206 protein-coding genes, 12 tRNA genes and 1 pseudogene (2 of these 219 only partly in view) are annotated in these 230,686 nt (G+C 40.7%); 117 read left to right on the top strand and 102 right to left on the bottom strand.

Annotated features, from left to right (window positions below):
- Positions 1-541, top strand: the 3' portion of a protein-coding gene (hisF, locus tag CAP51_RS05650; RefSeq protein WP_087619737.1) for an imidazole glycerol phosphate synthase subunit HisF. Its footprint begins 218 nt before the window's first position; only the last 541 of its 759 coding nucleotides appear in the window; the start codon falls outside the window, past its left edge; the stop codon is at positions 539-541.
- Between the two features lie 73 nt (positions 542-614).
- On the opposite strand, the gene aqpZ is transcribed toward hisF, so the two are convergent.
- Positions 615-1,307, bottom strand: a complete 693-nt coding sequence (gene aqpZ / locus CAP51_RS05645) for an aquaporin Z (protein ID WP_087619736.1) — start codon at positions 1,305-1,307, stop codon at positions 615-617.
- Positions 1,308-1,571: 264 nt separating this feature from the next.
- Between aqpZ and CAP51_RS05640 the strand changes: the two genes are divergently transcribed.
- Positions 1,572-1,850: a hypothetical protein gene (locus CAP51_RS05640; protein ID WP_087619735.1), complete on the top strand. Its 279-nt coding sequence runs from the start codon at positions 1,572-1,574 to the stop codon at positions 1,848-1,850.
- A gap of 84 nt (positions 1,851-1,934) precedes the next feature.
- Here the strand turns inward: CAP51_RS05640 and CAP51_RS05635 are convergent, their stop codons facing one another.
- Both CAP51_RS05635 and CAP51_RS05630 read right to left on the bottom strand, forming a co-directional pair.
- Positions 1,935-2,195 carry a hypothetical protein gene (locus CAP51_RS05635; protein WP_087619734.1) on the bottom strand — a complete coding sequence of 87 codons (261 nt, stop codon included), beginning with the start codon at positions 2,193-2,195 and terminating at the stop codon, positions 1,935-1,937.
- A 30-nt stretch (positions 2,196-2,225) separates the two neighbouring features.
- On the bottom strand, positions 2,226-3,314 hold the full coding sequence (locus tag CAP51_RS05630) for a DNA/RNA non-specific endonuclease (protein ID WP_087619733.1): 1,089 nt from the start codon (positions 3,312-3,314) through the stop codon (positions 2,226-2,228).
- Positions 3,315-3,655: 341 nt separating this feature from the next.
- Between CAP51_RS05630 and CAP51_RS05625 the strand changes: the two genes are divergently transcribed.
- Positions 3,656-4,417 (top strand): hypothetical protein, encoded by a 762-nt coding sequence (locus tag CAP51_RS05625; RefSeq protein ID WP_087619732.1) that lies wholly within the window; start codon positions 3,656-3,658, stop codon positions 4,415-4,417.
- A 44-nt stretch (positions 4,418-4,461) separates the two neighbouring features.
- Here the strand turns inward: CAP51_RS05625 and CAP51_RS05620 are convergent, their stop codons facing one another.
- Positions 4,462-6,333 (bottom strand): potassium transporter Kup, encoded by a 1,872-nt coding sequence (locus CAP51_RS05620; protein ID WP_087619731.1) that lies wholly within the window; start codon positions 6,331-6,333, stop codon positions 4,462-4,464.
- Between the two features lie 111 nt (positions 6,334-6,444).
- Between CAP51_RS05620 and CAP51_RS05615 the strand changes: the two genes are divergently transcribed.
- Together CAP51_RS05615 and CAP51_RS05610 are read left to right on the top strand one after the other, a co-directional pair.
- Positions 6,445-6,534, top strand: a tRNA-Ser gene (locus CAP51_RS05615).
- Positions 6,535-6,542: 8 nt separating this feature from the next.
- Positions 6,543-6,618, top strand: a tRNA-Thr gene (locus CAP51_RS05610).
- 187 nt (positions 6,619-6,805) lie between these two features.
- On the opposite strand, the gene hisH is transcribed toward CAP51_RS05610, so the two are convergent.
- Together hisH and hisB are read right to left on the bottom strand one after the other, a co-directional pair.
- Positions 6,806-7,423 (bottom strand): imidazole glycerol phosphate synthase subunit HisH, encoded by a 618-nt coding sequence (gene hisH, locus CAP51_RS05605; protein WP_087619730.1) that lies wholly within the window; start codon positions 7,421-7,423, stop codon positions 6,806-6,808.
- Positions 7,423-8,016, bottom strand: a complete 594-nt coding sequence (hisB, locus tag CAP51_RS05600; RefSeq protein ID WP_087619729.1) for an imidazoleglycerol-phosphate dehydratase HisB — start codon at positions 8,014-8,016, stop codon at positions 7,423-7,425. Before hisB ends, hisH begins: the two co-directional genes overlap by 1 nt.
- Before the next feature lie 111 nt (positions 8,017-8,127).
- Between hisB and CAP51_RS05595 the strand changes: the two genes are divergently transcribed.
- The 5 genes from CAP51_RS05595 to CAP51_RS05575 all read left to right on the top strand — a co-directional run bounded on the left by CAP51_RS05595 (position 8,128) and on the right by CAP51_RS05575 (position 10,256).
- On the top strand, positions 8,128-8,505 hold the full coding sequence (locus CAP51_RS05595) for an acetyl-CoA sensor PanZ family protein (protein WP_087619728.1): 378 nt from the start codon (positions 8,128-8,130) through the stop codon (positions 8,503-8,505).
- Between the two features lie 91 nt (positions 8,506-8,596).
- Positions 8,597-8,672 (top strand) — tRNA-Phe (locus tag CAP51_RS05590).
- 129 nt (positions 8,673-8,801) lie between these two features.
- Positions 8,802-8,877 (top strand) — tRNA-Phe (locus CAP51_RS05585).
- A gap of 128 nt (positions 8,878-9,005) precedes the next feature.
- Positions 9,006-9,449: a hypothetical protein gene (locus CAP51_RS05580; protein WP_087619727.1), complete on the top strand. Its 444-nt coding sequence runs from the start codon at positions 9,006-9,008 to the stop codon at positions 9,447-9,449.
- 78 nt (positions 9,450-9,527) lie between these two features.
- Complete coding sequence (locus CAP51_RS05575; protein WP_087619726.1) at positions 9,528-10,256, top strand: hypothetical protein; 729 nt, start codon at positions 9,528-9,530, stop codon at positions 10,254-10,256.
- 178 nt (positions 10,257-10,434) lie between these two features.
- Here the strand turns inward: CAP51_RS05575 and CAP51_RS05570 are convergent, their stop codons facing one another.
- The 4 genes from CAP51_RS05570 to ompR all read right to left on the bottom strand — a co-directional run bounded on the left by CAP51_RS05570 (position 10,435) and on the right by ompR (position 15,430).
- The gene (locus CAP51_RS05570; RefSeq protein ID WP_087619725.1) at positions 10,435-11,235 is read right to left on the bottom strand and encodes a BUD32 family EKC/KEOPS complex subunit; all 801 of its coding nucleotides are present in this window, start codon (positions 11,233-11,235) and stop codon (positions 10,435-10,437) included.
- 189 nt (positions 11,236-11,424) lie between these two features.
- A complete protein-coding gene (gene scpC, locus CAP51_RS05565; RefSeq protein WP_087619724.1) occupies positions 11,425-12,939 on the bottom strand; it encodes a succinyl-CoA:acetate CoA-transferase ScpC in 1,515 nt (504 codons plus the stop codon).
- A gap of 235 nt (positions 12,940-13,174) precedes the next feature.
- Complete coding sequence (locus CAP51_RS05560; protein WP_245809075.1) at positions 13,175-14,644, bottom strand: ATP-binding protein; 1,470 nt, start codon at positions 14,642-14,644, stop codon at positions 13,175-13,177.
- Positions 14,645-14,668: 24 nt separating this feature from the next.
- Complete coding sequence (ompR, locus tag CAP51_RS05555; RefSeq protein WP_087619723.1) at positions 14,669-15,430, bottom strand: osmolarity response regulator transcription factor OmpR; 762 nt, start codon at positions 15,428-15,430, stop codon at positions 14,669-14,671.
- Between the two features lie 423 nt (positions 15,431-15,853).
- Here ompR and CAP51_RS05550 point away from each other — a divergent pair, with 423 nt between their 5' ends.
- The 5 genes from CAP51_RS05550 to CAP51_RS05530 all read left to right on the top strand — a co-directional run bounded on the left by CAP51_RS05550 (position 15,854) and on the right by CAP51_RS05530 (position 23,656).
- Positions 15,854-18,214, top strand: coding sequence for a Tex family protein (locus CAP51_RS05550; RefSeq protein ID WP_087619722.1), 2,361 nt, complete (start codon positions 15,854-15,856; stop codon positions 18,212-18,214).
- Between the two features lie 329 nt (positions 18,215-18,543).
- Positions 18,544-19,899, top strand: a complete 1,356-nt coding sequence (locus CAP51_RS05545) for an 8-oxoguanine deaminase (RefSeq protein ID WP_087619721.1) — start codon at positions 18,544-18,546, stop codon at positions 19,897-19,899.
- Positions 19,900-20,018: 119 nt separating this feature from the next.
- Positions 20,019-21,656 carry a phosphoethanolamine transferase gene (locus tag CAP51_RS05540; protein WP_087619720.1) on the top strand — a complete coding sequence of 546 codons (1,638 nt, stop codon included), beginning with the start codon at positions 20,019-20,021 and terminating at the stop codon, positions 21,654-21,656.
- Between the two features lie 14 nt (positions 21,657-21,670).
- Positions 21,671-22,333: a response regulator transcription factor gene (locus CAP51_RS05535; RefSeq protein WP_087619719.1), complete on the top strand. Its 663-nt coding sequence runs from the start codon at positions 21,671-21,673 to the stop codon at positions 22,331-22,333.
- Positions 22,334-22,417: 84 nt separating this feature from the next.
- Positions 22,418-23,656: a sensor histidine kinase gene (locus tag CAP51_RS05530; protein WP_171294728.1), complete on the top strand. Its 1,239-nt coding sequence runs from the start codon at positions 22,418-22,420 to the stop codon at positions 23,654-23,656.
- Here the strand turns inward: CAP51_RS05530 and CAP51_RS05525 are convergent.
- Together CAP51_RS05525 and CAP51_RS05520 are read right to left on the bottom strand one after the other, a co-directional pair.
- Positions 23,615-24,313 carry a phosphatase PAP2 family protein gene (locus CAP51_RS05525; RefSeq protein ID WP_087619717.1) on the bottom strand — a complete coding sequence of 233 codons (699 nt, stop codon included), beginning with the start codon at positions 24,311-24,313 and terminating at the stop codon, positions 23,615-23,617. The two genes, CAP51_RS05530 and CAP51_RS05525, sit on opposite strands and share 42 nt — an antisense overlap.
- A 130-nt stretch (positions 24,314-24,443) precedes the next feature.
- Positions 24,444-25,199 (bottom strand): SDR family oxidoreductase, encoded by a 756-nt coding sequence (locus tag CAP51_RS05520; RefSeq protein WP_087619716.1) that lies wholly within the window; start codon positions 25,197-25,199, stop codon positions 24,444-24,446.
- Between the two features lie 156 nt (positions 25,200-25,355).
- Between CAP51_RS05520 and CAP51_RS05515 the strand changes: the two genes are divergently transcribed.
- Positions 25,356-26,264 (top strand): LysR family transcriptional regulator, encoded by a 909-nt coding sequence (locus CAP51_RS05515; protein ID WP_087619715.1) that lies wholly within the window; start codon positions 25,356-25,358, stop codon positions 26,262-26,264.
- 4 nt (positions 26,265-26,268) lie between these two features.
- Here CAP51_RS05515 and uvrA read toward each other — a convergent pair whose 3' ends face one another.
- Positions 26,269-29,103 (bottom strand): excinuclease ABC subunit UvrA, encoded by a 2,835-nt coding sequence (gene uvrA, locus CAP51_RS05510; RefSeq protein ID WP_087619714.1) that lies wholly within the window; start codon positions 29,101-29,103, stop codon positions 26,269-26,271.
- 93 nt (positions 29,104-29,196) lie between these two features.
- Here uvrA and CAP51_RS05505 point away from each other — a divergent pair, with 93 nt between their 5' ends.
- Complete coding sequence (locus CAP51_RS05505; RefSeq protein ID WP_087619897.1) at positions 29,197-29,658, top strand: GNAT family N-acetyltransferase; 462 nt, start codon at positions 29,197-29,199, stop codon at positions 29,656-29,658.
- A gap of 10 nt (positions 29,659-29,668) precedes the next feature.
- On the opposite strand, the gene guaD is transcribed toward CAP51_RS05505, so the two are convergent.
- The 3 genes from guaD to tenA form a co-directional block, all read right to left on the bottom strand.
- Positions 29,669-31,036, bottom strand: coding sequence for a guanine deaminase (guaD, locus tag CAP51_RS05500; RefSeq protein WP_087619713.1), 1,368 nt, complete (start codon positions 31,034-31,036; stop codon positions 29,669-29,671).
- A 165-nt stretch (positions 31,037-31,201) separates the two neighbouring features.
- Complete coding sequence (locus CAP51_RS05495; RefSeq protein WP_087619712.1) at positions 31,202-31,576, bottom strand: hypothetical protein; 375 nt, start codon at positions 31,574-31,576, stop codon at positions 31,202-31,204.
- A 160-nt stretch (positions 31,577-31,736) separates the two neighbouring features.
- Positions 31,737-32,411: a thiaminase II gene (gene tenA, locus CAP51_RS05490; RefSeq protein WP_087619711.1), complete on the bottom strand. Its 675-nt coding sequence runs from the start codon at positions 32,409-32,411 to the stop codon at positions 31,737-31,739.
- Positions 32,412-32,499: 88 nt separating this feature from the next.
- Between tenA and CAP51_RS05485 the strand changes: the two genes are divergently transcribed.
- From CAP51_RS05485 to CAP51_RS05465, 5 genes are all read left to right on the top strand, one after another.
- Positions 32,500-32,910 carry a GFA family protein gene (locus CAP51_RS05485; RefSeq protein ID WP_087619710.1) on the top strand — a complete coding sequence of 137 codons (411 nt, stop codon included), beginning with the start codon at positions 32,500-32,502 and terminating at the stop codon, positions 32,908-32,910.
- Between the two features lie 105 nt (positions 32,911-33,015).
- Positions 33,016-34,377 carry an MFS transporter gene (locus tag CAP51_RS05480; protein WP_171294742.1) on the top strand — a complete coding sequence of 454 codons (1,362 nt, stop codon included), beginning with the start codon at positions 33,016-33,018 and terminating at the stop codon, positions 34,375-34,377.
- Positions 34,378-34,435: 58 nt separating this feature from the next.
- Positions 34,436-35,005: a single-stranded DNA-binding protein gene (gene ssb / locus CAP51_RS05475; protein WP_087619708.1), complete on the top strand. Its 570-nt coding sequence runs from the start codon at positions 34,436-34,438 to the stop codon at positions 35,003-35,005.
- 419 nt (positions 35,006-35,424) lie between these two features.
- Positions 35,425-37,446 (top strand): TonB-dependent receptor domain-containing protein, encoded by a 2,022-nt coding sequence (locus CAP51_RS05470; protein ID WP_087619707.1) that lies wholly within the window; start codon positions 35,425-35,427, stop codon positions 37,444-37,446.
- A gap of 316 nt (positions 37,447-37,762) precedes the next feature.
- Positions 37,763-39,466, top strand: a complete 1,704-nt coding sequence (locus tag CAP51_RS05465; RefSeq protein WP_087619706.1) for an NAD-dependent malic enzyme — start codon at positions 37,763-37,765, stop codon at positions 39,464-39,466.
- A 170-nt stretch (positions 39,467-39,636) separates the two neighbouring features.
- Here the strand turns inward: CAP51_RS05465 and glmS are convergent, their stop codons facing one another.
- The 8 genes from glmS to CAP51_RS05425 form a co-directional block, all read right to left on the bottom strand.
- Positions 39,637-41,475, bottom strand: coding sequence for a glutamine--fructose-6-phosphate transaminase (isomerizing) (gene glmS / locus CAP51_RS05460; RefSeq protein ID WP_087619705.1), 1,839 nt, complete (start codon positions 41,473-41,475; stop codon positions 39,637-39,639).
- A gap of 18 nt (positions 41,476-41,493) precedes the next feature.
- Positions 41,494-42,855 carry a bifunctional UDP-N-acetylglucosamine diphosphorylase/glucosamine-1-phosphate N-acetyltransferase GlmU gene (glmU, locus tag CAP51_RS05455; protein WP_087619704.1) on the bottom strand — a complete coding sequence of 454 codons (1,362 nt, stop codon included), beginning with the start codon at positions 42,853-42,855 and terminating at the stop codon, positions 41,494-41,496.
- Between the two features lie 4 nt (positions 42,856-42,859).
- Positions 42,860-43,372, bottom strand: coding sequence for a phosphatidylglycerophosphatase A family protein (locus CAP51_RS05450; RefSeq protein WP_213062672.1), 513 nt, complete (start codon positions 43,370-43,372; stop codon positions 42,860-42,862).
- Positions 43,353-44,279 (bottom strand): thiamine-phosphate kinase, encoded by a 927-nt coding sequence (gene thiL / locus CAP51_RS05445; RefSeq protein WP_087619702.1) that lies wholly within the window; start codon positions 44,277-44,279, stop codon positions 43,353-43,355. Before thiL ends, CAP51_RS05450 begins: the two co-directional genes overlap by 20 nt.
- A gap of 18 nt (positions 44,280-44,297) precedes the next feature.
- Complete coding sequence (gene nusB, locus CAP51_RS05440) at positions 44,298-44,744, bottom strand: transcription antitermination factor NusB (protein WP_087619701.1); 447 nt, start codon at positions 44,742-44,744, stop codon at positions 44,298-44,300.
- A gap of 18 nt (positions 44,745-44,762) precedes the next feature.
- Entirely contained in the window at positions 44,763-45,233 is a 471-nt protein-coding gene (ribH, locus tag CAP51_RS05435; protein WP_087619700.1) for a 6,7-dimethyl-8-ribityllumazine synthase, read from the bottom strand.
- A gap of 149 nt (positions 45,234-45,382) precedes the next feature.
- Positions 45,383-46,498, bottom strand: a complete 1,116-nt coding sequence (ribBA, locus tag CAP51_RS05430) for a bifunctional 3,4-dihydroxy-2-butanone-4-phosphate synthase/GTP cyclohydrolase II (RefSeq protein WP_087619699.1) — start codon at positions 46,496-46,498, stop codon at positions 45,383-45,385.
- Between the two features lie 258 nt (positions 46,499-46,756).
- Positions 46,757-48,031, bottom strand: coding sequence for a hypothetical protein (locus CAP51_RS05425; protein ID WP_087619698.1), 1,275 nt, complete (start codon positions 48,029-48,031; stop codon positions 46,757-46,759).
- Positions 48,032-48,118: 87 nt separating this feature from the next.
- Here CAP51_RS05425 and serB point away from each other — a divergent pair, with 87 nt between their 5' ends.
- The 3 genes from serB to CAP51_RS05410 all read left to right on the top strand — a co-directional run bounded on the left by serB (position 48,119) and on the right by CAP51_RS05410 (position 50,764).
- Positions 48,119-49,336, top strand: a complete 1,218-nt coding sequence (serB, locus tag CAP51_RS05420; RefSeq protein ID WP_087619697.1) for a phosphoserine phosphatase SerB — start codon at positions 48,119-48,121, stop codon at positions 49,334-49,336.
- A gap of 432 nt (positions 49,337-49,768) precedes the next feature.
- A complete protein-coding gene (aciT, locus tag CAP51_RS05415; protein ID WP_087619696.1) occupies positions 49,769-50,104 on the top strand; it encodes an AciT family ciprofloxacin tolerance protein in 336 nt (111 codons plus the stop codon).
- A 180-nt stretch (positions 50,105-50,284) separates the two neighbouring features.
- Positions 50,285-50,764, top strand: a complete 480-nt coding sequence (locus CAP51_RS05410) for an SCP-2 sterol transfer family protein (RefSeq protein WP_087619695.1) — start codon at positions 50,285-50,287, stop codon at positions 50,762-50,764.
- Positions 50,765-50,831: 67 nt separating this feature from the next.
- Here the strand turns inward: CAP51_RS05410 and CAP51_RS05405 are convergent, their stop codons facing one another.
- On the bottom strand, positions 50,832-51,224 hold the full coding sequence (locus CAP51_RS05405; protein WP_087619694.1) for an RcnB family protein: 393 nt from the start codon (positions 51,222-51,224) through the stop codon (positions 50,832-50,834).
- Positions 51,225-51,394: 170 nt separating this feature from the next.
- On the opposite strand from CAP51_RS05405, the gene CAP51_RS05400 reads away from it, so the two are divergent.
- Entirely contained in the window at positions 51,395-52,093 is a 699-nt protein-coding gene (locus tag CAP51_RS05400) for a VIT1/CCC1 transporter family protein (protein WP_087619693.1), read from the top strand.
- Between the two features lie 169 nt (positions 52,094-52,262).
- Here the strand turns inward: CAP51_RS05400 and fic are convergent, their stop codons facing one another.
- From fic to CAP51_RS05385, 3 genes are all read right to left on the bottom strand, one after another.
- Positions 52,263-53,372, bottom strand: coding sequence for a protein adenylyltransferase Fic (gene fic / locus CAP51_RS05395; protein ID WP_087619692.1), 1,110 nt, complete (start codon positions 53,370-53,372; stop codon positions 52,263-52,265).
- A gap of 198 nt (positions 53,373-53,570) precedes the next feature.
- Positions 53,571-54,128 (bottom strand): hypothetical protein, encoded by a 558-nt coding sequence (locus tag CAP51_RS05390; protein WP_087619691.1) that lies wholly within the window; start codon positions 54,126-54,128, stop codon positions 53,571-53,573.
- 75 nt (positions 54,129-54,203) lie between these two features.
- A complete protein-coding gene (locus tag CAP51_RS05385; protein ID WP_087619690.1) occupies positions 54,204-57,458 on the bottom strand; it encodes a hypothetical protein in 3,255 nt (1,084 codons plus the stop codon).
- 573 nt (positions 57,459-58,031) lie between these two features.
- On the opposite strand from CAP51_RS05385, the gene CAP51_RS17590 reads away from it, so the two are divergent.
- Entirely contained in the window at positions 58,032-58,166 is a 135-nt protein-coding gene (locus CAP51_RS17590; protein WP_281249247.1) for a hypothetical protein, read from the top strand.
- A gap of 800 nt (positions 58,167-58,966) precedes the next feature.
- Here the strand turns inward: CAP51_RS17590 and CAP51_RS05380 are convergent.
- The 19 genes from CAP51_RS05380 to CAP51_RS05290 all read right to left on the bottom strand — a co-directional run bounded on the left by CAP51_RS05380 (position 58,967) and on the right by CAP51_RS05290 (position 71,606).
- Entirely contained in the window at positions 58,967-59,458 is a 492-nt protein-coding gene (locus tag CAP51_RS05380) for a hypothetical protein (protein WP_087619689.1), read from the bottom strand.
- On the bottom strand, positions 59,455-62,253 hold the full coding sequence (locus CAP51_RS05375; RefSeq protein WP_087619688.1) for a DUF927 domain-containing protein: 2,799 nt from the start codon (positions 62,251-62,253) through the stop codon (positions 59,455-59,457). The genes CAP51_RS05380 and CAP51_RS05375 overlap by 4 nt, the downstream gene beginning before the upstream one ends.
- Entirely contained in the window at positions 62,254-62,565 is a 312-nt protein-coding gene (locus CAP51_RS05370; RefSeq protein ID WP_087619687.1) for a CHC2 zinc finger domain-containing protein, read from the bottom strand.
- Positions 62,546-62,917, bottom strand: a complete 372-nt coding sequence (locus CAP51_RS05365) for a hypothetical protein (protein WP_087619686.1) — start codon at positions 62,915-62,917, stop codon at positions 62,546-62,548. Before CAP51_RS05365 ends, CAP51_RS05370 begins: the two co-directional genes overlap by 20 nt.
- 3 nt (positions 62,918-62,920) lie before the next feature.
- The gene (locus CAP51_RS05360; RefSeq protein ID WP_087619685.1) at positions 62,921-63,211 is read right to left on the bottom strand and encodes a hypothetical protein; all 291 of its coding nucleotides are present in this window, start codon (positions 63,209-63,211) and stop codon (positions 62,921-62,923) included.
- A gap of 3 nt (positions 63,212-63,214) precedes the next feature.
- Positions 63,215-63,511: a hypothetical protein gene (locus tag CAP51_RS05355; protein ID WP_087619684.1), complete on the bottom strand. Its 297-nt coding sequence runs from the start codon at positions 63,509-63,511 to the stop codon at positions 63,215-63,217.
- The gene (locus CAP51_RS05350) at positions 63,504-63,863 is read right to left on the bottom strand and encodes a hypothetical protein (protein ID WP_245809074.1); all 360 of its coding nucleotides are present in this window, start codon (positions 63,861-63,863) and stop codon (positions 63,504-63,506) included. Before CAP51_RS05350 ends, CAP51_RS05355 begins: the two co-directional genes overlap by 8 nt.
- Positions 63,856-64,167, bottom strand: a complete 312-nt coding sequence (locus CAP51_RS05345) for a hypothetical protein (RefSeq protein WP_245809073.1) — start codon at positions 64,165-64,167, stop codon at positions 63,856-63,858. The genes CAP51_RS05350 and CAP51_RS05345 overlap by 8 nt, the downstream gene beginning before the upstream one ends.
- Before the next feature lies 1 nt (position 64,168).
- Positions 64,169-64,861 carry a Rha family transcriptional regulator gene (locus tag CAP51_RS05340; protein WP_087619683.1) on the bottom strand — a complete coding sequence of 231 codons (693 nt, stop codon included), beginning with the start codon at positions 64,859-64,861 and terminating at the stop codon, positions 64,169-64,171.
- A gap of 10 nt (positions 64,862-64,871) precedes the next feature.
- On the bottom strand, positions 64,872-65,240 hold the full coding sequence (locus CAP51_RS05335; RefSeq protein WP_087619682.1) for a hypothetical protein: 369 nt from the start codon (positions 65,238-65,240) through the stop codon (positions 64,872-64,874).
- Positions 65,233-65,787 carry a BRO-N domain-containing protein gene (locus CAP51_RS05330; RefSeq protein ID WP_087619681.1) on the bottom strand — a complete coding sequence of 185 codons (555 nt, stop codon included), beginning with the start codon at positions 65,785-65,787 and terminating at the stop codon, positions 65,233-65,235. Before CAP51_RS05330 ends, CAP51_RS05335 begins: the two co-directional genes overlap by 8 nt.
- On the bottom strand, positions 65,784-65,999 hold the full coding sequence (locus CAP51_RS05325; RefSeq protein ID WP_087619680.1) for a helix-turn-helix domain-containing protein: 216 nt from the start codon (positions 65,997-65,999) through the stop codon (positions 65,784-65,786). Before CAP51_RS05325 ends, CAP51_RS05330 begins: the two co-directional genes overlap by 4 nt.
- Positions 65,996-66,382 carry a hypothetical protein gene (locus CAP51_RS05320; protein WP_087619679.1) on the bottom strand — a complete coding sequence of 129 codons (387 nt, stop codon included), beginning with the start codon at positions 66,380-66,382 and terminating at the stop codon, positions 65,996-65,998. Before CAP51_RS05320 ends, CAP51_RS05325 begins: the two co-directional genes overlap by 4 nt.
- Positions 66,383-66,384: 2 nt before the next feature.
- Positions 66,385-66,669, bottom strand: a complete 285-nt coding sequence (locus tag CAP51_RS05315) for a helix-turn-helix transcriptional regulator (protein WP_087619678.1) — start codon at positions 66,667-66,669, stop codon at positions 66,385-66,387.
- Between the two features lie 132 nt (positions 66,670-66,801).
- A complete protein-coding gene (locus CAP51_RS05310) occupies positions 66,802-67,794 on the bottom strand; it encodes a hypothetical protein (RefSeq protein ID WP_087619677.1) in 993 nt (330 codons plus the stop codon).
- A gap of 160 nt (positions 67,795-67,954) precedes the next feature.
- Positions 67,955-69,166 (bottom strand): tyrosine-type recombinase/integrase, encoded by a 1,212-nt coding sequence (locus CAP51_RS05305; RefSeq protein WP_087619676.1) that lies wholly within the window; start codon positions 69,164-69,166, stop codon positions 67,955-67,957.
- Between the two features lie 180 nt (positions 69,167-69,346).
- Positions 69,347-69,422, bottom strand: a tRNA-Ala gene (locus CAP51_RS05300).
- A 70-nt stretch (positions 69,423-69,492) separates the two neighbouring features.
- Positions 69,493-71,004 carry a glutamate--tRNA ligase gene (gltX, locus tag CAP51_RS05295; RefSeq protein WP_087619675.1) on the bottom strand — a complete coding sequence of 504 codons (1,512 nt, stop codon included), beginning with the start codon at positions 71,002-71,004 and terminating at the stop codon, positions 69,493-69,495.
- A 263-nt stretch (positions 71,005-71,267) separates the two neighbouring features.
- The gene (locus CAP51_RS05290; RefSeq protein WP_140404401.1) at positions 71,268-71,606 is read right to left on the bottom strand and encodes a hypothetical protein; all 339 of its coding nucleotides are present in this window, start codon (positions 71,604-71,606) and stop codon (positions 71,268-71,270) included.
- 257 nt (positions 71,607-71,863) lie between these two features.
- On the opposite strand from CAP51_RS05290, the gene CAP51_RS05285 reads away from it, so the two are divergent.
- Complete coding sequence (locus CAP51_RS05285; protein ID WP_087619673.1) at positions 71,864-72,874, top strand: sulfate ABC transporter substrate-binding protein; 1,011 nt, start codon at positions 71,864-71,866, stop codon at positions 72,872-72,874.
- Positions 72,875-72,936: 62 nt separating this feature from the next.
- On the opposite strand, the gene CAP51_RS05280 is transcribed toward CAP51_RS05285, so the two are convergent.
- Positions 72,937-74,232: an MFS transporter gene (locus tag CAP51_RS05280; RefSeq protein ID WP_087619672.1), complete on the bottom strand. Its 1,296-nt coding sequence runs from the start codon at positions 74,230-74,232 to the stop codon at positions 72,937-72,939.
- A 464-nt stretch (positions 74,233-74,696) separates the two neighbouring features.
- Between CAP51_RS05280 and rutD the strand changes: the two genes are divergently transcribed.
- Positions 74,697-75,473 carry a pyrimidine utilization protein D gene (gene rutD / locus CAP51_RS05275; RefSeq protein WP_087619671.1) on the top strand — a complete coding sequence of 259 codons (777 nt, stop codon included), beginning with the start codon at positions 74,697-74,699 and terminating at the stop codon, positions 75,471-75,473.
- A gap of 22 nt (positions 75,474-75,495) precedes the next feature.
- A complete protein-coding gene (locus tag CAP51_RS05270) occupies positions 75,496-76,095 on the top strand; it encodes a malonic semialdehyde reductase (RefSeq protein ID WP_087619670.1) in 600 nt (199 codons plus the stop codon).
- 19 nt (positions 76,096-76,114) lie between these two features.
- On the opposite strand, the gene CAP51_RS05265 is transcribed toward CAP51_RS05270, so the two are convergent.
- Positions 76,115-76,765, bottom strand: a complete 651-nt coding sequence (locus CAP51_RS05265; RefSeq protein ID WP_087619895.1) for a TetR family transcriptional regulator C-terminal domain-containing protein — start codon at positions 76,763-76,765, stop codon at positions 76,115-76,117.
- A gap of 306 nt (positions 76,766-77,071) precedes the next feature.
- Here CAP51_RS05265 and rutA point away from each other — a divergent pair, with 306 nt between their 5' ends.
- The 6 genes from rutA to CAP51_RS05235 all read left to right on the top strand — a co-directional run bounded on the left by rutA (position 77,072) and on the right by CAP51_RS05235 (position 82,811).
- The gene (gene rutA / locus CAP51_RS05260) at positions 77,072-78,184 is read left to right on the top strand and encodes a pyrimidine utilization protein A (protein WP_087619669.1); all 1,113 of its coding nucleotides are present in this window, start codon (positions 77,072-77,074) and stop codon (positions 78,182-78,184) included.
- On the top strand, positions 78,181-78,918 hold the full coding sequence (gene rutB / locus CAP51_RS05255; RefSeq protein ID WP_087619668.1) for a pyrimidine utilization protein B: 738 nt from the start codon (positions 78,181-78,183) through the stop codon (positions 78,916-78,918). The genes rutA and rutB overlap by 4 nt, the downstream gene beginning before the upstream one ends.
- A 46-nt stretch (positions 78,919-78,964) precedes the next feature.
- A complete protein-coding gene (rutC, locus tag CAP51_RS05250) occupies positions 78,965-79,348 on the top strand; it encodes a pyrimidine utilization protein C (protein WP_087619667.1) in 384 nt (127 codons plus the stop codon).
- 192 nt (positions 79,349-79,540) lie between these two features.
- On the top strand, positions 79,541-80,077 hold the full coding sequence (gene rutF, locus CAP51_RS05245) for an NADH-dependent FMN reductase RutF (protein ID WP_245809087.1): 537 nt from the start codon (positions 79,541-79,543) through the stop codon (positions 80,075-80,077).
- A gap of 50 nt (positions 80,078-80,127) precedes the next feature.
- Entirely contained in the window at positions 80,128-81,462 is a 1,335-nt protein-coding gene (locus tag CAP51_RS05240; protein ID WP_087619665.1) for a solute carrier family 23 protein, read from the top strand.
- A gap of 356 nt (positions 81,463-81,818) precedes the next feature.
- Complete coding sequence (locus CAP51_RS05235; RefSeq protein WP_087619664.1) at positions 81,819-82,811, top strand: isopenicillin N synthase family dioxygenase; 993 nt, start codon at positions 81,819-81,821, stop codon at positions 82,809-82,811.
- Positions 82,812-82,861: 50 nt separating this feature from the next.
- Here CAP51_RS05235 and CAP51_RS05230 read toward each other — a convergent pair whose 3' ends face one another.
- On the bottom strand, positions 82,862-83,947 hold the full coding sequence (locus CAP51_RS05230) for a sugar phosphate isomerase/epimerase family protein (protein ID WP_087619663.1): 1,086 nt from the start codon (positions 83,945-83,947) through the stop codon (positions 82,862-82,864).
- A 164-nt stretch (positions 83,948-84,111) separates the two neighbouring features.
- On the opposite strand from CAP51_RS05230, the gene CAP51_RS05225 reads away from it, so the two are divergent.
- From CAP51_RS05225 to CAP51_RS05215, 3 genes are all read left to right on the top strand, one after another.
- Positions 84,112-84,828: an outer membrane protein OmpK gene (locus tag CAP51_RS05225; protein ID WP_087619662.1), complete on the top strand. Its 717-nt coding sequence runs from the start codon at positions 84,112-84,114 to the stop codon at positions 84,826-84,828.
- A 498-nt stretch (positions 84,829-85,326) separates the two neighbouring features.
- Positions 85,327-86,682, top strand: a complete 1,356-nt coding sequence (locus tag CAP51_RS05220; RefSeq protein ID WP_087619661.1) for a solute carrier family 23 protein — start codon at positions 85,327-85,329, stop codon at positions 86,680-86,682.
- 101 nt (positions 86,683-86,783) lie between these two features.
- Entirely contained in the window at positions 86,784-87,659 is an 876-nt protein-coding gene (locus CAP51_RS05215; protein ID WP_087619660.1) for an NAD(P)-dependent oxidoreductase, read from the top strand.
- A 52-nt stretch (positions 87,660-87,711) separates the two neighbouring features.
- On the opposite strand, the gene CAP51_RS05210 is transcribed toward CAP51_RS05215, so the two are convergent.
- Positions 87,712-88,386 (bottom strand): DNA-3-methyladenine glycosylase I, encoded by a 675-nt coding sequence (locus tag CAP51_RS05210; protein WP_087619659.1) that lies wholly within the window; start codon positions 88,384-88,386, stop codon positions 87,712-87,714.
- Positions 88,387-88,563: 177 nt separating this feature from the next.
- Between CAP51_RS05210 and CAP51_RS05205 the strand changes: the two genes are divergently transcribed.
- Complete coding sequence (locus tag CAP51_RS05205; RefSeq protein ID WP_087619658.1) at positions 88,564-88,926, top strand: DNA transfer protein p32; 363 nt, start codon at positions 88,564-88,566, stop codon at positions 88,924-88,926.
- Between the two features lie 208 nt (positions 88,927-89,134).
- Positions 89,135-90,766, top strand: coding sequence for a vWA domain-containing protein (locus CAP51_RS05200; protein ID WP_087619657.1), 1,632 nt, complete (start codon positions 89,135-89,137; stop codon positions 90,764-90,766).
- A gap of 70 nt (positions 90,767-90,836) precedes the next feature.
- Here the strand turns inward: CAP51_RS05200 and CAP51_RS05195 are convergent, their stop codons facing one another.
- Complete coding sequence (locus CAP51_RS05195; protein WP_087619656.1) at positions 90,837-91,337, bottom strand: DUF4442 domain-containing protein; 501 nt, start codon at positions 91,335-91,337, stop codon at positions 90,837-90,839.
- Positions 91,338-91,464: 127 nt separating this feature from the next.
- Between CAP51_RS05195 and CAP51_RS05190 the strand changes: the two genes are divergently transcribed.
- The 6 genes from CAP51_RS05190 to CAP51_RS05165 all read left to right on the top strand — a co-directional run bounded on the left by CAP51_RS05190 (position 91,465) and on the right by CAP51_RS05165 (position 98,187).
- Positions 91,465-92,337, top strand: coding sequence for an alpha/beta fold hydrolase (locus tag CAP51_RS05190; RefSeq protein ID WP_087619655.1), 873 nt, complete (start codon positions 91,465-91,467; stop codon positions 92,335-92,337).
- Positions 92,338-92,500: 163 nt separating this feature from the next.
- A complete protein-coding gene (locus CAP51_RS05185; protein WP_087619654.1) occupies positions 92,501-93,946 on the top strand; it encodes a Na+/H+ antiporter family protein in 1,446 nt (481 codons plus the stop codon).
- Positions 93,947-94,193: 247 nt separating this feature from the next.
- Positions 94,194-94,778, top strand: coding sequence for an OmpW/AlkL family protein (locus tag CAP51_RS05180; protein ID WP_087619653.1), 585 nt, complete (start codon positions 94,194-94,196; stop codon positions 94,776-94,778).
- Positions 94,779-94,946: 168 nt separating this feature from the next.
- Positions 94,947-95,291, top strand: coding sequence for a lysozyme inhibitor LprI family protein (locus CAP51_RS05175; RefSeq protein ID WP_087619652.1), 345 nt, complete (start codon positions 94,947-94,949; stop codon positions 95,289-95,291).
- A gap of 98 nt (positions 95,292-95,389) precedes the next feature.
- Positions 95,390-97,327 (top strand): molecular chaperone HtpG, encoded by a 1,938-nt coding sequence (gene htpG, locus CAP51_RS05170; RefSeq protein WP_087619651.1) that lies wholly within the window; start codon positions 95,390-95,392, stop codon positions 97,325-97,327.
- A 158-nt stretch (positions 97,328-97,485) separates the two neighbouring features.
- Positions 97,486-98,187, top strand: coding sequence for a superoxide dismutase (locus CAP51_RS05165; protein WP_425426738.1), 702 nt, complete (start codon positions 97,486-97,488; stop codon positions 98,185-98,187).
- Between the two features lie 120 nt (positions 98,188-98,307).
- Here the strand turns inward: CAP51_RS05165 and CAP51_RS05160 are convergent, their stop codons facing one another.
- On the bottom strand, positions 98,308-99,396 hold the full coding sequence (locus CAP51_RS05160; protein ID WP_213062671.1) for a hypothetical protein: 1,089 nt from the start codon (positions 99,394-99,396) through the stop codon (positions 98,308-98,310).
- 362 nt (positions 99,397-99,758) lie between these two features.
- Here CAP51_RS05160 and CAP51_RS05155 point away from each other — a divergent pair, with 362 nt between their 5' ends.
- The 3 genes from CAP51_RS05155 to phoU all read left to right on the top strand — a co-directional run bounded on the left by CAP51_RS05155 (position 99,759) and on the right by phoU (position 103,498).
- Complete coding sequence (locus CAP51_RS05155) at positions 99,759-101,126, top strand: nucleobase:cation symporter-2 family protein (RefSeq protein WP_087619649.1); 1,368 nt, start codon at positions 99,759-99,761, stop codon at positions 101,124-101,126.
- 185 nt (positions 101,127-101,311) lie between these two features.
- Positions 101,312-102,649 carry a TolC family outer membrane protein gene (locus tag CAP51_RS05150; protein WP_087619648.1) on the top strand — a complete coding sequence of 446 codons (1,338 nt, stop codon included), beginning with the start codon at positions 101,312-101,314 and terminating at the stop codon, positions 102,647-102,649.
- Between the two features lie 93 nt (positions 102,650-102,742).
- Positions 102,743-103,498 carry a phosphate signaling complex protein PhoU gene (gene phoU, locus CAP51_RS05145; protein ID WP_087619647.1) on the top strand — a complete coding sequence of 252 codons (756 nt, stop codon included), beginning with the start codon at positions 102,743-102,745 and terminating at the stop codon, positions 103,496-103,498.
- Positions 103,499-103,574: 76 nt separating this feature from the next.
- Here the strand turns inward: phoU and CAP51_RS05140 are convergent, their stop codons facing one another.
- Positions 103,575-103,847 carry an oxidative damage protection protein gene (locus CAP51_RS05140; RefSeq protein ID WP_087619646.1) on the bottom strand — a complete coding sequence of 91 codons (273 nt, stop codon included), beginning with the start codon at positions 103,845-103,847 and terminating at the stop codon, positions 103,575-103,577.
- Between the two features lie 57 nt (positions 103,848-103,904).
- Positions 103,905-105,329, bottom strand: coding sequence for an argininosuccinate lyase (gene argH, locus CAP51_RS05135; RefSeq protein WP_171294727.1), 1,425 nt, complete (start codon positions 105,327-105,329; stop codon positions 103,905-103,907).
- A 143-nt stretch (positions 105,330-105,472) separates the two neighbouring features.
- On the opposite strand from argH, the gene CAP51_RS05130 reads away from it, so the two are divergent.
- The 29 genes from CAP51_RS05130 (at position 105,473) to rpoC (ending at position 133,999) form a co-directional block, all read left to right on the top strand.
- On the top strand, positions 105,473-106,537 hold the full coding sequence (locus CAP51_RS05130) for a sensor histidine kinase (protein WP_087619644.1): 1,065 nt from the start codon (positions 105,473-105,475) through the stop codon (positions 106,535-106,537).
- Between the two features lie 49 nt (positions 106,538-106,586).
- On the top strand, positions 106,587-107,336 hold the full coding sequence (locus tag CAP51_RS05125; protein ID WP_087619893.1) for a LytR/AlgR family response regulator transcription factor: 750 nt from the start codon (positions 106,587-106,589) through the stop codon (positions 107,334-107,336).
- Positions 107,337-107,426: 90 nt separating this feature from the next.
- Positions 107,427-108,353, top strand: coding sequence for a hydroxymethylbilane synthase (hemC, locus tag CAP51_RS05120; protein ID WP_087619643.1), 927 nt, complete (start codon positions 107,427-107,429; stop codon positions 108,351-108,353).
- A gap of 21 nt (positions 108,354-108,374) precedes the next feature.
- The gene (locus CAP51_RS05115) at positions 108,375-109,148 is read left to right on the top strand and encodes a uroporphyrinogen-III synthase (RefSeq protein ID WP_087619642.1); all 774 of its coding nucleotides are present in this window, start codon (positions 108,375-108,377) and stop codon (positions 109,146-109,148) included.
- Entirely contained in the window at positions 109,141-109,974 is an 834-nt protein-coding gene (locus CAP51_RS05110; protein ID WP_087619641.1) for a hypothetical protein, read from the top strand. The genes CAP51_RS05115 and CAP51_RS05110 overlap by 8 nt, the downstream gene beginning before the upstream one ends.
- A gap of 46 nt (positions 109,975-110,020) precedes the next feature.
- Positions 110,021-111,211 carry a heme biosynthesis HemY N-terminal domain-containing protein gene (locus CAP51_RS05105; protein WP_087619640.1) on the top strand — a complete coding sequence of 397 codons (1,191 nt, stop codon included), beginning with the start codon at positions 110,021-110,023 and terminating at the stop codon, positions 111,209-111,211.
- A gap of 12 nt (positions 111,212-111,223) precedes the next feature.
- Positions 111,224-111,664, top strand: coding sequence for an acyl-CoA thioesterase (locus tag CAP51_RS05100; RefSeq protein ID WP_087619639.1), 441 nt, complete (start codon positions 111,224-111,226; stop codon positions 111,662-111,664).
- 208 nt (positions 111,665-111,872) lie between these two features.
- Positions 111,873-112,199 carry an H-NS histone family protein gene (locus tag CAP51_RS05095; RefSeq protein ID WP_087619638.1) on the top strand — a complete coding sequence of 109 codons (327 nt, stop codon included), beginning with the start codon at positions 111,873-111,875 and terminating at the stop codon, positions 112,197-112,199.
- 180 nt (positions 112,200-112,379) lie between these two features.
- Positions 112,380-113,126, top strand: a complete 747-nt coding sequence (gene gspN, locus CAP51_RS05090) for a type II secretion system protein N (RefSeq protein ID WP_087619637.1) — start codon at positions 112,380-112,382, stop codon at positions 113,124-113,126.
- Positions 113,127-113,128: 2 nt separating this feature from the next.
- Entirely contained in the window at positions 113,129-113,953 is an 825-nt protein-coding gene (locus CAP51_RS05085) for a type II secretion system protein N (protein WP_425426759.1), read from the top strand.
- Positions 113,954-113,995: 42 nt separating this feature from the next.
- Complete coding sequence (gene gspD, locus CAP51_RS05080; RefSeq protein ID WP_087619635.1) at positions 113,996-116,272, top strand: type II secretion system secretin GspD; 2,277 nt, start codon at positions 113,996-113,998, stop codon at positions 116,270-116,272.
- 69 nt (positions 116,273-116,341) lie between these two features.
- Complete coding sequence (locus CAP51_RS05075) at positions 116,342-116,962, top strand: FHA domain-containing protein (protein WP_087619634.1); 621 nt, start codon at positions 116,342-116,344, stop codon at positions 116,960-116,962.
- A 3-nt stretch (positions 116,963-116,965) separates the two neighbouring features.
- Positions 116,966-117,409, top strand: a complete 444-nt coding sequence (locus CAP51_RS05070; protein WP_140404400.1) for a hypothetical protein — start codon at positions 116,966-116,968, stop codon at positions 117,407-117,409.
- 22 nt (positions 117,410-117,431) lie between these two features.
- Positions 117,432-118,106, top strand: a complete 675-nt coding sequence (locus CAP51_RS05065; RefSeq protein WP_087619632.1) for a phosphoglycolate phosphatase — start codon at positions 117,432-117,434, stop codon at positions 118,104-118,106.
- Between the two features lie 97 nt (positions 118,107-118,203).
- Positions 118,204-119,697, top strand: coding sequence for an anthranilate synthase component I (gene trpE / locus CAP51_RS05060; RefSeq protein WP_087619631.1), 1,494 nt, complete (start codon positions 118,204-118,206; stop codon positions 119,695-119,697).
- Positions 119,698-119,803: 106 nt separating this feature from the next.
- Positions 119,804-119,879: transfer RNA gene (locus tag CAP51_RS05055), tRNA-Thr, on the top strand.
- A gap of 39 nt (positions 119,880-119,918) precedes the next feature.
- Positions 119,919-120,002, top strand: a tRNA-Tyr gene (locus CAP51_RS05050).
- A gap of 33 nt (positions 120,003-120,035) precedes the next feature.
- Positions 120,036-120,111 (top strand) — tRNA-Gly (locus tag CAP51_RS05045).
- Positions 120,112-120,130: 19 nt separating this feature from the next.
- A tRNA-Thr gene (locus CAP51_RS05040) sits at positions 120,131-120,205 on the top strand.
- 165 nt (positions 120,206-120,370) lie between these two features.
- Positions 120,371-121,561: an elongation factor Tu gene (gene tuf, locus CAP51_RS05035; protein ID WP_087619630.1), complete on the top strand. Its 1,191-nt coding sequence runs from the start codon at positions 120,371-120,373 to the stop codon at positions 121,559-121,561.
- A gap of 62 nt (positions 121,562-121,623) precedes the next feature.
- A tRNA-Trp gene (locus CAP51_RS05030) sits at positions 121,624-121,699 on the top strand.
- 72 nt (positions 121,700-121,771) lie between these two features.
- Entirely contained in the window at positions 121,772-122,212 is a 441-nt protein-coding gene (gene secE, locus CAP51_RS05025) for a preprotein translocase subunit SecE (RefSeq protein ID WP_087619629.1), read from the top strand.
- Positions 122,213-122,218: 6 nt separating this feature from the next.
- Positions 122,219-122,752: a transcription termination/antitermination protein NusG gene (nusG, locus tag CAP51_RS05020; protein WP_087619628.1), complete on the top strand. Its 534-nt coding sequence runs from the start codon at positions 122,219-122,221 to the stop codon at positions 122,750-122,752.
- Between the two features lie 136 nt (positions 122,753-122,888).
- The gene (gene rplK / locus CAP51_RS05015) at positions 122,889-123,317 is read left to right on the top strand and encodes a 50S ribosomal protein L11 (RefSeq protein ID WP_004637639.1); all 429 of its coding nucleotides are present in this window, start codon (positions 122,889-122,891) and stop codon (positions 123,315-123,317) included.
- 3 nt (positions 123,318-123,320) lie between these two features.
- The gene (gene rplA / locus CAP51_RS05010; RefSeq protein WP_087619627.1) at positions 123,321-124,016 is read left to right on the top strand and encodes a 50S ribosomal protein L1; all 696 of its coding nucleotides are present in this window, start codon (positions 123,321-123,323) and stop codon (positions 124,014-124,016) included.
- 358 nt (positions 124,017-124,374) lie between these two features.
- A complete protein-coding gene (gene rplJ / locus CAP51_RS05005; protein WP_087619626.1) occupies positions 124,375-124,881 on the top strand; it encodes a 50S ribosomal protein L10 in 507 nt (168 codons plus the stop codon).
- Between the two features lie 51 nt (positions 124,882-124,932).
- Complete coding sequence (gene rplL, locus CAP51_RS05000; protein WP_087619625.1) at positions 124,933-125,301, top strand: 50S ribosomal protein L7/L12; 369 nt, start codon at positions 124,933-124,935, stop codon at positions 125,299-125,301.
- A 325-nt stretch (positions 125,302-125,626) separates the two neighbouring features.
- Positions 125,627-129,715, top strand: coding sequence for a DNA-directed RNA polymerase subunit beta (gene rpoB, locus CAP51_RS04995; RefSeq protein ID WP_087619624.1), 4,089 nt, complete (start codon positions 125,627-125,629; stop codon positions 129,713-129,715).
- Between the two features lie 90 nt (positions 129,716-129,805).
- Positions 129,806-133,999: a DNA-directed RNA polymerase subunit beta' gene (rpoC, locus tag CAP51_RS04990; protein WP_087619623.1), complete on the top strand. Its 4,194-nt coding sequence runs from the start codon at positions 129,806-129,808 to the stop codon at positions 133,997-133,999.
- A 397-nt stretch (positions 134,000-134,396) separates the two neighbouring features.
- Here the strand turns inward: rpoC and dmeF are convergent, their stop codons facing one another.
- A complete protein-coding gene (gene dmeF, locus CAP51_RS04985) occupies positions 134,397-135,350 on the bottom strand; it encodes a CDF family Co(II)/Ni(II) efflux transporter DmeF (protein ID WP_087619622.1) in 954 nt (317 codons plus the stop codon).
- Positions 135,351-135,410: 60 nt separating this feature from the next.
- Between dmeF and CAP51_RS04980 the strand changes: the two genes are divergently transcribed.
- Entirely contained in the window at positions 135,411-135,671 is a 261-nt protein-coding gene (locus CAP51_RS04980; RefSeq protein WP_087619621.1) for a metal/formaldehyde-sensitive transcriptional repressor, read from the top strand.
- A 57-nt stretch (positions 135,672-135,728) separates the two neighbouring features.
- Here the strand turns inward: CAP51_RS04980 and CAP51_RS04975 are convergent, their stop codons facing one another.
- Both CAP51_RS04975 and CAP51_RS04970 read right to left on the bottom strand, forming a co-directional pair.
- Positions 135,729-137,060 (bottom strand): flavin monoamine oxidase family protein, encoded by a 1,332-nt coding sequence (locus CAP51_RS04975; protein WP_087619620.1) that lies wholly within the window; start codon positions 137,058-137,060, stop codon positions 135,729-135,731.
- A gap of 399 nt (positions 137,061-137,459) precedes the next feature.
- On the bottom strand, positions 137,460-138,458 hold the full coding sequence (locus CAP51_RS04970; protein WP_087619619.1) for an AraC family transcriptional regulator: 999 nt from the start codon (positions 138,456-138,458) through the stop codon (positions 137,460-137,462).
- Between the two features lie 110 nt (positions 138,459-138,568).
- Here CAP51_RS04970 and CAP51_RS04965 point away from each other — a divergent pair, with 110 nt between their 5' ends.
- The 4 genes from CAP51_RS04965 (at position 138,569) to CAP51_RS04950 (ending at position 141,944) form a co-directional block, all read left to right on the top strand.
- Positions 138,569-139,216, top strand: coding sequence for a hypothetical protein (locus CAP51_RS04965; RefSeq protein ID WP_087619618.1), 648 nt, complete (start codon positions 138,569-138,571; stop codon positions 139,214-139,216).
- 162 nt (positions 139,217-139,378) lie between these two features.
- A complete protein-coding gene (locus CAP51_RS04960) occupies positions 139,379-139,732 on the top strand; it encodes a NirD/YgiW/YdeI family stress tolerance protein (RefSeq protein WP_425426758.1) in 354 nt (117 codons plus the stop codon).
- A gap of 83 nt (positions 139,733-139,815) precedes the next feature.
- Positions 139,816-140,472: a response regulator transcription factor gene (locus CAP51_RS04955; protein WP_087619616.1), complete on the top strand. Its 657-nt coding sequence runs from the start codon at positions 139,816-139,818 to the stop codon at positions 140,470-140,472.
- Positions 140,473-140,555: 83 nt separating this feature from the next.
- Positions 140,556-141,944, top strand: a complete 1,389-nt coding sequence (locus tag CAP51_RS04950; protein WP_087619615.1) for a sensor histidine kinase — start codon at positions 140,556-140,558, stop codon at positions 141,942-141,944.
- 103 nt (positions 141,945-142,047) lie between these two features.
- Here the strand turns inward: CAP51_RS04950 and CAP51_RS04945 are convergent, their stop codons facing one another.
- The 4 genes from CAP51_RS04945 to CAP51_RS04930 form a co-directional block, all read right to left on the bottom strand.
- Positions 142,048-142,386, bottom strand: a complete 339-nt coding sequence (locus tag CAP51_RS04945) for a zinc-ribbon domain-containing protein (protein ID WP_087619614.1) — start codon at positions 142,384-142,386, stop codon at positions 142,048-142,050.
- A 137-nt stretch (positions 142,387-142,523) separates the two neighbouring features.
- Positions 142,524-142,599 (bottom strand) — tRNA-Glu (locus CAP51_RS04940).
- A 74-nt stretch (positions 142,600-142,673) separates the two neighbouring features.
- Positions 142,674-142,749 (bottom strand) — tRNA-Glu (locus CAP51_RS04935).
- Positions 142,750-142,927: 178 nt separating this feature from the next.
- Positions 142,928-143,437, bottom strand: coding sequence for an acyl-CoA thioesterase (locus tag CAP51_RS04930; RefSeq protein WP_087619613.1), 510 nt, complete (start codon positions 143,435-143,437; stop codon positions 142,928-142,930).
- A gap of 297 nt (positions 143,438-143,734) precedes the next feature.
- Between CAP51_RS04930 and parC the strand changes: the two genes are divergently transcribed.
- Together parC and CAP51_RS04920 are read left to right on the top strand one after the other, a co-directional pair.
- Positions 143,735-145,954: a DNA topoisomerase IV subunit A gene (parC, locus tag CAP51_RS04925; RefSeq protein ID WP_087619612.1), complete on the top strand. Its 2,220-nt coding sequence runs from the start codon at positions 143,735-143,737 to the stop codon at positions 145,952-145,954.
- A 188-nt stretch (positions 145,955-146,142) separates the two neighbouring features.
- Positions 146,143-147,816, top strand: coding sequence for an AMP-binding protein (locus tag CAP51_RS04920; protein WP_087619611.1), 1,674 nt, complete (start codon positions 146,143-146,145; stop codon positions 147,814-147,816).
- A 74-nt stretch (positions 147,817-147,890) separates the two neighbouring features.
- On the opposite strand, the gene CAP51_RS04915 is transcribed toward CAP51_RS04920, so the two are convergent.
- The 7 genes from CAP51_RS04915 to CAP51_RS04885 are packed head-to-tail and all read right to left on the bottom strand — an operon-like array spanning position 147,891 to position 155,814.
- Positions 147,891-148,526 (bottom strand): CoA transferase subunit B, encoded by a 636-nt coding sequence (locus tag CAP51_RS04915; protein ID WP_087619610.1) that lies wholly within the window; start codon positions 148,524-148,526, stop codon positions 147,891-147,893.
- 6 nt (positions 148,527-148,532) lie between these two features.
- Positions 148,533-149,237 (bottom strand): CoA transferase subunit A, encoded by a 705-nt coding sequence (locus tag CAP51_RS04910; RefSeq protein ID WP_087619609.1) that lies wholly within the window; start codon positions 149,235-149,237, stop codon positions 148,533-148,535.
- A 54-nt stretch (positions 149,238-149,291) separates the two neighbouring features.
- Positions 149,292-150,191 carry a hydroxymethylglutaryl-CoA lyase gene (locus tag CAP51_RS04905; RefSeq protein ID WP_087619608.1) on the bottom strand — a complete coding sequence of 300 codons (900 nt, stop codon included), beginning with the start codon at positions 150,189-150,191 and terminating at the stop codon, positions 149,292-149,294.
- 2 nt (positions 150,192-150,193) lie between these two features.
- Positions 150,194-152,182, bottom strand: a complete 1,989-nt coding sequence (locus CAP51_RS04900; RefSeq protein WP_087619607.1) for an acetyl-CoA carboxylase biotin carboxylase subunit — start codon at positions 152,180-152,182, stop codon at positions 150,194-150,196.
- A gap of 15 nt (positions 152,183-152,197) precedes the next feature.
- Complete coding sequence (locus tag CAP51_RS04895) at positions 152,198-152,995, bottom strand: enoyl-CoA hydratase/isomerase family protein (RefSeq protein ID WP_087619606.1); 798 nt, start codon at positions 152,993-152,995, stop codon at positions 152,198-152,200.
- A gap of 12 nt (positions 152,996-153,007) precedes the next feature.
- Positions 153,008-154,609, bottom strand: coding sequence for a carboxyl transferase domain-containing protein (locus CAP51_RS04890; RefSeq protein WP_087619605.1), 1,602 nt, complete (start codon positions 154,607-154,609; stop codon positions 153,008-153,010).
- 32 nt (positions 154,610-154,641) lie between these two features.
- The gene (locus CAP51_RS04885; protein ID WP_087619604.1) at positions 154,642-155,814 is read right to left on the bottom strand and encodes an isovaleryl-CoA dehydrogenase; all 1,173 of its coding nucleotides are present in this window, start codon (positions 155,812-155,814) and stop codon (positions 154,642-154,644) included.
- A 145-nt stretch (positions 155,815-155,959) separates the two neighbouring features.
- On the opposite strand from CAP51_RS04885, the gene CAP51_RS04880 reads away from it, so the two are divergent.
- The 6 genes and pseudogenes from CAP51_RS04880 (at position 155,960) to CAP51_RS04855 (ending at position 163,078) form a co-directional block, all read left to right on the top strand.
- Positions 155,960-156,607 carry a TetR/AcrR family transcriptional regulator gene (locus CAP51_RS04880; protein ID WP_087619603.1) on the top strand — a complete coding sequence of 216 codons (648 nt, stop codon included), beginning with the start codon at positions 155,960-155,962 and terminating at the stop codon, positions 156,605-156,607.
- Positions 156,608-156,671: 64 nt separating this feature from the next.
- Positions 156,672-158,363 carry an AMP-binding protein gene (locus CAP51_RS04875; protein ID WP_087619602.1) on the top strand — a complete coding sequence of 564 codons (1,692 nt, stop codon included), beginning with the start codon at positions 156,672-156,674 and terminating at the stop codon, positions 158,361-158,363.
- 54 nt (positions 158,364-158,417) lie between these two features.
- A pseudogene (bioB, locus tag CAP51_RS04870) lies at positions 158,418-159,404 on the top strand (biotin synthase BioB).
- A gap of 37 nt (positions 159,405-159,441) precedes the next feature.
- Complete coding sequence (locus tag CAP51_RS04865) at positions 159,442-160,119, top strand: class I SAM-dependent methyltransferase (RefSeq protein ID WP_087619601.1); 678 nt, start codon at positions 159,442-159,444, stop codon at positions 160,117-160,119.
- 139 nt (positions 160,120-160,258) lie between these two features.
- Entirely contained in the window at positions 160,259-161,518 is a 1,260-nt protein-coding gene (locus tag CAP51_RS04860) for a DcaP family trimeric outer membrane transporter (RefSeq protein WP_087619892.1), read from the top strand.
- 201 nt (positions 161,519-161,719) lie between these two features.
- A complete protein-coding gene (locus tag CAP51_RS04855) occupies positions 161,720-163,078 on the top strand; it encodes an MFS transporter (RefSeq protein WP_087619600.1) in 1,359 nt (452 codons plus the stop codon).
- Between the two features lie 403 nt (positions 163,079-163,481).
- Here CAP51_RS04855 and CAP51_RS04850 read toward each other — a convergent pair whose 3' ends face one another.
- The 8 genes from CAP51_RS04850 to CAP51_RS04815 all read right to left on the bottom strand — a co-directional run bounded on the left by CAP51_RS04850 (position 163,482) and on the right by CAP51_RS04815 (position 170,147).
- A complete protein-coding gene (locus tag CAP51_RS04850) occupies positions 163,482-164,417 on the bottom strand; it encodes a bile acid:sodium symporter family protein (protein WP_087619599.1) in 936 nt (311 codons plus the stop codon).
- 5 nt (positions 164,418-164,422) lie between these two features.
- Complete coding sequence (gene pncA, locus CAP51_RS04845; RefSeq protein ID WP_087619598.1) at positions 164,423-165,052, bottom strand: bifunctional nicotinamidase/pyrazinamidase; 630 nt, start codon at positions 165,050-165,052, stop codon at positions 164,423-164,425.
- Positions 165,053-165,336: 284 nt separating this feature from the next.
- Positions 165,337-165,984 (bottom strand): leucine efflux protein LeuE, encoded by a 648-nt coding sequence (gene leuE, locus CAP51_RS04840; RefSeq protein ID WP_087619597.1) that lies wholly within the window; start codon positions 165,982-165,984, stop codon positions 165,337-165,339.
- Between the two features lie 119 nt (positions 165,985-166,103).
- The gene (locus CAP51_RS04835) at positions 166,104-166,775 is read right to left on the bottom strand and encodes a DUF1345 domain-containing protein (protein WP_087619596.1); all 672 of its coding nucleotides are present in this window, start codon (positions 166,773-166,775) and stop codon (positions 166,104-166,106) included.
- A 30-nt stretch (positions 166,776-166,805) separates the two neighbouring features.
- Positions 166,806-167,048 carry a hypothetical protein gene (locus CAP51_RS04830; RefSeq protein ID WP_087619595.1) on the bottom strand — a complete coding sequence of 81 codons (243 nt, stop codon included), beginning with the start codon at positions 167,046-167,048 and terminating at the stop codon, positions 166,806-166,808.
- A 12-nt stretch (positions 167,049-167,060) separates the two neighbouring features.
- Positions 167,061-167,570, bottom strand: coding sequence for a M23 family metallopeptidase (locus CAP51_RS04825; RefSeq protein WP_420535112.1), 510 nt, complete (start codon positions 167,568-167,570; stop codon positions 167,061-167,063).
- A gap of 72 nt (positions 167,571-167,642) precedes the next feature.
- Complete coding sequence (gene mutY / locus CAP51_RS04820) at positions 167,643-168,671, bottom strand: A/G-specific adenine glycosylase (protein ID WP_087619593.1); 1,029 nt, start codon at positions 168,669-168,671, stop codon at positions 167,643-167,645.
- Positions 168,672-168,791: 120 nt separating this feature from the next.
- The gene (locus CAP51_RS04815) at positions 168,792-170,147 is read right to left on the bottom strand and encodes an alpha/beta fold hydrolase (RefSeq protein WP_087619592.1); all 1,356 of its coding nucleotides are present in this window, start codon (positions 170,145-170,147) and stop codon (positions 168,792-168,794) included.
- Positions 170,148-170,607: 460 nt separating this feature from the next.
- On the opposite strand from CAP51_RS04815, the gene parE reads away from it, so the two are divergent.
- Positions 170,608-172,491 (top strand): DNA topoisomerase IV subunit B, encoded by a 1,884-nt coding sequence (gene parE, locus CAP51_RS04810; RefSeq protein WP_087619591.1) that lies wholly within the window; start codon positions 170,608-170,610, stop codon positions 172,489-172,491.
- A gap of 87 nt (positions 172,492-172,578) precedes the next feature.
- Here parE and CAP51_RS04805 read toward each other — a convergent pair whose 3' ends face one another.
- The 4 genes from CAP51_RS04805 to CAP51_RS04790 form a co-directional block, all read right to left on the bottom strand.
- On the bottom strand, positions 172,579-173,841 hold the full coding sequence (locus CAP51_RS04805; RefSeq protein WP_245809071.1) for a DUF2931 family protein: 1,263 nt from the start codon (positions 173,839-173,841) through the stop codon (positions 172,579-172,581).
- A gap of 79 nt (positions 173,842-173,920) precedes the next feature.
- Positions 173,921-175,303 carry a phospholipase effector Tle1 domain-containing protein gene (locus CAP51_RS04800; protein ID WP_087619589.1) on the bottom strand — a complete coding sequence of 461 codons (1,383 nt, stop codon included), beginning with the start codon at positions 175,301-175,303 and terminating at the stop codon, positions 173,921-173,923.
- Between the two features lie 11 nt (positions 175,304-175,314).
- Complete coding sequence (locus CAP51_RS04795; RefSeq protein WP_087619588.1) at positions 175,315-178,005, bottom strand: type VI secretion system Vgr family protein; 2,691 nt, start codon at positions 178,003-178,005, stop codon at positions 175,315-175,317.
- 449 nt (positions 178,006-178,454) lie between these two features.
- Entirely contained in the window at positions 178,455-179,189 is a 735-nt protein-coding gene (locus CAP51_RS04790; RefSeq protein WP_087619587.1) for a hypothetical protein, read from the bottom strand.
- Positions 179,190-179,418: 229 nt separating this feature from the next.
- Between CAP51_RS04790 and urtA the strand changes: the two genes are divergently transcribed.
- The 6 genes from urtA (at position 179,419) to CAP51_RS04760 (ending at position 186,578) form a co-directional block, all read left to right on the top strand.
- Entirely contained in the window at positions 179,419-180,705 is a 1,287-nt protein-coding gene (gene urtA / locus CAP51_RS04785; protein ID WP_087619586.1) for an urea ABC transporter substrate-binding protein, read from the top strand.
- Positions 180,706-180,858: 153 nt separating this feature from the next.
- Entirely contained in the window at positions 180,859-182,532 is a 1,674-nt protein-coding gene (gene urtB / locus CAP51_RS04780) for an urea ABC transporter permease subunit UrtB (RefSeq protein WP_171294725.1), read from the top strand.
- A 5-nt stretch (positions 182,533-182,537) separates the two neighbouring features.
- A complete protein-coding gene (gene urtC / locus CAP51_RS04775) occupies positions 182,538-183,605 on the top strand; it encodes an urea ABC transporter permease subunit UrtC (protein ID WP_087619585.1) in 1,068 nt (355 codons plus the stop codon).
- Between the two features lie 3 nt (positions 183,606-183,608).
- Positions 183,609-184,490: an urea ABC transporter ATP-binding protein UrtD gene (gene urtD, locus CAP51_RS04770; RefSeq protein ID WP_245809070.1), complete on the top strand. Its 882-nt coding sequence runs from the start codon at positions 183,609-183,611 to the stop codon at positions 184,488-184,490.
- A 10-nt stretch (positions 184,491-184,500) separates the two neighbouring features.
- Positions 184,501-185,199: an urea ABC transporter ATP-binding subunit UrtE gene (gene urtE, locus CAP51_RS04765; RefSeq protein WP_087619584.1), complete on the top strand. Its 699-nt coding sequence runs from the start codon at positions 184,501-184,503 to the stop codon at positions 185,197-185,199.
- 227 nt (positions 185,200-185,426) lie between these two features.
- Positions 185,427-186,578, top strand: a complete 1,152-nt coding sequence (locus CAP51_RS04760) for an MFS transporter (RefSeq protein WP_087619583.1) — start codon at positions 185,427-185,429, stop codon at positions 186,576-186,578.
- A 34-nt stretch (positions 186,579-186,612) separates the two neighbouring features.
- Here CAP51_RS04760 and CAP51_RS04755 read toward each other — a convergent pair whose 3' ends face one another.
- Positions 186,613-187,404 (bottom strand): Crp/Fnr family transcriptional regulator, encoded by a 792-nt coding sequence (locus CAP51_RS04755; protein WP_087619582.1) that lies wholly within the window; start codon positions 187,402-187,404, stop codon positions 186,613-186,615.
- Positions 187,405-187,788: 384 nt separating this feature from the next.
- On the opposite strand from CAP51_RS04755, the gene CAP51_RS04750 reads away from it, so the two are divergent.
- The 6 genes from CAP51_RS04750 (at position 187,789) to CAP51_RS04725 (ending at position 196,021) form a co-directional block, all read left to right on the top strand.
- Positions 187,789-188,859, top strand: a complete 1,071-nt coding sequence (locus CAP51_RS04750; RefSeq protein ID WP_087619889.1) for an ABC transporter substrate-binding protein — start codon at positions 187,789-187,791, stop codon at positions 188,857-188,859.
- 52 nt (positions 188,860-188,911) lie between these two features.
- On the top strand, positions 188,912-191,221 hold the full coding sequence (locus CAP51_RS04745) for a TonB-dependent receptor (RefSeq protein WP_087619581.1): 2,310 nt from the start codon (positions 188,912-188,914) through the stop codon (positions 191,219-191,221).
- Between the two features lie 88 nt (positions 191,222-191,309).
- Positions 191,310-192,773: a sulfatase family protein gene (locus tag CAP51_RS04740; RefSeq protein WP_087619580.1), complete on the top strand. Its 1,464-nt coding sequence runs from the start codon at positions 191,310-191,312 to the stop codon at positions 192,771-192,773.
- A 75-nt stretch (positions 192,774-192,848) separates the two neighbouring features.
- The gene (locus CAP51_RS04735) at positions 192,849-194,312 is read left to right on the top strand and encodes a sulfatase family protein (protein ID WP_087619579.1); all 1,464 of its coding nucleotides are present in this window, start codon (positions 192,849-192,851) and stop codon (positions 194,310-194,312) included.
- A 129-nt stretch (positions 194,313-194,441) separates the two neighbouring features.
- The gene (locus tag CAP51_RS04730; RefSeq protein ID WP_087619578.1) at positions 194,442-195,008 is read left to right on the top strand and encodes a lipocalin family protein; all 567 of its coding nucleotides are present in this window, start codon (positions 194,442-194,444) and stop codon (positions 195,006-195,008) included.
- 167 nt (positions 195,009-195,175) lie between these two features.
- Complete coding sequence (locus CAP51_RS04725; RefSeq protein ID WP_087619577.1) at positions 195,176-196,021, top strand: Cof-type HAD-IIB family hydrolase; 846 nt, start codon at positions 195,176-195,178, stop codon at positions 196,019-196,021.
- 77 nt (positions 196,022-196,098) lie between these two features.
- Here CAP51_RS04725 and CAP51_RS04720 read toward each other — a convergent pair whose 3' ends face one another.
- From CAP51_RS04720 to CAP51_RS04710, 3 genes are all read right to left on the bottom strand, one after another.
- Positions 196,099-196,641 carry a glutathione peroxidase gene (locus CAP51_RS04720; protein WP_087619576.1) on the bottom strand — a complete coding sequence of 181 codons (543 nt, stop codon included), beginning with the start codon at positions 196,639-196,641 and terminating at the stop codon, positions 196,099-196,101.
- 85 nt (positions 196,642-196,726) lie between these two features.
- Positions 196,727-197,308 (bottom strand): hypothetical protein, encoded by a 582-nt coding sequence (locus CAP51_RS04715; protein WP_087619575.1) that lies wholly within the window; start codon positions 197,306-197,308, stop codon positions 196,727-196,729.
- Between the two features lie 137 nt (positions 197,309-197,445).
- On the bottom strand, positions 197,446-198,192 hold the full coding sequence (locus CAP51_RS04710) for an AraC family transcriptional regulator (protein WP_087619574.1): 747 nt from the start codon (positions 198,190-198,192) through the stop codon (positions 197,446-197,448).
- 158 nt (positions 198,193-198,350) lie between these two features.
- Between CAP51_RS04710 and CAP51_RS04705 the strand changes: the two genes are divergently transcribed.
- A complete protein-coding gene (locus CAP51_RS04705; RefSeq protein ID WP_087619573.1) occupies positions 198,351-199,244 on the top strand; it encodes a DMT family transporter in 894 nt (297 codons plus the stop codon).
- A 54-nt stretch (positions 199,245-199,298) separates the two neighbouring features.
- Here the strand turns inward: CAP51_RS04705 and CAP51_RS04700 are convergent, their stop codons facing one another.
- Complete coding sequence (locus tag CAP51_RS04700; protein ID WP_087619572.1) at positions 199,299-200,519, bottom strand: MFS transporter; 1,221 nt, start codon at positions 200,517-200,519, stop codon at positions 199,299-199,301.
- Between the two features lie 166 nt (positions 200,520-200,685).
- On the opposite strand from CAP51_RS04700, the gene CAP51_RS04695 reads away from it, so the two are divergent.
- Positions 200,686-201,300: a TetR/AcrR family transcriptional regulator gene (locus tag CAP51_RS04695; RefSeq protein ID WP_087619571.1), complete on the top strand. Its 615-nt coding sequence runs from the start codon at positions 200,686-200,688 to the stop codon at positions 201,298-201,300.
- A 2-nt stretch (positions 201,301-201,302) separates the two neighbouring features.
- Here the strand turns inward: CAP51_RS04695 and tsaC are convergent, their stop codons facing one another.
- The 3 genes from tsaC to CAP51_RS04680 are packed head-to-tail and all read right to left on the bottom strand — an operon-like array spanning position 201,303 to position 204,253.
- The gene (tsaC, locus tag CAP51_RS04690; protein ID WP_087619570.1) at positions 201,303-201,872 is read right to left on the bottom strand and encodes an L-threonylcarbamoyladenylate synthase type 1 TsaC; all 570 of its coding nucleotides are present in this window, start codon (positions 201,870-201,872) and stop codon (positions 201,303-201,305) included.
- Positions 201,873-201,916: 44 nt separating this feature from the next.
- A complete protein-coding gene (gene dprA, locus CAP51_RS04685; protein WP_087619569.1) occupies positions 201,917-203,071 on the bottom strand; it encodes a DNA-processing protein DprA in 1,155 nt (384 codons plus the stop codon).
- A gap of 30 nt (positions 203,072-203,101) precedes the next feature.
- Entirely contained in the window at positions 203,102-204,253 is a 1,152-nt protein-coding gene (locus CAP51_RS04680; protein ID WP_087619568.1) for a LysM peptidoglycan-binding domain-containing protein, read from the bottom strand.
- Between the two features lie 129 nt (positions 204,254-204,382).
- Here CAP51_RS04680 and def point away from each other — a divergent pair, with 129 nt between their 5' ends.
- Positions 204,383-204,913 carry a peptide deformylase gene (gene def / locus CAP51_RS04675; RefSeq protein ID WP_087619567.1) on the top strand — a complete coding sequence of 177 codons (531 nt, stop codon included), beginning with the start codon at positions 204,383-204,385 and terminating at the stop codon, positions 204,911-204,913.
- Positions 204,914-204,984: 71 nt separating this feature from the next.
- On the opposite strand, the gene CAP51_RS04670 is transcribed toward def, so the two are convergent.
- Positions 204,985-206,565, bottom strand: coding sequence for a TerC family protein (locus CAP51_RS04670; protein ID WP_087619566.1), 1,581 nt, complete (start codon positions 206,563-206,565; stop codon positions 204,985-204,987).
- A gap of 337 nt (positions 206,566-206,902) precedes the next feature.
- Here CAP51_RS04670 and CAP51_RS04665 point away from each other — a divergent pair, with 337 nt between their 5' ends.
- From CAP51_RS04665 to CAP51_RS04645, 5 genes are all read left to right on the top strand, one after another.
- Complete coding sequence (locus CAP51_RS04665) at positions 206,903-207,514, top strand: LOG family protein (protein WP_087619565.1); 612 nt, start codon at positions 206,903-206,905, stop codon at positions 207,512-207,514.
- Between the two features lie 358 nt (positions 207,515-207,872).
- Positions 207,873-209,294 (top strand): multidrug transporter subunit MdtD, encoded by a 1,422-nt coding sequence (gene mdtD / locus CAP51_RS04660; RefSeq protein WP_087619564.1) that lies wholly within the window; start codon positions 207,873-207,875, stop codon positions 209,292-209,294.
- A 92-nt stretch (positions 209,295-209,386) separates the two neighbouring features.
- Positions 209,387-210,091, top strand: a complete 705-nt coding sequence (locus CAP51_RS04655; RefSeq protein ID WP_245809069.1) for a glycoside hydrolase family 25 protein — start codon at positions 209,387-209,389, stop codon at positions 210,089-210,091.
- 28 nt (positions 210,092-210,119) lie between these two features.
- A complete protein-coding gene (dinB, locus tag CAP51_RS04650) occupies positions 210,120-211,181 on the top strand; it encodes a DNA polymerase IV (RefSeq protein WP_087619888.1) in 1,062 nt (353 codons plus the stop codon).
- A 136-nt stretch (positions 211,182-211,317) separates the two neighbouring features.
- A complete protein-coding gene (locus tag CAP51_RS04645) occupies positions 211,318-211,872 on the top strand; it encodes a cytochrome b (RefSeq protein WP_087619562.1) in 555 nt (184 codons plus the stop codon).
- A gap of 6 nt (positions 211,873-211,878) precedes the next feature.
- Here CAP51_RS04645 and CAP51_RS04640 read toward each other — a convergent pair whose 3' ends face one another.
- The 4 genes from CAP51_RS04640 to CAP51_RS04625 form a co-directional block, all read right to left on the bottom strand.
- Positions 211,879-213,246: an AAA family ATPase gene (locus CAP51_RS04640; protein ID WP_087619561.1), complete on the bottom strand. Its 1,368-nt coding sequence runs from the start codon at positions 213,244-213,246 to the stop codon at positions 211,879-211,881.
- 27 nt (positions 213,247-213,273) lie between these two features.
- Positions 213,274-214,749, bottom strand: coding sequence for a UvrD-helicase domain-containing protein (locus CAP51_RS04635; RefSeq protein ID WP_087619560.1), 1,476 nt, complete (start codon positions 214,747-214,749; stop codon positions 213,274-213,276).
- 55 nt (positions 214,750-214,804) lie between these two features.
- Positions 214,805-215,584: a bifunctional phosphoribosyl-AMP cyclohydrolase/phosphoribosyl-ATP diphosphatase HisIE gene (gene hisIE / locus CAP51_RS04630; protein WP_087619559.1), complete on the bottom strand. Its 780-nt coding sequence runs from the start codon at positions 215,582-215,584 to the stop codon at positions 214,805-214,807.
- 146 nt (positions 215,585-215,730) lie between these two features.
- Positions 215,731-216,633, bottom strand: coding sequence for a LysR family transcriptional regulator ArgP (locus CAP51_RS04625; RefSeq protein ID WP_087619558.1), 903 nt, complete (start codon positions 216,631-216,633; stop codon positions 215,731-215,733).
- 110 nt (positions 216,634-216,743) lie between these two features.
- On the opposite strand from CAP51_RS04625, the gene CAP51_RS04620 reads away from it, so the two are divergent.
- Entirely contained in the window at positions 216,744-217,346 is a 603-nt protein-coding gene (locus tag CAP51_RS04620; RefSeq protein WP_087619557.1) for a LysE/ArgO family amino acid transporter, read from the top strand.
- Between the two features lie 94 nt (positions 217,347-217,440).
- On the opposite strand, the gene dld is transcribed toward CAP51_RS04620, so the two are convergent.
- From dld to lldP, 4 genes are read right to left on the bottom strand one after another with little or no spacing between them, the layout of a single operon-like run.
- Positions 217,441-219,138 carry a D-lactate dehydrogenase gene (gene dld / locus CAP51_RS04615; protein ID WP_087619556.1) on the bottom strand — a complete coding sequence of 566 codons (1,698 nt, stop codon included), beginning with the start codon at positions 219,136-219,138 and terminating at the stop codon, positions 217,441-217,443.
- Positions 219,139-219,152: 14 nt separating this feature from the next.
- Positions 219,153-220,307 (bottom strand): FMN-dependent L-lactate dehydrogenase LldD, encoded by a 1,155-nt coding sequence (lldD, locus tag CAP51_RS04610; protein ID WP_087619555.1) that lies wholly within the window; start codon positions 220,305-220,307, stop codon positions 219,153-219,155.
- Between the two features lie 6 nt (positions 220,308-220,313).
- Positions 220,314-221,057, bottom strand: a complete 744-nt coding sequence (gene lldR / locus CAP51_RS04605; RefSeq protein ID WP_087619554.1) for a transcriptional regulator LldR — start codon at positions 221,055-221,057, stop codon at positions 220,314-220,316.
- Positions 221,058-221,085: 28 nt separating this feature from the next.
- Positions 221,086-222,753, bottom strand: coding sequence for an L-lactate permease (gene lldP / locus CAP51_RS04600; protein ID WP_171294724.1), 1,668 nt, complete (start codon positions 222,751-222,753; stop codon positions 221,086-221,088).
- A gap of 675 nt (positions 222,754-223,428) precedes the next feature.
- On the opposite strand from lldP, the gene CAP51_RS04595 reads away from it, so the two are divergent.
- Positions 223,429-224,343 carry a DMT family transporter gene (locus CAP51_RS04595; RefSeq protein ID WP_087619552.1) on the top strand — a complete coding sequence of 305 codons (915 nt, stop codon included), beginning with the start codon at positions 223,429-223,431 and terminating at the stop codon, positions 224,341-224,343.
- Between the two features lie 43 nt (positions 224,344-224,386).
- Here CAP51_RS04595 and CAP51_RS04590 read toward each other — a convergent pair whose 3' ends face one another.
- On the bottom strand, positions 224,387-224,854 hold the full coding sequence (locus CAP51_RS04590) for an Lrp/AsnC ligand binding domain-containing protein (RefSeq protein WP_087619551.1): 468 nt from the start codon (positions 224,852-224,854) through the stop codon (positions 224,387-224,389).
- Between the two features lie 135 nt (positions 224,855-224,989).
- On the opposite strand from CAP51_RS04590, the gene CAP51_RS04585 reads away from it, so the two are divergent.
- Entirely contained in the window at positions 224,990-226,237 is a 1,248-nt protein-coding gene (locus tag CAP51_RS04585; RefSeq protein ID WP_087619550.1) for a D-amino acid dehydrogenase, read from the top strand.
- Between the two features lie 87 nt (positions 226,238-226,324).
- Here the strand turns inward: CAP51_RS04585 and CAP51_RS04580 are convergent, their stop codons facing one another.
- Positions 226,325-227,413 (bottom strand): hypothetical protein, encoded by a 1,089-nt coding sequence (locus CAP51_RS04580; protein ID WP_087619549.1) that lies wholly within the window; start codon positions 227,411-227,413, stop codon positions 226,325-226,327.
- A gap of 390 nt (positions 227,414-227,803) precedes the next feature.
- Here CAP51_RS04580 and CAP51_RS04575 point away from each other — a divergent pair, with 390 nt between their 5' ends.
- Positions 227,804-228,865 (top strand): hypothetical protein, encoded by a 1,062-nt coding sequence (locus CAP51_RS04575; RefSeq protein WP_087619548.1) that lies wholly within the window; start codon positions 227,804-227,806, stop codon positions 228,863-228,865.
- 191 nt (positions 228,866-229,056) lie between these two features.
- Here the strand turns inward: CAP51_RS04575 and CAP51_RS04570 are convergent, their stop codons facing one another.
- Both CAP51_RS04570 and CAP51_RS04565 read right to left on the bottom strand, forming a co-directional pair.
- Positions 229,057-230,310: an FAD-dependent oxidoreductase gene (locus CAP51_RS04570; RefSeq protein WP_087619547.1), complete on the bottom strand. Its 1,254-nt coding sequence runs from the start codon at positions 230,308-230,310 to the stop codon at positions 229,057-229,059.
- A 36-nt stretch (positions 230,311-230,346) separates the two neighbouring features.
- A protein-coding gene (locus CAP51_RS04565) for an ABC1 kinase family protein (RefSeq protein WP_087619546.1) crosses the window boundary here: on the bottom strand, positions 230,347-230,686 show its final stretch. The gene runs 1,280 nt beyond the window's last position; the window shows 340 of its 1,620 coding nt (coding positions 1,281-1,620); its start codon lies off the right edge, out of view — the gene reads right to left on this strand; the stop codon is at positions 230,347-230,349.

The raw sequence follows: 230,686 nt of genomic DNA, 5'->3' as shown, positions 1-230,686 counted from the left end.
TTTTGTCCCGTTAACTGTAGGTGGTGGCGTGCGTAAAATTGAAGACATCCGACTGCTGTTAAATGCTGGCGCAGATAAGGTCAGTATTAATTCGGCTGCGGTATTTAATCCTGAGTTTGTTGCTGAAGCTTCTAATCGTTTTGGTGCACAGTGCATTGTTGTCGCAATTGATGCCAAAAAAGTTGCTGACAATAAATGGGAGATTTTTACGCATGGTGGGCGTAAACCAACAGGTATTGATGCCATAGAATGGTCGGTGAAAATGGCAGAACTCGGTGCTGGAGAATTATTGATCACCAGTATGGATGCTGATGGTACCAAGGCTGGCTATGATCTGGGATTGATGCGTACCATTAATGATCGTGTTACGATTCCGACCATTGCCTCCGGCGGTGTTGGTAATTTACAACACTTGGCAGATGGGATTTTAAAAGGTGGTGCAGATGCCGTGTTGGCGGCCAGTATTTTCCATTTTGGTCAGCACAGTATTCCGGAAGCCAAGGCTTATCTGGCAGCACAAGGGATAGAAATGCGTTTATAAGGCGTTAAGATCTATCACATAAAGTTAAAAGCCCAAATCAATACGATTTTGGGCTTTATCATATAAGCAGCGATTATTGTTGTTCTTTGCCACCCACAATCTTATACAGTAAAGCGCCAATCACACCACCAATGATCGGTGCCACCCAGAATAACCACAATTGACCTAAGGCCGCAGTTTCAGCAAAGAAGGCAACACCGGTACTACGTGCAGGATTTACTGACGTATTGGTGACCGGAATACTGATTAAATGAATTAATGTTAATGCCAGACCAATGGCAATCGGTGCAAAACCAGCCGGGGCACGACGATCTGTAGCACCCATAATGACAAACAAAAAGCCGGCAGTTAGGACAATCTCAATGATGAGGGCAGATAAAAGCGAATATTTACCCGGAGAAAGCTCACCATAACCATTTGAAGCAAAACCGCCTGTACCGGCAAAATTAGCTTGTCCTTGAACAATCAGATACAGAATAAATGCTGCAACGATGGCACCAATTACCTGTGACACAACATAAGGCACAACCTGACCCGCCTGAAAACGCCCGCCAGCCCATAAGCCAACGGTAACAGCTGGATTAAAATGTCCACCGGAAATATGACCCACGGCATATGCTGCGGTGAGTACTGTTAAACCAAATGCCAGAGCGACACCGGCAAAGCCAATACCAAGTTCCGGAAATGCTGCGGCAAAAATAGCACTACCACAACCACCAAAGACCAGCCAAAATGTTCCGATAAACTCTGCTAAATACTTATTCATCATTTTTCACCCAGATAAAATCAAATTGAGATGTGTTTTAGTTTTAAAATGCAATTTTAACACTGGTAAAATGTTAACAAATTCACATTTTTATGTATCTTATCCAAGATAAATGATTTTAAAAAGCAAAATTGTTGAAAAATTATACTTAATTGCTCAGGTCAATAAAATAATATGCTGTTTTTTTCATCAAATCTTCACAACACCTTGATAATTTTGTCTGCAAAGAAATTTATGCAATGCAGTTTGATCATGAGGTGCGCTATGGGTCAAATGGTTTATACCTTAGATGATATTAAAGATCGATATTTAGACTTTTTACAGAAATCGGATTGCCCAAAAATAGAGAATTTAACCAATTGGGGGCGTAACCGATTTTTTTTGAGTACCTATTTTGCAGTGAAACACTGTCATCATACATCGAGTAAAATATGGATAGAATTTAACGCCAGAACCTATGATCTTGATATTACTCAGGCACCTGATTTTCTGGATCAACACAATTATATTGCATGGTTACAGCAACATTTTTTAACAGCCTAATTTTTACAAGGCAATTTATCTAAAAAAAACTAGCTAAAAACGTATAGTCTAAAAACTCATATTTAAAGTCCAATACTCTAAAATTTAAGGCTTTTCCTGCCAGAAAGGATTATCGATTTCTTCTGCATCTTCGGGTGGTGTTAATTTTTCGGGTAATGTCTGTTGTTCCAGGTAGTGAACTGTTTCATTGAGGATCTGTTGTAATTGTTTGGCATCGCGTAAGCCCTGTTGATCACGGGTGATTTGCAGACTACCGTATATGGATAAGCGTTCACCCTGATTTTCCAGAGTTAAATTATCTATCGTAATACTCGCTGTTGCATCTTTAAAGGGTTTAAAATCCATAGCATTCTCGAGTTTAAGTTCTGTTGGGGATTATTCCTGTTGTTTTAACCAACGTAGCAAAGGCAATAAAATCTTGTTGAGATTGGAGAGTTTATCCTGCTGTTGATTGATTTGATCAAGCTGTTCATCAAGGGGCGAGGTATTCGGATTCTGCTGCTTTTGCACCGAGGGTATTGATAAATCTAAACCAGAGGCGTAATTTTTTCCAACGATAAATTGTTTTTGTGTGGTTTTAATTTGATCCGCGGAAATATCTGGTGCACATTGGCTGATCAGATCATTTTGCAGAAACTTGGGTTGTTGATTGGCTTTGACCTTATTGGCTTGCATCGGCAATGCGTAGATTTGTCGTTTAATATTTTCGGCGGCTTGTGGGAAAATATTAATCCCGATCATTTCTTCCAGCGCACAAATACTGATAATTTTTGCGCTACGACGACTATCGTTAGTGGATAAATAGGCACTTGCCATACCGATTTTTGGAAAATAGACCACTTTATACACATGGCTGGGCACAAGAACTGCACGTCCTTTTTTAATGTATTTTACTTTGGAATTTAAATAGGCAGGACCTGTTACCACATAGGCATCCAGCTTATATTTACTGACCATAGCTCGGGTGGCTTCTTCAATTTCACGCCATGTATTTTGATTGTTGTCGGGGGCTTGTGGAATGATATTGGCTAGAGAGAAGCTGTCATATTGTGAGACTTTATCTCCCATATCACCATTGGGTGCCATATGCCCACGATCATAGCCCGAACCGCGATAATCCTCGAGTAATGCTCTAGCATTTATTGGTAATCTTGTTTCAACGTGGAAATTATCTTCACGTTTGATTTTCTGGGCTAAACGTTGTGGCGTGAGTTTTTCTGCGACCCATAATGGTGTTTTGGAAATGCCAGAATAATTTAAACTAAAGCCTTGATAACAGAGGGGATAGGTTTGATTCTTTAGTTTTGGATTGATCAGTTCTGGTGCAGTTTCCTGATGAAACTGATTTAGACATAAATCTCGATTAAAGCTGAAAATATTGCCGTTACTTTCATTGGTCATCATCCAGCTACAAAATGCAAGTACAGGAACAAAAGCAGAGATAAGACGTTTTTTCAAAACCATTAAATAACCAGAAGTATAAGATTTACAAGAATGCTAAGTTGCCGGAATCTTAGCAATCAAAGTTTACGCTGTATATGAACAAGTCCTGTTTTTCTTACAAGATCATTACAGGTGTTATGAATTTGAACAACCTGAAGCCAACAAAGTTCACAAAGCAGTGCTTTACCGTACTCACTCAATAGATAGGCTACACCGTGATGGACAGTGCTTTATGTTATTGATGCAGTCAAAAACTGTCCGGAACTGTGTTTGAGGAAAAACGTTAAATCTACTTCTCTCTTTACCCGGATTTTTTCACTTAGCTTCTCGCATAAATTGATCATTGATAAAAGGAGATGATGATGAGCAAAATACATTCAGGACTGGTTTCATTTGCGACCATGATCTGTGCAAGCGCTGTTTTTGCAGAACCACCTTTACAGCCCGGTGATACTTTAGAAAGTTTATCTCAAGTCAAAGTTGAAACCACCATCAATGGACAACCCGGTTCATTGGAACAAATGGGAATTCCAAAACAGATTATTGCACAGGCAATTGAGCAAAATGCCGTGATTGATATAGAAAATCGCACACTCATCGCTGCATCAAGCGTATCTCAGGCAGGTGCTGATGAATCACTGGCACATACACAACCTTCATCAACCGACATTCAGGCACAGGCAGAAAATCCTGTTGTAGTGAGTGATGATCCCAATGTTTTGGCACAGATTGAACAACAGCAATCGGTTGATCAATCGCAGCATCTTGCAGCACAAAATGCTGGTTCAGATTCATCAATAGGCGCTGAGACAGATTCCACTGCCTTGGCACAAGGTGAATCACAGCAATTAACAGATCAATCACAGCAATTAACAGATCAATCACAACAATTGGCAGCACAAACTACACACGCTGATTCTTCTATAGTTGCGGAAGCAGATCCAAATATGGTCGCCATTCAACCCAATCAACAGATTGACCAAGATACTGCGGCTGCCATGCCTGAGCAAAATTTAGAGCAAATCGATCCCAATGCACAGGCAATCCCTGCGCAAAGTGAACAAATGGATGAAACGCAACAATATGGCGATACTGAATCTGGTATGCCAACACCATTGCAGTAAATTCTTATTTTTGAAAAAGCCTGGAACACAGGCTTTTTTAAATCCTAAATTTCGATCTGGCTGCCGAGTTCGACCACACGATTGGTTGGAATCTGATAAAAATCACTGACAGGGCTAGTATTACGTTGCATGGAAATAAATAGTTTTTCACGCCAAGGTGCCATGCCTTCGCCAACTTTGGAAATTACCCTATCACGGGAAATAAAGAAGCTCATTTGCATCATGTTAAATTCGATGTCCAGTTCATGACATGCCAATTCCAGTGCTTTGGGAATATTAGGCTCATCTTTAAAACCGTAATACACTACAATTTTAATAAATCGCGGACTTAAGCGATCAATATAAAGTCGGTCCTCATCCGTTACATAAGGTACATCCTGAGTCACGACATTAATTAAAAAATTCAGTTCATGCAGGATTTTATTGTGCTTAAGATTATGCAGCATGGCATGTGGCACAATTTTAGGTGTACTGGTCATAAAGATTGCTTGTCCTTTGACGATTTGTACATTGTCACCCAGATGCTTGATAAATGTTTCCAGTGGCAAGGCATCTTTTTCTAATTTGGCAAACATCAGCTCACGACCACGTTTCCATGTCATCAATAAAGTAAATACCACAGCGCCAATCGCAATTGGTACCCAGCCACCGGCAATAATTTTAAAGGCGGTAGAACCGACAAAAATTAAATCGACCACAAAGAAAGGTGTCATCACCAAGATAGTTTTTAGTAAGGACCAACGCCAGTATCCATACGCCAGTAAAGCAATTAAAACTGTGCCACACAGCATGGTCATGGTGACGGCAACACCATAGGCACTGGCAAGACTTAAGCTGTCTTCAAATAATAAAATCAGGATAAATACCGAAATAAACAGTGTCCAGTTTAAAAAAGGCACATAAATCTGCCCTTGTTCGGATTCCGAGGTTTGTTGAATCGATAAACGTGGTAGGTAACCAAGCTGAATAGCCTGTTTTGCCATCGAAAAAACGCCGGTAATCACTGCCTGAGAAGCAATAACTGCTGCCAACGTTGCCAAACCAATCATGGGATATAAACCCCATTGCGGCACCATGAGATAAAATGGATTTTCGATGCTTGCAGGGTTACGTAATAATAATGCACCTTGTCCAGCGTAATTTAACAACAAACATGGCATAACAATAATAAACCAGGCCATCCGAATAGGCAGCGCGCCAAAATGTCCCATATCTGCATAGAGCGCTTCGCCACCAGTAATGGTTAAAATGACTGCACCCATGGTAAAAAAAGCCACTAAAGGCTGATGCCATATAAATTCAATCGCCCAATGCGGACTGACCATGGTTAATACAATCGGCGTTTGTGCAATACTTAAAATACCCAGAAAGCCTAAACTTAGAAACCAGAGCAGGGTGATAGGTCCGAAGAATTTTCCCATCACTGCTGTGCCATGCCGCTGTACCAAAAATAGTGCTGCCAGAATGCTGATGGAAATCGGCACAATCCAGTCATTGAAAACAGGCGTAGCAATACTTAAGCCTTCAACCGCTGATAACACCGAAATTGCTGGTGTGATAATACCATCACCAAAAAACAGGGAGGCGCCGATAAAGCCAATGGCGATCAGGACAATCTTGTATTTTTCAATAAACCCCTTGGCACGTAAATTCAATGCAAGCAGCGACATGATGCCACCTTCACCATTATTATCGGCCCGCATGATGATACTGATATATTTGATGCTGATGGTGAGCGTCATACACCAGAAAATCAACGATAAGATGCCTAGAACACTTTGTGTTGAAACAGCAATGTGTGCCGCAGCAAAACATTGTTTAATCGCATAAAGTGGGCTGGTCCCGATATCACCAAATACGACACCAAGTGCAGCCAGCGTAATCGTAGGAAGTGCGGTTTTTTTAACGTGATTCATCTTTTTTTAAAGGTCAACTTCGGTATTTTTGCGCAATGTTAGCATTGTTTTCACTTTTAACGTGTAATTCACTTGGCAATCTTTACATTTTTCGTTATTATCGCAGCCCTTGGTGAGGTGTCCGAGTGGCTGAAGGAGCACGCCTGGAAAGTGTGTATACGTTTGCGCGTATCGAGGGTTCGAATCCCTCTCTCACCGCCAATTAAAATGCCGACATAGCTCAGTTGGTAGAGCAACTGACTTGTAATCAGTAGGTCCTCAGTTCGAATCCGAGTGTCGGCACCATTTATTTTGAAAAATCTAGTTCTCATATTTTATTAAATATCTCTCAAGATTGTGCTTATTGTTATTCATGTCGCATAGATCAGATGCTACAACACATAATTTTTATTATAGATGACATAAAAAAGCCGCTTAATCAAACTGTCCAACTTTAATGAAATCAGATTAGTTATAGCGGCTTAGACTGAAATCAAATATTCCATTCCACAAAGTTTTTCAGCAACTGTAAACCAGCAGTATGACTTTTTTCCGGATGGAATTGCGTTGCAAACAAATTTTCTTGATGCAATGCAGTACAGAAGTTCAAGCCATATTCACAAGTTGCTGCGACAAGGTTTAGATCTTCTGGTTCGACATAATAACTATGCACAAAATAAAAACGGCTGTCCTGTGCAATATCTTTCCACATTGGATGTGTTGGATCAGTTTGATGCACCTGATTCCAACCCATATGTGGTACTTTTAATGGGGCAATCTCTGGAAAGTGTTTTACTTGTCCTTTAAAGATCCCCAAAGCATCGGCCCCACCATTTTCTTCCGAATGTTGCATTAATGCCTGCATCCCGACACAAATTGCCAGAACCGGTTTATTGAATACTGCCTGACGGACGACTTCGTCAATTCCTGCTTCTTTCATGCCTTGTATACAGTCGCGCATCGCACCTACGCCTGGAAAAACGATTTTATCGGCTTGCGCCACAAGTTTTGGGTCATTGGTGACATCAACTGTTGCACCGACATATTCCAGCGCTTTTGCCGCAGAATGCAGATTACCCATACCATAATCTAATAAAGCAATACGGGTCATTACAAGCTTCCTTTGGTTGATGCAATTGTTCCTGCGGCACGTGGATCATGTTCACAGGCCATACGCAAGGCGCGTGCAAAAGCCTTAAAGACACTTTCGATCTGATGGTGGCTATTTTTACCTTTAAGATTATCGATGTGTAGCGTCATTAAGGCGTGATTAACAAAACCCTGAAAAAACTCGGAAAATAAATCGACATCAAATGTACCTACACGGGCGCGGGTAAATGGAATATCCATAAATAAACCCGGTCGACCGGAAATGTCCACGACAACGCGCGATAAGGATTCATCAAGCGGTGCATAAAAATGACCATAACGACGAATACCTTTTTTATCACCCAACGCCTGAGCAAAAGCCTGCCCTAATGTAATGCCACAATCTTCTACAGTATGGTGATCATCGATCTGTAAGTCGCCATCGCAATAAATATCGATATCAAATAGCCCATGACGCTTGATTTGATCGATCATATGGTCTAAAAATGGAACTCCGGTGTTGAGTGTGCCTTGACCTGTACCATCTAAGTTAACACGAACTTGTATTTTGGTTTCGTTGGTATTTCTTACCACTTCGCTGATACGTTGCGTCATAGACACATTCCTTAAAACTTTGAACAAGAAAATCTTTGGGTAGTGCAGCATTCTGCCTAATTTTGTCATAGTTTACCGCATCTCATTCGATATATACAGGAGCTTGTGTCAATGCCAATCCAAGTTGAAGCAGTAACGGATCTCAAAGACGTTATCGTACGCAATCAAATTGAGCGACTTTACGAAACCAGTCCGGAATTTGGCGATGGTCAGGACGCGATTACACAATTAGATGAGGCTTTAGATCAGGATACGGTACTTTATACGGCTGTTTTTAATGATAAGATTATTGGTGCAATCTGGAGCGAGGGGACTGGTACTACCCGGTTGCTGGAATATGTCGTGATTCATCCGGCAAATCGTGGACGTGGTGTAGCAGATCGTTTGATCAGTGAAACCTGTCGTATCGAAGAAGCAAAAGGTGTGACCAAATTTGAACCGGGATGTGGGGCAATCCATCGTTGTCTGGTGCACTTGGGTAAACTTTAAATTATATCTGATTTAAAAGTGCACAGTTAATTAAAATTGTAAGATTTATACTTGACCTTTGCACGATAAATCTGTTTAATACGCACACATCGGCGCGATAGCTCAGTCGGTAGAGCAACGGATTGAAAATCCGTGTGTCGGCAGTTCGATCCTGCCTCACGCCACCATATTACTTTATTGTGATTTTCGAGTCCTGATCCCATCAGGACTTTTTTTTATTTAAATTTTTTAATCGTCTGATTGTTAAGCATGTTTTCTTGCTTTTTGATATGAAAACCGCTTTAATACATGCCATCGGCGCGATAGCTCAGTCGGTAGAGCAACGGATTGAAAATCCGTGTGTCGGCAGTTCGATCCTGCCTCACGCCACCATATTTCTTTAAGATACTAACGATTTAGTATCTTTTTTTTTATTTGAATATTTACCCTATGGGAAAAGTGTGATAATTTTCGCACAAATATTAAATTATGTGTCTAAATTTTTGAATTAAGAGGGTAACATGTTTAAAAAAATATCTAAATTCGCCGTATTAGCATCTTTGCCAATATTATTAATTGCTTGCGGTGGTGGGGATGGAGGAGGAAGTACAAATTCTTCTTATTCTGCGACAATAACAAAAAATGGCATTACCTATACCTGTAAATCTGAAACAGCATTTAATGATTGCAGCAATAATAGCAATTGTTCGAGTTGTACAGCACCAGCTTCTCCTACAGCAACGAAAATTACTACACAGTGTAGTGATGTAAATAATACCATTTCTGTTACAACAGATGGATGTGTTTTTAATGCAGGAGGTACACAAACAGGAGTTTGTGTGAGTAGCTCTTCATTAAGAATGTTATCAGGAACTGATAAAACCAAACAGGAAGTGATTGCTTCGGGTAGTTTGTTTAGTGGTTCTTCTCTTACGCTTGGTGGTAAAAAAATTACTTGTACTTAAAACCTGATTAAAAGTATATACAAAGGTGGATATTACATTGTTAATCCACCTTTGTTTTATTTAGTAAATGGCAAAAATATGAAAAATAAGGTTTATTATGTTTTACCAATTGTAACATTTGCTTTGGGTTTCTTTATTGCCGATGTGCGTATGGTTTCCCAAAATTTAAATGAGTACCAAGATTCATCTTTATTGTCATCACTCAATCATAATATGCAAAAAAATAAAGAAGAGGCATTATCTTCACTGACATTGGATAATACATCCTCAGCACAAAAAGTGAATCAATTGTCTAAAGAATATAAACAGGAAGTTTTAGCAATGATAGATGAGATGCCGGAACAACAAGTGCAAAAATATCTTCAACAAGCATTTCCAAATCAGGATCTCAAGACTATTCAAAATAAAAAGGTTTTTGCTCAAAATGTATTACAGGAATTAACATCTCAAAATGATGAAGAAAAATTGGCAGGTACGATTAGTGTTGCTTTTACCCCAGTCTATTCTCAGCAATCAGAAAATGTCAGTCAGGTCCATAGATATCAGGGACTTTTTGCACATTTCGATACTTATGGAAAATTCCCGAACAATGAACAAATATTTATTCGTTGGTTAAATAGAGATACAGGTGAGCTGATTGTATTTACACCCAAACGAATAAGTAAGGATGAAAATCAAAACTGGATCAGTGTGATTCCAGATCAAGGATGGCAAGAAGGGACTTATGATGTCAAAGTATATCAAATGAATGATGCTTTAACACCGATCGCACAAACTAGCTATACATTGTTGAATGTGCTAGATTGAAATGAGACCTATCGCAGCAGGTTTTATGAATATGTGTTGCGAATGAGAAAGTAATTTCTGGAAAATTATGAGTTTAGGCGTGATAATAAACTATTAACTCTAGTTATCATTGGCGATATTATAGAGTTATTGTTTAAATAATTATAACAACTAACAAATTTCTAAATTGTGGGGAAGTTTACATAAGCGCTTTTAAATAGGCTAATACGGTTAATACCGCAGTCAGGCGATAACCATCTTTACCGAACTTATTTAAAGGTAATTTATTTAACCAATTAAACAGTTTCGTGGCGGAAAGAACCGCATTCTGGGTTTGTTTAGATTCCTGTTGAATAGTGGCATATAAATAGCTTGAACCTTGTTCCAGCACATCATGAGATTTTAGATAGATAGAGGCTGAAAAGATCAAACAAAGCCAGTCTCGGGCAAAACATAATTGTTGATTCATATACTGTCCCGGATCAGATTCGAAATCCAGAAATGCAATACGCTGATTTTTATCAAATACCATATTGCGTAAGAATGCTTCACTTAACCAGACTTCTTTTTGATGGATACGATGTACTTCATCCACAACCTGTTTATATAAACGTAGACAGTCCTCGGCACTGGCACTGTGTTTTAGTGCTGATTCTAGTTGTTCAGAGGGGACTTCTGCATCACCCACATCTGCAATCATCAAACCTTCTTCATTATAGGCAAGGAGTTCAGGGACATTGATGCCACGTTGCTGGAGTTCTTGTAACCGATGGGTTTCGGTGAGGATGGATTGATATCCACCCAGATTGGGAACAGGAGTGAGGGCCTGTAATTTTAGCAGTTTTGCTGCGATACCGAAGAAACGATATAGCCAGATAGAATGCCGCTTACCTGCTTTTTTAATCCAGACTGTTTGCTGTTCAAATTGATATTTTGCAATCGATGAGGTTTGAGTAGCCAGCATTTGCGCTAAGAAATCTTGAGGGGAGAGATTGTGCATAATTGACCCTTAGTCTTATCAATTGATTTTAAAGACGAAGTCATCATAATCCTTTTTTTTTAAATACACAAAAATGGTCAGTCACTTAAAAGACTTCATATTGGCACATCGTAGGATTAAAAAAACGACCTGGTCAATGGTGAGCAGGTCGTATTGGGATGAAACAGTTAAAAATTTTAAATCAAATGATTAAGCAGATTTTGCTTCAGGTTTAGTGGCCAGCATATGACCATTTTCCTCAAGGTTGATATGCCATTGTAGTGCTTCACGCAGGATATGCGGAGTATGGCCACCAATTTTACATGCGCGGTCATAGTAGCTTTGCAATTCATCACGATACGCAGGATGGACACAGTTTTCGATAATCACTTTGGCACGTTCACGTGGTGCAAGACCACGCAAGTCTGCCAGACCAATTTCGGTCACCAGAATATCAACATCATGTTCATTATGATCGACATGGCTGACCATTGGCACTACAGATGAAATTGCACCACCTTTGGCAATGGATTTGGTCACAAAAATAGCCAGATGCGCATTACGGGCAAAATCGCCTGAGCCGCCGATACCGTTCATCATTTTTGTACCACCAACATGGGTTGAGTTGACATTACCGTAAATATCGAACTCCAGTGCGGTATTGATGCCGATAATCCCCAAACGACGGACAAGTTCCGGATGGTTGGAAATTTCTTGTGGGCGTAAAATAAATTTATCTTTGTAATGTGCAAGATTACCAAATACACGATCACCGTATTTCTGAGACAGGGTCATCGAACAACCTGAGGCAAATTTCATTTTGCCCGCATCAATGAGTTCAAATGTACAGTCTTGTAGTACTTCTGAATACATCACCAAATCTTCAAAGCTTGAGTGCTGGAAACCGGAAAGTACAGCATTGGCAATCGAACCGATACCTGCCTGTAGTGGTCCAAGATTTTTTGGTAAACGACCTGCTGCAACTTCATCTTCAAAAAAGTTGATTAGGTGATTGGCAATGCCTTGAGTTTCTTCATCCGGTGGGGTAACAGTAGATGGTGAATCAAGGGTATCATTAAATACAATACCGACGATTTTAGCTGGATCAATCACAATGGCTGTCGTACCAATGCGGTCATCAACTTTGGTGAGTGGTACAGGCGTACGGGTTGGGCGATAGGTTGGAATATAGATATCGTGCAGGCCTTCAAGCTCTTCGCTGACCGCAGTATTGATTTCAACAATGACTTGATCGGCAAAGATGGCAAAACTTGCAGAGTTACCGACAGAAGTTGTTGGAATAATATGACCATCTTTGCTGATGGCAATCGCTTCGATTACAGCAATATCAGGACGTTTCAGTTGTTTGTTACGCATTTGCTCAACAGTTTCAGACAAATGCTGATCGACAAACATCACTTCGCCATTGTTAATGGCACGGCGTAATGTGGTATCTACCTGAAATGGCATACGACGGGCAAGTACACCAGCTTCGGTCAGTTCTTTATCCAGATCATTACCTAGACTTGCACCAGTAATCAGGTTAATTTTCAGAGGATGCTGCTTTGCTCGTTGCGCAAGTGCATGTGGGACAGCTTTTGCTTCGCCAGCACGAGTAAAACCACTCATCCCAACCGTCATCCCATCTTTAATGAGTTCAGCGGCTTGTTGTGCACTGATCACTTTGTTGTGTAGGCTTGCTAAACGAATACGCTCTAATGACATAGCAGACTCTCAAATTAAATTAACGAAATCCTTGTGAGAGCCGATTGTAGCGTGGGAATTTTCAAAAAGGCAGATCAATACTGCTAAGGTCTAATAACGATTATTATGCCTGTTTAGTTTAACATAAAAAGTGAAGAAATTGAATTGGAAGCAAAAATATAAACATATGATTAATATGGTTATTTTTTGTAAAAATAACCGACATTTATGATCTGAATTTATTGTGGAGATTTACTTAGCTTTTCCCGAGTTTTTGTTTAATACGATCAAGTGGACTGGTTTGGGGCGTTTCTTCCTGATGATCTCTCTCAATAGGCAAGTAAATTTTAACTTCCAGACCACCTTCAGCATGATTACTGATTTCAATTCTGCCTTGATGAATATCGACAATTCTTTTGACAATCGCCAATCCTAAGCCGCTGCCCTGAATGGTACGGGCTGCTTCGCCACGGACAAAGGGTTGCATCAGTGCTTGTACCTGACTTTCCGGAATACCTTCACCATGATCGGCAACACGAATTACCAGTTCATGCGCTTGTAGATAAGCGGATAATTCTACAGGTTCGGCACCATAACGTTTGGCATTATTCACCAGATTTCCGACCAGACGTTTTAAAGATAGACTACGTGCCTGAATAATTGGTAATTCCTGAGCCGTGAAGCGAATATCCAATGGCTTGAATTGCACCACGATTTCCTGCAATAGCGTATTGACATTGGTATCATGTAATTCCTCATCGGAACCATCACGCATAAAGGAAATAAATTGATTGAGGATGGCATCCATGTCATCAACATCATAGATCAGTCCTTCTTTTAAGAACTCATCTGGTAACATTTCTGCAGTTAAGCGAATACGGGTTAATGGTGTGCGTAAATCATGAGAAATCCCTGCCAACATGATACGACGTTCTTGTTCGGCCAATTGCAGGGTGTGAATCATATGGTTAAAGGATTGGTTGACCTGCCTGATTTCCAGTGGACCATGGTTAATTTCCAGATAAGGGGCTTTACCCGTTTTGCTATAACTATTGGCAGCATTTTGCAGCCGTTTTAACGGACGGTTAAGTTGGCGTACCAGTGTTAAAATAATTACCATGGTCAGGAATGGAATTCCCAAAATCCAGCCAATCAGCAATTCCGGACTATAGTTGGCATAAGTAGGTAAAGGCTCCCTGAGCCAATTGCCTTTCAGCTGTGGGGTTTGGATCCAGATTTGTGGGCTAGGCTTGAATTGAAAATAAACGGTAACATCATTACCTTGAAGTTCCAGTTCTCTTGCAAGTGCATTGGAGAGTCGGTCGGTAAATAATTCGGCGACGAATTTATCTCGGACATTGGGGAATTGTTCGGGATTTTTGACAATTTCAATGCCCATTTTATCGCGAAGCCAAGCTTTTAAATCAGTTGATTGTTGCTGATAGCGGATTTCTACATCACTGTAGTTGAGCATTTCAATTTCAACTGCCAGATATCGGGCATGTTGTTTGATTTCAGGCAGGTAAAGCGTACGCCAGAAGAACCACAAGGACATCCATAAACTAAAAATAACCACCAGCGAAACCAGCACTGTCGTACGCATGGCGGCAGAGCGTGGTTTAATTTTATCTAGAAACTTTTCCCAAGGCGTGCGTTTACGCTCCTGATAGGAAAATTCTGCATCATGTAGCGCATCAAGATGATGGGGGCTGGAATCCTGCTTCACGGACTAATGAATACCAGTAAATTATTATTCTGCACCATCTGGAACGAAGACATAACCTACGCCCCATACAGTCTGGATATAACGGGCACGGGCAGGGTTTTCTTCAATCAGACGTCTTAAGCGGGAAACCTGTACATCAATTGAGCGTTCCATTGCACCCCATTCACGACCACGGGCTAGATTCATCAACTTGTCACGTGTTAATGGTTCACGTGGATGTTGAACCAGTGCCTTAAGTACTGCAAATTCACCCGTTGTCAATGTCACGACTTGACCTTCACGTGTCAGGGTACGGGTTGATAAATCCAGTGACCATGGTCCAAAGCTGACTACTTCAAGGTTTTGACTTGGTGCGCCGGGGACTTCTCGTACCTGACGACGTAGCACAGCACGGATACGTGCCAGTAGTTCATTTGGATTAAACGGTTTTGGCAGATAATCATCCGCCCCGGCTTCCAGACCGGCGATACGATCTGAGTCACTGCCTCTTGCAGTCAACATGATAATCGGTGTATCGATATTGGAAGCACGTAGGCGACGACAAATACTTAAGCCATCTTCAACCGGTAGCATGAAATCCAGAACGATTAACGAAAATAGCTCACGTTGTAATAATCGATCCATTTGCGTGGCATCATGGGCTGTTTTAACGACAAAGCCTTTATCTTCCAGAAATCGCTGCAATAGGGTTCTTAAGCGGACATCATCATCGACCACCAAAATCCGATCCACTCGATCTGAATCTGGACGAGGTGCTTCGGTTTCTGCTGGTACAACTAAGCTCATGATGTACTCCTTCAATTGTTATTCATGCTATATTGTTGCTTAATATCTTGAGTATAAAGCTAAATTCGTACAATACACTATGCTCGAATCTACCAAAAATTACAAATGTAAATCTTGCTTTGATACTAAAATTCAACAACTAAAATTTGGTTCTTATTGGCAATATCTTAATAACTGATATGTATTGCAATAAGATTTGCTGCAAAAATTGATAAAATTCTTTCATTTTCAAAGAAAGCTTCTATTTTTAAATAACTTAAAGTACAAAGATGACGGTTTCAAGAAAGCAAATGTTACAACCTGAAAAATTATTTTAAGAAAATCTATGAAAAAGCGATGAAAAAGCTGTGTATAAAGGCTTTATTTTCATCGTTTGGCACGTATAATCGTGTGCTGATAATTTAACTGCCGGAATAACGCTGAATGACTGAATTAGTGCAGCAAATCGCAACGGAGCTTGCCGTACGTCCTAACCAAGTAGAAGCAGCCATACGTCTGCTTGATGAAGGTTCAAGTGTGCCATTTATCGCACGTTATCGTAAAGAAGCGACCGAAGGTTTGGATGACTCGCAACTTCGTCAGTTAGATACTCGATTACATTATTTAAGAGATTTGTTTGATCGTCGTGAAAAAGTCATTGCGTCATTAAAAGAACAAGATAAGCTGAATGACGACTTATTATCGAGAATCAATGCTGCCGAAACAAAAAATGCATTAGAAGAAATTTATGCACCTTATCGTCCGAAGCGCACCAGTAAATCCTTTAAAGCCAAAGAAGCAGGCTTGGGCGAATATGCAGAAAAGATTCTCACCACTGAAATCGATCCCAAGACAGCTTTGGAAGATTTTAGTCATGAAGACTATCCGGATGTAGACAGTCAATTGGATGCTATTCAGCATATTATTATTGATGAATGGGCGCAAAATATTGCCCTGACTGCCGACCTAAAACAAATCTTTGCCAAAACAGCCGTTTTAAAAAGTGTAGTTGCTTCGGAAGAGAAAAAAGAAGTTGGTAAAAAATTCCGTGATTACTTTGATTTTTCCGAAAGTTTGAATAAAGTTCCTTCACATCGTTTATTGGCATTGTTGCGCGGTCGTCAGGAGAATGTACTGACCTTAAAAGTTGATGGCGAAAATGATGGGCCGGAAGCACGTATTCACGAAGAATATAATATCGGTCAGATCAAACCAGAATCGCGTCATGAGTTTTTAAAGCAAACGGCGACTTTATTCTGGCTGGGTAAAATTCGTCCGCAAATTGAACATTCCCTGTTAACGGAAAAACGTCTGGCTGCCGAAGCAGAAGCCATGCAGGTATTTGCCGAGAACTTACGTCATTTATTATTGTCTGCACCTGCTGGTGCCCGTTGTACGCTAGGTGTCGATCCTGGGATCCGTACTGGTGTGAAACTGGCAGTAGTCAATGCCTCTGGTGATGTCGAAGCGCATAGCACCATCTATCCATTTGCACCTAAGGAAGATAAAGAAGGCTCAATTGCTGAGCTTGCCCGTCTGTGCCGCGAGTTTAATGTGGATCTCATTGCGATTGGTAATGGTACTGCGAGCCGTGAAACTGAGGCTGTGGTTGCCGAAATGATGGCACAAAATACCGATTTGAAGCTGACCCGCGTAACAGTAAGTGAAGCTGGCGCATCTGTGTATTCTGCCAGTGAACTGGCTTCGGCAGAATTACCGGAATTGGATGTCTCGATTCGTGGTGCGGTATCGATTGCTCGTCGTTTGCAGGATCCATTGGCAGAATTGGTCAAAATCGATCCAAAATCGATTGGTGTGGGTCAGTATCAGCATGATGTTAATCAAACCGGTCTGGCACAAACACTGGATGCAGTGGTGGAAGACTGTGTGAATGCAGTAGGTGTGGACGTCAATACGGCATCTCCTGCAATTTTGGGTTATATCGCTGGTTTAAATAAAGCCATTGCCCAGCAAATTGTTGAATATCGTAAAGAGCACGGTCGCTTTGAAAACCGTGAACAATTGAAAAAAGTACCACGTCTGGGTGAACGTACCTTTGAACAGGCAGCAGGTTTCTTACGCATTCAGGATGGTGAGCAACCGCTTGATGCGTCTGCGGTGCATCCGGAAAGCTATGCGCTGGTGCAACAGATTGTCAGCAGTAAAGGCACCACCGTGCAGGATATTATTGCCAATAGTGAAATTATTCGTTCAATCGATGCGGATACTTTTGTGACAGAACAATATGGTCTGCCTACTGTGAAGGATGTGTTGGCCGAATTGGAGAAACCAGGTCGCGACCCACGTCCAGAATTCCGTACTGCAAAATTCCGTGAAGATATCACCGAAGTTGCCCAATTGAGTGAAGGTTTACAGCTTGAAGGGGTAATCACCAATGTTACCAATTTCGGTGCCTTTGTCGATATCGGTGTACATCAGGATGGTTTGGTACATATTTCTGAATTGTCGAATGGTTTTGTCAGTGATCCACATAAAGTGGTTAAACCGGGACAAATTGTACAGGTTCGTGTGTTGCAAGTGGATGTAGAACGAGGCCGTGTCAATTTAAGCATGAAAGCCGAAGGTGCTGCGCCTGTTAAAGCGGCTCGTGCGCCACGTCCACAGCAGGATCGTGCAGAGCGCAGTAATGAGCGTAAACCACAAGGTCAGCGTCCACCACGTAATAAAGACGGTGACTTTAAGCGTCCGCAGCATAGCAAGGCCAAATCCGAGAAACCACAAGAGCAAAAAATTGGTGGTTTCGGTGCTTTATTATTGCAGGCTGGGATTAAAGGTTCTAAATAACTTTAAGTGCAAATTTCTTATAAAAACCTCTTAATTTTTTTAAGGGGTTTTTATATTTTAAGCGGATTAAAATATAAAAATAATCAGCAAAGAAAAATTTACTGGCCATTTAACACAGCATTTTTATTGTAAAGTTTAAATTTTAAAAGATGCTTATTGAATCATCATATTGTGTAGAAGGACTTGGCACTGCATCATAAATACGGCAAAATATCACAAAATAAATTTGTCCTTTAATTCAAAAGCGAAGCGGCATCAGTGGTTGGCTTTTTCCCTTTTGAATATCTTCAAGGCGTCTTTTTGTATGAATAGATGTATTGGAGAACACAATGAGTCAAAGTATCTGGATTCAAAATCCATTCGCAATTTTTACTGCCAATGATCTGGATGCCCGCGGTGGGCTTGTGGTCGAACAGGGCAGGATTAAGGAGCTGGTTGCCTTGGGCCAGCAGCCTTCCCAACCTTATGATCAAATCTATAATGCCCGTGATGACGTGATTATTCCGGGCTTGATTAATAGCCATCATCATTTTTATCAAACTTTAACTCGTGCATGGAAACCTGTGGTCAATGTGCCGTTATTTCCGTGGCTGGTTAATTTGTATCCGGTCTGGGCGAAACTTACACCGGAGCAATTGCATCTGGCAACGCAGGTTGCATTGGCAGAGTTGACCATGTCCGGTTGTACCTTTGCGGCAGACCATCATTATCTATTTCCACAACAACTGACCGATGCCATTGATATTCAGGTACAGGCTGCCCGTGATTTGGGTGTACGGGTCATGCTAACCCGTGGTTCTATGAGTTTGGGCAAAGATCAGGGTGGTTTGCCGCCGCAACATACGGTGCAAGATATGGAAGTGATCTTGCAGGACAGTGCCCGTCTGGTCAATCAGTATCATCAGCGCGGTGAAGGTGCAATGGTGAATATTGCATTGGCACCGTGTTCACCTTTTTCCGTTACTCGGGAAATTATGCAGGCCAGTGCAGATTTGGCAGCGCAAATGGATGTGCGTTTGCATACGCATTTGGCCGAAACCATTGATGAAGAAAATTTCTGTTTGAGGATGTTTGGCCTGCGTACAGTGGATTATCTGGAAAGCGTTGGCTGGCTAAATTCACGGACATGGCTGGCACATGGCATTCATTTTAATGCTGAGGAAATTGCGCGTCTGGGCGCAAATGGCGTGGGGATTTGTCATTGTCCTTATTCCAATATGCGTTTGGCATCGGGAATTTGTGCGACGCTGGATTTATTGCAAGCGGGTGCCAATGTGGGCTTAGGTGTAGATGGTTCAGCATCGGCAGATGCGTCAAATCTGATTCTGGAAGCACGACAGGCCATGTATTTACAACGCTTAAAATATGGTGCCGAAGCGATTACACCGGAATTTGCCTTAACACTAGCTACCACGGGTTCGGCAAAATTGTTGGGGCGCGCGCATGATTTGGGTCAGATTGCCGAAGGCTATCAAGCTGATTTGGCTTTTTATCGTTTGGACGAATTACGTTTTTCCGGTAGTCATGATCCGATCTCGGCATTATTGCTTTGTGGTGCAGATCAGGCACAGCATGTCATGGTACAGGGTAAATGGATTGTCAAGGATCGAGAATTGCAAACGCTTGATATTGACCGTTTGCAGGCATTGCATCGGGAACAGGCGAAACAATTACTTGCTGCATAAGTTGTGTTTTCTTAAGCCATGCTCAATGGATCTAAACATAGTCTGTAAACGAATATTAAGTAAAATTTAAGATTCATCTTCTAAAGTCACATCAATTTTTTGAAAAATGATGTGTTGTGATGAATCAATATCGGCTTAAATTCTGGAAAAAGCCAATTAGTTTACATACGTTTATTCTAGGCTTTTCGGTTTGGATTACGTTATCGCTCAATTTTATTTTTTTTGAAAAATTATATCAATTAACGCCCTATAAAGGTTTTCCTGCGATTTTATTTATCGGTGCAATGGTAGTATTATTGATTTCTTATGTTAATTTTATATTTACCTTATTAATGTGGTGTTGGAATGCTAAAATCATTGCATTTGTCTTTTTATTTATTGGTGGTGCAGCGACTTATTTTAATCACCTTGGAATTGGTGTAGATGCCTACCAAATTCAAAATTTAATAGAAACAGATCCTCATGAAGCCAGAGATTTGATGTCTCTAAATATCTTACTGTGGGTTGCAGTATTATTGGTTTTGCCATTAAGCATTCTTTCACTATTTAAAATTAAGAAAGATAAGTTACTTTCAACTTTAAAATTTAAAGGTGGGATGGCACTAGGTAGCTTATTGATCGTTGGGTTGTTGGCTTTTATTTATTATGCCGATCTTGCTGCTATTTTTAGAGAAAATAGAAATCTTAAAGGCTTTATTAGTCCTCAAAGTGTTTTTGCTTCTTCTTGGTCATATTACAAAAAGTTGGCACCTAAAAGTAATGTTCCTTTACAAAGCTATGGGCGTGATGCTGTATTACAGATAAAAGCAGATGCGACGCAGCCAAAGCTTTTGGTTTTGGTCGTTGGGGAAACGGCAAGAGCCGAAAATTTTTCTTTAAATGGATATGCCCGAAATACCAATCCCGAGCTTTCTAAATTGCCAATTATTAATTTTACGCAGGCTGTTTCATGTGGTACTTCGACAGCTGTTTCTGTGCCTTGTATGTTTTCTGGTATGCCTAGAAAAGATTATGATCCTCAATTGGCACGGCATCGTGAAAACCTACTCGATATTTTACAACATGTGGGATATCAGGTGACGTGGATAGACAATAATTCAGGGTGTAAAGAAGTTTGTAATCGTGTTGAACAGTACAAGTTTTCACAGGCTCTGCAAGACAAGTGGTGTAAGGGTGACGAATGTTCAGATGGAATTTTGCTTGATGGACTAAATGATTATTTAGAACACATGCCACAAGATGATAAAAAACCGAGAGTTATTGTTTTACATCAAATGGGCAGCCATGGTCCTGCCTATTACAAACGCAGCCCTATTGAGTTTCAGTATTTTCAACCATTTTGTAATACCAATGCCATACAAGGATGCTCTTATCAGGATTTGGTCAATGTTTATGATAATAGTATTGTCTATACAGACTATATTTTGTCTAAAGTGATTAAAACCCTCAATGCTCAAACCAAATATCAAACCGCATTCTGGTATATGTCTGATCATGGCGAGTCGATTGGTGAACATGGTTTGTATCTACACGGTGCGCCATATATGTTTGCACCTTCACAACAAACCCATGTGCCAATGATTTTATGGTTCTCCCAACAATGGAAAGAAAAACATTCCAATATCGTACAATGCTTTAATCAGAAAAAAGATCAAAAAATGAGTCAGGATAATCTTTTTTCTACGGTATTAAGTTTAATGGATGTAAAAACTGCGACAAAAAATCCACAATTAGATTTGCTCGCAAATTGTAAATAAATATTGGGGTAAAAATGCTTAAAGTACTATTAATTGAAGATGATTTTATGATTGCCCAATCCATTCAACAATTATTTGAATTGGAAAATATAAATGTGCATTGGGTAAATAATGGTATTGAGGGTTTACAATATCTAGCAGAAAATCATCTCGATTTGGTTTTGCTAGATATTGGTTTACCTAGTATGAATGGCTTTGAAATACTCAATAAAATTCGTACTAAATCACAAGTTGCCGTGATTGTGATTTCTGCACGAGATCAGGTTGAAGATCGGCTGAATATTTTAAAACATGGTGGTGATGATTATTTAACCAAGCCATTTGATTTTGATGAGTTAATTGCTCGGATTTATGCTGTGCTCAGACGTACCCGTATAATAAATACAGGTGGTATGGATATTCTGCAATATAATGGTTTGAAATTAGATTTAACTGAGCACAAAGCATTTTACAATGATCAACTAATTGATCTATCAAAAAAAGAATGGATTTTAATGGAGTGTTTTTTAAATACTCCACTTAAAATTTTTAGTAAGTATGAACTAGAAGAAAAAATTTATTTGCATGATGGTGATGTAAATAGTAATATCATTGAGGTTTATATTCATAAATTAAGGCAAAAATTAAACAAAGACTTCATTCGTACGATTCGTGGCTTTGGATATCGACTAGAATAAGAGAATATGCCGCAGAAAAAAATATCGATAAGAAAACGTGCATTTCTGATGAGTTTTATCATCAGTATCGTTGTTTTTATTTTCATGTTTATAGCTGCGTACAAAATTGTCTATCATGAAACCGAAGAAATTCTAGATCAACGATTAAAAAGCATGGCAGAATGGCTTGCTGATCATAATCCAGTTTTAACTTCTAGCGAATTTTTACCTAATGCAACTTATAACGAAGAAGATGTATTTGTCGATATCCATCTATATACGGCACTATCTCATGATCCTTTATCTGAAATAGTCCATTTAAAGCAAGATCGAGCAGGCTATTATTGTTATAAAAAACAGAATAAAAAATTTATTGCTTATATCGTTCCTTTACAGGATCGCCAAGTTCAGGTCTCACAGCCGCTTGCCGTGCGGGAAGTTTTAGCTTTTGAGCTTGCTGGAACAATGCTTATTCCATATTTGGTGATTTTGCCTATTATATTTTTATTATTGTATATGGGAATTTATCGGGCGTTAAAACCATTGCAGCATCTGCAACAAGAATTCTCTCAACGGCAATATCATGATTTAACACCATTAAGTATAGATGAATATCCGATAGAGCTGAATTCAATTATTGATGAAGTGAATGCATTATTTACTAGAATTGAAAAGGCTCAACAAGAGCAAAATGATTTTGTATCACATGCTGCACATGAGTTGCGTTCACCTTTGACAGCACTTAATTTGCAAGTTAGTGTACTGCAAAAAGAGCATCAGGATTCTAGAACAATTGTACAATTGAAACATGGTATTAGGCGTTTGCAGCATATGGTTCAACAAATGCTGGATTTGGCAAGGCAAGGAGAAACTCAATTGCTCAATGCTGAGGTATTTTCAATTCAGCAGTTGTTAACTGAAGTTGTGCAAGAGTTATATCCTCTTGCAGATCAAAAGCATATAGATATTGCATTAGTTGCATCTGATCAGGCAATAAATTTACTGGCGGATAGACATTCGTTTTACTTAGTATTTCGTAATTTAATTGATAATGCGATTAAATATAGTCCTAACGCAGGCACGGTAGAAATAAGTGTTTACTGGACTAATCAGAATCTTGAGATTTGGGTTGAAGATTCTGGTGGGGGTATTGATGAAAGTGAATATGATCAAATTATACAAAAATTTTATCGTATTCATAATGTTGATATAGGTAGTGGTTTGGGATTAGCCATTGTACAAAAATCATTATTACGCTTAAATGCCGACATTAAATTTTCCCGTAGTCAAAAGCTACAAGGATTATTGGTGATTGTAAAACTTCCGGCAAATGTGATGGTTTAAAACATTATTAATGAAGATATACAAGAAGGTATTTACTGCATAGGTAAACCAAAATGTCCACAGATTATGACTGAGGAAATGTGCGCCCCGCATCATCTGAGTATATCCCATACCTGTACCAAGTATGATGCCGCTAACAAGATAAAAACATGCAATTTTTTTATCTTTTTGATAAAAGACAAAAAATCCGGCTATCCATGCATAACCAAGACTAGCATGCCCACCAGGGAAACATCTTCCATGTCCTAAAGGATTAAAAAAATGAATTGTAGATTGGTTGCTTTGTATCATATACCAAGGACAGGAATGAATCGAGTTTTGCTTTAGAATTGAAACAGTGAGAATACTCAATAACATGAAAATTAAAAGTTGAAGATATTGGTGATAATTATTTAAAGAGATAAATTTAATCTGATATTTACTTGCAATTACTGAGATTAAAATACAAAGTAAAATAAACTCTTGTAATATTTTCATATCATGATGAGCAAACTGGTCATACCACCAGAAATTTTTATATAAAAAACCTTGTGTGGTATTTACATAAGGGGAAAGTAAAGCTTGATCTATATTACCTGCAATAGGCAACAGGTATAAAAGAAATAATGCAGATGATAGTAAAAATATAACATGGGGAGTGATAAAATTTTTGGACATTATTGGTGTATCATCATAAAACTGATGAATTAAATTCTGTCATTCACAGCTTAAAGTTTGCTTAAGTTTGTGGAATATAAATCCTATTAATAAATAAAAAACTAATAGGATCTAATATAGAAATATTAAATCAACGTGTGGTATAACCGCCATTGGCAAAAATGGTTTGTCCGGTAATCCACCAGCCATCGGTCACCAGAAAACGGACCAACGGTTCGATGTCTTCAATTTTGGTCAGACCGCCCAGTGCCGCAGCAGATTTATGGTAGGCAACAGCTTCCGGTGCTTCCTGTCCATAGAAGAATGGTGTATCCATTGGGCCGGGTGCAACAGCCGTCACGGAAATTTTACGGTCACCAAACTCTTTGGAGGCAGCACGGGTATAGTGTTCAACAGGAGCTTTTAAACCTTCATAGGTTGAATATAAGCCGGTATATGCCGCAAGTAGACTGGTGACAATCGAACAAATCTTGCCATGCTCATTAAGGTGTTTACCTGCCGACTGGATAAAGAAATAGGCAATTTTATTGTTAATCACATCCATCTGGTCAAATTCTTGTTCGGTGGTTTCGACAAATGGCTTTTTCAGGACACGACCAACGGTATTAATGGCGATATCCACACCACCAAATTGTTGTTTGGCCAGCGTGAATAAATTTTCAATTTCGGCAATATCAGATAAATCGGCCTGTACTAAAATGGCTTTTGCACCTAAGTCCTGTACCGCCTGTAGGGTTTCTTCAGCTTGCGCCTGAGTTGCCGAACTATTGTAATGAATGACCAGATTGGCACCTTGTTTGGCAAACTGGCGTGAAATCAGACCACCCAGATTTTTGGCACCACCAGTAATCACCACAGTTTTATCTTTTAAGGTATGTTGTGACATGTTTATTCCTCATCTTTATTAATTTGATTGCTTGATCTTAGAGCAGTTTATTTATTTGAAATAGGTGATAAGATCAAACTGATTGTTCGAAAAAGTTGAACAATCTAAAGTCGGAAAATAGAATGAACACAAGAGATAAAGCGTAGGATAAGACCAATGGATAAAATTGAACGATTAAGGATTTTTTGTCTGGTGGCAGATAAACAGTCCTTTGCTCAGGTTGCCCAGAAAATGAGTTTACCCCGTTCTACCATTACCTATGCGATTCAGTCGCTGGAAAAAGAATATGAAGTATTGCTGTTTTATCGGACCACGCGAAAGGTTTCTTTAACCCACGAAGGCAGCCTGTTTTATGATGAGGCGATGCGATTGATTACACAGCTAAAGGAGCTGAATCGGTTTAAATATCAAATTCGCCATCAACAGGGTAAGATTAGTATCGGTTTGCCCAAACGTATGGCAACACAAATTTTAATTCCCCATTTATCTGAATTTTATCAAGATTATCCACAGGTTAAAGTTCTCTTAAATGGCAATGACGACTTCTCTAATTTAATTGAACAACAACTGGATTGTGTGGTACGGGTTGGGCAGGTTCAGGACGAATATTTATTACAGCGTTCAATGGGCAATATCAGACTGGTGACGCTGGTCGCACCCACATATATTCAACAGCATGGTAAGCCGAAAGATTTACAGCAGATGGAACAACATTTTGCGGTAGATTATCATGTTGCTCGAAATTATGCCGAATATAGTCATCTGGAGTTTGATGGGCAGCGCATTAAAGTGCCATATCAATTATTGGTTGAAAACACGGAAGCCTATTTACAGGCAGGATTAGCTGGTTTAGGGATTATTCAGATTCCAGCATTCGATGCACAGTACTATATTCAAAGTGGTCAACTCATCGAAATATTTCAGGAGATTGCACCGATATTTTTACCGGTAAATATTCTGCTGAATGATCGTAAATATCGCCCACAATATTTTCAGGCTTTTATTGACTGGCTGGAAAACTTACTTAAACAGCAGTTTTCCAGCCTTAGTATAGAATCAAGATAGCGGATTATTTCGCAAGCATCGGTTTTAAGAACTTACCGGTAAAGGAAGCCTCCACTTCTGCCACTTGTTCTGGCGTACCTTCTGCAATGATTTGTCCACCCCCGGAACCACCTTCTGGACCTAAATCAACAATCCAGTCTGCGGTTTTAATCACGTCAAGATTATGCTCAATCACCACAATGGTATTCCCTTTTTCACGCAAGGTATGCAGGATATCCAGCAGTTTAGCAATGTCATGAAAATGTAGACCGGTGGTCGGTTCATCTAGTACATACAGGGTTTTGCCGGTATCTCGTTTGGCCAGTTCACGTGCCAATTTGACCCGTTGTGCTTCACCACCGGATAAGGTCGTTGCAGCTTGTCCGAGTTTAATATAACCCAAACCGACATCCATCAGGGTTTCTAGGCGACGGTGAATCACTGGAATGGCATTAAAAAATTCTGCGGCATCTTCTACAGTCATGCCGAGCACATCAGAAATGTTTTTGCCCTTGTAATTGACTTCCAGTGTTTCGCGATTGTAGCGTTTGCCATGACAGACATCGCAGGGCACATACATATCTGGTAAAAAGTGCATGGCGACCTTGATCATACCATCACCTTCACAAGCCTCACAGCGACCACCCTTGACATTAAAGGAGAATCGGCCTGCATTGTAACCACGTGCTCGTGCTTCGGGTGTTTGTGCAAACAATTCACGAATCGGGGTAAATAATCCGGTATAAGTGGCTGGATTTGAACGCGGTGTACGGCCAATCGGACTTTGGTCAATATCAACCACTTTATCAAGATATTGCAGCCCGTCAATGCCATCGAATTTTTCCGCTGTTAATGTCGTTGCACCATTGAGTTGGGTCAATGCCAGTGGTAATAACGTACGGTTAATCAGGGTGGATTTGCCGGAACCGGAAACGCCGGTAATACAGGTCATCACACCTGTGGGTAAAGTCAGATTAACATTTTTCAGGTTATGGCCACGTGCGCCAGTCAGGACAATTTTTTCATCCGGATGCGGTGAGGTTTTGCGTTGCTCAGGTACAGCAATTTTAAGCTTGCCAGATAAATATTGCCCAGTCAGCGAGTTTTTATTTTTCGCCAGTTCTTTGGCTGTCCCTTCGGCAATGACCTGACCACCATGTACACCCGCACCGGGACCAATATCAATAATACGGTCTGCGGCACGAATGGCATCTTCATCATGTTCTACCACTAATACGGTATTGCCCAAATCACGTAGACGAATCAGGGTTTGTAACAGGCGATCATTATCACGCTGATGCAGACCGATCGAGGGTTCATCGAGTACATACATCACGCCCATCAAGCCTGCACCAATTTGTGACGCCAAACGGATACGTTGTGCTTCACCACCTGATAATGTTTCGGCAGAACGTGCCAGACTGAGATAATTTAGACCGACACTGACCAGAAAGTGCAAACGTTCACGGATTTCCTTAAAAATCTTGTCGGCAATTTCGCCTTTTGCCCCTTCAAGTTTGATGTGCTGATAATAATCTTCGGCATCGCCAATCGACATCTGGGTGATATCGGCAATGGTTTTATCCAGTACCCGCACATGACGGGCGATTTCATTTAAACGTGAACCACCACATTCGCTACATGCAGCATTGGATAGATACTGCGCCAAATCATCACGTACATAATTACTTTCGGTTTCACGGTAACGTCGTTCCAGATAAGGTAATACGCCTTCAAAAGGCATTACCCGATTGTGTCTGCGACCACGTTCATCAATATAGGATAAGTCGATTTTTTCCTTACCCGAACCTTGTAAAATAATTTTTTGCTGTGCTTTGTTCAGTTCATGCCAAGGTTGATCCAGTGCAATGTCGAAATGATCGGTAACTTTTTGCAGCATGGCATAATAATACGGACGCTGACGATCCCAGCCACGAATTGCGCCTTGGCTTATGGACAATTCTGGATTGGGAATAATTTTTTCCGGACTGAAATGACTGCGTGTTCCCAGACCATCACACACCGGACAGGCACCAAAAGGATTATTAAAGGAAAATAAGCGTGGTTCCAGTTCGGCAACGGCACGATCACATTTTGGACAGCTATGTTTGGCCGAAAAAATACGATCCGGTTTTTCACCATCCATAAAGGATAAAATCGCCAGATCACTGCCTAAACGTAATGCAGTTTCAAAAGATTCGGCAATGCGGTTACCCAGATCGTCACGCACCTTAAAGCGATCAACCACCACTTCAATACTATGTTTTTTATTTTTATCCAGTTCAGGTGGATTATCGATATCGATGATTTCGCCATCAACACGGGCACGTACAAAACCCTGACCCTGTAATTTATCAAACAGGGCACTATATTCACCTTTACGTTCACGTACCACAGGGCCAAGCAGCATAATCGCTGTACCTTCTGGCAAGGCCTTGACCTCATCGACCATTTCCGAAACAGTCTGCGCCACCATCGGTAAATCATGTTCTGGACAATATGGTGTCCCAACCCGAGCATAGAGTAGACGTAAATAATCGTAGATTTCGGTAATGGTACCGACAGTAGAACGTGGGTTATGGCTGGTCGACTTTTGTTCAATAGCAATCGCTGGACTTAAGCCTTCAATGGAATCGACATCGGGTTTTTCCATTTGTGACAGGAATTGACGGGCATAGGCAGATAATGATTCGACATAACGACGCTGGCCTTCGGCATAGAGCGTATCAAAGGCCAATGAAGATTTCCCCGAACCGGATAAGCCGGTAATCACCACAAACTTATCACGGGGAATGTCCAAAGAGATATTTTTTAAATTATGAGTACGTGCGCCACGAATACGAATATAACTTTGGCTCATTCGGGAGAATCCTATTTTTTATGAGGGCGAAAAACTCTATGATATATGGAGATGAATTTGCATTGTTCAAGTGAGATTGTAACTGAGGGTGGGATGAAAATGTTAGAGATTAAAGAATTAAGTACAATCCGTTTCGAGCAGTGGCTTGCCTTATGGAAAGCTTATTTGGCTTTTTATCATGCAACTTTTCAACAGGAAATTGCCGAATTTACATGGCACAGGTTGATTGCTTCTAACAAAGACAATATGTATGGTTTTGCTGCAATTGATGGTGATCAGGTGGTAGGGATTGTGCATGTGATTGAACACGATAGTTGCTGGACACAACAGCCTTATGCTTACTTGCAGGATTTATATGTCATTACTGATGTGCGTGGTCAAGGTGTTGGACGTGCATTGATTGAGCAGGTTTATCGTGTGACCGCAGAACGAGGTTGCGATAGAGTGGTGTGGTTAACGCAGGAAAGCAATTTAACCGCACAACGACTCTATGACAATATCGCTGTGAAAACGGGTTTTATTCAGTATAAAAAAGCATTACAGGATATAAATTAACTCATTGGTGCTAAACTACTTTTTGTCCTTCGACCCAGACTTCAATAATATTTTGGTGTTCGGTGTTATAGATGATTTTTTGCAGGATATCCTCAGGGCGATCATCCGGCAAGATTTTTAAATTACTGTGTGGATGCTGGGTATCAATCACCATGACATCAAAATAAAAATCTTCGCGAATCTGGCCAACAAGTAAATCAAGCGCAATGCCACCACCTGCACTGGCCAGCCAGAATGCCTCTTTATAACTGATCGCTGCTTCTTGTGTGCCGCGCTGTCCGGCCTCCATGCTGCCATCAACCCCGTCCTGTAAGGCTTTACTAGCAGTGATGGCATGCTGACAGGCATTAAATAAAGATGGACTATGTCCACCAGCGACATCTGTGCCGAGTCCGACATGAAGCTGTTGCTCGAGTGCACGTCTTAAAGGAAAAACGCAATTGGCAAAATAAAAATTAGACAGCGGGCAATGGGCGATTCCGGCGTGTTGCTGCTTGATCAGGGAAAAATCATCTTGGGTGATTTTATTACTATGCGCCAGAATGGTTTTACGGCTAAGTAGGCCAAAATCGTTTAAGGTGGCAGTATCAGTTTTGCCATAACGATCTAAGCCGTATTGATGCGCCCAGTCACTTTCAGAACAATGGGTTTGGACATGGCAATCTGTATCTTGTGCAATTTCGCCTAGACCTTGCAACATGGCATCGCTACAGGACGGAATAAAACGTGGCGTGATCACTGGCTGTACCCGTTGCGTCTCATTTTGTGGCAATTGACGTACTGCTTCAATAAAGTCCCGTACTTCCTGCAAGGCTTGTTGTGTATCTGTTTCGATATAATCTTCGGGACATTGTTCGGGATTATCCATACTGACCTTACCGATTAAGGCACGTTGACCTTTTTGTAGGCAGATTCTGGCCAGTTCTAAGCTCGCTGGGGTATGAATTGAAGAAAAATATAAAACCGTTGTAGTGCCATTGGCCAACAAGGTTGTGACCATATCTTGATAGATTGGACGGGCAAATTCAACACTGGCATATTTCTTTTCCAGTGGGAAGGTATGTTGTTGTAACCAGTCTGCTAAGGGTAAATCTAGTGCCTTGCCCAATTGTGGCCATTGTGGGGCATGTAAATGTAAATCGATAAAGCCGGGGAGTAGGTAATGATGATCTGGATATTGAATCAAGGTAAATTGTTTAAACAGTGCTCGATAGCGATCATACGATGCATCATTACGGCAAATAATGCGGATAATTTTGCCATTCTTGCCGATACATAGCAGTGCCTGTGGATAAAATAAAATTTCCTGTGGAAAACTTGCGGTAAAGAAATTAGCCTGAATAACCAGTTGAATATCTGGAAAAAAAGATTGATCCATAGAACAATTTGCGCCTTTATTTTAGCAACGGAAGCCTAAAAGCCTCCGTATAAAAAATATTATTTAAACGATTTAATTTGGCTGCAATAATTGTTCCATGATGGATTAAGCTTGCGTAGATATACTGATTTCACTTGATCAAACTCAGGCGATTAAATACCACGATTAGCATGCCATTGAATATTGATTTTCAAAAATGGAATTAATCTGCTCAAATGTGATTGTGCGTTGGTCGGCATGATGTTGCCGGGCATAATGATTAATTTCCAGTTCAAGACGCTCCAGAAATTGCACATAATTCTGCTCGAAATCTTCCAGATCACGCAGATCAAAGCGTTGGGGATGATGACAATTATAACGAGCAATAAAATCCAGCATTAAATCTTGAATATGACGATTGGTATAATAAATTAAGTAAGTGGCTGCCGAACCACAATGTAAGCAGCCTTGTTCTAAATAGATTTCTTCATTATTAAGCCAACAGCATTGTAGCGTAAAGAAAGCACGAATGGCTTCTGTACCTAGAGTTTGATGTTGCATAGGCATACCTCTCATTTTTGTATCATGTCAAGCTGACATAAAATCGAACAATCAATAATGATTATCATTTATAAATAGAATGCGCTATGCAACTTTAAAAATCAAGTCGGAAAAAGACAATTCTTAGGATTTAATCATCAAAAAATACCTGTTTTTGTATCTAAACGTGATCTAATCCATCCCAGTTACGTTGTTGGTAAGCACTGTCCCAGAACAGCCATTCCAGTTTGGCTGCCATGGTATAGGCTGCATGCATTTTGGTTAACGTATCGGCATTACATCGTGCAGCAACTCGGTCAATGGTACGAATTACATTATGCACCGCGGTATGGAACTCTTCTCCTGAATAAGTATCAATCCAGGCTTGATAAGGGTTATTGGCAACTGATTTTTGTACAATTGCTCGTCCTATTTCTGCATAAATCCAGAAGCAGGGTAGCAATGCAGCCAGTACGATCGGATAGGCTTCACGCCATGCGGTTGCAGTTAGAAAAGTCGTATAATGATGACAGGCCAGCGTTAAAGGTGTCTGTTCAAACAGTTCTTTACTGATGCCAAAATCCTGCATAAATCCGTTATGCAAACTGCGTTCTACCACAATAGCCACTTTGGCCGCTTCGGAAAATTGAATCACATCATCTGCATCAAATGCTTTTGCAGCAGCCACTGCCAATGCCTGACCATAGGCAAGTAAATAGTGGGCGTCCTGAATCACATAATGACAAAAGGCATCCCGATTTAAACTGCCCTGTGCCAGTTCCTGATTAAAGGGTAAATTTAAGGTAGATTGATATAAATCCAGATTACGTGCCCAAACATCCTGACTAAATGACATGTATGATTCTCCTTTTTCTGATCTTGACTTTATCCAGTGTTCTAACATAATCCTGAATATTACTCTAGCAAGTGTTGGGTGGAACCAGATGCAACAGGCAAAATATCATGGCAGTTGTTTATGCGGTGCAGTGCAATATGAATTACTTGATGATTTTAATGACATTATTCAGTGCCATTGTCAGAAATGCCGTAAAGCCACCGGAACAGCTTTTGCAACAAATGCACCTGTTCATAAAGATATCTTTAAACTTGTACAAGGTGCAGCACAATTAAAAGCATTTGCTTCAAGTCCTGATGCCAAGCGTTATTTTTGTGGAGAATGTGGTAGTCCTGTCTATTCGGTGAAAGATACTGCACCAGAGATTTATCGTATTCGTATTGGTTTGATTAATGAGGATATTCCACATCATATTGCCAAACATGCTTTTGTCGGCTCAAAAGCCAATTGGGATCAGATTTTGGATGATGTACCACAATTTGATGCTTTTCCAACATAATTCTGACCTTAAAATTACACGCTGATAGATGGCTAAAATATTTACCTGTTTAGTGGCTGTTTTCCTTTATAATATAGTTGATGTCATAAGCCAGATGTATTGATGATGAATAGCCTTGAACGTCGTTCCACCTTTGCATTGAGTAGTATTTTTGCACTACGTATGCTTGGGCTGTTTATGATCATTCCTGTATTTGCCGTGGCAGGACAGCAGTATGCTGGTGCAACGCCAGCATTAATTGGTTTGGCGGTGGGAATCTATGGCTTAAGTCAGGCATGTTTACAAATTCCATTTAGTTTATGGGCTGATCGTTTTAGCCGTAAGCCATTAATTATTATTGGTTTGGCTTTATTTGCAGTGGGCGGTGCGATTGCTGCGCTCTCTACCTCCATTTATGGGGTCATTCTTGGTCGTGCGATTGCCGGCAGTGGTGCTGTTTCTGCTGTGGTCATGGCATTATTATCTGATGTGACCAGAGAAGAACAGCGTTCCAAAGCCATGGCATTTATGGGCATGAGTATTGGCTTATCTTTTATGCTGGCCTTTAGTCTGGGCCCATGGGTGACCACAAAGGTTGGTATTTCAGGATTGTTCTGGGTCACCACAATCATGGGTACACTGGCTATGCTGATGCTGTTTTTAGTACCCAAAGTCAGTCGCCATTATCGTGTTGCACCACAAGGTTATCTGGCCCAGCTTAAACAAGTTTTGGCTATGGGTGATTTGAATCGCCTGCATATTTCGATTTTTATGCTGCATTTATTACTTACTGCCATGTTTGTTTTTATTCCATCACAATTGATCGAATATGCAGATATTCCATTGGCAAAGCAAGGCTGGGTTTATTTACCGCTATTGTTAATTAGTCTGTTTTTTGCTTTTCCTAGTATTATTCTGGCAGAAAAATATCGCAAAATGCGCGGCATTTTTATTGCTGCGGTGATCGCAATTGTCTTTGGTCTAGGAATTATGGCTTTTGGCTACCAAAGTAAATATGTTTTATTACTAGGCTTAGGTCTGTTCTTTATTGCCTTTAATGTGATGGAAGCCTTATTACCCTCATGGCTTTCAAAGTCTGCTCCCATTCAATCAAAATCTACCGCAATGGGGATTAATTCCAGTAGTCAATTTTTAGGTGCATTTTGTGGTGGAGTTTTAGGTGGGCAACTTTTAGGTTTGGAGCAAACCAGTTGGGGCTGGGGCTTATTGACTTTGCTTGCGGTGGTTTGGTTGGGCCTAACTTTTAGTTTAAAACAACCGCGTTATTTGTCTTCTATTGTCGTATCATTACCTGAAACAAAAAAACTGGATGAATGGACTTCCATTTTACTGGCGATTCATGGTATTGAAGAGGTGGTCGTGATGCCTGAAAAGCAGGTCGCCTATCTTAAACTTGATAAGCAACAATTAAATGAAACATCAAGACAGGAATTGTCGCAGTTGTTAGGCCAAGAGCTAGCGATTTAGTCTGAATTCTTATAGAGTACACAAACTAGAAACGTATCGTATACAAGAGGAATAGCGCATGCGCGGAGTGAATAAGGTAATATTAGTCGGTACCTTAGGACGTGATCCAGAATCAAAAACATTTCCTAATGGTGGGTCGGTGTGTAATTTTTCCATCGCAACCAGTGAATCATGGGTAGATAAAAATACTGGTGAGCGTAAAGAACAAACAGAATGGCACCGTATTGTTTTAAATAATAAACTGGGTGAAATTGCTCAACAATATTTACGTAAAGGTTCGAAAGTTTATATCGAGGGTTCATTGCGTACACGTCAATGGACTGATCAAAACGGACAGGAACGTTATTCGACCGAAATTCGTGGTGATCAGATGCAAATGCTGGATTCACGTCCATCACAACAGGATGGTGGTTGGAATCAACAGGGTAATAGTGGGTTTGATGCGCCGCGTTTTAGTAATAATGCACCACAAGGCGGTGGTTATAACAATAATAATCAGGCACAACCTCAAGGTGGCTATGGTGGTAATCCCGGCGGTTATAATCAGGCCTCTCAATCTGCGCCTGCCGCACCTAGACAACAACCGGTTAATACTTCAAATGAACCTGATGATGATCTACCGTTCTGAGATAAACATTTGATGTTAAAGAAAAAGTCTGATATTTATCAGGCTTTTTTGTTAAATTAGGATTACTCTAAGTAACTGATAAGAAAAAATAAAATTTTTTGTTAGGTGGAAAAATTGTCAATAAATTAATATAGAAAAGTTTAAACATTTTTTTGAATTATTCATACATTTTTAATCGTATTTATCAATATTTAAGAAAGATGTAAGCCTGGCTTTGTTTTTATGAAGAGGAAAACTGAAATATATATTATTTAGAATTCATTGTCTTACACCAATGATTATTAAGTAAAATAACTTAATCTTAATGCAAATGAGATTCTTTATTATTCCTAAATAATTATAATTATCATTTACTTAGGTGTAGTCATTTGTTATGATGCAGCCGTTGTTAATTTGTAACAATTAATTAGGATTCTGTTATGAAGGTAAACTTGATTAAAAATTCACTTTCGGTGTCTGTTTTGTTTGCACTCGCTGGGGTAACCCCTGTTTTTGCGGCAGAAGAAGCCCAAGAGAATGTAAATAAACTCGAAACAATCGTCGTAACAGCAACGGGTTATGAACAAAATATTGCTGATGCGGCTGCTTCGATTTCAGTCATTACCGCTGAAGAATTAGAAAAAAAATCTTATACGGATATCACTGACGCTTTAAAAAATGTTCCGGGTGTTTTTGTCACAGGTGGCGGAAGTAATCAGTCTGTTATGATTCGGGGTATGAGTTCATCTTATACTTTATATCTAATTGATGGTAAGCCGATGCAGAGTAATGATGCTTTTAGTCCAAATGGCAGCTTTGGCGGTGCTCCTATCAACTTCTTACCACCGATGGAAGCGATTGAGCGAATAGAAGTGATTCGCGGACCTGCTTCTGCTCTATATGGTTCGGATGCTATGGGTGGGGTAATCAATATTATTACCAAAAAACATGTGGACAAATTAACGACCAGCATTAATTTTGAATATATTAAGGCAGACTCATCAAATAAAGTAAATAATGACAGTACAAATACAAATATTTTTATAAATGCGCCAATTATTAACAAATTATTGTCGTTCCAATTGGCGGCAGGCTTGTTGAATCAGAATGAAAGTAACTTTAATGGTGGTGGATCAACAAAATCAGGTAGTGATCCAGACTTTGAAAGAAAAAATTTAAGTGGAAAATTCATCTTAACGCCTGATGAGAATAATACGCTTAAATTCGGATATGATTATAGTACTCAAGAAAGAACCAATACCCCAGGGAAAAGTATTTCAGACACAACTGAAGGTTCAACGTCTGAACTGGAAAAATATAATTACAGCCTGACGCATCAATTTAAAAAAGATCATTTATTGGTTGATTCATATGTACAATTTGATAAAGATATCAACCATGCAAGGACCGGCGCTAAAGGTTATGGTATCGAATATCAAACCATTACAGCAAATACTCAAGGGACATATTTCTTTGATACCAACTCTTTGGCAGTTGGTTTAAATTATAAAAAGGAAAAACTTGAGGACGGTGCGACCAATGGTTTGTCAGGTGGTGATATTACTACCTTGGACAGATATCAGTGGGCAGTTTTTGCTGAAGATACCTGGAATGTAAATCAGGATTTGGCATTAACTTTGAGTGGTCGATATGATCATAACGAAGATTTTGGTGGACAATTTAGCCCGAAACTTTATGCAGTTTATAAGTTGACAGATACTTTAAATTTAAAAGGTGGATACACTACCGGATATAAAGCACCGACTTTAAGACAGGGTGCTACTGATTTTGGTTCAGTATCCAGAGGTGGCGGTTCTATCGGAAACCCTGATCTGAAACCGGAAACCAGCAAAAACTTTGAACTTGGATTTGCTTATGTTAATCCAGATATTGGATTAGAAGGCAGTTTAGTTGCATTCCATACAGATTTTGATAATAAAATCAGTAGTTCCGAACGATTAGAAGGTAGTACTGAAGAAGGTAGTGATTTTTATCTGAAATATCCATATCTTCCATATAATGCCAATGGCTGGAAAAATGTAATCAATATCGATAAAGCTGAGATTAAAGGTCTGGAAATTACGACAGATTATTATATTTTAGACAATTTAAAATATAGACAGTCTTATACCTATACCGATAGCAAGCAAAAATCCGGGGCAAGTAAAGGGGAACCTTTAAATGATATGCCAAAGCATATGTTTAATGCCGGACTTGACTGGGAGTTGAATGATCAATGGTCGTTCTGGACACAGGCAAACTATAGAGGAAAAGAAGTAAGTGGTGACGGTGATCCAGCGTACACATTTGTTGATCTAGGTGCCGTATATAAATACAGTAACAATTTGAAATTTACTGGCGGTATTTATAATGTGGCAAATAAAGATGTCACAACTGAAGATGGCTATAGTTATATTCTGGATGGAAGACGATATAGCATTGCAATGAATATGAAATTCTAAGAAGTTTGGTTTCATCTGTTATGATGGTATATTCTCGGATGGAACCGGCGTTTTTATGATCTATTCTAAGCATGTTATCTATCAGGCAAATTGCTTCATGTAATTTGCCTGTGTAATTACTTATCAACAACTATAATTAAAATTACAAACGATGCGTAAGTCATTGTTCACATTCCTTCTCTAAATAAGATTAATATGCTTATCACGCTTATAAATATCAAAAATGTCCTCAGATGAGCTAAGCTTGAACGATGAGAAAATTGTAGTCGACATTGTCTATACTTCACCACAATGTCAATCAGTAAAGAGATGGCAAATGACTTCAGAAAGTGTAATCAATCCGCAATATCCATTATATGTCGCCTATGCAGGCAATAGCTTGTTGGAGCTTCCTTTATTAAATAAAGGTTCTGCATTTACCAAAGAAGAGCGTATTAATTTTAATTTATATGGTTTGATCCCGCATGTAATTGAAACCATTGAGGAACAAAGTCAGCGTTCTTATCAGCAATATTCGGCTTTTAATAGTGCTATTAACAAACATATTTATCTGCGTAATATTCAGGATACCAATGAAACACTGTTTTATCATGTGTTAGGTAACCACCTAAGCGAAATTATGCCGATCATCTATACGCCAACAGTTGGGGAAGCATGTCAGCGTTTTTCTGATATCTACCGTCGTCATCGTGGTATTTTTATTTCTTATCCTAATCGTGAATATGTTGATGATATTTTACACAATGTAAATAAAAAGAATATCAAGGTCATTGTGATTACGGATGGTGAACGTATTTTAGGATTGGGTGATCAGGGCATTGGCGGGATGGGGATTCCGATTGGTAAATTATCCCTATATACCGCGTGTGGTGGCATTAGTCCTGCCTATACTTTGCCAATTACACTCGATGTTGGTACCAATAATCAGCAATTGTTAAATGATCCGATTTATATGGGCTGGCGTCAACCACGTATTACTGGTGATGAATATTATGATTTTGTCGATCAGGTGATTTCTGCACTTAAACGTCGCTGGCCTAAGGCATTGATTCAGTTTGAAGATTTTGCACAAAAAAATGCTATGCCTTTGCTGGAAAAATATCGTGATCAAGTATGTTGTTTTAATGATGATATTCAGGGAACCGCTGCTGTTTCGGTAGGTAGTCTGATCGCTGCATCACGGGCAGCCGGTAAACAGCTGAAAGATCAAACAGTTGCCTTTTTAGGTGCAGGTTCTGCTGGCTGTGGTATTGCAGAACAAATTATTGCACAAATGGTAGCAGAAGGTTTAACCGATCAGGAAGCACGTGCCCGAGTTTATATGGTGGATCGTTTTGGTCTGATTACTGAAAATCAGCCCAATTTGTTGGATTTCCAACGTAAACTGGCGCAAAAACCGGAAGTAATCGAACAATGGGGTGATGCCAATGAGGTCATTTCCTTGCTCGATGTGGTGAGAAATGCCAAACCGACTGTATTGATCGGGGTATCTGGTCAGCCGGGATTATTTACCGAGGAAGTGATTCGGACTTTGGCAGCCAATTGTGAACGACCTATTGTATTGCCGCTTTCTAATCCTACCTCAAGAGTTGAGGCCGTGCCTTCTGATATTATTCAGTGGACAGATGGTAAAGCGTTGATTGCCACAGGTAGTCCATTTGCACCGGTAAATTACCAAGGTAAGATTTATAATATTTCACAGTGTAATAACTCTTATATTTTCCCAGGTATTGGTCTTGGTGTGATCGCCAGTGGTGCAACACGTGTTACTGATAATATGTTGATGGCATCGAGTAATGCCTTGGCAGATTGTTCGCCAAAACTGGCTGATATCGAAGCAGACTTATTGCCGGATATTAATGAAATTCAGAAAGTGTCCAATATTATTGCGTTTAAAGTTGCAAAAGCTGCAATGGAAGATGGCGTTGCACCTTTGCTGAGTGATGATGAGTTACGTCAGGCGATCAAAGACAATTTCTGGAAACCGCAATATCGTCAATATAAGCGTGTTCCATTTTAATTAGAAGCTAGACCAGATAATGGTTTAGTCGATTTACAGTATGGATATTTTCTACGTTTGATATGGGTAAGATTTATCTGGCTATATATACCTGATTAAATTTAAAAAATCTCTGGCCCTCTTTTAAATGAGAAGGTCAGAGATAAATATTTAAAAAACAATATGTTAAATCACTCTACAGTAACCGATTTTGCCAGATTACGAGGTTGATCGACATCTGTACCACGTAATACAGCCACATGATAAGACAGCAACTGTACCGGAACACAGTAGATGATCGGTGCTAACCATTCGGAAACCTGTGGAATATGCACCACATGTTTGCGATCCTGAGCATGAATATCACTATGCTCATCGGCAAAGACAAATAGTTCACCGCCACGGGTTTGCACTTCTTCCATATTGGATTTGAGTTTATCCAGCATTTCATCTTTAGGTGCCAGAATGACTACCGGCATATCATTATCGACCAGTGCCAATGGACCGTGTTTCAGTTCACCAGCGGCATAGCCTTCAGCATGAATATATGAAATTTCTTTCAGTTTTAATGCACCTTCAAGGGCAATCGGGAAATGTGTGCCCCGACCAAGGAACAAACAATGCTGCTTTTCCACAAACAGACTGGATAAGCGTAAAATTTCAGTGTCATTTTTAAGTGTTTCATTGAGCACTTTCGGACAATGCCATAAGGCCTTAATAATGTCCTGTTTTAATGATTCGGCAAGGGTCTGTTTAATCTCACCAATTTTTAATACCAGCAACATCAGTGCCGCAAGTTGGGTGGTAAAGGCTTTGGTGGAAGCAACACCAATTTCGGGACCAGCCAGCGTCAATAAATGGAAGTCAGTTTCACGTATCATGGAAGATGTGGATACGTTACAGATTGCCATGGTATGAATAGGAATATGCTTTTGTTTGGCACGACGCTGGATATCTCTTAACGCGGCCAAACTATCGGCTGTTTCCCCAGATTGTGAGATACATAAAAATAAGGTATTGGCCACAATCACCGGATGGCGATAACGATATTCGCTGGCAATTTCAACATGACAAGGCAAACCAATAATCTGCTCGCACCAGTACTTAGCCACCATGCCGGCATGATAGCTGGTACCGCAGGCGATAATTTGGATTTGCTGAATCGCTGCAAAGGTTTGATTGGCCTTTGCCAGAAAATCAGGTTTTAAGGTATCCGCATCAAGTGCTTGAGCGATGGTTTGTTGGACAGCATCCGGCTGCTCAAAAATTTCCTTGAGCATAAAGTGTTTATATTCACCTTTACTGCTGTTTGTGACGGCTGCATCGAGTTCTTTCACTGGACGATCAATCGCTTGCCCATTGACAAATATTTCAATACTGTTGCGTTTTAAACGGACAATATCGCCTTCTTCCAGATAAATAAAGCGATTGGTCACTGGCAATAATGCCAATTGGTCAGAACTGATAAAGTTTTCACCGATACCGACACCAATGACCAGTGGTGAACCTTCACGTACAGCGATCAGTTCATCAGGCTGTTCCGTCCAGACGATTCCTAATGCATAAGCACCTTTTAATCGTGGCACGATACTTTGTACGGCCTGTAATAAATCTGGAGTTTGTTTTAAAGCATGGTTGACTAAATGGGCAACCACTTCGGTGTCGGTTTGTGAGGAGAAAACATAGCCAAGTTGTTGTAGTTCTTGTTTAAGTTCTTGATAGTTCTCGATAATACCGTTATGTACTACGGCTACATTGCCGGAAGCATGCGGATGGGCATTTTGTTCGGAGGGTTTGCCATGTGTTGCCCAGCGTGTATGGGCAATACCTAGATTGCCTTGTAGATGGTGTGCGGCAACTGCATCAGCCAGATTAATCACTTTGCCGACTTGGCGTTCGCGTAAAAGCTGACCTTGATTAATGACAGCCACACCGGCAGAATCATAACCACGATATTCCAGTCGCTTTAGACCTTCAATTAGAATTTCTGTAATGTTACGCTCGGCAATACCGCCAACAATACCGCACATAGATAAACCTCGGGATAATTATTTTAGCTTTTGTGGACGTTGATAGTTTGCTCTCGCAACTTGCTTAGAACGTTCTACCGCCAGACTTTGTGCTTCGACATCACGAGTAATGACCGAACCTGCGCCCACCGTTGCGCCATTGCCAATATGGACTGGCGCAACCAATGCGCTATTTGACCCGATAAATGCATGATCGCCAATAGTAGTTTTGTGTTTATTGGCACCATCATAATTACAAGTAATTGTGCCTGCGCCGATATTACTTTCACAACCTACTTCGGCATCACCTAGATAGGTAAAGTGATTGGCTTTACTGGCAAAACCAATCCGGGAGTTTTTTACTTCAACGAAGTTGCCAATATGCACTTCATCTGCAAGTACGGCATTCGGACGTAAACGGGAAAAAGGTCCGATCTGATTATTTTGTCCCACGATTGCAGAATCAAATACACTATAAGGTTGTACCACTGTACCCGAAGCAATTTTGGTATTTTTTAAAACACAGCCTGCACCAATCTGCACATTATCACCCAGTTCACAATCACCTTCGATAATGACATTGATATCAATCCGTACATCACAACCAAATTTTAAACTGCCCCGTAAATCAAAACGGTGCGGATCGACAATATGTAAACCCTGACGCATCAGTTGTTCAGCTTGATAATTTTGCCATTCGCATTCAAGCCTTGCCAATTGCAGGCGGTCATTTACACCTTCTACTTCAAAGCGGAATTCGGGTTCAATGGAAGCAATTTCCAGTCCATCTGCTACTGCCATGGCAATAATATCGGTTAAATAATATTCGCCCTGTACATTGTGATTGGAAAGTTTGGGTAACCATTGATGTAGTTTGGCATTACTGACACAGTAGATGCCGGTATTGATTTCATGAATCTGACGTTGCTCGGCATTGGCATCTTTATGTTCAATAATTGATTGAATCTTGCCATCCTGCCGAATGATACGACCATAACCTGTTGGATCCTCTACATTCAGGGTAATCATACCAATGCCTGAATCTTTTGAAGCTTCCAGCAGACGTTGTAGTGTTTGTAATGAAACTAAGGGTACATCGCCATATAAAATCAGGGATAAACCATCAGTAGGCAATACCGGTAAAGTCATTTGTACTGCATGACCCGTTCCCAATTGTTCTGCCTGTTCTACCCAGTCAATTTGTTCATCGGCAAAAGCTTGTTTGACCAGCTCTCCACCATGACCATAAATAGTAATGATGCGTTTGGGGTGTAATTGTTTTGCGGTATGAATCACATGACCTAATAAAGGTGTATTGGCCAGTGGTTGTAATACTTTGGGTAAGGCGGATTTCATCCGTGTGCCTTTACCAGCTGCCAGAATAATGACGGTGATCGACATGGTATTATCCTAATGATACAAAATTCAATATGGCAATAAATACAATGGCAGCCATGATGCCAGCAAGCAGATCATCCAGCATGATCCCTAAGCCACCTGAAACTTTTTGATCTGCCCAACCAATGGGAAAAGGTTTCCAGATATCAAACAGCCTAAACAGCGCAAAGCCAATGAAAATCCACCACCATGAGAATAATGGATAGAAATACACAAGTGGCAGTAATGCGATGGATTGTCCAGCAAACTCATCCCAGACGATTCTGCCATCATCGTGAACCTGCATGATATCTGCACTGCGACCACAGATATAAATGCCAACAAGTGACATGATGATGATGACGATAATACTGGCCATCAGACCTATCTGTATCCAGATGGGATAGAGTAATAATACAACTAGCGATCCCATGGTGCCGGGCGCTTTGGGGGAAAGTCCTGAACCCAAGCCAACACCCAAAAACCAGATCAGTTTATCAAGTGCCGATGCATTGTTTAAATTAATCGGAGGCTTTGGCAAAGTGTTGATATCCTAAAATTTGTGGATGAAAAACTTGTTGCTGATATTGATATAGACAAGTCTGCTGTTGTTGAATTGTACCAATACTATACAACTCAAAAGCATGTTGTTGTTTAAATTTTTTTAAATTGTCAGGGGAAATGGTAAAACATAGATGGTAGTCATCGCCACCGCCAAGGACCAGTTGCATTCGTGTGTTTAAATCCAGTTGTGCTAATTCATCTGCAACAGGAATTTGCTCCAGATTCAGGATTGCACCTACAGCACTATCATCGAGAATATGCCCGAGATCCTGTGCTAGACCATCAGAAATATCCAGCATTGCAGAGGCATAACCGAGTAGGGCTTGACCAAGCGCCACCTGCGGTTCCGGATAATCTAAAGTATGTTGCAAAGGGGAGTGCGGATGGCGCAGGGCATAGGCTGCACTGCCAATTTTGCCACTCACTACAATGACATCACCCACTTGTGCACCCGAGCGTAAAATTGCCTGATCGGGTTTGATCCAGCCGAGAGCAGTGATGGAAATGCTTAGTGTTGGGCTTTGGGTGGTATCACCACCAATTAATTGAACACCATATTTTTGACAGCAATCGGCAATTCCCCGACTAAATTCGGCAAGCCAGGCTTCATCAATATCGGGGAGGCTTAATGCCAATAAAATGCTGTGTGGTGTAGCACCCATGGCAGCTAGATCGGACAAATTTACCGCAACACTTTTCCAGCCAATGGCATGTGGTGGTGTGTCTAAAGGGAAATGTCGTCCGGCAATCAGCGTATCTACACAGCTCACCAACTGCATCTGTGCAGGTGGGGTAATAATGGCACAATCATCTCCAATTCCGACATTAATATTCTGTGGTGTCAGAGATTGAAAATAACGGGAGATAATTGAAAATTCAGCCATATGCAGTCAGTTTTAAACTTAAGCTTGTTGCTTTTCTGCTTGGCGCAACTGCTGTGCAACACGATCAAGTACACCATTGATGTATTTATGACTGTCTGTACCACCAAAATGTTTGGCTAATTCAATTGCTTCATCCAGCACCACACGATATGGGATTTCTAGATGGTTTTTTAGCTCATAAGCCCCTAAACGCAAGGTAGCAAGTTCAACACCATCGAGTGCTTCAATTTCACGATCCAGTGCTGGAATCAGAATTTCATCCAGTTCTTCATGTTGTTGAACGACTTGGCTTAGCAATTCGTGATAATAGCCAATATCGACTTTGTGCATGGCATTGTCACTACGGGTACGTGCTTCAATTTCATGTACAGGATTGCCACTCATTTGCCATTCGTAAATGCCTTGTACAGCAAAACGACGTGCTTTACGTTTTGCTGCATAAGTGGTGGGATAATTTTGATTCATGACGTGGATAGCCTTTTCTTAAATCGCTTTTAATAGATTAACCATTTCGATTGCTGTCAATGCAGCCTCCGAGCCTTTATTACCGGCTTTGGTCCCAGAGCGTTCAATGGCTTGTTCGATACTGTCGGTGGTCAATACGCCATTGATCACAGGTAATGTGCTGTCCAGACCAACTACACCCAAGCCTTTGGCACATTCACCAGCAACAAAGTCGAAATGTGGGGTACTACCACGAATGACTGCACCTAAAGCAATAATGGCATCAAATTTTTGGGTGGCAGCCAGTTTTTTAGCAACCACTGGCAATTCCCATGCACCAGGAGCATAAGCCACAGTGATATTTTCTTCAGCAACACCATGACGTTTTAGCGTGTCGATTGCACCTTCAAGCAGATGCTCAACCACAAAACTGTTAAAACGTCCAACAACAATGGCATAACGGTCTTCGTTTGCCAAATGTAATACACCTTCGATTTTACGGATAGCCATTTTGTTTCCTCAAACCCACAACGATGATGTTGAATGTGGGATAGTTCAAGTTAAATCTATATATTTTCTGCTTTGCATGTGGTCATTGTACCTTAAGCATCGCATTTGGTCTTGCTGGAACTGTTCTGTTGATCAGCTCATCGGAAATGTTATACGCCCTGATCTGGGGTAACGTATTCCTCAACTTCCAGATTAAAACCAGATAATGCATTAAAACGCAAAGGCGAGCTAAGCAATCTCATTTTTTCTACGCCCAGATCTCTTAAGATTTGTGCACCAACACCAATGGTTTGATATTGCTGCGATAATGCTGCATTGGATTTGGCTTGGCGAGGCTGACTTAGTTGCAACAGGGCAGGTCCTAAATCTGGTAACTGGTTTTGTCCAATCCAGACCAGCACACCGCGTTCACGCTTGGAAATTTCTTTGAGTGCATTGTCCAGATTCCAGGCAGGTGTACCATCAATTTTATTGAGTTTTAACAGATCCCTTGCTGGATTAAAACCATGCACACGAACTGTGGTGACGCCTTCTTTTGGATTGCCTTTAACCAATGCCAGATGCACTGCTGGGCTGCCAATTTCATGATAGCGATAAAGCTGAAAATCACCATATTCAGTTTGAATGGTACTGATTTCATCGCGTGAAACAGTTTGTTCATTGGTCATGCGATAATGGATCAGATCGGCAATGGTACCGATTTTAATGCCATGTTTTTCGGCAAAAATTTCCAAATCGGGGCGACGCGCCATTTCGCCATTTTCTTTAATAATTTCGCAGATGACAGATGCCGGTTCCAGTCCTGCAAGACGTGCCAGATCACAACCTGCTTCGGTATGCCCTGCACGATGTAATACACCACCGGGTTGTGCCATTAATGGAAAAATATGGCCTGGTTGTACGATGTCGGCTGGTTTGGCATGAGCTGCAACCGCTGTACGAATGGTATGTGCCCGTTCTGTGGCAGAAATCCCAGTCGAAATACCTTCTGCTGCTTCAATCGATAAGGTGAAATTGGTACCGTGCTGCGCGCCGTTCTGGTCAACCATCAGCGGAAGGTTTAATTGCTGGCAGCGCTCTTTGCTTAAGGTTAAGCAAACCAGACCACGTGCATGGGTAATCATGAAGTTGATATCTTCAGGACGGATATGGGTTGCAGCAATCACCAGATCGCCTTCATTCTCACGATCTTCATCATCCATAAGGATGACCATTTTTCCTGCACGGATGTCGGCAACAAGTTCTTCGACGCTATTTAATGGCATCTATATTCACCTTTGCTTGATGGTTCATCTGAAATAGGCGTTAAAGATTCGGATACGAATGTTTTATACACCGGATAGATTGATAAAATAAATCGGCATAGTTTAGCGGATTTTTAATTGTTGTGTTGATATTTCTCGGCCTGATACCACCAATTTTATCATGTGATTATGATAAAAAAGTATATCGTGACCATTTAAAGGAGATGCAATGCTGTATTTCACATCATTGCATCTCTTTTTAATTATTCATGTACGATTCTAGTTGTCCTGTTCATCATGTTGCGGTTTGCGACCAGATAAAATCTGATTACGCATATCCTGTGCGCTTTGGGCACATTCATTATTCAGACCGTGTAATAGCATGGCTTCACGTGTTAAGGCATTGGACGGATTAGGTAAAGCCACCAGTTCGTAGCAATGGCGTACATCTTTAAATGAAGGTTTGCTTAGATAAATTGCAGTTTCTTTGGCATGTAAATATTGCGCCAGTCGAATTGCCGCTTTATCAGCAGGAAGTTGCATATTGGGTAATTCTTCTGCAATTGCACAACGCGTTTGCAATGCAAAGCGTTTTTCTTCTCGGTAGCGTTTATACATCGCTTCAGAGAGTAATTGAAACACCACGGCCACTTGGACTAGGGCACTAATCAGGTTTGCATTTTTACTAGAAATTTTGACCAATGCGCCATCATCAAAGAATGGCTGGATAATTTCCAGCTCATTTTCCTTGAGCTGATAATGGCTGCTACAGAGCTCGACCACCTTGTTTAAAAATAACTGTGCAATATTAAAGTAGGTCTGCGCGATAGACTGGTTCACGGTACCTAAGAGTTGTTTAGGATCGTAAAATTGAATGCTGAGATAAATATCATTGCCCTGTTCGGTTTGCTGTAAAGCATCCTGAAGGTTTTGCAGGGTTCTAGGCTTTTGATACAACTGTTGTGCTTTTGCAATGGCAAGGCTAGCTTGATGTTTTTCCTGTTCCAGCGCATCAGCAAGGCGTTGAATCTCATGTTTGAGTTGTGCTTCACGCTTCATTTTTGCCAGAAATTCTGAACGTGTAGGTCGGGCAATGGTACGGTAGCCGAGCCATAACAGGCTATGAAGAATCAGCGATAATAATAAGGGTAGCCATAGATTACGTAATTGCTCACCAATACTTGGCTTAATCAGTGTAACCTCTATGCGGCCAATTTTCTGTTCATTGAGTAAGGCATCACGGACAAAGACTTCACCCTGACGGGTTTTATTGGCACCGGCAGTTGCCAGTACGCGATCGCTTTGGTCTAGAATGCGTAATGAAGCAATACTTGGATTGGTGGCATAGCGGGAAGTCAGCAATGCCAGTGCAACAGTATTGGGTGGATCCAGTTCATTTATACTGTCTGTGACCAGCTGACGAGTCAGTAACTCGCCCTGAATTGCACGGTTATCTTTTAGGTAATAATTTGTCGCCACCACCATTAAAATGCTGTGTAGCGCAAAACTTAAAATGAGTAGGCTTGCAAAAAGCCCTTGACGAGGTGCATTCAAGTTAAACTTCCAAGGCAAATAGTTTCAATATCGATTATCATTCTATCAATTTTATAGTTAGATGCTACTCAAACCAGAGTTATCCTCATGCGAGAAATCATTCTTATTTCCTTTTTAGGCCCAGATCAACCTAATCAGTTTACCCGACTTATGCAGGCTTTGTCTGTACATTCTTTGCAGATTCTGGATGTTGGACAAGCTGTCATCCATAATCAACTGACGCTTGGCATTGTTGTGAGCTCGGAAGATCAAACGGCGACAGCCCTTGCCATGAAAGAAATTCTTATTCTGGCACATGATATTGGACTGACTGTACGCTTTAAACCCATTCCCGTACAGGAATACGAACAGTGGGTAAAAGATGGCGGACGAACCAAATATATTGTCACGGTATTGGCACCTGAATTGACCGCAACCCATTTGCAGGCAGTCACCAAAATTGTATCGGATCAAGGCTTTAATATCGAAACAGTCACGCGTTTGTCTGGACGTTTGACACTGGCAAAATCTGGTGATCGAAGTCCGGCCTGTATTCAATTTGGCTTAAGTGGGCAAATGCTGGATGCGCATGCCATGCGTTCGGCATGTTTGCTGCTGAGTGCAGAACAAAATATCGATATCGCTGTTCAGGAAGACAATGTCTATCGTCGTAATCGCCGCTTGGTTTGCTTTGATATGGATTCGACCTTGATCGAACAGGAAGTGATTGACGAACTGGCACTTGAGGCAGGTGTGGGCGCCCAGGTTGCCGAAATTACCGAACGTGCCATGCTGGGCGAGCTTGATTTTCAACAAAGTTTTCGTGCGCGGGTGGCATTACTCAAAGGTCTGGATGCCAATGTTCTACCAAAAATTGCCGAACGTCTGACGATTACTGATGGTGCAGAAAAATTAATTTCTACTCTAAGTTCTCTGGGGTATAAAACCGCGATTTTATCGGGTGGGTTTCAGTACTTTGCCGAATATTTACAGCAAAAACTTGGGATTGATGAAGTACATGCCAATGTTTTGGATGTTCATGATGGCATTGTCACAGGGGAAGTCAAAGGTCAGATTGTTGATGGTGCGCGTAAAGCACAACTGTTACAGGATTTGGCCAATAAATTTGGTATTTCACCAGAGCAAGCCATCGCAGTGGGTGATGGTGCAAATGACTTGCCGATGTTGTCACTGGCTGGTCTGGGTGTAGCGTTTCGTGCCAAGCCGTTAGTGCGCCAAAATGCAAATCAGGCCATTTCTAGTGTTGGATTAGATGGAATTTTATATTTGTTGGGTGTTCATGATAAAGATATCTACCGTGTCTAGGTGTGGCTAGAGACACAATATATAGTGTTTGCTTAACTACATCTAACGTTTGAATGTAAGATGTAGTTAATATGTAATTACAATGTGATTTATTTATATTTTATTTAAAATCAACAAGTTATAAGATTATATTTTGACATAAAAAAAAGATTAGAGGCGAATATACAAACTGGTTACTTAAACTGACTTTCGCGAAGACACACAACATATAGGGTTGCGCTGTATTTACATGATCCTTTACCATTGAAGATAAAATAAGCGACGACATTTTATGTCGTTAAGAGAATTTTAGGGGCTTTTCTTCTCTCAAAAAAGCTGCATAATCTGATTATCAGTAAGGGATACTGTGTTTATTTTTTAACCTATATTCAGTGCGTTCAGCAAAGTGTTTTTTTTGGGCGATTTTAAAGTTGCAATTGTAGGAGAGTTTTAATGATGACATTAGATTTTACCACGATGCTTGGGGTAGCTTGTGTTGCTCTTGCAGTCACTTTAATTGCGCTGTCACGTTATCGTTACTGGCTGGTATTTATGGCGGCTGGAATGGTGTTCTGGGGAAGTCTGGAACTGTTAAGAGTCGCAATTCAGAGTGTGATTGAGATGCCATTGTTATATGGTTATATCAGTGCCTTTATGGTGAGCCTACTGGGGTTTACCGTGATTATTGCTTTATATGATTATCATCATGCAAAATTAACAGCCGATAAGGTCAACTGTATCGAACATACACCCGTTTATGAGGATGATCGACATCAATATACGGGTTGAGATTATGAGAGAAATAGTTGAATAAAATGTAAGGCAAGGGGTGTTGGCGAAGATAGGCCTAAGAATAAATCACGAGAATAATAAGTTTTTATACACAAGAGCACTTATTTTTTAAAAAGCGAATATGTTAGGATTGCTCTGAAGATCAAGAATAGCACCAGAATGACCAGGATAGATTAAATGAAGTTATCATCTTTGCCCGTTGTAAAATTACCAGTAGTGGATGTCACTACTGATCCCTTGGATTTATTATTGGCTGGGCTTGTGCTACGAATGAAGCAACTTGCCCGCACAAGTCCGAAATTTATTGAATTAATTTATGACCGTAAATTCCGAATCGAGATTGGGGTAGAAAATGGGATTGCGCGTCAGATCGTGATTGATCATGGTAAGGTATCAGACGAAGTTGCCAATGGACAAGCTGCGGATTTTAAATTGCAGTTTGCCAATAGCCAATATGCTGTTAAAACCCTGTTAAAAGGCGATCCAAGTGCATTTATGACTGGAATGCAATCTGGCGATATTAAAATGGAAGGTGATTTTTCCTTATTGGTCTGGTTTAATCAGGCGGCAAAATTGATCCCACCTAAATTACCGAAACCTGTCAAACAGCGTATTAAACAAGTTCGTCAATTTATTAAAGCTAAAACTGGTAAGTAAGCATGCATGAAAAAGCCTTTTACCGGATGAGTAAAAGGCGTGGTTTATGACATTTAAATGATGCTGATTATTCTGGTACAACTTTGATAATGGTATTGGTAATCACATTTAACAACACATATTTATTTTTAACTTTGATCCATTGTTGATAACGTGTTGGTGGTGCGAGTTTTGGATTATTACTATAATCAATCTGATGATTGGCAGAGCGATACTGTTCAGGCAAAGTTGCGCCTGCCTTCCAGTAAAATTTTTCATGATAACGTGATGAATCGTCATTGTCCTGACGGCGTTGATCCCGGGGTTTACGAAAGTCATCCCGATTGATTTGTGGTTTATAATCTGACTCGGATTGATTTCGTTGATCAAAGGATCTGCCGTCATCTTGTGGCGCTGCAAAAATAGGTTGGATCGGTAATAGCGATAAACTTACAAATAATAAGCTACCTAGATATTTCATACTGATCAACCCTATGTCAAGATTATACGTATAAGCATACTAAAAATCATACAAGAAGTGCCAATGGATAAAGTTTTATTAATACGTGAAAATGATGTAGAAAAGATGAATGAGCTGATAATATTCAAAATATTAGCCCAAATTAATTGATCATAAAATCGGTACATGCCATGTCACAATCACACCATCAAGAAAAACATTATATTGAACGCTTAGGCTGGTTAAGAGCCTCTGTATTGGGCGCAAATGATGGCATTATTTCTGTGACCAGTCTAGTCACAGGTATGGCTGCTACCGGGGTGACAACACAGGTCTTACTCATTACTTGTCTTGCAGGCTGGATTTCTGGGGCAATTTCTATGGCAGCGGGAGAATATGTCTCGGTTAAATCTCAAGAAGATATTGAAGAGTCTGATCTTGCCATGGAACGCCACGAATTACACAAGAACCCTGAAATGGAATTAAAGGAGTTAACCAATATCTACATACATCGTGGACTGGATGCCGCGCTTGCCCATGAGGTGGCAGTCAAACTTACCGAACATAATGCCCTGGAAGCACATGCGCGAGATGAAATCGGTATCAATGCACAAACTGCGGCAAAACCTGTGCAGGCTGCTTTTTCCTCAGCAATTTCTTTTTCTTTAGGGGCGTTATTACCGACGTTATCCATTTTGTTGATTCCTCATCAATGGTTAAGTCTGGGTATTATTGTGGTGGGTGTTATTGCTTTGGCAACATTAGGGGCGATTTCGAGCTATCTGGCAGGCACATCCTTAATGAAAGGTGCATTAAGAATTTCACTATGGGGTATGTTGGCGATGATCGTGACGAGTTGGATTGGTTCTTTATTTAATGTGACGATCTAAGAGAAAGAAAAATTTAAATGATGAATGGATAATATGATGGTTTTATTAATGGTGGAGTCAAGCACAATCGAATAGTCCGCTGTAATCATTGTGTGGCAATGGTTTTGATAATTTAAATATTATTTATACCAACAAAAATACCAACAATACGCAAAAGTACCCTCTGATTTTATCCATATCTGATAAATGAATTGTCGTCACTGGTGAGTAGCTGTAATAATTTTGGATGTAAAAATAGTTTTTCTTTTCCTATGTTCATTTCCTCCAGTACGCCTATTTCAACCAATTTTTTTAGATAAGTGGATGCTGCCTGCCGTTTTGCTATACCTCGATCTACTAGGTTTGATATTCGGCTATACGGCTGTTCAAAAATAATGTCTACCAATTCCCGTGAATAGACTTTGTCGGCATGGGCTTTGATGTACTCAATCGTATGTTCATGTAATTGTCTTATGCTATTGATCTTGGCTATCGTCCATTCGCTGGTATTCTTAACCGCCTGCAACATGAATAAAACCCATTCCTGCCAATTTTCTTGTGTAGTTACACTCAAAAGCAGTTCATAGTATTTGGCTTTGTTTTGAATGATAAAACGGCTTAGATACAAAATAGGCAAGGTAAGTAATTGGCAATCCATCAGATACAGAATATTTAAAATACGTCCTGTACGTCCATTACCATCAATAAACGGATGTATTGCTTCAAACTGATAATGAGCAATTGCCATTTTAATCAAAGGATCTAGCTCATCGTTATAGTGCAAAAAGGTTTCCCAATTTGCTAGTAAGTTACGGATGGTATCCTGCCCCACTGGTGGCGTATAGATGACCTCACCTGTATAGCTGTTTTTTAATGCCGTCCCGGTTGTGGCTCTAATATCTAAATCAACGCCCTTAATCGTTTGACATAACTCAATGGCAGTACCGGTACTTAATGGGCGGTCTTTGATGGATTGCACGCCTTTATACAATGCCGTGCGATATCTTAAGGCCTCTTTAGTCGCATGGTCGGCTTGTTCTTCATTGCCCTGTGCATGTTGGAATAGCTTGTCTGTTGTGGTGACAATATTTTCAATTTCAGAACTATCTTTTGCTTCCAGTAAGGGAATAATGTTAATTAGGATCGTTTGGTTGGGTATCAATTCACCAGCCTGTTTTAATTCTGCCAAAGCTGCCCTAGCTTCAATACATAGCTTTAAAACTGTTTTGGTTTCTACATCCTGCATAGGTGGTAATACCGGTAACTCATTATATGGGCTTGCTGCTTGCCATGCTGTCATCGTCTTAACCTTTATTGTTATGTCGATAAAACTTATAAAAATCGACATGAGGGTACTATCATGTCGATAGCATAAACATATTTATAGTGTCATGTCGATAAAATCATAAAAAATCGACATGAGGTTTAAGTCATGTCGATACTGTAAACATAATCAACTGTAATAGCCGATCAAGCGGTGGGTAAAAATTTACTGTTATTAATCTTTTGACACCACTTTGCTATCAATCTGTTTAATTTTCGATTTCTCAATAAGTAGCCTTAATGTCTTAACAGGTTCAGTTTCACCTTTGCTTGAATAAAATGCACCTTCTCTATATCCATTTGAAACAGTTGATACTCTGTATTTTGCTGTTTGATCATTAATTAACTGTTCTACAAACTCTACAGGCACAACCACCATTGCGGATGTTTTCCATAATCTGCCCCCTTGAAATGTTGCTCTACTTTCACCCAAAGGCACTTGAAATGTAGATATTTTGCCATTTAAATTAAATGATATAGAATCAATCGTGGCTGAAATATCTCCTAGATCAATGGTTATAGCAATATTTTCAGGATTTGCACTTGTCCATATACCACCGATTGATACAGAACTTAATACCGTAGGTTTATCATAAACAAATACGCCATAACTTTTAACACTACAGATTTTTGAATTATCAAAACCACTTACTTTACAAACTGGATCGTATTTCGCTAAAGCAAACACATTGCCAGATAACAGTAAAACACAAAGCAATAATATTTTTTTCACTAACTTTCCATAATAATTAAAAATCCACCCAATAATTCACTATTATTGGATGAATTTCAACTTGAGGATAGTTTCTTATCGTTTAAGCTTAGACAGTACGCCGCCCTGCATTTGTTCCTGTCTAAACCTTTTATCGACTTCATTGCGTGCAATTGTTTGAGCCACCTTACCAATCGTCACTATCAATTCACCATCTGCACCAGTCGATGTTTCAACTTTCTCAGATGAATAATTGTTGACCGTAACTTTCGGTTGCACTACAGCACTTTGGCTTTGAATAGCATTTACTGTGCGAATTTCTCTATCACCAACATAACCACCAGTAGCGAATGCCGGCAATTCACCATATTTGTTGATATAGTTGGCCGTGTCGATACCAATACCTTTTACAGCCTTTGCTTTGAGTACATACTCTTCATTAGATAAGAGTGCGAGAATTGAATCGCTTGTTGTAGTACCGGGGCCTTTGACTGGGCCACCTGTTGAGAATCCTTGAGGGGTAGCTGCTTGGATTAATGAAACAAAAGTCCCACTTTCAACCGCTGCTAAAGCGGCCGCACCCATTTTTTGCCAAACTGTACCCGGTTCATTTGCATAAGCATCTGATGTGGCCTTATAAACATTTATTCCAGCTTGAGCTAGTGCGAAAGACTGCTGTGCCGAGTAAAGTGACCGATAGATCGAACTAGAATCATCTCCATATGCTTTCAACATACTGCTAAGACTTCCAAACATTGTGCCATAAGCACTAAGCTGACCATTAAACTGCGATTGCCGTAATGCCTCCTCACGTAAAGCATACTCTTCCTGCATTGCCTGTTTAGCATCTAAATATCGCTTTTGAGCATCAAGCAATTGTTGGTGCTGCGTTTCCTCATCAAGCCCAAGATCAAAAATACTGGTTCGCTCATTGCTGTAATCAGATTTTAATCCAGCCATATCATCAAATTTTTGACGCTCTAACTGTTGGCTTGCATAAAGATTGGGGTTTGTGAGTTGACTAATATAGTCCGATGCGACTTGCTGCCTACCATACACCGCCTTTTGTGCCTCAATCCATTTCGCTTGTTGGGTTTTTCTGAATAAATCAATTTCATATTTATATTGATCCTCTAATGCCCTTAATCTAAAAGCCTTTTCTTGTTCGTCATACTCCCGACTTAGCTTGATTTCTTCCTCTTTAATTTTCTTTTGGGCTGTTAATTTTTCTTGTTCATTTAACTGGTATTCAGACAGTTCATATTGCAAATTCAAATCATATAATTTCTGTGCATCTAAAATATTTTGCCTAGCAAGGCTAATATATTGCGACATGCCATATTTATCTAATCGCAATGTTTCTGCCTGTAGGTCCATGCGAATCTGTTTAGCTTTGTCAGCATATTCATATTCGATTCTCAGTTTTTCATCTTCAATTTGCTGTGCATCTTGTTTGGCTTTTTTTGCCTCGCTATCACCGGATCGGCCGGATTTACCCTTAGGCACTTTGGCTGGTGCTGGCGGTACCACTACTCCAGTAGGCTTAGGTTTCCAGCTTTGGGATGCTATAGCCGCCCCAGTAAAGCCATTAATTAAACTCATATAACCAGCTACAGATTGAGCTGCTACATTGCCTTGTGCTGCCAACTGGTTAAATGCATTGGCTTGATTCAATAGTTCTTGGGTTAATGATGATATGGAGCCAATACTTAGATTTTGAGCATTTGTCATTGCATCAATACTTTTTTGAGCAAAATCTATATTTCCAGAAATAGTATTATATTTAATTGAGAGTTCATCTAAAACTTCACGTTGGCTTTTACTCACACCGGTTGCTGTCTGCATCCCATTTACATAAGTATCTAAGTCGATTTTTCCATCATAAAAATCCTTGGCCAACTTCCTTGCACTTTCACTTGCAAAATTACTTTCTCTCCAGTGCATGGTCATACGATGGGTTAGCTTTTCAAGCTGCTCTGAATATTTGTCTACATCCTCTTTCGCCTCTCTAAAGGCTACACGCTGTTGGGCTGCATCAAGTTTAAGATATGATGCTGCTAATTCCTGAATTGTAGAATCTTGATTACCCAGTGATGCAGTGAGATTATCACTATCTTCCTTCATAGCATAAAATGCTGCACCTGCCGCCACACCTTGAACTGCTAATAAGCCCAACCCTACGGGACCACCAACCAATGCTAATGCACCACGTAATACACCCATAGTCGCTGCGGTTGTAGTGGCTTGTCCTGCCATACTTGCCAGGGTCATCTGATACCGTATTGCTTGAGCATTGGCGGCAATAAAACTTGCTGTGGTTTGCGCCATTTGGATTATTAATTTTGTGCTAATTGCTACACCTAAAGCGACTGCGGCAGCCTTAATCGTATCAAAGTTATCATGCAAGGACTGGAGGATAGGAAATGCATCATTTACCATATTCGCCTGAAAGCCTTGCCACTGTAGATCGAGAACCTGTAAATTCTCCTTAGCCTCTACCAGTTGTTTGACCATATCATCCGACATAATCGCACCGGCACGTTTAGCTTCTTCCCCCCATTTTTTAAAGCCCTCACCGCCATTTTCCAGCAAAGGTAATAGTAGTGAAGAATCACTAACGATTGCTTCCATGTAAAATTTAAAGTCATTTTGGTCGGCATTGGCTTTTTGTAAGCTATCCACATAAAGCTGTAATGCTTCGGGACCACTTAGTTTTCTAAACTGCTCAATGGTCACGCCAACCTGTGGGGCAATAACATCAAAAAAGTCTTTTAATGGTCCGCCACCCGTACTGACAAAGTCCCCGATACGATCTTGTACGTCCTTCATCTGGTCAGCAAACTTTTCCATGCTAATGCCGGCAGTATTTGCACCAGCCGCATAATATTGAAATTGTTGGATACTTGAATTTGATAATTTTGCAAACTTTTCAATCTCATTACCCTTGGTAATTAATTGATCTGCAAAATTCATGACGCTATTCAATGATAACCCGGCAAGTGCACCACCCAATCCAGCCACAGCGATTTTTGCTAAATTAAAGTTTGAGCTAAACTTTTCTAAATTAGTTGTAGTTCCTCTAATTCTTGCATCCAAACTATTATTTCTGGCAAATTCTAAAGCTTCTTGCCGCATCTTTAAAATTTGGTCTGCTGTTGTTTCGGTAGTGGATCCAAGGCTTTTTATACCAGTACTTGCACTTTTAGATTTATTACCTACATCGGTTACTTGCTTGCCAGCTTTTTCGCCTTGTTCCTGCATACGTTTTAAAGATTCTGCAAATTGCTCTGCATTACGCTTGGCATATTCGGTGCTGATTTCTATTACTAATCGACTTTTTGCTTCTGCCATGTTATTCGTCCCATTTTATAAAAAACATGATTAAAATATGTTCTAATTTTATCATTAAATCACATTTTAAAAAACTAATTTATCTTATAAATATCATTTAAAAACAATATATTACAAAATATTTTCACGAATTTATTATCATAAAAATTTAAGAATATTACTTAGTAAAACTTAGTATTTGATTGGAAATTTAAACAACAAGATTGGATCAGATTAGGAAGTAAGAGGTATCATCTCCTCAAATCAAGGTAATGATCAAACTACCCCAAGATTACCCATGTTTTGATTTTTTTCACAGGCTAGAAATACTACTTTTTTATTCTCCCTCGCACGCCTTGTATTGTTTGGACTACATTTTTTGTGTAGTTATCGCTATGCCTCGCACGCCCACGCCTTTTATTGTATTGGTGGCATATGTCATTCCATCAAGTATTTTGTAAATAGAGGTAGCAAGGTTTAGACTTTTTGAACACGTTAGAACCTGACAAAACTTGACATCTAAACTTGAAAAAACTTGAAATTAAAATCAATTTCCCGTCCTATAAAAGATGTGAATATATGGAATTAATCGAGATGAATTTAGATTTGGATTTCCCTTTGTTTGATGAGGATCAATTTATGTCTGATCTTATCGAATGGAGTAAACAACTTGATAGTGAATGGCAAGTTATGATTAATGAAGTGAATAACGCACTTGCACTCCTATAAAAAGGGGCTACACGGTGTAAATAAATGGCTTGTGCAACCATAGGTTTTATAAGGTTTTCAGCACCCATTTATGTACTGTGCTTTCACATTTTCGCCATTCTTCCTTGATGTACCTTGATGAAATGGTTACAAAACCTTTGCCTATTTTGTCTTACGTAGTCTTACAAAACCAATAATCAATATCTAACCAAAGTCATTGGGCTGTATAGATTTGGAGGGTTTTTCACATGGCACAGCGTAAGACAAAAAAAGTAAAATATTTAGCAACCGTAGTGATTTCCACCATAGTTGAATTAAGCCTCTGTTTTAATTTATTAAATTGTGACTTTCTGACAAAATTTAATGCGGTATAAATAAATGATTTGGTGCATGTACTATTTGTTCAAGTATCACTAAAACCGTGATGGTAGCTTTTCGTCAAAAATGACGTAAAGGTCTGCATGGTGATTATGGCCATGCAGGAATAGCGGTTTTGTTTTACGTAGCTATACGGATTGAAAAATATAAAAAGGCTATAACCATTGCAGCTATTGGCATATATCAATATTTTAAAGAAATAGCGGTAAAACAAAATAAATTTACTTGGATGTACTTGGATAGATTGGTTACAAAACTATTTCTTCCTTGATGTACCTTGATAAATATAGATTACAGCAAAACTATAAAAACTATTGCTGCATATACGTTTGGCAATGGTTTTATACCTAATTTAAAGTAAGGGCTGTCAAGGTAAATAAAGCCCCAATCAATGAGAGGGGCTGTTAGTAAATGTTAGTATTGGTACTAGAGAAAACTAGATTTCAACTCGCTAAATATGCCCGGCTGGGTGCATGGATATATTCGTAAATCGTATGGTAGTCATCATCATTGGCATACTCGGCAATGCTCATGATGTACTGGTCATTCCAGTAATAACGAAAGTGTCTGCTATTGATGAGTAGGTTCTCAATGGTTTGGACTTCGCACGGATTTAGCCCAATAACATCCGCTATAGATTGTCGCCATTCCTGCACGCTGACATGAGCATCAGACAATGGTTGTCTGTTGTATCTACATTGCTGCTGTTTTTGTTCCAGTAGCCAAAAATAACCATGGTAGGCACGTTGTAAAGCTGCATCAAAAAATGATTGCTCCAGATATTTAAGCAAGGCTGTTTTATTAGCCCTCAATTGCTCGATCAATTCAGGTGGTAGATGCTGACCATTGGTTACTTTAATTTGCTGGTCATCCATCCGCTTTAATCGTGCGCCATATTGCTGTGCCATTTCGATAAGTTGTTTTGGATCGTTCATAATGCAAATTCTCCTTGCGGATTATCAGTATCATCATTGGTCTTTAACTTACTTTTTGCTGGGGTGGGGGATTTAGAAGTGGTAACAGCGGTAACACTGGTAACAGGCTTGTCCTGTATAGCTTCCACATTGTTACCGCTTTGATTTGGTAACTGGTAACAGTCATTAAAGCGGTAACAGTCACTTTCTGCATTTGTTACCGCTTTTTCACTTGTTACCACTTTAGTTTTATTAGTGGTAACATTCTCAAAGCCTTGTGTAGCAAGGTTGTTACCGCTGTTACCAGTGTTACCACTTTTATTTTGATCATCTGCATCAATAGAGAATTTGGCTATTTCACTATCAATAAAAATCATCATTCGTTCCAAGCCTTGATTCGGTAATCGAACGACCTTTGATAGTCGCTTATCATCACAATCAAGCCAATCATGCGCCTTTAATACTTTGGCCACCCGTTTATGATCAAAACCTTTGCAGATTTCCGATTTAAACAGTTCTGGATAGACAAGGTACTTTTTACCGTCCTTATCCTGTTTCCAGTAACCAACACGATTATGGATGCGTGGGGTAATATCATCGCCTGCTGCATTGCGTAGAATGTTCTGCTCGATGTGTTCAAAGCGACTACTGCCGTGCATGGCAAAAAATGCCTTAACGTGTGCCAGTATTTCCCGATCTTCATAATCGCCCACCTGTTCAAAGCTACTTAGCCAATGATTAAATACCGCCTGCACTGCATTAAAGGCTGTACCTCGGTGCCATGTGGTAATGCCTGCTTGTGTAGCCATTTCACCCGCTGCTGCCACCAGTGCAAAGTAATTGGCCACTCGCACGATATGCCCTTGAGTATGGTTTGCGGTTAATGCCTTACTGTATTGATCAATCAAGGCCTTGGCGTGGGCTGTATTGCTATCTTTGTCCTGTGTCAGGTAGTCAAGCCATGCTTTGCCTGCTGTGCCGTAAAATCGCTTTATATCGCTATTAAGCAATATGGCTTGTTTGGCAGCATCATCAGCAAAATTAATACTGTCAAAAATACCGTATTCTGATTGATCTATATCAATATTGATTAAACGGATTTCCTGCCCCAGTTTGGATTTTTGCCCGGCTTCGCCCATCAGTTCGGATAAGGTCTTTTCCCCACTGGAGAGGAAAACTAAACGCCATCGGCTGGTATCCCTTAAATTGAGAGATTTGCTCATACGGCCTTTACCACTGCCATTGATCAGCATATAGATGATATTGCCTAGTTCTTTGGCATTAGGGACTTCGCCTATCTCGTCCAGTACCAGTAAACCATCATTGTGCATAAAGGCAGTTTGTTCCAGTGCATTGCTGGTATTACGCCATGTGTGGTGATAGCTTTCTGGATTGCCCCATACGGTACAGGCCAGAAACACGGCGGTACTTTTGCCTTTACTGGATTTACCCTTAAAGTGAAAGCCTGTACCTTGCTGATTTAAAGGTTCAAGTAGTTGCCCGGCAAAGGCAGTGCATAATGCCAGTACAAGGAAATTATGCTGTTCTGCACGTTTAGCAATACATCGTTGCCAGTCCTGCAATGTCCCTTGTGTCAGATACTTATTGATTGCACTGTTATTAGACTGATAAACCACGATTTCATGATTAGCATTCTGTCCGATGACTTCGCACGGTAATACATACTGATTACCATGCCAGCCAACACGATCTACACATAAGGCAAATTGATCAATCGGGTAGCTTGCAAGGTAGGTCTGGAATAACGTGCGTTCAAAACCACTTACGGCAATGGTAACGCCTTGATCTGCCAATGCCTTGCGTAGCTCTGCGCCGTCAGTTTGGAAATGCTGCATAGAAATCGCCCAAGTATGGGGAATGCCTGCATCATCATTCCATTGTAATAATCGTCCCCAACCGTTTGAGCTATCGTCCCGGGTCTTTGCCAATACCAGCACGGGGCTGGAGATAAACGTGGTTCGTTCATCACCACCCTTATTCTTTTTGGTGTACCACACGCCAGTAGGTAATATCTCAAACGTGCCGTTATCAAATTGCATGGGTTCGGCTAAATGCCCTTTGGGAATCGCATTATTTGCATGGTGTGGGCTTGATTCTGTCTTGGACTGTGATACTGTATAAGGCACGGTTTCAAGGGCTTGTATATCATCTGGTGTGGTATGCAAGCCTTTCTCGTTTTTAGCCTGTACCCAGTCCATCACATCACCTTTTACAGGCAGTTCCAGATTATCCAGTACCACATGACGCACGCTACAACCGATCTTCAATAACAGGTCAGCAATGTCCTCAAGGAATTTTTGCCCGGGGACATCATTATCCGGCCATACCACAATAGGGTAGTGTTTTAATGGTTCTAAATGCGCTGTACTGGCATTTTTACTGCCTCCGCATGTTGTCGCATATAAACCCAAGCTGTTGAGATAATCGGCTTTCTGTTCACCCTCTACGATATAAATCACATCATCATGGGTAGCATTTGAAATGCGACCAAGTGCATACAATGGTTTTTTACCTTTGCCTTGTGGGTACAAGGCTCTGTAGTCAGGTTCGCCATACCTAAAACCATGCTCACCACTGGAAAATGCCCGGATAAACTTATCACCTGTGCTGTAATCCTTTGCCCGGACTTTCCAGTAGATCGGCTGGCCTTGTTCATCGCTATAAGCAAAGGTTGATTCATAAATATAGCCTTTGCCTGTCTTTTGGTTCTCGTTATCAACCCAACCCCGGGCAAATTGATCGGCCTGCTGCTGTATATCATCAAGCCCAGTAAACATATCGACTTTACTATTCATTTATGATTCCTCCCATGCCCCAAGCTGCTTACAGGCTTCTACAAAACCAATGCCTTTTAACTGCATATGAAAGGCGATAATGTCACCGCCTTTGGCTTCACAAGCAAAGCATTTAAAACAACCCTTTTGGGTGTTTATGCTTAGGCTAGGGGCTTTATCATCATGGAATGGACACACGACTTTAATCCATAGCGTGCGCCCTTTGGGTTCAATGCCTTGGGCTATCAAATACTCTCGCACGTCTGGCAATAGGGCTTTATTTAAGCCCTTGCCATTGTTTAAGTGGGGAGGTCTAGGGGTGCTGTATTTCATTGGCTGCCCCTTGTAGTTTTTGTAATCGTGCTTGATGTTGTTGCACCCATTTTGTATGAGGTGCATTTTTAAGATAATGAGAAGTGACCGAACCACTAATCAGTAAATAATCCCTTTTGGGGTTGGCTTGTCTTAAAGCTGCTTGATGTGCCGATGCTTCCTCAAGGGTATAAAAATACTCGCTTTCTGTTGATGGGTGATAGCCAATAGGGGAGCTGTCATCCGCCGTAACAACGGCAAAATAATGGCAATAGCCCTTATTTAACATGGCTGCATTGAGCCATGCCTCTGCTTCTGCCAACATTGCTTTAGCTGAATATTCTTGGTCAGTGTTATGATTAATTGTTGTCATGACTTAACCCTCCACATCATCTTTAAATGCCATAGGGAGTAGCTTCTCAATCATTTCTAATTTGGTTTGAATTTCAAAAATAAGCTCGGCAACGATCTTGTGATTAATATTTAAAGTTTCACCATCATCAAAACAATTCCATGAAGCAATAGAGATGTTTTTAGCACTGGTCACAAGGTTATAAATAACATCCTGTGCATTAAGATGATTGGCTTCGGCATGAGGGACATAGAAGTTGCTGGTAATGGCAAGCTCTGGATTGTATGGTTTAGGGTTTTGATTTGACTTATCCATGACTTAGCCCTCCACCTGTGCCATTGCTACGGCTTCGGCTATATCGAGCATGTCAATTGAGCAAGATGCCTGTGCAAGTAAGCTGTCGATCAATTCCAGTTGAATGAATAACCAGTCTGTATCTGGGCTGTCTTTATCAATGCCTTGTATAACTGATCGTGCCTGATCAATAAGTTTGGCTGTGATTTCCTTACAGTCTTGTGGCGTTGCATCCTTTGGTGTATCAAAAAATGCTACGGCTGAATTGCTGCGGTAAGTAGTAACTGTCGCACGAATGGCGTGTATAGATTGGTTAGGCATGAGTATGCGCTCCTTGTAGTTTGGGAGCTTTACCAATTACGACCAAGTAATTTAGGTGGCAAAGCTGAAAAGGGTTGGTCGACTGGTCTACAAGGTTACCAGCACACGTAAACGTGTCCCTCTCCAGCTTCGCCATAACATGCGAACGCATAGAGATGATACGCACAAAAAAAGCCCGATAAGCGGACTGTGCGCCTTGTAAGTTATAGCCGACCAAGGCTAATTCACCATGTGGGTGAACGGTACTAGCATAACTTTCATTGCTGCACGATGCAACGATTAAAACTGCAATTAACCAGATAAAAATAAGTAAAATCAGGTTTTTTATAATCAAAAGTATTTCTTTATTCATGATCTACTCCCTGTGCTTTGGCCAGTGCCAGTAACTTAAATACTTCTCGTTGTGGCTGTGGCTCATGGTCGCCATTAATGCCATTGAGTAGCTTTAATAGGCTTTCATGGTGTAGGGTGATGTGTGCATGACTGGGCTGTGTACGCTCGATGTCGATAGCGGTGTACATTGCTGTATCTAAATCCTTGCAAGCATCTAAACGATGGATGATGTAAGACTCATTGTTGATAACAATATCGGTATATTCATCTTGATCTGTGCATGGGCGTAGCTCGGCTACCACATAGTTGTATTGTTCGGTCATGTTAAATACTCCCAAACAATGCGGATAAATCCACGTTATAAACGTCTTTCCATGCCTGTGCCGGGTAAGACTTCACTGTACCGTAAAGGTCATCATGTACTTTTAAGGGTTCTACATCGTACGATTTACACCATGCTCGTAATGGTCGCCACTGGTAGGATTTATCAGTCATGTTTTCAACTGATCGGATAGTGGCATTACTGCGACTTTGCCCGATCTGGTCTTTTAATCGTTGATTCTCTCGCACGGCATGGCTTGCCGTTGCCATTGCGGTTGCAGTCTTTTTATCACCTATATGGGCTTTGGTTTTTACAGCAATATCACGTTCAAATTGCACTTGTTGCAGTTGCTCATGGGTATCTGCCAAAGCACGTAATGCACTGGGTAAATCTTCTGGTAATAATGGTTTAGGTTGCAGTTTGCTTTCCAATTCATGCAATCGCTGTATTACCTGATAACGTAACTTGATGCTGTAACCTGTAATCAAGGTTTCCACTAGGTCTTTAGGTAGGGCATATTCCACTTGTGGGCGGTTCATACTATCCAGATAGATACGCTCAAAATTGAGCATATCTAATCTGAGTTCATTGAACATGGTTTCACAGTCACGTTTCACGTTTTTATGTTCTTTGTCTGTCAGGTCTGCAATTTCACGGCTAGACATGGTTGGCATTGGTTTTAATAATTGGTTCATGGCATAGCCCTCACTGCACACGGTTGATATTAATATCTGAATTAATCAGAACGCCGTCATTGGATAGTCCGACCTGTTGGCGGTTGTGTAGCATGGATAGTAGTTTTTGCTCTGCTTCTTCAAAACTAATACCAAAGTGCCGGGCAATATCTCTTAGGTCATACATGGGTTGGCCATCATCGGTATAGGCACTGACGGGTGGCAATAGATTCATTTCCTTGGCCTTTGCATTCATCTCTGCTTTGATGTGGTCAGGTGTGTAATGCAGCGTTAAAAGGAATGCCTGCTCTGTAATTGGGTGGTCATTTCCATACTGTGCAAGCATTGCCTTGTAATGATCAAAGGCCTTAAAAAACTCAGGGTTTACATGTTCAATCATTGTGTAACCCCTCAAAACCAAGTTGAATATTTACCTTGCATGTTTGAATGCGTACAGCGTTTTGGTGCTTTTCATATTTACGGCGGTGCATACCATGACTATGAAATGTACCTTTATCCTTAGATAGCTTTTCTTGCATACACAAGCGGTTTAATTCTTCATAGGCTGCTTGGCGTGCGTTGTAGGTACCTGTTTTTCTGATTGAGGGTAGTACTTCTGCAAATACCCAGTTCTGGAAATTCAAGGCTTCCGGTTTGTTGGATCGAAATATGATTCGATAGAGGTTAGGCTCATCAACAAAAATTAATTTCTGTTTACCGCCATTTGTCGAAACAATTATTGTATGTACGCCCGATGGGTCTAACGCACCGTGTCGTTTAGGGGTTTCGTTTTTAACATACCCCCTTTGAACTTGTAATAAATCGGACGATCTGGAGATATTTAAAACCTTACAAACATCAGCCAGACAAAATAACGGCTCATTGTTGCAATCAAATGCAATACGCACGGCATTGGATTTAAAATCGAAATAGGTCACTTGATTCATGCATCCACTCCTTTTAATTCGTACCGGGCATGGACCCCTTTACTACCTTGATTGGGTTCATCATGCGTTACGATGTCATGGCCGATGCTGCGTAAACGATTAATCACACTGCTTAGGCGGTAGCATTTATACAGATCGATTGCCTCTGCCTGTGAGAGAGTGCTGCCCTGTTTGAGATGGGCTAAGATTTGTTGCTGGTGGGTGGTATTCATACATGCACCGCCTTAATCTGATTGATCAGATTGGCTAAATGATTAAATGCCTGCTGCTCCCCATGAATGAGGTTAAGTACGCTGTACACGCTGACATGCTCATTCTTAAGGCGATATGGACGGATATACTCGGCAATAGCTGCAATGCGCTTGCGTACCAGTTCGGTATATTCCATTAGTTCGCTATATGCGCTGTCTTTACCAGTAGATGCTTCAAAAGCAAGGTCTAAATGCTCATACGCACGTACCAGTGACTTATTGATTTCACCTAATGCGTTATGGTCTGGAATGGTGACAAGGTCACGGCTATAAACTTCCTGTTGCAACTGTTTAAGCCGATCTGCTGAATGATCGATCAGGCTTCTGGCATTGGATAGATTCATGGTTATGCCTCCAGTCCTTTAGACTGCATCCATGCCTGTACTTCTGACAGTTTCCAGACTGTGATATTGCCTAGCTTGATTGGTGCCGGAAATTCACCTTGTTTGACCCATTGCCATATTGTTTTATCAGATACGCCGATCATGCCTTTGCTGGCTTGTCGTGCGCCTATACGCTTTACTGTGCCTTTGAGTTTGCCATCTTTATATGTGTAGGTACGTTCAGGACGTTTAGGAAAATTGGCAAGGTCTTTGATTCGCAAGAATTGATCTTGATTTAATAATGTCATGTATTCACCTATCATTGATTGCCATTGCTAGAAGTTGCTAGGCTGATAGATGAAGTATGTTTTTGTTTTTTATAATGTAATAGATAAAAAGTTCTACTTAATCCCCATTAAGTAGAACTTTCCGTTGTTTTTTTAATCATTTGTTCCTAATGGTCTGCCTGCTTGTTTTGCATATACCGGGGCTACTAGTTTTAACCATTCTTTTACTGATTCAATACTTGGTAGTTGGGTATGGTGTTCAGTGTTTTGTAGTTCACTGTGTACCATTCTTGCCATCTCAAGGATTTTGGTATTTTGATCTGTATCTTTACTCCACAAGTATTGCGCTAGAGTTCTGGCTGCTAATTTTGCGTTACTCTTGGCTATACTAACCCCACGCCGTTCTACGTCACTTGTTTGCTGATAATTTTCATCATGTGTCACTTTATTTCTCCATCTACTGTTTAATTCTCCATTTAGTATTTTTTCTAATTGAATATGCGTAATTAACACATCTTTAGTTTGTATATATGGGTAATAGCTATAACATTCTTCATTTTGATCTTCATCATCATAAGAAAATGGCTTTGCTATTGGTCTTAAATAATTATAGTCTGTTAGTCCTGTAGCCATTGGATAAATTGCAAGTATTTCAATATCATTAATTTGTTCATTAGATAGCCTTGATACTGAATTAAAATAATGATTCGATAAAATATTAGATATAGTATTAAATCCATCATCACAAAATAGGTCAGAAATTCTTAAAAAACCATCAAACCCCCTGCTATCACAATCTGGGTTAAAGTTATGTTTACCAATTGCATTTATATTTTCAAGAGCAAAATCATCTAGTCTCAGTAATGTAGCAGAATGATTTATAGAATTTTCAATAATGTTCTCAATATCCAATACAATTTCTCTGTAGATCTGTTTATTCTCATCTTCTTCATGGGTTAGTTTAATTGGTACATGGCAATCGCAACTGATAGACCACTGCCCAAAAAACATAACATATAAATTTAGCTCATAAATCAATGCCATAGATACAATGGTTTTACTATTATAAGCATCAGTATTAAATTTTTTATTTAATATTTTCGCAGCTTGTTTTAGTGTGTAGTACGGAATTGGATTTTGTTTCATACATGCCTCCCACAGCATACCCAATCAAAAATAGTTAAGCCAATGCGATGGGGTACGCACGTTCGGGGATCAGCCTAGGCTTAACGATTTAATCTTAATCGATTTATGGGGTAATGGCTAGTCGTGGCATGTATTAGCGTGGCGTAAGTTGTCGTGCTATTTACGCACGTTTATTTTTAGGGAATGGGATAACATCCTGTTTTAGATCATTCAAATAATCCGCCCAGTGCTGCATCATCTCCCTACGCTGTTTTAAAAACTTGGTACGGTTATAGGCTGTGCCTAAACTATCTGGTACGGCATGGGCTAACTGGTGTTCGATAACATCACGCTCATAGCCTAATTGCTCATGCAATATGGTTCTGGCCATGGCACGAAAGCCATGCCCGGTAATCTCATCTTTTGTACTAAATCCCATACGTCTAAGGGCTGCATTGATTGCTGCATCACTCATGGGGTGTTTTGGGTCACGTCCACCAATAAATACATGTTCGTATTGTCCTGTAAGCTGCTGCAAGTCTTTTAGGATGGCTATAGCTTGGGTAGACAAGGGGACAATATGATTTTGCTTGGTCTTGGTGATAAAGTATCGCCATTCTGCTGCATCTAAATCTATATCACTCCACCTGGCCGTGCGTAGTTCACCAATCCGTACAAAAAATAGTGGTGCAAGTTGTAGGGCACATTTCACTACAAAAGAACCTGTAAACCCATCAATTGCCCTAAGCAATCCGCCAACCTGTGCTGGTTCGGTTAATGCTGCAAAATGGTTTTGCTTGATTGGGAGTAATAACCCGGTTAATGCTTGGCTGGGGTCGTGTTTATTTTTGCCCAGTGCCATGCCATAACGAAAGATTGCCCCACATTCCTGTAACGCACGTTTGGCCGTATCAGGTGAACGTCCTTCAATACGCTTAATGACCGCCAATAGGTCAGGGGCCTCAATGGTGCTAATCTCCATATCACCAATATATGGAAATATGTCCTTCTCCAACCGGGTACGGATTTTTTTAACGGTACTGACTGCCCATGTTTCGGCTTTTTTGCTGTGCCATTCCAGTGCCACATATCTAAAGCTATTTTCACCGTCTAACTGGATCCGGTTGTTTTTCTTGGCTTGGTTCGGATCAATACCATTATTTAGTATTTTTCGGGCTTCTGTGGCTTTAATGCGTGCATCTGCCAGTGATACATCCGGATAACTACCCAGTGTTAAAGAACGCTGCTTATTCTGAAAACGATAGGCATATATCCAGGTCATCCGACCAGTGGGGAAAACATGCAATTGCAGCCCGTTGGTATCGCTGTATTTACTGGGCGTTTTTTTGTTGGTATCAGGCTTGATCTTTCTTATCTTCGCATCAGTCAACATAAGGCTTTGCCCTCAATTTGTTGGTATAAATCTGTTGGTATCATTTCATACCAACAAAAATACCAACAATATACCAACGATTGCAAGGGGTAGATAGTCGTGGATAAGGCAACAAAAAAGGCTTAAATCCTTTAGATTCAAGCCTTATATCGGTGCTATTCATTGCATGTTTTTGCGATTTGGTGGAGTCAAGCGGGATCGAACCGCTGACCTCTACAATGCCATTGTAGCGCTCTACCAACTGAGCTATGACCCCATTTTCAGCAATCAATTTAAATTGCCTCGCCATCTTATGCAGATGACGAGACGATGTCAATTCAGTCTAATTATTCCGCATGATCAACTGATTCATTTTTAGGCAATTTTAATTGCTCATTGAATTTTTGCCAGGATTTTTCTTCTTTTTTGCTGGGGGTGCCAACAATTTCCAGCGCATGACGTAAACGGGCAAAGGTTAAATCAGGACCAATGGTGACCATGGATTGCATCACTGGTGTTGAACTGGTTGAACCTGCAATGGCAATAAAGAAAGTCGGCATAAAATCACGCAGTTTAATTTCCATCTGACTGGCTAGATCCATCAGGGTTTGACTCACTGTGTCATTATTCCAGGTAAATAAACTTTCCAGACGCCAGATGGCAAATTGCAGGCTCTGACGCACTTGTTCTTGTGAGAGTTTTTTACTTTCAAATTGTTCTGCGGTAATGCTTGGCATATGGTTGAAATAAAACCCAGCCCAATTCACCGCTTCTGATAATAAGTTAATACGAGGTTGAATCGCTGCGGCAATTTCTTCAAGTTTATCGCGATTACCTTGCCAAGATAAAATCGTATCGAGTAATTGTCCCGGTGTCATGGCTTTTAAATATTGTCCATTTAACCAGTGTAATTTATCAATATCAAAAATGGGTCCACCTAAAGATACCCGTTGGATGTCGAAGTTTTCGATCATTTCGGCCAGACTAAATTTTTCACGCTCATCCGGCATAGACCAGCCCATTCGACCAAGGTAATTTAGCAAGGCAGCAGGTAACACACCAATGTCACGATAGTAGTTAATCGAAGTTGGGTTTTTGCGTTTGGAGAGTTTGGATTTGTCCGGATTACGCAATAAAGGCATATGACCTAGCACCGGCATGTCCCAACCAAAATATTGATAAAGTAATTGATGCTTCGGTGCAGAAGGTAACCACTCCTCACCACGGAACACGTGGGTAATTTGCATCAAATGGTCATCTACCACATTGGCAAGGTGATAAGTCGGTAAGCCATCGGTTTTTAATAACACCTGCATATCAACTTGAGCCCATGGAATCTCAACTTCGCCACGGAGTAAGTCGTTGACAGTACAAATACCTTGTTCAGGTACCTTCATTCGAATGACATGTGGTTCACCTGCAGCCAGACGGCGTTCGACTTCTTCTTGTGATAATTTTAAACCACGGCCATCATATTTTGGTGTTTCACCACGTGCTTGTTGTTCTGCACGCATTTGATCTAGTTCTTCAGGTGTCGCAAAACAGTAGAAAGCATGACCTTTTTCCACCAGTTCCAGCGCATATTGCTTATAGATGCCCATACGCTCAGACTGGCGATAAGGTGCATGTGGACCACCAATATCCGGACCTTCAACCCAGTTGAGTCCCAGCCAACGTAGGGAATCCAGAATCATTTTTTCAGATTCAGGTGTTGAACGCAGTTGGTCAGTATCTTCGATACGTAAGATAAATTCTCCACCATGTTGTTTGGCAAAACATAAGTTGAATAAAGCAATATAGGCTGTACCAACATGCGGGAAACCTGTTGGAGAAGGTGCAATACGAGTACGGACGGTCATAATTAGAAATCTAAAAATTTGATGATAAAGGACATTATAGCGAAAAACCCAGCATCACTACAGACTAGTTACGTAGGATTGACTAAGTTAAAAGGGGCGTTTTCAAGAATAGAATGGCAAAATAAAATAGAGATTTAAAAATGACAAAAGCGCGATGGATTAAAGAGCCTGAATGTATACCTTTTAGCAAGAGGTTTGCGTGATTGAAAATAGCTGAATAAGCTCAACATATTTGCATGTTGAGCAAAAAATGCATGATGCGACTAACCACCAAACAAGCGTTTAAATAATGAACTGATGGTTTTGTTTTGGACGGTGAATGGATTTGGTGAGTAATTATTTAATCGAGCCAAAGCACGACTTTCTTCAGTTGAAACAGCCGTTGTCTGTTGTTGCCCATTTTCTTTCAGCAATTGATCTAATACCGACTGATTGGGGGTAAAAACTGGTTTATCCACAGGTTTTAATGACGTTGCAGCAACATTTTTGATAATTGACACATCTTTTTTATCTTTGATTTGTGTCTGTAGCTGGGCGGCATCACTGACCGATGCAACACCGAAACTTAAGCTGATGATGAGCATGATCGACTTGTATCGCATGATTGCCGTCCTCGTAATATTCTGGAATAGCGTAAAATTTAAACTAAAAATAAATGATTATCATTAATAAGTTGCTGCAATTTATTTCAATTTGCAACTAACCTATGTCATTTTGTTAACTCTATCACGTTTTATGTTAAAGTATCAAGATAGGTGCTTTATAATGCATTGTTAATTGTTTATCACATAATAATATTTCTAAAATTTTGTTTTGAAAATTATAGTGCCAAAATCATATCTAATGTTGTGAAACAGCAATGAAAATAAATTTAAATAAATTGGTTAAGTTTGGGGCGGTATTAGCGATCAGTCTGTCAACATCCCACGTATTGGCAAAAGATTTTCTAAATGTATCGTATGATCCGACACGGGAATTTTATCAGGAATTCAACAAAGAGTTTGGTACATTCTGGCAAAAACGCACGGGACAGAAAGTGGATTTTAAACAATCTCATGGCGGTTCAGGCAAACAGGCTCGAGCGGTTGTTGATGGTTTACAGGCCGATGTTGTGACTTTGGCATTGGCCAATGATATTGAAGAGATCGTCAATGTTGGTTTAATCCAGCCAGGATGGCAAAAAGAGTTTCCAAACAACTCTGCGCCTTACACCTCAACTATTGTTTTTCTAGTGCGTAAAGGCAATCCTAAAAATATTAAAGATTGGAATGACCTCACCAAAGATGGTGTGGAAATTATCACGCCAAATCCAAAAACAGGTGGTGCACCACGCTGGATTTACTTATCTGCTTGGGGTTATGCATTGAAACAGCCGGGCGGGAATGATGCCAAAGCACGCGAATTGGTAAAACAAATTTATCATAATGTTAAAGTGCTGGATTCGGGCGCCCGTGGATCGTTAACCACATTTGCAGAGCGTGGCATTGGTGATGTTTTATTGTCATGGGAAAATGAAGCCTTGCTTGCTACACAGGGGCCGGATAAAGATAAATATCAGATTATTTATCCTTCAATTTCAATTCTGGCTGAACCATCTGTGGCAATCGTAGATAAGGTCGTGGATAAAAATGGTAATCGTAATCTGGCGACAGGCTACCTGAATTATCTCTATTCACCAAAAGGACAGGAATTGGCAGCAAAATATAATTTCCGTCCACGCAATGCTGCTGCAGCGAAAAAATATGCCAGCAAGTTCCCGAAAATTCAGACATTCACCATTGATCAAGTGTTTGGTGGTTGGGCGAAGGCACAGCAAACCCATTTTGTAAATGGCGCTATTTTTGACCAGATTTATGCTGATCGTAAGTAAAAAAATCGGCGTCATCTCTAAATGATTTAGAGATGACGTTTTTTCTGTAATTGATTATTTATTTAGTGTTCATGTTCAAGGAATTTAGGTTTCTTCGGTAAACTTAAACTACATAAAAAACAGATAATAAGCATTACAATAACGTAAATAAAGAAGTCGTTTTCAATACCCATCTCCTTGAATTTTAACGCCACTGCTGGTGCTGAACCACCGAATAAGGCATTTCCTACTGCATAGGAAAAGCCAACGCCCAAAGCACGTACATGTGGAGGGAACATTTCTGCTTTCACCAAGCCACTAATTGAAGTGTAGAAGCTAAGAATCAACATCAAGAAAATTAAGAGCAAGGTAATGATGACAGGGCTGTGTGCAAAGCTACTCATCCCAATGACCATCACTGGATAAATAAAAATAGCCATCAAACCTGCAAATAGCATCATGGCAGTTCTTCGACCCACTCTATCGGCGAAATAACCGAAAAATGGCTGTGCAATCATATAAACAAACAAGGCACAGGTCATCATGATTCCTGTCGTTTGCCCATCCATTCCCAGTGTTTTGGTGAAATAAGTTTTGGAATAAACGGTAATGATATAAAAAGTCAGGGAACCTGCTGCTGTATAACCTACGACCAATAAAAATGATTTCCAGTGATCACGAAATAATGCGCGCATGGTGCCGGAGTCTTCACTTTTAGTTTCATCTTGAACGAGTGTTTCTTCCAATTTACGACGGGTCAGAAGAGAAATAATTGCTGTAACGCCACCGATCACGAAAGGAATACGCCAGCCACCATCCATTAATTGTTGTTCACTCATAAAGAATAAAATAATGACACTGAGTAAACTTGCCAGTAATTGTCCACCAATTAAGGTTACATATTGGAAGGAAGAAAAAAATCCGCGTTGACCTTTTAAACCAATTTCTGACATATAGGTGGCAACTGCACCATATTCGCCACCAACAGAAAGACCTTGTAGTAAACGTACAAATAAAAGTAAGAAAGGTGCAAGCATACCTACCTGAGCATAGGTTGGCAAAGCAGCAAACAGAAACGAACTCAATGCCATCAATGTGATAGAAATGACCATAGAGCGTTTACGGCCATATTTATCGGCAATGCGACCAAAGAGCCAGCTACCGATAGGTCGCATAAAGAAACTTGCTGCAAACACACCCCAGACATAAATGGCTTGTGTTGTATCATCCATATCCGGGGCCGTTAAAGCGTGTTGAAAATAAATCGCAAATACAGCGTAAATATAAAAATCAAACCACTCTACAAGGTTTCCTGAAGCTGCACCTACAATTCCAAAAATCCGTTTGCGCTTTTCTTCTGGTGTGTAGATTTGCTGCATTTTATGATTCCTAAAATATTAAGAAATGAAAGAAACATCCATCTTAACGCTTAAAAGATTTTATGAGAAGAACACGACGCTACACCTCGATCTAAGATCACATGTTAAATTAATACCTATGTTGATAAATAATTTATTATTGTTAGTTTATGATTAATAAAGTAATTTTATGGATAGTCGTGATTTAATTACTGTATCATGGAAGTTTTAATTTTTTAGATGATAAATATTTGAAAATATTTGGAATTAGATCTATACAACGGTACCAATAGAATTCAAAAATTTAGTTTAAGCATAAATTTAAAAAATCCGTTTTTGCGAGTTACTTAATTGTTAAATTGAATAATAATTTTTTGTTTAAATAAGAAAAACAAAGTGTTATTAATTTTTATTTTTGATCATTTGGTAAAATTGGTGCGGTTTTTGCTTAAATAATCTTATCTTTTATTATTTATATTTTTCTTATGAGCGTATATCTCTATCCCTGTAAGCATCAAACCGATAAAACCGTGGTGTTAAGTTCCGGACTTGGTGGACATGCACATTTTTGGCAACCACAAATTGAGGCGTTGACTGAGCATTTTCAGGTACTTTGTTATGATCAGGAGGGCGTATTTGCAGATAGTCCGCAATTGCCTGATGGTTACAGTATGCTGCATTTGGCCGAACAGCTTGCAGAAATTTTGCAGCAGAATAAATTACATGCCTGTCATTTTATTGGTCATGCACTGGGTGGCTTTATTGGGCTGGAATTGGCAAAGCATTATCCTGAATTGGTGGATAAGCTGGTATTGATTAATGCTTGGGATCAACTGGATGCACATACGCAGAAATGTTTTCAAGCCCGCACAGCATTATTGCAGCATGCAGGGATAGAAGCTTATGTCCGTGCGCAGGCATTGTTTTTATATCCGCCGGCTTGGATTTCTGCACATGCCACCTCACTACAGGCACAAGAAGACAAGATGATTGCATCTTTTGCGCCTATAGAAAATGTATTAAAACGTTTAAATGCCTTACAACAGTATCGACCTGCAATCACAGCATCAGAAATCGAAAATCAGACATTAGTGATTGTTAATCAGGATGATTTTCTGGTGCCGTGGCAACGTGGTTTTGAACTGGCCAAATTAATCAAACATGCCGAACTTGAGTTGCTGACCAGTGGTGCGCACGCCAGTACAGTGACTCAGATGGCTAGTGTAAATGACATTCTGATTAAATTTTTAAATCAAGCCTAATTATTGGAACAGGAGATAACACATGACAATTGATCAACAGAGTTTGCAGCAAGATGTACTCAAACAATTGTTTCTGGACGCACGTACCCATAATGCATGGCAGGATAGGGACGTGACAGATGCACAAATTGCGGCAATTTATGATCTGGTCAAAATGGCACCGACATCTGCCAATTGTTCACCTGCACGTTTTTTATTTGTGAAATCACCGGAAGCAAAAGCGCAGTTAAAACCTGCTTTGTCTTCTGGAAATCTGGAAAAAACCATGACTGCACCTGTTACAGTGATTGTGGCGTATGATGCAGAATTTTATGAAAAATTACCGGAACTGTTTCCACATGGCGATGCACGCTCATGGTTTACTTCCAGTGCAGAATTGGCACATGAAACTGCTTTTCGCAATAGTTCGATGCAGGCGGCTTATCTGATTCTGGCATGTCGTAGTCTGGGACTGGATACAGGTCCGATGTCTGGCTTTAATCCAAAACTGGTTGATGAAACCTTTTTTGCTGGTACAACATGGAAATCCAATTTGATCATTAATATTGGTTATGGCGTAACAGAAAAATTATTTGCCCGTTTGCCGCGTCTGAGCTTTGACGATGCTTGCAAGATTATTTAATTGTTAGGGAATCGTACGATTAAGCTACGGTTTCCTCTTTAATGACTAAACTTTCAACCAGTAATTGCAGTGTTGTGGCTTTGGCATCTTGTGCAAAGACTTTATTGGACAAGCTCTTGCCACTCACTGCTTCGATTTGTGCCGCAAAATCAGAATAATGCTGTGTCACCGCCCAAATATGAAAAATTAAATGCAGGGCAGAGATGGGCTTCATTTTTCCAGCAGCAATCCATGCATCAATGATCGCAGTTTTCTCTTTGACCAGTGCCTTTAATGGACCCTTTAAAATCTTGGTTAAATGCGGAGCGCCCTGAATAATTTCCAGTGCATATAGTTTGGATGCTTCCGGCATTTTTTTCGACAGCTGATATTTTACGTCGATATAGTGACTAAGTGCCTGAGCAGGTTCTTGTTCCAACTGGATATCATTTAATGGTGCTAGCCATTCCGTTAGTACATGAGAAAGTACAGCCGTATATAGCTCATCTTTACTATCAAAATAATAAAACAGATTGGATTTAGACATGTCTGCTTCTTGGGCAATTTGTTCCATACTTGCCCCGGTTAAACCATAGAGCGAAAAAACTTTTAAGGCAGCTTGAATAATCAGTTGTTGTTTTTTTGAAATGGATGATTTGGCAATAGTTTGCTTTTTTATGGTCACGGTCATGAGTGGTGCATAGCCAATAAAGGTGTGCTCATCATAGCAAAAACAGCTTGCGCTGTCATAAATCCATAATAAAAAAAGGACTTTATTTTTTGCATAAATTGCACATGAATTGTGCGGATAGTACCTTTTTGATGCATTTGATTTGACCATATGGTCAAAAAAATAAAGTGCATAAAATAATATAAATATATGATAAATATTATTAAAATTAGTTGGCACGAGTATTGCTTAATTAAAAATATATCAAAATGGAAGAAATGGTTTTAATCCATTTGTTGAAATGTATTTTTTAAAGAGAGGTGCAACATGAAAGTTGGTGTATTTTGTCCAATTGGAAATAATGGCTGGTTGCTTTCGAAAACAGCACCGCAATACAAACCGAGCTTCGAATTAAATAAAGAGATCGTACAACTGGCTGAACATTATGGTTTTGACTTTGCCTTGTCGATGATCAAACTGCGTGGTTTTGGTGGTGAAACAGAATTCTGGGATTATAACCTTGAAACCTTCACTTTAATGGCTGGTCTGGCAGCCGTGACGTCCAAAATTCAAATTTATGCAACAGCAGCAACATTAGTGATGCCACCTGCGATTGTGGCGCGTATGGCTTCTACCATTGATTCAATCTCAAATGGTCGTTTTGGTTTAAATGTGGTCACTGGCTGGCAAAAACCGGAATATAGCCAGATGGGCATGTGGCCGGGTGATGAATATTTTGGCAAACGCTACCAATATTTATCTGAATATGTGCAAGTGTTACGTGATTTGTGGGCATCTGGACATTCTGATTTTAAAGGTGAATTCTTTAAAATGGATGATTGCCAGGTGAAACCGATTCCTCAGGCGGACATGAAAATCATCTGTGCCGGCCAATCTGATGAAGGTCTGGCATTCTCGGCAAAATATGCAGATTACAATTTTGTCTTTGGTAAAGGCTTAAATACCCCAACTGCCTATGCTGGTATTAATGATCGTTTAAAAGCCCAAACGGATAAAACCGGACGTGATGTGTCAACGTATGTTCTGTTTATGGTGATTGCTGACGATAGTGATGAAAAAGCATTGGCAAAATGGCAGTGCTATAACGATGGTGCAGATATGGATGCCATTCATTGGTTACAGGATCAAGGTGCAAAAGATACCAAATCCGGCAGTGATACTAATATTCGTCATATGGCTTCAAGTGTTTCTCCGGTCAATATCAATATGGGAACTTTGGTGGGTTCTTACCAAAAAGTTGCTGCCATGCTTGATGAAATTGCCGAAGTCAAAGGGACCGATGGCATTTTATTAACCTTTGATGATTTTGTGCAGGGTGTAGAAGATTTTGGCACCAAAATCCAGCCACTCATGAAAAGTCGTATAGATGTAGATAGTCCGATTCCAAGTCAGGTTGCCAATCTGGAGAAAAGCGCATGAGCCATATAGAAACTTTACGTGCCGATTTCACCCCTGAATCTGCACCTGTACTTAGTGCTGTACCAGAGTCTTTACAGCTTGATCCGAAACAAACCGCATTAATCGTGGTGGATATGCAAAATGCCTATGCCAGTCTTGGCGGCTATTTGGATTTGGCTGGTTTTGATGTATCGACCACCAAACCAGTGATTGAACAGATTAAAAAGGCAATTGAGATTGCGCATCAAGCTGGTATTCAGGTGATCTTTTTCCGTAATGGTTGGGATGACCAATATGTCGAAGCTGGTGGTGCGGGTTCCCCCAATTTTCATAAATCCAATGCCATTAAAACCATGCGTAAAAAACCTGAGTTACAAGGCAAATTGCTGGCCAAAGGCGGTTGGGATTATGAACTGGTCGATGAATTACAACCAGCTGAAGGCGATATTGTAATTGATAAACCACGGTATAGCGGTTTTTTCAATACTTCGCTCGATAGCGTACTGCGTGCCCGTGGCATTCGTAACCTACTGTTTACTGGGATTGCCACCAATGTCTGTGTTGAATCCACCTTGCGTGATGGTTTCTTCCTTGAATATTTTGGGGTTTTGCTTGATGACGCATGTTATCAGGCCGGTCCGCGTGAAGCACATGAAGCCACCTTATATAACGTCAAAACCTTTTTTGGCTGGGTATCTGATGTGTCCAGTATGCAGCAATGTTTTGTGAAAAGCACACAAAGTTCTGCGGCTTAACTCATTTTTTCATATTCAATTATTGCTTAAATTTTGGAGAACAATCATGGCGAAAACAGTCATTATCCCGGAAGGTACTGGAAAACCTTTAGCCCCTTATGTTCCTGCAACGTTGGCCGACAATATTGTCTATGTCTCAGGTACGCTGCCGTTGGATGAAAATAACGATGTGGTTTTTGTTGGCGATGCCGCAGCTCAGGCACGGCATGTGTTGCAAACCATCAAAACCGTGATTGAAACCGCGGGCGGTAGCATGGATGACGTGACTTTTAATTCGATCTTTGTCAAAGACTGGGCGGATTATGCTGACATCAATCAGGTCTATGCCGAATTTTTCCCCAATGATAAACCTGCTCGCTATTGCATACAGTGCGGTTTGGTTAAACCGGATGCATTAGTCGAAATTGCATCAATTGCACATATTGGATAAGTCCATTTATTCAATATGTTGGAAACAATAAATTGCCAGACGCAAGACAATTGTATGGTGCTTTGAGCAGGATTGACCGGATGAGTCACCAAGCCATGGCTGTACAAGTCTTGCGGATGTACAGGAGATATATCAATGAATTCGATTGTTCAGGCCAGAAATTTGACAGCACATACAGCACAATCAAATCACATGGTGGCTAAAGTGGAAAAAGACCTCAATGCAGGTACAAAACCAGTGTTATCTAACACCCAACAATTGTTTAGAAATGCCATGAGTAATCTGGCTGCTGCTGTCAATATTATCAGCACTGATGGCGATGCTGGACGTGCGGGCTTTACCGCTTCCGCAGTATGCAGTGTAACGGATACACCACCAACACTCTTGGTGTGCTTAAACCGCAATGCATCGGTCTATGAAACTTTTAAAAAAAATCAGGTGCTGTGTGTTAATACGCTGGCTTTAGAACATCAGGATTTAAGTAATTTATTTGGTGGCAAAACACCCATGGATGAACGCTTTGCACAGGGACAATGGCAAACACTGGTAACCGGTTCACCTGTATTACAGGATGCCATGCTGGCATTTGATTGTAAGGTTAAACAGATTACCAGTATGGGAACACACGATATTTTCTTTTGCGAAGTCTTAGAGATTCAGCAAAAACAAGGCGCTCGTAGTCTGATTTATTTTGACCGGGCATATCACCAACTCACTAAACATCACTGATTTTTTATCCTGATCTTGGCAATGAATGAGTAATCTCGGGGTGGTACATAATGAAAGAAAGCTGGTTTGTAAAATGGCGACCTTATACTGGTGATATCGAAAAAACACCAGTAGCAATGAATGAATATTTACCCGCAGGACAATCTATTGTATTAGGACTGCAACACACTTTTGCCATGTTTGGGGCAACAGTGTTAGGACCATTACTGATGGGATTTGATCCTAGTTTGACAATGCTGCTTTCAGGTATAGGTACGATCCTGTTTTTTATCATTACAGGTGGACGAGTGCCCAGCTATTTAGGCGCAAGTTTTGCGTTTATTGGTGCTGTTGTTGCTGTGACAGGCTATAGTGGTAGCGGTGGAAATCCCAATATTGGTGTAGCTTTAGGTGGTACTGTTATTTGTGGGATTTTTTATGCATTAATGGGCTTACTCATCATGAAGACTGGGTCGGATTGGCTGGAAAAATTATTACCTCCAGTTGTGGCCGGTGCGATTGTCATGATCGTAGGCTTAAACCTTGCCCCGATTACAATTAAAGGGATTTCAGATAATAGTTTTGATACATGGATGGCATTGGTCACTGTATTATGTATTGGTAGTGTAGCTGTATTTACCAAAGGAATGCTAAGAAGACTGTTACTATTAGTGGGCTTATTATTGGCCTATTTTATTTATTTTATTACAGCTAATATATTGGGTTTCGGAAAACCTATTGATTTTACACCTATTGCAAATGCAGCATGGTTTGGTTTACCAACATTTCATCAACCTGAATTTCGAATGGATGCAATTTTACTAATTGCACCAATTGCTATTATTTTAATGGCAGAAAATCTGGCTCATTTTAAAGTTGTCGGTGCCATGACTGGGCAAAATATTTCACCTTATATGGGACGTGCTTTTTTTGCAGATGGTTTTTGTACTACATTGTCAGGATCGGTTGGTGGTACGGGTTTAACCACTTATGCAGAAAATATTGGTGTAATGGCTGCAACAAAAATTTATTCCACCATTATTTTTGTGGTGGCTGGTTGTTTTGCAATTTTATTGGGATTATCACCAAAATTTGGTGCAGTGATTAGTACCTTACCCGCTGCGGTTTTGGGTGGAGCATCAATCGTCGTTTTTGGTTTGATTACCATTGCCGGGGCACGTATCTGGATTAATAATCAGGTAGACTTTACTAAGAATGGCAATATGATTGTTGCTGCCGTGACAGTTATTATGGGGACTGGTAATTATTCAATTCATATTGGAAGTTTTGATTTAGGTGGTATTGGAACAGCAACATTTGCAGCGATATTACTTAATTTATTTTTAAATCGAGAGAAAAGTATAAAAGAAGCTATACCTGAAGATTTAGATCTTAAAAAAGTCTAATTCTAGTTATATAAAAAAGCACTTATTTACAAGTGCTTTTTTTATATTTAAAACTACTTAATAAATAATATATTTTAATTCTTATGTTTTTAATTTAGGTGCAGGACAGCTTTAATATTGTGCATTTTGTGTTCTTATTGTGCAATATAGATTTATATATTTTAACTGTTATGCTGTTTTATATTGTTTTTATTCTATAGAGGATAACTCTATATTATTAAAAGAAAATATTTTATATATTAATTTTTAAATTTTTTATAAGTTGGTGCATTATTTGCTTGTATTTATTATGGCATAAAGGTTGAGATCTTTAATCTGTTTAAAAGGGTTAATTGAAGATATATAGGAGCAATGAAATGGGTATTCCAGTCATAGATTTAAAAGATGTAGATATTAATGATCCGGAAAGTGAAATAACTCAGAAAGTTGTAAAAGAGTTGTATAAAGCTGCAACAAATTCAGGATTTTTCTACGTCAAAAATCATGGTGTTAGTCGTGATACGGTTACCAGACAATTTACTTTGGCGAAAAAGCTATTAAGTTTATCCGATGAAATAAAGCAAAAGTATAATGTAAGAAATTTCTTTGGTTTTAGAGGATTTGACAAAATTAATGGTCAGCAATTAGATCCAAATGCCAAACCTGATTTAAAAGAAGGATATTATTGTGGTAAAAATTATCCACAAGATCATCCATATGCGATTGCCAAATATCAAAATTATGGTCCAAATCAATGGCCTACTGAATTACCAGAATGTGAGTCTATTTGTCTAGAATATATTGATGAAATGTATAAATTATCAGATTTCATTATGAAATTATTGGCATTATCACTTTCTTTGCCAAGTAATTATTTTGATGCCTCAAGTCAGGATCCTATGGGGACTCTGCGCATGATACGTTACCCTTCACATCCAAAAGATGCAGATGAATTAACATTTGGTGCAGGGGCACATACAGACTGGGGATCTGTTACTATTTTAGCTCAGGATCAGATAGGAGGGCTTGAGGTTTGTATGCCTGATGGAACTTGGGTAAAAGCTTCTCCAATTGAAGATACCTTTGTGGTTAATTTAGGAGATATGATTCCAAAATGGACTAATGGTTTATATCATTCAAATCCACATCGGGTTAGAAATGTCTATTCAAATGGTGAATATCGATATTCTATCCCATTTTTTTATGAACCTGATTATCATGCTGTGATTTCTCCTGTACCTGGAACGCTTAAGGAAAATGAAGTTCCAAAATTTGAACCATGTACAGTTGGAGAACATTTAGAGCAAATGTATAATCGCTCGTATAAAAAGGCTGAAGAATCAATGGCCAAGAAAGCTGCTTATTATTAAAAAATAAAAAAGAGTTATTTTAATCCCAGATTAAAATAACTCTCAAGGTTTTACAGTCTATATTGTTCTACAAATTGATTTGAATTTTTATCTTTTTTTGCTTCATAAATAGCTGCTCGTTCAGCATAAATTTCTCTAATATATTGCGCAACCAAACAGCTATCATTAAACATATTGTATTTCCATCCCAAACCATATGACCATAAATTAATATTATCGACAGTCATCAGCTTAATATTTGATAATGGATCATAGAGATAATGATCAATTACTTTTCGAATTATTTCTTTCGTACAGGCTAATTTATGTGCATGCCAAAATTCTGTATGCCATTCTCCTGCTTTGGGTTGACTAAATGGATACTGTATACCGCGACCAGGTCTGTCATTCCCTAGACCATCCCAGGGACAACTTTCTCCTGCCCACCAGTTTCTTGGGCCATTTGGCACAGCCGGACGTATTTGTGCCCAAGTGATTAATTGTCGATTTAGCCAATCATCAGCATAACTATTTGAATTATATGGGTCTAATTTCATAATTGCTTCATTATTACCTCTGAAGCCAGAGGTAAATATTTCGATTTCATTTTCAATCTTAAAAATACAATGGCTATAATCCATTGCCATATTAAAACGTACACCTTTACTCTCAACAACATCTGCGACTTGAAGTACGCGTCTATAATCTTCTGACCAGTTATCAACATGATTTTCAAAAGTAATCGTGATTCCTTTTTTATCGGCATATTCATAAAAGTGCAGATATAATTCTGCAACTTGATTGTTAGAGATATAGGCTTTATTGATATCTTTTGCGGAAAGCATAACATTATGATATTTTGCTCCCACCGCATGAGTTAAATCGATATTTTTTTTAAACTCATTTTTTTCATCAAGACCTAATGTATATAATCCATAACCAGAATAAATAGGAAGGTTAACTTTTTGACTTGCTTTAATATATGCATCAATTTGTTGTTCTTTAATTGGAATATGATCTAGAAAATCCCAAACTTCAGCCTCTTTTAATAAGTTAAATTTTTCCTCAATAGTTGGTTCAATCAGAGAAACAGGATTTTCTATTGATGAAGATTGTATTCCAAGACCAGCACATCCTAATGGAAACATTTTTTTCATGTCGCACCTTAATGATTTTAAAATGGATAATTAACGCAGTAATAGATAAAGCAATAATAATACCAATTTTATATTTTTAAAATTTGACCATTTGGTCAAATTTGGCTTGTTTTTTGCTTTTGTAAAATAGCAAAAAGCAAATTTTAAATTGAGAGGGTAAGTGAATGAAAAAACTGGGTCAGATATTATTTTCTACTACAATTTTTTATCTACCGATAGCAGCATATGCTGAACCAATCTGGCAGGATTTCAGTATCACCGGTTTATATGGGACAAATTATGAATTAACGCCAGATGAAAAGCAGACTACAGTAACTTTTGAATATGCAGCCAAATTAAAATATGGTGATTTTTTTGGTTTTGCTGATCGTACAGAAAGTGGTGGACAAAAGGATACCTATTTTGAGGTTTCTCCACGCTTAAGTCTTGGGGCAACTACTGGATATAATATGCAATTTGGTATTTTAAAAGATGTACTATTATCAACAACTTGGGAAGGTGGAGATAATATGAATAATTATCTTTATGGCTTGGGTTTTGATCTTGATATCCCGTATTTTCAATATGCAAGTTTAAATGTATATCGGGCAAAAAATGATTTAACTACAGATGATTGGCAATTAACATTAACTTATGGTGTACCTTTTAAGTTAGGTTCAGAAGATTTTTTGTTTGATGGTTTTCTGGATTGGTCGACTGAAGAAGATGACCATGAAAGTGAAATGAACTGGACCAGTCAGTTGAAATGGAATGTTGGAAAACATATCTCGCCAGACACCAAGTTATATCTTGGGATTGAGTATTCGAACTGGACTAATAAATATGGTGTACCGGATAAAGATGAGAGAAATGTTAGTGCTTTAGTAAAATATCATTTCTGAAATTTTTTAATAAAAGAAGATAGACGATTTAATATTATTTTATTATAGATTAGTGAAATTGAATATTAAATTAATTTTAGGCGTGAAATATATTATTATTCCATGCCTTATTTGTTTGTGTCATATTTTAGCTCAAAAATAGCAATCAAAATATGATTTGTTTTAAAACTAATTTTATGCTAATGGTCTATTATTGTGCAATATGATTTTTTTTGACTCAAATTGAACCAAATGGTCAAATTTTTTAAGAATTGATTGTTTGTAAGTAATTAATAAAGTTATTTTTAATTTTGGCATGTTTTATGCTTTAACTATATAAATTGATTTTTTGTTGGTATAGCTATGGTGAAAATATAGAAAATATACTTTTCTATATAAATTAATTATTTATAAATTCAATAAAAATTGAATTTATAAATGTTAATACTCCAATATTGTTTGCTAGCTCTAAGCATCATTAATTTTCATAATATATGAATAGGCTTGTGGTGGTACATAATGAAAGAAAGCTGGTTTGTAAAATGGCGACCTTATACTGGTGATATCGAAAAAACACCGGTGGCAATGAATGAATATTTACCCGCAGGGCAAAGTGTGGCTTTAGGGCTGCAACATGCCTTTGCCATGTTTGGCGCAACTGTACTGGCACCCTTGTTAATGGGATTTGACCCCAGTTTAACCATGTTTATTACCGGGATTGGGACGATCTTATTTTTCCTGATTACGGGTGGTCATGTACCCAGTTATTTAGGTTCAAGTTTTGCCTTTATTGGTGCTGTTGCTGCGGCAACAGGCTATGCCGGGGCAGGCAGTAATCCCAATATTGCACTGGCCTTAGGAGGTACCATTGTTTGCGGAATTTTATATGCCTTGGTCGGGCTTATTGTGATGCGTACCGGTACGCAGTGGATTGAAAAACTCATGCCACCTGTGGTCACAGGGGCAATTGTCATGATTATCGGTTTGAATCTTGCACCTGTGACGATTAAGGGAGTGTCAGGCAGTACTTTTGATACATGGATGGCATTAGTGACCGTCTTAAGTATTGCTTCGATTGCTGTGTTTACCCGAGGCATGGTTCGCCGTTTGTTGCTTTTGGTTGGGTTGGTGATTGCCTATATTTTGTATTTCATAATGGCAAATGTCATGGGACTGGGTACACCTATTGATTTTAATGCCATTTCCAATGCGGCATGGTTTGGTCTACCTAATTTCCAATCTCCTGTATTTGATAGCAAAGCGATTTTATTGATTGCACCAGTCTTCATTATTTTGATTGCTGAGAATCTGGGACATTTTAAAGCCGTCAGTGCCATGACAGGACAGGATATTTCTCCGTATATGGGACGAGCCTTTTTTGCCGATGGTTTATGTACCAGTCTGTCTGCTTCTGTCGGTGGCACAGGAATGACCACCTATGCCGAAAATATCGGTGTAATGGCAGCAACTAAAATCTATTCGACCATTGTTTTTGTGATTGCTGGTGCATTTGCAATTTTACTGGGTTTATCGCCCAAATTCGGTGCCTTAATTAGTACCATTCCTGTGGCAATTTTAGGTGGCGCATCGATTGTTGTCTTTGGCTTGATCACTATTGCAGGCGCACGAATCTGGATTAGCAACCAAGTCGATTTCAGTAAAAATGGCAATATGATGGTGGCTGCGGTAGCGATTATTATGGGCACAGGCAACTATGCTTTACATATTGGCAGTTTTGATCTCGGTGGGATTGGTACGGCAACTTTCGCTGCGATTTTAATGAATCTGATATTTAATCGTGACAGTTTGTCGAGCAAACCGAGTACTGGAGCGACAGCACCTTTATCTTCACCTGCTTCATCCATAAAAGAATAAAAAACTCATTTAGCTGTCCTGTTTATCTTTCCTATGGAAAGATAAACAACGGTTATTAATATCTAATTTCTTCTCTTTATCTATGTGTTATAGGATTTATTATGGCAATTGAATCGGTGGCATTTATTGGACTGGGGGCAATGGGTTGGCATATGGCAGCCCATTTACCCAAAGCATTTTCCGATGTGCGGGTCTGGAACCGTACATTTAGTAAAGCAGAGCAACATGCGCAACTTTTTTCTACGACAGCAACTTCATTGGAACACGCGGTACAGGCTGATGTAATTTTTTCCTGTTTGCCAACCAGCCAGCAGGTCGAAGACATTATTGCACAGGCGCCACCAAAAGCAGGAAGTATCTGGGTGGATTGCACCAGCGGTGAACCACAGTCTGCACAAAAATTGGCACAGAGTTTAAAAGCACGACAAGTTGCTTATCTTGATGCACCTGTATCCGGACAAACCATTGGTGCGGAAAAAGGTACACTAACAGTCATGGTCGGTGGTGATGCCGAAGCCTTGGCGATAGCCAGTGTTGCGATTCAGCCTTTTGCTGGCATGATCGAATATGTCGGACAAAGTGGTGCTGGCTTTGCTGTGAAAGCGGTGAATAATATTTTAATGGCCGTGAATTTATGGTCGTTGGCCGAAGGGATGTGTAACCTAAAAGCACAAGCCGTAGATTTAAATGCTGCCTTAAAATGCATTAATGCCTCTAGTGGGCAAAGTGGTATTTCTCATAATATTTTTGCCCAGCGAGTTTTGAGTCAGGAATTTCCACTGACATTTGCTTTGAATCTGTTGGCAAAGGATGCAAAAATTGCCACGGATCTGGCCAGTGATAGCAATACGGTGATGCCGGTTTTACAATTAACCCAGCAATTGTTGCGTTCTGCCAGTAACAGTCTGCCGCAACCCAGTGATTTTTCCAGTGCAGTAAAGTTACTGGAACAATGGAATCAGACGCAATTAAGTTGATGATTTCATATTAAAGTGACTTGAGTCATGATGGCTTAAGTCACTTTTTTCATCAGGTTTTTTTCATCAGGTCGTGGAAAAAGCGTTGTTGAATTACAAAGCGTTGCGGCTCAACTGGTTGATAACAAAAACAACTTTTATCATGATGATTAAACATGCCGACTGCCTGCATATAGGCATGAATAATAGATTGACCAACAAATTTAAATCCCAGTTTTTTGAGTCGTTCTGACAAGTACCAACTGCGTAGCTGGTCCAGATCATAATCAACTAATTTGGCATGACGGCGCACGGCGATTTGATCAAGAATTTCTGCCTTGCTATAAAAAGCATGTTGCCAGAGCCAGAACGTCATAGCAGACAATTCGGTATGGGAATTTAAACTTTCAAATTCAATTGTATATTTTAGCCAGAGACGAGCATTTTCCCGGATTGCCAGTAGTTTGCCATGATGACGGATAATACCGGGATCAAGTAATATTTCTTTGATTTGTTCATCAGAAAAATTGGCAATTTGCGCAATTGGATATTGAAAAAAATAATGTCGATAATTTTCACGTTTTTTTAATACCATCCACCATGATAATCCGGCTTGTTGTCCTTCCAGACAAAATTGTTCAAACAAAGCCCGATCATCAAGACAAATTTGCCCCCACTCCTGATCATGATAATGTTGATATAAAGGCTCTTGTGATACCCAGAAACATCGTTGAGGTTGTGCTGTCATGGTGTGCTTCAATCTTTTTTATCTGTATAAAGATATTTGAATATGTTGGCATGTATTACAAGCAAAGCGTTACAAAAAAACATTCATTGCTGCACAAATATACGACTTATTTAAAATCTATTCATCTATTGTTCTTTTACTATGGTGAGGTATACCTGTGATTAAGGAGATAAGGAAATGAATAAAACGATAGTTCCTGTTTTTGCCAGTATTATTGCTGCTAGTACATTATTGGTTGGTTGTGCCAGTGCTACCCCTTCACAAAATCGGATTGGTGCAGCCGCAGTTGGTGGTGCATTAGGCGGTGGGGTTGGTAATCATGCCGGTGGTAAAGTCGGTGCAGCCGCAGGGGCAGCAGTCGGTGCAGGTGTCGGAACCAATACACAGGGTAGTTCAACGTCTGGCACGACCAGCAGTGCAGTCGGTGCAGGTATTGGTGCGATTGTAGGCGAAACTATTTTTGGTGGTGATAAAGGTGCTGCCATTGGTGGTGCAATTGGCGGTGGTGCAGGTGCTGCCATTGAGGAAAATCGTCGCTAATAATGTGAGATATAGAAAAGCTTATCGCGTGTATGGTAGGCTTTTTTTGTATCTGGATTGCGTCTTGGGTAATATGTGATAAAAGAGATTAAGATCCAAAACAGGATTAAATTTTTGGTATTTTACTGCCTGCGTGTTTTTGCAGTTGTGATTAGTTTATCTCAGGGCAGTTTAAAATAAAATTTACAATCACAAGTAGAGTATAAAAATGAAACAGATCAATGTAAGCATGCTGAGTTTACTGGGTGTAACGACTTTATGGGGCTGTTCAACAGCACAGCCTCCGGCTGCAGTAAATGCTGAAATTACAGCACCTTCAGCGCAACCCACAGGTCTTTATGCTGTGCGAGCAGTCGCAGAAAATCAACGTATTGCTATTTTGCCACCTCGCTCCTTGCCAGCGTCCAATGTCAATACCCAGCAATATGAAGATAAAATAGATAATCCGATTAAACGTGTGGCTGAACATCCAGTATCGACCTTTTCAATTGATGTGGATACCGGTTCATATACCAATGCAAGACAAATGATTTGGCGTGGGCAGAAGATTGTGCCGGAAGGGATTCGCGCCGAAGAGTTTATCAATTATTTCAGCTACGATTATCCGCAAAGCAATCAAAATCTACCTTTTAGCACCAACACACTATTCACCACTGCGCCATGGAACAAAAATCATCAACTACTACGAATTGCCTTAAAAGCGCAGGATATCAAAGCGCAGCATTTGCCAGACACCAATTTGGTTTATCTGATTGATGTTTCTGGATCAATGGGTAGTGAAGATAAGCTACCTTTGGTAAAAACCGCTTTATTGGAAATGGTTGATCAGTTACGCCCACAGGATAAAATCTCAATCGTGACTTATAGTGGCAAAGAGGAAGTGATTTTATCCGGTGTTTCGGGTCGCGATAAACAAACCATTAAAACTGCGATTAGTCGACTGACTGCATCAGGTGCAACCAATGGTGAGTCGGCAATTCAAATGGCCTATCAACAGGCAGAAAATCATTATCTTAAACATGGAATTAACCGCATTTTATTATTAACCGATGGTGATTTTAATGTCGGTGTCAATGATACCAAAACCTTAAAACAGATGATCGCTACGTATCAACAAAAAGGCATTGGCTTATCCACTATGGGCGTGGGAAATTATCGGTTTAATGATGGGCTGATGGAGCAATTGGCCGATGCTGGTAACGGAAAATATTCCTATCTGGATTCACTCGGCGAAGCCCGTAAAGTATTGATTCATGAAATGAGTTCGACGCTTGCCAATGTCGCTAATGATGTAAAAGTTCAGGTTGAATTTAATCCGGCCTATGTACAGGAATATCGTTTGTTGGGTTATGACAATCGCCAACTGGCACGGGAAGATTTTAATAATGATCAGGTCGATGCAGGGGATATTGGTGCAGGACATACGGTGACAGCACTGTATGAAATTGTCCCAGTTGGTGCAAAAGCAACGCTTGAGCCGCTACGTTATCAGGCTGATGCGAAAACTGTACAGGGCAGTAAAAATGGTGAAATTGCCTATCTGAGATTGCGTTATAAATTGCCGCATCAGACAGAATCAAAACTGATTGAACAGGCGATTAAACAAAATAGTCTGGTGCCATGGGAGAAGGCGGATCAGGACCTTTATTTTGCGGTTGCTGCCTCACAATTTGCATTTAAGCTGCAACAACGTAAAGACATTCCTGTCATGTCATGGCAAGAGATTATCAGTATGGCAAAAGCGGGTGCAAGCGCAGATCAGTTTGGACAAAAGCAGGAAATGATTGGCTTAATGCAAAAGGCACAATTAACTTATCCTGATCGTCAGTCAATTAATTAAAGGGAAAGGTTAAAGCGTATAGAATCAATTTTATACGCTTTTTGGTTTTTATTATCTTCTATTTTAGAGATTAACGTGATTTAAATAATGAGCGTGAGGCTGTAGCTTTTTTGCGGCGGATATAGATAGTTTTCTCGACTTCAGCGATCCGCTGTCCGGTTTCATCGATAATATCCAGTTTATACACCCGTAGAATGGGGGAATTATTGGCAGCCAGATACTCGATATGGCGAATCTCTGCTGCATCAATACGAATCTCGGCATATACCGTGCCCCGACCCGGCGACAGGAAGTTAATCGTGGCCGATTTATCCCAGACAATATATTTGTTGCCCAATAAATGCAGGAGTAGCAACATATAAAAAGGATCAACCATAGCATATAGACTGCCACCAAATTGCACACCGACAATATTACGATTTTGGCGGGTTAAAGGCATTTTTACCCGAACAAATCCTTGATTTAAATCTAGTGTGTCGATACTGATGCCAGCCCCACGAAACGGTGCATAGCGATTGATCAGAAGTTTTGTAATACCCGGTAGGCTTTTTACAGTTCGTATAATGTCCATAGGGTCAATTTATCTCATGATGTTTTTAATCATACTAGAGCATGATGTTGTAAAAGCATTGGTGCAATCTACGCTGAGTGGGGTGGATTGAGTCAATAGGATCTATATTTAAATAAAGGTTATGGTCATGACACGAAAACAAGAATTTTGGGTAAACACCACGGATCAGCAAAAGCTTTATGTCAAAACATGGGGGGATGAAACATTACCACCCTTAGTTTTGGTACACGGTTATCCAGATAATCAGGAAACATGGGAACCGATTATTCCTTTTTTAAGTGATCAATTCTATGTGATTACTTATGATGTTCGTGGGGCTGGTTCTTCCAGTGTGCCTGCCAGTGTCAAAAGCTATCGCCTACCACAACTGGCTGATGATCTTGAGTCTGTGGTAAATCAGGTGATTCCGGATCGATCTTATCATCTGGCTGCACATGACTGGGGTTCAATCCAAAGTTGGGAGTCTGTGACCGAACCACGTTTTCGTGGCAAGATTTTGTCGTACTCTACGATTTCCGGACCATGTCTTGATCATGCAACATTTGCATTGACAAAACTGCGTAAAAAAGACCCAGCCAAATGGATGAAATTATTAAGTAAATCCTGGTATATCGGGATATTTCATTTACCTTTGCTGGCACCGACATTCTGGCGTTTTTCCTCCGAAAAATTTTGGCAAAAATTTCTTACCAGTTTAGAAAGACAACAAGGCTTACCGATCAATGCCAACATTTCAAGAGATGGTCAATTTGGAGTACAACTCTATCGTGCTAATTTCCTGCCAGCTTTGGCAAAACCGCGCAAGCGTTATGCACAATGCCCTGTACAAGCCATCGTATTAAAATATGATCGTTTTGTTAGTCCTGACTATATTGAGGAAATGCCAAACTGGGTTGATGATTTTAGTCAGGTGGAAGTCGATGCTAATCATTGGGCGATTTTGAGTCAACCGGAAAAAATTGCCAACTACATTGCGACTTTTGCACAAAAATATTCTTAAAACATTCTCAGGTGCTTCTCGGTATAAACACCCTGAATATATTCGATCATAAGGTCAAACCTGATATTTTTCGCCGAATATCAGGTATTTCTTTCTATGAGCGCTATCTTCGTCTGGTTTTGGGCTGTTAGAATACCGCCTTTTATTTCACCTTACGATTCTTATGAATGCAGTAGTTGTCGCCATTGCAGTGATGTTTGCACTGTCACTGGCAAGAGTTTCGGTTGTTTTAACCTTGGTTGTGTCTGCGATTATTGGCGGACTGGTTGCAGGATTAAGCCTGTCGGATACTGTTCAGGCCTTTAATGCTGGTTTGGGCGATGGTGCGGAAGTTGCGCTGGCCTATGCAGTATTGGGTGCTTTTGCGCTGGCGTTGTCAAAATCCGGTTTGCCGGATTTACTGGCACATAAGCTGATTGGTATTTTAGGTATGGAAGCCAGTCAGAGTCAGGCCACCAAGGTAAAATATTTATTATTGGGTATTTTATTAATTTCTGCCATTTTCTCACAAAACCTGATTCCGGTTCATATCGCATTTATTCCAGTTTTGGTGCCGCCTTTACTTAAGGTAATGAATCATTTAAAGCTTGATCGTCGTGCGGCTGCTTGTGTTTTAACACTGGGACTGGTCGGGACATATATCTTTTTACCTGTCGGTTTTGGTGCAATTTTTCTCGAACAAATCTTGATGGGAAATATTAATAAGATTGGCGCAGCCTATGGTTTGCATGTTGATCGCTGGATGATGCCGGCAGGTATGGCAATTTCGGTATTGGGTATGGTGATTGGTACATTGTTTGCGGTCTTTGTCAGTTATCGTAAACCCCGTATCTATCAGGATCGGGAAATTAAACCGATTACCACCATTGATCTGGATAAACCACTTCGTGCCACCACTCAAGATGAGCAACAACAGCTTCATCAACAAAACGATACGCTGCAACAGGATGCCGAGGAATTAAAACAGGAAGCGCAGGATGTGCCAAAAATTTCCAGGAAAGTCATGTTAATGGCGATTCTGGCCATTATTTTGACGCTGGTTGCCCAATTGTATTCTGGTTCAATGATTCTCGGTGGATTGGTCGGTTTTGCGGTACTTTCTACTGCGGGTATCTTTAAGTGGCAACAGGCCGATGATGTCTTTGTACAAGGCATGCGCATGATGGCACTGGTGGGTTTTATCATGATCTCGGCAGCAGGTTTTGCTTCGGTCATGACACATACTGGTGATATTAATCAACTGGTGAATAGTGTGGTTCATTTGATTGGTGATAATCATGCACTGGCCGCGTTTTTGATGCTATTTATCGGTTTGTTTGTCACCATCGGAATTGGCTCCTCTTTTTCTAGTGTGCCAGTACTTGCGGTGATTTATGTGCCTTTATGTGTCCAATTTGGGTTTTCTCCTTTGGCGACAGTTGCACTTATTGGTACTGCTGCGGCACTAGGTGATGCTGGTTCTCCTGCATCGGATTCTACACTGGGACCGACTGCTGGTTTAGGTGTCGATGGTCAGCATGATCATATCTGGGATACAGTGGTGCCAACATTTATTCATTTTAATATTCCATTATTAATATTTGGCTGGATTGCTGCCATGGTTTTATAACCTAAAAACGAGTTGTAATAATATCATCAGATCAATATAAATCAGATTAAAATAGTGGGAATTTAAAGTAGATTAATTTAGTTGGATTTAATGTCCAACTAAATTGGTCGAATTAATATAAATTATTTAAAATCATACTATTATAAATAATGTTAAAAAATGTGTATAAATATGCTTGCAAGGTATAAATATGTGGGTTTATGATTAACTCAAGATAAGTTTTTTGTTTACTTTAAGGTGCTTTAAAATGTTAAAAAAAGCTCTCATCACTGGTTTGTTAGTGGGTATGTCTTCTGTTGCCATGGCTGGACCTTGGACTGTTAAGGCAGGTGTTAGTTTATTAAATCCAACCCAAGAAACAAAATTAAATGCAGCAACAGTTGTAAAAGCTGACGATGAGGTTAACTTTACGCCATCTGTTGAATATAGTTTTGCAAATAGTCCTTTTTCTGTTGAATTATTATTAGCTGCACCATTTAAACAAGATGTTAAAATCAATGGTGCTAATGCGGTAGAATTAAAACATTTACCACCGACATTAACTGCAAAATATAACTTTCAAAACTCATCTCGTTTCACTCCTTATATTGGTGTAGGTGCGACAGCATTTATTCCATGGGATGTTAAAGGTGTGCAAGATGTAAAAGAAGATTTTGGTTTTGCAGGTCAGATCGGTTTTAACTTCCAGCCAGCTGACGCCAAAAACTGGGGTGTTTTTGTTGATGTGCGTTATGCTGATCTAAATCCAGAAGTTAAGGTAGATTCAACAACTAAATTTAATTTAGATATTGATCCTGTTGTTTATACATTAGGTTATAGCTATAACTTCTAATCATGCCATAAAAAATTAGGTCAATTTGCCCCGCTTAATGTGGGGCATTTTTATATAAGTCTTTTTACATAAAGCATGATAAATACAACGATTAACAGTATAAGTTCAAAATTTCTATGATTAGACTGGTAAAAAAGACAAAAGAGAATAAAGCTAGGAAGGTTTAAAATGCGTATCACCCATTTGTTTGCTTGTATATGCTTGTGTTTTACATCTAGCAGTTTTGCAGCGAGTTTTGATTGCAATAAGGCCAAACTTGCAACTGAAAAACAGATTTGTCAGGTCAGACAGCTCAACGATGCCGATGTAAAAATGGCAACGGTGTACAACATAGTCTTAAGGGCAGTTCCGATGGGCAGCCGTGATGCAGAAAAAGGATTGCAATATCAGTGGCTCAAACAAAGAAACCAGTGTGCTGCCAATACTGGATGCATTGCTAAAGCCTATCAGGTACGACAAACGCATCTCGATGAAATCATCAATCAACGGGTACTGAGTCAGGGACCTTTTTAAAATTAACAAGAAATTTTTGAATTTGTATATTGAAATTTGCTTTAAAAACGCCATTGATTACTCAGACAAATACAGAGTTACAATTCAAGGAGTTATCAATGAGCGAACAAAATGCTACACAAGAACAGGCCGCACAAAAACATAGTTTTCAGGCCGAAGTCGCACAATTATTGCATTTAGTCACGCATTCTTTGTATTCCAATCCAGAAATTTTCTTACGTGAATTAATTTCCAACGCTTCAGATGCTTGCGATAAATTGCGTTTTGAAGGGATCAATCATCCTGATTATTATGAAAATGACCCCGATCTACATGTCCGTGTAAGTCTGGATAAAGACAAAAAAACCATTACGATTTCTGATAATGGTATTGGCTTGAGTGAACAGGAAGCCATTGACAATCTGGGGACGATTGCAAAATCAGGTACCAAAGATTTTATGTCCAAGTTAACCGGTGATCAAAAATCTGATGCACAGCTTATTGGTCAATTCGGGGTTGGATTTTATTCAGGCTTTATTGTGGCAGATAAAATCACAGTAGAATCTCGTCGTGCGGGCTTGCCAGCTAATGAAGGTGTACGCTGGACCAGTGGTGGTACAGGTGACTTTGAGGTTGAGCAAATCAATAAAGCTTCTCGTGGTACCGATATTATTCTGCATTTGCGTGATGATGCACTGGAATATCTGGAATCCTATAAAGTAAAACAAATCATCAATAAATATTCCGATCACATCAGCTTGCCGATCGAAATGCAAAAAGAAGTCTGGCAGGAAGAGGAAGTTGCCGAGGGAGAAGAGCCTAAAGGTGGTCAGTATGTAAAAACTGATGAATGGGAAGCTGTGAATTCTGCCAGTGCGTTATGGACACGTAATAAAAATGAAATTAGCGATGAACAATACATCGAGTTTTATAAAAATCTGTCTCATGATTTCGAAGCACCATTGGCATGGACACATAACCGTGTTGAAGGTACCACCGAATATACGCAATTACTTTATATTCCACGCAAGGCACCACAGGATATTTTTACCCGTGAAGCCAAGGCAGGAATTAAGCTTTATGTAAAACGTGTATTTATCATGGATGATGCGGATAATCTGATTCCAAATTATTTACGCTTTGTACAGGGTGTGATTGACAGTGCCGATTTACCATTGAATGTCAGCCGTGAGTTATTACAGGAAAGTCGTGATGTTAAAACCATCCGTGAAGGTAATGCCCGTCGAATCTTGACACTGGTTGATGGTCTGGCTAAATCGGAAGATGAAAAAGATCAGGAAAAATTCAAACAGTTCTATAGTGAATTTGGTTCTGTGATCAAAGAAGGTTTGGGTGAGGATTTTGGTAATCGTGAGCGTATTTTAAAATTATTACGCTATGCAACCTCAACTAATGACGAAATCAGTACTTCATTTGCAGATTACAAAGCTCGTATGAAAGAGGGCCAAAAAGCCATCTATTATGTGACGGCGGACAGTCTGGCAGCTGCTAAAAACTCGCCTCAGCTTGAATTATTCAAGAAAAAAGGAATTGAAGTCTTGTTGATGGCAGATCGTGTTGATGAATGGGCAATGAACTTTGTGCATGAATTTGACGGTACACCACTGCAAAACGTGTCAAAAGGTGCGGTTGATCTTGGCGATTTACAGGATGCTGAAGAGAAAAAAGCACTGGAAGAGGCCGCTGAACAATTTAAACCTGTCATTGATAAATTAACCGATGCGCTAAAAGATAAAACCAAAGAAGTTCGTGTTACAACGCGTTTGGTTGATTCACCTGCTTGTCTGGTCACCAGTGAAGGTGAACTGTCCCCACAATTGGTTCGTATGTTAAAACAAGCGGGTCAGGCTATTCCGGAAACCAAGCCAACACTGGAAATTAACCCTGAACATCCACTGGTAAAAAAACTGGAAAATTCAGCTCAGTTTGATGATTTAGCCAATGTGATTTTTGATCAGGCGGTGATTGCAGAAGGTGGGTTGCCCGAAGATCCAGCAGCCTATGTTAAACGTATCAATAGCTTATTATTAAAATAAGCATTATTTGATAGAGATGCAGCACATCATACAAAGTATGGTGTGCTTTTTTTATATATTTCGTCATTAAAATAACAAATTTATACGTGAGAAATATGACAGACATGTTATAAATGAGAATAATTATCTATTAAAACCATGTCTAGAGGGTCAAAACAATGCAACAGATGATTTTAAAAAATGTATCAAAAACGCTATTGGCAGTTGGTCTGGTATTTGGCGTAAGTAGTTTGAGTCTTGCAGAATTTAAACAGGCGCCTTTACCTTATGCGACCAATGCTTTGGAACCATCGATTGATAAGGAAACCATGGAAATCCATTATGGCAAGCATCATAAAGCCTATGTGGATAATCTTAATGCACAAATTAAAACTTTCCCTGAACTGGATAAAACCGATTTAGTTGAATTACAAAAACATATTTCCAAATACAATACTGCGGTTCGTAATAATGGCGGTGGTCATTTTAATCATGATTTTTTCTGGAATAGCCTTGCGCCAAGCAATAAAACCGGCCAGCCAAGTGCAGCATTATTAAAACAGATTAATACCGACTTTGGTTCACTTGATGCATTCAAGCAAAAATTTAATGAAGCGGCGACAGGGCGTTTTGGATCAGGCTGGGCTTGGTTGATTGTGACACCTGATGGAAAACTGGCTGTGAGTTCAACACCGAATCAAGATAATCCGTTGATGGATGTTGCCGAAACCAAAGGTATTCCACTGTTAGGTCTGGATGTGTGGGAACATGCCTATTATTTAAAATATCAGAACCGCCGTGCAGACTATACTAAAGCCTTCTGGGATGTAGTGAACTGGAATACGGTCAATCAGCGCTTTGTTGCAGCCACCAAAAAATAATTTAAGTGATGGAAGAAAAAAGTGATTGCTGTCTATCGCAGTAATTACTTTTTTATTTTTATCATGATATAAGCTAAAGCCCCCTCAGTTAGAGAGATGCTTTAGATTGTTTGAATTAAATTAGAACCAGGTTTCCAGACGCAACAGCGCGCCGACATTATGACTGCGATCTTGTTCCTTATCATTGTAATAATTAACTTCGGTCTGGAAGAATAACCATTCACGAATAAAAGGTTGTCGCCATGAAATAAACGGGCCGTAACTATTGAGATCCGGTGTGCTGTCATCAATACGGCCACCCATATAAATACCATAGTTAAAACGATTATTCTTGAAAAATTGATGTTCACGAAACAGTCGGTTGTCCCAAAAGAAATTCTGTTCGCCATCATCAGTATAGGTTAGGCTAAATTGATCCGATAAAAATGCCTCATTGGGACGAGCATGGCGAAGTTCCAGATTGGTACGCAGATAATGTTTACTATCTAGTCCATAGCGATAGATTTGCTCGACATGGGTACTAAAATCATTTTTTAATTGCCAGTCTTTTTGCCCTTTTAAGCGCAGATACACATCATCACCTGAACGAATACCTAGATCGACATCAGTATCGATATCCCATGGGTTTTTCCACTGATCCCAGCGCAGAGCAAGGGAGGAGTTATCATCTCTTGATTGTTTGCGGTCAATGGTTCGACTAGAATTACCTTGTGGATTTTCATTGGTAATGGCGACGTTACCCCGAATTTCGTTATCCAGTGAGTCATCACCAAATACCACACTAAAGCGATTTTCTAGGGTCGGTAGTCTGATTTTCCCGCGAATACGGGGTTTGACACTGTAATCGTCATATTTATTCCATTCGGTATCCAGAATAATGCGCAAATTGGCGGAGGCAGCATCATTTGGATCAGGTTCTCCAAACCAGTCGTCAATATGATAGGCATAATCCTGTAACTTTTCTTTAAATTGATATTGTTTTTTATCCCACCATGAGTTGTCTTTGGTTTCTTCTACACTTGGAACAATCGCCTGATCAGACTGTTCTGGCAAAATCGTAGGTAAACTGTCAATTGTTTTGGGAATCGTATCCATCCATGTCCCGGTCTCTGTATTTTCGGTATTTATTGCTGGTGACGATTGTTCTGCAAAAGCGTGGGCGACTGAGAGGCATCCCAATGCAAATAAACAAGAGCGATAAAAATGCATGTGTGTTCCCCGAATTATTATATGTTGGTTATATTAGCTTTAATGTTTGGCGTAAAGTGTTAGTTTAATGTTTTTAATAATATCAGTAAACTCATTGTGTTAAGACAGATTTTGTAGCATGAATACCTGAGCATTTGGGTCGGTTTTTATTTCGATCAGCTCGTACAGGCAATATTTACGCAGGACAATACCGCCTTTTATTATTTTGTTATTGCTAAACAAAGTGAATTAGGATGATTTACACTTTAATTTAAAGTTGTTAACAATTTATTTGGTAAATGTCTACAAATTTTGCTTATTTGGCATATTTCATGCTTTTTCTTTTGTGAAATTTATTTTGGAACAAAATGGGGGCCTAAAGTATGTCGGATGAGAAAACAACGGTTGCACCAGAACATGAGTTTTTAGGCTTTGGAAAAAGTTTTGCTTATGGTTTACAGCATGTATTAACCATGTATGGTGGGATTGTTGCGCCGCCGTTAATTGTTGGTACAGCGGCTGGATTTACTGCCGAGCAAATTGCAATGCTGATCACCGCTTCTTTATTTATTGGCGGTTTGGCAACTATGTTGCAAACGCTGGGGATAAAATATTTCGGTGCAAAATTACCGCTGGTACAAGGGGTATCTTTTGCCAGTGTCGCAACCATGGTGGGCATTGCAACAACCGGTGGCGGCTTCAATGTGGTACTCGGTGCAGTGATTGGCGCTGCTCTGATTGGTTTAATTATTGCGCCGTTCTTTGCCAAGATTATTCGCTTCTTTCCACCGATCGTGACTGGTTGTGTGATTACCATTATCGGAATTTCATTAATGCCGGTTGCAGTTCGCTGGGCCATGGGCGGCAATAATAAAGCACCGGATTTTGGTTCGGTAGAAAATATTGGTTTGGCAGCCATGACCCTGTTAATTTTATTGATTCTGAGTAAAGTCGGTAATGAAACGATTCGACGTTTATCAATTTTATTATCAATTGTGATTGGTGCTGTATTGGCAGCATTCATGGGATTTGGTAATTTTTCCAGTGTGACCTCAGGTGCATGGGTTGCGATTCCTGATTTTCTGGCATTTGGTGCACCTGTATTTAGTATTTCAGCGATTCTGGCGATGGTGATTGTGACCATTGTGATTTTGACTGAAACCACAGCAGATATTATTGCGGTTGGTGAAATCGTTGGCACCAAAGTAGATGACAAACGAATTGCCGATGGTTTACGTGCAGACATGTTATCAAGTGCTGTTGCACCATTATTCGGTACATTTATGCAAAGTGCCTTTGCACAAAATGTAGGGTTGGTTGCCATGACTGGGGTGAAAAGCCGTTTTGTGGTTGCCGCAGGTGGTGCAATTCTGGTTATTCTTGGCTTATTGCCAATTATGGGACGTGTGGTTGCTGCTATTCCTACACCAGTATTGGGTGGAGCAGGTCTGGTTCTGTTTGGTTCAGTTGCTGCCAGTGGAATTCGTACTTTAGGCAAAATTGACTATAGTTTGCAAAAGAATCTGATTATTGTGGCAACATCTTTGGCTGTCGGTATGATTCCTTTGGCAAATGGTGATTTCTACGCACAATTTCCAACCTGGTTTAAAACATTGTTCCATTCAGGCATCAGTGCAACATGTTTAATGGCCGTAGTGTTAAATATATGGTTTAACCATATTGGTGTAAAAGCAGAAAGTACAGAAAATGTCTCTGATACTGATAATACATTTAAATCTTCTGCACATTAATGTGATGACTTGATGCTGAATAAAAAAACGGGGCAGTATGTTTCGTTTTTTATTCAACCCTCGGGATAGCAGTTTTTTGTATCTATATCTCTAGCAGGGTAGAGATATAGAAATTTGCGATGTAGACTTGAATTTCAGATTAAACTTGCTAGGCTTGCTGCAAATAAATAAAGTTGTATAACAAGATGAAAAAGAAGCTTGGCTTAAGTGCCATATTGTTGATGCAGATGAGTTCGGTCTGGGCATTGGATTTACTGCAAGCTTACCACCTTGCATTGGAAAATGATCCTGCATGGCGGGCCAACCAGCAGCGTTTTCAGATCGAACAACAAAATCTGGGTATTGCCAAAGGGGCAGTATTGCCAACTGTGAGTGTGAATGCATCTTTGCAAAAGCAATTTCAGGATGATGACCAGTCTGCCAATAGTAGTTTAAACATTGGTGGACAAGAAATTCATTTTTATAATGCCAATACCACCACCAAACAGGCTTCGGTGAGTTTGCGCCAGCCATTGTTTCGTATGGATGTGTGGCAGCAATATCAAAAAGTTAAAATTTCACAGCAACTTGCAGAGTTAAAATTACAATCGCAACAACAGGATTTGATTCTAAATGTTGCAAAAAGTTATTTTGATGTATTACGCCAGCAAAGTTTATTAAATGTCAATCGGCAACAGGAAACTGTACTGTTACAGCAATATAAAATGATGGAAGCCAAATTTAAAGAAGGTTTGGTGGCGCGCATGGATGTCAGTGAAGCAGATGCACAATATCAAAGCACATTAGCCGAACGCGTGGCAGGAGAAGTGCAATATCAGTTGGCATTGGAACAATTTTGGCAATATATTGGTGCAAATTATTCTAATTTGTCCCAGTTGAGTGCAGATTTTCAGTTTCAGCCACCGGTTCCTGCCAATATTGATGCATGGATTGCACTTGCCGAGCGTAATAATCTTTCCTTGAATCAGGTACGAGCAACCTATAAGGTCAGTCAACAGCAGATAAAAGTGGATCGGGCCGATTATTATCCACGATTAGAGGCTTTTGCGACATCTGCCTGGAATAAACAAACGCCAGAAAATATTATTAGTAGTAATGGTCGATCAGATCAGGTTGGATTGCAGTTGAGCTGGGTGCCTTATGATGGTACACGTTCGCAGATCATTAAAAAATCCCAGCTTGAAGCCAGTGCAGCACACACTGATATTGATACAGAGCTCAAGCAGGTACAAACAGATGTGAAACGTGCTTTTTTGCAAGTATCAACCGGTGCCAGTCAGCTCAATGCTTATAAGGTTGCCATGCAATCTGCACAGTTGGTATCAGAGGCATCTCAGGCCAGTTATCAGGAAGGTTTGAAAAGTATGGTGGATGTGTTGCTGGCACAGCGCAATGCTTTTTCTGCCAAGCAGGATTATGTTAATGCACAATATGATTATATTTTGAATGTACTGCAACTACGTGCCTTAAGCGGACAATTGACCGAAGATGATTTGGCGCAATTAAATGCTTGGTTGCAATAATTCAAATGCTTTTCTTTCATGTTGTCATGATAATTTCATATAAACTCTATTTAATAAATCTTAAAAATATTACAATTTTTAGGAGTACGCACCTTGGAGCCAAACAATACTGTGTTTAGTCATCATATATCATCACAATTTAACGAAGACATTCAAGATGTGAATACCAAATTCATGGCTATGGGTGGATTGGTTGAGCAGCAAGTGGCAAATGCCATTCATGCCTTATTGGATACAGATTTGGATTTGGCGATCAAAGTTCAATTTGAAGATAATGCAGTGAATCGTTTTGAGCAGGAAATTGATGAAGCATTGACGTTGATTTTGGCACGTCGTCATCCTGCGGCAAGTGATTTGCGTATGGTCATTGCGATGAGCAAAGCCAATACCGATCTTGAACGAATCGGTGATGAAGCGGCAAAAATTGCCCGTATTGCACAGAATCTCTGTGAAGAAGGCGAATCGCCACGCGGCTATATGGAAACACGTCATATTGGTAATCAGGTGCGTATTATGATCCGTGAGGCACTGGATGCGTTTGCACGTCTGGATGCAGAAGCTGCAGTACAGGTGATGCGTGCTGATGGTGATATTGACCGTGAATACTCTTCCGCCATGCGTGCCTTGATGACGTATATGATTGAAGATCCTCGTCACATTAGTCGGGTGATTAATGTTATGTGGGTATTACGCTCTCTGGAGCGGATTGGGGATCATGCACGCAACATCTCTGAGCAGGTGATTTATATGGTGAAAGGTATGGACGTGCGCCATACAGATGTGGATAAGGTTGAAGAGCAGGTCCAAGCGAAAACCACAGCCATTGAACAGAAGAAAACACCAGAATAATATTTAAGGATTTGAGTCTTTAGCTTGATTGGTCATAAAAAAACCTCGATTGACGAGGTTTTTTTACAGGGTTATTTTATTTCTGTTCGGTCCAGCCTTCGGCTTTTTCAACAGAATCATCATTGCTGAAGAACTTTTCCCGTTGTTCTTCGAGGAATTTTTTTGCATCTGCTTCAAATACATTCAATCTCTTTTCATTGATCAGCGTGGTTTGATGCTGTAGCCATTCTTGCCATGCCTGTTTAGACACAGTCTCGAAAAATTCCTGGCCTTTTGCACCCGGGAATGGGGCAAAGTCCAAACCTTCCATTTCTTTTTGATATTTGCGGCAAAATACTTGTCTAGTCATATTGTGATCCTGAAAAGTCCCGCTTTACTTTTTTAGCCAAGCGGGATTTAGGGAGATTTAAAGCTGTTCGATGCGGGTACGAGCACGTGCGATTGCGGCAGCAACCTGAGCTGGCGCAGTACCACCGATATGGTTGCGGGCAGCAACGGAGGCTTCCAGTGTTAATGCCTTATCAAATACATCTGCCTGAATTAATGGTGAAAATTGCTGTAATTGTGCCAATGTCAGTTCGGATAAGTCTTTATCTTCCTGTACACCTAAGGCCACAGCTTTACCCACGATTTCATGTGCATCACGAAATGCTACGCCATTTTTAACCAGATAGTCGGCAAGATCGGTTGCAGTCGAGAAACCACGTAGTGCAGCTTCACGCATATTATCGATATTCGGAACCAGTGCCGGAATCATATCGGCAAAAGACATCAGACTGCCACGCACGGTATCAATCGCATCGAATAAAGGTTCTTTATCTTCCTGATTGTCTTTGTTGTAAGCCAAAGGCTGACCTTTCATCAAGGTCAATAGGCTAATTAAATCACCATAGACACGACCGGTTTTACCGCGAACCAGTTCGGGAACGTCCGGATTTTTCTTTTGTGGCATGATCGATGAGCCGGTGCAGAAACGATCCGGAATCTGTACAAATTTAAATTGTGCCGAGGTCCACAGGACCAACTCTTCCGACATACGTGATAAATGCATCATGATCAACGCAGCAGCAGCATTAAATTCAATGGCAAAATCACGATCCGATACGCCGTCTAGTGAATTTTCACAGACTGCTTCAAAACCCAATAATTCGGCTGTATATGCCCGATCAATTGGATAAGTCGTTCCTGCCAGTGCCGCAGAACCTAAAGGCATACGATTGACACGTTTACGACAATCAATCAGACGTTCACTATCACGTAACAACATTTCAAACCATGCCAGCAGGTGATGACCAAAGGTGACAGGCTGTGCAGTTTGTAGATGGGTAAAACCCGGCATGATGGTATCGGTATTTTTGGCAGCAAGATCAAGTATGCCGCTTTGCAAACGTTTGAGTAATGCCAGAATTTGATCAATTTCGTCACGCAAATATAGGCGAATATCCGTTGCAACCTGATCATTTCGGCTACGGCCAGTGTGTAATTTTTTACCGGTGATGCCAATACGATCTGTTAAACGTGCTTCAATATTCATATGCACATCTTCAAGATCGATACGCCAGTCGAACTGACCTGCTTCAATTTCTGCTTGAATGGCGGTCAAGCCATTGATAATGTCATCACGTTCCTGTGTCGTGAGGACGCCGACTTTGGCCAGCATGGTTGCATGAGCAATGGAACCTGCGATATCTTGACGATAAAAGCGTTGGTCAAATTGTACAGAGGCAGTGAATTCGGCAACAAAAGCATCGGTTGCTTCACTAAAACGACCACCCCACATGCCGGAAGTTGCAGATGTTGTCGCTGGAGAGTTTGATGATTGCGTAGTCATGACAATAATTAGTTTTCAGAAGCATTAAATCGATGAGAGTATAGCAGATTATCGCATGCTTGCTAAAAGAAGTATCAGTAGACCTTATGCAAAAGAATGGGTCTAAAAAGAGCCAGTTTAAAGTTCTAAAGTAGAGTACGCCAATGCCACCGCCACAACGCTTATCTTCGACTTTTTCCAAATCACGCTATTATTTCAGTGATTTCAGACGTTGGCGACATGTGCTAGAGCTTTTATTGGCCAGCAATCTTCTTGCAGTCATTCTGGCGGTCGCCAGCGTTAAAGATTTATCAGAACTATCGTTGATTACATTGCTGCATTATCTTTTATTTGTCAGTTGGGTAGCGATCTGCTTTGCGGTCTGTGTGGATAAATTACAAAAATTTCTAACCCGCTTTGATCGTCATATTGCGCTGATGATCTGTTTTCTTCTTTTAATTGTACTGGTGTTATCGAGTACTTGTGCAGTCAATATTCTAAAATTTATGGGCGATAGATCTCAACAGTACTTAGATGTATCTACTATTTTTGCAGGTGGTTTACATCATGTGGTGTTGGGTGGTGGTGTCGGATTGATTTGCCTGCGTTATTTATATGTGCGTGAACAATGGATTGAACAGCAACAATCCGAATTAATGGCACGCGTACAGGCATTACAGGCACGTATTCATCCACATTTTTTATTTAACAGCCTAAATACTGTGGTGAGTTTAATTGCAATTGATCCTTTTAAGGCAGAGCAAATGCTGATTGATTTATCCGGTTTATTCCGTGCCAGTCTGACGGAATTACGGGAAGTTGCCTTGCAAGAAGAGATTGATCTATGCCAGCGTTATTTAAAAATTGAGTCGGTACGACTGGGCGATCGGCTGCATGTAAAATGGCGAATTGAAGGTGAGGATCAACTTAAATTTGCAAAAATTCCTTTGCTTACCTTGCAGCCTTTGCTTGAAAACTGCATTTATCATGGAATTGAGTCAATGTCAGATCAAAGTACAGTGAGTATATTGATTGAAGTGATTGATCGACAGGTGAGTATTGTACTCACGAATCCCTATCAATCCGGATTGCAATCAACTCAGGGAAATGGCATTGCAATTGATAATGTGAAACAACGGTTGATGGCCTATTATGGTGCAACAGTAAGCTTTAAGATTTTTGCACGTGATGGCATATTCACGACCTTGTTGAGTTATAAATACCAATAAATAGCAGATGGTGAATGTTGGCATCTGTCAGAAAAAAATGGGGAATACCATGGATATTGTCATTTGTGACGATGAGGCTTTAGCCCGTGAACGACTGGTACGTATGGTGACGCATCTCGGGCATTGTGTGGTTGCACAGGCAAATAATGGGAAACAGGCCATTGCAGCGGTAGAAAAATTTAGACCGGATGTAATCTTACTGGATATTCGTATGCCTGAAATGAATGGGTTGGATTGTGCAGTACAGCTGAGTCAGTTGGAAACACCACCTGCAATTGTATTTTGTACTGCATTTGATCAATATGCGATTGATGCATTTAAAACCCATGCAATTGCCTATTTATTAAAACCTATCCCTTTGGAAGATTTACAGCATGCATTGCATAAAGCAACCCGACTAAATCAGGCACAATTACAAGCACTTCCTGTCCAGACACAGGATTTAAATTCACTTACGCAGCATACAACCCGACAAAATATTGTAGCCCGAACGCATCGAGGGGTAGAGCTGATTCCAGTGGAAGATATATATTATTTTTTTGCCGATCAGAAATATGTCATGGTGCGCCACAAGCACGGACAGGTCTTGATTGATGAAACTTTAAAAGAACTGGAAAATGAATTTGCTGATGTTTTTATTCGTATTCATCGTAATGCGTTAATTTCTCTCAAACATCTGGAAGGTTTGGAAATGCTGGATAATGGTCAATATCAGGTCAGATGCAGGGAAATTGATGAGAAGCTATTAATCAGCCGGCGGCATCTACCGCATATCAAGGAACGAATGCAAAAGTTATAAATTTTGAGTCAAAAAATAAATTTATACTTGCATTTTTAAGGCATGGCGTTAGTGTTGGCTTAGGTCAAATCTCTGTGAAATCGAAAAACCATGTCTGTATTAAAAATTGCGACCCGACAAAGTCCGCTGGCCTTGTGGCAAGCGGAATTTATTCAGCAACAATTACAACAACGTTATCCAGCATTAAAGGTAGAGCTGGTCAAATTTGTGACGCAAGGGGATAAAATTCTCGATACCCCTTTGGCCAAAATTGGTGGCAAAGGTTTATTTGTCAAAGAGCTGGAAGCTGCCTTACTTGATGGGCGCGCAGATCTTGCTGTCCATTCCATGAAAGATGTTCCGATGCAACTGCCCGAAGGCTTATCACTGGCGGTGATTTGTGAACGTGAAGATCCATTTGATGCGTTTGTTTCTAACAGCTATGCCAGTTTCGATGAATTACCACAGGGCGCTATAGTTGGTACATCCAGTTTGCGCCGCCGTAGTCAGCTATTGGCAAAACGCCCCGATCTGGATATTCGCGATTTACGCGGTAATGTCGGTACACGTTTGTCCAAACTCGACGCTGGTCAATATGATGCCATTATTTTGGCAAGTGCAGGTTTAAAACGTCTTGGTTTAGGGGATCGTATTGCACATCGTATTGCCCCGGAGATTAGTTTACCAGCAGTAGGACAGGGTGCCTTGGGACTGGAATGCCGTAATGATGATCAACAGCTGCTAGATTATATTGGCTTTTTAATGCATGCAGAAACGTCGGCTTGTGTCCGTGCAGAACGTGCCTTTAATGCTTATCTAGAAGGTGGATGTCAGGTACCGATTGCTGCGTTTGCTCAGTTGCAAGATAACGGCACCTTGAGTATTGAGGGGCGTGTCGGATCTACTGATGGCGAGCAGTTATTGGTGGCAATACAGCAGGGTGATGCAGAACAGGCAGAACAGCTCGGTGTTGCACTGGCTCAGGATCTATTGCATCAGGGTGCGGGTGAACTGCTGCAAGCCCTCTATCAGCAATAGAATCTTTGTATCTCAATTCCTATGCAGATTTTTAATACACGCCCGCAAGCACGTGCACAAGCACTTAGTCAGGCGCTTCAGGCTTTAGGCTACGAGGTGTTTGAACTGCCTTTACTGGCATTAAAGCCATTGCCTCTTGATGATGTGCTAAGGTCTCAGTTTCGGGAGTTTTGCTCGGCAGAAATTGTGGTGGTTGTCAGTCGCATCGCTGCACAATTGGGCGTGCAATATTATCGTGAGCTTGGGCTGGACATGGCGTTATTGCAACAAAAAAAATGGATTGCAGTCGGGCGTTCAACACAGCTGGCTTTACAGGAATATGCGTTGCATAGTGAATGTCCCAGCGTTGAAACCAGTGAAGGCATGTTGCAACTTGATGTGTTGAATCATTTACAGGATAAAACCATTGCTTTCTGGCGAGGAATTGGTGGTCGAACCCTAATGATGCAGCATTTGCAAAAGCAGGGTTGTCATATCCAAAATATATTGTTATATAGTCGGCAATGTCCACAATATAATCGTGCGGAACTGGCAATAAAATTTTCACATTTACCTGCCATTATACTGATAAGTAGTGAAGAAAGCTGGAAAAACTGGCTCAAATTGTGTCAGGACTTTGTTCAGGCACAGCAATGTCTGGGCCAGAATATCTATATTGTTCTGGGTGATCGGGTAAGTCAGGTCGTACAGCATTATTTTGACAACAGGCAGACTGTTGCAACAATACTTACCGTGCATCATCTCGATGTACATACCATCCACCAACGATTACAGCAGCATATGGGTTATGAATAAAGTTTTATGGATAATTCTCATTGTACTTGGCGCATGGTTATCTAAGCTGAGTATAGATGTGTATTCGTTGGAAAATCAGAAAATCGATGTATTAAATAAAAATATAGAACAACAAAATCAGCGGGTCGCCAGTCTTTATGATCAGTTGATTGCCTTGCAAAAACAACAAAATGGTCAGCCTTTAGCTGTGCCGAAAACAGCGCCTGCGACGGCCATGAGTAGCACGACAGAGGAAAAAACTTATTCGGCTCAGGATTATGTACAGGACCGGTTACAGTTAATTCAGGCTGCATTACAGCAACAACGTTTTACTGTGGCTTTGGAGCAGATTCAACATTTAAGACAACAGTTAATTGAGAAAAAACTTTTATCGGAAAGCTTAAATCTGGCATTGATTGAGGCATTAAGCAAAGACCAAAGCGCAATCACTTTATATATGCAGCAGCGTGCAGAACATCAACAGATTTTACAACAGCAATTACTCAAAATTGGACGTAACTTTCAGGCAGATTCGCTTGATCAGGCACAAAGTAAATGGCAATGGTCAAATTGGCTGAGTATTGGCAAAGCCGACCAAATTCCAGACTTGCAGCAGCGTAAATTATATTTTAAACAGCTACAATTACAGCTTTTGCTGGCACAGCAAGCATTATATGCGGGGCAAACCATATTTTACCGTTCCCAAATTCAGGACATAATCGTAGGATTATCTGCGTATCCCGATCGTAATGCCCGTAAGGTCATTGAAAGTTTGCAGAAACTTGATCGTTTGGCATTATCAGCACCGCCACAACTGAGTGCGCTAGCATTGATGCAAGCAAGTTAATAGTGTTGAAATATGAAACGGGCATCTAAAGTGGCAGGAGAGTTCAATGCGTGATCGGGTTTTAAGCTATATCTGCCTGACGATGTTGCTCATTGCAGTCATCTTTGTACTGAGTTTTAATTCCGGCTTTGGCTATGTATATATTCAGTGGCTAGGCTGGCAAATGCAAAGTAATCTTTTTGTATTGCTGGTTTTTTTGGTCGGTTTTATGGCGGTATTTTYGCTGTTATGGCATATATTGCGTAAATTCTTCCGTCGCCGTTTCCAAAAACATATTATACCCAAATCATTTCAGGAATTGCATCCATACGAACGTATCGGCATTGTCTGGTTATTACATGCCGAACTGGTCGAGCAGGAACGGGTGATTTCTACCTATCAAAATTCTGAACTGCTGTATCCTCTGATTTCGGCGAGATTGCTCATTGATCAGGGTCATGGCGATCAGGCCAGACAATGGCTTAAAGAAAACCAAAATCCGCTATTTGAACTGGCAGAGTTGCTGAAGATTGATATCGCTTTGGCAGATAAAAATTATGCCGAGGCACTCGATCGTCTGGAGTTTCTAACGGTTCAGCCCCTGTCGATATGGTTGCAGGCTGTAGAAAAAGCCTATCAGGCGGAGTTAAGGGAAAAATGGTTATTATTATCCAAGACCTGTCCATGGTGGATTTTTAAAGCCTCTCATCAACCGCAATTTAATCCTGAACAGAATGTGATTTGGTTACAGGCTTTACTGGATCAAAGTCTCGAGGCCAGTGATGCGGATCAGCAGTTATTTTTAGAATGGTATCAATCCATTGCTTTAGATTTACCTGATATGGATATTCAGGAACAAATTCTCATCTTAAAATTATTGAGTCAATTTGCGGTATTTAATGCTGAAAGTGCCGATTTTGCACAAAAAATATTGCAGCAACGATTTGTACCAGAAGTATTATATATCTGGCTAGATAAAGCATTACATCAACAACAACCGATACAATATCTGGAACAGCAAATACAGCAATGGCAGGAATTATATCCTGCACAGCCGAGTTTAACTTTTGCACAGTGGCATATCTATCAACGACAGCAAAATTTTGAACAGGCCAGACAGCTTTTAAATCAATTTCCTGACGATGCCTATATGGCATATTTACGGATTCAGGATGCGATTAAATCTTCAGATGCTTTGCAAGACGATCTAAAGCTGCTGTTACAATATTCAAAGCAAGATTTTAAATTTGACTTATAGTGATCACAGCATATGCGTATTCCAGCCTTAATTAACTATCCATTGGTTTTTAAACAAGTTGTTGCCTGGGGTGACATGGATGCTTTTGGACATGTTAATAATGTGCAATATTATCGTTATATTGAAAGTGCCCGTATTGCCTATTTAAGCCAGCTCAATATTTTTAATCTGGATATTTATACAGTGATCGCCAGTAGCAATTGTCGCTATTTAAGTCCGGTGATTTATCCGGATGTATTACATATTGGTGCGCGCGTTGAGGAACTGCGTCAGTCTGCAATGCGGATGTCTTATGTTTTATATAGCGAGCAACAGCAAAAAATAGTTGCTGAAGGCGAAGCGGTTATCGTTTGTCTGGATAAATCTACCCTTAAAAAATCGAATATGCCGATTGTATTAAAACAGCAAATTATCCAGCTTGAAGCCACTGTTGAGCATGTAATAAATTTATAAACATTTGATGTGAATAACATTCTATTTTTTATTTTAAAAGAAATTGTGAAGGTTTTTATTTGCTAAATGAAAGCAGAACTTCATAATATAAAAACAAATCACAAAATAATAATATTATGTGTACTTTTTATTCTAAAAATAATAATAATGTGGTATATAATACGCCTTAAGATTAAAAATAGTTTTATAGATTTAACTGGAGTTCTATATGTCAACTAATATCGAAAATTTAGATATTAACCAATTACAGGCTTTAAAAGAACAAGCTGATGCACTGATTGAAAAGAAACAACGTGCAAAAGTGGATGAAGCGTATCAAGAATTACTGGATGTTGCCAATAGCGTTGGCCTAAGTCTAGAAGAGTTGATCGAACATGGTCGTAAAACCAAAAAATCTACAGTGAAACGTACTGTTGCACCAAGATACCGTAACCCGAAAAATAGCAATGAAACATGGACTGGTCGTGGTAAACAACCGCGTTGGGTTGTAAGTGCTCTAGCTGAAGGTAAGAGTATCGACGATTTATTGATCTAAATCATCTGGCATTCATGACACTGTCATTTTTATAAGCTATAACATTCAAACCAAGCGAAAACGCTTGGTTTTTTGTGTTTGAATAGGTGTTGTTCGTTGGTAAAATATGCATAATGTCATCATAGCGAGTGCGGCAACAAGCAAAATCACATACAGGACGTAAATAAGGTATGCGTGTTGATGACAAATAAAAAACGAATTCGATTTTGGGCGATACTTTTTATTGCCTTATTTGCCGTATTTATTGTTCTCCAGGTTCCCGCAGTTTGGTTGTTAAAAAAGTTCGCGCCCGATTTACGCATGTTGCAAAATGTTAGCGGCAATATCTGGCAAGGGCAGGCGGACTGGAATATTAATGAGCTACAAGGCACTGTGCATTGGTCAACACGGCCGTGGGAATTATTGCGTTTACGGGCAGCGAGTCACCTGACCATCCATAGCGGACAAACACAGTTGCAAGGTGTGGTCGCTTACGGGGTGGCTAAAAATATTTATCTACAAAACTTTAACGGTAAAATTAGCCCGGAAACTTTGGCAACACTGGTTGCATGGCAATGGCCCAGCACCTCCATGAATGTTAAAGATTTAAGTCTCAATTATAAAAGAAAAACTGGATTCCAATCAGGTGAAGGACAATTGTCATGGTCGGGCGGAATGTTGAATTACCCAATCGGTCAACGTTTTGAACGCATTGATATTCCACCTTTGGTTGGAGAGGTCAGTGTTGAAAAAGAAAAATTAAAACTCTTGGTGCGAGATAGTCAGAAACAACGTATGGCAGATATGTCCATTGGTGCGGATGGTATGCTGGATGTACAAATTACCCAGCGGTTTCTTTTGCACTCACCGGGTTATCAGGGCAAAGCAGGTCTTGATACGGCTGTGATTAGTACGCGTCAACCGCTTACAAGTCTAAGGGGTAAGTGATGATGCAACAGTGGTTATCCAGATTCGATTTACAAAAGCTTGATAAGCTTGCACCTGTACTTTTTTTTATTGTCATGATTTGGCTGTGCTGGCGCTTGGCAAGTTTGTTCTGGTGGTTTATTGCGCCTCCACAAATTCCGGTTATTCAGCCGGTTATTCTGGGTTCGCAGCAACCAGTTATGCCTAATATCGTAAGATTTTCATTATTTGAAGAACAGGGTCAGAATCCGCAAGCCCAGACACAGGCAAGTTTACCGCTTAAACTCGAAGGTGTTGTTTTAGCGAGTCCCCGTTATTTATCTTCTGCTGTTTTACGTGTCAATGATAAAGCGGATAGTTATCGAATCGGTGATAAGATTGCTGAAACTGGACTAGAACTTGCAGATGTGTACTGGGATCGGGTGATTATTCGTGAAAGTAGTGGACAAACCCGTGAAATAAAATTTGGTGAAGCCAGTACCACTGCCAATATCGCGCCACCACCTGTCGCGGCACCTACAAGTCCTGTAACACCAGAAAATAATAATACCGCAGATGGTGCAATTGGTGGTGCGATTGAGCAATTGCAAAAAGATCGGGAACAATATCTAAACCAGATGGGTGTAAATAGCGGACAAAATGGTTTTGAAGTTACGGATAAAACACCACCGGCTTTAAGGACAAGGCTAGGTTTAAAACCTGGAGATCGCATTATTTCTGTGAATGGGCAAACCCTTTCCGGCGCAACAAATGAGGCACAATTGCTTGAGCAAATTAGAAAAACAGGTCAGGCAAAAATTGAAATTCAGCGTGGTGATCAAACGATGACCATACAACAAAGTTTTTAAGGCACATGAAGTGCACAATGAGATGAGGCAAGACGAGTTCACATGAGTTTACATATCGAAAATCGTCAACTATGGGCTTTAGTGGCGGCAGCACCGATGATGGCTGCGATAAGTACAGGTGCCTATGCGCAAACCTGGAAAATTAATCTGCGTGATGCCGATCTTGCTGCATTTATTAATGAAGTTGCTGATATTACCGGTAAGAATTTTGCGGTTGATCCACGTGTACGTGGCAATGTGACCGTCATTTCCAATAAAGCACTGACCAAAGATCAAGTTTATGACTTGTTTCTAGGTGTGTTAAATGTGAATGGCGTGGTGGCAATTCCATCAGGAAATACCATAAAACTGGTTCCCGACAATAATGTGAAAAATTCGGGTATTCCATATGATGCGCGTAATAATGCCAGCGGGGACCAAATCGTTACCCGTATTATTTGGCTGGATAATACCAATCCCAATGATTTAATCCCTGCATTACGACCTTTAATGCCGCAATTTGCCAATCTGGCTGCTGTACCGGGAACCAATGCATTAATCGTCTCTGATCGGGCGGCCAATATCTATCAATTGGAAACCATTATTCGCAATCTGGACGGGACTGGTGAAAATGATATTGAAGCTATTGCTTTGCAAGCGAGTCAGGCTGAAGAAATTCTGGGTTTGATCGATTCCATGAGCGCGACAGGCGCGGCAAAGGATTTAAAGGGTTCCCGAGTGCGCGTGATCGCAGATACTCGAACCAATCGCATTTTGATTAAGGGCGATACCGGTAGTCGTAAACGTATTCGACAATTGATTGAAATGTTGGATGTACCATCGGCAAATCGTTTGGGTGGTTTACAGGTCTTTCGTTTAAAACATGCCAATGCTAAAAATCTTGCAGAAATTCTGCAAGGTCTGGTGACAGGGCAGGCGGTTAACAGTAGTACCAATAATTCATCTTCAGGTAGCAATAATAGTGTTAATTCATTACTGAATAATAATTCAGGTACATCTTCCACATCGACTTCATCTGGTTCCTTGATTAATTTAAGCGGTTCAAATAACAATAACAACCAGAATGCTTTAACCAGCTTTAATGGGAATGGCGTGAGCATTATTGCCGATGCAACACAAAATGCCTTGGTGGTCAAAGCGGATCCTCAATTGATGCGGGAAATCGAAAGTGCAATTCAGCAATTGGATATCCGTCGTCAACAGGTTTTAATCGAAGCAGCAATTTTGGAAGTGTCCGGTACAAATGCAGACCAGCTTGGTGTGCAATGGGCATTGGGTGATTTATCCAGTGGCGTTGGTCTGATTAATTTCTCCAATGCCGGGGCAAGTTTAGCTAGTCTGGCTGCGGGTTATTTGGGTGGCAGTACCACTCAGGCAACTGCATTAACTGGTATGAGCAATGGTGCAACGGTGGGTATTGGGGATTATAAGCGTAATAGTGATGGTACGCAGAGCTTTTTTGGCATCTTGGTACAGGCATTGGAAAGTAGTAATAAAACCAATCTTTTGTCTGCACCCTCCGTAGTCACAATGGATAATGAAGAAGCCTATATTGTAGTGGGTGAAAATGTACCATTTGTCACCGGTTCTGTAAGTACCACAAATGGTACGGCAAATCCATATACTACGATTGAACGTAAGGATGTCGGGATTACACTTAAGGTCGTTCCTCAAATTGGTGAGGGTGGTACGATTCGATTACAGGTTGAACAGGAAGTTTCAGCAGTGACGGATGACTCTTCTGCATCAGATATTATTACCAGTAAACGTGCGATTAAAACTGCAATTCTGGCAGAAGATGGACAAACAATCGTGCTAGGTGGCTTGATTAAAGATGATCGAAGCCAAGGGCGTCAATCTGTACCGGGTTTAGGGCGTATCCCGGTGGTAGGGCGTTTATTCCGCTCCGATAATACTTCGACTGAAAAACGTAATTTACTGGTTTTCATTCATCCGACAATTATCAGGGATGATTTCGACAGTAGAAATGTAACGCGTCAGCGTTATGGTCAGTTAAGAAGTTTACAATTGGCATTTGATACAGATGGCAGTTTTGCGACCTTGCCTGAAGATGCAAATGATCTTTATCAACAACGTATAACGGTACCTATTCCAAAAGAGCAACAACAAAATGGTAAAAAATATCAGACTATTCCAGTGACACCAACAGCAAGTAATAGTACAACGACGGTTGACTTGCGTCCTCAAGCGAATACAACGCAGTCACAACCGGTTGTGACTGTGCCGGCACAGCCTCAAGTGAATGTTGAACGCACAGCAAATACCGAAACACAGACACAATATCGTTTGTTAGAATAAAGGTTTAAACCCAAAGATAGCTTTGCTAAACTGATACACGTTGTCATGAGAAATGAATAGGATAAATACATGCGTTGGAAGCTGGTAGGACTAAGTGAACCGATTGTAGGTGAAACTCTTGTAATTGATCGGGATATGGTGATCGGACGTCATCAGCAGGCTGATATTGTTTTACAAGCTGCACATGTATCGCGGCGTCATGCTGCATTGCTTTTAAAAGAAGATGGTTCGCTATGGATTCAGGATTTGGGTTCTTCCAATGGCACCTTTGTGAACAATCAACAGGTGACAGAGCAACAACTTCATTCTCAAGATGAAATTAATTTTGAAAACATTCGTTTTCAAATCATCGAAGATCATGTTGAACAAGCTGCAACCACAGATGCGCCAAGTATTGAAAAAGTTGTGCCGGGTGATCAAGGTATGCCAACACTCGAACAGCGTGGTGCTGATGTAGCGTTAAACCGCGATGGAATGCCAACCAATATTGGCGTACCAAAACCCGCACCAATTCCAGAACATATTGAAGTGAAAGTTGAGCCTGAACCACAACCTGTGGCGATTCCAGAACCTGAAAGTCGGGTTGAGCAGGTTGAACAGCAAAAGAAAAATGCCAAAGTCGGCGTGATTAGTCTGGTGATTTTAATCATTTTACTTATCTTGGTGAGCTTGTTTTTTGTTGGTCAATAAATTTTGATGGATGCTGGTAGGATTTATAATGAAAAGGAGCTGCCACAGCTAGGTATGCTTCCTATTGTAAAAGATGATAAAGTATTTAAGCTTTATACTTTTTTATATGAATTAAGATGGAATCCTATTGTTCGGATTATAGAGTTCGATAAGTATTTTCGGTTTGAAGTTTGGGATTGTAAGGTTCTTTTAAGCTCGGATAGTAATTTTTTAATTTTATCGGTTAAGTTAACTACCCAAACTGATAATCCAGAAATTTATGTTATAGATTTGGAAATCTTAAAGTATTGTGTAGTAACAGGAGATGAGGTGGTAGCTTTTGAATTTCCTTATCTCACTCATAACAGCCCAAATTTTGATAAAAAACCATTTTGCTATTCATTAAATTACCAAGTGTGGTTAGATTTACCCAGTCAAATGGTAAAACAGACTTACTATTACAAATGATGAAAGTAACAGAGGGTGAAGAATGAATCCACTATTTGACATATCGCAGCGACAACTAATTTTATTCGATCTGGATGGTACGTTGGTGGATTCGGCACGTGATTTGTATCGTGCCATGAATTTAACCCTTAAGGATTTAGGGCGTCCAACAGTAACCGAACAGCAGGTACGGGTCTGGGTGGGTAAAGGTGCAGCGCAATTATGTGGTTGTGTAATCCAATATCAGGATCAGAAGCTTGATCCTGCGCAACAGCAAATCCTTTTACAGCACTTTTTACCGGTGTATCAGCATAATTTGTGTGTGGAAACCACAATTTATGAAGGGGTACTGGATTTTCTGGAGTATTGCAAAACCCAGAATAAAACACTGGTCTGCGTCACCAATAAACCTTATCAGGCAGCAGTAGAACTACTCAGGCAGCTTAATTTATTGGAACGCTTTGCACTGGTATTGGGTGGTGATTCTTTAACTCATCGTAAACCGCATCCAGAACCGCTGTTGCATGCCATGCAATATTTTGGTCAATCTGCGGCACAGACCTTAATGATTGGTGATTCCCGTAATGATGTTGAAGCAGCGCGTGCAGCGGGAATAGATTGTATTGTCTTAAGCTATGGCTATAATCATGGAGAAGACATACAATTGTGTCAGCCGCAGTGGGTGATCGACTCTTTGCAACAACTTATTTCAGCATAAATTTGAGGACATTATGAATCAGTCAACGATGTTTCGATGGCGTTAAAAAATTAACGAATAAAGACACTATTTTCTATCGATACATTGAGAGCGGATCATGACTTCTATTGTACAATTTGAACAATTAAAACAAGCTGGTTATTTAACTATTCCTGTATTTCGTCAGCGTCTGGCTGATACTGAAACACCTTTAACCGTTTTTGCTCGTTTGCGTCAGCAACAATTGGCTTATTTATTTGAATCGGTTGAGGGGGGTGAAACTTGGGCACGCTATTCCATTATTGGTCTGGGAGAAAGTACGGTATTTTCTTGTAATGCCGGTATATTAACTATTCAGGATGAACAGGGGCGTGTTTCCACGCAACAATGTCTGGATCCGTTCCAATATATTCGTGATTATCAGGCACAGTTTAAAGTGCCACCGCATGCGTTAATCCCTGCATTGCCACAATTTACTGGTGGGTTAGTAGGCTATTTTGGTTATGACTCAGTACGTTATATCGAGCCACGCCTAAAGAATGTACCAGAAGCCGATCCAATTGGTTTGCCTGATCTATGGATGATGTTATCTAAGACAGTCATCGTGTTTGATAATCTTAAAGACACCATGTTTTTGATTACCCATGCCGATGTCGGGCAGCAAGATGCCTATCAACAGGCACAACAACGTCTGGATGAACTTGAAGATCTATTGGCTCAACCCGTCAGTCTGGTGGCAAAACCGCACACCGCACCTGTATTTCATTCGTTAACAGGCGAGCAAAAGTTTCTTGAAACTGTTGAATTGGTCAAGGAGTATATTCGGGCGGGAGATGTGATGCAGGTCGTGCCCGGACATCGAATGGTATCTGATTTTGATGGTGATCCGATTTCTGTTTATCGTGCTTTGCGCCATTTGAATCCTTCACCTTATTTGTTTCTGGTACAGGGATATACCTTAGAAGATCAAAAGCCATTTTATATTGTTGGGTCTTCACCGGAAATTTTGTGTCGATTGGAAGATGGAATCGCCACTGTGCGCCCACTGGCTGGAACGCGTCCGCGCGGAAAAACTCAAGAAGAAGATCTGGCACTGGAAAAAGATCTATTGTCGGATGAGAAAGAAATTGCCGAGCATTTGATGTTGATTGATCTTGGACGTAATGATATTGGTCGCGTATCCAAGATTGGTAAAGTGCAGGTAACCGATCAAATGGTGGTAGAGCGTTATTCACATGTGATGCATATTGTTTCCAATGTACAGGGTGAAGTAAAAGCTGATGTTGATGCACTGGATGTGCTCAAAGCGACTTTCCCGGCAGGTACATTGTCTGGTGCACCGAAAATCCGTGCCATGGAAATCATTGATGAAGTTGAACCGGTTAAACGTGGTGTGTTTGGTGGGGCAGTCGGATATCTGGGCTGGCATGGTGAAATGGACATGTCGATTGCCATTCGTACCGGTATTATTCGTGATAATAAGGTCTATGTGCAGGCAGGTGCAGGTCTGGTCGCGGACTCAAATCCGGCGTCAGAGTGGAATGAGACCCAAATAAAAGCTCGCGCAGTAATCAAAGCGGTTGAATTATCGTCAAACGGGTTGATTTTATAGGTTTTTCGCAGTTTTTTTACAAAAAGTACTTGCATCATGTGAGAGTTTTGCTAAACTGCACCCCGTTCTGATACGAAACACAAATAAGTGTTAAGCATAAAGAAACGCCGACATAGCTCAGTTGGTAGAGCAACTGACTTGTAATCAGTAGGTCCTCAGTTCGAATCCGAGTGTCGGCACCATTTATGTAGTAGAAGAGCACACTGAAGAGCGTGTGATTTGGTGAGGTTCCCGAGCGGTCAAAGGGAGCAGACTGTAACTCTGCCACGAAAGTTTCGAAGGTTCGAATCCTTCCCTCACCACCATCTAAAGTCTTCGATAAAAATGTACCAACATGTGCGGGAGTAACTCAGTTGGTAGAGTGGCAGCCTTCCAAGCTGCATGTCGCGAGTTCGATCCTCGTCTCCCGCTCCATCTCGAAGCGTAGTCTATCGCTCTTATAGCTCAGTGGTAGAGCACTCCCTTGGTAAGGGAGAGGTCTCGAGTTCAAATCTCGATAAGAGCTCCAGATTGTGCTTAGAGTGTTACAGTAAAAGATTTTAAATAAAGCAGGCTTTTTAGTCTGCTTTTAAAGTATTGGGCGTTTAGTTTTTGCTAAACATTTGAGTCGATAACTGAGTTTGAATCGACGAGTCTGGTTAGAGTAGTCTCGGCGTAAACGAGGATAATCATCATGGCTAAAGCCAAGTTTGAACGTAATAAACCACACGTAAACGTGGGCACTATCGGTCACGTTGACCATGGTAAAACAACTTTAACAGCTGCGATCGCAACCATCTGTGCAAAAACTTATGGCGGTGAAGCGAAAGATTATGCAGCAATCGACTCTGCACCAGAAGAAAAAGCACGTGGTATTACAATTAATACATCACACGTAGAATATGATTCTCCAGCACGTCACTACGCACACGTAGACTGCCCAGGACATGCCGACTATGTGAAAAACATGATCACTGGTGCTGCGCAAATGGACGGTGCGATCCTTGTATGTGCTGCGACTGATGGTCCAATGCCACAAACACGTGAACACATCCTGTTGTCTCGTCAGGTTGGTGTACCTTACATCATCGTATTCTTGAACAAATGCGACCTTGTAGACGACGAAGAATTGCTTGAATTGGTAGAGATGGAAGTGCGTGAACTTCTTTCTGCTTATGACTTCCCTGGTGATGATACCCCTGTAATCCGTGGTTCAGCTTTGGCTGCATTAAATGGTGATGCAGGTCCTTACGGTGAAGAATCAGTACTTTCATTAGTTGCTGCACTTGACTCTTATATCCCAGAACCAGAACGTGCAATCGATAAAGCATTCTTGATGCCAATCGAAGATGTATTCTCAATCTCTGGTCGTGGTACAGTGGTAACAGGTCGTGTTGAATCTGGTATCGTAAAAGTTGGTGAAGAAGTTGAAATCGTTGGTATTAAAGATACAGTTAAAACAACTGTAACCGGCGTTGAAATGTTCCGTAAACTTCTTGACGAAGGTCGTGCAGGCGAGAACTGTGGTGTTCTTCTACGTGGTACAAAACGTGAAGAAGTGCAACGTGGTCAAGTACTGGCTAAACCAGGTACAATCAAACCGCATACCAAATTTGACGCAGAAGTATATGTGTTGTCAAAAGAAGAAGGTGGTCGTCATACGCCATTCTTAAATGGTTACCGTCCACAGTTCTACTTCCGTACAACAGACGTAACTGGTGCAATCCAATTGAAAGAAGGCGTTGAAATGGTTATGCCAGGTGACAACGTTGAAATGTCAGTTGAATTAATCCACCCAATCGCAATGGACCCAGGTCTACGCTTTGCGATTCGTGAAGGTGGTCGTACTGTAGGTGCTGGTGTTGTTGCGAAAGTAACTGCATAATCACTTTTATAGTCGTATTAAGTAGTATCTCAGATCGGGAATTGATTCCCGATCTGCCTTATAGGTCAGTAGTTCAATTGGTAGAGCGTCGGTCTCCAAAACCGAATGTTGGGGGTTCGAGTCCCTCCTGACCTGCCAATTTAAAATTTCTTGCTTAAAGCAGGCTGAATTGTTCTATAATAAAGCGCGAATTTAGCGACGAGTAAAAAAATGTCGAATGATAAGTCGCGTGACGCATCTAGCGAAGCGCCAATCCCACAACGAAACAATCCGGCAGAACTGGTTAAAAATGGTTCTCCATTTGATGCTGTGTTATGGATTGTTACGATAGTCTTACTTATTTGCGCAACGATGGTCAATCAGTATCTACCGCAATATTGGCAGCCAGCAGCAAATGTTTGGGTGCGTATCGGTGCGATTGCCACTTGTATTATTGTGGCATTAGGTTTATTATACGCCACCCACCAAGGTAAGGGTTTTGTTCGCTTACTCAAAGATTCACGTATAGAATTAAAGCGTGTCACCTGGCCAACCAAGCAAGAAACGGTTACGACGTCTTGGCAAGTGTTGGTTGTAGTCATTATCACCTCATTGGTACTTTGGGGTTTTGATTACGTTTTGGGTTGGTTGATTAAGTTAATTATCGGATAAGTTGCTATGAAGCGTTGGTATATTGTTCATGCCTACTCTGGCTATGAAAAACAAGTCATGCGTTCTTTGAATGATCGTATTGCACGTAGCACTGTTGCCGATAGCTTTGGTGAAGTTCTTGTTCCTACGGAAGAAGTCGTAGAAATGAAGGACGGCAAAAAGCGTAAGTCAGAGCGTAAATTCTTTCCAGGCTATGTATTGGTCGAAATGGAAATGAATGATGATACTTGGCATATCGTAAAAGAATGTCCGAAAGTATTGGGTTTTATTGGTGGTACACCAGAAAAACCTGCGCCGATTACTCAGCGTGAAGCTGATGCAATCTTGGCACGTGTTGCAAACAAAGGCGAAGCTCCACGTCCTAAAACAATGTTTGAGCCAGGCGAAGAATTATTGGTTGTTGATGGTCCATTTACCGACTTTAAAGGTGTGGTGGAAGAAGTTCAATACGATAAATCTCGTTTGACATTAACGATTAATGTATTTAATCGTCCAACGCAAGTTGAACTCGAATTCCGTCAGGTTGAAAAAGCTTACTAATTTTTAACCTGCAAATCGTTGCCCGACTAATTCTTCTAGGATGTGTTCGGGCTTATGTGTTTTTTACATTTGATGCAAATTGAATGTATAGAAATATTGGGGAGCCTAACGGCGTTTGTACCCAGAGGTAATTAAAATGGCGAAGAAGATTGACGGCTATATCAAGCTGCAAGTTCCAGCTGGTAAAGCGAATCCATCTCCACCAATTGGTCCTGCATTGGGTCAACGTGGTGTAAACATCATGGCGTTCTGTAAAGAATTCAATGCTGCAACACAAAAGCTTGAAGTTGGTTTGCCAATTCCTGTCGTGATTACTGTGTATAACGATAAGTCGTTTACATTTATCATGAAAACTCCTCCTGCTTCTATTCTGTTGAAGAAAGCTGCAGGTATCCAAAAGGGTTCTTCTGTACCAAACAAAACTAAAGTTGGTAAGTTGACTCGTGCTCAGTTGGAAGAAATCGCAACTACTAAAGAACCAGATTTAACTGGTGCTGATTTAGATGCGCGTGTGCGTACCATCGCTGGTTCTGCACGTTCTATGGGCTTGGAAGTGGAGCTATAAGACATGGCAAAGTTAACGAAACGTCAAAAAGCCATTGCTGCTGCTGTTGAAGCAAACAAAGTTTACACTTTGGATGAAGCAGTTCAAGTTCTGAACAGTCTTCCTGCTGTGAAGTTTAAAGAATCTTTGGATATCGCAATCAACCTAGGTGTTGATCCGCGTAAATCTGATCAAGTGGTTCGTGGTGCAACTACATTGCCAGCGGGTACAGGTAAAACTGTACGTGTTGCTGTATTTGCTCAAGGCGCTGCTGCTGAAGCTGCAAAAGCTGAAGGCGCAGACATCGTTGGTTTTGATGATCTTGCTGAATCTATTCAACAAGGTAATCTTGATTTCGACGTTGTAATTGCTGCACCGGATGCAATGCGTGTTGTTGGTAAACTGGGTACAATTTTGGGTCCTCGTGGTTTAATGCCAAACCCGAAAGTTGGTACAGTAACACCAGACGTTGCAACTGCGGTTAAAAATGCCAAAGCTGGTCAAGCACGTTACCGTGTAGACAAAGCAGGTATTATTCACGCTGCAATTGGTCAAGTAGGTTTTGATGCGGCTGCTGTTCGCCAAAACGTTGAAACTTTAGTGGCTGATTTGAAAAGATTAAAACCAGCAACTTCTAAAGGTGTTTATATCAAGAAGATCACTTTGAGCTCAACAATGGGTCCTGGTCTTACTGTTGATGTAAGCAACGTATCTAACTAAGTTTAGATGGTAAAAGAATTTTAAAGTCCTGAGGACAGTTTAAAGCACTGCTTTAAACTGGACGCAAGATAAGGGTGATTTCACTTGAAGCATAGCTTCCTATCTTGTGGCTTTGGCAAAGGTCATTGATCTTTGCTCAATTTTACTCAGGCATACTTTGAATTGATAAATGAAAATTTATCAGCGTCAAAGACCTCAGGCGAAAGGGGATTCCGATCCTCTGTCTTAAAAGATTTGTGAGAATCAGCCTGCGTAGACGCGGTGGTGTGATGTGTTCCTCCTCCGCGTGTAAGTCGAAAGGCTTACGAATTGGGAGTGTATCGACAACGGTACATAAATCACCTTAGGAGGTTTTACAGTGGCTCTACGTTTAGAGGACAAAAAAGAAATCGTTGCAGCAGTAAGCGAAACTGCAAGCAAAGCTTTCTCTACTGTTGTTGCCGACTATCAAGGTTTAACTGTTGAACAATTGACTCAACTTCGTGTGCAAGCGCGTCAAAACAATGTGTACTTACGTATCGTTCGTAACACTTTGGCAAAACGTGCACTTGAAGGTACTCAGTTCGACATCTTAAACGATATCTTGACTGGTCCAACAATTCTCGGTTTTTCAACGTCTGAAGATGACATGGGTGCAGCTGCACGCTTGTTCGAAGATTTTGCAAAAACAAACAAAGCATTTGAATTAAAAGCTGCCGCATTTGATGGCAAAGTGTATCAAGGTTCAGAAGTCAGCGTTATTGCTAACCTTCCAAACCAAGAGAAAGCACTTACCATGCTTGCCAGTGTTCTTCAAGCGCCTATTTCGAAATTGGGTCGTCTGGTTACAGCACTCAAAGAGAAAAACGAGCAAGAAGCTGCTTAAGCTTAAATACATCATTCATACACCATTCAATATCCATTTGGAGTTATTCTCATGGCTTTAACTAACGAAGAAATCTTAAACGCAGTTGCTGAAAAAACTGTTCTTGAACTTGTTGAATTAATTTCTGCATTCGAAGAAAAATTCAATGTATCTGCTGCTGCTGTTGCTGTTGCTGCTGGTCCTGCTGCTGCCGCTGCTGCTGAAGAGCAAACAGAATTCAATGTTGAATTGACAAGCTTTGGTGCGAACAAAGTTGCTGTAATTAAAGCAGTTCGTGAAGCAACTGGTCTTGGCTTGAAAGAAGCGAAAGATTTAGTTGAAGGTGCACCACAAGTTCTGAAAGAAGGCGTGAGCAAAGAAGAAGGTGAAGAGCTTAAGAAGAAACTTGAAGCAGCTGGTGCTACAGTTACACTTAAGTAATTGCTTAGGGAGTCGGTTTTTTTATAATCGGCTCCAAAAAATGGCTGGTGGCTCTTGGGTCATCAGCCTTTTTGCGTTACAATAATCGGCTCGCTTTTTGGCGAAGATTGAACGCTGCGACAAAAAGATGTGCAAATGAATGTTTAGCAATGTTTTTGTAGGAAATTTCTTATAAACTTTCTTGTAAAAAAATATTGCTAAACATTTTATTGTTGCTTTTAGTCTTTGCAGCTTTGAAAAAAGCGACGGTCATTATCGACCATACGATAACTTTTGCTAAGCGTCGTTCTGCAGGCGACCTTAGATTACTGTCCGAGGAATCCAAATGGCATACTCTTATACCGAAAAAAAACGGATCCGCAAAAATTTTGGTAAATTGCCCAATATTATGGATGTTCCATACTTGCTCGCCATTCAGGTGGACTCGTATCGAGCATTTTTGCAAGATGGCAAATCACCAAAAAACCGGGAAGATTTAGGTTTACAATCAGCATTCCGTTCGGTTTTTCCAATTGAAAGCTATTCTGGTAATGCGGCTTTAGAGTTTGTTGAGTACACCCTTGGCAAGCCTGAATTTGATGTGCGCGAATGTATTCTGCGTGGTTCAACTTATGCTGCGCCAATGCGTGTCAAAATTCGTCTGATTTTACGTGATCGTGACACCAAGGCTATCAAAGACGTACGTGAACAAGAAGTCTACATGGGCGAAATGCCGCTGATGACAGATAACGGTACGTTTGTGATCAATGGTACAGAACGGGTAATTGTATCGCAATTACACCGTTCACCTGGTGTATTCTTCGATCATGATAAAGGTAAAACGCATTCTAGCGGTAAAGTGCTGTATTCGGCACGTATCATTCCTTACCGTGGTTCATGGTTGGATTTTGAATTTGATGCGAAAGATCTGGTCTATGTTCGTATCGACCGTCGTCGTAAATTATTGGCATCTGTCATTTTACGTGCATTGAACTATAGCACTGTACAAATTTTAGATTTGTTCTATGAAAAAGTTCCTGTCTATATTGATATGGGTACTTATCAGATCGATTTGATTCCAGAACGTCTGCGTGGCGAAATGGCTCAATTCGATATTACCGATGGTGCAGGTAAAGTTATTGTAGAACAAGGTAAACGTATCAATGCGCGTCACGTACGTCAAATGGAAGCTGCAAATTTAAGCAAGCTGCCTGTACCTGATGAATATTTATATGAACGTATTACCGCAGAAGATATCAGCTTAAAAGATGGTGAGATTTTACCTGCCAATACCGTGATTTCACACGATATTCTGGTGAAAATTGCTGAATCTGGCATCAAACAGTTTAACATCCTGTTCACCAATGACATCGACCGTGGTTCATATGTTGCAGATACTGTTCGTGCAGATGTAACCCGTGATCGTGACGAAGCACTGGTTGAAATCTATAAAGTGATGCGTCCAGGTGAGCCACCAACCAAGGATGCTGCCGAGAACTTGTTTAACAACCTGTTCTTTAGTCCTGAGCGTTATGACTTGTCACCGGTTGGTCGTATGAAGTTCAACCGTCGTTTGGGTCGTCCGTATGAAGTCGGAACTGATCATAAGACACGTCAGGTTGAAGGTATTCTGTCCAATGATGACATCATTGATGTACTGCGTACTTTAGTTGAAATTCGTAACGGTAAAGGTGAAGTCGACGATATCGATCACTTGGGTAACCGTCGCGTACGTTCTGTTGGTGAAATGACTGAAAACCAATTCCGTGTGGGCTTGGTTCGTGTAGAACGTGCTGTAAAAGAGCGTTTAAGTCAGGCAGAAACAGACAATCTTTCTCCACAAGATTTGATCAATGCCAAACCTGTTGCAGCGGCAATCAAGGAATTCTTTGGTTCTAGCCAGTTGTCACAGTTTATGGATCAGAACAACCCGTTGTCTGAAATCACGCATAAACGTCGTGTATCAGCATTGGGGCCAGGTGGTTTGACGCGTGAACGTGCAGGCTTTGAGGTACGTGACGTACATCAAACGCATTATGGTCGTGTTTGTCCAATTGAAACACCGGAAGGTCCAAACATTGGTTTGATCAACTCACTTTCTGTGTATGCCAAAACCAATGACTTTGGTTTCCTAGAAACACCGTATCGCCGTGTGGTTGATGGCCGTGTAACAGATGACATCGAATATCTGTCTGCGATTGAAGAAGTGGGTACTGTGATTGCACAGGCCGACTCTGCTGTAGATAGCGAAGGCAACTTAACTGAAGAAGTGGTTTCCGTCCGTCATCAAGGTGAATTTGTACGTATGCCGCCAGAAAAAGTGACGCATATGGACGTTTCACCACAACAGGTAGTTTCTGTTGCAGCATCGCTGATTCCGTTCCTTGAACACGATGATGCGAACCGTGCCTTGATGGGTTCCAACATGCAACGTCAGGCTGTACCAACTTTACGTGCTGACAAACCATTGGTCGGAACAGGTATGGAACGTCACGTAGCGCGTGACTCTGGTGTGTGTGTGGTTGCTGGTCGTGGTGGTCGCATTGACTATGTGGATGCATCCCGTATCGTAATTCGTGTCAACGAAGACGAGATGATTGCTGGTGAAGCTGGTGTAGATATCTATAACCTGATCAAATACACCCGTTCTAACCAGAATACCTGTATTAACCAGAACATCATCGTGAATCAGGGTGATGTGGTTGCGCGTGGTGATATTCTTGCCGATGGTCCATCAACAGATATGGGTGAATTGGCACTGGGTCAAAACATGCGTGTTGCATTTATGACTTGGAACGGTTTTAACTACGAAGACTCGATTCTTTTATCCGAACGTGTGCTTCAGGAAGATCGCTTAACCTCCATTCATATTCAGGAATTGTCATGTGTTGCGCGTGATACCAAACTGGGTCAGGAAGAGATTACTGCCGATATCCCGAATGTGGGTGAAGCTGCATTATCAAAACTTGATGAATCCGGTATCGTGTACATCGGTGCAGAAGTGACTGCGGGTGATATTCTGGTGGGTAAAGTGACACCAAAAGGTGAAACTCAACTGACGCCTGAAGAAAAACTGTTACGTGCCATTTTTGGTGAAAAAGCAGCAGACGTGAAAGACTCCTCTTTACGTGTACCATCAGGTACCAAAGGGACAGTAATTGACGTTCAAGTGTTTACCCGTGATGGCGTGGAAAAAGATGAGCGTGCTCTAGCGATCGAAAAAGCGCAGCTTGATGCTTACCGTAAAGATTTGAAAGAAGAATTCAAAATCTTTGAAGAAGCATCTCGTGAACGTATGATCCGTTTATTGACAGGCCAAACCTCTAATGGTGGCGGTACGACGAAACGTGGTGATAAATTAACTGCGGATTTCCTTGCAGGTCTAGATTTTGTTGACTTAAAAGAAATTCAGCCAAGTGATGAAGCCATTGCTGAGCGTTTGTCACAAATCTTGGTGTTCTTACAAGAGAAAAGTCAGGAAATCGACGAAAAATTTGCCGAGAAAAAACGCAAACTTTCAACTGGCGATGAATTAACACATGGCGTATTGAAAGTTGTGAAAGTTTATCTGGCCGTTAAACGTCGTATCCAGCCGGGTGATAAAATGGCGGGTCGTCACGGGAACAAAGGTGTTGTCTCCAACATCCTACCTGTAGAAGATATGCCACATGATGCCAATGGTGTGCCAGTTGATGTGGTGTTGAACCCACTGGGTGTACCATCACGTATGAACGTGGGACAGATTCTTGAAACGCATTTAGGTTTGGCAGCAAAAGGTTTGGGTGAGCAGATCGATAAGATGCTGCAACAACAACGTACCATTGCCGAACTGCGTGATTTCATGGACAAAATCTACAACAAAGTAGGTGGCGAGCAAGAAGAACTGGATAGTTTATCTGATGAAGAAGTTCTGAAGCTTGCAGGTAACTTGCGTGGTGGTGTGCCATTGGCAACCCCAGTATTTGATGGTGCAGAAGAATCACAGATCAAAGAGTTACTTGAACTTGCCGAGTTACCACGTACTGGTCAGCAAACCTTGTTTGACGGACGTACTGGTGAGAAGTTTGACCGTCCTGTCACTGTAGGTTATATGTACATGCTGAAACTCAACCACTTGGTTGATGATAAGATGCATGCGCGTTCTACCGGTTCATACTCTCTGGTTACACAACAGCCATTGGGTGGTAAAGCTCAATTCGGTGGTCAGCGTTTTGGTGAGATGGAGGTCTGGGCACTTGAAGCTTATGGTGCAGCCTACACGTTACAAGAAATGCTCACCGTGAAATCGGATGATGTTGAAGGTCGTACCCGTATCTATAAGAATATCGTAGATGGTAATCACTATATGGATCCTGGCATGCCAGAATCGTTTAACGTATTGACCAAAGAGATCCGTTCTTTAGGTATCAACATTGAACTGAAAAATGGTGAATAAGCTTACGGGCTAACACAATTACTATTTCAGATATAACCAGTTTTGACCCAGCCGGGAACCTAAAAGCTTCTCGGCACACGGAGAAAAAAATTGAAAGACTTGCTCGATATCATGCGTAAAAAAACGGACTCTGATGGTCATACACCACTTGAGTTCGATCGTATCCGTATTGGCTTAGCATCACCAGAAGTAATTAAATCCTGGTCTCATGGCGAAGTAAAAAAACCTGAAACGATTAACTATCGTACCTTTAAACCGGAACGTGACGGTTTATTCTGTGCCAAAATTTTTGGACCAGTCAAAGATTACGAATGCTTGTGTGGTAAATACAAGCGTATGAAATACAAAGGCGTCATTTGTGAAAAATGTGGCGTTGAGGTCACAACTGCGAAAGTACGTCGTGAACGTATGGGGCATATTGAACTTGCTTCCCCAGTTGCACATATTTGGTTCTTGAAATCGTTACCATCCCGTATCGGTTTATTGCTGGATATGACACTACGTGATATCGAACGCGTATTGTATTTTGAATCTTATGTTGTGACCGATCCGGGCATGACAACGCTGGAAAAATATCAGCTTTTAACTGATGAAGAATACTTCAATGCACTGGAAGAATACGGCGATGAATTTGCCGCAAAAATGGGTGCAGAAGCTGTTCAGGATTTGTTAAAAGATATCGACTTGGAAGCAGAAATTTCTCGTTTACGTGAAGAAATTCCACAAACGACCTCTGAAACTAAGTTGAAAAAAGCCTCTAAACGCCTGAAATTGATGGAAGCGTTTAAAGAGTCTAACAACAAGCCAGAATGGATGGTGATGAATGTACTGCCAGTACTTCCACCAGATTTACGTCCATTGGTACCGCTTGAAGGTGGTCGTTTTGCGACATCTGATCTAAACGATTTGTATCGTCGTGTGATCAACCGTAACAACCGTTTAAAACGTCTTTTGGACTTGGCTGCACCAGATATTATCGTACGTAACGAAAAACGTATGTTACAGGAATCTGTAGATGCCTTGCTGGACAACGGTCGTCGTGGTCGTGCCATTACTGGTTCAAACAAACGTCCATTGAAATCTTTGGCTGATATGATCAAAGGTAAACAAGGTCGTTTCCGTCAGAACTTGCTGGGTAAACGTGTCGATTATTCTGGTCGTTCGGTGATTACCGTTGGTCCGACACTGCGTTTACATCAATGTGGTTTACCGAAGAAAATGGCGCTTGAATTATTCAAACCATTTATCTTTGCAAAATTACAGGCCTCTGGTCAGGCAACCACGATTAAAGCTGCCAAAAAAATGGTTGAGCGTGAAACGCCAGAAGTTTGGGACGTTTTAGCCAATGTGATTCGTCAGCATCCTGTGATGTTGAACCGTGCACCAACACTTCACCGTTTGGGTCTACAAGCATTTGAACCTGTATTGATTGAAGGTAAGGCAATTCGTTTGCATCCTTTGGTCTGTGCTGCGTTTAACGCCGACTTCGATGGTGACCAGATGGCGGTACACGTGCCGTTGACATTGGAAGCACAGCTTGAAGCCCGTGCCTTGATGATGTCTACCAACAACATCCTGTCACCTGCCAATGGTGAGCCGATTATCGTTCCTTCTCAGGACGTGGTCTTGGGTCTTTACTACATCACTCGTGATGCTGTAAATGCCAAAGGTGAAGGCATGGTGTTTGCCGATACGCACGAAGTAAACCGTGCTTTGGCAACTGGTCAAGTGAATATGCATGCACGTGTAAAAGTGCGTGTACACCAGACTGTAATCACTGAAGATGGCGAACGTGTCAAAGAAACATTGATTGTGGATACTACACCAGGTCGCTGTTTGCTTTGGGAAGTTGTACCAGCAGGTTTAAGCTTTGAATCAATTAACCTTGAGATGACCAAAAAGAACATCTCAAAATTGATCAACACTTGTTATCGTAAACTGGGTCTAAAAGATACCGTTATCTTTGCCGATCAGTTGATGTATCTTGGTTTCCGCCAAGCAACCCGTTCGGGTGTTTCGGTGGGTATGGAAGACATGTTGATTCCACCAACCAAAGAAGAAATCATCAACAAGGCAGAAGCAGAAGTTCGTGAAATCGAACATCAGTTTGAGCAAGGTTTCGTGACCGCAGGTGAACGTTATAACAAAGTGGTCGATATCTGGGCACGTACCAACGATCAAGTTGCCAAAGCGATGATGGATAACTTGTCTTTTACTACTGTTAAAAACAAACAGGGTGAAGATGAGAAACAAAAATCCTTTAATAGCATCTATATGATGTCTGACTCTGGTGCCCGTGGTAGTGCGGCACAGATTCGTCAGCTGGCTGGTATGCGTGGTTTGATGGCAAAACCGGATGGTTCGATCATTGAAACGCCAATTAAAGCCAACTTCCGTGAAGGTTTGACTGTACTTCAGTACTTCATTTCAACACACGGTGCACGTAAAGGTTTGGCCGATACAGCATTAAAAACTGCGAACTCAGGTTATCTGACTCGTCGTCTGGTTGATGTGGCACAGGATTTGGTAATCACCGAACCGGATTGTGGCACACTCGATGGCTTAGTAATGACACCATTAATTCAAGGTGGCGATGTTATCGAACCGTTGAAAGATCGTGTACTGGGTCGTGTGATTGCTGAAGATGTAAAACGTCTGGGTACTGATGAAGTAATCTTCCCACGTAATACATTTATCGATGAACGCATCGCTGCGCAAATCGAAGAAGCGGGTGTCGACGAAATCAAGGTTCGTTCAGTTGTTAACTGTGAATCAACATTTGGTGTTTGTGCGAAATGTTATGGTCGTGATCTGGCGCGTGGTCACTTGGTGAATCCAGGTGAATCTGTTGGTGTTATGGCAGCGCAATCCATTGGTGAGCCGGGTACACAGTTAACCATGCGTACCTTCCACGTCGGTGGTGCTGCAAGCCGAACATCTGCTGCCAACAGCATTCAAGTACGTAATAAAGGTATTGTACGTTTCCACAATATCAAAACAGTACAACATGCCAAAGGGCATTTGGTGACTACGTCCCGTTCTGGTGAAATCGGTATTGCTGATGATCTAGGCCGTGAACGTGAACGTTATAAAGTTCCTTATGGTGCTTCCATTCTGATTAAGGATGGTGAGCCAGTAGAGGGCGGTGGTATTGTTGCAACATGGGATCCACACACCCATCCGTTGGTAACAGAAGTTGCTGGTAAAGCACGCTTCTCACAAATTGCCGATGGCGTAACTGCAACATCAAAAACTGATGATGCAACAGGTATGACCACTGTTGAAATTTTACCTGTGACTTCACGTCCTGCTTCTGGTAAGGATTTACGTCCAGCCGTGGTATTGGATATGGCTGATGGTAGTGAACAGTTCTACTTCCTGCCACAAAATACCATTGTGACTGTACGTGATGGTGAAACCATTGGTGTGGGTGATGTCATTGGTCGTGTACCACAAGAATCGTCACGTACCCGTGATATTACCGGTGGTTTGCCACGTGTTGCCGACTTGTTCGAAGCACGTAAGCCAAAAGAATACGCAATTCTGGCAGAAGTGTCAGGTGTGGTAAGTTTTGGTAAGGAAACCAAAGGTAAAAACCGTTTGGTGATTACACCTGATGATGGTTCTGAAATTTACGAAGAGTTGATTCCAAAATGGCGTCAAATCAACATGTTTGAAGGTGAACATGTTGAGCGTGGTGAAGTGGTTGCCGATGGCCCACAAAATCCACACGATATCCTGCGCTTAAAAGGCGAAGTGGCATTAACCAACTATATCGTGAATGAAGTTCAGGACGTTTACCGCTTACAAGGGGTAAAAATCAACGATAAACACATTGAAGTAATTGTTCGTCAGATGTTGCGTAAAGTTGAAATTACCGACGGTGGTGATTCTAGCTTTATCAAAGGTGAACAAGTGGATTACATCCGTGTGGTTCAGGAAAATCAGGCAGTATTGGCGCAAAACAAATTCCCTGCGAAATTTGAACGTCAATTGATGGGTATTACCAAAGCCTCATTGTCTACCGACTCGTTCATCTCTGCTGCATCGTTCCAGGAAACCACACGTGTGTTAACTGAAGCGGCTGTAACAGGTAAAGAAGATGATCTACGTGGTCTGAAAGAAAACGTGGTTGTGGGTCGTTTGATTCCTGCGGGTACTGGTCTGGCGTATCATTTGGAACGTCGTCGTCAGGAAGCGGAAGCTGCCGAGCAAGAGCTGGTTAACGACTTTAGTGAAGTTGATCAGGCGCTCAGCCAAGCATTTAATGAAGAACAGTTCTAAGCTGTAATTGATTGATGTTAAAAAGAGTCCTTCGGGGCTCTTTTTTTATATCGAAAAATCACAGATCAGGATTGTTCATTGCTTATCCGAATACGGTAAAATCTTTCAACGAGTTCTAGTTATACTCTCAATCTAGGCACATGGCGCATAAAGTTGCGATGGATGCCGAAAATTAATACATTCGTGTAAGCTTTGGCTTACAAATACTTGCGTCTTTTGCCACTTATCGAGTCCCTTATCTTTGCATATTATAAGCATATAACGAAACAGGACGTTTCGAGCTGAGTGTAAGGATACACGCTGTACATGGACGTACAGGTATGACAGGACGTTATACTGCAAGCAGAATTTCAAAAAGCCCCGACAGGAAGTTGGGGCTTTTTGTTGTTTATATGGATTAAACGGGATTGATTTCTATACTGGCATGTACAATTTCATCATGTATCGACAATGCTTGCTTTACAACAAGCGGCGTTAATAAGGTATCGCTTGTCTCCAAAGCTAGAATACACGAAAATTTCCCTCTACCCACTTTCCAGACATGTAAATCAACGATATCAATCGATCGGTCCAGATCTGCGATAACTTCCCGTATTTCATCAACAACAGGCTCTGTCATTTCTGCATCCAGGAGTGTTTTCCCGGTTTGAATGATGAGACCCCAAGCCCATTTTGAAACCAGTAGTGCACCGACAATTCCCAGTACTGCATCCAAAAAATTCCAGCCAAAGTATTTGGCAGCAAATAAAGCGATGATTGCAAGAACTGACGTCGTGGCATCGGCAATGACATGTAGAAAAGCAGCTTTTTGATTTAGATCCTGATGATGGTGATGCTCTTGATGGGTATGCTTATGCTGGGCATGGCTGTGATGTATATGATCATGATGAGAATGACCATGGTGATCATCATGTAATAGCCATGCACAAATTAAATTTACCACCAAACCAATGATTGCAATAAAAATGGCTTCGTTATAATGGATTTCTACAGGATGAAATAATCTTTCAACTGAGCTGTAACACATCATGATTGCAACGACCATTAATAAAATGGCACTGCTATAACCTGCCAGTATTTCAATTTTCCATGTACCAAAACAAAATCTTTCATCATTACGGTAGTGGCGTGCAGCCCGATAGGCCATATATGCCAGACCCAAAGCCAACATATGCGAACTCATATGCCAGCCATCGGCAAGTAATGCCATGGAATTAAAAATGAATCCACCTGAGATTTCTGCAATCATCATAAAGGCTGTAAATAGGGTTGCCAGCAGAATCTTTTTTTGGGCTAATGGATTACCTTCATCAAAATGATGGGAATGCTGCGGTTTTACTGGTGTGTTCATTTGTATTATACAATGTTAAAATACCCTATATAGTATATTTACTTTGCTGGAAATAATTCAATGAGTCATTTACAAAAAAATAGAAAAGTTTTAAATCGTATTAGCCGTTTGCAAGGGCAGATGAATGCCATGTATAAAACTGTTCTGGATGGTGAAGCCGAGTGTATTGATGTATTACAACAAGTGGCTGCTGTTCGTGGCGCGGTACAGGGCTTAATGAATGAATTACTAGAGGAACATCTAAAAACGCATGTCTTGACGGAAGATTATGATGAAAAAGAGCTAGAAGATTTTCTGCTCTTATTAAAAAAATATAAGTAGTTTCTATGCAAAATTATATTTCATTCAAATATGGGCTGTCAGCGAAGCGCTTTAAATCTAGAATATTGATGTTGTTGGGTGTTGAGCTGTCAAAATATTTTGGGCTGCCTCAATTCCGCTTAAATAGGCGCCATGTATTGTACCGGCATATTGTGCATTACAGTGCTCGCCTGCAAAACCTAAGCGGTGGTCAATCAACTGTTGTAAGGCCTGTACCCATTTGATCTGATGATGAGGTCGTGGAAAGCTAAATGAGCCACGACTAAACGGATCTGCTCCCCAGCGTGTTACCAGAATATTTTTGGGCTGGGTCGGAATATCGGTAAAATTGGCATTTAAACTATCATAAATTAACTGCCAGACGTCCGAATCTGTGGCATGATCAATATATTCTGAAGGCTCTCCACCAAATAGCATGAGATAGGTTGGTTTTTGATAAATTGCTGATAAATCCAGTAAATTAAACCATTTATTCTTGTATAAATAAAAATCACTATGATGGGGTTGCTTTTGTCTAAATACCAAACTTTTATCGAATTGTAGAAAAACTTTATTAAATGAACCAAACCCGATATTGTCGATGGCCTGATGTATATTTTCCGGCAAAAGTGGAGTAAAGCGAATCTGCTGATGTTTTAAAATGCCCAAAGGCACGGTCACAATCACTTTACTGGCATAGTATTTTTGTCCATTTTGATCTAGCAGCTGAATATGATCGTTGTTTAATGTGATGGATTGGATATTGGTCTGGGTTTGAATCTGAATATCCTGATTTAACACCTCAATGATTTGCTGATAACCTTGCGGAAAAATCACCTCATCCCCGGAGAAATATCCCTCATATTGCGCATAGTGTGCAGAAAGGTTGGCCAGTGATGTTGCAAAGGGATCATTGGCAAAATGTTCAAAATAAGCAAGTAATAAGTTTTTCAATTGTGCTGTATTAAAATCAGATTGATCAGGATCAAAATCATCTAAAATATGAAGAATTGCATCTTGTGCAGTGTTCTGATCATTACATGGAAGTTGTCTAAGCTGTTGTTCAATCGATTGTATTGCAGTGGTAAATGTCTGGGTTTCCTGTGTGGAAAAAGGTTTGCCATTTTCATGATAAAAATTTGCAGCATCATAATTAAAAACAGCCGTCGTAATGTTATGTTGGGTGGCAATATCCCAAATAGGATTGTTATGAATGCCATGAATCCATGACGCACCTAAATCAAAAATATTATTATCCTGACAAACCGAATGAATACGTCCGCCAATCCGGGTATTCGCTTCGACAACCAATACATGTTTGCCTGCTTGATGTAAGGTTCTGGCACAAGCGAGTCCGGCAATACCTGCACCAATCACGATAATAGGAAGCGTAGTGTTTTTATTTTGCATAATTATCATCTGGAATCAAAAAAGCTGATGGAATTGTTGTGTAGCTAAAGTAAGATTGATTGATTCGGAGTGAAAAATAAAGACCTGCTCTGTAAATAATGGATGGGGAGAAGTGATCTATGGATCGATATTTATACTGTGTTGTACGTTTTAGCTTACATGGACTGATGGTATTGTCCTCTTACCAAGGTGCTTAGCTTTTACTAAGATATGTTTATTACGAAACAGGACGTTTCTTGATTGTGTAAGGATACACAGGTATTACAGGACGTGATACAAAACCGTATTTAAAAAAGCCCCGACAGGATGTTGGGGCTTTTTCTTTTCAGCCTCTTTTTTATAGACTATTTTCAACTTCACTTTATTTTCATATGAAAATATGATTCAAGCTGTGATGCATTATTGGCGATGTGTAGATCGCCAGTTTTGTGGTGTTTGACCAGTCCAGTGTTTAAATGCACGTTGAAATGCACTTTGTTCGGAATATCCTAATAATAGCGCAATATCCAATAGGCTAAGGTGCTGGTCTTTTAAATATTGCTGGGCAAGCATCAAACGTAATGCCTGAACACGCTGTTGGAAGGTGGTATTTTGCAGTTGTAGATGCCGTTGCAACTTACGGATAGACATATTGAGTTGTGTGGCAATCTCTTCGATTTGACAGCGATGTTTTTGCAAGCCTTTTAAGATTGCTTGTTGTAATCGTTCATCCAGTTCTGATGAGTTGGGTAGTTTTGCCAGTAGTGCTTGAGCTTGATGGGTCAGTAATTCCTGTAAGGTTTGATCGGCATGGCGGATTGGTTTGCCAAGTAAGCTGATTGGCACTTTAATCTGGGCAAAAGGTTGAGAAAACTTCACCTGACAGCGGAAATATTGGGCATAGTAATGGGCATTTTTGGGTGCGGTATGCACAAAGCTGACTTCACTTAGTTCGATATCATCAATATGTAAGAAGTGTAAAAGAAATTGGTTCATCAGGGCGATAGCAATTTCATTGGTAATTTGCGTTGTGAAGATTTCGGGCACATCCCAGCGGATGCTGAGGTAATCGGATTCGGCTTGAATAATCAGTGGGCTACCGTCATACACCAGCCGATGGAAATCGTGATAGCGCTGAAGAGCCTCGCCCAGGTTTACGCAGGATTGTGCCAGATAACCCAGTACCCCGAGATGTTTGAGTTGTACATAGCGGGCAATTTCCAGACCTAAAGCCGGTTGCTGTAATTGGTTATCGATTTCTGTCAGTATTTCCCGCCATAGATTGTAATCAAAGCGTTCCAGATTTTGGATTTGTTGCAATTTTTCCGGCATCGCAATTTGCCTTGCTTGGCAAAAAGTTCGGAGCAAATCGCTCAAACCACCATATACAGAGCCGGGAGGTTGGGTTGTAGCTTGCATTCCTTGCATTGCCCTTGTCGTGTTTTGTCAATGAATGATGTGTTTCAGGTCAATATTTATCACAAAACACAGTCTATATTCAATAGCATGAACATAGAAAGGAAGATGTCATGATTAAGGGTTTTATTGTTGGATTGGCGGTTGCCAATGCATTTGAGTGGGTTGCCCATAAATATATTTTACATGGTACGCACCGGCCTGGGCAGCCACGTTATAGTCCAGTGCCACGCAGCATGAAATCACATTGGGAGCATCACCGTGAAGTACGCAAGCAGCACTTTGCCGACGATGGCTATGTGCAGGGATTTTCTAACTGGCGTACCCGTAATGAAGTTGGGTCACTTGCGGTGGTGGCGGTTGCTGCCAGTGTGATTTTCTATCCTGTTTCCAAAGGCATGGTCGCTGCGGCATGGTATAGTGCATTTAATTATTACTATATCCATCGTCGTGCGCATTTAGAGCCAGACTGGGCAAAACGTAAAATACCTTGGCATTATGACCATCACATGAATGCCAATCAGGATGCCAATTGGTGTGTGACCAAACCCTGGTTTGATTATGTAATGGGTACACGTGTGGTTTCATCAGACGAGCTCAGAGAAGACAATCCGCTTGGTATTGCCTTACCAGTGGCTGTCGCTCAGGCTTTGACACAGTGGGTGAATCAATATTTTCCGGCAAAATATGTAGAACAAAAAAGCAAGGTGATCGAAACAGAGATGCATCCGGAGAGAAAAATACAAACGCTGGCAAGTTAGCAGAAGATATAAAATCTCTTATCTTGTATAGGACGGAAAGCTTTGGCTTAAAAACAGTAATTTCCTTTGCTATGTTCTTCAGTTTCACTTCAGCTTGACGTGTTTTAATGCTCATCATTGAACAACGATACAATATCTTGAAGGAGATGAATGATGAAAAATATGTTATTACCGTTATTTGCTGCAAGCGCATTGATGATGGGTACAGCGACAGTTTCTGCTGCACCAGTCAATCAACAGGCATTAACACCGACCACAGTCACCAGTGTAAAACAAGCACACCAACTCAAAGATGACAGCAAAGTATTATTGAAAGGCCAAGTCGTGAAAAGTCTTGGTGATGAAAAATATGAATTCCGTGACAGTACTGGCACCATCAAAGTCGAGATTGATGATGAACTGTGGGGCGGACGTGCTCTTTCTCCAACGCAAACTGTCACACTTTTGGGTGAAATCGATATAGACTATAAACCAACCAAACGTGTTGAAGTCGATGTGGACGAAGTTCGTTTTTAATCTTGTGATGATGAGCATAAGCAAGAATAGATAATTAGATACGCAGTTGATTAACTGCGTATTTTTGTATGGGAAAAATCGTTATGCGTATTTTATTGGCAGAAGATGATGCTTCACTTGGCGACACCATTCAGTCATGGTTGGAAATGGATGGCTATGTCGTGGACTGGGTAAAAAAAGGCTCTTATGCCGAAGCTGCATTACAAAGTCATGAATATGCTTGTATTTTGCTGGATCGTGGTTTGCCTGAATTATCTGGAGATCAAATTTTAACGGCGATTAGGCAAAAGAATAATGGTATTCCGGTCTTAATGATCACAGCCCGCGATAGCATTAAGGACCGTGTTGAAGGACTGGATTTGGGGGCAGATGATTATCTGGTCAAACCTTTTGATCTGGAGGAGTTATCGGCACGGATCCGTGCGGCGATTCGAAAGCAGAATGCACAGCCACAATTGTGTTTCGGGAATATCTCTCTAGATCCGATTGCCAAAACAGTTAAACAAAATGATCAACTGATCAATCTGACTGCCCGTGAATATGTGGTGTTATACAAATTATTGCGTCATCCTGAACATATCATTTCGAAAGAACAACTGGAAGATGAGCTTTACGGTTGGGGTGAGGAAATCGAAAGTAATGCCATTGAAGTCTATGTCTATAATTTAAGGAAAAAGATCGGTAATGATTTTATTCGTACCATCCGCAGACAAGGCTATACATTGGCTGCACATGCATAGGATTAAGTTAAATAGCCAATACCGTAGCAAATTAATCCGCCACATTAAACCTCAACCTTTAGAGTATTAAATCAGTATCACCTATGTCAAAGCCAAAGACCTCAACACCACATTCAGGCAAAGTTTTGTCACTACAAAAACGCCTGATGAGTAGTACCCTGATCAGCAGTATTCTGACGGGATTACTCAGTCTGGTGATCTTGATCGGGGTTGTGGGCTATGATATGCATGAATTATTTGATGATATTTTAGAAGAAAATGGCAAATTATGGCTAGAAGAACAAAACAGTGCCAATGCACAGATGAAATATTATCTGGGTGAATATAATGAAGAGCTGGATTTGGACTATCAATGGATTGATGGCAAAGGACAGGTTCAGCAAAAAAGTGAAGATGCGCCGGAAACCGTATTTATTGCCAATGCCGAAGATGACAGGTTCTATAATATTTATCATGATCGTAAGTGGTGGCGTGTTTACGTCAAAAAACGTCCTGATAGTCTGGTTCAGGTTCAGATCGCACAACCTTGGCAGCAGCGTTATGAACATTTGTTGCCTGCCATCGGGCATTTTAGCTGGTTGATGCTACTATTATGGATGGTCTTGCTTGTCGGAAACTGGCTGGCAATTCGACGCGGTTTAAAAACCTTTACCCGTATTAGTGAGCAGATTGCACAAAAGAATGTGCAGGATCTATCGCCAATACAGCCCACAGAAATATATACAGAATTGCAGCCGATGATTGCAGCGATCAATGCCTTGTTGCTGCGTCTGGATCAGGCTTTACAGGCTGAACAGCGCTTTACTGCTGATGCTGCACATGAGCTACGTACACCCTTATCTGCAATTCAAATGAAACTGCAATTGATGCAGCGTCGGCATAAGACCTTACTTGCGCCGATACAACCGGAACTGGAACAGTTAAAACTGGATGTACAACGCAGTACCGCAGTGGTGGAAAATTTATTATTTTTAGCTCGGCTCGATCCACAGCAAAGTCAGGCATTACCTCGTAAAGAATTTCCGCTTATCATCTTATTACAGGAAGTTTGGCAAAATATTGCGTTAGCAGCACAACAGAAAAATATTGAATTAATTCAGGACTGGCAAATAGCAAGCGATTTGATCTGTATTGCCAATCGTGAATTATGTTTTACTGCGCTACGCAATTTACTCGACAATGCTATTCGATATAGTCATGTGAATGGTAAAGTTAAATTCAGTGTTTTATCTGAACATGACCAGATTATTTTTCAAATACAGGATAATGGTCGTGGTGTCGATGCTGATCAACTGGCACGATTGACACAGCGCTTTTATCGGGTCTTGGGAACAGAACAGCAGGGTTCGGGACTGGGCTTATCGATTGTGCAACATATTGTAGCGTTACATCACGGGAAGCTACAGTTTATTGAAGGATTGGACAATACGGGTTTTGGTGTTCAAATGGCTTTACCACTGCATACGGATTAAAAAATGTGAACGACATGTACACATAGTCTAATGCTTTAATTATATACAAAACTGTGGATAACTTTTTAGCTATCCACATATGTGATAGGCGTAAAATTTAAAATTATTGATTTTGCCATTCATGCTGGCATTCACGGCATTTCCATTGTTTTTGTGACTGCATAAAGCTTTGCATGGAAATTTTGAAATTTGGTAAGTCGCGCCAGAACATAAAACCTGAAGCAATACAGCTTAAAACCACAAGAATCGTTGCCCCGTTTAATACCGGACCAGCACTTTTATCCAGAATCAGAAAGACAACGTTGATTGCCAATAATAATGCCAGAAGCAGAATACTTGGTACCAATATTAACAAGCTTTTAGGAATTTGTGGACGGGGACCGGTTGCAGATGCCATGGGTATAATTTTGGTGCTTTGACATTTGGGACAACGATAATTCATAGATAAAATCTCAAAAAAGAAAAAACAATCTACTTTTCAATGTATGGGTTGCTCAGGCAAATATCAAGCAATAACCTAGGTACAATTCCAGACATAAAAAAGCCGTTGACTGATGAATGCAACGGCTCTTTTGAATTTGGCGTCCCTACGGGGATTCGAACCCCGGTTACCGCCGTGAAAGGGCGATGTCCTAGGCCTCTAGACGATAGGGACAAATATGAGGCTGTTCTAATGATTGTTATCATCACACTTTAAATGAAAGTTCGTTTTAAAGAACTAATTTAAAGTGGCGTCCCTACGGGGATTCGAACCCCGGTTACCGCCGTGAAAGGGCGATGTCCTAGGCCTCTAGACGATAGGGACGCAGAGAAACAAGTTGCGATGCCGCTTGTTTAGAACGAGGTGCATTGTAATGGCATATTTTAGGTGATGCAAATATTTTTAAAGGAAATTTGTGCTAATCGCATTTTTTTTGTACGTTAAATTGTTGTTTTTATGGATTGTGGCGAATTGCTCGCCACAAGTTCATGATCTACAGAAATTATTCTTTAAAAATGCTACATGAAATATGTGTGTTTTGCTGTTGCAGACGCAATTGTTTGCGTTGTTCTGCGGCCTCAAAACGACAGCGTTTTAAATCACTATCCAGAATTAAAGGTGGAATACGTTTTGGCTTGTTATTTTCATCTACTGCAACCATGGTGAAATAACAGCTGTTGGTGTGACGGATGGTACGCTTTTGAATATTTTGTGCTTCGACTCGAATACCAATTTCCATTGAAGATGTACCGACATGATTTACAGATGCCAGAAATGTCACCAGTTCACCAACATGGATTGGCTCTTTGAATAGCACTTTATCTACAGAAAGCGTAACAACATAGCTGGCCGAATAACGGCTGGCACAGGCAAAAGCAACCTGATCAAGTAATTTTAGAATGGTTCCACCATGTACATTACCAGAAAAGTTTGCCATATCGGGAGTCATTAAAACAGACATTGATAACTCAGCTTGTTCTTCGGCCTGAGTTAAGGGATCGAGAGGAGCCATAATATTCCTCAAATATATGAAGGAAGTGGAGAGTGGATATATTATAAGAAGTTTTACGACTTTTGGGGCATATCATTTTTATCAAACTTATGATTTGGCCCTGTTTTTGTATAAAAAATAACACAATGATTGCTAAAGTGACGTATAACTTTAAATAGATGACCCAGAATTATTTGCAGGATTGATCGATGTAGACAACTTATGTCGTTTAGCTTTGCAAAGACTCTTGCTGATTTTAGATGGACAACTTAGCATAGCACTTTATAGAGAACTTAGATTAAAGGATAAAACAATCGCATGAGCAGCCTTGTGCATCACGCTACCGAAAATCGTTCAGTTGCAGAGTTTACCGAACAGGCGTATTTGAATTATGCCATGTACGTCATTATGGATCGTGCTTTACCGCATATCAGTGATGGCCTAAAGCCGGTACAACGTCGTATTGTGTATGCGATGAGTGAACTGGGTTTAAAAAATTCCGGCAAACCAAAAAAATCTGCCCGTACGGTCGGTGATGTATTGGGTAAATATCATCCACATGGTGACAGTGCCTGTTATGAAGCCATGGTCTTGATGGCTCAGCCGTTTAGTTATCGTTATCCTTTTATTGAAGGACAGGGCAACTGGGGTTCGCCAGATGATCCGAAGTCCTTTGCGGCCATGCGTTATACCGAGGCCAAACTCTCGCTATATAGTGAGGTGCTGTTAAGTGAACTGGGGCAGGGTACATGTGAGTGGCAGGACAATTTTGACGGCAGTTTAAAGGAACCGGTGAATTTACCTGCGCGAGTGCCGAATATTTTACTCAATGGTACAACGGGCATTGCTGTCGGCATGGCAACAGATATTCCACCGCATAATTTACGCGAAGTGATTAAAGGAACTGTTGCCCTTATAAAAAATCCAGCATTAAGTGATGAAAAATTGCAACAATTTATTCCTGCACCGGATTTACCTACCCATGCCGAAATTATCACCTCGCCAGAAGAGTTGTTAAAAATCCAAACTACTGGGCGTGGTAGCTATCGTATGCGTGCGGTGTATACCGTGGAAAAGAACGAAATCATCATCGAGCACTTACCTTATCAAGTCTCCGGGTCAAAATTAATTGCACAGATTGCCGATCAGATGCAGGCCAAGAAACTGCCGTTTGTTACCGATTTACGCGATGAATCAGACCATAAAAATCCGACCCGACTGGTGATTGTGCTGCGTTCCAATCGTGTTGATGTCGATGCGATTATGAGCCATCTTTTTGCGACGACTGATCTGGAAAGTAGCTACCGTATCAATCTGAATATGATTGGTGCAGATGGTCGTCCACAGGTGAAATCGATTCGCAAGATTTTACTGGAATGGATTGAAATTCGCACCGAAACCATCACCAACCGTTTAAAGTATCATCTGAATAAAATTGATAAACGCCTGCATATTTTGGCGGGTTTATTGATCGCTTATCTGGACATTGATACGGTAATCAAGATTATTCGTGAAGAAGATCAGCCAAAACCGGTATTAATGGCGCATTTTGCGATTGATGAAATTCAGGCGGAAGCCATTTTGGAGTTAAAACTACGCCATTTGGCCAGACTCGAAGAAATGGAAATTCGCAAGGAACAGGATGAACTGTCAGAACGCGCAGCAGTGATTCGTGAACAACTGGAAAATCCGGAATCGCTGAAAAAATTGATGATCAATGAACTCAATGACGATGCCAAAAAATTTGGTGATGATCGCCGTTCGCCGATTGTCCATCGCAGTGATGCGGTACAAATGAAAGAATCTGATTTTACCCCAGCGGAAACAGTAACGGTTGCGCTATCTGAAGCCGGCTGGATTCGTATGGCCAAAGGTGAAATTGATGCGACCCAGTTGAATTATCGTGCGGGTGATAGCTACCTGGATTCTGTGGTCGGCAAGAGTAATCAGCGGGTGTATATGCTTGATCAAACAGGGCGTAGTTATGCACTGACAGCGAATCAATTACCTTCTGCTAGAGGTCAGGGTGAACCTTTAACTTCCAAGTTAAATCCGGCATCGGGAACACAGTTTATTCAGGTACTGATGGGTGAGGACGAGCAGCAGATCGTCAGTCTTAGCTCACAGGGTTATGGTTTTAAAACCCAGCTGAAACAACTGGATACTTCGGCCAAAGCCGGTAAGGCATTTTTATCCGTTGCCAACGGATTTAAGGCATTGCCGATTGTTTTTAGCACAGAAAAAGCGCAACTTGCCATGTTGACGCGGCAGGGCCGTTTATTGATCGTGGATCAAAGCCATATTCCCGAATTAAGTAAAGGTAAAGGAAACAAATTGATGCAATTGGATGCAGATGATGAACTAATCAGTCACATTGCACTCAACCTCGAGCAAGATGTGTTAAAAATACAAGTAGGTACACGTTTTCTAAGCCTTAAAGGCAATGATTTACAAACCTACTATGGCAAAAAATCGACCAAAGGCAAACTTTTGCCGCGTGGTTATCAGAAAGCGCAAAGATTATTACTTGATCTCTGATCTATATTCACCGTATAGTCGGGATGTTGGGTAAGATTTTATAAATGATTGCAGGCAGTATGTAATTGAAAAACTGCCCTGCAAAAATGGTTTGCATAAAAAATGTAAATTCAATTCGTGCAGTAGGGTAAGTAAGAACGTACAGGACTGTATGATCGAACAAAATAGGATTGGGAGTAGTGGCAACTATGGAAAAAGTTTGGCTGAAAACTTATGAAAAATTTGGAATTCAAAAAGATATTTCATTGCCAGCAGAGAATACGTCTTTAGTTGATGTATTCGAAAACAATTTTAAAAAATACGGATCACGAGAAGCGTTTTTGTTTATGGACAAAGCTTTAACTTTCTCGGATTTAGAGCAGTATAGTCGTCAGTTCGCTGCCTATTTGCAAAGCTTGGGGTTGGCAAAAGGATCACGTGTTGCCGTGATGATGCCGAATGTTTTCCAATATCCGATTGCTGCACTTGGGACATTTTTTGCAGGTTATGTATTGGTGAATGTCAATCCACTCTATACCACGCGTGAATTAGAGCATCAATTAAATGATTCTGGTGCAGAAGCATTGGTTATCATTGAGAACTTTGCGCATGTTTATCAGCCTATTCATGGTAAAACTCCAGTAAAACATGTGGTTGTTACCGGTGTTGGCGACATGCTTGGTCTGTTAAAAGGTACGCTTGTCAATTTTGTATTACGTAAAGTGCGTAAACAAGTGCCTGCATGGAATATTTCTGGACATACAACATTTAAGTCTGCTTTATCCAAAGGTTCATCTGCGAAATATACACGTCCTCATCTGACTTTAAGCGACACTGCGGTATTGCAATATACGGGCGGTACGACAGGCGTTTCCAAAGGTGCGGAATTGACGCATAGAAACCTGATTGCCAATATGCTACAGGTTGATGTGATTTTTGCCAGCAAATTTGGTGGTGGTGATAGTTTGGTGGGTGAGCGGATTGTCTGTGCATTACCGTTATACCATATTTTTGCCTTTACGGTGTGCGCGCTGTATGGCATGTATCGCGGTGCAACCAATATCCTGATTCCAAATCCACGTGACTTGCCTGCGGTGGTGGGTGAACTGCGTAAATATAAACCGGCATTCTTCCCGGCTGTGAACACGCTGTTTAATGCACTGGTGCATAATGAAGAGTTTAAACAGCTTGATCACAGCAATTTGAAAATTGCGATTGGTGGAGGTATGGCAGTATTACCTTCAACGGCTGAAGCATGGCATAAGGTGACCGGCTCTATTATCATTGAAGGCTATGGTTTATCGGAAACCTCACCATTGGCGTCTGTTAATCCGCCGATTAATACAGAATTCACAGGTACTATTGGTATTCCTGCCCCAGATACAGATATTGCGATTCTGGATGATGATGGCAACGAGGTTGCTATTGGTGAACAGGGGGAAATTTCGATTCGTGGTCCACAGGTCATGAAAGGTTACTGGAATCGTCCGGATGAAACGGCCAAGGTGATGACTGCCGATGGTTTCTTCCGCTCTGGCGATGTTGGGATCATGAATGATGAAGGCTATGTCAAAATCGTAGACCGTAAAAAAGATATGATTTTGGTATCCGGCTTTAATGTTTATCCAAGTGAAATTGAAGAGGTAGTGGCCAAACATCCAAAAGTTCTGGAAGTGGCAACGATCGGCGTGCCGGATGAAAGATCAGGTGAAGTGCCAAAATTATTCATTGTGAAAAAAGATGCCAGCCTGACAGCTGAAGAGATTCTGGCCTATGCCAAAGAGAATTTAACCGGCTATAAACGTCCACGTTATGTTGAATTTCTTGATGAATTGCCGAAATCCAATGTCGGTAAAATCTTGCGTAAAGATTTGCGTAAATAATTGAGATTTATTTAAGAAGCTGTATCATTATGCAATGATGCAGCTTTTTTGTTTAAGCATTCCTCATCAAGTGTTTATGCAGGTTGTTGTAAGTTGACACCAGTAAGTGCCTGAACTTGATCAAAGGTAACCTCATCAGCTAATTCAATCACTTTGATACCGTCAGCAGTAATATCAAATACACCCAAGTCGCTGATAATACGATTCACAACAGCTTTGCCTGTCAGCGGAAGTTGACATTCTTTTAAAATTTTAGCACTGCCATCTTTTGCACAATGTTCCATTAGTACAACAACTTTTTGGACACCGGCAACCAAATCCATTGCACCGCCCATCCCCTTAACTTTTTTACCCGGAATCATCCAGTTGGCAAGATCTCCTTTTTCAGAGACTTCCATCGCGCCCAAAATTGCGATATCAACATGTCCACCACGAATCATGGCAAAAGACTCACTACTCGAAAAAAAAGCCGCACCTGGTCTAGCGGTAACAGTTTGTTTACCAGCATTAATTAGATCGGCATCTACAGTTTCTGCTGTAGGAAATTCACCGATACCCAATAAGCCATTCTCTGATTGTAACCAAACATCCATATTTTCAGGGATATAGTTTGCGACGAGAGTGGGTAGCCCAATACCTAGATTGACGTAGAATCCATCTTGTAACTCTTGTGCAGCACGTTGTGCCATCTGATTTCTTGTCCAGCTCATGAGTGTTCATCCTTGTGTTTTGAGTGTCACTTGTTCGATATGTTTCTTTATGGCGTTATTAACGATGATTCGATCAACATAAATTCCTGCTAGATGGATTTCATCGGGATCGATTGTGCCGACCTCCACCAAATGTTCAACTTCTACCACAGTAATTTTAGCGGCAGTAGCACATTCAGGATTAAAGTTGCGCGCAGTTTTACGGAAAACTAAATTACCAGCTTTGTCCGCTTTGTAGGCTTTCACTAATGCGACATCTGCGGTCAAAGAGGGTTCAAGAATATATTCCTTATCATTAAAAATACGGGTTTCTTTGCCCTCTGCAATCAGCGTTCCAACGCCTGCCTGAGTATAAAATGCAGGAATACCCGCACCACCTGCACGTAATTTTTCTGCTAAAGTACCTTGTGGTGTAAGTTCAACTTCAAGTTCACCACTCAGATATTGTTGTTCAAATTCTTTATTTTCACCAACATAAGATGAAATCATTTTTTTAATTTGTTTGCTGCGTAATAAAATTCCCAAACCATAATCATCTACACCGGCATTATTGGAGATACAGGTCAACTCGCGACAATTTGTATCTTTTAATGCTTGTATCAATGCCTCTGGAATTCCACATAGGCCGAAGCCGCCAACTGCCAGAGTTTGTCCATCTTGAATAATGCCTGCTAAAGCTTGATTTGCATCCTGATATACTTTATTTCGCATAATTCCCTCTACGATATTTTAATGATGAATGAAAAAATTAACGTGACGCATGGATTAGTTACATTGCTGCCAATATGCATTGGCATAATGAGACTGATTGGTTCTATGTAATACTTCACTAATATTTTTGCTGGCCTGCATCAGCGCTGGGAGATTAATTCCAGTTTCAAAGCCCATCTGACTCACGAGATAAAACAAGTCTTCAGTCGAAACATTGCCAGAAGCACCTTTGGCATAAGGGCAGCCACCCAAACCTGCAATTGATGAATCAAAGGTACGAATACCCTGTAAAATCGATTGATGAATATTGGCAATGGCCATGCCATAGGTATTATGAAAATGTCCAGCGAGCTGATCTGCGGGCACTTCAGCCAAACATGCTTCCCAGACTTTTTTAATACGGTCAGGGGTTGCAGTACCGATGGTTTCGCCCAATGAAACTTCATAGCAACCCATGTCTAATAGGGCTTTTACTACTTTTACAACGTGTTGGGGATCAATTGCGCCTTCATAAGGGCAATCAACCATACAAGAAACATAGCCCCGAACCAGGATATGCTGTTGCTTAGCGAGTTGAATCAGTTCGGAAAAATTTTCAAGACTTTCCTCAATTGTGCAATTAATGTTTTTGTGGGTGAAGCTTTGCGAAGCCGCAGTAAATACCGCCACTTCTTTGCAATTGACGGCTTGAGCAGCTTGAAAACCTTTAATATTGGGCGTTAATAAACTAAATTGAACGTCGTTACGTTTAGGAAGTTGTTGAAATAGTTCAGTACTGTTTGCCATTTGTGGTACCCACTTGGGGGATACACAAGATCCAACTTCAATATGCCGAAGCCCTGCTTGGATTAAATCCTCAATTAATGCCATTCGCTGAGGAACTGTTAAATGATGTTTTTCATTTTGCAGGCCATCACGTGGACCGACTTCAACAATTTTAATACTTTCATCCATGATTAAGTCTCCACTGCAAGCTCAAAGTCTACTAATTCGTCATTAACTTTGACCTGATCACCTGCTTTAAAATAAGCTTCACGCACGATGCCGTCCTGTGGCGCACGAATGGTATATTCAATTTTCATTGCTTCAAGCGTTAATAAAATATCATTTTTCTTGACGCTTTGGTTTGCATCAACAAAGACCTGAGTAATGGTACCCGGCATAGGAGCTTTCAAAAGGTTTTCGCTATCACTGCTATCTTCAGTAGCATAAGAATGTTTAATAAATTCAAACTTAAGTGTTTTGGCATGTTTATAAAGGGTGATACCCGTTGGGCTAAGATTAAAAGAAACTTTACTCTGTATGCCTTCACTGCTGATTTCTGCCGTATGTGCATCAATTAAATTTCCATTGATGGGATAGGATTGTCCTAAATAATCAATATAATAGCTATTGTCCGTGCGACTAATATTGAGTTGGATATCAGTCTGTTGATATTTGAGTTTAATGCTTTGTTTGGTTTCTATATTTAAACGCCATAAACACTGATCTTGCCAGGCGGAGGTGTTTGTAGCATTCTCACGACGTGTCTCAGATAGAAATTTAATAAAGGCTGCATGGATTACATCTTGCGTTTTAATACTGATGTTTGGATTGAACAGATGCTCGTGTTCACGCTCAATGAGGCTAGTATCCAGTTTAGCTTGTTGAAAGCTATCACATTGGATAATTCGGTCGAGAAAGGCAATATTATTACCTAAGCCATCGACATGGAATTGTTGTAGTGCGTGATGCATTTGTACCAAAGCTGCATCACGATTTTTCCCCCATACAATTAGTTTTGCAATCATTGGGTCGTAATAGGTGGTGATTTCATCGCCTTGTACAATGCCGCTGTCTATACGAACATTCTGGTTTTGTTCGGGATAGTGTAAATAGTTGATTTTGCCAATAGCTGGCAAGTAGCCTTGTTCGGGAACTTCAGCATATATCCGTGCTTCAATCGCATGACCCAGACACTGGATCTGTTGTTGCGTTTTAGGTAGGGGTTCGCCATAAGCGATGCGTAACTGCCATTCTACCAGATCTTCACCTGTCACCATTTCAGTAACAGGATGTTCAACCTGTAGACGAGTATTCATTTCCATAAAGTAGGCAGTACCATCTTGTTCAACGATAAATTCTACTGTACCTGCACCCACGTAATTGACTGCTTTAGCAGCATCAATGGCTGCTTGACGCATGGTTGCCAATTTGTCTTGTGATATTTCGGGTGCGGGCGCTTCTTCTAATACTTTTTGATGACGACGTTGTACTGAACAATCGCGCTCAAATAGATGTACATAATTGCCATGCGAATCACCAAATACTTGCACTTCAATATGACGTGGCTGAATCACATAGCGTTCAATTAATACATCATCATTACCAAAACTAGATTTTGCTTCACGTTTGCAAGAGGCAAGGGCATCGAGAAAAACTGTACTGGATTCAACCAGACTCATACCTTTTCCACCACCGCCAGCACTGGCTTTAATTAATACCGGATAACCAATTTGATCGGCTTGTTGCTTTAAAAAGCTTGGATCTTGATTATCACCGTGATAACCCGGAGTCAAAGGTACGCCAGCTTTTTCCATCAGTGCCTTGGAGGTCGCTTTTAATCCCATGGCCAAAATTGCAGACACTGGAGGTCCGATAAAACAAATATTATTTTGTTCACAAGCAAGCGCAAATTGATCATTTTCTGATAAAAATCCATAACCTGGATGGATCGCTTGGCTACCGGTACGATTGGCAGCTGCAATAATTTTGTCAATCTGCAAATAGCTTTGATTGGGTTGCGATTGTCCGATGTAGATGGCTTCATCAGCCAGTTTGACATGCTGAGCCTGAGCATCTGCATCTGAGTAAACTGCAACTGTGGCAATGCCTAATTTTTTTGCAGTGCGAATCACCCGACACGCGATTTCACCACGATTTGCAATGAGAATTTTTGTAAACATAGTCATGATCCTTTGTTATTTTGTTGATGCTACAATCCATGGCGCAGTCTGTTTATTTAAAAATGCGTTTAATCCATCTTTGGCTTCGTGACCTTGACGTATATCCGCAATGTGATTGGCGGTGGCAATCCTGAGTGACTCTGTAAGGGGATGTTGGCTTACCATTTGGATTAATTGTTTTGAGGCTGCTTGTGCCTGAGGCGCACCTTGTAATAAAGCGGCAATAATCTGGTCCAATTGCTGATCCAACTGTTCTGGATGACTGATTTCATGCACCAAGCCAATATGTTTTGCTTGTTCTGCACTGATCCGTTCTGCGGTTAAAAAGTAACGTGATGCCTGACGTGTACCGATTGCTGCAATAACATATGGACTGATGGTAGACGGGGCAAGTCCTAAACGTACCTCCGATGTCGCAAATTGTGCCTGAGTTGATGCAATACAGATATCACATGCTGCCGCTAGACCCATACCACCACCAAAGGCAATACCATGTACTCGGGCAATGGTAGGCTGTTTTAATGTGGCTAAAGTATTAAGCATTTTTGCAAGTTTCAGTGCATCCGCTTGATTGTCTGTATGAGCGGCCTGACCCGCTTGTTTCATCCAGTTTAAATCTGCACCTGCGGAAAAACTTTTGCCTCGTCCTGCCAATACGACAACACGTATATCAACACGTTGATTTAAATCCTGTAGACACTGATCAAGCTCCTCAATGAGCTGAGTATTAAAAGCATTATGCAGGTCGGCGCGATTGAGCCAGACTGTTGCAACCTGTTGTTGTAAAGTTAGTTCTAAATATTGATATGACATTTCGTTCTCCCTTTACATCCTGAATACGCCAAATTTTGTACTCTGAATCGGTGCATTCAGTGCAGCAGATAGGCTAAGTGCTAGCACATGACGACTTTGTGCAGGATCAATGATGCCATCATCCCAAAGCCGGGCAGAGGCATAGTAAGGATGACCCTGTTGCTCAAATTGGTCACGAATGGGCTGTTTAAACTGTTCTTCCTCTTGTGTTGACCATTGCTGACCATTGTTTTCAATTTGTTCACGTTTGAGGGTGGAGAGTACACTGGCAGCTTGTTCACCGCCCATAACTGAGATACGGGAGTTTGGCCAAGTCCATAAAAAACGAGGTGAATAGGCTCGTCCACACATACCATAATTACCAGCGCCAAATGAACCGCCGATGATCAATGTGATTTTAGGGACATTGGCAGTGGCGACTGCCATCACCAGTTTGGCACCATTTTTAGCAATCCCTTCATTTTCATATTGACGACCCACCATAAAGCCGGTGATATTCTGTATGAAAATCAGTGGAATACTACGTTGGCAGCAAAGTTCGATGAAATGAGCACCTTTTTGCGCTGATTCTGAAAATAAAATTCCATTATTGGCAATGATTCCCACAGGCATACCATATAATTGGGCAAAACCAGTGACCAAGGTTGTGCCAAAACGTGTCTTAAACTCGTCAAATCTTGAGCCATCAACAATTCTTGCAATGACTTCACGTACATCAAAAGGTTGACGACTATCAACCGGAACAATACCGTACAGTTCTTGGGCATCAAATAGTGGCGACTCAATTTGCTTTGCTTGGGTTTGCGGAGACTTATTTAAATTGGCAACGATATTTCTTGCAATGGCGATGGCATGTTCATCATTTTCGGCAAGATGATCGGCGACACCAGATAAACGTGTGTGTACGTCACCACCACCTAAATCTTCACTACTGACCACTTCACCGGTTGCCGCTTTGACCAATGGCGGCCCACCAAGAAAAATGGTACCTTGATTACGAACAATAATTGTTTCATCAGACATGGCAGGCACATATGCACCGCCTGCGGTACAACTGCCCATGACCACTGCAATTTGTGCAATACCCAGACTTGACATACGAGCTTGATTGTAAAAAATACGTCCAAAATGATCACGATCTGGAAAAACCTGTTCTTGTAACGGTAAATATGCACCACCGGAATCAACCATATAAATGCATGGCAAATGATTTTGTTCGGCGATTTCTTGTGCACGTAAATGTTTTTTGACTGTGAGAGGATAATACGTCCCGCCTTTAACGGTCGCATCATTGGCAACAATCATGCAGGCGATACCATTCACTAAACCAATCCCTGCTACGACCCCCGCAGCAGGAATATCAGTATCATAGACATGATAGGCAGCCAGTTGACCAATTTCTAGAAATGCAGTACCTGAATCAATCAATTGATTAATTCGTTCCCGTACTGGCAGTTTGCCCCGTGCAATGTGTTTTTGGCGTGCAATTTCTCCACCGCCTAGTGCGATATGGTTAGTCAGATTTTTAAGATCGTTTACTAATGTTTGCATAGCGAGTTGATTTTCTTTAAAACCTTCACTACGTACATTAATTTTGCTGGATAATTGGTTCATGGTCATGTCATCCTTTTCTTTTCCTATAATTCTTATTTGGTTTCGTTAAATAACTCACGACCAATCAGCATCCGACGAATTTCTGAGGTACCTGCACCAATTTCATAAAGTTTGGCATCACGCCATAATCGGCCTGCCGGATATTCATTGATATAGCCATTGCCACCTAAGGTTTGAATGGCTTCACCTGCCATCCATGTGGCTTTTTCAGCAGCATATAAAATGGCACTGGCTGCATCTTTACGTAAACTACGATCGTGATCGACTTGATCACAGGCTTGACCTACAGCATAGACTAAAGCTTTACATGCCAGCCAAGTCGAATACATATCTGCAAGCTTGCCTTGCATCAACTGAAATTCACCTAATGCTTGTCCAAACTGTTCACGATCATGTAAGTAGGGAACTACCACATCCATACAGGCATCCATGATGCCGAGTGGACCTGCGCTTAAGACTGCACGTTCATAATCCAACCCACTCATTAATACTTTGACACCATTACCTATTCCCCCTAATACGTTTTCTTTGGGGACGACCACATCATCAAAAAATAGTGGATAGGTATTTGAACCTCGCATCCCTAACTTATCTAGATGTGTGCCATGACTAAAACCAGCCATGCCTTTTTCAACTAGAAAGGCTGTAATTCCTTTATTTCCGGCTTTCAGATCAGTTTTGGCATAAACCACTAATACATCAGCGTCACCTCCATTGGTAATCCACATTTTTGTGCCATTTAATACAAAGTGATCACCTTTATCTTCGGCATATAATCGCATGCTGACTACATCTGAGCCTGCATTCGGTTCCGACATGGCAAGAGCACCAATATATTCACCAGATACCAGCTTAGGTAAAAAACGCTGTTTTTGCTGTTCGTTGGCATTACGATTGATTTGGTTGACACACAAATTGGAGTGAGCCCCATAGGATAAGGCAACCGCAGCGGAGGCTCTTGAGATTTCCTGCATCACAATAATGTGTGCGAGATAGCCTAAATTACTGCCACCATATTGTTCGCTCACTGTCATTCCGAGCAAACCCATATCTCCAAATTTTTTCCATAGATGTGCAGGAAATTTATTTTCTCTATCAATTTGTTGGGCAAGAGGTGCAATTTCTTTTTGGCAAAATGCTGCTACGGAGTCTCTAAATGCTAATAAGGTGTCGTCTAGTCCGAAATTTAAAGTTTTAAACGTCATTTGCTGTATCCTTCCATTGGTTTTCCATCGACATTTATCTGTCGTAAACTTATTTGATAGATTTACGATACTCCTTTTTTTTAAAAAAGTGAATATTAATTCAAAAAATGATTTACAATTCATTTTAAATGGGTGAGAATAAATTATGAGCTATAAACGATCATCTTTGATGCAAGAACGTATTGAGCAAAATCGTAAAGCGATATTGCAATCTGCAAAGCAGCTCATTGCTCAAGGCGGTTTCAAAGAGGCACAGGTGCAAGCCATTGCCGAGCTGGCTGGTGTTTCAAGTGGCTTGGTGTATCGTTACTTTGATAATAAGAGTCAAATCTTAATTGAAGTACTTTCTCAAGCGATTCACTTCGAGGTAGACATTTTGCATGCGATTTCATTGCAAGAGTTGCCAGTCGAGCAGAAACTTCACAAAGCAGTGGCAACATTTGTAAAACGTGCCCTAAATAGCCCACAGCTTTCATATTCGTTAATGTTGGAACCTGTTGATGCTGAGGTCGAATACGAACGATTTAAAAGCAAAAAATTGATTAAGGATGCTATTTATCGCATTTTGGAGGAAGGTCATACCAAGGGTGTGTTTGAGTTTGAAGATCTGAATACCACCGCACTTTGTATGGTAGGGGCGATGACGTTTTCTGTCATTGAACCACTTGATCCAGTGCAGAAAAATAATTTTAATCAATCACATAAAGACTATTTTAGTAAACAAGTGGCTGATTTCTGCTTGAGTTCAGTACGAATTGAAAAGAAGTTTTTAGGTGACGATAGAGAAGTATAAATAAGTTAGGTTGGCTTAGCAGTTAGGAATAAGTAAGTCAAAAAGAATCAAGGAGCGTGATTCAATGGAACCCATAAAGTTAAGTTATCTATCAGGGAAGAGTTCTCAACCACTCATTGGCATGACGATTGGTGAACTGTTTGATAAAGCTTGTGACAACTACGCTGATCAAGATGCATTGATTAGCGTTTTTCAAAATAAACGACTAACCTATCGAGAGTTACAGGTAAAAGTAGAAGCTTTTGCATGTAGCCTCATCGCATTAGGATTTCAAAAAGGGGAACGACTGGGTATTTGGTCACCAAATTGTTGGGAGTGGACGGTTGCCCAGTTTGCCGCTTTTAAAATAGGCGTGATTCTGGTCAATTTAAATCCTGCCTATAAAGCCCAAGAGCTGCATTATGTTCTCAATAAAGTAGGTTGTAGGGGTTTAGTGATTGCCTCCAAATTTAAAAGTACTGATTATCAACAAGTACTGACCCAAATTTCCCCAGAAATTCTCCAGACAAGTGATAAAAAGCTTAAGCTACAACAACTGCCGCAATTAGAAGTCGTAATTAAGATTGATCATTCCGTACCAGAAATGTTTTATCGGTTTCAGGATTTACTTGAGCAACCTTTAGAGCAGCAACGTATGCAGGTTGCCAAAATTGCGGGGACTTTACAATTTGATGACACGATTAACATTCAATTCACTTCAGGTACGACAGGTAATCCGAAAGGTACAATGTTGACGCACCACAATATTCTAAATAATGGTTTTTTTGTTGGCGAAGGAATTGGCTTAACTGCTCAGGATAAAATCTGTATTTCAGTGCCGCTATTTCATTGTTTTGGGATGGTGATGGGCAATTTGGCATGTATTAGCCATGGTGCGACGATGGTTTATCCTGCGGCAGTATTCAATGCTAGAGAGTCTTTAAATACGATTCATCAAGAGCGCTGTACAGCGGCTTATGGTGTTCCCACCATGTTTATTGCGATGCTAGAACAGGAAGATTTTGAACAATATGATCTTTCCTCATTACGTACAGGAATTATGGCAGGGAGTCCCTGTCCCAAAGAGATTATGCAGCGCGTAATGGAACGTATGCATATGTCTGAAATCACCATTTGCTATGGCATGACCGAGACATCACCAGTCAGTGTACAGAGCTATATCGATGATCCAATAGACAAACGGGTGAGTACTGTTGGGCATGTTCATCCGCATGTGGAAATAAAAATTGTCGATCCAGAGGGCAATATTGTGCCATTGGGAGTGTCAGGAGAATTATGTGTACGTGGTTATTCCGTTATGGCGGGATATTGGGCAGAACCTGAAAAGACCCATGAGGTAATTGATCTCAATAACTGGATGCATACGGGCGATATTGCACAAATGGATCAAGAGGGCTATATCAAAATCAAAGGACGTATGAAAGATATGGTAATACGTGGCGGAGAAAATCTCTTTCCAAAAGAAATAGAGGATTTTCTATATACCCATCCAGAAATTTCAGAAGTCCAAGTGATTGGTTTACCTGATGAACGATATGGCGAAGAATTATGTGCCTGTATTATTTTGCATGAAGGTCGCAGCTGTAGTGAAGAAGCGATTCGTATATTTTGTAAGGACAAAATTTCACATAATAAAATTCCACGTTACGTCAAATTTTTAACTGAATTTCCCATGACTGCTTCTGGTAAGGCGCAAAAATTTAAATTGCAAGAAATGATGTGTATGGAATTTAATCTCAATGCAGATGTGTTCTAGACCAGAATTAAAAGCCCAATTCAACCTTAGGTGAGTAACTGTAGGATGTCAGACATGTTAAGAAATGATTGGACACGAGATGAGATTCAACATATTTATCAACAACCGCTGTTGGATCTATTATTTGAAGCACAAAGTGTACATCGCCAGCACTTTAAAGCCAATACCATACAAATCAGTACGCTATTATCAATAAAAACAGGAAAATGCCCAGAAGATTGTAAATATTGTTCGCAATCTGCACATTATGATTCGGGTTTGGAGGCAGAAAAGCGTATTGCCATTGATAGGGTGATTATGGAAGCCAAACAGGCGAAAGCCTCTGGTTCTATGCGATTTTGTATGGGCGCTGCCTGGCGTAATCCACATGAACGTGATATGCCATATGTGCTTGATTTGGTAAAACAAGTTAAAGCACTTGGACTGGAAACCTGCATGACGCTGGGGATGTTAAGCGGTTCACAAGCACAGCGTCTTAAACAGGCTGGTCTGGATTATTACAACCATAATTTAGATACTTCACGAGAATATTATTCACATATCATTTCTACTCGCAGTTTTGATGATCGGTTAGATACCCTCGAACAGGTACGTCAGGCTGGTTTAAAGGTTTGTAGTGGCGGTATTGTTGGTTTAGGAGAAAAGAATCAGGATCGGATCGGTTTGTTGCTTGAACTGGCGACATTACCACAACATCCACAGTCGGTACCGATCAATATGCTGGTTCCGATTGCGGGTACACCATTGGCAGATGTAGAAAAACTGGATGTGATTGAATGGATCAGAACGATTGCTACTGCAAGAATAATTATGCCGCAAAGTTATATTCGTCTTTCTGCGGGGAGGGAATCATTAACACATTCTGATCAAGCCATGGCGTTTATGGCAGGTGCAAATTAGATTTTTTCTGGCGATAAATTATTAACGACGCCGAATGCTGGGCTTAATTCCGATCAAATTTTATTTGAAAAATTGGGATTGATTACCGAGTCTACACAGCTAAAACCACAACCATTAGCCATAGATGCCATGGCAGGTTAAGTGCATTTTAAGCTTATTATTCTCGGAGAAAGTTGATATGACTAAAGATTTTAACCATCCACAGATCGTGGCGAGTTATGACCAGCATATTCGTCAGCTTATTCCTGGTTATGAAACCATGCATCAACAGGTCAAGGCAATTCTCAAGGCAACGATGCCAGACCATGCTCAGATATTGATTATAGGTTGTGGCACTGGACATGAGCTACGCGAGTTGCTCAATGTTAATCACACATGGCATTTTACCGCAATTGATGTTTCTGAAAATATGCTGGATCAAGCGCGGAAAAATATTGCGCCACTGAATGAAAATTCTCGTGTGCAGTTTGTACTTGGCGATGCATCGGTACTGGCAGCGTCAGCCAAATTTCACAGTATTTTAGTACTTTTAGTCGCACATTTTATTGAATTTACAGCAAAGCTACCATTTTTTCAGATTTTAAATCAACATTGTTTGCGACAAGCAATTTTGCTGACTTACGATCTGATGCAGATGGCGCAACCTGCACTGTGGCAAGCCTTACCTTATTTATGTCAAAGCAATGGACTAAGCCAAAAGCAGACAGACACGATGATGACACGGTTGCCACAAGACTTTTTTTTAGTAAATGAACAGGAGTACTGTGACATTTTACAGCAGGCTGGATTTAATGAGACTTACTGCTTTAGTCAAGCCCTCACTTATCAAGGATTTATAGCCAAAAATTTTGATTAGGTACCCGAGAATCCCAGTTTGACTATTTTACAACTGGTTTAAAATTAGCCATTAACGGTAATGAGGGAAATGCATATTTCACCTAAGGAGGTGACTTATGCAAAAAATTACATCGTTATATGATACAGGAAGTACATATATGCATATTTGTTCAAAAAAAAAGCTGTATGGTGTGGTTGGATTATTTCTGCCATTAAGCCTACCTGGAATTGCTGTCGCTGATAGTTCCAGTGAAATCGCACAGCTACGTGCAGAAATTCAAGAGTTACGTGAGATATTAAATCTTAAACAAACCCAGATCGTTTCACCTTCTACAATAAATCCAGCAACAGAACCCGCACCGAAAGCAAGTTTATTAAAATCGGATATGTCATTTAATCTCTATGGCTATATCCGTGCTGATGCTTCCTATCAGATGAAGGGCGCATCGACAATGTACAACGCAATCAATACTGTACCATTGCAACATAGTAATGAGGCACAGCAACAAGCAGATCAATTCAGAACAACGGTCAATGTAACGCGTTTGGGCATGGATTTTAAAGTGCCTATTGATGATCAGAACCTCAGTGCAAAGTTAGAATTAGATTTTTTTGGTGGAGCAACTAGAGATCAGTTCCGTATTCGCCACGCTTATCTAAATTATGGTGATTGGCTGGTTGGGCAAACCTGGTCGAACTTTATTGCACCAGAATATTTACCAGAAACAATTGATGCAGCGACTTATGTGGGCGGCGCACTGCAACGCACCCCACTGGTTAAATATACCCGCCACTTATCTGATCACACCAGTTTTGCATTCAGTGCAGAAGATCCAAAATATACTGCAACCTCAGATCCGGAGTATAAAACAAGTGGACCGGCATTGGTCGGACGCTTAAACCACGCATTTAATCAGGGGGCTAAATTATCTGCACGAACATTTATGGCTCAGAAAAAAACCTATGCTGATGATGCATTAGCTTGGGGTATTGGTCTTGGTGGCACATATCCATTAACTGACCACACTCAATTTAAAGCAGATTATTATCATGTCAAAGGAGATGGCCGCTTTATTCTGTGGACCAATAGTGCCTATGCGTTGGATGATCAGCACAATATGCATTTGAATGAATTTGATGTGTTTAGTCTGGGATTAACCCATCAATTTACCACAAAACTACGCTCGACGATTGGTTACGGCTATATGCGTGCAGAAGATAGTAATGAATTTGCTCAGTTACAACACAATAACTCTAATCAAAATAAAAGCCTTTGGCAGGGATGGGTAAATGCGATGTATTCGCCGATTACACCAATAAGTTTTGGCGTTGAATATGTTTATGGTGAACGTGAAACCTTTAATGCCATTAAAGGACAGGATAATCGGTTTAACTTGACGGCAATCTATCAATTTTAATAGGTGTACAAGGGAACTTGGCGTTGATCACAGTGTGTTTCCTGATTCATTGGCAACACAGTTTAAAAATCTTTTGAATGGAAAATTCGAAATTAACCATAGTGAGGGAAGATTCTGAATGCTGTGCTAAACCATGTCTAAAGGATGGACAATAAAGGCATAAAGAGGGATCAACTTCATGCTCACATAGGAGGTGAGAACATGGCTAGGGATATATTAAATGTCAATTCAGTAATTGATGAGGCAAAATTCGGTAAATTTCACTGGGGTGTTTTATTCTGGTGTTTACTTATTATCATTTTTGATGGCTATGACTTGGTGATTTATGGGGTTGCATTACCATTATTAATGCAAGAGTGGTCGTTAACCTCAGTACAAGCTGGTATGTTAGCCAGTACTGCATTATGCGGCATGATGTTTGGCGCAATGGCATTCGGTACTTTAGCTGACAAATTCGGACGTAAAAAAATTATTTTAGCGTGCGTGACTTGTTTTAGTGGATTTACCTTTTTAGGTGCATTTGCTTCAACGCCAGTAGAGTTTGCGATTTTACGTTTCTTGGCTGGGCTAGGTATAGGTGGTGTCATGCCAAATTTGGTGGCTTTGACATCAGAATATGCCCCGAAAAAAATCAGATCAACGATGGTTGCAGTGATGTTTAGCGGTTATGCGATTGGCGGTATTATTTCTGCATTACTTGGCTCAATCCTGGTACAGGATTATGGTTGGCAAATCATGTTTTTAATTGCCGGTATTCCACTTCTTGGCTTTCCCATCATCTGGAAATATTTACCTGAATCATTAACATATCTGGTTAAAGATCAGCAGTATGAGTCGGCACGTGTGATTGTCAATAAAATTACGCCTGATGGTATGGTATCGAAAGATACACAGCTCATTTTAAATGAATCGACAGACAGCTCAGACAGTTCTGTAAAAGTCTTGTTTAAAGAGGGGCGTACATTTAGTACCTTGATGTTTTGGACAGCTTTTTTTATGTGTTTGCTCATGGTGTATGCATTAAGTAGTTGGTTACCCAAGCTGATGCTTGCCGCTGGTTATTCATTAGGTGCAAGTATTCTATTTTTACTGGCATTAAATGTGGGGGCAATGATTGGAGCAATTCTGGGTGGGGTTTTGGCAGACAAATTTCATCTTAAACCTGTCGTCGTCGGCATGTGTGTCTTAGCTGCATTGGCTTTAATTGGACTAGGTTTTAATTCCCCTACAATCATTTTATATAGTTTGGTTGGTGTTGCAGGTGCTACAACTATTGGGACATCGATATTATTGTATAGTTATGTTGCACAGTATTATCCTCTGGTCGCTCGGTCCACAGGTATTGGTTGGGCATCTGCAATAGGACGGGTCGGTGCAATTGTCGGACCAGTATTGACTGGAATGTTATTGACATTAAATTTGCCGCATACAACCAATTTTCTCATGATCAGTATTCCTGCAATATTGGCGGCTATTTCGATTGTAGTTTTAAAAAGGCACGACAATGATAGAATTGCAACTATAAATAATATTCCATCTCAGGAGTTGGAAAAAAGCTAAGAAAGGGCGTGTGTTGTGCGTTAATTACAGCATTTAATTTAAGCGGGAAATACATCATCTTATATTTTACAGTTAGATGAAAAATGCCTGAATTAGCATTAGACAGGGTTAATGGATTGAACAATATATACATCATATTGGTTATATTGAATATTTTATTTAATTGCTTACTTTTCACATTTTTCATTCTAAAGATTGAAGTTTAATGCTTTTTTAATTAAAAAAGACAAAAATTGAAAAAGCACCTTTCAAATTGGACATTTCTAGTTTTATTTGAAAGGTGCTTTTCTATGTCAAAAATATTCCCATGAATTCAAAACTATCGCTTAATAGCCAATCTTTAGGTCTCATCTGAAGAAATTTTAGTTGCAAATTTAATTCATGGATGAAGTATCAATAGATATTATTTCTTCTGTTTACTTGCCCAGTAGGTTGCAAGGGCAGGGCCGGAAATATTGTGCCATAAGCTAAAGATTGCACTGGGTACCGCGGTGATCGGTGATGCGGCAAAATGCACTGCGGCCAGTGCAACACCTAGTCCAGAGTTTTGCATTCCTACTTCGATTGCAATGGCTTTATTATCTGCATAAGACAGTTTAAACAAGCGACCAGCCCAATAACCAAATAAATAACCAAAACCATTATGCAGTATCACTACCATTAAAATCAGTGCCCCAGAGCTTAAGATCTGTGCTTTATTACCGCCAATAATGGCAGCGACAATGGACACAATGGCAACCACGGAAATAATCGGCATGACTTGCAGATAATAGTCAATTTTGCTTTTAAAAATCGTGCGAACAATCAGCCCTAAAATAATTGGTACCAAGACTACCTGCAAAATCGAGCTAAACATGGATAGCGCATCAATCTGAATCCATTCACTTGCCAATAAATAGAAAATAGCCGGGGTAAGAATCGGTGCAATACAGGTAGAAACACAGCTACAGGCAACAGACAAAGGCGTATTGCCTTTTGCCATATAGGTAATCACATTGGAGGCGGTTCCACTTGGACAGCAGCCTACCAGCAAGACACCAATGGCAATCTCCTGTGGCAAGGCAAAAATTTTACATAGTGCATAGGCAACCAAGGGCATAATCAGAAAATGTGCAAATACACCAATCCACACGGCTTTTGGATAACGTAAAACTTCTTTGAAATCATTCAAGGTCATGGTCATGCCCATACCGAACATGATAATGCCGAGAATGAATGGGATAAAAGGCAATAACCAAGTAAACAGTGACGGCTGATACATGGCGATCGCGGCAAAAAGAATGACCCACAATGCAAAAGTTTTCTGGATAAATTGACTGAATCGAATAAAAGCGGACATAAAATTTATTTCAAAATATCGTATGAATGAATACGGTGTACACCAGCATTTTGCATATTGCGCCATGCTTCGGCAAGAGAACCATTTAAATCGATACCGCGACAGGCATCTTCGATCACATAGGTTTCAAAGCCGAATTTTCGAGCATCGAGTGCACTCCATGCGACGCAAAAATCAGTTGCCAGTCCTACAAGGAAAACCGTATCAATCTGGCGCTCTTTGAGATAGCTGCTTAAGCCAGTCTGAGTCTGTTGATCAGCTTCAACAAAGGCAGAATAGCTATCAATATGGGTATGAAAACCCTTGCGTAGGATCAGTTGTGCGCTTGCCAACTGTAAGTCGGGATGTAGTTCGGCATCATGGCTACCTTGTACGCAATGACTTGGCCAAAGGACTTGTGGGCCATAATCCAGTGTAATGGTTTCAAAGGCCTGTTTACCCGGATGATTCTCTGCAAAGGAAATATGATTGTCAGGATGCCAATCCTGTGTGATCACGATATTGGCAAAATACCCAGCCAATTGATTGATCAGTGGGACGATCTGGTCACCTTCGGCAACTGCTAAATGACCACCTGGACAAAAGCCATTTTGTACATCGATCACAATCAAGGCACTGTGTTGATTGATTTGCATGTCTGACATCTTGTTGTTATACAATTTTATTATGCTAGCATAAAGCAATATGATACTGCGCGAATTGGTGAAAAATTGCTGATTTTTCTTTGATAAGAAAATCTAAAGATCTTTAGAAAAAGGCTAAATAAATTAAAAAATACTTGAATTTTAAAAAAACTGGTTATATTATGCGCTCAGACATTGAGTTGTCTGTAATCTCTCTTTATTTGAATTTGATTTTCATAAGCTTATCCACCCTCGGATAAGCTTTTTTTTTAGCTAAATTTTGGCTTTATTACTGATTAAATACTTGAAATTACCAGTTTTAATGCAAATCCAAAAAATAAAATTCCTACCGATGCAATGCCTAATGTCGAGAGTATTAGATGTGATTTAAAGAAATCAGCCATTTTTGCACCTGCCAGAATTAGACTACTCAAATAAGTGAGGCTACAGATCTGAAGTAAAATACCTAACATCAAAAAACTTAAACTTGGATAGGGATAGGCTGGATCAACAAATTGAATAAAAAAAGACAGAAAAAATAAAATCGCTTTTGGATTGAGCAAGCTAATACTCATTGCCCGAGCAAAATACCGGTTTGAGCTTGTGGACGGCTCAAAGGCAATCTGTTCGGCTAAATGACGGGATCGCCAGCGTTGTAATGCTGCACCTAATAATTGACTGCCTAACCAGCCGAGATAAATTGCACCAATGACTTTGAGTATAATAAATAGCATTGGTATCGCTTTTAACAGTGAGGCAGCACCGATCACAGTGAGTAACATCAGAATTGTATCACCCGTCAATACTCCCCATGCAGCGCGATAGCCTGCTTTGAGTCCGTGACGGGAAGCAACAGACATGACATATAAGGAATTTGGACCGGGCAGGAGAATAATTAAAATTGTACCGATTAAATAGGTACTTAAATCAGTAATACCAAACATGTGTATGTAGCAAAAATAAGAAAAATCAAGATTAAGACTTTATCAATAAAAATACCAGTCATGCGCTAAATCTGACATGATTTTATAAGCTTTTAATCAAGCCAAGGTAAGCAAATCAATTAAATAAAACCTGCGACCACATTGATGAGAATGGCCAGTAAAGACGTATTAAAACAAAAGGATAATGTACAGTGAAAAATATTTAGCAAACGCATTTTGCGAGTGGTAATCGAGACATCGGCAGTTTGTGCAGATGTACCAATAATATAGCTAAAATAGATAAAATCCGGATAGGTTGGGTATTCTGTATTGGGAAATGTTAAACCACCATCTTTTTGTTTTAGTCTGGCAATATAAAAATCATGTGCATAATGGATAGCAAAGATGGTATGCATCATCAGCCATGAAGACACGATAGTAAAAATAGCAATGATAATGTGTCCGACTTTGGTTGGACCCTGTTCAGGCAAATCTGATAAGCCAGCAATAATGGCAATCATTGACATGATTAAAGAGAGTAATAGAATCAACATAATGATCCATTTACTTTCATCCTGTTTTTGTGCGCGTTGTTGGATGTCCTGATGTTCGGATTGCCAGATTTTTTGAAATAACATGATTAGATAAAACCAGACCACACTGTTCCAGCCCAGTAGGACAATGGTTGACCATGTCCAGTGGGTAAATAAGCTCAGGATTAAACTAATAACAATGCCAAGACTTGCAGCAATGAAGAAAGTTGGACGATTCTGGATACCACTTTGAATCAGATGAAGCATTCTGATATTCATGAAGTATCCTCCGAAATATACTAAAAATAATTATAATATAAAGGGTTGCCATACATCATTACGATTATCCCAGTAGCTTAACTGTGCTTGTGTTAAATCACTGAGCTTAATCCAGCAATCCTTACCGACTTTATCACTAAATCCGGTACTGATTAATAATGCTTCATCGGTGATTTCCATAATCCAGCCCTGTAGTACCTGACCATTGGCAAGAATGATTTTTTGTTGATTACCTGCTTCGGCAAAGTCGATTAAGCGCTGTGCAATATCCATGGAAAATCCTGATTATTTGAGATAGGGATAAGGGTTGGTGGCACCACGACCTTTTCCACTTAAATAAATACCATAGTGTAAATGAGGGGCGGTGGAACGGGCATTACCCGTATTGCCAACATAACCGATTAAATCGCCTTTACGAATATAATCACCTTCATTTAAGCCACGTTTATGCTTGGAAAGATGTGCATAATAATGCCATGAGCCGGATGGGCCAATGATCCAGATCACTGTGCCGCCAAGATTATTACCTTTTAGGCTGGCCACTAGACCATCTGTTGTACTATAAACTTTTGTGCCTTTTTCCGCCATGATATCAATACCTTCATGCGAACGTCCCTGACTTCGGGCGGCCCCCCACGTATCATTGAGTTGCTTACGTGATACGCCCTGTACCGGAACAGGCAGACGGCTAGATAAAGGTTGCTGTTGTAATTGGCGGATCATGTTTTGATTTAATGGTGTGGACTTGATAGGTTTTGATGCACAGCCGGCAATCAGCAGTAACATCATACTCATGAAAATAAAGAAAATATTTCGAGTTTTAAATATAGTATTGAACATGAGTCGCCAAACCGATCCTTTTAAATATTAAAATTGAGCAATCACTTTTTGCATGGCTGTGGGAATTGCACCTTGTTGAATGTGTTTCGTCAAATAAGGCATGGCCTGAAAATAAGTTGCCAATTGGGCACTCGTTGCAGCATCTACAGAAAATTTATGACACTTTAACTGCCATGTAAAGTGGGTAAACTGATGTTGAACCTGACTTTGACCACTTTCCTTTAACTGCCACTTGTCCAGAAAGGTTATCAATTCCTGTTCATCTTCAATAATAGGCAAGCTATATAAGCCGCCCCATAAGCCTTCATTTGGCCGTTTCTGCCATAGCCAATGTGCTGCATGTTCAAAGATCATGACATGTCCCTGACGAATCGGTACAGTCTTTTTGGCTTTTTTCTCGGGATATGCCAGTACATTATTCTGTTGATATGCCTGGCAATCCTCTTGCATCGGACAATATAGACAGAGCGGTTTTTTCGGTGTGCAAATGGTTGCGCCTAGATCCATGATGGCTTGAGTATAGTCGGCATGACGATCCTGTGGCACAAGTTCGCTTGCCAGTTGCCATAATTCCTTGTCTTTGGCAGGTTTGGATAAGTCCCCTGAAATTGCAAAATAACGGGACAGTACACGTTTGACATTGCCATCGAGAATCACGCCAAATTGTCCTAAGCCTAAAGACATCATGGCACCGGCAGTAGAGCGTCCAATTCCGGATAAAGCTATCCAGCCATCAAGGTCTTTTGGAAAATTGCCTTGTTCGACTACTTGCTGTGCTGCCTTATGCAGGTTTCTGGCACGTGCATAATAACCAAGTCCAGCCCAATAGGGGGCAACCTCGTCCCAGCTTGCCTGTGCCAATGCTGCGACTGTAGGAAATCGTGAGATAAAACGATCATAATATTGCAGCACGGTTTTGACTTGGGTTTGCTGCAACATGATTTCAGATACCCAGACCTTGTAAGGATCATTTTTAATCTGCCAAGGTAAATCATGGCGACCGTGAACATCAAACCAGTGTAAAAGTTTGTCGGCAAAAGAGCTGTGATTAGACATCAATGAATAGGGATAGGTGTATGCAGAAAGTGCAGAGCATAGCAGTATTTGACATGCTTGCCTAATCAAAATATGTGGGCTTTTTGGCGGTCTGATATGATCGTACTAGACAAGTTGAGATCAGGTTTCGACAATGCCTTTTAAAGTATACATGTCGGCATCGTGTAAATGCTCATGGGCTTCTTCAACAATTTCCTCGATTTTGCAGTCCTGTACATTATCTCGTTCTGGATATAACCAGCGCGTGATTTGCTCTACAACACTGGAGTGATATTGAATCTCCATGTGATTTAAACCATAAAAAATGGCTTTGTGCGACTCTGGCACCTTGAGTTGATATTTGATATTGGGATGTTCACCCAATGCACTACTGACACTGACCAGATAATCTCCGATCATTTCAAGTGTTTTGGAGTGGTTGGGTTTGAGTTCGATGCTACCGGCAACCAGAAAGGTATTAATCCGGCTTGGAATCGGTGCAGGTTTTCGTACATCTTGTAGCGTACCAGAGCGACCATCAAGATATTCCCAGTCATCATCACGCACACTGCCATAACGCAAATCCATAATGCCATCGCTACGAATCTGGGTAAGGCGACCAATACGATCTAGAATCGGTAACCGCCCCAAATTATCCTGAAGCATAAAGCCAAGTCGTTCCAGTACGGCGCCGTGATGTGGGGAACCAATACAGACCAGATTACCAACTTTGTTGATCCAGTGGTGGACATTCTGTTTGCCGTAAAACAACGCACTACGCGTCACCAGACCACCCATACTGTGCCCAATTAAATCAATACTGGTGATACGGGGATTACGCTGGATTAAATCTTCAATCAGCCATGCAAAGGTTTTACCATTCGCCGAAATACGTCGTCCTGTATTGTAATTGAGATAGAGCATGATGTTATTATCACGTTGCGCTAAAAGTCTTTCGCCCACACCGCCATAATTGCCGTGCGACCAAGACAGATGACTCATACACAGACCATGTACCATAATCACCACACGACCCGCAATTTCACCACTTTGTCGTTGACCATAATGATCGTAAAATACCATCGGCAGTGCCAGCGGATTCTGATGTTGAAACAGGTAATTTCCCAATACGCCATTTAATGCACCAATAAAATAATGCAGTGCCGGATTGAGCGGTTTTTGTTGTAAATTTGGAAAGCGAAAATTCAAATGGCGTAAAGCTGGTGCAACAATATGTTGTCCATAGCCCTGAGCAAAACGATAGCCTTGACGAAACAGTTTTTGTACAAATGGACGCGCCAGAATCCGGTTGGATTGTTCTTGAGTAAAACCCAATGTTTTTAATAAAATTTCTCTATGAATCAGCTGGATAACATCATGTACACCCAGTAAATTGACTGTAACAAGCTGTGCTAAACCTTCAATCACATCGGCTTGATTGGGCGGCGTGGAATCCCAGCGACAATAGGTTTCGTGTAATGGTGTTAAACTTGGCATCGTTGCGATCCTCGCCTATACAATTTTACCCTGGCTATTTTAATCATTCAAAATAGGGCAATTTAACTGTCTACATTTCCACAGCTATCGTTTTAAAATGCTGATATGGTTTTAAAATAACGCATCAGTAGCTTACATCATCAAGTTTTTGTCTGACAATGTATCTAAATGTCATGCTGTCCTTGTACTTTATGGCGCTATTGATTGTTTTAAACTAAAAACAGGGTTTGGTAAAGTAACTAATGAAAATAAATACATTCTTTATAAAAGTTCGATTAAATGTGATTTATCGCACAGATAAATTGCTGGGATCAATGAAAATTTAGCCAAAATAATGTCGTAACTTGTCGTGGCTTTTGCAAATTATGCATCTAGGCATGTTTTTTTAGCAAAAAATATTATACTGTACAGACGCCATATCATTAAATTTTTGCTTGTTAGATAAAGGGAACCTCAACACGTGTCGCAATATACTGCACAATCACTCGAAGTTTTATCTGGTTTAGACCCTGTACGTCGTCGCCCAGGGATGTATACCGATACCACTCGACCAAACCATCTGGCACAGGAAGTGATTGATAATGCAGTCGATGAGGCACTGGCAGGCCATGCCAATAAAATTAAAGTGGTGGTTTATGCTGATGGCTCGTTGTCGGTTGAAGATAATGGCCGCGGCATGCCAGTTGATATTCATCCGGAATATGGACAAAGCGGGATTGAAATTATCCTGACCAAACTACATGCCGGCGGTAAATTCAGCGATAAAAACTATGAGTTCTCAGGCGGTTTGCATGGTGTCGGGATTTCTGTGGTGAATGCATTATCCACTAAGGTTGATGTGACCGTGCAGCGTGATGGTAATCTCTATCAAATGCATTTTGCCGATGGAGAAGCGACACAACCATTACAGGTTTTTGAAGGTAAGGCACCTAAACGCAGTACTGGGACAGTGGTACATTTTTGGCCTAATCCCAAATATTTTGATAGCGCCAAATTTGCTTTAAAAGCACTCAAGCATAATCTAAAAGCCAAAGCGGTACTTGCCGCAGGTTTACATATTGAATATATCGACGAAATTAATCACGAAAAACTAGAATGGCAATTTGAAAATGGCCTACTGGATTATTTAAAGGATGAAGTTCAGGATCGGGACATTCTGCCAGAGATTCCTTTTATTTCTCAAGGAAAGGTTGATAAATCTAGCTGTGAATTTGCCATCTGCTGGAATGTTGATGGCGGCGAGCAGGTTCAGGAAAGCTATGTCAATTTGATTCCGACAGCACAGGGCGGTACCCATGTAAATGGCTTACGCGCAGGAATTACCGATGCATTGCGGGAATTTTGTGAGTTACGCAATTTATTACCACGGAATTTAAAACTGTCCCCTGAAGATGTCTGGGATGGCGTGAATTATATTTTGTCACTCAAGTTTCAGGAACCACAATTTTCCGGACAAACCAAAGAGCGGTTATCTAGCCGTGAAGCATCAGGTGTTGTACAAAATATTGCCAAAGATGCCTTTGCCCTTTGGCTCAATCAATATCCGGAAGTCGCTACACAACTGGCTGAGCTTGCCATTACCAAAGCTGGTCGTCGTCTAAAAGCAGCTAAAAAAGTTGAGCGTAAAAAAATTACCTCTGGTCCTGCTTTACCCGGAAAACTTGCCGACTGTGTTGGTGTTACCCGTGAAGACTCCGAACTATTTATTGTCGAAGGTGATTCCGCAGGGGGCAGTGCCAAGCAGGCGCGGGATAAGAATTTTCAGGCCATTATGCCAATCCGTGGGAAAATTCTAAATACTTGGGAAGTGGCTTCTGATGAAGTTCTGGCTTCGGAAGAAGTACATAATATTGCCATTGCCATCGGGGTAGATCCGGGCAGTGATGATCTATCCGAATTGCGTTATGGCAAAATCTGTATTCTTGCCGATGCCGATTCCGATGGCTTGCATATTGCTACCTTGCTTTGTGCCTTATTTGTCAAGCACTTTCCAACACTGGTTGAGGACGGGCATTTGTTCGTTGCTATGCCACCGCTGTATCGGATTGATATTGGCAAAGATGTACATTATGCGCTTGATGACGATGAGCTAGACAGTATCTTGAAAAATGTTAAAGGCAATAAAAATCCACAAATTACTCGATTTAAAGGATTGGGTGAAATGAATGCGATTCAGTTGCGTGAAACCACTATGGACCCGAATACACGTCGTCTAGTTCAGCTTGATCTTGATGATATGCAGTTTACTGCAATTTTGCTGGATAAATTGCTGGCCAAAAAACGTGCACCAGATCGTAAGCAATGGCTGGAACAAAAAGGTAATCTGGCTGATATCGGGATATGATCAGCACGATTTCTTTTGATCTTTTACTCAACTTATGTGTTATCAAGCATATATAAATCACATTTATTTTATGAAAATAGATGTGATTTATTCCCGATCCGCAAATAGGGGATCGGTTAAATCCTTCATTTTGGGTTCGGTAAGAAAATATTGATGACCCATTTCAGGTAGATATTTACCCCGATCGTCATCTACAGGTGCAAGATAATATTCATAGGCACCTTCGATGGGTAATTTCTCATTACCTTTTTGTAAATAAATATCCTTCAATTTAAAATCATCATCAAAATCCATTTTGATTGTAGAAAATTCATTAGGTTGTGCAGTCTGTTCATTCGTTGCCAGACTACGTTTTGGATAAAGATATTCAAAACGCTTAAAGAAATAATCCAGATTAGGATCGTTATAATAGGGGATATATTGATCCGCCGACCATTTCGGAATCGGGAATAGATGAACTTCTACCCAGTACCGCACACCTGTGGGTTTATAGGTAATCCATGTGACCAGTTTGATCGGTACAGCTTTTAATCTGGTTTTATCTTGTTCTATCTGATCCTCTAATATTTCGTAGCGTTCGGTATTGGCATATTCTGCGTAATATTCACCGGACCATTCCCCATTCTCTGCCGTAACCTCCAGATTCCATGGATAACGAGTCTGCATACGTTTGTACCATTCCGGACTAATTGTCCATTCGCCCTTGATCCAGCGTTTATAGATTTCCGGATAGTTTTTTTCAAAGTCTTTTTTTGCTGTTTCTATTGCTTCTTCTCTTAAATTTTGTGTTTTTAAATATTCTAAATCGCTTGTATATGTTAGCCCTATTGTTTGGGTATAATCCGCTTCAATCTTTTTGGCTTGCCATGAACCAATTTCCTGACGAATCCCCGGACCGACGGCTGTGACAATCACCCAGCCTTTAGGGGCAAAACCGATTTCGATATCATGATAAACCCTTGGGGTACTTTCAGTATCACCCATGCCTTTATATATATGAGTAAATAATGTTATTAATTTTTCTTTGGGTAAATTCTGGATCAACTGATAAAATTGGTTATCATAACTGTCAAAATAGGTGATATGCATCACTTCAGGCAAAGGTTGCTTAAATGAGTTACCACCCAAAGGGTTCCCACCACGCCCCCATGTTCCACCAGTACCATCCAGAGTACGTAGCCATGTACCGTCAGCCAGATAAAATGCAGTTCTTAAGTTTTTATCCACCGGCGATTTAACAATATATGATTCCACATATAAATCATCTTTATTTTTATAATTAGTTAACATGGCATTGGCAACTCTTGCGCCCCATTCAACATCATTCTTATGCTTTATGTAGTCTGTCATATAACGATATCCTTGAAATAAAATTAAAGCTAAAAAAAATATACAAGCAATACTGATGACTATATTGGTTTTTTTATTTTTAGCCATTATGTATCTTCCTGTACGGCAAACCATTTTTTAAGCGGATGGTATAGCCTAGATCATCCGTTAATCCACCGTTATAGCTTTTACGTGCTGACCAGTGTAAATACTGATGCCTTAAATTTTGTACCTGTGCCTGATCTTTTAAGCATAAATCCAGACGGTTGCCCCACTGTAGATTCTTTATCACCGTTGCAGGTTGACGAACGATTAATTCTTTTAGAATACCATTAGGAATTTTTTGTTCATGTACAAGAATATTTTTATTGAAAGTTAAGCCACCAAATTGTTGAGCTATCAGACGCATAATCTTTAATGATATTTTGTGGTAATCATTGGGGATGTTTTTCCGACTAGCAAGATGCCCGGGTGAGATTGCGCGAGGATTAACTTTTTGAAGTGTTTTAATATTGTCTGTTTTATAAAAGCCTTGATCCAAAAACCAATTTTTTAATTTATCATTGGAAATATGATAGCCATCACTTAATCCACTGGGGTAACTGCCGCCAATATCCGAATGTGCGCCATTCATTAATATTTCCAGACCATATTTATCCCGAATGGCTGCAATAATATTGGTTAATGAAAAATATTCCCGATATTCATCACATGCGACAATATGGCAGACTTTGGTTATTTTTTTATCATTGCTATCCAATGCCCTAAAATCAAGACTGAGTTCATTGACATCATCATCAAAGTCCGGATTTACAGCATTATAACCTGCACCACTTAGCCCAAATACAGCGGTTTTCTTATCTATACCAAAATCTTGAAAGGATGAAACTGTATCAAAAATACCAATAAAACCAAAACGAATCCGATTGGCCGATATCCCCCAATCCTTAAACAACCTGGGCTGAGTTTTTGCCAGATGAACAAAATGTCGTGCCGTTGCAGCACCTCGACTAAAACCAAAAACATTTAATATAAGAATATTGGGTTTAATTTGACCTTGATCATCTTTCAATTTTTGTTGTATCGCATTAAATGCAGATTTGGCACGCTCCACTATACCGGTTTCTCCACTACCAAAAGCAAAGCCACGGGTACTATCTTCCTGATATTTGCTGGATCCCATCCCTTCAATATAAACCCAACTTATCCCTTTTTTTAGTAAACGATTACTATATAAATGTGCCACATTGGAATAGGCATTGGTATAGCTTTCATAATCTTTTGCATTTTTTGCGATTTGCGCTTTAAACCTGTCATGTGCATCAATATTGTATAAATTATTTTTTGTACCATCAAAAAATACATTAATGGTTGCCTGATTGATCACTACAGGGGTAAAAGAATCTTTTTGCTGGTTGGATTGTGCTTGCTGGTTGATACTTGTAGTTGCCGAGCTGGTTTTGTTTTTACTGGGAGGTGCCATCACGATTTTCCTTATTCTTCATTAATATCTTCTGATAAAACAATGCCTTTTCCGATATAGCCTGTACCTAGGCGAATGGTTTCGCCTTTGTCATTACTTATGCCACGATAAATTTTTCCATCTGGTGTGGTAATTTTATATGGAAATCCTGAAATAGGGTTGCCTTGTGGATCCCGTATCACATACATTTCATCATACGGATCCTGTGGCATCGCATAATTTATGGTTTTTGGTCCTAGTAAATTATGTTTAGTTGCATATGCTGTCCATTCGCCTTTGGATCCTTGTTCAATGTTATCTGGTGTAATTTTGATGTAATTTCCTTGTACATTAAGCACAATTTCCTCCGCAGCCGAAATCTCAACTTTTTTCTTCTTGCTAATAATTTTTAGTACTTCATCTGCAATGATATCCATTGCATCTGTTTGTGCATGGATTTCTATCTTACCACTTGCTGCTATTAATTTTGCGCCAAGACTATGGGCAAATAATCCAATTCCTTTTGCAACGCTGGCTAATAGCTTTTTACCCGTTGCAATACTTAAATCTGCGCCACTAGTTAAGGTGATGTGTTCTTTGGCCGAAGTGTTTATATTTTGATCCGCCAACTGAGATATACTCTGTGGTGAAGATAGAATCATTTGTGGACTATCAATTTCTGGATATTTGTTTTTGTTTGCATCACCTTTAATAGACTGATAATCCTGTTTTAATCTAGTGATCGCTGTATCTGTAATATTACGGTCTTCCACACTATAATCTATAGCACTTTGAATATGGCTTTCCTGTTGATCGACAGCCGATTTCATCAATGTCGTGCTTTCATCAATATCCTTTACATAGCTCTCTGCATCGGGCTTACCATAGCTGGTCAGAATCAAACCTTTTTCTGCCCGAATTGCCCCATGCCCATCCGTTCTTAACTCAAAGCCTTCGCCACGGTAATCCGTCCTGCCACTCGCATCAGGTATGCGGGTGATATAGCCTAGATTCAATTCACTGGCTTGATGGTCACTTCTCAAATGAATCTGTACCTGTTCCGGGGTATCGTCCATCACCAATTGGTTGCTTTGCTGGCCTTGCAGCTCTTTTGATTTAATCCCCGATAATGCTTTTTGACTCGGTAATTCCCACAGTGGCATCTGCTCAGGATTGGTCAGTCGTCCCGCGACAAACGGCATATCCGGATCACCATTAAAAAAATCTACGATCACTTCCTGACCAATCCTTGGTAGATGAATCGTCCCGTAATTATTCCCCGCCCAGCCAGTCGATACTCTTAACCAGCAGGTATTGATATCTTTATGCTGTCCCATAGTTTCATCAGCATCCTGACGACCATAACGATCCCAGTGGAATTTCACTTTCACCCGACCATACTGATCGGTATAGATTTCTTCTCCCTCTGGACCAATTACTGTGGCTGTTTGTGGTCGACCATGTGGTTTCTCAAAGGTTCTATCCGGTCGAAGGGTCTGGTCTTCCGGCTGCACTAGAAACTCTACCTGTGCATCATAAAACTGGTTATTAGCCTTTTCTTCACTAATGTCCCTGATCAGGGTTTGTGTCCCTAATACCAACCATCCCCGATTACTGGCCGTGTTCGGGTGATTATTCAATGTGAATTTATAGCCAGTTTGCAAGCCTTTTAAGCGTCCTTTCCCTATTGCTCGATGGCCATGTTGATAATGGCTTTCTGACAATGTCGTTGCTTTGACCTGTCCGGCTTCACCATCGACAAAGTCACCTTGTTGCCATTCATATATTTCCTGTTCCGCATGGCGATGTTCCCACAGATATTGGTCAGTGCCCGTTTGTACCAGTTGTGGCTGTTTAAACTGATAATCACTTAAGCTTACTATGCCGCTCACCAGTTGCTGGGCGGGTTCAAACTGCTCGATATATTCGGCCTGTTGCGGGAAACGCTGGTTCGGTGGATAGATACTCAACTCACGATAGCCTACAGCTTCCATTTCGTTGTAAGCTGCATTATGGTCGGATAACACCAGTGTCAAGTGATCTCGGCTATGCTCAAAATGATAGTTGATGCCATGTTCCTGCATTAGGCGGCAGATAAAGTCATAATCCGTTTCGCCATACTGCACCTGAAAATCCAGAGCTGCATAATCCGTATGACAACGATAGTCCACCGGATAATGGTAGCGTTGCAAAACTTCTTCGATGATCTGTAATACATTTTTATTTTGATAGATTTTAAAATCTGTGCGTTTAGTCAGTAACCATAGCCAGGGTACCAGAGTGATTTTATACAAGGCATGGCGATTACGCACTGATAATGCTTCCACCCGATTGACCAAGCCCCGATAATATCTGGTTCCGCTCAGTTGATTCTGACTCGTTTGTTCGGTAGTCGCTTGTAAATTACCGCCCAATCCATTTAACAACGGAATGAGTCCGTCCAGTCGCATTTGTATGCCGACTTCTGTGCCAATCAAACTTTGTAAATTGAGATATGAAGCGGGACTTCCGCCTGTCGCTGCTTCCTGCGGTGATACATAACCTTCTAGTCCCCGATATCCATGTGCCGGATTAAGGTATTGATCGCGTACTTTAACAATCAGTTGATATTCAAATAATGCATTGATCTTTTCATGACCGGACAAGGCGTCAAACCAAAAGTAAGGGGTGCCATAATCACTTTCTGGCAAGGCTGTGCCGTATAGTTGGATTTGATGGTGCATTTTATATATGAAATTGATTTTAAAAATCAAAGAATAATGGATTTCTGAAGAAATGTGTGTTGTAGATTTTTTAATGCATTTGGTAAAGATATTATTAATAAGATTGTTGAAAACTATATTTTTAATTATGAATCACAACTTAATTATATAAATATTTATTTAAAAACATTATCTTAATTAAATGTTTTCTCACTAAGAAAATATGCTAAATTGTCACTGTTCCTTCATCCATGATCATATAAAACATAGTTATCGAGATGGCCTTGATTTTCAATGTAATTGATCTGTAAAAAATCATATGCTATACACCAGCCGATAATCAAACCAGATTTTAAGTCGGAGAATAAACGTATCGACGATATATAAAGATGTTTGGGCCGGCAATAAAACTGTTCTACGATTTCCAGTGTTCTGCTTTTCATCTCTGGATTAAAACGAGTTTTATATTTTTAATTTTCTACTTTTAGATAGCTGCCATCCGCATAGACTCCAAAGCCAAAACCACATTCTGCATCCATCTGATTTTGTGTCACCTTAATGCGTTCTCCTTGTGCATTGGCTGGTAGAAATTTTAACTGAATGATGCAATTTTCATGATGATATTCCGCCAAAGACGCATTTTTGGGCATGGTAATGCTAAATTCGCCCAGATTTGGCCCATAAATTAAACCATTCACACCCATTCTTAGACCATTAAAGTCAATCTGGTAAACATTCCCTTTGTTGGTGATTTCCAGGGTATTCCATTGCCCCTGTCCGGCATAACGGACATAAGTGCCTTGTTTGGATTTACTGGCTTGCACAGGCGGCAGTTGCTTTAGATTAAATTGACTTTTTGCCGACTCTGGTGTCAGTTCAAACCATGCGCGCGCCCAGCGCGGTTGTGCAAGTTTTGCATAGCTTAAGCCAACATTATTATAGGCAGTGGCAAGCTGCTCATCGCTAATTTTTTTTCCAGTGATATCGGTTTGGTAGAGGCAAAAATGTATCCATGCTGCCTGATCTAAAAAAGCATCGCGTGCTTTTTGATAATGCTTCTGCTGATAAAATTTTGCACCTTGCTGTGCATATTGTGTGAGTTTTTGACAGCCTGCCACAATGTCCTGTTCACTGCTGGCATGACTTTGGGAGAGGTGTCCTAAGCCTAATAAAATAAGGGTGAGATATTGTATTCTTTTTAACATTATTTTCCCCACGCGCTGTTTAAATGTTTTGCACTATTTTGGTTCAAATTATTGTGCACAAATTTTACTTTTATTGATCAATATTTGTATATGCAATGATGGGGATTTGTAAAGTCTTATAATTTTACATATAACCAAATGATTTATATTAAAAAAATAAAGTTGGCATAGAAATTGAATTTATACAGACAGTTTTAGATCGCTACAAAAATTCTTGACGGAGTCAAACATGATTAAGCAACGTATAATGCCACTGTCTTTTTTAGTCGCAGCAATGATGGGGAGTTTAACATTAGTTGGGTGTTCAAAGCCTGCTGAAAAAACAGAAGAAAAAGCTGCAACAGAAACGACTGCACCAGCGGCGAGTGGCGATACCATCAAAGTGGGTATCTTACATTCATTATCTGGCACCATGGCAATTTCAGAAACATCACTGAAAGATACAGCATTGATGACCATTAATGAAATCAATGCTGCGGGTGGTGTATTAGGTAAAAAACTAGAACCTGTGGTGGTGGATCCTGCCTCAGACTGGCCATTATTTGCCGAGCGTACCCGTCAATTATTAACACAGAATAAAGTCGATGTGATTTTTGGTTGCTGGACTTCCGTGTCACGTAAATCGGTTTTACCCGTGGTTGAAGAATTAAACGGTTTATTGTTCTATCCTGTACAGTATGAAGGGCAGGAACAGTCTAACAATATTTTCTATACTGGCGCTGCGCCAAACCAACAGGCAATTCCTGCGGTTGAATATTTAATGGGTGATGAAGGTGGCAAGGCAGAGCGCTTTGTATTATTGGGGACAGATTATGTTTACCCGCGTACCACCAATCAGATTTTACGTGCATTCCTGAAATCCAAAGGTGTAGCTGAAAAAGACATCATGGAAGAATACACGCCGTTTGGTCATAGTAACTATCAAACCATTGTGGCAAATATCAAGAAATTTGCTGCGGGTAAAAAGACTGCGGTGATTTCAACCATCAATGGTGACTCTAATGTGCCATTCTATCGTGAGCTGGGGAATCAGGGCATTAAGGCTTCTGATATTCCGGTGATGGCATTCTCTGTGGGTGAAGAAGAATTACGTGGTATTGATACCAAACCATTGGTGGGTCATCTGGCCGCGTGGAACTACTTCATGTCGGTTAAAAACCCAACCAATGCCAAATTTATTAAAGATTACAAACAGTTTGCTGTCGATTATAAACTTCCAAATGCCGATAAAGTGGTAACCAACGATCCAATGGAAGCGACTTATGTCGGTATCCATATGTGGAAACAAGCCGTTGAAAAAGCTGGTTCTACTGAGGTTGATAAAGTGCGTGAAGCCATGAAAGGTCAGACTTATGCTGCGCCATCAGGTTATACCCTGAAAATGGATGAAGAAAATCATCATTTATGGAAACCTGTAATGATTGGTCAGATTCGTGCCGATGGTCAGTTTGACGTTGTGTACAAAACACCAGAAGTGATTCGTGCAGAAAACTGGAGTCCATATATTCCTAAATAGTTTTGTAGCCCACCTGCTGCCCCTCTTGCGGCAGGTGATTTTTTTATTTTCCTTGCAACTCAAGCATCTTGGTCATTCCTGATATAAATAAATTCTGTCCCTGAATGATTAAGATGCCAAAACTCTAATATGCTTTATGAGGAGTGGCTTATTATGCAGCTCTCTACTTTGCTACACAGTATCGCAAGTCTATGTTTATTGATGCAGTTTGCCATGCAACCAGCATGGGCAGACAATACATCAATCAGTGCAGATTCTATTTTATCTACAAGCACAGAAAATAATTCCGAAGTCGTGTTATCTGCAACGCAGGGCGACGCAATTCAGCAATTTGTCAAAGGTGATTTTAATACCCGTCGTGCCATGTTGAATCAATGGCCGGGCAGTATTGAGCAGTTTGATCAACTGGTTGATTTAATTGATAAAAATGAACTGTATCAGGATGGTGCCGGTAATACCTATATTCTGAAAAATGATGAAAAACTATTCTCTTATCCTGGCAAACAGGAATTAAGTAGTTGGCCAAATGATTTGTCACAAGTGATTCTTGCCAATACATTGCGTCAGGCGTTGAGTTTTGGACAGGCCAAAGCAAAATTACAATCTGATGATGCCAAACAACGCTTGCAAGCGGTAAAAATTCTGGAATCCGATATAGGCGCGCTGGATAGCAAAACCATCAATGATTTATATCTAAAAGAACAAAATAATAAGGTGAAAGCTGCATTGGCACAGTTGAAGGCACGGATTGATTTTCAGTCTGAGGATGTCTTAACCAAAATTAATGCAGTGAAGGTACTTAAAGACAGTAATAGTCCCGATGTACTGGCAATGCTGCAAAGTGCTGCACAACAGAAAAATCTTAATCCCGATTTAAAAGCGGCCTTACAGGATGCACAAAGTAGCATTAAAACTCGGATTCAAGCCAGTGAGTGGACAGGGCATGTCTTTTCAGGTTTAAGTACGGCCAGTGTGTTATTGCTTGCCGCTTTAGGTCTGGCGATTACCTATGGTTTGCTCGGTGTGATTAATATGGCACATGGTGAGTTGATCATGATCGGTGCCTATACTACTTATGTGGTGCAAAGCCTGTTTAAAACCTATCTGGGTGATATGGTCAACTGGTATCTGGTGATTGCGATTCCTGCGGCATTTCTGGTTAGTGCAATTATCGGCATGATCATTGAGCGACTGGTGATTCGCCCTTTATATGGTCGTCAGCTTGAAACTTTACTTGCTACCTTTGGGGTAAGTTTGATTCTGATGCAACTGGTACGCATGATTTTTGGCGCACAAAATGTCGAAGTCTCCAATATTTCATGGTTGAGTGGGGCAATTGAAATTACCCCAAGTTTGATGTTGCCTTATAACCGTATTGCCATTATTGGCTTTACCGTGGTGGTGTTATTACTTCTGGTATTCTTGTTGAATAAAACCCGTTTCGGTCTATTTGTACGTGCGGTAACGCAAAATCGTCAAATGGCACGCGCCGTCGGGATTCGTTCAGCACGGATTGATATGCTGGCTTTTGGCTTAGGTTCGGGTCTTGCAGGTCTTGCAGGCTGTGCGTTGGCACAAATCGGTAATGTCGGACCAGATCTGGGACAACGCTATATTATTGATGCATTCCTAGTGGTTGTGGTCGGTGGTGTCGGTCAGGTCTGGGGCGCGGTATTGGCAGCGTTGGGGCTGGGCATCAGTGGTACTGTGCTGGAAATCGGCATGGGTGCTGTACTTGCCAAAATTATCCTGTTGGTTCTTGTGATTCTGTTTATTCAGAAACGTCCACAAGGTTTATTCGCCATTAAAGGTCGTTTTGTGGAGTAGACAGCATGAGTATGATACAACTTTTAGCCGATAAGCCACGTAGTGCAATTTTAATCGGTGTTTGTTTTGCGATTCTTTTGATCTTGCCGTGGTTTCATCTTTTACCACCCGATTCTGCCATGCATCTGTCTGCTTACTGGGTCACTCTGATTGGCAAAATCATGTGTCTGGCGATGGTGGCTTTGGCACTGGATTTGGTCTGGGGCTATGCGGGCATTTTAAGTCTGGGCCATGGTTTGTACTTTGCACTTGGTGGCTACGCATTTGGCATGTATTTGATGCGTCAAAGTGCAGGTGATGGTTTACCTGACTTTATGCGCTTTTTAAGCTGGACGGAAATGCCGTGGTATTGGGCTGGGACACAACATTTTTGGTGGGCAATTATTCTGGTGGTATTGGTACCGGGACTGGTGGCATTTATCTTTGGTTTCTTCGCCTTTCGTTCCAAAATTAAAGGCGTGTATTTTTCCATTATCACGCAAGCAATGGTTTTTGCCGCAGCGTTATTATTCTTCCGTAATGAAACAGGTTTTGGCGGTAATAATGGTTTTACCGGCTTTAAAACCATTTTAGGTTTTGATATTACCTCTGCATCGACTCGTGCTGTACTGTGTTTTGCGACAGCTTTAATTCTACTGCTGTGTTATATGGGGTTACGTCATTTGATGAATCAACCCTATGGACGGGTATTGGGCGCGATTCGTGACAGTGAAAACCGTTTGCAATATTTGGGCTATCGTACCTTGTGGTACAAACTTTCTGCATGGACATTGTCTGCGGTGATTGCCGGGATTGCCGGTGCATTATATGTACCGCAAGTGGGGATTATTAACCCAAGTGAAATGAACCCTGTCAATTCGATTGAAATGGCGGTCTGGGTTGCAGCGGGTGGACGTGGCACATTGATTGGTGCAATCCTTGGCGCAGGTGTCATTAATGGCGTGAAAACCTACTTTACTGTGGCTTATCCAGAAGCATGGCTATTGATTCTAGGTGCATTATTTGTGGTGGTGACCTTATTTTTACCGAAAGGCATTATTGGCATCTTTGACCGTTTTAAAAAGGAGGGCTAAGCAATGACAAGTATTACACACAGCCATACCGCACGCCCTGAACAAAATTCTATCGCACATTTGGCACAACAAGACGCATCGCAAGAACATGGTGGTCATGCCGCAGATGGTTATGGTCGCCCTAAAGAAGAGGGTGCGGATTTTACCCACGGTATCGCCCTTTATCTGGAAAAAGTCAGTGTTTGGTTCGATTCTTTCCGTGCCCTGAATGATTTATCACTCTATATTGATGAAGGCGAATTACGCTGTATTATTGGTCCCAATGGTGCCGGTAAAACCACCTTGATGGATGTGATTACCGGTAAAACCCGTCCCACCGAAGGTTCGGCATTTTTTGGACAAAATTACAATCTTGCCAAAATGACCACCGAACAAATTGCCGAGGCGGGGATTGGACGTAAATTCCAGAAACCCACGGTATTTGAAAATTTTACCGTGATGGAAAATCTATTACTGGCTGCGCCTCGGGATAAGCGTGTGGCAAAAAGCCTGTTTTCCAAACTTGATCCCGATGCGCAACTGGCATTAGACGAAACCTTAGTCCAGATCCGTTTACAGGAATTTGTTGGTAAGCAGGCAGGGTTATTGTCGCATGGCCAGAAGCAATGGCTGGAAATCGGCATGCTGTTAATGCAACGTCCAAAACTGATTTTACTAGATGAACCCGTGGCAGGCATGACGGATGCCGAAACCGAGCGTACCGCAGAACTTTGTCTGGAATTAAAGAAAAACCATACACTTGTGGTGGTGGAACACGACATGAGCTTTATTGATACCATCAGTGAAAAAGTCACCGTTCTGGCGCAAGGTGCAATCCTTGCTGAGGGCACATTGGCTGAAGTACAGGCCAATGAAGATGTGATTGAAAAATATCTGGGGCGTTAAGGAGAGCAGCATGTTAGAAATACGTGAAATTAACCAATATTATGGTGGTAGTCATATTCTGCGTGATGTCTCGCTGGATGCGCCTGTTGGCGAATGTTCGGTCATTTTGGGACGCAATGGTGTGGGTAAAACGACATTATTAAAATGCCTGATGGGAATTCTGCCAATTAAATCGGGACAAATTTTGCTCGATGGCAAGGATATTTCCAAAATGTCACCAGAACAGCGGGTGCGTGCGGGCTTAGGCTATGTACCGCAAGGGCGGGATATTTTTTCGACCTTGACCGTGGAAGAAAATATTTTGATTGGTATGGCAAAATTTTCCGGGGCGAAAACCCGTAAAGTGCCGGAGCATCTGTATGAAATTTTTCCGGTACTGGAAGAAATGAAACATCGCCGTGGTGGTGATCTTTCAGGTGGGCAACAACAACAATTGGCGATTGCCCGTGCACTGGCATCAGAACCCCGAGTATTGATTTTGGATGAGCCAACCGAAGGGATTCAGCCCTCAATTATCAAGGATATTGGACGAGTGATTCGTAAACTGGCAGATCAGGGCGATATGGCAATTGTACTGGTTGAACAGTTTTATGATTTTGCCGAAGAGCTGGCGGATAATTATACCGTGATGGCACGTGGTCAAGTGATTGCACAAGGGATTGGCAGTGAAATGCCAGAGAAAGGCATTAAGGAAATGGTGGCCATTTAAGCGTTGATTTTGCCTTTTCCCACGCCGAGGCAGTATTTTTGTGGTCATGACAGCATTGTGGTGTGCAATCTAGCACGCCATGATGTTGAAATATGACTCATCATAAGGGCTTGTCAGAATAGCCAATAATAAAATATCAACAGGCTGCTCATCTGAGGAAAAAAACACAGATTTTAGGATTGGTTCGGCATATGATACGCCTCAAGATTCGTGACTGAGTAAGTAACATGCCCATTGCATTTAAATTGGCTGGCTTTTATTTTTGCTATTATGCAATTGTGGGTACGTTTTTACCGTACTGGAGTCTGTATCTAGAACATGAGAATTTCAGCCATTTTGAAATTGGCTTACTGAGTACCATTGCTATTCTAACACGCTTTGTGGCGCCATTTGTATGGGGCTGGCTGGCAGATCGTACCGGCAAGCGTATGGTATGGATTCGGCTGGCAACGTTTGTCGAAGCCGGAGTATGGCTGACCATTTTTTTTATCTCTAAAAATTTTCAGACCATTGCCATCATTATGCTGATTTTTAGTTTCTTTCAGAATGCGATTCTGGCGCAATTTGAAGGCGTTACTTTATTCTGGCTCGGTGAGAAAAGACAGCAGTTATATGGCAAAGTGCGTAAATGGGGATCGATTGGTTTTATTGCCGGTGTGTTTATCATTGGGTTGATTTTGCAACATGTGTCGATCAGCATGTTGCCTATTTTATTGCTGGTCATCGCGATCTTTGCTTTTATCTGGTCATTTAGTATTGCTGAACCAGAAAATGCGCCCTCTGCACAGCAGCAATTAGAGCCAATATTACCGATTTTAAAACGGCCCGTGGTGGCAAGTTTTTTGGTGATTGAATTTATTCTATTATTTTCCCATGCACCGTTTTATAGCTTTTATAGCAATTATCTGCAACAGGCAGGCTATAACACCGCACAAATTGGTTTTTTATGGTCAACTGGTGTAGTGGCCGAAATTATCATGTTTGCCATTGCCAATTACTTTTTTCAGCGGTTTTCCTGGCGTAGTCTGATTATTTTGTGTCTGTTACTGACTGCGGTACGCTGGTTTATGGTGGGTTTATTTCCACAGTTTTTTGTCTTGCAATTTTTGGCGCAGTGTATTCATGCCTTTAGTTTTGGTCTATTTCATTTAATTGCCATGCGGATTATTTTTCAGAATTTTAGTGCCAGACAACAGGGGCGGGGGCAGGCATTATATAGCATGATGTGGGGCTTGGGTGTCGCTTCTGGTAGTGTTTTGGCTGGGCGATATTGGGATATGCTGTCCGGTGAGATCATTTTCATGCTCGCAGGGTTGGCCAGTTTACTTGGATTATTCTGGGTTATGGGATTACCCAAAACCATTCAAAAGGCGGGATAGAATAGATAGGTTTGATGGATCCAAGATGTCTTATTTATTTGATCAGGTTTTTTAATTTTTCCAGATCGAGGACATGAATTTGATGATATCGAACCTTAACGATTCCTTGTTGTGCCAGAATAGAAAGTTCTTTATTGATATTCTTTCTTGATGTATTGAGCAATTCGGCAAAATTTTCCTGACTCAGTTTGATCTGAATTTTAATGTCGGAATCAAGCTGTAATGAAAAAAACTCGACTAAATAAATTAATTCTCGGGCAAGTCTTATTTGCAAAGGTTGGGTCGATTGATAATAGGAATCAAAATAATGTAAGTGCGAGCGATTACAAATCAGCTGGAAAATAACATAAAGGGCTTTTGGATTATGTTCAAGAATATCTAAGAATAGATTGCCTGGTATCATTGCGACAATAGTTGGTTCATGACTAATATGGTCATGTCCAAAATACTGATGGGTCACGACGGGCACAATATTGGTTAATAATCCAGCAGGCAGGAATTTATAAATATGATGTTTCCCTTCCGGGGTTGTCCATGCTGTCCTAATGATCCCTTTTAGAATGATGGTAACTTCATGACAGGTCTGATTGGCTGTATAAATATAATGTCCTGCCGGATAATGTACAATTTTTAAATGTTGATAAATTTTTTGTTTTTCTTCTTCGCTACATAATTGAAAAAATTTATATTCGGAGAGCTGCTCAATTGCAAGTTGATAATAATCAGTAATTATCTTATTGCTAGCGTATTTTGGCGTCTGGTTCTGAGCAATTTTGTCAGGAGAAATACCGATATCTTGCGAAGATGGATAATTAAAAATATTCATATATAACCATCCTTACGCATGTATTTGGGAACCATGATTTAATAGCATGAGATCAGTTCATAATATCGTTTGTTGCCTAAAAATTCTAACGTAAATAGGTGGGGGTATAATGCATAAAAATGACTTAACTTATATACGAAAAAGAAATCATCATCGACGAAGATTCAGAAACAAATAACAATTTTTTGGTTAACAAAGCTGTTTAATTCAAGGCATATATTTTTTATTACTATCTAAATCATGAAATGCTAAAACATCTGGGGCAAATGCTACAGATTAGTTCTTGGCATATCATTTAAATTGGCCGCCATGGCGTCATCAGTATTCTATTGCTTGTATATGAAGGATATCACATGACTGCAAAATATCATGGGGGATGTGGCAATGAAAAATATAATCCGATTTTATTCATCAGTGATGATATTGGTACTACTGCTGTGCTCGCAGGCACTTTTTGCCCAAGCGCCAAAAGTAATTCGCATTGCTTCACCGGATGTCAGTGCCGGTAGCAAGAGCGCAGGTGGTGGTGTGGTGGATGTGCTTTATGTGAATCAATGGTTGGAGAAAGCGTTTGCCAAACAAAACATCAAAATAGAATGGTTGTTTTTTAAAGGTGCAGGGCCAGCAATTAATGAAGCCCTTGCAAATAACCAAGTTGATTTTGCTTTTTTAGGTGATTTTCCTTTGATTATTGGTAAAGCAGGTGGACTTGATACACAGCTATTGGTTGCCTCAGGTCGTGGTGGCACCAATTATCTGGCTGTGCGTTCAGACCTAAATATCAAAAATTTATCTGAACTTAAGGGGAAACGTGTTGGTCTGTTACGTGGCACGGCAGATGAGTTGGGCTTTATTAATGCATTAAATAGTCAGGGTTTAAGCATCAAGGATATTCGCATTGTTAATCTGGATTTTAATGCGGTTAATGCAGCTTTAGTCGCTAAAAAAATTGATGCATCATGGGGGCCTGCACGATTTTTTGCTTTACGCGATAAAGGTATTGTTAAGTTACCAGTCAATAGTAACCAACTTAATGGCGCAGGTTCGGGTCAGGGTGGATTTATTGGCCATCGTGCATTTATCGAAGCACATTCCGCAGAAACGCAGCAAGTCGTCAATCAGGTTATTCGAGCCGCACATTGGTTATCACAGGAACAAAATAGAGTACCTCAAATTGCTTTGTTTTTTACTCAGGCCTCCTATCCAGCTTCTATTTATGCCCAGGCTTTACAAGGAACAAATCTAAAATTTGCCTATTCGCCATTATTTGATCCATATTATGTAAACCAATTACAGAATAAAATTAAGCTGGCCAAACAACAAAACTTAATTCGCCAGAATATTGAGGTCAATACCTGGATTAATCAAAAATTTTTAAATAATGCCTTGAATCAACTGAAACTTAAAGATTATTGGCAACCCACTTCGCAATATCAATCTCGTATCCAGAAATGATATTCACTACATAATGCAGATAAATTGTAAAAATTAAGATTGAGGATTTGTAATGCTATTATCTCGGGCGTTTACGCCACTTAAATTCACGCGGCAAGCTATTCGATTTGGACTGAAGTATAGTTTATTAAGTAGCAGCATTTTATTCTGTTTACAACAGCATGGTTATGCAGTGGAACAGGTTGATATCGTAGAGAATGTTGGCACTGAAGATGAAAAAAATTCGCAGGATGTCATTCAACTGGATACAGTGGTGGTCACTGCCACTCGGCGAGAACAATCCTTACAGAAAGTACCTGTTGCCGTATCAATCATTAATGGAAAAGAGCTAGATGAAAAACAGCAAAACTCTCTAGAGGCGATTGTCAAGGAAGTACCTTCGGTCAATTTTAATGCAACTTCGACCAATAAGGATTCTTCATTATTTATTCGAGGGATTGGCACCATCTCAACTTCTCCCGGGGTAGAACCTTCTGTATCTACAGTGATCGATGGCGTAGTGTTGAGCCGCCCAGGACAGGCTACGCTGGATTTACTTGATATTGAACGTGTGGAAGTGCTTCGTGGTCCACAAGGTACTTTATTTGGTAAAAATGCTACTGCTGGTGTGGTAAATATTGTCACTAAAAATCCAACGGAGAAGCCTTCAGGTTATGTTGATGTTTATTTTACTGATGACCATGAACAGCGTATTAAATTGGGCGCATCAGGTGCGTTAGTTCCGGGTGTGTTAAAAGCCAATGTCAGTGCATTACTTAGCAATTATGATGGCAACGTATATAATTATCATACTCAGCAAGATGTGAATGGCTATCGTACTCAAGGTATTCGCAGTAAATTTGAATATAATCCGAGTGATGACCTAACGCTTGGATTGTCTTTGGATTATGTTCATAAAGAGAGTACTGCACCTTTAGGGGCTTTGGTCAGTAGTGCTAATGTAGATTATTTACAAGCCATTGCACCTGTTGTGGCGGGTAAGGAGAATCGTACAGTAAATAGTCAACCGGAAACCGTTGATGATACCAATCAGGGTATTTCTTTTACAGCAGACTGGTTTTTGGATCGACATCAACTTTCTTCGATTACTGCTTTAAGACAGTGGAAGAATGTTCAACTGCCTAATTATAACTATCTGCCAGAGGCGACAACACAATTTGCATTACTTCATGATCGTGGTGAGGTCAACTCTAAACAGTTTTCACAGGAATTGCGTATTGCCAGTCTGGAGGAAGGTTTTATCAACTATGTCGCAGGTATCTATTTCGCCAAAAATGATAATGATGAAAAAACCCAGCGTTATGCACATTGGTATGATACGGCAATACAAACTTATGCCGATGATTATGCTGTCGCTTACTTTGGTACTGAAAGTCGAAATTATGCCATTTTTGGTGAAGGGACTTGGAACCTGAGTGATAGATTACGTCTGATTACAGGATTACGTTTAACGCGGGATGAGCTGTCTTTTTATCACAATAGAAATTCTACGATTCCATCAACGCTAGAATCCCGTAATTCCATTCGTAACTCGGTTGCCAATTCTGGTTCTACATCAGAAACTGGCATATCCGGACGTGCAGGCGTACAGTTCGATATTTCTTCGGATATTAATAGCTATTTCACTTATTCACGTGGTTATAAAGGGCCGGCTTATAACGTGTATTTTAATATGAGAAATATCGATACACCGGTGATTGACCCTGAAACGTCCAATTCATTTGAGCTGGGATTAAAATCACAATGGTTGAATAACCGTTTACGTTTAAATCTGGCCGCATTTTATACCGAGTATGAAAATTTTCAGGCTAATTTTCGGGTCATAGATAGTGGTGGTGGGATTAGTACCCGGTTGATCAATGCTGGAGAAGTGTCAACCAAAGGGGTAGAACTGGATAGTAGTTTTCAGGTCAATGAAAATCTACGCTTAAATCTTGCGGCTGCCAATATCCATGCCCGTATTGATAACTTTAGATGTCCGCCAGCCGATTCGGCCTGCCCAAATGTCAATGGTAAACCCTTGCCAAACTCTCCAGACTGGAAATTAAATGCGCAAATAAATCAGTATGTTCCAATTGCAAATAATCGGCGTATTGAACTGTCTTCACAATATGCATGGCAGAGCAAGACCCAGTTTGATATTGGACAAAATGCACAAACCATACAGCCATCTTATGGTATTTGGAATGCCAGTATCGGTCTGGCCGATACCGCATCTGATTGGCGGGTAGCATTTTTAGTCCGCAATATATTGGATAAATCCTATAACGCTAGACTGGCAACAGCAAGCTATGGTTTATATCGTAATGTGCCAAGAGATGATGAGCGTTATTTCGGCTTGTCCTTCCGTAAAGATTTCTAACCATACACAGCCTGATCTATCGCTTGAATACCAAGGATAACAAGTGATAGATCACATTAAATAATAACTTATATCTTGTGGAACAAGTATGAAACCTAATTTTGTCATTATTGTGGCCGATCAATTACGTGTAGATGCATTGCCCTTATTTGGAAATTCTGTGGTGAAAACGCCACACATTGATGCTTTAGCCAAACAAGGAATGGCATTTTCTGAAACTTTTACTCAACACAGTGTTTGTTCACCATCAAGGGTGTCATTTATCACTGGGCATTATCCGCATGTGCATGGTAATCGTACATTAAATAATTTGATTCAACCGAATCAAGCCAATTTTCTCAAAGACTTTAAACAGCATGGTTATGATGTGGTACATATCGGTGGAAGAGGTGACACTTTTGCCGAACATGCGACCGAAGCATCGGTAAGCTATCATGGTTTTTCCGACCCAGAACTGAAAGATCTAAGCAGTTTTTTTGCAAAGAAAAAGCAAAAAATTAAAGCACAGGGTTTACAGAATTATATTGATCAAAATCCATTAATTCGTGCTTTTTATCATGGTCGAAAAGAAGATAACGATGTAACTTTTGATACGGCCTGTGTTGAAACCGTACAGCAATGGGTTAGCAAACCTAAAAATAAACCTTGGGTACTATACATTCCTTTAGTTGATCCACATCCTCCTTTTGAAGCTGAAGAGCCTTGGTTCTCCATGTACGACCGTGATGCTATGGTATTACCTCGTCAAGGACAGGGTTACCAGCCCAAATATCTTGAAGCATTGCGCCAAGCCCATGGCTGGGATAAATATCGTGATAAGGATTGGCAAGAAATCAAGGCGGTTTATTATGGCATGGTCTCCAAATTCGATGACAATGTCGGGAAAATCAGACAGGCCATTCAGGATCATCAATTAGATGACAATACTTATTTTGTCTTGTTCTCAGATCATGGGGAATATTTAGGTGATTATGGTGTGGTTGAAAAATGGCCAAGTGGTGTACATGAATGTCTTACTCGTACGCCACTCATTATTTCCGGCAAGGATATTCAACAGGGTAAAACTTCTGATGCACTAATTGAATTACTTGATGTTTTCCCGACCTTATTAGACTTGGCCGGGATACAAAGTCAGCATCGGCATTATGGTCGAAGTTTTAAAGCCCTTTTAACTGCACCGCAACAGTCCCATCGAGAGGCGGTATTTAGTGAAGGCGGTTTTAATGCCAATGAAAAGGATATTTTGGAAGATCCTCCGTTTCCCTATGATTTAAAAGGTAAGGTCCAGCATATGGATCCAAAATTGGTGGGAAAGGTTACCTGTATTCGTACTCGTGACTGGACTTATGTCTGGCGCTTATATGAACAACATGAATTATATGATCGTCATAATGATCCACATGAAACTATCAATTTGATTGAGCAACCGGAAAACACAACGATTATTCAGCAGTTACAACAACAATTACTGCACTGGTTGATCTACAGCGCAGATGAAATACCAAAATTGTCGGAAACACGATTTGTAGCAGTAGATTTAGAGCGACCTTAAAAATAGGGGAAATTTTGTACTGATCGTGGATCAGCTACTTTAAAAATCAAAAGGAAAATATTTTGGGGAGCAAGTATGAAACCTAACTTTGTCATTATTGTGGCCGATCAATTAAGAGCAGATGCATTGCCAGCATTTGGAAATGCTGTGGTAAAAACACCATACATTGATGCCTTAGCTCAACAAGGAATGACATTTTCCGAAGTCTTTACCCAGCATAGTGTTTGTTCGCCATCCCGGGTATCTTTTATCTCTGGTTATTATCCGCATGTGCATGGTAATCGTACGCTGGTCAATTTAATTCAACCGAATCAGCCAAATTTTCTTAAAGACTTTAAACAGCATGGTTATGATGTGGTCCATATTGGTGAACGGGGACATACTTTTGAAGAATATGCCACCGAGCAATCAGTTACTTATCATGGTTTTTCCCATTCTGATGGTCACGATTTAAAAAGTTTTTTCCAGAGAAAAGTGTTTAAGACCGATCCAGAAGAGGTAAGACAAGCCATAGATAGACACCCTTTGTCCCGTGCTTTTTATCATGGATGCAAAGAAGATAACGATTTAACTTTTGATACGGCCTGCGTTGAAACCGTACAGCAATGGGTCAGTAAACCTAAAAATAAACCTTGGGTATTGTATATTCCTCTCATTGATCCACATCCTCCCTTCGATGTCGAAGAACCTTGGTTCTCCATGTACGACCGTGATGCTATGGCATTACCTCGTCAAGGACAGGGTTATCAGCCCAAATATCTTGAAGCATTGCGCCAAGCCCATGGCTGGGATAAATATCGTGATAAGGATTGGCAAGAAATCAAGGCGGTTTATTATGGCATGGTCTCCAAATTTGATGACAATGTCGGAAAAATCAGACAGGCCATTCAGGATCATCAATTAGATGACAATACTTATTTTGTCTTGTTCTCAGATCATGGGGAATATTTAGGTGATTATGGTGTGGTTGAAAAATGGCCAAGTGGTGTACATGAATGTCTTACTCGTACGCCACTCATTATTTCCGGCAAGGATATTCAACAGGGTAAAACTTCTGATGCATTGATTGAATTACTTGATGTTTTCCCGACCTTATTAGACTTGGCCGGGATACAAAGTCAGCATCGGCATTATGGTCGAAGTTTTAAAGCCCTTTTAACTGCACCACAACAGTCCCATCGCGAGGCGGTATTCAGTGAAGGCGGTTTTAATGCCAATGAAAAGGATATTTTGGAAGATCCTCCGTTCCCCTATGATTTAAAAGGTAAGGTCCAGCATATGGATCCAAAATTGGTGGGGAAAGTTGCCTGTATTCGTACTCGTGACTGGACTTATGTCTGGCGCTTATATGAACAACATGAATTATATGATCGTCATAATGATCCATACGAAACCATTAATTTAATTGAGGATGCCAAATATATTGAAATTATCCATGCGTTAAGAGATCAACTGTTGCAGTGGTTGTTGGAAACAGAAGATGAGATTCCACCTACACCCCAGGTACAATGGCCTCAAGTGAACTTGCCTACACCATGATGGCATTTTTATGCGGCAAGATTTTGTATCTATTTTTATTCAATTCATGCCATATCACTGACAGGAATGATACACAACAAATGGCAAAGCCTTTTACACTAAAAATAAATTTAAGAGAATACCTGAACAATGAAAATTGCATATCTATTGATAGGTCTGGGTGTGGTGACCGCTGTGTCGTTAGTACATGGGCAACTTTATGCCAAAGCTACACCGATGGTCACGTCTGAAGTCGATATTGAGCGTTATGCTGGACAATGGTATGAGATTGCTCGGTTACCGATGTTTTTTCAGCGGCATTGTGCCAGTGATGTCACAGCAAATTATGAGTTGAATCCTGATAATACCATTGGGGTACTGAATCAATGTATCAATAAAAAAGGTCAGGTGGAATCTGCACATGGTGTTGCATATGCACAGAATCCCGCCAAAAATAAATTAAAAGTAAGTTTCTTGCCTCGTGCTTTGCGCTGGCTGCCATTTACCAAAGGTGACTACTGGATTTTACGTCTGGATCCGGATTATCAGGTGGCATTGGTAGGTGGCCCATCACGCAAATACTTATGGTTATTATCGCGTAGCCCAACACTTGATCAGGCAACCATCGACACTTATTTACAGACAGCACAAGATCAGGGCTTTGATGTCTCAAAATTGATCTGGACCAAGCAGACGGTCACACCATCATCACCCTGATATATACGCTACGGTATGATTTGAAGTGGTTTTGCCTAGATGCTTTCGATGGGTTAAAATGATTAAGATATTCTAATATAGCTGTATGTGATTGATCATGCAGCGTTCATCAAACTGTCATGATCTTGATCTAGGCTATAATGACAACATATAACAAAGAGGTGCGAATGCCAATAAAACTCATTGCCGTTGATATGGACGGTACTTTTTTAAATGACAATAAACAATACAATAAAACCAGATTTTTAAATCAATATTCACAGCTGAAACAACAGGGCATTCGCTTTGTGGCGGCAAGTGGTAATCAACTTTATACCTTACAAAATTATTTCCTTGAAATTCAAAATGAGATTGCTTATGTTGCCGAAAACGGTGCATATGTGGTGGATGGAACAGAAGAAGTCGGATTTGCCCATTTTTCTCAGAATCTGGTGGCAGAGATACTTGCCAGTTTAATTGAAAATTATCAGCAGGCATTAGTGGTATGCGGAAAGAAAGGCGCATACAGTAGTGTGACTGTGCCACAGCAAGCCTATCAAAAGCTGAATAAATATTTTAAAAAATTAAATATTGTTCAGGATCTCATGCACATCGATGACCAAATTTGTAAAGTGACGCTCAACACCGCACAATGCGATGTGAATCTATTGCTTGAAGTGTTGAAAGCCAAAGACTTTATTCAAAACCAATCGGTTAAACTGGTTTCCAGTGGTTTTGGTTTTATTGATTTGATTATTCCGGAACAGCATAAAGCGCATGGCTTGGGCTTGTTACAGCAAAAATGGCAGATTGCTGATCAGGAGATTTTAGCCTTTGGCGATAATTATAATGATCTGGAAATGATTCAGAAGGCTGGTTTTAGCTTTGCCATGGATAATGCGGTTCCAGAATTAAAACAGGCGGCACGGTTTATGACAACGAGTAATGAACAGGACGGTGTACTTGAAGTCATTGATTTACTACTGGCTGGAGAATATCCCTTTCAACCGAGTCTAAATGCTGTTAATTTCTAGCTAAGATAGTGATAAATGATAAAAATCGGACAAAGGTGCACATACACCTTTGTCCGAGATGAACTTATTTTACAGTTTTATTTTGCCAGTTCGGCATCAATTGCTGCGACTAGGCGTGGATCTTCGGCAGTAATATCCGGTGCAAAGCGTGCGACTACTTCACCTTGTTTATTGATGAGGAATTTTTCAAAATTCCACAATACTTCTGGTGGTTCATTTGGTGTTAAACCGTATTCAATCAGATCCTTTTTCCATGGACCTTCTCCAATACGTTCCGGTTGTGCTGTGATCAACCCTTGATAGAGTGGATGCTTATCTTCACCTGCGACAGAAATTTTGGCGAATAAAGGAAAGCTGACATCATAGGTCAAAGAACAGAACTGCTGAATTTCTTCATTTGTTCCTGGTTCTTGTGCCAGAAAATTATTGGCAGGAAATGCTAAAATTTCTAAACCTTGCGTTTTTTTCTCTTTATAAAGTTTTTCCAGTCCTTCATATTGTGGTGTTAAACCACATTTTGAGGCCACATTGACCACCAGTAAAACTTTGCCTGAATAGGCCGCCAGTGTGGTTTCACTGCCATCAATTTTATTGAGGGAAATATCGGTAATCTTACTCATGAGTTTATCCTAAACTGAGGTTCGGTTTAACATAGCATGATTGTCAAAAATGCATGTTAAACCATTGTAAATAGGATGTAGCGAATTATTGAGCAGGTTGTTGTGGGACTGGAAGCTGCTGTGATGTAGCCGGTTGATCAGAGATTTTGTTATGAATGTCCTGACTAATTTCCATCAGTTCTTGTTGGGCTTTCATGGCTTTTTCCTGTAAAGGCTGGAACTGTGCAGGATCAATTTTTTCCATGTTACTGGTCAGAATGGTTTCGCTCATTTCCAGACCGACATGACTATTTTCAATCATTTTTTCGCGTAGTTGATTGGCTTCAGTACTTTTTAGATTTAATTTTTTCAGGTGGGCATTGCTTTTTTCGACAAAGCTTTTAAATTCGGTAAATAGTTTTTTGAGTTCTTCTTTATCCTGCTTTTGCATGGCTTGATCCATACGTTGTTGTAATGACGATGCTGCCTGTTCCTGCGCCAGTCCAAATGTCTGAATGGCATTAACGTCGGCTGTGATGTCAGCTTTATTATTGGTGCTGAGTTGAGCAGTTTGTTGTGTTGTTGCAGGTGCTTTACTTTCCCCATCTTTTACTTCGGTCACAGGTTTGGAGCATGCAGTCAGTGTGGCCATCGTTGTGATTAGTGCAACAAGTGTTAATTTTTTCATAAAATTTTCCAAATAATGTATTGAATGACGGTATACATCAATATCCCGCCTATCGTGTACGCTACTATAACGGAAGATGAATGTATAAATCGAATACTCTTGTGCAAAATTTTATTATAAAAAGGAAACGATCGTGGTTAAGCGCTTAATTGATGAAGGCGGAATTGTTCTGGTGTCATATTGGTATAGCGTTTAAAAAATTCAATAAATGCCGAAGGATGGTGATAGTTTAAATCCAGTGCAATTTTTTTAATGGATACATTGAGTTTTAGTTGATCGATGGCATAAATCAGTTTGGCACGATTACGCCACTCGGAAATCGACATGGCAAAATGCTGTTGAAACAAGCGTAATAAATGTCGTTCACTCATGGCAAAATGGGTACAGATGCTATGCAGTTTTAGCGCATGATGTTGCGGCTGTAATAAAAAATCGGTAATTTTTTTTAAGGCAATATCGTTACTTAGTGGCAAGTAATGCTCGTGGCTTGGGGCAGTCGATAATTCATCAAATAATACCAATAGCTTATGCCATTGCTGCAAAGGCGTCTGTTGTGTACGTTGATCCAATAAATGCTGAGTGATAAAGCTGATCAGTGGTGAAATCTGGATCACGCTGGGTGTTGCTGCCAAGTGCCGGGAAAGCGTAGGGGAAATTCTAAAACAGATAAAGCGCGTTTCCTGATCGTACCTTGAGATGGCCTGATGGGGTGTATGTGGCGGAATCCATAAGCCAAAAGTTGGCGGTGATAAATAGACCTGTTGGTCGATATTGAACTCCAGAATACCGTCTAGTGAGAAATTAAAGTCACCCCATAAATTACTATGCGGATAGACTTCTTCTTTTGCCTGATATTGATAGGCATCCAGATGCAGATGTGACATGTCTAAACTGGAATGGTCTAGGGTGCCAAGGCATGCGTGCTCAATGGAGGAGGTTTGGTTCAATGTCGTATCTTCAATGGTTTTGTCTGATTATCAGTATATTATTTATATAAGACATCACCGACAATAGGCAGGGTAAAAAATAGCGGGAAAAATTCATGAATACAGGTTCAATCAGTACCACGACAACGCAGCGCTGGTTATATCTATTGCCATTAACAGCAGTATTGATCTGGGCCATTAATATTGTGGTGACCCGTTATGCTGTGGATTTAATTGAACCCATCAGTATTAGTTTTTATCGCTGGTTGATTGCATGGCTGGTCTTGACACCATTTATGTTGTTAAAAGTAATAAGACGCTGGCAGGATATTCGTCCGCATCTTTGGCAATTGGCTGTGCTAGGTTTTTTGGGAATGGTGTGTTATCAGGGGCTTGCCTATACAGCAGCACATTATACCACTGCAACCAATATGGGGATTATTAATGCTTTTATCCCAGTCTTTTCGATTTTTTTTAGTATTTTTATCTTAAAAATTTATCCCAATCGGTTTGCTATTTTTGGCGTGATCTTATCAATTTTTGGTCTGATGTATTTGGTTACCCAGGGCAATTTTGCCACATTGTTACACGGACAACATATTTTTGGTGATTTGTTAATGGTATTGGCAGTGGGATTATATGCATTTTATGGGATTTTCTTGCAGCGCTGGCAATTGAGATTACCCCTATTCATTATGCTCTATATTCAAGTCATCTTTGCGGTATTGTTTCATATTCCCTTGATTATGTACTTTGGTCTGGATCAGTTGAATGCTGCCAATGCGCCCGCAGTGTTCTATGCTGGGATTTTTTCTTCTATTTTTGCAGCTTATTTATGGATGATGGCGGTACAAAATCTGGGTTCAAACCGTACCAGTATCTTTATGAATTTTATTCCAATTTTTACTGCAATTATTGCTTATATTTTTCTGCATGAACAATGGACAATTTATCATAGTATCGGTGGGGCAATGGTCTTGGTAGGAATTTTATTGGCACAAAAGAAGTAACAAAGAAAATGATTTTGGGTCTGTAAAGTTGTACAGACCCTCATATTTTATGCTTTATTCGACAGTTGGATTATTTAAACCACGCGCCAATGTGAAAATCAGAAAAATTGAAAATAAGGTAAGCGGTAATACGCCAAAGAGCAGGACATTACTATTAAAATAATCGACAATTAATCCACCCAATGCCGAACCCAGGGCGATCAGGATAAGGAAAGTAAAAGTAATCATCGGCATTCCTTTTTCAACTGATTCAGGCGCATGAACAAACATCCAGATATTTACAGCTGTAGGAATGATTCCCCAAGCAAAGCCCCATAGTGCAGTCAATAAAACAGCAGCAGCGATATGTATTGCAAATAAAGGTAAACAAAGAAAGCTAATGGCAAATGCAAGACCTGCCAAGGCAAACGTATAACGGATATTGATTTGCCCCATATAGCCCGCAAAGGCATTGCCTAAAATCCCTGAAACACCAAAAATCAATAATAAACTACTGATAAAACCATCAGAATAACCCAGTTGAAATTTAAAGAATGGTGCAAAATAGCTATAGGCAGCAAAATGTGCCAACCCAATAAAGATAAAAATAATCCAGCCTTTACGTGCAATAGGATGGCGAATTAATACAGGTAATTCTTTTAGTTGTAAGGCAGAAGAAGGCTTTAGCTGCGGTAAATAACGTAATTGCATGAAGAAAAGTATGATCCCCATCACCGTGATGATTATAAATGCAGTACGCCAACTCGAATAATGTGATAACCATGTACCAATCGGTACGCCGAGAACACTGGCTAAAGTCACACCGGAGGCGACTAAGGCGGTTGCTTTTGCGATTGGCAAATGGGCAGGGGCGACCCGACCGCTTAATGCAACAGCCGTTGCCCAAAAGCCGCCAATAGAGATGCCAAGCAGAAGACGACCTAATAACACCAAGGTGAAATTCGATGCAAGTGCTGTAAGCAAATTGGCAATGACCATGATCACCATGAGGATTAATAATAAGTAGCGTCGATCCAGTGATTTTGCAGACAGCGGAATCAATAAGGCGGAGAACATCCCGGTAATGGCAGTGATGGTCACTGTCCAGCCTGCGGTGCCAATGGAAATCTGGAAATCATGGGCAATCTCATTGAGTACACCCACAGCGAGAAACTCTCCAGTGACTAATGCAAATGCACTGAGTGCCACAGATAAAATTGCAAGCCAGCTACCTTGATGCGGAATAGACGTTATGGATTGATTCTTATCAGAACAAATAGAATTTGGTGGGGACATAGTACACCTGTAAATAGACTGACAAGGAAGATTCATAATATTTTTATAATGAACGTTATAAAAATATTATGTTATCCTAGTGTTGTCAATTCTTTTTATAATGATCATTATAAAATATATCGAATGATCATTCATCATGCTGTTAAAGTTTTCATATAGGTGAAAAATGACAAAAGCCAAACGTGGTCGGCCAAAGTGTTTTGATGAGGAAAAAGCACTTGAACAAGCCATGCTATTGTTCTGGCAATATGGTTATCAAGCAACTTCAATGAGTGATTTGACCAAGGCGCTCGGTATTACTGCACCAAGTCTATATTGTACTTTTGGCGATAAAACGCAATTATTTTATCGTTGTCTGGAATATTATCTTACACATGAAGCCTGTTCATTTACAGTGATTTTTCAACAGGCCAAAACAGCGAAAATTGCCATCGAAATTTATCTCCATGAGAATATCAAGCGCTTTAATGTAGAACACAAACCCAAAGGATGTATGCTGATTACCGCGGCAATGAATTGTCATGGCGAAAATCAAGAAATACAAAATACGGTATTGGGTTATCGGCTGCAAACCAGAGAAGATATGCTTGCGCGATTGCAACGTGGTGTTGAGGAAGGTGATTTACCACCCCATGCACCAATCCAATTAATGACAGATTTTTATTGTACAATTTTGCAGGGTCTTACCTTGCAAGCGCGAGATGGAGCCGAGAGCGGGCAGTTGCAGGCAGTGGTAGATCAAGCCATTAATCATTGGGAATTATTTCTACAATCTGCCTAAACTCAAGCACGAATCACTTGTCCTGTGACAGCATCGAGAATTTTGCTGGGCTGTGGACTGTTGCCTAATTCACCCGGTAAAATGGCTAAATCTGACGGAAAGTAATCGGCGACCTGTTGTGCTGTTTTTGCTGGGGCTAAACCGGCTGGGTTGGCACTTGTGGATACAATCATGCCATCAAATGCTGCACATAATTGCTGACATAAAGCATGTTGGGTCACCCGAATAGCGACCCGATCATGTGCGCCATAAATCCATGCCGGAATTGCTGTACTGACAGGTAGTAACCATGTCGTGGCACGTTGCTGTGCTGCGGAATGCTGCCATGAAGCAATAATTTGTTGGCGTATTTCTGTATCTAGTAGGGCAAGTAAAGGCTCAACCCGTTCAATACTTTCACTTAGCAGAATCACGCCTTTTTCAATCGGGCGTTGTTTAAGGGTCAGGATTTTTTCAAATGCTTGCTGCTGCTGCGGGTCACAGCCCAAGCCCCAGACTGCTTCGGTGGGGTAGGCCAAAACATCACCCTGTTTTAATCGCTCAACTGCTTGTTGCAGGTTTAGCGTATTCATACTGTATCCAAAACTCATTATCCAGAATTTATGCTCAAAGTCATTTAACAGCGGAGATAACGACCGCCATGTTGTTTGCACAGGCCGAGCAGTTCTAGCTCGACCAGTGCGACATTGAGGTCAATGATATTCTGATTTAATCGTATTGCAAGTTCATCGATGCTGATGCCAATCCAATCCAGTTGTTGATAGAGCGCATTTAAATGTTCGGGAATCGCAATACTTTCAGTTTGTGGCGCTACAGTTTGATGATCAGGTTTTTTTAGCACAGCTTTGGATGGGGCAGGGCTACGTACTTGCGCCTGACCAAACATGTTCAGGTCTTCGATCACCTGTAGCGGGTGATCGACCAGCGTTGCACCTTCACGAATCAATTGATGACAGCCTTGATGATATTGACTATAGATATGTCCGGGAATGGCAAATACCTGCTTGCCTTGTTCGGCGGCTTTTTTGGCTGTAATCAATGAACCACTTTGTAAGCCGGCTTCTACCACCACAGTACCCAGACTTAGACCACTAATCATGCGATTACGGCGTGGGAAATTACGTTTCGCAGGTGGTGTATTGGCTAGAAATTCCGAAACAATCGCACCACCATGCTCAATAATACCTTGCCAAAGGGAGCGATGTTCTGAAGGATAGCATTGATCCAATCCTGTGCCGATCACAGCAATACTTTTACCGTTCTGGATTGCACCATGATGAGAGGCAGCATCAATCCCAAGTGCCAGACCACTGGTGACGACAAAATTTTGTTCGGCAAAGAAATTGGCAAAATCATAAGCCACCTGCTTGCCATGCGGGCCGGGTTGTCGGCTACCCACCATGGCAATCTGCGGTTGCTGTAAAACATTGGTATCGCCCTGAACAAACAGAATGGGCGGACTATCGTCATAATGTGAAAGTGACACAGGATAATTGTGCTGATGTTTAAAGATAATGCTGTCACAGTGTTCAAGCGTTAATTTTAAACAGGTCTGGAAATCCTGCTGTCCCTGCGGATTATGGAATATCTGCAACCGTTGCAGGTGATTGGGATGTAATTTGAGCTGTTGCCAGATCGGCAAGGCAGCAAGCTGAATGGCATCACTGGCATTGCCAAAATGTGATAGCAACCGATGAAAACTACTTAAAGAATATTGCAGCACGTACCATAAGCTTAATTGATCAATATCAGGCTGAGGAATATGCTGCATACAATACCTTTACTTAATTTGTCCGGCTATTTATTCATCCGATAGGGGCACAGCCAGTAAAGCACCAAGTTTGATTGGCAAACTGCTATCAGTGACATAGGCATAGCTGATTTGGTCAAAGGTTTTAAACACCAGTGCATGTCCGATACGCTGAGGTGGTAATTGTACCTTTTCTTTTGTTCTTGGATCGGTGGTGACTTCACCTTGTTGATCAAGCGCAAAGACTTGTCCGACTTCTACACCATCAAGGTTGCCACGATCAATGGCAATCACACTATGTTTTGCCGCTGTACCAATCGAACCGAGTACACGAATCACCTGTCCACCTTCACGTACCTGACTGGCAGGAACCGGATAGAACAGCGTTGGCAGCATGGCATCATATTCGGGTAAAATTAAATCGCCTTTGCGTACTTCACCATTAAAAGTTTTGGTTAATTCAAAGGTGGAGACATCACCTTGTTGTTGGGTTGCCAGACCCGAAGCGACTTGATTGAGCTCAATGCCTGCAACATATTCTTTGCCTTGTGCATTACGCAATTTGTAAGGCTCGCCAGAACGATAAACTGCATAACGTTGCCCGATCTGTATGCCATTGCCACGGATATAGATACGATCTCCGGCAGCAGCGATGACACGGTTTTCGGTCATGCCAAGCACATAAGGTACATTGGCAATATTCTCTGGTGAAACAATGATGCTACGTTCCAGCCAGTTGCGAATTTCATCCAGCGGAATAACAGGAATCGCATTATTTAATGATTCCACCCGTATTTGTGGCGAAAGATTAATGCCAGCTTGACCACCTGCACGGCGAATAACACCTTCACAGCCATCACCCTCATCTTTACCAATTAATGGGCGGCCTTCTAGTGTACACAGTAACAAGCGGTCACCCGGATAGATCCAGTGTGGATTTTTTACATGCTTGTTACTCGCCCAGATTTCCGGCCAACGCCATGGCTTTTGTAAAAAACGCCCAGAGATATCCCAAAGCGTATCGCCTTTTTTGACCACATAGACATTGGGTGCATCTGCACGCAAGGATGGTGGATTAATATTTTTTGCCTGAACGTCAACTGCAACGCCAAGCCCTAGGCCGATACACATTGCAAATGCAATGGCATGCTGTTTGAATGTTTTTTTAGCGGTTATTGCTTGGTATTGCAACGCTTTTGTCATTATCATAAGCCCTAATACTGTGTCTGTTATTCGGCTATACTATTTAGTAGCCGCTACAAACGCCCCCTGGTTAAGAAATACAATTGATTGTAGGTTTCTGCTTGACCAATGGCATCATGAGAGGACCATATGGCACTTCTACCTATTTTAAGTTTTCCCGATCCACGCTTACGTACCATTGCCAAGCCTGTAGAGCAAGTGAATGATGAAATTCGTCAGCTTGCGGCAGATATGTTTGAGACCATGTATGCTGCACCCGGTATTGGTTTGGCAGCCAGTCAGGTTGACCAGCATATCCAACTTATCGTCATGGATTTGTCGGAAACCAAAGATCAGCCCATGGTCTTTATTAACCCCAAAATTACTGCTTTGACTGATGAAACGCAACCTTATGAAGAAGGCTGTTTATCGGTACCACAAATATACGATAAAGTTGAGCGTCCGTCACGTGTAAAAATCGAGGCATTGAACCTTGAGGGTGAAAAAATTGAAATTGAAGCAGACGGATTATTGGCAGTTTGTATCCAGCATGAGATGGATCACTTAAACGGTAAATTATTTGTAGATTATTTATCACCGCTAAAGCGTCAAAGAGCGCGTGAGAAAGTGGAAAAACTGGTACGCCAGCGTCAGAAAGAGAAAGTAACCGTGAAGCGTTAAAAGGTCTAAGTTTTTATACTTTGTATTGAATTAAAAATAGCCGCTATGTATGCATAGCGGCTATTTTTTTATTAATCGTCATTTCTATTTGGTAATAATGTGGTGATTCTCACCTTATCAATTTTATGACCATCCATCGTCAAAATATCAAATCTAAAACCATCTGCCTCGACCTGTTCACCATCATGCGGTACACGGCCAAGGTGCCATAATAAATATCCAGACAGGGTGGAATATTCCTCATTGTCATTGACCAGATCCTTGCCGACCAACAAGGAAACATGACGAATATCACTGGAACCTTCCAGCATCCATGAGCCATCTTCGAGCATTTCGACTTCAGGCGTCTCAATATCTTCATCGTCAGGGAATTCACCCGCAATCGCTTCCAGAATATCAATTGGTGTGGCAATCCCTTCGATAGAACCATATTCATTGAGCACAATCGCAATTTGCATTGGGGCATGACGTAATTGTTCCATCAGGGTAAGTACCTTGATGTTTTCATGAACCACCAGCGGTTGGCGCAAACCATTTTCAATATCGATTTCACCGGTTTCCAGATAATGATTCAGTACCTTATGCGTTAAGGCAACACCTTCTAGATTATCCAGACTACCGCGTGCGATAAGCACCCGAGAATGGCTAATTGCCAGCAGATTTTCCTTGATATGGTCTGATTCGGTCAAATCTAGCCACTCAAGGTCTGGACGTGGGGTCATAATGGATTTTACCGGACGTTCGGCCAGCGTTAATACGCCATGGATCATGCCTTTTTCTTCATCGGAAAAGACTTCATTGGCAGAAGATTGTGTGGCCAGAATATCCGCGGTTTCGGACAACTGATCCTGTTCATTCTTATCAATGGTTCTACCACCAAGTAAACGAATCACCGCAGAGGCCGTACGCGAGCGCAGGTCTGTGGTGGTGATCATTTTTTCACGACTCCGGCGGGTGGCTTGATTAATGGCTTCAATCAATACCGAGAAGCCGATTGCCGCATAAATATAACCTTTCGGAATATGAATACCAAAGCCTTCCAGTACCAGTGACAATCCGATCATAAACAGGAATGCCAGACACAAAATCACCACGGTTGGATGTCTGCTGACAAATGACATCAATGGTTTGGATGCAAGCAGCATGATGCCGACGGCAATAATGACCGCAATCATCATGACTTCCAGATGTGGCACCATACCCACTGCGGTAATCACACTGTCTAGTGAGAAAATCGCATCCAGCACCACAATCTGTGCAATTACCGCCCAGAAAGCGGCATGCTCAACACGATCTTCCTTGAGATCGGCCTTACCTTCGATGCGCTCATGGATTTCCATGGTGGCTTTAAATAACAGGAAAATCCCGCCAATAATTAAAATTAGATCACGACCAGAAAAGCCATAATCAAAGATTTCAAATAGATTGTCCTTGAGGGTCATCACCCAAGAAATCGACGCCAGTAGAATCAAACGCATCACCAAGGCCAGACTCAGACCGATGATGCGTGCTTTATTGCGTTGTTCCGGAGGTAATTTTTCTGCCAAAATGGCAATAAAGACAAGGTTATCAATACCAAGAACAATTTCTAGGACGACTAATGTCAATAAACCAACCCATGCGGAAGGATCGGACATCCACTCAAACATCATGAATGATTACTCCCTTTGCCGGATATTGGATTAATGACTTGTCTCAATAAATTGAAAAAAAAGTGAAAATTTTTAATTGATTGTGAAAAAATAAAAAGGTCATCACTAAAATGACAACATCGACTACTCATATAGATAAGAAATGTAGTGAAACATGTTTTGAGTATATGCAAGAATTCCGACAAATTCATTAAAAAAATCACAAAATTTGTGTTTATTATTTAAACGCCAATTGCAAACTTTGCGTGTATTTTTGCAATAATTTTACAGATATTGTCATATAACTTGCATATACTAGGAAAGAAAGCGTGTATATAAAGTTAGATAAGAGAAAGATATGTTAATTGATATGAATTCTATGATGGATCAGGATGCAGTCGCTACCCAGCAATTAATCGCCTTATATTGTGGGTCACGTTCGGGAAATAATCCTGTATATAAAGAAGCCGCCATTAGCCTTGCAAAAACGCTGGCAGAAAATGGATTCGGTGCAGTATATGGCGGTGCAAGCATTGGTTTGATGGGACAGGTGGCAGATGCTGTGCTAGAACATGGCGGTGAGGTTGTGGGTGTCATTCCACAATTTATGCTGGATTATGAAATAGCCAATAATAAACTGACCGAACTGCATATTGTCGATACCATGCATACCCGTAAAGCCATGATGGCAGATCGTGCCAGTGCATTTATTGCCTTGCCGGGTGGTTTGGGTACGTTTGAAGAAATTCTGGAAATTGCGACTTGGGGGCAGTTGAATCAGCATCAAAAACCCATGATTTTATATAATGTCAACGGATTCTATGATCATCTTATTGCACAGCTTGATCATGCTGTACAAGAGGGATTTTTGCCAATGCAGCATCGTGCCAAACTTCTGGTATGCAATCAGCAGCAGCAAATTCTGGAAATATTGAGTAATTTAGGTTCGCCGGCAGAATTTGTTGTCTAAACGATAGGGTATGTAAAAAATCCATGTAGAAATCATGTTGTATTCAAGCATACAAATGTACAGGGCCTGTCGATTGATCAACAAATATCGGCGGGCTTTTTGTTTGAGTGCGATATTTTAATGGGTTGTGATGCCAATGATTTTATTGCTGACCCATAGCTTAGATTTAAGTTTTCATGATTTCAATGGCATGTCAGTTTGATGTCAAAAACATGACAACATAATCATAGATCAAGTGTATGAGTCGGGTTAGACTAGATTGGGTTGAATACACGTCTGCACTGTAAATATTCTGTCATGTTCAAGCTGTCCGATTCACCGTCTGAATGTCAACAAACTCCAGCTAATTTAGAGAAAAATGAAACCGAAACCAAGACCGAGCGTATATGAAGCAAAAGTTGCCCCAGAATTTCGTATCGTGCTTTGGCTCGCTGCACTGGGATTCTTTATGCAGGCACTTGATGCCACAATCGTCAATACTGCATTGCCACGGATTGCCCTAAGTCTGAATGTTGATCCGCTACAAATGCATAATGTGGTGATTGCCTATGTACTCACTGTTGCTGCGCTAATTCCGGTCAGTGGCTGGCTGGCAGATCGTTTTGGTATCCGCAATGTGTATTTATGTGCGATAGCCATGTTTACCTTGGCATCATTGGCCTGTGCCTTGTCACAGAATTATCAGCAGCTGATTATTGCACGAATTTTTCAGGGGATAGGCGGTGCCTTTTTGTTGCCAGTTGGTCGTTTGGCATTATTAAGGATTTTACCACGTACCCAATTTCTGGCTGCCATGGCATTTATTTCAATTCCTGGGCTGATCGGACCGATGTTAGGCCCCATGCTGGGCGGTTTCATGGTGGAGTATGCGACTTGGCACTGGATTTTTCTGATTAATCTGCCCATTGGCCTTTTGGGTATGATTTTTACCTGTACTCATATGCCAAATGTAAAGCTGGAAAATTTACCCAGATTTGATTATGCCGGTTTTGTTCTATTGGTCACGATGATGGTTGCTTTAACCATGGGGCTTGAGGGATTTTCTCAGGGAACGTGGAGTCTGATACAGGTTTTTTCTGTGTTGGTACTGGGTATTTTTGCTGGCTTGTTGTATATGAGGCATGCCAAACGGGATACACGTGCGATTTTTCGTGCCAGTTTATTTCAGGATATTCGTTTTAAGATTGGAATTTTAGGGAATATTTTTACCCGTTTGGGGAGTGCCAGCATTCCATTTATTTTGCCTTTAAGTTTGCAACTGGCACTGGATTTTAGTCCGTTTCAGGCAGGTTTGATGATGATGCCGCTGGTGTTTGGCTCAATTGTCATTAAACGCTTTACCACGCTCACCATTCAGAAATATGGTTATTATCGGGTATTGATGGTGAATACTTTGCTGGTGGGCTTTGGTATTATGAGCTTTGCCGCCCTTGATTTGCATCCCAATATCTATACGCAGGCGATACATTTTTTCCTGTTTGGCTGTGTCAATTCCATGCAGTTTACCGCCATGAATACCTTAACACTTAAGGACTTAAGTCAAGAGCAATCGGCCAATGGCAATAGTTTGCTTTCTATGGTGATCAATATGTGTATGAGTATGGGGGTCGCTTTGGTGGGTGTGCTATTACATTATTTTGAAAAAATTGGTGCACATCTCCCGCTGCTTTGGTCTTTCCAGCATACTTATATTGTGTTGGGTGCAATTACGGTATTGGCAAGTCTGGTGTTTCGTCAGCTTAAAAAGGTTCAGTTACCACAAAAATCTGCACCACAATGATCTTTAGTAAATTAACGGTTTAGTTCATGAAAAGCAAAGCCACCAAGCGTAGAATAAACAGAAGAATTTCGCAAAAAGTTGTGGTAAGTGTCATGGCAGTAGCTTTGTTGAGTCTAGGTCTGGGGGGAGCATTGTTTTTTTCACAAAATTATCTCAATCCACAAAATTTTAACGACTATGCCGTACAGGGATTTGATGTTTCGCGCCATCAGGGCGAGATTCAATGGCAAAAAATTGATCCGAAAAAATATCAGTTTGTCTTTATCAAGGCGACAGAAGGTGGGGACTATCAGGATCCCAAGTTTCAGGAGAACTGGTTAAATGCCAGACAGCAGGGTTTGGCTGTGGGGGCTTATCATTTTTTTAGAAATTGTAAAACGGGTGAAGAGCAGGCGAAAAATTATATTCAGGCTGTGCCGAAAAAATCCGATAGCTTACCGCCTGTGATGGATCTGGAGTTTCAGTGGACCTGTCCTGAAGTCAATGCAGAACAATTACAGCAGCGTATTCGTAGCATGGCTGAAAAACTTGAACAGCATTATGGTAAAAAACCGATTTTCTATACCACACCGAATTATTATAAAACCTATATTGAAGGTCAGTTTGAAGGCTATACATTATGGTTACAAGACCTTAAAAATGTACCGCCCCGTATTGATCAACGGCCTTGGATGTTTTGGCAATATTCGCATACCGGCAAAATTAACGGCATCAATACCGATGTTGATCTAAATGTTTTTCGAGGCAATATAGCTGATTTTAAGTTGTTGCTTGAATCTAAAAACAGCGCGCAATAATCCAGATGAGAGCTTTGGTAAACCGATCATGATTCCACGCAAAATTATTCATATTGATATGGATGCATTCTATGCTTCAGTCGAATTGCGTGATCGTCCGGAACTGCGTGGTTTACCGATGATTGTTGCCAGTGACCGGCCTCGTTCTGTCGTCACCACAGCAACATATGAAGCACGGCAGTTTGGTTTACGCTCGGCGATGTCGGTGGCCAAGGCAAAACAGTTGTGTCCGCAAGTCATTTGTATCCCGCCGGATTTTAATAAATATCGGGCGGTTTCTGCTCAATTACAGCAAATTTTTCAGCGTTATACCGCACTCATCGAGCCGATTTCTTTGGATGAGGCTTTTCTTGATGTGACCGAGAATTTAACCAGATTGGCTTCTGCTACCGAGGTAGCACAGCACATTCGGGCTGATATCGTCAAAGAAACCGGATTAACAGCTTCGGCGGGTGTGGCACCCAATAAGTTTCTCGCTAAAATTGCTTCAGATTGGAATAAACCGGATGGCTTATGTGTAATCAAGCCCTCACAGGTGCAGGGTTTTATTCAAACCTTGCCACTGGAAAAAATCCCCGGCGTGGGAAAAGTCACTTTACAAAAATTAATCGCATTCAATTGGCAAACCATCGGCGATATTCAGTCGATTGAAGAGCAGGTGCTAGTCCATCATTTTGGAAAGTTTGGACGTCGTTTATATCTTTATGCACAGGGTATTGATGATCGACCAGTACAGGCCGAACGCGAGCGACAGCAGATTTCCAAAGAAATTACTTTTGAGCAGGATTATTTTTTAACGGAGCTGGATCATGTCTGGCAGCCATTGATTGATAAGGTCTGGCAACAGTTACAACGAAAGCAAATGATTGCCCGTGGGGTACAGGTCAAATTAAAAACCACTGATTTCAAAACACTACAACATAGTCGTACCTTTTCCCATGCATTTGAAAATGCCGAACAATTGCTGCATGCGGTAAAGCAATTGCTGCAAGAGTTTGAGCAGCATAAAGATTTAAAATTTCGACTGGCAGGCATGGGTGTTTTTAATCTGGAAGATCAGATGGAAAACTTTCAATTGTCGTTTTTATAATATGTTAGTTACATATTGATTTAAGTTTTTTTGATTTTACATTACAGCGTTGCATGGATAAGATGATTATTGTCATCAAACATGCTTATACTATGAACAGCATATCTTCGCCAGAATTAGACCAGCAAGGAATCGCATGACGACAACATCTAAACAATACTATACCCGAACCGCTCAGGTACTCCATTGGATCATGGCAATTATTTTTATTGCAGCTTGGTTGATTGGTTTTTATAGTGGTAATTTCCTCAGCTATGATGTCGATGGTAGCTTTAAAGGGGATGTGATTAGCCTACATAAGAATATTGCCACAACAATTATTTTTCTGGTGGTGATCCGAATTTTTTGGCGTTATACCCATCCTGCACCTAAATTACCTGACACGATGTCACCAATGATGAAAGGCTTGGCACATCTTGGCCATTTATTTTTGTATTTAATGCTGATTGCATTGCCAATTTCCGGTTGTCTGTATAGCTGGAGTGCCGGACATCCTGCACCGGTATTATATTTGTTCAATATTCCCCAGTTAATCGATAAAAATCCTGACATTATGGCCGTTGTAAAACCATTACATATTTATTTATCCTGGTTTGCAGGATTGCTGGTGGTCGGTCATATTGCAGCAGCCCTGAAACATTACTGGATTGATAAGGACAATATACTGCAAAGTATGACCAGACAAAAATAAGTTCGATTAAGGCGTTATTTTTTTCACGTGCTCTAAAAGCTGGGCACGTTCATTTTCATTCAGTTGTTCTGCAAGGCTAATAATATCTTCCAGCGATGATAACGCAGGGCTGGTTTCGCTATGTGTGGCTTCCTGTGGCAGGCTTTCAATTTGTGTGTCAATCTCAAGCCCTTGATAGATGGACTGAAGTTTTTGCTGATGTTCGGCAAAGTCCAGTTTAAACAGTTGTTGATCCAGCAGTTGATAGCATGCAACTTCATTGTTCTGTTCCACAATGTCACTGTTAAGCGCAGAAACAATAAATTGCATTCTAGGAAAAGCGCGTTGTAAACGGGTCAGAATGTTATGGCGATGAGCTTGATCGAGAAAGGCATCTACTTCATCAATCATCACAATCCCTTCGGCTTCCATACATGGATAAAGACTTTGTGGATTCAGTAGACAGGCACGACGCACTAGATCTCCAACCAGTGCCACCCAGATCCGATAAGATTGCGAGAGCTGCATAAAAGGAATTTTTTGCCCGTTAAACGTGATCATCAAGCGCAAACGCGGTTGAAATTCGATAAATAGCTCGCCCATTTCAGGCAAAACGCTATGAAGTGTACTGCGTAAACTATTCAGGCAGCGCTGCGGACTCAGACGATAGGCTTGTTCCAGACCGGAAAACAGTTCATTCATCTGATCATATCCCTGAAAACGCTGCTCAGGATCGAGATATTGTTTGAGTAGTTGTGCGGTTTGTGCATTTTCCAGATCATAGACTTCACGATACCAGTCGAAGAATTTACTAAACATGGTAAAACTCAGACTGGTTAGATCATAGGCATGGTGCAGTGAACCTAAATTTGTGGCGGCATTTTTATTTTGAATATTGGCTTCATGCACAAAGCGTTCAACCGGATAATAGGCAATACAGGGTATCGAAAATAAAGGGTCTTGTATTGATTGTTTCTGATAGCGTGTGACCAATTTTTCTAGTTGCGTGGTTTCCGGACGACTTAAGCCAATGCCAAGAGGTGAGTTTCTGGTTTTAACCAGTTGCCATAGACATAGCCCGTCTACGTCGGGTTGGGCACCTGCATCTTCAAGTAAGCTGCCTAATTCTTTGGGATAGCTCACTTCAATTTGAATCGATGCATAGAGGCTATCGTCATACATATCGCTATCAGCAATCACGATGCCTGCGGTGCGTAAATCTTTATATCGGGCTGAAAACCAGCTTAAGGTATGGAAAATATTTTTAAGAATCGAGGTTTTGCCGCTATCTTGCTCACCTAAAATCACGGTCATCGCTGATGTGCTGTTGCTTAAATCAATCGACAGGTTTTTAAATTGATTAATATTTTTAAATTGAATATGTTGTAGTCGCATAATGCTATCCAGTATCAAATGGGGCGGTTAAGCGGATTTTTTAGGTTGATAATTACGCTTAAGTTGCTGCACTAAATCATAAATATGATGAATATTTAGACTTAGTTTAGCACGAGTACAGGCAACATACAGTAATCGTAGCTCTTCCGGATTGATTTTGTGATCTAATTGATTGAGTTTAAATTGGTAATCATCTTCAAGATGGACCCGGTTCCATTCCAGTCCCTTGGCTTTATGTGCTGTGGAAATGACATAATCCGCCTGTGCAATCGGAGTAATCTTTTCCAGCGCCTGCTTCAATGGTGCAGTGCCATGATCATCAACCAGTTTGACTAGCGGTTTAATATCACTGCCATCATTAGTTTCACAGTATTCATGCACATCATGCCATGAGTTAAACCATGCCAGTTCAGGCACATCGGTGACGCGCTTGCCTTGTTTCAGCGCTGTAGCAGCATCAATAAAGCGGGTAAGGCGTGGATGATCGGCTTGTAGGCTGACTTTATCGCCCTGTAATAAACCACTGAGTAATAATTCCATGGCGCGGGCATTGGTGCGGCATAAAATTGCATCACGCATTTTGGTATGCGGTTTATTCACGACTTTGGATTGAATCTCGCTATAACCATGTAAAGGTACGGTTTCTTTCAAGGCATATAACAGATAATTGGCGACATCGGCAATCTCTTCACCAAAACGAAATGATGTGGTTAAACGGCTTTCCGGTAAAGGTAATTGCTGCATGGCATTGACAGCACCGCGCCAGGCATAGATTTGCTGATGCGCATCACCGACATAGATCACTTGTGCATTGCGTTGTTTGAGTAATATTCCCAGCATCAACGGGTCGGCATCCTGTGCTTCATCAAACAAAATATAATCGCTTGGGATATTCGGTTCGGACAATGCCCAGAGTTTTAAATAAATATCATGCCCAATCCCTGCCTGATGGTTGGGGTTGATAGAATCCAGCCAGCGGCGTTCCAGTGAAGGATAAAGGGCTTTTTGTAATTCGTCGGCATCATCGGGATGTAACCAGTCCGGTACTGGAATATGGCGTGGTGCAGGGTATTGTGCATTGGTCGCGCAAAACTGACTCACGCCATTGGACACCAGACTCGCCAGACGGTTGGGCATCAGCAGATATTTTTCGTAGCGGCTGCCCATCATACGGCGTAGCGTGATCGGTTGTAGCTGATATTCGTTGGCAAGATAGCTAGGGCTTAATCGTGGTAAACGCAATTTGTCGGTAATATTGCGTGGCACACTACGATATGCCAGTGAATGGAAGGTACGGCAGTCAACACCCTGATTAAAGCGTTGCTGTGCATGGTTAGCAATGGCTTTGTTAAATGCCAGATACAGACCACGCCGCTGTGGCATCGCCTGACTGATCATTTGTAAGGTGGTGGTTTTACCTGTACCTGCATATGCAACAATTTTAAAAGAATGACCTAAGCGGGCAGTATCAATCGCTATGGCTTGTTCTTTGGTTGCATGCATTAACACATACCTTCATGCGGGTAGGGTAAAAAAATGCCAGGTTGTACGCAAACAATCATGTCCGGCTCGCTTTTTCTTGTAAACCGGATAAACCCTGACGACGTGCCAATTCATCCAGTACCAGTTGCGGATCAAGATCGAAATAGCCCAGCATGACAATGCTATGAAACCAGATATCAGCTGTTTCATAAATCACATCATTTTTATTTTCTTCGCTGGCAAGCGTTGCATAATCCTTGGCGGCAAGAATGGTTTCGGTGCTTTCTTCGCCAATTTTTTCCAGAATTTTATTGATGCCTTTTTTATATAAGCTGGCGACATAGGAGTGATCGGCATCGGCAGCTTTACGTTGTTGCATCAATTGCCCCAGATGGGTCAGCACATCAACCTGTTCTGATTTTGCGGTGGAGGCATTCATTAATGCAGTATGGCGATGTTCAGTGTGTGCTTTTTCACCATAAATCGCATCGGGATCTTTTAATTGTGCATCCACAATTTCCCAGCCATGTGGGGTCAGTTTGCGATAGAAACAGGATTCGCGTCCAGTATGGCAGGCAATCCCACCATGTTGTTCAACTTGTAGAATAATCACATCGCCATCACAATCCAGACGAATTTCATGTACGGTCTGGAAATGTCCGGACTCTTCACCTTTATGCCAGAGTTTTTGACGAGAACGTGAGTAATACACAGCCTGATTCTTTTCTGCGGTCAGTTGTAAGGCTTCACGATTCATCCAGGCGACCATCAGTACACGACCAGTTTGATGATGTTGTGCAATTGCCGGAATTAAACCATTTGCATCGAATTTAACTTCATCTAACCAGTTTGACATGTGTAGGACTTCCATCAGGTGAAAAAGAACATTGGGGATCTATTATAAGCATTCCTGCATCGACATGGGAAAATAAAATAATGAACTGCGTTGATCCCTTTTTAAACTTGATCAGTGTATGGCGAATTTTTATCTAGCTTTAGCAATTAATCTTGAGGTTCGGGATGTGCAAGATAATGTTTTGCATTTACCACCAGTTGTCGCGTTAGTTCCTGTAAGGGCAAGGATTGCTGCTGCCAGTGATGCCAATATAGCGCAACATCTACTGTTGAATGCGGATAAAGCTCAATCAAGGATTGCGATGCTAATTCGTTTAATTGTAATTCTGGTACCATCCCATAGCCCAGACCTAAGCGTATTGCCTGAACAAAACTTATCGAAGCCGGAACCGTTGAGCAGGGATAACTATTTTGTGTTAAACCAAATCGATTTTGCATCACTTCAAAATGCAGATGATCTTTATCATTAAAAACCACTGCAGGGGCGATACGCAAAGCTTCACGCGTGATGCCGTGGGCAAACCATTTTTGCACAAAATTGGGTGTGGCTACCATTTTGTAACGCATATTGCCCAGAAAAATAGCTTCACAACCATGCATGGGGCTTACTTTGGTTGAGATACAGCCATGTACTAAACCTGTTTCTAATAGTGCATAGGTTCGGGATTGATCATCAACATGAATGTCTGCAACTAACTGATGCTGAATAAGCGTTTGGTTGATGGCAGGTAATAACCATGTTGCGAGGGAATCTGCATTTGAGCCAATCCGAACTTTAAAAAAATTGTTATCCGTTTTTGTTTTTAAATCATGTAACAGCTTTTGTTCTCTTAATTTCGCATGTTGTAAATATTGCACAACCTCGATGCCTGCCTGTGTGGGAGTACAGGGACGTGTACGATTAATTAATAATGTCCCTAAAGCCTGTTCGAATGCCTGTACCCGCAATGAAATCGCAGCAGCTGTTAAAAATAATTCCTTGGCCGCACTTTCAAAACTGCCTGTTTTAATCACCGCTAGAAAGGCATCACACTGCTTTTTATCAAACATATTGTCCTAAAAAAAATTTAGTATCCCATAAATATTTTTAAGTTTACTGCTTGTTGTTGCAAGTACCAAGACAATAACGATCAATTAAAATTGATAAGATTAAGATAGTGATGACAAATTTTGTTGCTGGGTTGAGTATTGGATTTTCTTTGATTCTGGCCATTGGGGCACAAAATGCTTTTGTCCTAAAACAGGGGTTAAAAAAACAATATGTTTTTATCATTTGTTTGATTTGTGCATTATCGGATTCTATCCTGATTTTTTTGGGTGTTACTGGTTTTGCCAAGATTATTCAGCATTATCCGATCATTGTGGTTATTGCCAAGTATCTGGGTGCAGTTTTTTTATTTGCGTATGGCGGCAAACATTTTTATTCTGCCATTCAACATAATGATAGCCTGCAACCCAGTGCAACCGAACATCATAATATTTATCAGATGATTGCGATGAGTTTGGCATTCACTTGGCTAAATCCTCATGTTTATTTAGATACCTTATTTTTAATTGGTGCTGTATCGGTCCAATATCAGGATGACAGCTATTTATTCGCATTAGGGGCGATGATGGCCTCGTGGATTTTCTTTTTTAGTCTGGGCTTTGGTGCAAGACTGTTGTTGCCTTTATTTCGGCAACCACGCGCATGGCAAATACTGGATCTACTGATTGGACTGGTGATGTGGGGCATTGCTTTGTCTTTGCTTGTAAAAACCTGATAAACAACCCATGGTGATGATGTGTTTGCACTTAAACATTTGGCGTAAAGGGATTACTGATACGTTGGTAACGTAATCCCACATATTGTCTCGGTTATTTCCAGTATTTTAATTTGGAAGTATGACCAATGCCGACATTAAAGCGATTGGTGGGATCAAGATACTGATAATGTTGTTTTAAGGCAGGCTTGGCAACGTATAAATGGCCGACGTTATGTTCTGCCGGATATTCTGCACCACGCTGGTCCAGCAATGCCCACATCTGATGTTCCATCTTTAAAGGATCGACACCTTTTTTCACAATATAATCCTGATGGAATACATGGCAGAGGAAATGACCATAATAGAGTTTATGGAGAATTTGTTGATCCATCTCTTGCGGTAAAGTTTCCAGCCATTCTCGGTCATTGCGGCGTAAGGCAATATCCAGTGCCACGATATCTTCGACTTCATCTCTATGCGTATCTCGATAACGAATTGCAGCGCCTGCAACTGCAAAACGGTGTAAAAAAGCCTTGCGACCTTCATCCGCATTACAAAGGAAAAAACTACCTTGAGGATGCTGAGCGAAATATTCTGATAAAAAGTCTTTAACCTGCGCGACATCCTGATCTTCGATTCGTAAAATCAGATGATGCTCATATAAATCACGGAATTGATTCATGCGCTCTGGCAAATGATTCGGTAATACTGCCGTGACCATTTGTAGGACTTTATCGCTTAAATGGCGGATACCAAATCTTTCTAAATAACCATCGACCTTATCCTTTAATGCAAAGGCTTTGGGGACTCTGGCTGTGCCAAATTTTTCGATAAACAAAAAGGTATCTTTGCCATATTTTGCCCCGATGTCATAGGCAACCCGATGGATATATTCCCCGGCAATGGGGAGTCGGGCTAAATCTGTCAGTAGGTAACGGCGAATTTCGGTTAAATCATCGATACTATTCGAACCAATATAAAAAACCTGACTTTTGATTTTTTCAAAGGTATCCAAACGTACAGCAAATACACAAACCTTTCCGGCAGAACCGGAAGCCTCAAATAGTCGGCTTGGGTCGGCATTAAAACGTGCTGGTGTAGCCTCATCTACCTGACACACATCATGTGCATAGCGATGATCGGAAGCATGTCGGGTCTGATCATCGTGGATATCTTGGCTTTGATAATTTTGTTGTTGTAAATTTTTAAGGATTTCTTCCGGTGTTGATCCCAGATCTACACCAAGATGATTGATTAATTTCAATTCACCTTGTGCATTGACTTGTGCATACAAGGCCAGTTCGGTATAGGCCGGACCACGACGAACCAATGCACCACCGGAATTATTACATACCCCACCGAGAACCGAAGCGCCAATACAGGAAGAACCAATCACCGAATGCGGTTCTCTATCATACTGGAGTAGTTCCCGTTCCAGTGTATCGAGTGTTGCACCAGGTAGACAAATCACTTGTTTACCGTCATTAATCACTTGTACACCAGCCAGACGACGGGTACTGATGATGATTACAGGGCGATCGTAATCTTCGCCATATGGTGTAGAACCACCGGTTAATCCAGTATTGGCAGCCTGCATAATCACGATGCAATCGGCACAAACTGCAAGTTGTAAGACTTGCCATTGTTCCAGTAAATTTCCGGGTGCTACGACAGCAAAAACTTTACCTTCACCAAAGCGTCGACCTTGCCGATATAGACGGGTATCGACATCATCTGTTAAAACATGTGCTTCACCAATGGTATTTTTTAACTGGTGCAACAGTTCGCTGGTAGAAAGTTTTTGCTGCATGGTGAATCTTCCTTTTATATTTCAATGCGTTTATCAAGACTGACTAGACATTCCGGTTTAATATCCTGAATGGTTTTGGCACCGGTTAAGGTCATGGCGACACGCATTTCCTTATCAATTAAATCCAATAGATGAGAGACCCCTTGTCCGCCTGCTGCACCCAAAGCATAGACAAAAGCACGTCCGAGCATACATAAGTCGGCACCTAGCGCAATCATACGCACAATATCCAGACCATTACGAATACCGGAATCTGCCAGAATTTTAATGTCACCTTTGACTGCATCGGCAATCGCGGGCAGGGCACGCGTGGTCGACAGCACACCATCGAGCTGACGACCACCATGATTGGACACCACAATACCATCTGCGCCAAAGCGTACTGCATCTTTGGCATCTTCTGGATCAAGAATCCCTTTAATGACCATTGGACCATCCCAAAATTCACGAATCCATTCCAGATCTTTCCATGAAATTGAGGGATCAAAGTTACTACCCAACCAGCCGATATAATCTTCCAAACCTGTTGGTTTACCCAGATATTTTGAGATATTGCCCAAATCATGTGGACGACCTAATAGACCAACGTTCCATGCCCAGTGTGGATGGGTAAAAGATTGTAGATAGCGTCGCATTGCTGCATTGGGGCCACTCATGCCGGAATGAGCATCACGATAACGCGCACCAGGTACCGGCATATCTACGGTAAATACCAGCGTTGTACAACCGGCTGCCTTGGCGCGTTCCAGTGCATTTTTCATAAAGCCGCGGTCACGTAAAACATACAACTGGAACCACATCGGACGCTGAATAGCAGGGGTGACTTCTTCAATTGGACAGACCGATACCGTTGACAGCGTAAAGGGAATGCCTTTTCTATCCGCTGCGACAGCGGCTTGAACTTCACCACGACGTGCATACATACCAGTTAAACCCACAGGGGACAGGGCAACCGGCATGGACAACTTTTCATTAAAAATTTCTGTGTCCAGACTTAATTCGGACATGTCATTAAGTACACGTTGCCGTAAAGCAATTTTTGATAAATCTTCGACATTGCGCTTTAGGGTATATTCTGCATATGCGCCACCATCAATATAGTGGAATAAAAATGGTGGCAGACGGCGTCTGGCTGCCTCACGATAGTCATTAGAAGAAGAAATAATCATAGTGTATTAACCTTTTTTAAATCGAGAGGCACGTTTTAAACGGGCTTCTGCCTCGTCTATGCTTCGCACCTGTTGCACCACAAATTTGATATGGCCACATACGGCCTGTTGCGCACGTTCTGCATCTTTGTGATCAATGGCATCCATCACTTCAAAATGTTGTAAATGAAGCTTTTCAAAACCATAGTCTTCGCTATAAACCTTCTTACGGCCCAAAACCACGTTGTATTGCAGCAGATCAAACAGACCATGCATAATCTGAATCAGCACCACATTATGCGAGGCTTCGGCAATCGCCAGATGGAAGTTTGCATCGGCATGTGCGGCCTGATCTGCATCACCAATCTGCTGATAATGTGCAATTTGGTCATAATAATAATGAATGCGTTGTCGATCCTCTGCGGTTGACCGTTGGGCTGCATACCATGCCGTGCCCCCTTCAAGCACCAGACGTGCTTCCTGCACATCAAAACGATAGAGCGGATCTTCGTTGATGAGGTGGCTCAAAGGACGTACAATTAATTGATCCGACCAGTTTTCAGGTAATTTTTGAATATAGGTGCCATCTCCGATCCGGCTTGCAAGCAGTCCCATACTATTCATTTTTTGCAGTGCTTCCCGTAATGATGCACGGGAAACACCAAGCTGCTGGCACAATTGCCGCTCAGAAGGCAGTCGATCTCCAACCTGTAAATTCAGCTGTTCAATCAGTGCTTTAAGCTTTTTAACCACCTGATCTGCAACTTTCATTATGCCCTCATTCCTTTTCTTCGATGATTTATGGAATCATCCATGGGAATACGTAGGCTTGCAAGGTAATTATAATCCCGATAAATACGGTGAATATGATGCTGTGTTTCACCGTAAATCGGAACAGATCTGATTCCTTGCCCACCAGTCCGACGGCAGCACAGGCAATCGCAATGGATTGTGGGGAAATCATTTTACCAGTGACGCCACCTGAGGTATTTGCTGCCACCAGTAATACTTCCGGCACGCCAATTTGCTGTGCTGTAGTCGCCTGTAATGCACTGAACAAGGCATTTGCAGACGTATCTGAACCGGTAAGGAACACACCTAGCCAGCCAAGGAATGGCGAGAAAAATGTAAATGCTTGTCCGGTATGCGCCAGTGCTAAAGCCAGCGTTGCCGACATACCGGAATAATTGGCAATAAATGCAAAGGCGAGTACCATGCCAATGGAATAAATAGGCGTTTTTAGTTCATTGACTGTTTCACCAAAGGTTGCAACAGCATCTTTGGGGCGCATTTTCAGAAAAATAATCGAAATAATCGCCGCAATCATAATTGCCGTACCGGTTGCCGAAAACCAGTCAAATTTATAAATCGCATCGTAATCGGTTGCTTCTGCCACAACAGGCGGCATTTTTTCAATCAATTGATGTAAATAGGGCACCTTGATTGAAATGACCCAGTCGCTTAAAGCACCATCTTTGGCAAATAGTTTTTTAAATGGGGCAATACTCCATAAAGTCACCATGGCCGTTAAAATCGCAAATGGCGACCATGCTTTGATGATTTGCCCTACGCTATATTTGGTTTGCATTTGCGCAGCAATTTGAGCATCTACACTATTTTCAGTTTCAAAACGGAAAATATGTTTAGGCTGCCAAAATTTCATCAAGACAGTTAAGCTGACTAACGACGCAATTGCAGCGGTAATATCCGGCAATTCTGGTCCGACAAAGTTTGAGGTCAAATATTGGGCAATTGCAAAAGAACCACCACCGACCAAAATTGCAGGCCAGGTTTCTTTTACCCCACGCCAGCCATCCATAATCGCCATAATCCAGATCAGAACAATCGGTACCATAAAGGGTAATTGACGTCCCACCATTTGACTGATTTCCATGGTGTCTACACTGGAAACCTGACCTGCGACGATGATTGGAATTCCCATGGCACCAAAGGCAACCGGTGCAGTATTGACAATCAAACACAAACCAGCAGCATATAAGGGTTTAAAGCCTAATCCGACCAATAATGCAGCGGTAATGGCCACCGGCGCACCGAAACCTGCTGCACCTTCCAGAAACGTACCAAATGCAAAACCCACCAGTAGCATTTGTAAACGCTGGTCTTCGGTGATGGATAAAATAGACGAGCGAATGATGTCAAATTGCCCGGTTTTGACGGAAATTTTATACAGAAATACTGCACCAATGATAATCCAGGAAATTGGCCAAAGCCCGTAAAAGAAACCATAAATTACCGATGCAAAGGCCATAGTGGTTGGCATTTGATATGCAAATAATGAAACCAGCAAAGCCAGAATCACGGTAATTGTTCCTGCCACACTTCCTTTAAGGCGAAAAACTGCCAATGCAAAGAAAAAGAAAATAATGGGGATAAGTGCGATTAAACTTGAAAACCAGATATTTCCAGCAGGATCATAAACCTGTTGCCATTGTTGAAGCATTTTCATCTCCTTGAAATGCTTGATATGCTTATCAATGAAGTAAGCAAAATTTACTATTTGGGTTAATTGGTCAGACCAATTTATTTTAAAAAAGCCAATTTAGGGTTGAGATAATAAATATTAAATAAGATGTGTGCAATAAAAATACATTATTGGTCTGACCAATTAGAATGATTAAAAATTATCTTGATTGCACTATCAGTCGGTTTAGATATTTTCTTGGATGGCGTATTTATTTGGGGCTGTCGTATAGTCGATATGGTTAAATATTTGTCCATATGAATAGGCGCAATTTTGTGTTTATTATCGGCATTAAGGTATTTGTCTTAAAGGTTGAGATGGTCTTGACAGATACTTTTCCACTTCTTCCTCGTTTGCCATTACTCACGTCAGCAACATAACGCTGCTCAACTTCAATCTGACCTTGAAAAATTTTTATGGCATCTTGGTCAAGATCATACAGAATGATTTGACAGATTTTTTGTAGAACAATATTGCTGAATGAGGTTGTATCTTGGCTAAATTAGCTGCTGTTTTCACTATTACGTCTACTAGAAAAAGCTCAAATAGTATTTTTTATGATTTTTTTCTTAATTTACATTTAGTTGGCTTCATAAAAATAGATTGTCATCGTTCTCATTAATTATCGCCCTACTTTTAATGGAATGTATTGACCTAAAAATGGATCAGAGAAAATCGATAGATACATATGCCACCATGTTTATGATGATGTTATGTGCAATTTGGGGCATTCAGCAGGTTGCAATTAAGGGAATTGCCACAGAAATATCTCCAGCTTTACAAATTGCCATACGTTCTATTATCGCAGCAATATTGCTTTGGATCCTGATGATTTATAAAAAAGAGTATTTTACAACTTCGCTGGTTTACTATAAATCTGGACTTGTAGTCGGGATATTATGCGCTTTGGAGTTCTTTTTCATTGCGGAAGGCTTGCGTTATACCTCGGCATCACATATGGCTGTTTTTCTATATGCTGCCCCGATTTTTGCTGCGATTGGTTTGCAGCTTTTCCTTCCGGAAGAAAAGCTGGCACTACTGCAATGGGGTGGGATTATGATTGCATTTTCCGGTGTTGCGATTGCATTTTTATTTGGCCAGAATCTGGATACAAGCAATTTAAATCATATTATTCTGGGTGATTTTTTCGGATTACTGGCAGGGCTTGCATGGGGATGCACTACAGTGGTGGTCCGCAGTACTGCTTTGAGCAGTTTACCGGCAACGCATACATTATTTTATCAGTTAGCCTGTGCGGGCGGCTTGTTATTATTGTATGCCTGTTTTTCCCAGCAATATCATGTTCATCTCACCAAGAGCAGTAGTTTGAGTATGCTGTTTCAAATTCTAGTTGTGGCTTTTTTAAGTTATTTAACATGGTTTAAATTGCTTAAAAAGTATTTTGCTTCGCAATTGGGTACACTTTCATTTCTCACCCCAATTTTTGGTGTATTGGCGGGCGTCATCATGCTTGGAGAGAAACTTGAATTAAGTTTTATCATCGGTTCTTGCTTAATTTTAATAGGTATTTTTATGGTAAATAGTTATCCATGGATGAAGCGCAAGTTTATATAAGAGAGTAAAGGCAATAGAACCTTTATTTATTAAACGCTGAATATTAGTTTGAAACATCCAGATATAAGGTTTCTTTCACCTCTTCCATCACGATATGACTGCGGGAGGAAGCCGAAGCGGGTAGATTTTTTAACACTTTTCCCAATAGTCGCCGATAAGCACTCATTTCTTTTAGGCGGGCTTTGACCAGATAATCAAATTCACCGGAAATCAGATGGCATTCCAATACTTCGGGAATCTGGCTTAAATCCTGCGCGACTTGATCAAATACATCACCGGATTTTGCCGATAATTTAATTTCCATAAACACTAATAAATTACGATTGACATGGTTGGGATTAAGGCGGGCATAATACCCCATGATAATACCTTCTCGTTCCAGCCGTTTGACCCGTTCCGAACAGGGGGTGGTAGACAGATTCACGCGGGCAGCCAGTTCGCTGATGGCAATCCGTCCTTCTTGTTGCAAGATATCCAGAATCATTCGATCAGTTCGATCCAGTGCGCGCATAATTTTTTCCTTTTTGATTTTTTACCAGATAAAAAACTAGATTTACCTGAATTATAGCGATGAAAATAGCAAAATAAACTGCCAAAGAGTAAATATACTAGCAAAATAATGAAGGCTTGATGTAGGGGTATGGCGATGCGGGTGATTGTTTTGGGTAGCGGTGTAATTGGTGTCACAAGTGCCTACTATTTGGCAGATCAGGGTGCGACGGTCACTGTACTGGATCGTGAAGCCAATCCTGCACAGGAAACTAGTTTTGCCAATGCAGGACAAATCTCACCGGGCTATTCAACGCCTTGGGCTGCGCCGGGTATTCCTTTTAAAGCCATCAAATGGATGTTTCAGCAACATGCCCCATTGGCGATTAAACTCGATGGTAGTCTGTGGCAATTGCAGTTTATGGCGCAAATGCTTAAGAACTGTAATGTACATAGTTATGCTGTGAATAAGGAACGTATGACCCGTGTCGCCGAATATAGTCGGGATTGTTTGCGGGAATTGCGTAAACGCACCAATATTCAATATGAACATCGTTCCAAAGGGACTTTGCAAGTCTTCCGTAAAGAGGCACAACTTGAAGCTGTGCAAAAAGATATTGAAGTCTTAAAAGAATGTGGCGTGGAGTATGAATTACTGCACAAACCTGATCTTGCCAAAGTTGAACCGGCATTGGCTGCCACAGAAAAATTGGTGGGTGGTCTACATCTGCCGAATGATGAAACTGGCGATTGTTTTTTATTTAGTAATGCGCTGGCCAAAATTGCCGAGGACAAAGGCGTAACCTTTAAATTTAATCAAAATGTGGAAAGATTGCTGGTAGAAGGCAATGAAATCAAAGGCGTGTTGGTCAATGGTGAAGTATTGACAGCAGACTGTTATGTCTTGGCATTTGGTAGTTATTCACGTGATTTCTTAAAACCATTGAACCTGAATTTACCCGTGTATCCGGTCAAAGGCTATTCACTGACTATTCCGATTATTGATCCGAATTTTGCGCCACAATCGACCGTACTGGATGAAAGCTATAAAATTGCCATTACCCGTTTTGATCAACGTATCCGTGTTGGTGGTATGGCAGAACTCAGTGGTTATAATCTGGCACTGGATCCACAACGTCGCGCTACGCTGGAAATGGTGACACAAGATTTATTTCCGGGTGGAGATTTAAAACAGGCATTGTTCTGGACGGGTTTACGTCCGATGACGCCGGATAGTACCCCGATTATTGGTGAAACTCGCTATAAAAATCTGTTCTTAAATACCGGACATGGCACCTTGGGCTGGACTATGGCATGCGGTTCTGGAAAACTGATCAGTGATATCGTACTTGGACTGAAACCTGATATTAGTACCGAAGGTCTAGCGATCCAACGTTATGCCTGAGTCATGATCTGATACAGGATTAAAGCTCAATTCGATTTAAATCGTATAGCTTAAATCCTGTATTTCAGTGATTATTGTGAGATACGATTATTTAAGCGGCTGTAAATACTGCTCGAAATCCTGTTTTTCTAGTCTTTCCAAAAATTCATCACCCAATCGCTGGCTTTCTGCCACACATTGATTCCAGATTTTGATGCGTTTTTGCGGATCATTCATTAACTCGACAAAATCTTTACGATCCGGCAAACGCTTTAATGGTAATGCATCCAGATATGCTCGGGACGGAGAAATCAACAAAGTTCGTGCTTGATAGTGTGGATTGGCTTTGCGCCAGAATAAGCCTTTATCAAACCAACTTGGGGTAATGCTGTCACAAAAATGTGGATATAACACAATCCCTTTGCTTGGATAAGGTAAGTCCAGATGGTAATCAATTAAACCGCCATCGCGGTAGCAACCCTCAGGTGCATCGGGAATATGACGTACACCTGCCATCACCCCCGGAATAGATCCCGAAGCAATCAGCCAGCCACGTAGATTATGGGGGGTTAGATCCTGATAAATGGTTTTAAAATCTTTTTCGCCATTGAGGACAAGATGTAAATCATCTTTGGGCTGTGCTACTACACGCTGCATAAACAGGCCGCTATAACGACGTGCAATGATATTGGTGGCAATAATTCCCACTGCCGAAGCAATCAGGGGGAGAGGTTTGTCACTATTTAAAATATGCTGTGATTTAACAGCCAGTACGGTCAGATGATAATCCGGATGCTGAACAATCTCTTGTTCTTTGCCACCAATCAGTTGTGAGAGCATATCTTCACAGACCTGACTGACCTCAGGATATTTCATGCCTTTATAGAACTCTAAATGGGTATATAAATCGGCAAGACGTCGTGTTCCTTCCTTGACACCCCATGCCAGAATACTGGAAAAACGCCAGCTCCCAATAGATGAACCGATTACTGCACGTCGGCGTGGTGCTTGCGGTAAAAATTCTCCAAAAATAGCATGATCCAGACCTTGCAAGCCAATACCTTTGGGTCCGCCTGCTGCACCAGGAATAATATCAACCTGTTGTGCTTGTAAACCTTCTTGTCGGATTAATTGTTGGGCCAGATGTCCTGCACGAATCGTTAAGGCGGCAGGTTTTTTATGGAGAATATAGCTCATGGGGAGATAAACTAAACAAAATTTGTAAAGTCTCATTTTAGGACGCAGAATCAAAATCGACAAGCGCTATTGTCATCTTTTAATAAAAGCTTAAGCTGCTTAAATTAAATACAAATCTGTGGATAACTTATTGCTTATCCGCATATGGGATTGGTAATAATACCGCCAAAGTGTGAACTATAACACGGATACTGATATCATCATTAATCGTGAAGTAATTCAGGTTGAAATGATGGAATTTTAAGGTGTTTGATAAATAATTGAGAATCATGGATATAAAATCGATAATAAAGTAATGCAGGTATCCTTACCAAAGCTTGGTGAATCTGGTAATTCGATTGTAAAACTGTTTGATTGGAAAAATGGTGTAAAACCAACGGAGTTATTAAAATGAGTATTATAGAAGCCATGAATATCGGAAGACTTGGCGTTTATACAAAATTCCCTAATCTAGAAAAATATATAAATTCTTTAGATAGCAAAAATGTCATTTGTGAGCTCAATTCATTAAAACGATATAGTAAAGGAGAATTTTTTGAAATAGAAGAAGAATATGTAGGTAAATATACTTATTCCATAGCCAATGCGAAATCAGATCTAAATTATTTATGTGGCCACTTTGAAAATGAATATTTAGTTAATGCTCTAAAAAATAATTCAAACTGGCAAGAGGGATATAGGAAAGCTGTTTATTATAGATATTGGTTTGAGCGTATAAATAGGAAATTTTGTGATAAAATACTTGGTGAGTTTAATTCGGGACAAAGAGAGCAGTTACTTTTATTTTTATCAATGGCAGTTGAGATATCATATTTAGGAATTTTTATTAAAGAGGGGCTAATTGAAAAGGCAAAAAAATTGATTGAAGAGTATTTTAGCTATCAAAGTTTGGAACTTATTGAAAACCCGATACCAATATTCTATGATTCAAAAAATATATATAATCGTAGGACTCAGTATTTTATTTTAAGATTATTCAATTCTTATATTAGTAAAACAGATGAAAATTTTCCAAGTTGTGCTTATGATGAGCCTCTATTCAATGCAATAATAAGATATTGGGACACAACAAATATTAAATTGATTGAACATTTATTGTTATGTTTATGTGATAGACATACTCATCAATGTAGACCAGATACAGCAACAAAATTTTATGATTTTTCTTGGCCTGGATTTGAGTATTTACCTGTTGAAGTGCTCATGGTATTAAGACTACGTAGTGAAAAGGGTTTAGAAAACCCAATATTAGATCATATTATAATGAATACGCCTTTAGGAGAACTTTATCCCAAGAAAGAACCCTACATGGATGATTTTCTTTTAGGTATTTTAAAGCGGGTTAGGCAAGAATATCCAGACTTTGCTGATGACTTGTTTGGTGCAGGCGCACCATACGAATTTGAAATAAAGACAAAAGAAACAAATAAATGGAAGTTTTGGAAAAAATAATAATGGATATGCAATTAAATAAAAATGACCTGCTTATGGAGAGATAAACTAAACAAAATTTGTAATGCTTTATTTTAGGACGCAGAATCAAAATCAACAAGCGCTATTGTCATCTTTTGATAAAAGCTTAAACTGCTTAAATTAAATACAAGGCTGTGGATAACTTATTGCTTATCCGCATACTCTTTTGCTTATTTTTTAGCAATTTCAGCATAGTCTATTTGCTGTAACAGATTGGTTTTTAAACCGGAAATCGTGATTGCCATCTCCTTGCGTAAATAGGGCACACGATACATCCAGCTAAACATTATATTGCGTAAACCGCCAGCCCACCATAATTCTGATTGATACAGGGGCGTGAGTAGACGACTAAGTGATTGATACATAAAAATGGAAGAGCGGCGTAGTTGATGGTAATGTTGCCATAGCAGGGACCACTCAATTTGACGATTATGTGTCGCCAGTTTTAAGGCTTGACTGAGTGCCCAAGCATCAAGTAATGCCATATTTGCACCTTGCCCTAGTTGTGGACTCATGGCATGGGCTGCATCACCAATGACACCAATTCTGCCTTCACCATATTGCGACATCACTACATCACGATAATGTGCCGATAGCCACTGCATAGGTTGGGTAGAATCAGCAGATAGTTGCTGCAACCACTCTGCCACGATGGGCCAACGGTCCTGGATTTGGGCAAGCCAGACCGATTTGGGTTGGTGTAGAAAATGGTTTAACTGGGTGGTTGGCAAACTCCAGAACACACTGGACAGTCGTTGTGCATTGGCTTGAGGAATACTGCCGGTAGGCAAAACGCCCATCATAATATTGGCACGATCATAAAACTGATGTAGGATTTCCTGTTTCAAGCTTGGGCATTCTGGCACAATACTCCATGCTGCACCCCACGGATAGGGGCGGTCTAGTTTGACCCATTGTGATGGACGTAGGGTACTGCGTGCACCATTGGCAATAATCACCGCATCAAATGCTGCTTTAAATGGAAGTTGTTGATGTTTACCTGTCAAGATCACTTCATTGGCTGTGTGTCGAATATTGATGACATCATGCTGCATACACCATTGCACCTGATTGCTTGGTGTCAATGTAGTTTGCAGAATATGGCAGAGCGTTGCACGATGGATACCAATGCCGAAGTATTTGGCATTGGCCTGTGTATAGTGGCTATCAACAATCAACTGTCCTGATGGCAATTGTCCTTCCAGCCCTGTGACTTTGGCCCCGAATTTGATTGCCTGATCCAGAACACCCAAATGTTCAAATACTGCCAAACCTGAAGGTTGCAGTAATAGTCCGGCACCTACAGGATCTAGCGTTTTGGCTTTTTCAAAAATCGTAACAGCGATATCTTGCTGTGCCAGCATTCTGGCCAGTGCCAGACCCGCTGTACCCGCACCGATAATGGCAAAACGTAAGGCTTTCATTTGCATCCATGCTTACGGATTAAATCTATCCGTAGACTATTTGGATATGCGCCAAACACTTAGCAATACACTCAAAATGATCAATACGATAGAGACAAACCACGGACTAATGATGGCAATACTAAGGAGGATCAGCAAGAAACTGCCAAAAATCCAGTTAAGACGCTGTTGCTGCGCAACTTGCAGACGTAAATTCTGTATTTCCCTTAGCTGTCGGTCTTGCCATGTAGTCTGATTTTTTAGACCATTCAGACTATCAATCAGCATACTAGGTAAATCCTGCGCGCCGAGTAATAGATCCGGAATCTGTTGTCCCAGTTCTTTGACGTTTTTGACAGGATTCATCTGTTGTTTAACCCATTCGGTGAGAATCGGT

The organism is Acinetobacter populi (assembly GCF_002174125.1).
Taxonomy (GTDB): Bacteria; Pseudomonadota; Gammaproteobacteria; order Pseudomonadales; family Moraxellaceae; genus Acinetobacter; species Acinetobacter populi.
This window is presented reverse-complemented; position numbering and strand designations above follow the sequence as displayed.

Bases quoted from the DNA above. Each gene is read 5' to 3' on its own strand.
- aqpZ (WP_087619736.1), bottom strand. From the start codon at position 1,307: ATGAATAAGTATTTAGCAGAGTTTATCGGAACATTTTGGCTGGTCTTT.
- CAP51_RS05640 (WP_087619735.1), top strand. From the start codon at position 1,572: ATGGGTCAAATGGTTTATACCTTAGATGATATTAAAGATCGATATTTA.
- CAP51_RS05635 (WP_087619734.1), bottom strand. From the start codon at position 2,195: ATGGATTTTAAACCCTTTAAAGATGCAACAGCGAGTATTACGATAGAT.
- CAP51_RS05630 (WP_087619733.1), bottom strand. From the start codon at position 3,314: ATGGTTTTGAAAAAACGTCTTATCTCTGCTTTTGTTCCTGTACTTGCA.
- CAP51_RS05625 (WP_087619732.1), top strand. From the start codon at position 3,656: ATGAGCAAAATACATTCAGGACTGGTTTCATTTGCGACCATGATCTGT.
- CAP51_RS05620 (WP_087619731.1), bottom strand. From the start codon at position 6,333: ATGAATCACGTTAAAAAAACCGCACTTCCTACGATTACGCTGGCTGCA.
- hisH (WP_087619730.1), bottom strand. From the start codon at position 7,423: ATGACCCGTATTGCTTTATTAGATTATGGTATGGGTAATCTGCATTCT.
- hisB (WP_087619729.1), bottom strand. From the start codon at position 8,016: ATGACGCAACGTATCAGCGAAGTGGTAAGAAATACCAACGAAACCAAA.
- CAP51_RS05595 (WP_087619728.1), top strand. From the start codon at position 8,128: ATGCCAATCCAAGTTGAAGCAGTAACGGATCTCAAAGACGTTATCGTA.
- CAP51_RS05580 (WP_087619727.1), top strand. From the start codon at position 9,006: ATGTTTAAAAAAATATCTAAATTCGCCGTATTAGCATCTTTGCCAATA.
- CAP51_RS05575 (WP_087619726.1), top strand. From the start codon at position 9,528: ATGAAAAATAAGGTTTATTATGTTTTACCAATTGTAACATTTGCTTTG.
- CAP51_RS05570 (WP_087619725.1), bottom strand. From the start codon at position 11,235: ATGCACAATCTCTCCCCTCAAGATTTCTTAGCGCAAATGCTGGCTACT.
- scpC (WP_087619724.1), bottom strand. From the start codon at position 12,939: ATGTCATTAGAGCGTATTCGTTTAGCAAGCCTACACAACAAAGTGATC.
- ompR (WP_087619723.1), bottom strand. From the start codon at position 15,430: ATGAGCTTAGTTGTACCAGCAGAAACCGAAGCACCTCGTCCAGATTCA.
- CAP51_RS05550 (WP_087619722.1), top strand. From the start codon at position 15,854: ATGACTGAATTAGTGCAGCAAATCGCAACGGAGCTTGCCGTACGTCCT.
- CAP51_RS05545 (WP_087619721.1), top strand. From the start codon at position 18,544: ATGAGTCAAAGTATCTGGATTCAAAATCCATTCGCAATTTTTACTGCC.
- CAP51_RS05540 (WP_087619720.1), top strand. From the start codon at position 20,019: ATGAATCAATATCGGCTTAAATTCTGGAAAAAGCCAATTAGTTTACAT.
- CAP51_RS05535 (WP_087619719.1), top strand. From the start codon at position 21,671: ATGCTTAAAGTACTATTAATTGAAGATGATTTTATGATTGCCCAATCC.
- CAP51_RS05530 (WP_171294728.1), top strand. From the start codon at position 22,418: ATGTTTATAGCTGCGTACAAAATTGTCTATCATGAAACCGAAGAAATT.
- CAP51_RS05525 (WP_087619717.1), bottom strand. From the start codon at position 24,313: ATGTCCAAAAATTTTATCACTCCCCATGTTATATTTTTACTATCATCT.
- CAP51_RS05520 (WP_087619716.1), bottom strand. From the start codon at position 25,199: ATGTCACAACATACCTTAAAAGATAAAACTGTGGTGATTACTGGTGGT.
- CAP51_RS05515 (WP_087619715.1), top strand. From the start codon at position 25,356: ATGGATAAAATTGAACGATTAAGGATTTTTTGTCTGGTGGCAGATAAA.
- uvrA (WP_087619714.1), bottom strand. From the start codon at position 29,103: ATGAGCCAAAGTTATATTCGTATTCGTGGCGCACGTACTCATAATTTA.
- CAP51_RS05505 (WP_087619897.1), top strand. From the start codon at position 29,197: ATGAAAATGTTAGAGATTAAAGAATTAAGTACAATCCGTTTCGAGCAG.
- guaD (WP_087619713.1), bottom strand. From the start codon at position 31,036: ATGGATCAATCTTTTTTTCCAGATATTCAACTGGTTATTCAGGCTAAT.
- CAP51_RS05495 (WP_087619712.1), bottom strand. From the start codon at position 31,576: ATGCAACATCAAACTCTAGGTACAGAAGCCATTCGTGCTTTCTTTACG.
- tenA (WP_087619711.1), bottom strand. From the start codon at position 32,411: ATGTCATTTAGTCAGGATGTTTGGGCACGTAATCTGGATTTATATCAA.
- CAP51_RS05485 (WP_087619710.1), top strand. From the start codon at position 32,500: ATGCAACAGGCAAAATATCATGGCAGTTGTTTATGCGGTGCAGTGCAA.
- CAP51_RS05480 (WP_171294742.1), top strand. From the start codon at position 33,016: ATGAATAGCCTTGAACGTCGTTCCACCTTTGCATTGAGTAGTATTTTT.
- ssb (WP_087619708.1), top strand. From the start codon at position 34,436: ATGCGCGGAGTGAATAAGGTAATATTAGTCGGTACCTTAGGACGTGAT.
- CAP51_RS05470 (WP_087619707.1), top strand. From the start codon at position 35,425: ATGAAGGTAAACTTGATTAAAAATTCACTTTCGGTGTCTGTTTTGTTT.
- CAP51_RS05465 (WP_087619706.1), top strand. From the start codon at position 37,763: ATGACTTCAGAAAGTGTAATCAATCCGCAATATCCATTATATGTCGCC.
- glmS (WP_087619705.1), bottom strand. From the start codon at position 41,475: ATGTGCGGTATTGTTGGCGGTATTGCCGAGCGTAACATTACAGAAATT.
- glmU (WP_087619704.1), bottom strand. From the start codon at position 42,855: ATGTCGATCACCGTCATTATTCTGGCAGCTGGTAAAGGCACACGGATG.
- thiL (WP_087619702.1), bottom strand. From the start codon at position 44,279: ATGGCTGAATTTTCAATTATCTCCCGTTATTTTCAATCTCTGACACCA.
- nusB (WP_087619701.1), bottom strand. From the start codon at position 44,744: ATGAATCAAAATTATCCCACCACTTATGCAGCAAAACGTAAAGCACGT.
- ribH (WP_087619700.1), bottom strand. From the start codon at position 45,233: ATGGCTATCCGTAAAATCGAAGGTGTATTACATTTGGCAAACGAAGAC.
- ribBA (WP_087619699.1), bottom strand. From the start codon at position 46,498: ATGCCATTAAATAGCGTCGAAGAACTTGTTGCCGACATCCGTGCAGGA.
- serB (WP_087619697.1), top strand. From the start codon at position 48,119: ATGCGAGAAATCATTCTTATTTCCTTTTTAGGCCCAGATCAACCTAAT.
- aciT (WP_087619696.1), top strand. From the start codon at position 49,769: ATGATGACATTAGATTTTACCACGATGCTTGGGGTAGCTTGTGTTGCT.
- CAP51_RS05410 (WP_087619695.1), top strand. From the start codon at position 50,285: ATGAAGTTATCATCTTTGCCCGTTGTAAAATTACCAGTAGTGGATGTC.
- CAP51_RS05405 (WP_087619694.1), bottom strand. From the start codon at position 51,224: ATGAAATATCTAGGTAGCTTATTATTTGTAAGTTTATCGCTATTACCG.
- CAP51_RS05400 (WP_087619693.1), top strand. From the start codon at position 51,395: ATGTCACAATCACACCATCAAGAAAAACATTATATTGAACGCTTAGGC.
- fic (WP_087619692.1), bottom strand. From the start codon at position 53,372: ATGACAGCATGGCAAGCAGCAAGCCCATATAATGAGTTACCGGTATTA.
- CAP51_RS05385 (WP_087619690.1), bottom strand. From the start codon at position 57,458: ATGGCAGAAGCAAAAAGTCGATTAGTAATAGAAATCAGCACCGAATAT.
- CAP51_RS17590 (WP_281249247.1), top strand. From the start codon at position 58,032: ATGAATTTAGATTTGGATTTCCCTTTGTTTGATGAGGATCAATTTATG.
- CAP51_RS05380 (WP_087619689.1), bottom strand. From the start codon at position 59,458: ATGAACGATCCAAAACAACTTATCGAAATGGCACAGCAATATGGCGCA.
- CAP51_RS05375 (WP_087619688.1), bottom strand. From the start codon at position 62,253: ATGAATAGTAAAGTCGATATGTTTACTGGGCTTGATGATATACAGCAG.
- CAP51_RS05370 (WP_087619687.1), bottom strand. From the start codon at position 62,565: ATGAAATACAGCACCCCTAGACCTCCCCACTTAAACAATGGCAAGGGC.
- CAP51_RS05365 (WP_087619686.1), bottom strand. From the start codon at position 62,917: ATGACAACAATTAATCATAACACTGACCAAGAATATTCAGCTAAAGCA.
- CAP51_RS05360 (WP_087619685.1), bottom strand. From the start codon at position 63,211: ATGGATAAGTCAAATCAAAACCCTAAACCATACAATCCAGAGCTTGCC.
- CAP51_RS05355 (WP_087619684.1), bottom strand. From the start codon at position 63,511: ATGCCTAACCAATCTATACACGCCATTCGTGCGACAGTTACTACTTAC.
- CAP51_RS05350 (WP_245809074.1), bottom strand. From the start codon at position 63,863: ATGAATAAAGAAATACTTTTGATTATAAAAAACCTGATTTTACTTATT.
- CAP51_RS05345 (WP_245809073.1), bottom strand. From the start codon at position 64,167: ATGACCGAACAATACAACTATGTGGTAGCCGAGCTACGCCCATGCACA.
- CAP51_RS05340 (WP_087619683.1), bottom strand. From the start codon at position 64,861: ATGAACCAATTATTAAAACCAATGCCAACCATGTCTAGCCGTGAAATT.
- CAP51_RS05335 (WP_087619682.1), bottom strand. From the start codon at position 65,240: ATGATTGAACATGTAAACCCTGAGTTTTTTAAGGCCTTTGATCATTAC.
- CAP51_RS05330 (WP_087619681.1), bottom strand. From the start codon at position 65,787: ATGAATCAAGTGACCTATTTCGATTTTAAATCCAATGCCGTGCGTATT.
- CAP51_RS05325 (WP_087619680.1), bottom strand. From the start codon at position 65,999: ATGAATACCACCCACCAGCAACAAATCTTAGCCCATCTCAAACAGGGC.
- CAP51_RS05320 (WP_087619679.1), bottom strand. From the start codon at position 66,382: ATGAATCTATCCAATGCCAGAAGCCTGATCGATCATTCAGCAGATCGG.
- CAP51_RS05315 (WP_087619678.1), bottom strand. From the start codon at position 66,669: ATGACATTATTAAATCAAGATCAATTCTTGCGAATCAAAGACCTTGCC.
- CAP51_RS05310 (WP_087619677.1), bottom strand. From the start codon at position 67,794: ATGAAACAAAATCCAATTCCGTACTACACACTAAAACAAGCTGCGAAA.
- CAP51_RS05305 (WP_087619676.1), bottom strand. From the start codon at position 69,166: ATGTTGACTGATGCGAAGATAAGAAAGATCAAGCCTGATACCAACAAA.
- gltX (WP_087619675.1), bottom strand. From the start codon at position 71,004: ATGACCGTCCGTACTCGTATTGCACCTTCTCCAACAGGTTTCCCGCAT.
- CAP51_RS05290 (WP_140404401.1), bottom strand. From the start codon at position 71,606: ATGCGATACAAGTCGATCATGCTCATCATCAGCTTAAGTTTCGGTGTT.
- CAP51_RS05285 (WP_087619673.1), top strand. From the start codon at position 71,864: ATGAAAATAAATTTAAATAAATTGGTTAAGTTTGGGGCGGTATTAGCG.
- CAP51_RS05280 (WP_087619672.1), bottom strand. From the start codon at position 74,232: ATGCAGCAAATCTACACACCAGAAGAAAAGCGCAAACGGATTTTTGGA.
- rutD (WP_087619671.1), top strand. From the start codon at position 74,697: ATGAGCGTATATCTCTATCCCTGTAAGCATCAAACCGATAAAACCGTG.
- CAP51_RS05270 (WP_087619670.1), top strand. From the start codon at position 75,496: ATGACAATTGATCAACAGAGTTTGCAGCAAGATGTACTCAAACAATTG.
- CAP51_RS05265 (WP_087619895.1), bottom strand. From the start codon at position 76,765: ATGACCGTGACCATAAAAAAGCAAACTATTGCCAAATCATCCATTTCA.
- rutA (WP_087619669.1), top strand. From the start codon at position 77,072: ATGAAAGTTGGTGTATTTTGTCCAATTGGAAATAATGGCTGGTTGCTT.
- rutB (WP_087619668.1), top strand. From the start codon at position 78,181: ATGAGCCATATAGAAACTTTACGTGCCGATTTCACCCCTGAATCTGCA.
- rutC (WP_087619667.1), top strand. From the start codon at position 78,965: ATGGCGAAAACAGTCATTATCCCGGAAGGTACTGGAAAACCTTTAGCC.
- rutF (WP_245809087.1), top strand. From the start codon at position 79,541: ATGGTGGCTAAAGTGGAAAAAGACCTCAATGCAGGTACAAAACCAGTG.
- CAP51_RS05240 (WP_087619665.1), top strand. From the start codon at position 80,128: ATGAAAGAAAGCTGGTTTGTAAAATGGCGACCTTATACTGGTGATATC.
- CAP51_RS05235 (WP_087619664.1), top strand. From the start codon at position 81,819: ATGGGTATTCCAGTCATAGATTTAAAAGATGTAGATATTAATGATCCG.
- CAP51_RS05230 (WP_087619663.1), bottom strand. From the start codon at position 83,947: ATGAAAAAAATGTTTCCATTAGGATGTGCTGGTCTTGGAATACAATCT.
- CAP51_RS05225 (WP_087619662.1), top strand. From the start codon at position 84,112: ATGAAAAAACTGGGTCAGATATTATTTTCTACTACAATTTTTTATCTA.
- CAP51_RS05220 (WP_087619661.1), top strand. From the start codon at position 85,327: ATGAAAGAAAGCTGGTTTGTAAAATGGCGACCTTATACTGGTGATATC.
- CAP51_RS05215 (WP_087619660.1), top strand. From the start codon at position 86,784: ATGGCAATTGAATCGGTGGCATTTATTGGACTGGGGGCAATGGGTTGG.
- CAP51_RS05210 (WP_087619659.1), bottom strand. From the start codon at position 88,386: ATGACAGCACAACCTCAACGATGTTTCTGGGTATCACAAGAGCCTTTA.
- CAP51_RS05205 (WP_087619658.1), top strand. From the start codon at position 88,564: ATGAATAAAACGATAGTTCCTGTTTTTGCCAGTATTATTGCTGCTAGT.
- CAP51_RS05200 (WP_087619657.1), top strand. From the start codon at position 89,135: ATGAAACAGATCAATGTAAGCATGCTGAGTTTACTGGGTGTAACGACT.
- CAP51_RS05195 (WP_087619656.1), bottom strand. From the start codon at position 91,337: ATGGACATTATACGAACTGTAAAAAGCCTACCGGGTATTACAAAACTT.
- CAP51_RS05190 (WP_087619655.1), top strand. From the start codon at position 91,465: ATGACACGAAAACAAGAATTTTGGGTAAACACCACGGATCAGCAAAAG.
- CAP51_RS05185 (WP_087619654.1), top strand. From the start codon at position 92,501: ATGAATGCAGTAGTTGTCGCCATTGCAGTGATGTTTGCACTGTCACTG.
- CAP51_RS05180 (WP_087619653.1), top strand. From the start codon at position 94,194: ATGTTAAAAAAAGCTCTCATCACTGGTTTGTTAGTGGGTATGTCTTCT.
- CAP51_RS05175 (WP_087619652.1), top strand. From the start codon at position 94,947: ATGCGTATCACCCATTTGTTTGCTTGTATATGCTTGTGTTTTACATCT.
- htpG (WP_087619651.1), top strand. From the start codon at position 95,390: ATGAGCGAACAAAATGCTACACAAGAACAGGCCGCACAAAAACATAGT.
- CAP51_RS05165 (WP_425426738.1), top strand. From the start codon at position 97,486: ATGCAACAGATGATTTTAAAAAATGTATCAAAAACGCTATTGGCAGTT.
- CAP51_RS05160 (WP_213062671.1), bottom strand. From the start codon at position 99,396: ATGCATTTTTATCGCTCTTGTTTATTTGCATTGGGATGCCTCTCAGTC.
- CAP51_RS05155 (WP_087619649.1), top strand. From the start codon at position 99,759: ATGTCGGATGAGAAAACAACGGTTGCACCAGAACATGAGTTTTTAGGC.
- CAP51_RS05150 (WP_087619648.1), top strand. From the start codon at position 101,312: ATGAAAAAGAAGCTTGGCTTAAGTGCCATATTGTTGATGCAGATGAGT.
- CAP51_RS05140 (WP_087619646.1), bottom strand. From the start codon at position 103,847: ATGACTAGACAAGTATTTTGCCGCAAATATCAAAAAGAAATGGAAGGT.
- argH (WP_171294727.1), bottom strand. From the start codon at position 105,329: ATGACTACGCAATCATCAAACTCTCCAGCGACAACATCTGCAACTTCC.
- CAP51_RS05130 (WP_087619644.1), top strand. From the start codon at position 105,473: ATGCCACCGCCACAACGCTTATCTTCGACTTTTTCCAAATCACGCTAT.
- CAP51_RS05125 (WP_087619893.1), top strand. From the start codon at position 106,587: ATGGATATTGTCATTTGTGACGATGAGGCTTTAGCCCGTGAACGACTG.
- hemC (WP_087619643.1), top strand. From the start codon at position 107,427: ATGTCTGTATTAAAAATTGCGACCCGACAAAGTCCGCTGGCCTTGTGG.
- CAP51_RS05115 (WP_087619642.1), top strand. From the start codon at position 108,375: ATGCAGATTTTTAATACACGCCCGCAAGCACGTGCACAAGCACTTAGT.
- CAP51_RS05110 (WP_087619641.1), top strand. From the start codon at position 109,141: ATGAATAAAGTTTTATGGATAATTCTCATTGTACTTGGCGCATGGTTA.
- CAP51_RS05100 (WP_087619639.1), top strand. From the start codon at position 111,224: ATGCGTATTCCAGCCTTAATTAACTATCCATTGGTTTTTAAACAAGTT.
- CAP51_RS05095 (WP_087619638.1), top strand. From the start codon at position 111,873: ATGTCAACTAATATCGAAAATTTAGATATTAACCAATTACAGGCTTTA.
- gspN (WP_087619637.1), top strand. From the start codon at position 112,380: ATGACAAATAAAAAACGAATTCGATTTTGGGCGATACTTTTTATTGCC.
- CAP51_RS05085 (WP_425426759.1), top strand. From the start codon at position 113,129: ATGCAACAGTGGTTATCCAGATTCGATTTACAAAAGCTTGATAAGCTT.
- gspD (WP_087619635.1), top strand. From the start codon at position 113,996: ATGAGTTTACATATCGAAAATCGTCAACTATGGGCTTTAGTGGCGGCA.
- CAP51_RS05075 (WP_087619634.1), top strand. From the start codon at position 116,342: ATGCGTTGGAAGCTGGTAGGACTAAGTGAACCGATTGTAGGTGAAACT.
- CAP51_RS05065 (WP_087619632.1), top strand. From the start codon at position 117,432: ATGAATCCACTATTTGACATATCGCAGCGACAACTAATTTTATTCGAT.
- trpE (WP_087619631.1), top strand. From the start codon at position 118,204: ATGACTTCTATTGTACAATTTGAACAATTAAAACAAGCTGGTTATTTA.
- tuf (WP_087619630.1), top strand. From the start codon at position 120,371: ATGGCTAAAGCCAAGTTTGAACGTAATAAACCACACGTAAACGTGGGC.
- secE (WP_087619629.1), top strand. From the start codon at position 121,772: ATGTCGAATGATAAGTCGCGTGACGCATCTAGCGAAGCGCCAATCCCA.
- nusG (WP_087619628.1), top strand. From the start codon at position 122,219: ATGAAGCGTTGGTATATTGTTCATGCCTACTCTGGCTATGAAAAACAA.
- rplK (WP_004637639.1), top strand. From the start codon at position 122,889: ATGGCGAAGAAGATTGACGGCTATATCAAGCTGCAAGTTCCAGCTGGT.
- rplA (WP_087619627.1), top strand. From the start codon at position 123,321: ATGGCAAAGTTAACGAAACGTCAAAAAGCCATTGCTGCTGCTGTTGAA.
- rplL (WP_087619625.1), top strand. From the start codon at position 124,933: ATGGCTTTAACTAACGAAGAAATCTTAAACGCAGTTGCTGAAAAAACT.
- rpoB (WP_087619624.1), top strand. From the start codon at position 125,627: ATGGCATACTCTTATACCGAAAAAAAACGGATCCGCAAAAATTTTGGT.
- dmeF (WP_087619622.1), bottom strand. From the start codon at position 135,350: ATGAACACACCAGTAAAACCGCAGCATTCCCATCATTTTGATGAAGGT.
- CAP51_RS04980 (WP_087619621.1), top strand. From the start codon at position 135,411: ATGAGTCATTTACAAAAAAATAGAAAAGTTTTAAATCGTATTAGCCGT.
- CAP51_RS04975 (WP_087619620.1), bottom strand. From the start codon at position 137,060: ATGCAAAATAAAAACACTACGCTTCCTATTATCGTGATTGGTGCAGGT.
- CAP51_RS04970 (WP_087619619.1), bottom strand. From the start codon at position 138,458: ATGCAAGCTACAACCCAACCTCCCGGCTCTGTATATGGTGGTTTGAGC.
- CAP51_RS04965 (WP_087619618.1), top strand. From the start codon at position 138,569: ATGATTAAGGGTTTTATTGTTGGATTGGCGGTTGCCAATGCATTTGAG.
- CAP51_RS04960 (WP_425426758.1), top strand. From the start codon at position 139,379: ATGTTATTACCGTTATTTGCTGCAAGCGCATTGATGATGGGTACAGCG.
- CAP51_RS04955 (WP_087619616.1), top strand. From the start codon at position 139,816: ATGCGTATTTTATTGGCAGAAGATGATGCTTCACTTGGCGACACCATT.
- CAP51_RS04950 (WP_087619615.1), top strand. From the start codon at position 140,556: ATGTCAAAGCCAAAGACCTCAACACCACATTCAGGCAAAGTTTTGTCA.
- CAP51_RS04945 (WP_087619614.1), bottom strand. From the start codon at position 142,386: ATGAATTATCGTTGTCCCAAATGTCAAAGCACCAAAATTATACCCATG.
- CAP51_RS04930 (WP_087619613.1), bottom strand. From the start codon at position 143,437: ATGGCTCCTCTCGATCCCTTAACTCAGGCCGAAGAACAAGCTGAGTTA.
- parC (WP_087619612.1), top strand. From the start codon at position 143,735: ATGAGCAGCCTTGTGCATCACGCTACCGAAAATCGTTCAGTTGCAGAG.
- CAP51_RS04920 (WP_087619611.1), top strand. From the start codon at position 146,143: ATGGAAAAAGTTTGGCTGAAAACTTATGAAAAATTTGGAATTCAAAAA.
- CAP51_RS04915 (WP_087619610.1), bottom strand. From the start codon at position 148,526: ATGAGCTGGACAAGAAATCAGATGGCACAACGTGCTGCACAAGAGTTA.
- CAP51_RS04910 (WP_087619609.1), bottom strand. From the start codon at position 149,237: ATGCGAAATAAAGTATATCAGGATGCAAATCAAGCTTTAGCAGGCATT.
- CAP51_RS04905 (WP_087619608.1), bottom strand. From the start codon at position 150,191: ATGGATGAAAGTATTAAAATTGTTGAAGTCGGTCCACGTGATGGCCTG.
- CAP51_RS04900 (WP_087619607.1), bottom strand. From the start codon at position 152,182: ATGTTTACAAAAATTCTCATTGCAAATCGTGGTGAAATCGCGTGTCGG.
- CAP51_RS04895 (WP_087619606.1), bottom strand. From the start codon at position 152,995: ATGTCATATCAATATTTAGAACTAACTTTACAACAACAGGTTGCAACA.
- CAP51_RS04890 (WP_087619605.1), bottom strand. From the start codon at position 154,609: ATGAACCAATTATCCAGCAAAATTAATGTACGTAGTGAAGGTTTTAAA.
- CAP51_RS04885 (WP_087619604.1), bottom strand. From the start codon at position 155,814: ATGACGTTTAAAACTTTAAATTTCGGACTAGACGACACCTTATTAGCA.
- CAP51_RS04880 (WP_087619603.1), top strand. From the start codon at position 155,960: ATGAGCTATAAACGATCATCTTTGATGCAAGAACGTATTGAGCAAAAT.
- CAP51_RS04875 (WP_087619602.1), top strand. From the start codon at position 156,672: ATGGAACCCATAAAGTTAAGTTATCTATCAGGGAAGAGTTCTCAACCA.
- CAP51_RS04865 (WP_087619601.1), top strand. From the start codon at position 159,442: ATGACTAAAGATTTTAACCATCCACAGATCGTGGCGAGTTATGACCAG.
- CAP51_RS04860 (WP_087619892.1), top strand. From the start codon at position 160,259: ATGCATATTTGTTCAAAAAAAAAGCTGTATGGTGTGGTTGGATTATTT.
- CAP51_RS04855 (WP_087619600.1), top strand. From the start codon at position 161,720: ATGGCTAGGGATATATTAAATGTCAATTCAGTAATTGATGAGGCAAAA.
- CAP51_RS04850 (WP_087619599.1), bottom strand. From the start codon at position 164,417: ATGTCCGCTTTTATTCGATTCAGTCAATTTATCCAGAAAACTTTTGCA.
- pncA (WP_087619598.1), bottom strand. From the start codon at position 165,052: ATGCAAATCAATCAACACAGTGCCTTGATTGTGATCGATGTACAAAAT.
- leuE (WP_087619597.1), bottom strand. From the start codon at position 165,984: ATGTTTGGTATTACTGATTTAAGTACCTATTTAATCGGTACAATTTTA.
- CAP51_RS04835 (WP_087619596.1), bottom strand. From the start codon at position 166,775: ATGAATATCAGAATGCTTCATCTGATTCAAAGTGGTATCCAGAATCGT.
- CAP51_RS04830 (WP_087619595.1), bottom strand. From the start codon at position 167,048: ATGGATATTGCACAGCGCTTAATCGACTTTGCCGAAGCAGGTAATCAA.
- CAP51_RS04825 (WP_420535112.1), bottom strand. From the start codon at position 167,570: ATGAGTATGATGTTACTGCTGATTGCCGGCTGTGCATCAAAACCTATC.
- mutY (WP_087619593.1), bottom strand. From the start codon at position 168,671: ATGTCTAATCACAGCTCTTTTGCCGACAAACTTTTACACTGGTTTGAT.
- CAP51_RS04815 (WP_087619592.1), bottom strand. From the start codon at position 170,147: ATGCCAAGTTTAACACCATTACACGAAACCTATTGTCGCTGGGATTCC.
- CAP51_RS04805 (WP_245809071.1), bottom strand. From the start codon at position 173,841: ATGACAGACTACATAAAGCATAAGAATGATGTTGAATGGGGCGCAAGA.
- CAP51_RS04800 (WP_087619589.1), bottom strand. From the start codon at position 175,303: ATGGCACCTCCCAGTAAAAACAAAACCAGCTCGGCAACTACAAGTATC.
- CAP51_RS04795 (WP_087619588.1), bottom strand. From the start codon at position 178,005: ATGCACCATCAAATCCAACTATACGGCACAGCCTTGCCAGAAAGTGAT.
- CAP51_RS04790 (WP_087619587.1), bottom strand. From the start codon at position 179,189: ATGTTAAAAAGAATACAATATCTCACCCTTATTTTATTAGGCTTAGGA.
- urtA (WP_087619586.1), top strand. From the start codon at position 179,419: ATGATTAAGCAACGTATAATGCCACTGTCTTTTTTAGTCGCAGCAATG.
- urtB (WP_171294725.1), top strand. From the start codon at position 180,859: ATGCAGCTCTCTACTTTGCTACACAGTATCGCAAGTCTATGTTTATTG.
- urtC (WP_087619585.1), top strand. From the start codon at position 182,538: ATGAGTATGATACAACTTTTAGCCGATAAGCCACGTAGTGCAATTTTA.
- urtD (WP_245809070.1), top strand. From the start codon at position 183,609: ATGACAAGTATTACACACAGCCATACCGCACGCCCTGAACAAAATTCT.
- urtE (WP_087619584.1), top strand. From the start codon at position 184,501: ATGTTAGAAATACGTGAAATTAACCAATATTATGGTGGTAGTCATATT.
- CAP51_RS04760 (WP_087619583.1), top strand. From the start codon at position 185,427: ATGCCCATTGCATTTAAATTGGCTGGCTTTTATTTTTGCTATTATGCA.
- CAP51_RS04755 (WP_087619582.1), bottom strand. From the start codon at position 187,404: ATGAATATTTTTAATTATCCATCTTCGCAAGATATCGGTATTTCTCCT.
- CAP51_RS04750 (WP_087619889.1), top strand. From the start codon at position 187,789: ATGAAAAATATAATCCGATTTTATTCATCAGTGATGATATTGGTACTA.
- CAP51_RS04745 (WP_087619581.1), top strand. From the start codon at position 188,912: ATGCTATTATCTCGGGCGTTTACGCCACTTAAATTCACGCGGCAAGCT.
- CAP51_RS04740 (WP_087619580.1), top strand. From the start codon at position 191,310: ATGAAACCTAATTTTGTCATTATTGTGGCCGATCAATTACGTGTAGAT.
- CAP51_RS04735 (WP_087619579.1), top strand. From the start codon at position 192,849: ATGAAACCTAACTTTGTCATTATTGTGGCCGATCAATTAAGAGCAGAT.
- CAP51_RS04730 (WP_087619578.1), top strand. From the start codon at position 194,442: ATGAAAATTGCATATCTATTGATAGGTCTGGGTGTGGTGACCGCTGTG.
- CAP51_RS04725 (WP_087619577.1), top strand. From the start codon at position 195,176: ATGCCAATAAAACTCATTGCCGTTGATATGGACGGTACTTTTTTAAAT.
- CAP51_RS04720 (WP_087619576.1), bottom strand. From the start codon at position 196,641: ATGAGTAAGATTACCGATATTTCCCTCAATAAAATTGATGGCAGTGAA.
- CAP51_RS04715 (WP_087619575.1), bottom strand. From the start codon at position 197,308: ATGAAAAAATTAACACTTGTTGCACTAATCACAACGATGGCCACACTG.
- CAP51_RS04710 (WP_087619574.1), bottom strand. From the start codon at position 198,192: ATGTCACATCTGCATCTGGATGCCTATCAATATCAGGCAAAAGAAGAA.
- CAP51_RS04705 (WP_087619573.1), top strand. From the start codon at position 198,351: ATGAATACAGGTTCAATCAGTACCACGACAACGCAGCGCTGGTTATAT.
- CAP51_RS04700 (WP_087619572.1), bottom strand. From the start codon at position 200,519: ATGTCCCCACCAAATTCTATTTGTTCTGATAAGAATCAATCCATAACG.
- CAP51_RS04695 (WP_087619571.1), top strand. From the start codon at position 200,686: ATGACAAAAGCCAAACGTGGTCGGCCAAAGTGTTTTGATGAGGAAAAA.
- tsaC (WP_087619570.1), bottom strand. From the start codon at position 201,872: ATGAATACGCTAAACCTGCAACAAGCAGTTGAGCGATTAAAACAGGGT.
- dprA (WP_087619569.1), bottom strand. From the start codon at position 203,071: ATGCAGCATATTCCTCAGCCTGATATTGATCAATTAAGCTTATGGTAC.
- CAP51_RS04680 (WP_087619568.1), bottom strand. From the start codon at position 204,253: ATGACAAAAGCGTTGCAATACCAAGCAATAACCGCTAAAAAAACATTC.
- def (WP_087619567.1), top strand. From the start codon at position 204,383: ATGGCACTTCTACCTATTTTAAGTTTTCCCGATCCACGCTTACGTACC.
- CAP51_RS04670 (WP_087619566.1), bottom strand. From the start codon at position 206,565: ATGATGTTTGAGTGGATGTCCGATCCTTCCGCATGGGTTGGTTTATTG.
- CAP51_RS04665 (WP_087619565.1), top strand. From the start codon at position 206,903: ATGTTAATTGATATGAATTCTATGATGGATCAGGATGCAGTCGCTACC.
- mdtD (WP_087619564.1), top strand. From the start codon at position 207,873: ATGAAACCGAAACCAAGACCGAGCGTATATGAAGCAAAAGTTGCCCCA.
- CAP51_RS04655 (WP_245809069.1), top strand. From the start codon at position 209,387: ATGGCAGTAGCTTTGTTGAGTCTAGGTCTGGGGGGAGCATTGTTTTTT.
- dinB (WP_087619888.1), top strand. From the start codon at position 210,120: ATGATTCCACGCAAAATTATTCATATTGATATGGATGCATTCTATGCT.
- CAP51_RS04645 (WP_087619562.1), top strand. From the start codon at position 211,318: ATGACGACAACATCTAAACAATACTATACCCGAACCGCTCAGGTACTC.
- CAP51_RS04640 (WP_087619561.1), bottom strand. From the start codon at position 213,246: ATGCGACTACAACATATTCAATTTAAAAATATTAATCAATTTAAAAAC.
- CAP51_RS04635 (WP_087619560.1), bottom strand. From the start codon at position 214,749: ATGCATGCAACCAAAGAACAAGCCATAGCGATTGATACTGCCCGCTTA.
- hisIE (WP_087619559.1), bottom strand. From the start codon at position 215,584: ATGTCAAACTGGTTAGATGAAGTTAAATTCGATGCAAATGGTTTAATT.
- CAP51_RS04625 (WP_087619558.1), bottom strand. From the start codon at position 216,633: ATGTTTGATAAAAAGCAGTGTGATGCCTTTCTAGCGGTGATTAAAACA.
- CAP51_RS04620 (WP_087619557.1), top strand. From the start codon at position 216,744: ATGACAAATTTTGTTGCTGGGTTGAGTATTGGATTTTCTTTGATTCTG.
- dld (WP_087619556.1), bottom strand. From the start codon at position 219,138: ATGCAGCAAAAACTTTCTACCAGCGAACTGTTGCACCAGTTAAAAAAT.
- lldD (WP_087619555.1), bottom strand. From the start codon at position 220,307: ATGATTATTTCTTCTTCTAATGACTATCGTGAGGCAGCCAGACGCCGT.
- lldR (WP_087619554.1), bottom strand. From the start codon at position 221,057: ATGAAAGTTGCAGATCAGGTGGTTAAAAAGCTTAAAGCACTGATTGAA.
- lldP (WP_171294724.1), bottom strand. From the start codon at position 222,753: ATGAAAATGCTTCAACAATGGCAACAGGTTTATGATCCTGCTGGAAAT.
- CAP51_RS04595 (WP_087619552.1), top strand. From the start codon at position 223,429: ATGGATCAGAGAAAATCGATAGATACATATGCCACCATGTTTATGATG.
- CAP51_RS04590 (WP_087619551.1), bottom strand. From the start codon at position 224,854: ATGCGCGCACTGGATCGAACTGATCGAATGATTCTGGATATCTTGCAA.
- CAP51_RS04585 (WP_087619550.1), top strand. From the start codon at position 224,990: ATGCGGGTGATTGTTTTGGGTAGCGGTGTAATTGGTGTCACAAGTGCC.
- CAP51_RS04580 (WP_087619549.1), bottom strand. From the start codon at position 227,413: ATGAGCTATATTCTCCATAAAAAACCTGCCGCCTTAACGATTCGTGCA.
- CAP51_RS04575 (WP_087619548.1), top strand. From the start codon at position 227,804: ATGAGTATTATAGAAGCCATGAATATCGGAAGACTTGGCGTTTATACA.
- CAP51_RS04570 (WP_087619547.1), bottom strand. From the start codon at position 230,310: ATGAAAGCCTTACGTTTTGCCATTATCGGTGCGGGTACAGCGGGTCTG.